This is a genomic window from Halomonas sp. DP5N14-9, from assembly GCF_019802175.1.
Taxonomy (GTDB): domain Bacteria; phylum Pseudomonadota; class Gammaproteobacteria; order Pseudomonadales; family Halomonadaceae; genus Halomonas; species Halomonas litopenaei.
The window spans coordinates 1-230119 of sequence record NZ_JAHVHR010000002.1 but is presented as its reverse complement, the minus strand read 5'-3'; the positions used below and the strand labels follow the sequence as shown (position 1 = coordinate 230119).

Genomic DNA, 230119 nt, shown 5'->3' with positions numbered 1-230119 from the left:
CGGACGTCGTCTCCAGCGCCGTCTTCAGGGTGTACTCGATCAGTCTGTGCTGGAGACGAGCAGCGCCTTCGGCGCCGAGGGCGGGGATCATCCGCGTCTTGGCCTGGCCGGGGATCGGCGCCTTGGCCAGGATGGCCAGCTTCAGGCCAACCTCGTGGTGAACAGGGTGCTGATCGCCGGGCCCCTGGCCGCACGCCTGGCTATGCGACTGGCTGTTTGCCTGGTTATGCGCCTGGCTATTCGCCAGATCCGGGCTGGCTGCCAGCCCGTCGCTATCGTGGTCAGCGCACATGGCGATACTCCTCGGCCAGGCGAACGGGATCGGCCCCACGCCAATAGCGAAAGCGCAGTCGCCACATCAGCAATATCGTCGTCAGCACGCCACCCTGCTCCCAGCGGCGACCGTCGGTGAGCACCTTGAAGCCAAGGCAGGCGGGTGGCGACAGCCGCTTGAGGCGCTTGGACATTTCGATGTCTTCCATCAACGGCTGGTCGGGGAAGCCACCGACGGCGTCGAAGGCGCTGCGACGCATGAACATCGCCTGATCGCCGGTGGCGATGCCGGTCAGGCGTGAGCGCAGGTTCATGCAGGCGGCGATCAATGATAACCAGCGCGAGCGGCCCTGGATGCGCACGTCGAAGCGCCCCCAATGGCGCTTCTCCAGCGCCTTCAGTATCGCCGGCATGGCCGCCGTGGGGAGTCGAGTGTCGGCGTGCAGAAACAGCAAGGACGGCGCACTCGCCGCAGCGGCGCCCTGGTTCATCTGGCGCGCCCTTCCGCGGGGGCCGTCGATGACCCGATTGGCCAGGGGACGGGCAAGCGCCCGGGTATCGTCTTCGCTTCCGCCATCGACGACGATCACCTCGACGCCCTGCTGGCGCCACTCGGATAGCCGCTCAAGACCCGCGACGATGGTCGCTGCCTCATCGAGGACGGGAATGACCACACACAGACGTGGTGCGACGATCGGGGAGCCTGGTTCAGCGAGAGGCACGGCGGGCACCCTGCCAGGCGGCCCCGGCGGGGGCTTCGGTGGCGGCCGCCAGTTCGACGATCGGACCCGCCGCTGCCTCGGCGTCTGCCCTGTCGTGGGTGACCAGCAGCGCCGGAAGACGATGGTCGCGGATGCGCTGGAAGACCAGGTCACGCATCTCCTGGCGGAGCGCGGCGTCGAGCTTGGAGAAGGGCTCATCCAGCAGCATCGCCTGGGGACGCGACAGCAGGGTGCGCATCAGCGCGACGCGAGCGCGCTGGCCGCCGGACAGCGTTGCCGGATCACGCTCACCGAATCCGGCAAGACCGATATCCGCCAGGGCCTCTTCGATGGCCTCGCGACGCTCGCGTCGGCTGGCAGACGACGGCATGCCGAAGGCCAGGTTGCCGGCGACGCTGAGGTGGGGAAACAGCAGCGCATCCTGGAACAGCAGCCCGAGTCGGCGGGCCGAGGCAGGCAGGTCGGTGACTCGCCTGTCACCGAGGCGCACCTCGCCCTGGGCGTCAAAGGCGGGGGCGAGAAAGCCCGCAGCGTAGGCCAGCAGGGTGGACTTGCCGACACCGGAAGGCCCCATGACGCTGACCACCTCGCCGGGGGCGACCTGAGCATTCAGTGATACCAGGGGGGCACCGTCCAGCGAGATCACGACCCGATCGAAGACCAGTGCGCCCGTCGGGTTCGCTGGAGACGTGGGGGGAAGGTGGCATCGTGTGTCTGGTGTCTGTGACATGGTGGGCTCGGATGGCGTTGAGGCGGTTCAGGTCAGCAGGGCGCGTCGGTGGCGATGCAGTACGCGCGGCAAGCCGATGGCGAGGGCGAAACCGAGTGCCGGCAAGAGTAGCTGGGCCAGGGCATAGACCGCCGTCAGGCGACGATCCCCGCCGGAGGCAAGCGATACCGCCTCGGTGGTCAGGGTGGTCAGGCGTCCGGCCCCCAGCAGCAACGTCGGCAGATACTGGCCGACGCTGACGGCGACCCCCACGGCGGCGGCGGTGGCGATGGGGGCCAGCAGCAGCGGCAGGCGAACGCGCACAAAGGCGGCGGCCGGGCCATGGCCGAGACCTGCGGCGACCTGGGCCCAGCGGGGGTCAAGCCGCCGGTAGCTCTCGGCCAGTGACAGAAAGACGTAGGGCAGCACGAACAGACAGTGCCCCAGTACCACCACCATGAAGCCCGGTGCCACCGATAGCTGCGCCTGAAGTTGCACCAGACCGTAGAGAAAGGCGACCGGTGGCACCAGCAGCGGCAGGTAGAGCACCAGGGTGGCGCTCGCTCCCATGCTGCGGTGATTGAGCGCTTCGCTCTCGAGACAGCCGATCACCAGGATGGTCGCGAGAGCGGTGGCGGCCAGCGCCAGCCACAGGGTATCGAGGGCGGCCGGCAGCAGGCCTGGCAGCGCACGACCCCAGTTGGCCAGGGTCAGGGGCGTGGGCCAGGCCGAGGGAAAGGGCCAGAAGGCCGCCAGCGACCACAGCGTCAGCCCCAGCAGACTGGCACCGAGCAGGGTGACGCTGAGCCAGGTCAGACCGCCGCCCAGCAGGCTGCCGAGGCGTTGACCGCTGTTGCGTCGGCCGTCGGTCAGGCGTGGCGTGGCGCACCAGCGTACGGCCTGTTCCAGGCACCACCAGCAGGCCAGTGCCAGCAGCGTGATGCCGAGCTGGCTCAGCGCTGCGGCGGAGGCCATGAAGCGCATCGACAGGTCGGGATCACCAAGCCAGCGGACCACGCTGACCGCCAGGGTCGGTGGGGTGGACGGGCCCAGGATCATGGCCACATCGACATTGGACGAGGCAAAGGCGATGACCGCATAGACCGGTAGCCGAATCAGCGGGTACAGGCTCGGCAGTACCGCCTTGAGAAAGGCGGTCACCGGCGAATAACCCAGCGACAGTGCCAGGTGCCGACGATCGTCGGCCTGGCACTGAGGCAGCGCCGATAGACTCATCAGCAGCAGAAAGGGGACTTCCTTGACCACCAGTCCGGCGATCAGCGCAAGGCCAAAGGGATCACCGGGGAACAGGTAGTCAGGAGGCGTGGCGTGACCGCTCAAGGCCGGGGAGACCAGGCGCATGGCCAGGCCCGAGGGCGCCAGCAGAAAGGCCAGACCGATGGCGGCGGCGGCGTGGGGCACCGCCAGCAGTGGCGACAGCAGGCGCTTGAGCCAGACAAAGGCGGCGCTGTCGGCGAAGGCACCGAGAAACAGCACCACGATGGTCAGGGCCAGGGCGGTGCTGATCAGGCCAGTGGTGAAGCTGAGCACCAGCATCTCGAAAAGCCCGGGGGTGTTCGCCAGGCTCACCCAGGGCGCCAGGCTCAGCTGCTCTCCACCGAGCACCGGCAGCCAGCCGAAGGCCGGCGCCGCAGCGCCTGCCAGGCCGGCCACCACCGGGGCCACCAGCAGCAGTACCGTCAGCGCCGGCGCCAGCCCCACCAGGCGGGAGAAGGTCGAGGTATCAGCGGCTGCCATAGCGCTCGAGCCAGGCCGCCTCTACCGCTTCCATCCAGCTCGGGTGCGGCTCGGGCAGGGTCTGTTGCAGGGCCTGTGGCGCCAGTCGCGCTGGCTGGTCATCCATGGGCGTCAGTGCCTGACGCTCGGCCTCATTCAGGCGCGCGAGATCGAGCACGCTGGGGTCGCCCCAGACATCCAGTTGTTGCTTGCGCGCCTGGGCCTCGGGCGAGAGCAGGAAGTTGGCGGTGACCATGGCGCCGGCCTGGTGGCTGGCGTTGAACGGGATGGTGACAAAGTGAACGTTGCCGATGGTCCCGCCGTCGAGCACATAGCTGCGAATCGAGGGAGGCAGTTGGTAGTTGTTGACCGCAGCGGCAGGCTCGGCGGGGTTGAAGGTAAAGGCCAGCGACAGTTCGCCGTCGCCCATCAGGCTTCTGAGCGCAGGCCCTGAAGCGGGGAAGTCCCGCCCCTGGCGCCACAGATGGGGGTGCAGGGCGTCGAGATAGTCCCACAGCGGTGCCATGGCCGCTTCGGCGTCGGCTTCGCCGGCGGGGCGGGCAAGCACCGCCGGGTCGTCGATCAGTGCGATAAGCGCCTGCTTGAGAAAGGTGGAACCGTGGAAGTCCGGGACCAGTGGATAGGTGAAGCGCCCGGGATGCTGCTCGGTCCAGTCGAGCAGCTCGGCCATGCTGGTCGGTGGCGCCTCGACACGCTCGCTGTCGTAGTAGAACGTCAGCTGGGCCTTGCCCCAGGGTGACTCGAAACCCTCGGTGGGGACGGTGAAGTCGGTGGTCATCTCGGGATTGGCATCCGGCGAGGTCAGCGCGAAGTTGGGCAAGCGCTGGGCAAAGGGCCCGAGCAGCAGATCATTGGCCTTCATCGCGGCGAAGTTCTCGCCGTTGATCCAGATCAGGTCGATGGCTCCCTCGTCGAGGTTGCCGGCGGACTTCTCGGCCAGTACCCGGGAGACCGCAGCGGCGGTGTCGTCGAGCTTGACGTGGACCAGGTCGATGTCGTGGCGCTGTTCGAGTTCATCGGCGACCCAGTCGAGATAGCCATTGACGTTGGGGTCACCGCCCCAGGCGTTGAAGTAGACCGTCTGCCCCCTGGCCTGCTGCTCGATCTCCTGCCATGGCTGGTTCAGCAGCGTGGACGTATCCTGGGCCCAGGCGGGCGAGCCTAGCCCCAGGGCAGCCAGGGCGGTGAGGATGAAGGCGCCACCGGGAAGCCAGGTCAAGCGGAGGTCGGCAAACGGACGTCTACAGGAAAAAGGCGTGGTCATGGTCGCGTCCTTGTGACGATGGATAGGCAGGGTTGGGTTGAGCCGGACAGGGCCGGACAGGGCCGGACAGGGCTGAACAGGGCCGGACAGGGCTGAACAGGGCCGGACAGGGCTGAACAGAGCCGGGAAAGTCAGCCGGCACGGGCGAGTTCCTCGAGTTCGTCGGCGACACGCCTGATGATGGGGGTCGAGAGGTAGTGATCGACGCGGTCGGCCACATGGGCGATCAAGGCATGGTCGCTTAGCTGTGCCGACCAGTCTTCACCACTGTGCTGCCTGTCGACCTGGCGGCGCTGCTGGGCACGCCATTTGGCACACCAGGTCAGCGACCATAGCCACATGGCGCGACGACAGGTGATCAGCGTCGACCAGTCGCTGTGATGACTGTCTTCGGCCATCAGTTCCTGCCAGCGCCGATACAGCGCCACCAGATCCTCGACGAACAGCACCGCGCGGCTGTTGAGGTCCCAAGTGGTGGAGGTGTAAAGGCTCAGGTGGGCCAGGTCGAAGCCGGGTAGCGAATAGCGGCACTTTTCCAGATCCACCAGTACGGCGCGTCCGTGAGGCGTGATCAGAAAGTTGCCGGGGTGAGCATCGAAGCTGATCAGGCGAATCTCGTCGTCGGCGATGCGAAGTCGCTCAGGGAGCTGTGCCAGCGCCTGTTCGATCAGGGCAGTGCTGGTGCGAGACAGCCCGGCCCCGGGGAGAAAGCGGGCCTGGGTGGCGATCTCGTCGAGCATCTCTCGCCAGGGATCCACCGGTGACGCCAGGGGGGCACGGTGATCGGGCAGCGGCAGCCGGTGCAGGCTGGCCAGGGCCGAGGTCAGGGCCGGCAGGTCCGAGGGCAGGCTGGCGGGACGGCCATCGATGGCCTCCACCACCAGCGCGCCTCTGGGCAGCAGGTCGTCGCAGGGCAGCCAGTCATCGAGCCTGGGTGTATGGCCACTGGCCTGGGCGCGATCGAAGCAGGCGACCTGATAGGCCAGGTTGGACGCCGCGTCCAGCCCCATCTGGCTCTGCTTGGGCAACCGCGCCAGCCAGCCGCCCTTGTCACTGCCGCCGGCCAGGCGCACATGCCAGTGGGCCAGGCCGGTATCGGCCAGCGGTTCCAGTCGATGCCCGGACAGAGGCCACCCATGGCGCGCGAGACTATGCTCGAGCGCTATTAGCGGCGGGCCCGGCGATTGGCTCTCCGTTCGCGGTGACGGTGGCGTCGAGGCGCATCGCTCCATGTCGCGTTCCTTGGACGTAGTCAGCTGAGTCGGCAGGGGGCAACGATCCTTACACATTTTTTTCAGAAGATGCCACCGGGCGGACTTGGCCGGATCGAGACCGGGGTGGCGACAATGCGGCGACAAGGCAAAGACAGGCTGGGTAGCAGCGTCGCCTTGCTCGGGTGGTTCTGGTAAACTGCGCCCCTTCCCGTGTCTCCACTACATCATGACAGCGCCAGGCTAACGCCTCCCGGTGCGCTGCTGTCGTGGAGAAACGGTCGGCCCTGGGCCGCTTGTCGCGATATCTCACAACCACTCCCCCCTGGACCGCCTCATGATGCGATCGATCAAGCAAGACTGGTTTTCCAATATTAGGGGCGACGTGCTGTCCGGCATCGTCGTGGCCCTGGCGTTGATTCCGGAGGCCATCGCCTTCTCCATCATCGCAGGTGTCGATCCCAAGATTGGCCTCTACGCCTCCTTCTCCATGGCGGTGATCATCGCCTTCGCCGGGGGCCGGCCGGGGATGATCTCTGCCGCCACCGGCGCCATGGCACTGTTGATGGTGACCCTGGTCAAGGAGCACGGACTTCAATATCTGCTGGCCGCGACCCTGCTCACCGGGGTACTGCAGATCATCGCCGGCTATCTGCGCCTGGCCGACCTGATGCGTTTCGTCTCGCGCTCGGTGGTGACCGGCTTCGTCAACGCCCTGGCGATTCTGATCTTCATGGCCCAGTTGCCTGAGCTGACCAATGTCAGCTGGCACGTCTACGCGATGACCGCGGCGGGTCTCGGCATCATCTATCTGTTCCCCTATGTGCCCAGGATCGGCAAGCTGCTGCCGTCCCCGCTGGTGTGCATCCTGGTGCTGACCGGCGTCTACCTGGCGACCGGCATGGACATCCGCACCGTCGGTGACATGGGCGAGCTGCCCGATACCCTGCCGATGTTCCTGTGGCCTGATGTGCCGCTGAACCTCGAGACCCTCGGCATCATCTTCCCCTATGCGGTCATGCTGACCGTGGTCGGTCTGCTCGAATCGATGATGACCGCCACTATCGTCGACGATCTGACCGATACCTCCAGCGACAAGAACCGCGAGTGCAAGGGCCAGGGCCTGGCCAACATCGGTACCGGTCTGCTCGGCGGCATGGCGGGCTGCGCGATGATTGGTCAGTCGGTGATCAACATCAAGTCCGGCGGGCGTGGACGCCTGTCTACCCTGCTGGCGGGGGTCTTCCTGCTGCTGATGGTGGTGTTCCTGTCGGACTGGGTCTCGCGCATCCCCATGGCGGCGCTGGTGGCGGTGATGATCATGGTGTCCATCGGTACCTTCAGCTGGAGTTCGCTGCGCGACCTCAAGAAGCACCCGATGTCCACCAATGTGGTGATGATCGCCACCGTGGCGGTAGTGGTGTGGACCCACAACCTGGCGATCGGTGTGTTCGTCGGTGTGCTGATCGCCGCGCTCAACTTCGCCAACAAGGTCGGCAACTTCCTGTACATCGCCAGTGACGAGCTGGAACAGCAAGAGGAGCTTGGCAAGGGACGGCGCTACCGCGTGGTCGGCCAGGTGTTCTTCGCCTCGTCTCAGCGTTTCTCCGCCGCCTTCGACTTCAAGGAAAGCGTCGAGAAGGTGGTCATCGACCTGTCACGTGCCCACTTCTGGGACATCACCGCGGTCCAGGCGCTGGACATGGTGGTGATCAAGTTCCGCCGTGAGGGCACCGACGTCGAGCTGATCGGGCTCAACGAGGCCAGCGCCACCATCGTCGATCGCTACGCCATCCACGATAACCCGGCGGCGGTGGAAAAGCTGATGGGTGGTCACTGAGGCAGGCGCCGAAGATGTGACGGGTGTGTGCCAGTTGGTGTAGAACTGGAGGTAACACCCGGATCGGGCTAGACAACAGGTCTGAGGGTCGCGCCCCGCTCGGGCGCGACGACAAGGCCACAATCGATGGAACGCGACGTCTGAGGACGCGCGTTCGCCCCCAACGCCAGGCAGGACAATTTCATGACAGAACAGGTGATGGCCGCCATCGACGGGTCCCAGTTTTCCGAAGGGGTCTGCGACTCTGCCGCCTGGGCCAGTCAGGCCCTCGATGCGCCGCTGACGTTTCTTCACGTGGTGGATAACCACCCCCAGACCGCCGAGGCCGATCTGTCCGGTAACCTGGGACTCGGCGCCAGGGAGCACCTGCTCGAGGAGCTGGCCAGTCTCGATGAGCGGCGGGCCAAGGTCGCCCAGGAGCACGGCCGCCTGATGCTCAAGGCGGCCAAGGATCGCGCCAGCGCCAGTGGTGTTGATGACCTGCATTGCCGACAGCGCAACGGCACCCTGGTGGAGACACTGCTGGAGCTGGAAGACGAGATCCGCCTGCTGGTGATCGGCAAGCGGGGCGAGAGCGCCCAGCAGGCCAGCGAGCACCTGGGCTCGAATCTCGAGCGGGTGGTCCGCGGTCTGCATCGGCCGATTCTGATGGTACCGGAGAGCTTCACGCCGCCGACTCGGGTGATGATCGCCTTCGATGGCAGCAAGACCACCCGCAAGGGCGTCGAGCTGCTGGCCAGGAGCCCGCTATTCAAGGGGATCGCCTGTCACGTGGTGATGGTCGGTGCCGATACCGGTGATAACCGCACCCAGCTGGAGTGGGCGCTGGACAGCCTCAAGGGCGCCGGTCACGAGGCCCAGGGCGAGATTCGCGCCGGAGAGGTCGAGGAGACCCTGCGCACCTACCAGAAGGACCACGCCGTCGAGATGGTGGTGATGGGAGCCTATGGCCACTCGCGGATTCGCCATCTGCTGGTGGGCAGCACCACCACCAGTGTCCTCAGGCGCACCTCGCTGCCGGTGCTGCTGCTGCGCTGACGAGGCTGAGCCGACATCGACATCGACATCGACATCGACCCGCCGCCGAATCCTGTTCGGCGGCGGGTCGTTTCTTTTTTGCGTCTATGCGTCTATGCGTCTATGCGTCGTCGGCGCGGTCCTGCTGTGGCGTCATCGGTTCGCGACCTTTGCCTTTCATCCTGCACAGCAGCCACTCCAGCGAGAGACAGCCGCCGCCGCGCAGGATCAGGGTGGCGAGGCTCGCCGCCCAGAGTCCGTGGGTGACCCAGGCCTCGGGATAGACGAAGGTCTGGATCACCAGGGTCATGATCAACAGCCCGAAGGCCGCCAGTCGCGTGGCAAGCCCCGCCCACAGCAGGAGCGACAACGAGAACTCGGCGAGTGTTGCCAGGTAGGCGGCCAGCACCGGTGAAATCAACGGCAGGGCGTATTCGTGCTCGAACAGGAAGAAGGTGCTGTCGGCGATACCGAATCCCTCCACCTTGGTCAGCGCCGACAGAAAGAACACGGCGCCGAGCACCAAGCGCATCAACGCCAGCACCAGGTCCAGCGAACGACGCTCGAGCCAGGGGCAGAGTCGCCCGTAGTAGGTGTCCAGCAGGTTTGTCATCGGTGTCATGGGGTGCCTCGTAACAAAGTGGGGGCGGGGTCCGGTACCGCGAGCGCGCCATGGCCGACCAGGGTGCCCAGAGCGTGGCCGAGCGCATCCTCTGCCACGCCGCTGTCGGCCAGTTCGCTCAGCGCCTGGGACAGCGCGGTCGGTGTGTCCAGCAAGCCGTACAACGCTGCGCTTGCCGCATCGAGTGGCCTAAGCCTGACCTGGCGACCCGAGCGGATCACCAGCCAGTGGCCGGCGCCTCGCTCGCCCAGGGGGGCGCCACCCTCTCCGCTCTCCAGCGCCTGCCACAGGGCTTCGACGTCATGTTGGCAACGGATGGTCCGGCTGGCCGGACGGGCCTGGACGAGCCGCTGGTCGTCAAGGACGGCGCCGATATCGGACGCCTCCAGCGGCACTGCCTCGGCTGCGTGACTGACCTGAAGCCGGGCGTGCTCGAGTCGCGCGATATCGGCGACGAAGCGATAGGGCGCCAGCGCCGGTGCGCGCGCCAGAGCGTCGGCAAAGCCCCGGCCGTAGCGGCTGAGTCGAGGGTCCTGCGGGGGGCTTGTGGCCGCGTAGCTTGCGGCCTCGGCACTGAAGCAGCCCTCGCCCAGCAGGGTCAGGGTATGGGGAAAGGCTTCCTTCAGGGCCTCGATCAGGCTTGAGCGAATATTGTTGCGGTAGACGTCGAGCCCGGCCTTGTGGCCGAGCTGTGGTGGCGTCGCCTGGGGGCGATGCATGGCATCGATAAAGCTGCGCTGCCAATCGAGCAGGCCGCTCATGGCGCTCTCCCTGTGGCTTGCGCCGAGGCGCTGGCTGCCAGGGTGGTGCTCGCATCGGCGTCGGGGCCATGGGCTGCATGCTGATGCCGCCGTGCCAGGCCGACCTCCTGCATCCAGCGCTCTAGCGTCGGCACCCGGTTGTCCCACTCGATCAGGGTGGGCAGGCCGGGACGCCGGGCGAGCACCTGACGGTAGCGTTGCCACACCGGCTCACTGACGGCGCTGCCATGGTCGTCGATGTACAGCTCGCCGGCGGCATCGAGGCTGTGGCCGGCCAGGTGCCATTCGCCGACGGCGGCCCAGGGCACTTCGTCCAGATAGGCATCCAGGTCGCGTCCCAGATTGGCGGCGCTGATATAGGCGTTGTTGACGTCGAACAAGAGCCCACAGCCGGTCGTGTCCACCAGCCGCTGGAGGAACTCGGTCTCGCTGAAGCGATTGTCGAGGCTGACGTAGAGGCTCGGGTTCTCCACCAGCAGGCGGCGGCCGAGACGGTCCTGGGTGCGTGCGATATTGTCGCCGAGGACGCGCAGCGATTCCTCGGTCAGCGGCACCGGCAGCAGGTCGTTGTAGCTGTGGCCGTCGAGACGGCTCCAGGCCAGGTGCTCGGAGACCAGCGCGGGGTTCAGGTGATCGACCAGGCGTGCAAGACGCTCCAGGTGGGCCGGGTCGATGCCCTCGGCACTACCCAGCGACAGGCCGACGCCGTGGACCGAGAGCGGGTAGCAGCGTGCCAGTTCATCGAGTCGATCCTGAAGGGGCCCGCCGGCGTTCATGTAGTTCTCGGCGTGCAGTTCGAGAAAGTCCGGGGCCTGGGCCGACTGGGCCGACTGGGCCGACTGGGCTGAGTGAACCGAGTGAGCCAGATGGACCAGCGCCTGCATATGCTGAAACTTGAGGCCGATGCCGACCGCATTGGCCGCCATTGGCTGTGGCGCTGGCAAGGACGCCGAGACGGACGTCTTGAGCGACTCGCGTGGAAGGCTGGATGACAGGGAAGAGGGCATGGGCGATTCGCTATGGCTTGAGGCTTGGCGTGTGAACGTCACGGGAAGGCCGTAGCCTCCCCGTGGCGCCAGTGCTCTGGCTCAGGGGCGCTCGACCTCGCTCAGGCTGCCATTGCCGTGGGGCGTTTCGATATCGGTACAGGTGCCTTCCGGGACCAGGGTCCAGGCGTTGCCCTGGTAGTCGACAGTAGAGGTGCCGGCGCAGGTGGTGCCTGGCCCTGCCTTGCAGTCGTTCTCTCCGGCCAGGGCGACGCCGTAACACTTTTCCATGTCGCCATCGGCGGCCTGGACGGTGGCGATGGCGCCGGCTTGCGCCAGGGCGGTGGACAGCACGGCGGCCATCATGACGGAACGTTTCATTTGAAAACCCTCATATAAACGGTTGGGCGACAGCAGGACTGTCGTGACTATGTCGCCGGGGTGAGGGATACCTGACATCGCAAAAGAGGCAAAAGCGCGACAACGGACTATCTGGCGCAGGGAGAAGTTGGCTATATTGGGCGGCTGTCTAACGTTGCAGAGAAGACACTGGTGAAGAGGTGGTCGAATCGGCTGTCTTTTCGAGATTTTTTAGAAATACCGACTTTTTGGAGAGAGCGATGAGCATTCAGCGTCACGACACCAAGACCCGCATGAGCCGCGCCGTCATCCACCACGGTGTTGCCTACCTGTGTGGTCAGGTCGCCGGACCGGACGCCCGCCAGGGGGATATCACCGCCCAGACCACCAGTATGCTGGAGCGTGTCGATGAGCTGCTGGCCGAGGTGGGCAGCGACCGCGAGCATCTGCTGAGCGCCACCATCTACCTGCAGAACGGTGAGGACTTTGCCGCCATGAACGCGGTATGGGACGCCTGGGTGCCGGAAGGCCACGCCCCCGCCCGTACCTGCGTGTGCGCGCCGATGCCGGCCAAGGAACTGAAGGTCGAGATCACCGTCACCGCCGCCGTCAAGGGCCTGTAACAGAGCCCCAGTGATATAGCCGTCCGCTCGAACGACAACGCCGGCCCCGTGGCCGGCGTTGTCGTTTGTGTCGGTTTTGAGGCATTGGTCCTGGCGTCAGGATGAGCCGGATAAAGCGCATGTGCCGCCCTTCAAGGCGTCTTGTCTTCTGCGCAGGCAGGGGTCTTCCCTTCAGCGCAGGCAGGGGTCTTCCCTTCAGCGCAGGCAGGGGTCTTCCATGGGCGGCTCACAGGGCCTCAGACGGCGGGCCAGGGCGTCGACGGCGATATTGAGCAGGGCGGTAATCACCAGCAGGGCGAAGGCCACGTCGAACATCAAGGTCTGGAAGGCGTCATCGATATTGTCGCCGAGGGTGGCGACCCCAAGCATGCCGAGCAGGGCGCTTTCGCGCAGGATCACCTCGGCGCGGTAATAGACCAGCGCCAGCATGCCCGGGTACAGCCGCGGCAACAGCTCGTAGGCCAGCCGTCCCGAGGCCGGGAGTCCCGGCATGCCGGGCTCGATGGCCTGGGCGTGGCGACATACAAGAAAGGCGATCAGGGCGCCGTTATGCAGCGCCAGGGCCAGCCAGGCCGGCAGCAGCGATGGCCCCAACAGCAACAGGAAGACGAAGGCCAGCATCAGCTCCGGGGTCGAGCGCAGAAAGATCAGCACACCCTGGCCGATTCCCTGGCTGACGCGATTGCCGAAGTGGCGCGAGGCCAGGGGCCACAGCACCAGGGCGAGCAGCAGGGCGCCGACGGTGCCGAGCAGCCCCAGCAGCAGGGTATTGGCCACCGCGCCGACGAGGTCGGGCAGTTCGGCCAGCCAGCGGAGCACACCGCCGATGTCGCCCTCAAGCAGGGCGCGGGGCCAGATGTCTACGCTGACGAAACGCCATAACAGGCCTGGGTCGATCTCGGGCCAGGGACCCAGCAACCACACGCTGGCCAGCCCCAGCGGCAGCAGCAGGCGCCGATGGGCCCACCAGGGCAGGGTGGCGATCAGCAGGTAAAAGGCCCACAGCAGGGCGCCGGCCTCGAAGTAGCGACCCTCGCGAAAGGCGCTCTCGAGCTGGTAGCCCAGCGTCGGCAGACCGACAAAACCCAGCAGCACGCTGCTTCTGAGCGCGCACTCGAAGCGGTAGCGGGTGTAGGCGGCCAGTTGGGCGAAGGCCTGGGGCAGCTCGGTATAGGCCAGCCGGGCAAGGCGCCCGGTACCCTCGGGCAGCGCCGCCTGGGGCGCCTGTGGTGTCTGCTCGAGGATCTCGGCGTAGACCTTGGCGAAGATGCCGGCGTAGGGGATCGCCAGGGCCGCCAGGGCGGTCAGCGCGGACAACCCGAACACCTGCAGGAACAGCAGCGCCCAGAACAGCTCATGTACCGCCCGCACCGCGGCACTGGCCGCGCGCACCAGGCGTGAGCGGGCGTAGACCAGCGCCAGGGGCAGCCCCAGCACCACGCCGGCCAAGGTGCCCCAGAAGGCCACCGCAATGGTCAGGCCGATGGCCTGCAGGGGCGTCTCGATGGCGCCGAAGTCAGGCAGCGCCAGGCCCATTGCCATGCGTCCGAGTTCGCCCCAGGGATCGCGGCTCAATACTTCGAGGTCGGCCAGCGGAATCGCCAGGACAGCCAGCACCACCAGCCACAGGCTGTGGCGTGCCAGGCGGGCACCGATACCGTCGCCGGCCAACAGGCCTGGGCGTGTCGCTTGCGCGGCGCTCACGGCCGTGCCTGCTCCTCGCCGGGCTGGTGCGAGGCGAGGCGAGCGCTGGCCTCGGCCGGCGAATCACTGTTGTCGTCGCGGGCAGGGCTGGGAGCAGCGGGAGAGGAGGCCGTGCGTGACGCACTGGGGTAGAGCGCGTCGAGATCATCGAGGCTTAGATCTTGGCTGCGCGCGTCGAGCACCACGCGACCGCCGGCCAGTCCCCAGACGCGATCGAAGTGGCTCAGCGCCAGCTCGCGCTGGTGCAGCGCCATCACCGTGGTAGCGTGCTGGGCATCGATTCGATCGAGCAGCGCCATGGCCTGGTGGGGGTCGACGCTGGCGACCGGCTCGTCACCGAGAAAGACCTGGCGGCGCTGATAGAGCGCACGGGCGATGGCGACCCGCTGGCGCTGGCCACCCGACAGCCGACCTACCGGGCGCCTGATGGCGCCTTCGAGCCCTAGTTCAGCGCACAGACTTGCGACATCTTCCCAGGCCTGGCGCAGCGGCCTGACCAGGTTCCACAGGTTGACCAGCGCCGAGTGGCGCTCCAGCCTGCCCATGTAGACGTTATGGTAGACCGATAGCTGAGGCACCAGGCCGTGGTACTGGGGACACCAGGCGGCGTGGCGGCCAAGACGGCGGCGCAGCTCCGCCAGCAGGGTGGACTTGCCGACGCCGCTTTCCCCGAGCAGGGCGACGCGTTCGCCGGGCGCAAGGCGAAGGTGGACGTCATACAGCACCGTATGGTCGGCGTGGCCCAGGTCGACCCCGCCGAGGATCAGTGTCGGGAAGTCACCGTGGCCGTTGTCCCGGCCGCCGGTGACCTGACGTTGGCCATCGTCCATCAGCGCAGCAGGCCGAGGCTCTCGGCGACCGTCTCGATGGGGGCGTACATGCTGTTGTCGGCGGGAATGAAGCCGGAACGCGGGAAGCTCTCCAGCAGTTCGGGATCTTCCATCTCGAGCAGTGCCTGGCGAACCCTGTCGGTAAAGCCTTCGCCGAAGGCCTCATCGGCGTCGCCGCGCAGGGTCCACTGGTAGTCCGGGTAGCTCGGGGTAGACCAGATCACGCTGACCTTGTCGGTGTCGACATCGCCATTTTCCAGCGCCGCGTCCCACACCTTGAAGTTGACCGCGCCCAGCTCGTAGGTGCCGGCCTCGACCAGGGCGATGGTGCGTGAGTGATCACCGGAGAAGCCGACCCGTGAGAACAGCTCTTCCGGCGCGGCGTCGAAGCGCTCGCGCAGGTAGTGCTCCGGCATCAGGCGACCGGAAGTGGAGGTCTTGGCGCCAAAGGTGAAGGTCTTGCCCTCGATCTCTTCGGGCAGCTGGTCGGCGGCCTCGAGTCCGGTGCTGGAGTGGGCGATGAAATAGCTCTCGAAGGCCGCATCCTCGACGCCCTGGGCCAGCGCCTGGGAACCGGGCACCAGACGACGGGCCTGGACACCGGACAGACCGCCGAACCAGGCCAGCTGAACCTGGTCGTTGCGGAAGGCGGTGACCGCCGCACCGTAGGACTTCACCGGCACGTACTCGACCTCGACCTCGAGCGTCTCGGACAGATAGTCGGCCACCCGCGAGAAGCGCTCCACCAGACGCGATTCGTCCTCGTCGGGGATGGCGGTGAAGCGGAAGGTCTCGGTCTGGTCGGCCAGCGTCGGCAGGCTGAACAGCCCCAGGCTCAAGACGGTCAGAACAGAGGTCAGGGATGGCAGTGATCGCATGAGGCTTCCTGGCAATGGTGTGGATGGCGGCGTGCGGACAGGGACGCAAGACAGGCCGCTATTGTTGTGCCAATACGCTAAGGAGGCAAGCCGTGGAGCGGGCCTGTCGTTGTTGTCACTCGTCGACGCTGTACCTTGTGCTGCGCAGGCTGTCCTTGATCTTCTTGAGGTGGTGCAGGAAGTCCTCGCCGCGACGCAGGGTGACGCCGGTGGCCAGCACGTCGATCAGCGCAAGCTGTACCATGCGTGAGGTCATCGGCATGTAGTGGTCGGTGTCTTCGGGCGCGCTGACCGCAAGGGTTTCGGTGCACTGGCGCGACAAAGGTGAGTCCGGCGCGGTGATACCGAGCACCACGGCACCGTTTTCACGGGCCAGGGCGGCGATGTCGACCAGTTCCCGGGTGCGCCCGGTATAGGACAGTACCACCACCACGTCTCCGGTGTGGCAGGCCGAGGCGACCATGCGTTGCATCAGTACGTCGATGTAGGCGCTGACCGGCAGGTTGAAGCGAAAGAACTTGTGCTGGGCGTCCTGGGCCACCGCGCCGGAGGCACCGAGTCCGAAGAAGTGGATCTGCTTGGCCTGGATCAGGTAGTCGACCATGCGCTCGATGCGCTCGGGAGCGACCTCCCGACTGGCGAGGTCCAGCGCCGCGATGGTGGCGCCGAAGATTTTGCCGCTGTAGGCCTCGGCACCGTCATCGGGTTCCACCGCCTGGCTCACATAGGGGGTGCCGCCGGCCAGGCTCTGGGCCAGCTGGATCTTGAAGTCGGGATAGCCCTTGGCCTCGAAATTTCGGCAGAAGCGATTGACGGTGGGTTCGCTGACCGAGGCAGCTTGAGCCAAACTGGCGATACTCATGCCGGTTGCGGCGGCGGGGTCGGCCAGAATGACGTCGGCGACCTTGCGCTCGGAGCGGTTGAGCTCGTCGAGGCGGGTGCGAATGCGTTCGATAAGGTCGTGGCGAACCATGGTCGAGGTCGGCTCCGTGACGAAAGGCGCGGGCAACTGCGCGGTGGTGCGCGGGCAGCGGCGCATTTATTGGGGTACCCGAGACAATTCTCTCTGGGGATGTGGTGATTTAACTACGTATTGGCGGCTATCCTAGCGCTCCACCGATCTACATCCAACGTATAAGCGCGCCAGCGGGATATTTTGTGTAAGTTTACAAAATATTTTTCAATCTGGCCGTCGAAAGTTGACCATTTTTTTGTAAACTTAGATACCCTGACGGTAAGCAGGACACATCTCGCTCGATAGCCTTCTGCGATATCCAGGGGTCTACCACCAAACGAGGACGGTTATGACACGACACACCCGATCCGGTGACGCCGAGCGTACCGACATCGATCTGGCGTTGTTCGGCGCCCTGGGCGACCTGTCTCGCCGCAAGCTGTTCCCGGCGCTCTACCAGCTGGACCGCGAGGGACTCTTGCATGACGACACCCGGCTGCTGGGCCTGGCGCGTCAGGACATCGACCAGGAGGCCTTCCGCGAGCGCATCCATGGCGCCTTGAAGGAATACGTCAAGTCGAGCGAGCTCGATGACAAGGTGGTCGCCCGTTTCCTCGATCGCCTGTCCTTCCTGTCGGTGGACTTCACCACGGTGGAAGGCTATGGCGCCATCGCCGAGTGGCGTGAGCAGGGCGGTCAGCAGCGCCCGTTGGTGGTCTATCTGGCGGTGGGGGCGAGCCTGTATGGCGATATCTGCCGCCACCTCGAGGCCAGTGGCAGCCTGGACGAGCAAAGCCGCGTGGTGGTGGAGAAGCCGATCGGCTACGACCTGGAGTCGTCGCGGGAGGTCAACGATGCGGTGGGGGCGGTGTTCCCCGAGTCACGGGTCTATCGTATCGACCACTACCTGGGCAAGGAGACGGTGCAGAACCTGATCGCGCTGCGCTTTGCCAATCCGCTGTTCGGAACCCAGTGGAACCAGAACCATATTTCCCACGTGGAGATCACGGTGGCCGAGAAGGTCGGCATCGAGGGCCGCTGGGGCTACTTCGACGAGGCTGGCCAGCTCAGGGACATGGTCCAGAACCACCTGCTGCAGCTGGTCTGCCTGATCGCCATGGACCCGCCGGCCAACCTCGACGCCGACGCCATCCGCGACGAGAAGGTCAAGGTGCTCAAGGCGCTCAAGCCATTCACCGACGACATGATCGGACGTGACGTGGTGCGCGGACAGTACACCGCCGGCACCAGCGACGGCACCAGCGTGCCCGGCTATCTCGAGGAAGAAGGCGCCAATACCCGCAGCCATACCGAGACCTTCGTGGCGATGAAGACCGAGGTGTCCAACTGGCGCTGGGCCGGCGTGCCCTTCTACCTGCGTACCGGCAAGCGCATGCCCGAGAAGCTGTCACAGATCGTGATCCACTTCCGTCAGCAGCCGCACTATATCTTCGACCCGGATCAGCGGGCGCTGGCCGCCAACAAGCTGATCATCCGGCTGCAGCCGGAGGAAGGTATCCGCCTCGAGGTGCTGACCAAGGACAGTGGTCTCGACAAGGGCATGCGCCTGCGCCGTGGCCCGCTGCACCTGGACTTCAACAGCGCCTTCCCCAAGGCACGTATCCCCGACGCCTACGAGCGTCTGCTGCTCGAAGTCATGAAGGGCCAGCAGTACCTGTTCGTTCGGCGTGACGAGGTCGAGCATGCCTGGCACTGGTGCGACGAGCTGATCGCTACCTGGCAGGATCGTGACGAGCCGCCGCGCCGCTATCCGGCAGGCTCCTGGGGACCGGTGGCCTCCATCGCCATGATCACCCAGGACGGACGCAGCTGGTACGAGGACTACTGACATGAGCAGCGAGCAACTTTCTCCGTCCCCCCGAGAGCAACTGGCGCACCAGCTGGCGCAGACCGTGGCCACGGCGCTGCGCGAGGATCTGTCGTCCCAGGATCGCGCCCTGCTGATCGTGTCCGGCGGCTCCACCCCAGTGCCGTTCTTCGAGGCACTGTCCCGGGAAACACTGCCCTGGGATCGGGTCGACGTGACCCTGGCCGACGAGCGCTGGGTCGCTGCCGAGGCCGACGATTCCAACGCCCGGCTGGTCAGGAAGCACCTGCTGATCAACCGGGCCGAGGCGGCCACCTTTATCCCGCTCACCACCGAACACGATACCCCCGAGGAAGGCACCGACGAGGTCGCCCAGCGACTGACGGGCCTGTCCTGGCCGGCATCGGTAGTCATCCTGGGGATGGGCGGCGATGGCCATACCGCCTCACTATTTCCTGACAGTCGCGAACTGGACCTGGCACTGAGCACCGATGCCCATGTGGTGGCGGTGCGCACACCGAGCCAGCCCCAGGCGCGCATTACCCTGAGCGCCGAGCGCCTGCACCATGCCCGCCGCCATTACCTGCACCTGACCGGTGACGACAAGCGCGCCGTGCTGGGAAGCGCCATGGCCGGTGACAACGTACGTGAACTGCCCATTCGTGCCTTTCTTAGCTGCCCGCTGGCCGTCTACTGGGCGCCCTGATTTCCTGGAGCCACGCTCATGACCATTGAAAAACAGCTTCCGTCTACCCGCACCACCGAGCTCGACAGCATCTGCCTGAAGGCCGAGGTGATCCCGGTGATCGTCATCGATCGCATCGAGGACGCCGTGCCCATGGGCCGCGCCCTGGTCGAAGGTGGTCTCAGCGTGCTCGAGGTGACCCTGCGCACCGACTGCGCGATCGAGGCCATCGCCCGGCTGAAGAAGGAGCTGCCCCAGGCCAGCATCGCCGCCGGTACCGTGCTGACACCTGCCCAGTATCGTCAGGTCGAGCAGGCCGGTGCCGACTTCGTGGTGACCCCGGGCGCCACCGAGGCGCTTTACCGTTACGGCGTCGAGAGCCCGGTACCGATGTTGCCGGGGGTGGCCACCATCTCCGAGCTGATGACCGGCTGGCAGTACGGCTATCGTCGCTTCAAGTTCTTCCCGGCCGAAGCCAGCGGTGGCGTCAAGGCGCTCAAGGCCTTCGCCGGCCCCATTGGCGAGGCTCGCTTCTGCCCCACCGGCGGCATCAACCTGGGCAACGCCTCCGAGTACCTGGCGCTGCCTAACGTCATGTGCGTGGGCGGCTCCTGGCTGACCCCGAAGTCGCTGGTCGACGCCGGTGACTGGGACGCCATCCGCGCCCTGGCCAAGGAAGCCGCGGACCGTTTCCATCACTGAAGCCATCACCGAATGCTCGATGACGAAGCGGCGCTGGCCGCTTCGTCATGATTCCTGAGCTCTCTGCACCGGAAGGGCGTCATGCCTATCCATGTGCTCTCTCGACAGCTGGTGCTGTCCTTGATCCGGCCTCTGGCCGGATTTTTTTTATCCGCCGCCATGGGATGATGGTTGCCTGAGCGAGCGGAGAAAACCTATGAAACTGTTGATACTGGGCGCGACGGGGTTGGTGGGTAGCGAGGTGCTGCGCCAGGCATTGGCCCATCCCGACGTCACCGAGGTGCGGGCGCCGGTACGCCGACCGCTGACGCTGGAGCACCCAAGGCTAGCCGCCCGGGTCGTCGATTTCGCCGATCTGGAGTCACTGCGACCGGACAAGACTGGACGAGGTGATGCACAGGCGCTGGCGGGGAATGACGAGTGGTGGAAGGCGGATGGCGTGATCTGCGCACTGGGCACCACCCTCAAGGCCGCCGGCTCGCGAGAGGCCTTTCGACGTGTGGATCTCGAGTTGCCGCTGTGGTTTGCCCGCCACGCCAGAGCCGCCGGTGCCGAGCGTTTTGCCTTGAACTCGGCACTGGGCGCCGATCGCGGCTCGCGCTTCTTCTATTCCCGGGTCAAGGGCGAACTGGAAGCCGCAATGATCAAACTCGACTACCCGAGCCTGACTCTGGTCAGGCCGGGCCTGATCGACGGCGAGCGCGCCGAGGTGCGCCACGCCGAGCGCCTGGGGCTCGCGCTTTCTCGCGGTCTGCGTCCGCTGCTGCCGCGCCAGTGGCGACCGAGTCCGGTGGCCCGCATCGCCGAGGCGCTGGTGCAGGGCGCCATCAGCGCGCCAGCCGGAAGGCATCTGGTGCAGGCCAGAGACCTGGCCTGACGCAAGCCGTCAACGCAATGATGGAACAAGCCGTCAATGAACCTACGATTGCTTTACCGCGTGCTTGGACTACCAGGACTGCGCTTTCTGCTTCTGGTCGTGGGGTACAGCGTCGGTCATGAGATCGCCGATTACCTGGGCAGGGAGTATCGGGGTGGTGTGTCCTGGGGGATGACCCTGGGCTACCACTCGTGGGGGGTTGGGTTGCTGTCGCTGGTCGAAGGAGTCGTGGTGTACCGCTGGTCGCGGCGCTGGGTCAGGCTCGAGTGGTTGGCGGCAACGATCACCGCGGCCATCGTGCTGACCTTCACGGGGATCCTGACTGGACACTCGGGCGCATGGGCGCACCCTTATCGTCTGGCCTGGTTCCAGGGCGGCGCGGTGGCTGCCATCTTTCTGCCGCTGATCGTCCACAGGCTGGTCAATCGCTGGCGCCATGCCAGGGCGGGGAGGCGATAAGCCCTGGCATGGCGGCGGGGGACTTTCGGGTCACCCGAGGTTGTCGTGATGTCAGCTGTCGATCACGTCTTCGCGGCGCGGCAGGGCCGCGTAGGCGCCGGGGCGCGTCACCGCGTGGGCGCCGCAGCGACAGGCCAGGGTCAGGGCGCGTTCGACGAAGGCCTCGTCGTGCTGCCAGTTGGGGCGCTGCCAGTCGTGGTCGGCCAGAGCCGCCAGCAGACCGCCGATAAAGGCATCGCCACCGGCGGTGGTATCGACCGCCTTGACCGGCGGCGGTGTCATGCGCTTGACGCCTTGGGTGGTGTGGGCGGCGACCGCACCGGGACCATCGGTGATCACGATCAGGCGAGCACCGGCGGCCAGGCGTTCGGCCAGCCAGTCGTCACGCGGGTGGTCACCCCGCAGGGCGTCGAGTTCATCGGTGGACAGCTTGATCAGGTCGGCCTGGTCGAGCAGGCGGGTGACCAGGCCGACGTCGATGCTGTGCTCGGGCCAGAGGTTGTGACGCAGGTTGGCATCGACGCTGACCAGACAGCCTGCCCGGGAGGCCATCTCGGTGATCGCCAGGGAGGTGGCGGCGATGGCATCGTCCGTAAGGCTGTTGCTGCACAGGTGGACGATGGCGGGCTCGCTGAACACTCCATGGGGCAGATGCTCGGTGCGATACAACAGGTCGGCGGCGGGAGGACGATAGAAGTCGAAGGTGCGCTCGCCGTCTGCGTCGCGGGAGACGAAGGCCAGGGCGGTGCGGGCCTCGCGGGTGCGTGATACGCCGGAGACGTCGACGCCGTGGTGCTCGAGCTCACGGGCCAGGAAGTCGCCGAAGTGGTCGTCGCCCAGCATGCCGAGAAAGCGACTGGTCAGTCCCAGTCGCGCACAGGCCACGGCCACGTTGGCCGGCGCGCCACCGGCGTAGGGGGTGAAGGTCTCTGGTCCCTCGGCGTCATCACCGAGACGACTGGAGAGCATGTCGACCAGGGCTTCACCAAAGGCGATCACGGGGGTCATGGCGGGATTCCTCGTCGATCAGTGGTTGTCGGCCAGCGACAGGGTGGTGCCGAGCATATGCTGGGCGCCGGGTACCAGCCACACCGGGTCGAGGCGGGTGTTGGCGGACTCGACGCACAGAAAACGGCGGGCGGCGTCCAGCGGAGTGTCCGGGTTGGGTGTCTCGCCGGGATTCCACACCACCACCGAGTCGCTGTTCTGGCGAGCGACTCGCAGGCGGCGCTGGCCGTCGTCGAGCACCACCTCGGCGTTGGAATGATAGATACGATCGACGCCTTCACGGACCCCGAGCTCACCCACCTGCTCGCTCTCGGCGAAGCCCTTGAGCTTGTCCAGGTAGCGGGCCCCGACGAGGCCTTCGACGCGGCAGGCGAAGACCTGATCCACTGCCAGATAGCTGTGCAGGGCGGCGGTCATCTTCACCGGCGTCTCGCCCAGGTGCTCGGTGATCAGCTCCACGTGCAGACGCTGGGCGTTGGCCTGGACCACCGCACGGGGATGCAACTGGCTGTGCAGGCGCTGTGGCAGTGACAGGTGCACCTCGACGCCGTCTTCGTGCTCGTCCACCGCGTCCAGTTGCCAGTCGGCCTTGCGCGCCGGGCCGTGCATCGGGCCGGAGCGGTCGGGGGACTCGTCGGCGGTGTTCTCGTCGGCGAACCACGGCCAGCACAGGGGGATGCCGCCACGAATCGCACCCGGCACGTCCTGGGGCGTTGGGGTCACCCACAGCCAGCCAGCGGGCACCAGCGGATCATCCGCACCGCTATCGACGGTGGCTTTGGCGGGTGAAGCGCCTGCGGCTTGCGTGGGGTCGGGCGCGGGAGAAGCGCCTGCGGCTCGCGTGGGGTCGGACGCGGGAGATGCGCCTGCGGCTCGCGCGGCGTCGGGCGCGGGTAGAAAGTGAAGCACCTGGGCGCCCTGCAACGAGATCGCCAGCTGGCCCCAGCTCTCGTTGGCCACCCAGATGTCGCGGCCGGCCCAGTGGATGTGCCCCTGGCCCTCTACCTCGTCGATACGTGTCTTGAGCGTTGCCGGAATCATTCGACCTCCTCGTTGTGGAGCGCCTCGGCGGCGCCCAGCAGCCCCGTCCACGGGGCCGTGACCACCTGGATGGAGATGGCTTCGTTGTAAGGGCGCATCCTTCCCTTGTTGCAGAAGGCGCTGAGAAACCCACTGTGAGGCAGCCAGTCGATCAGCCGTGGCACGATGCCACCACACAGGTAGACGCCGCCTCTCGCACCCAGGGTCAGCGCAGCGTCGCCCGCCACGTCGCCGAGGATCTTGAGAAAGCGCAGAATGGTATCACGCCCCAGAGGGTCGCCGCGGTTGGCGGCCTCGGTGACCTGAGCCGGCGTGGTGGCGCTGGCCTCCAGACCATCGATCTCGGCCAGTACTCGGTAAAGGTCGAGCAGGCCCTGGCCGCACAGGATGCGTTCCACACTGACCCGGCCATAGCGACGGTGGAGGCGTCGATAGATCTCGAGCTCCTGTTCGTCGGTGGGCGCGAAGCTGGCATGGCCACCCTCGTTGGGCAGTGGCACCCAGGCGCGCCGTGCCGGGAAGAGGCCAGCCATGCCGAGGCCAGTGCCCGGTCCGATGACCAGTCGAGCGGCGTGCCCTTCGGCCTCGCCGGTCTGGATGCTGACCAGATCATGCGAATCGACGTGGGGGACGCCGAGCGCCTGAGCCATGAAGTCGTTGATGACCTTGAAGTCATCCAGGGCAAGGTCACGCTTGACCTCGCCCTTCAGGAAGCTCCAGTGATTGTTGGACATGCTGACCCGTTCGGCGTGCACCGGACAGGCGAACGCCAGGCACGCCTCCCGCGGGGCCTTCTCGCCGCTGGCGCCCACCCGCTCGAGGTAGTCACGGGCAGCTTCCACCACGCCGGGATAGTCGGCACAGGGCAGGGTCAGGATGTCGTGGGGGGCAGTCTTGCCCGGCGACACCAGCGCGAAGCGTGCGTTGGTGCCGCCGATGTCCCCGATCAGCGCTTGGCGTGTCATGGGCGAACTCAGGCGTCCTCGTCGTGGATCTGTCCCTGCTGGCGCTCGAGGTCGTCGGCCTCGAAGCCACCGAAGACGCCGGCGCCTTCCTCGGCGCCCATGGCCAGGTGACGGTAGCCGCCGAACAGCTCGCGACCCAGACCCACATGGTAGTGGTCCAGTTCGGCCACGCGCTTGGGACGATCCCGCCATTCGGCGTCGCTGAGCACGACAGACAGCTCGCCCTTGTCGGCGTCCAGGCGCACCACATCGCCATCACGCAGCCTGGCCAGCGGGCCACCGTCCAGCGCCTCCGGGGTCATGTGGATGGCCGCAGGTACCTTGCCCGAGGCACCGGACATGCGCCCGTCGGTGACCAGGGCAACCTTGTAGCCGCGATCCTGCAGGACGCCCAGGTAGGGGGTCAGCTTGTGCAGTTCGGGCATGCCATTGGCCTTGGGGCCCTGGAAGCGCACCACCACGATGACGTCACGGTCGAGATCGCCGGCGTCGAAGGCGGCCTTGAGGTCGTTCTGTTCCTCGAAGATCTTGATCGGCGCCTCGACGACCCGGTGCTGAGCCTCTACCGCCGACACCTTGATGACGCCACGGCCGAGATTACCCTCGAGCACGTTGAGGCCACCGGTGGCGGCAAAGGCGTTGGATACCGGGCGCAGCACGTCCGGGTCGAGGCTCTCCAGGGGGCCTTCGCGCCACACCAGCTTGCCATCCTCGAGGAAGGGCTCCTGGGTGTAGGCGGTCAGGTCGGTGCCGAATATCGTCGGGATGTCGCCGTGGATCAGGCCCGCACCGAGCAGCTCCCGGATCAGCAGGCTCATGCCGCCGGCGGCCTGGAAGTGGTTGATATCGGCCTGGCCGTTGGGATAGACCCGGGTCAGGCTGGGCACCGCGGAGGACAGCTCCGAGAAGTCATCCCAGTTGATGGTGATACCCGCCGCCGCGGCCATGGCCACCAGGTGCATGGTGTGGTTGGTGGAGCCGCCGGAGGCCAGCAGGCCGACCATGGCGTTGACGATGGCACGCTCGTCGATCTGGCGATAGAACGGACGGTAGTCGCCGCCGGGCTCGGTATTGCGGATCGTCTGTTCGGTGGCGAAGCGAGTCAGCGCTTCGCGCATGTCGGTACCGGGGTTGACGAAGGAAGCGCCCGGCAGGTGCAGCCCCATGAACTCCATCATCAGCTGGTTGGAGTTGGCGGTGCCGTAGAAGGTGCAGGTACCGGGGCTGTGGTAGCTCTCGGACTCGGCTTCCAGCAGCTCGTCACGGCCGACCTTGCCCTCGGCGAACAGCTGACGGACGCGGGCCTTTTCCTTGTTGGGCAGGCCGCTGGGCATGGGCCCGGCCGGGATGAAGGTAGTCGGCAGGTGGCCGAAGCGCGCCGCGCCGATGAACAAGCCCGGCACGATCTTGTCGCACACGCCAAGATAGAGGGCGGCGTCGAACATGTTGTGCGACAGGCCCACGGCGGTGGCCATGGCGATGACGTCGCGGGAGAACAGCGACAGCTCCATGCCCGGCTGGCCCTGGGTGACGCCGTCGCACATGGCCGGCACACCGCCGGCGAACTGGGCGGTAGAGCCCATCTGACGGGCGCTTTCGCGAATCACCTCGGGAAAGGTCTCGAACGGCTGGTGCGCCGACAGCATGTCGTTGTACGACGAGATGATGCCAAGGTTGGCGCTATTCATCAGCTTGAGCTGATTCTTGTCCTCGCTACCGCACGCGGCAAAGCCGTGGGCGAGGTTGCCGCAGGACAGTTCGGAGCGATGGACGCCGCGACGATGCTGGGCCTCCATGCGCTCTTCGTAGAGGGCGCGCCTTTGCCGGGAGCGCTCACGGATGCGCTCGGTGACGCGGGCGACGGTGGGATCGAGCGAAGAAGCTTGCTGGCTAGCCATGGTCAACCTCAGACGTGTTGATGCGGGTCAGGTACGTAACTTTACCAAATAAAAAGCCAATTTCCTCCCCCTTGACCGAGTGCTTTGGTCGAATATGTAGTTTTTTTACAGGGAGTGGCCGGTGGTCGCCGCCTTCGACGATCTCGGCGACGAGCACCTCCAAAGTCTGGCACTCTGTGGCTGAATCGCAAAGCGCAAGGAGTGGGTTGTGACGCCATCATCCCCGCAGCAAGAACAGGGCGGCCACGCCGAAGAAGGTCTTTCGGTCAAGTGCCTGGAGACCGTCGCCGAGGTGCCGGCCGAGCACTGGAACGCCCTGGTGGACCCGGACCACCCCTTTGCCCGTCACGAATTTCTCGATGCGCTGGAGGCCACCGGTGCGGTGGGGGAGGGCACCGGTTGGCAGCCTCGACATCTGACGCTGTGGCGAGGGGCGCGACTGGTAGGCCTGCTGCCGTACTACCTCAAGGAACACTCCTGGGGCGAGTACGTGTTCGACTGGAGCTGGGCGGATGCCTGGGAGCGTGCCGGGGGACGCTACTACCCCAAGGCGGTGAGCGCGATCCCCTTCACCCCGGCGCCAGGCCCGCGCCTGGCACTGGCAGAAGGTGAAGACGAGCAGACCGTCATGGCCATGCTGGCGAGCCAGTGGCAAGACGACCCCGGGCTATCGGGCTGGCATCTGCTGTTTGCCGAGGACTCGGAGGTGGCCGCCTGGCGACAGGCCTGTCCGGGCCTGATCGCCCGAAGCGGCGTGCAGTTTCAATGGCGAGACGAGGGCTTTGGCGACTTCGAGGGATTCCTGGCGGCGATGACATCGAAACGGCGCAAGGAAGTAAGACGCGAGCGTCGCCGTGTCGCCGACCAGGGCATCGAACTGCGGCGCCTCGAGGGCAGCGAGATCGACGAAGCGGCGATCCGCCACTTCTTTCGCTGCTATCGCATCACCTATTTCGAAAGAGGTACGACAGGATATCTAAGCGAGGTATTTTTTCAGCGGCTTCGCCGTCATATGCCGGAAAACCTTGTGCTTGTTCAAGCTTTTGTTGAAGGCCGCCCGGTGGCCGCCGCGCTCTGCCTTCAGGGAACTCGAACCCTCTACGGTCGCTACTGGGGCAGCGAGGTGCTGGCCGACTGTTTGCACTTCGAGGCCTGTTACTACCAGGGTATCGAGCACTGCCTTGCGCGAGGCCTCGACTGCTTTGACCCCGGAACCCAGGGTGAGCACAAGGTGTCCCGGGGCTTCGTCCCCCGCCGGCTGACGTCCTTGCATCATGTCAATGATCCCCGCCTCAACGATGCGGTAGCGCGATTTTGTCAAGAGGAAGCCCGACAGCTCGAACTGTATGTGGCGGCGGCCCACCGTGGACTACCGTTTCGAGGTAGAGCGTAATACGGTGCTATGATTCAACCGATACTCATGTGAGATAACGATTACATTACGCAGGCGCAGATGGATCGAGGGCGGTCGGGTTCGTAGTCGCGCTGGCGCGACAGTCCGATCGTTGCTGGTGTCTGCGGGCGGTTGGGTTCAGGGGACAGGCGATGGACGTCAAGCAACGTTGCAGTTGGTGGATCGGCGACCCCGGTGGTCGTGCCGGCCACCTGCTGGAGGGATTGCAGTCGAGTGGCTGGCAGATGCATCCGCTGGTGTCGCCGCTGTCGGATTGCCGCTTGCAGCCTGATGACCCTTGCCGGGTCGGCATCATGGTACTGGAGGACCTGTCCTGTCAGGACCTGCGCCATCTGGAACCGCTGATCCTGAAAAGCGAAAGGCCCTGGATCGCGGTCGGCACCTCGGATCAGTGTGACGATCCCGAGATGCGTCGCATCATGGCCCACCTGAGCCACTCCCTGGTGTCGCCCCAGGTGGATCTGCTACGCCTGTCGATCCTGATGGAGCACGCTGCGGAACTGTCGATGCTGCAGCAGCGCGACCGTGAAGAACAGCGCATGTCGGCCGCCGCCGAAGACAGCGAGTACGAGTTCGTCGGTACGACGCCGGTGATGTGGAACCTGTTCAAGACCATCCGCAAGGTGGCGGTGGTCGATGCCCCGGTGTTCATCAGCGGTGAGTCCGGTACCGGCAAGGAGCTGACGGCTCAGGCCATCCACGAGCGCTCCACGCGTTCGCGCCAGCCCTTTCACGCCATCAATTGCGGCGCCCTGCCCGAGCATTTGATTCAGTCAGAGCTGTTCGGCCACGAGAAGGGCGCTTTCACCGGTGCCTCGCAACGCAAGATCGGTCGTATCGAGGCGGCCGACGGTGGCACCCTGTTCCTCGACGAGATCGGCGACCTGCCGCTGGAGCTTCAGGTCAACCTGCTGCGCTTTCTGGAGATGCGCTGTATCCAGCGCGTCGGTGGGCTCGAGGATATTCCGGTGGACGTGCGTATCGTCGCCGCGACCCACGTCAATCTCGAACTGGCGGTGAAGGAGGGGCGCTTTCGGGAGGATCTCTATCACCGGCTCAATGTGCTCCAGGTGCAGGTACCTGCCTTGCGCGAGCACTCGGAAGATATCGAGATCCTGGCGCGTTTCTTCTTCGAGCGCTTCTCCTGCGAGAAGGCCTCCTGTCTGAAAGGCTTTTCCCGAGAGGCGCTGTCGGTGATGCAGCGCTACCATTGGCCCGGCAACGTCCGCGAGCTGATCAACCGGGTTCGCCGGGCCATGGTGATGTGCGAAAACCGTCTGATCCAGCCCGAGGACCTCGGCATCGAACGGCGTGGCTTGAACCGCCACCAGATAACGCTTGAAGAGGTTCGCGAGGAAGCCGAGCGTGATGCGCTGCTCTCGGCACTGGGGCGCAACAAGTACCGGGTCAACGCCGCCGCCAAGGAACTTGGCGTCTCCCGGGTGACCATCTATCGGTTGCTCGACAAGCACGGTATTTCACGTACGCCTCCCCAGGAGGCCGCCTTTTCCTGACGGCCTGGTGTCATTGATTCTGTTCGAGCGATAGTGAAGAGGCGTTATCGGCAGGTCTCTCCTCGCAGCGCTCTCCTCCCTCTTTATGACATCTCGGCTATATGACCTCTCGGCTATATGACCTCTCGGCAAACCACTCTTGAATAGCCCCGCTGCAAGCGGGGCTTTTTGCATCCGGGTTCCCGCGCTCTGGTAACCGTGTGCTTCTATCGCTCTGCTATCTGCGCTCTGCTATCACCCTGGCATCTGCGTCCTTCTATCACCCTGGTATCTGCGTCTTTCTATCACCCAGGTATCTGCGTCTTTCTATCACCCAGGTATCTGCGCTCTGACATCAGAAGTCGGTTAGCGACGTTGAGAGATCGCGGCAAGATGTCGACGCTATGCGGACGAAGCTGATGCTTCGTGCTCCCGAAAAATGGGCCTGGCGCAAAAGTGTTGCTTTGTTGAAACATTGGCCAGAAGGACAGTGTTGAAGTGGTGAATGTCTAAAAAACACCTTTTATATCAGTATATTGCTTGTTGATGGGCCAGGTTTAACTGTGCTCAATCATGCGATTTCTGACATTTCTCCCCCATCCGTACAAGGTGCCGGCTTCCCTCGTAACGCGAATGTCGTCCTTGAACACACCCTGCCACATTTTTTTGCTGTTTCTTCTGAAACCCCCGCCTCGCGGGCCCTTCAGCACGATAGTGCCAGGCTGGCAGCGTCGCTTTGCCTGTTTGTCGCTATCGCTCAGTTCTGTGCTGTACCAGTAACGGTACTTTTTGGAAAACCACCGACAAAACAGATAGTTGACGATGTTTTGTGCTGTTTTTTCTCATCGGCTGAAGGTGCGTTGTTTCATCCGCTTAACACTCTTCATTTCGCACAAAAATAAAAATTCCTATAAATCAACAGATTATAAGTTGGCACGGCGATTGCTCTGTTCTTTGTGCAGGAGAAACACTGCAACGGGAACAGGACCCGAGGAGACGCCGACATGAACCAGACGATCGCAAACAGCCGGACCCTAGTCCTTGGCGCGTCCATCGCGATCGGTGTGGCGCTGGCCGCCACCGGATCCATGTCGGCCCGATCGGACACCGCGATGCTCGACGAGCAGCAGGTGTTCGGCGCTCCCGGGGAGCAGCACCTCGTCAATGACGGGGCGCTGGACACAATTCGAGGCCGCTTCGTGCCGGAGCAGGGAATCGACGCCGACGGCGTCATCCTCTGGGACGAACGGCCGGGACGAGGTGCCGGAGGCGGGGGCGACGACAGCAGCCATCGCGCAGCCAACGGGCTGAACAACCGTCAGAGCGCCAACGTCACTACGCAACGGGACTGGTGATCACCATGGGACACCTGAAGCACAAAGAAGGGCAAGGGGGAAGCGGGAACGCCGTGACGTGCCAGTGGCGTCTGGCCCTGGCTGCAGCGGTAGTAGCGGTGGGCCTGGTCGGTGTGGGGACCGACCAGAGCCTCGGCGCCGATCTTCGCCCCGGCGTCCAGCCCGGCGAGATAATCATGCTGCGAGAGGTCGAGACTGCGCCATTCGGCTACGTCAATCGCGAAAGCGGGCCGATTCGTGGCCGTGCCGACCTGATGCACAGCAGCAACATGGCACGCAGCGCCACCGGCAGCGTTCACACCCGCATGGGTGGAGTCTCCGCGATCATGCTCGATGACACCCGGGCGGCCAGTATCTCCGCCGGCGTAGGCCGCGGCATGAGTCAGATGCACCGGGCCCTGGGTACCGGCGCCAATCTCGGCACCGGACCCCTGGGCAGCAGCAATCGGGTAGCGACCTCGGTCGGTGGCGGATCGGCAGCCGGTGGCAGCGTGATCGGGGCGACCTCGGGTATCGCCAATACCGTGAGCGGCGCGCTGGCGCCCCTGACCGGCGGGAGGCGCTGATCATGCGGATCTTCAAGCCTTCATGCGTGCCGGTACGGCTGACTCGCAGCCTGGTGCTCACCGCCGCCTTCGGGCTGGTGATGGTGAGCCCGGACCCGGCCCAGGGCCAGGACCTCAGCGGCCTGCGCAGCAGCAGCGTGATCAGCGGACAGGCGCTTAGCGGTGTCAGTGGTGTCGCGGCGGCCAACCAGGCCGCGGGCAACCAGAATCTGCAGTCCAACAGCGGCGCCCTGGCCATCGGTGACGGCGCCACCATCAACAATCGTCTGGTGCAGCAGGTGCGCATCGACGAACGACTCGCCGGCATGGAGGTGGGCACCGCCATCAGGGAGGGCGCCTTTAGTGGAGCCTCCGGGTGGATGTCCGTCAACCAGGCGGCGGGGATAGGCAACCTTCAGAGCAACAGCTTCGGCATGGCTCTGGGGAGCACGGTCAGCGGCCTGAGCGACGACAGTCTGCAACAGGTGCTGGCACCAAGGCAGGGGCTGAATGGGTCGAGCAGCAATGGCTCCGACAGCGCCATCCGGAATCTCGAGATCGATGAGAGTACCTTCGGGGGCGCCAGAGGAGTGATTCAGGTCAACCAGTCAGCCGGCACGGGGAACGCCACTCGCAACAGCTTCAGCTATCGCTTCAACCAATAGAGCAAGCGTGGAAGACAACGAGTGACGTCAATAAAAGCAGTGAAAAGACAGTACGGTTCATTCAGGAGAACGATCATGAAAACTTTCGAAAAAGCACCGCTCGCTCTGGCCATCTCTGCACTTCTGGTCGCACCGGCGGCACTGGCGGACAACAGCTTTGACACCGATTCCTACATGGATTCCGACGTCAACAACCGCTACGACGTTCATATCAAGAACGATTCCCACACCTACAAGCGGCTGGGTGCGCTCGGTGGAGCCCTGGTTACAGATGACAACTACTCCGGCGCCACCGTGGACAGCAAGCAGTTCAGCGACAACAACTATGCCACGCAAGACCTGACCACCAATGACGCGACCCTGGGCGGCAATGCCCTGCAGGGTGCTGCCGGTAATATCGGTGCCAACGTGGCCGCCGGTGACAACAACCAGCAGGCCAACGACGCCGCGCTGTCATCTTCCGACGCGGCCACCGTGTTCGGCCAGGCGGCCTCCTTCTCCTTCCAGTCCACCTCCAACAACATGACTGGCATCACCGGCAGCCCGAACACTGCCCTGATGGGTGGCAACGCCCTGCGTAACGCCAGCGGCAACATCGGCGTCAACGTCGCGGCCGGTATCGGCAACGCCCAGCACAACAGCCTGGCGGCAGCCGTCAACACCGCCAGCGGCAGCGCCGACGCCACCACCGGCGGCGTCCAGGCCAGCTACAACAACAGCACCACCACCGCAGGACAGGTCGTGACCCTGGAAAGCGGCTCCGAGTTCAGCGCCGGCGTGGTACTGGGCGGTGGCTACATCGGTGGCGGTGTCGGTAGCTACGAGGGCAACTGGGAGCAGACCAACGACGTCTATCCGGAAATCTGGCAGGGCGGCGACAGCCACCCCGGCGGCGAGTCCCTGTGGGGCCATGCTGACTTCGACGACCAGGGCCCGGATGGCAACGACGGTCGTTTCGAGGGTGAAGAAGGCGGTTCTCTCGGCTTCGTCGAGGCTGGTCTGATTGGCCTGGCCGGCACCGCTTCCGGTTCCAGCAGCTCCTTCAATGAAGTGCTGGTCTACCAGGAAAATACTGCCACTCTGAGCGGCAATGCCCTGCGCGGCGCCACCGGCAACATCGGCGTCAACATCGCCTCCGGCACCGGCAACATGCAGCGCAACTCGCTGTCGATTGCTTCCAGCATGGGCGGCGCAGCCACCGGCGGTGGCGCGGGCGAAGCGCAGTAATCCGTTCGATCCAATCGGTACTTCCCCGGCCCATCTGGGTCGGGGATTTTTCCAACAAGACACGACCGCCAAAGCTCACCAAGAAGCTGGCCAATACGACACTCACCATCTGGATACGGGGGACAGGTCATGACACTGCCACGCTGGCCGCTGGCCGCGGCACTGGCCATCGGCCTCGCACTACCACTCGGCAACACCCAGGCTGCCACCATTCGCCTGGGAGGGATCGTGCCGGGGACGGTGATCAACAAGGACGTGCAGTCCATCCGTGAGCGTCGCTACGAGAATCTGGTCGAGCAGCGCACCGACTTTTCCTGTGGTGCCGCTTCGCTGGCCACCCTGCTCAAGTACGCCTACCAACGTCCCGACACCACCGAGCACGACGTGCTGGCGGGGATGCTGGAGGTAGCCGACCTGGAGCTGGTACAGCAGCAGGGCTTCTCCCTGCTGGATCTGAAGAACTATGTCGAGACCCTGGGCCTACGCGGGCGCGGCTATGAAGTCGACGCCGAGACCCTGGATGACGTCTCGATTCCGGTGATCGTCCTACTGGACCTCAACGGCTACAAACACTTCGTGGTCATGAAGAAGGCCAGCGCAGATCGCGTCTATATCGGTGATCCGGCGTTGGGCAACCGGGTGATGTCCCGGGACGAATTCATGGCCGCCTGGAACAATATCATCTTCGCGGTGGTGGGCGACGGCTTCGATCGCTATACCGCCTTGCTCGATCCGCGCCAGCCTTTGACGGCGCATCGAATGAAGGACGTGTTTTCGCCCGTCTCACGCGAGCAGATGATCGACTTCGGTTTCCGTCACGCTGAACTGTTCTGATAACGATAACGCTCTTTCGGCAAGGCTCAGCGGCGAGCAGGAAGGCGCCGTCGATCAGGGGGCAACACCATGATGGGACATGACAGGGGACCAGGGCTGAAATACTGGGCAATGCTGTTGGCATTGTCGTTGGCTCTGGGCGCACCGGCAGCGTTGGCTGCCACCACCGACTTTGACCGCTTCGAGGGTTTCAGCGAGGCGCGTCAGCTATCCGACAGTGAACTGGGACAACAGCGCGGGCGCTTCGCCGATAAGGGGCGCCTGATGTTTTTCGGGGTGCAGATGGTCAGCGAATGGCGCACCGCGGCGGGGGATCATCTATCTGCCGGGGCGCAGATGCTGGGTGATCTGAGTCGAGGCCAACCCACGGTGAGCTTCCAGCCCACCATTACCGTGGTGGAGAGCGCCGCGGGTCTGGCAAGTCTTGGCAACGGTGCAACGATAGTCGATCGGGGCACCGCCAACGCCTCCGGCGTGGTGCAGTCGATCCAGGCGGGGGGGGACTTCAACGTCGCCGCCAATGACCTGGTCATCGATGTCATGGACGCCTCGAGCTTCGGTGGAGTGAGCCCGGACACCAGCGGCAATCTGACCCGCTCCATCGCCGGCAGTACCATCGCGGTATCCGCCGTCGGCAACAACATGAGCGTATCCGTGGACATTCCGGGTATGGGCAGCATCAGTCAGGCCATTGTACCCGGCGGCGGGCTGAATCAGGCGATCCAGCTCTCCAGCAACATGCAGCAGGTGCGCAACCTGACCCGGCTGCAGCTGTATATGGGTAACCAGGCCGGGGTGGGAGACAGGGCGGTACCCGGCATGCTCAGCGGCATCAAGTCCGCGGCGGCACTGCGTTGACAGCTATGAAGGATTTGGCCGTCGTAAACGCACAATTTGACTACACTTTACCAGGAGTGTCGGGGGACCCTGCTGGAAGGGGAGCAGAAGGGCGCAGTAGACGCTCGACAAGAAGTACAAACGATTTCATTCGGGGACAAGGAGATCGACGTGAATATCGTCATCAACAGGACGCTCTGCCCGCCGTTGGCGGGCCTTTTACTGGCCGGTGCTGCGGCGCCTGCTCTTGCACAACAGACCGTCGGAGCCGAACAGCAAGAAGCGCTGGAATCCCAGGAGGCCTCGCGCAGCGTGCAGGATATTTTCCGCGAGGAGCACGCGCTGTTTTCCGATCGCCTGACCATCGAACCCGGGATCACCTACACCTACTCGGATCGGGATAGCCTGGCACTACGCGGCTTTCTGGCACTGGACGCCATCTTTCTCGGCGAGCTGAATCTCGACAATGTCGAGACCCACATTACCACCCTGGATATCAATACCCGTTATGGCCTGACCGATCGGCTGGAAGCCAGCATCAATGTGCCCTTCGTCTATCGCACCACCACCATCCAGTCCATCGGTGGTGAGTTCTCCACAGAACGCAATGTGGAGGATGACGTCGATGAAGCCGGGCTAGGTGATATCTCGGCGAGCCTGTCCTACCGGCTGCTGCCGGAGACCGTGGAGAGGCCCGACGTGGTGGTCAGTCTGGGGGTGCGTGCGCCCACCGGCAAGGACCCCTACGGCATCGAAATCGAGCAATCCGATACCGCCGGTAACCTGTCGGTTCCCAAGGAATTGCCCACCGGCAACGGCGTCTGGGGCGTGACTGCCGGGGTGTCGGTACTCAAGACTCTGGACCCGGCCATCGTCTTCGCCAACCTGGGCTACACCTACAATATCGAGGAAGATTTCGACGATATTTCGGCGGGTGAGGGTGATCAGCGCGCCGATGTGGATCTGGGTGACAGCATCAGCGCAGGCTTCGGTACCGCCTTTGCCTTGAATGAGCGGCTGAGTCTGGCGTTGTCCTACTCCCACGAATATATCCGCAAGACCGAGATTACTCCGGAAGGTGGCAATGAGACCGAGGTTATCGGCAGTGACGCCACTATCGGGGTGTTCAATATCGGTGGCACCTACGCCATGACCGATTCCACCTCGGTGGTCACCAACCTGGGCATCGGCATGACCGATGACGCCTCGGATATCAGCCTGACCTTCCGTATGCCGTTCCAGCTATAGAGCGGTTGGCATTTAACCAGCGCAAGAACGCTCGCCAGTGAGTCGGCCGACCCTCGGGGTCGGCCGATTGCGTTGGTGCCTCTGGTCTTGATGCGCTCTCCTGGCCATCGTGACATGGGCCGACCCGCGACTCGCCCCCGACCGGGCGGCGATGGCATACTAGGCGCCGAATCGAATGTCGACGGTACCTGCATGCTCAAGACCTTGGCGATAGTGCTGCTGGCACTGCTCGCCCTGCTTCAGTATCGACTGTGGCTGGGCCAGGGCGGTGTCATGGAAATGAATGAAGTCAGCGGGCGGGTGGCGGCGCTGGAGGCGGAAAACCAGCCCCTGCGCGATCGCAATGCTCGCCTTAGCGCCGAGGTGGTGGACCTCAAGACCGGTCTCGATGCCATCGAGGAACGCGCTCGCAGCGATGTGGGCATGGTGCGCACCGACGAGCAGTTCTTCTGGGTGCCCGGGGTCGAGACCGACGTCGCCCCGGTGGCCCAACCGACACCGGGATCTGCCCAGGGGGCCAGTGAATGAGCCGACTGTGGCTGATCGTGCCGGCGGCGGGCGTCGGCAAGCGGGTCGGCGGGACCTGCCCCAAGCAGTATCTCGAAGTGGCGGGGCGACCGGTGCTGGCGCATACCCTGGCGCGGCTGCATCAGAGCTTTCCCGAGGCGCGGCTGTGCCTGTGCCTGGCGCCCGATGACGACTGGTTCGACCCGGCGCTGGTCCCCTTTACCGACTGGCAGCGGGTGGCCGGCGGCGCCGAGCGCGTGCACAGCGTGGTCAATGCCCTGGCGGCGGTCGCCGCCCAAGGCGCCCCCGATGACCTGGTGCTGGTGCACGACGTGGCGCGCCCCTGTGTCAGCGCCGATGACCTGTCACGGCTCTACAACGCTGCCCTCGCGAGCCCTGACGGGGCGCTGCTGGCCTCGCCGGTGGCGGATACCATCAAGCGTGACGATGGCCAGGGGGCGGTGGCGAACACCGAGGACCGACGGGGTCTGTGGCAGGCCCAGACGCCCCAGGCATTTCGCTTTGCTCTGCTTCAGGAAGCTCTGGCCCGGGCGCTGGCGCCGGACGGCATCGGTGTCGGCCGGATCACCGACGAGGCGTCGGCGGTGGAGGCCCTGGGCCGCGCGCCCCGACTGGTCGCCGGTCGCCGCGACAATATCAAGATCACCCACCCCGAGGACCTGCGCCTGGCCGAGTTGATCCTGGCCGGCGACGCGGTGCTCCGGGATCTGCACGAGAGTTCATGAACATGCTGCTGCCCCTGCGCATAGGCCACGGCTTCGACGTCCATCGCTTCGGCGAGGGTGACCACCTGATGATCGGGGGCGTGCGACTGCCCTTCGATCGGGGGTTCGTGGCGCACTCCGATGGCGACGTTCTGTTGCATGCCATCAGTGATGCGCTGCTGGGCGCCTGCGCCCTCGGTGATATCGGTCACCTGTTTCCGGATACCGACCCTGAGTGGAAGGGCGCCGACAGTCGCGACCTGCTGCGGCGGGTGGTGGCACGGGTGGCGCAGGCCGGCTACCGGGTGGCCAACCTGGACGCCACCCTGATGGCCCAGGCGCCGAAGATGGCACCGCATCTCGGTGCCATGCGCGACGCCCTGGCCGAGGACCTGGGCATCGACAGGGGCGCCATCAACGTCAAGGCCACCACGACAGAGCGTCTCGGCTTCACCGGGCGTGGCGAGGGCATCGCCGCCGAGGCGGTGGTGCTGATGGCGGCCATTGACAATGATGCCACCAGCGCCGCCGGGGACCCTGGCGCCAGTGTCACGAGGGCCGAATCGACATGAGCGATGCCATCGTCTGGCCCCCGGACTGGCCGCGCTATCTGGACGAGCGTTTCGGCGCCCCGATGGCTGGGCGTTACCGGGAAACCCCCGAGGATTTCCAGGTCGAGGAGGACCTTGGGTTCGCTCCTGAGGGCCAGGGCGAGCACCTGTGGCTGTGGATCGCCAAGCGTGACACCACCACCGCCAGGGTCGCCTCGACCCTGGCCCACCAGTGTCAGGTGAGTCGCCGCGACGTCGGTTATGCCGGCATGAAGGACCGCACGGCGGTAACGCGTCAGTGGTTCTCGGTGCATCTTGCGGGGCGTGAGGCGCCGAAAGATCTCGACGCACGACTGGCGGCGGAGGGCTATGTGGTCGAGGCCGCCAGCCGTCATCCGCGCAAGCTCAAGCGTGGGGTCCATCGCGGCAACCGCTTTCGTCTGAAGCTGACCGGCGAGGTGGCTCGGGACCCTGGGCTCGAACAGCGCTTCGAGGCCTTGGTGAGCGACGGGGTGCCCAACTATTTCGGGCCCCAGCGGTTCGGTCACGAGGGGCGCAACCTGAGCAAGGCCTGTGCGGTGCTCGAGCGCGGCTGGCGCAAGCGTGATGACCGCGAGGGCATGCTGTTGTCCGCCGCTCGCAGCTACCTGTTCAACGCCCAGTTGGCCGAGCGTCTGCGCAGGGGCTGCTGGCGAGAGGTGCTGGCCGGCGATGTGATGATGCTGGAAGGTACCCACAGCCTGTTCGACGTGGAAAGCCCCGATGACGCCTTGAAGGCGCGCCTCGAGCAAGGCGACATCCATCCCGCCGGGGTACTCTGGGGGACCGGTGGCAGTCGCGCCCGGGAGCGAGCCGAGGCGCTGGAGCAAGACGTCCTGGCCGAGGCGCCGGCGCTTTGCGCCGGACTCGAGAAGGCCAGGGTCAAGGCGTCCCGACGGGCGTTGAGAGTCATGCCCACCGAGGCCCGTCTATGGCGTCAGGGCGACGCGGTGTGGCTCGAGTTCCGCTTGCCCGCCGGGGCCTTTGCCACCGCCGTGCTGCGTGAGCTGATGGATCACCCCACCTTGAGCTTTCGCAACGCGCCGTCCGTCGACGAGCCTTTAGTGAAGGAGCCTGTGGCCAGGCAGCCTGGGGAAGAGCTGACCGGGGACGCGCAACCAGTGGCCGAGCAACACCAGGGAGATACACCATGAGGAGACTGCTGCTATCCAACGACGACGGCGTCAACGCGCCTGGCTTGAAGGCCTTGCATGACGCCCTCAGCCCCTATGCCAAGCTCAGGGTGGTCGCCCCCGATCGTGATCGCAGCGGTGCCAGCAACTCCCTTACCCTGTCGCGTCCGCTGTCGCTCAGCCCCATGGACAGCGGCTTCTACAGCGTCGACGGTACCCCCGCCGACTGTGTCTATCTTGGCGTCAACGGCGTCTGGGACGAGACGCCGGATCTGGTGATCTCGGGTATCAACCATGGCGGCAACCTGGGCGACGACGTGCTCTACTCGGGCACCGTGGCGGCGGCCATGGAAGGGCGCAATCTGGGCATGACGGCCATCGCCGTGTCACTGGTCGGGCACCGCTACTTCGAGACCGCTGGCCGGGTGGCGGCGAGCCTGGTAGGGGCACTGGAGCAGCTTTCGCTGCCGCCGCGCAGCCTGCTCAATGTCAATGTGCCGGATGTGCCGTGGGAGGAGCTGCGCGGCTTTCGCGTCACTCGCATGGGCTATCGTGGCCCCGCCGAACGCCCCATCGAGACGCGCGATCCCCGTGGACGGTTGCGCTACTGGATCGCCCCGGTGGGGGAAAATGCCGACGATGCGCCGGACACGGACTTCGCCGCGGTGGCGGAGGGTTACGTCTCCATCACCCCGCTGCAGACCGATCTGACCCGACACGCCGCACGCGATGATGTGCAGGACTGGCTTGATGCGCTCACCTGATCTCAGAGGCGTCGGCATGACGTCCCAGCGAACCCGGGACCGCATGGTCAGCCGCATGCGCGAGCAGGGCATTCGCTCGTCTCGCGTGCTCGAGGTGATGGCGCGGGAACCTCGCCATCTGTTCCTTGACGAGGCCCTGGCGCATCGTGCCTACGAAGATACCGCGCTGCCGATCGGCCATGGCCAGACCCTGTCGCAGCCCTGGATCGTCGGACGCATGAGCGAGCTGATCCTCGAACAGGCGCCCGAGCGAGTGCTGGAGGTGGGCACCGGGTCAGGCTACCAGACGCTGATCCTGGCACGTCTGGTAACGGAACTCTGGTCGGTGGAGAGGATCAATGCTCTGCATCGTATCGCCGCCTCGCGCCTGCGCCTGTTGAAGACCTACAACGCGCGCTTGAGGCTGGCCGACGGCGGGCACGGGTGGCCCGAGGCCGCCCCCTTCGACGCCATCCTGCTGACCGCCTGTGCCAGCGAACTGCCCGAACCTCTGCTGTCCCAGCTGGTGGACGGCGGCGTGCTGATCGCGCCGCTGGAAGGCCACGATGGACGCCAGTGGCTGACCCGTGTACGGCGCGAGGGAGAGCGCTTTGAATTCGAACGGCTGGAGCCGGTACGCTTCGTGCCGTTACTTGAAGGAGTAATTCGTTGAAACATTCGCTAGGCCTCTACCTTCGGGGTGCGGGCATGGGGGCGGCGGATGCCGTCCCGGGAGTCTCCGGGGGCACCATTGCCTTCGTCACCGGCATCTACGAGGAGCTGATCCACACCATCAAGCGCTTCGGTCCCAGTGCCTTCGGGGCGCTGAAACAGGGCGGCGTCAGGGGGCTCGTTGCTCACCTGAACCTGCGCTTCCTGCTTCCGCTGATGGCCGGCATCCTGACCAGCCTGATCACCGTGGCTCACCTGGTGGTGTGGCTGCTGGATAGCCATCCGCTGCTGCTCAACGGCTTCTTCTTTGGTCTGGTGGCGGCGTCGGCGCTGGTGGTCGGCAAGCACCCGGCCGACTGGCGCTGGTGGCACATGCTGCCGCTGGCGCTGGGACTGGTGCTGGCCCAGGCGCTGCCGTCGCTGATGCCGCTGGTCAACGCCCTCGGTAGCCCCTCGCTGGTACTGGTCGTCGGTGGCGCCATCGCCATCAGCGCGATGCTGCTGCCCGGCGTCTCGGGCAGCTTTCTTTTGTTGAGCATGGGCCTCTACGACGTGGTGATGCAGGGGATCCGCGGTTTTGATGTACCGCTGCTGGGGCTGTTTGCCCTGGGGTGCCTGGTTGGCCTTTTCACCTTTTCGCGTCTGCTGTCGTGGCTGCTGCGACGTCATCACACCGCCACCCTGCAGCTGCTGGTCGGCTTCATCGTGGGCTCGCTGCCGATCCTCTGGCCCTGGCGGGAGCTGACGCGCTATCAGCTAGGCAGTGACAATCAAGTCATCCCGCTGGACTATCGTTATCTGGCCCCCTGGGATTATTCTGCGGTGACCGGAGAGGCCGCGCAGCTGGTGGGGGTGACGCTGCTCGCCATCCTCGGCATGCTGGTGGTCCTCATCGTTGCCAGGGTTGGCGCTTCGTCCGCCGCCCGCGAAGACGCCAACGCTAGCCGCTCGACGCGGTCAGCCGACAAGGAGACACCACACGATGCATAAGACTCTCGTCATCTCCAGCCTGGCGCTGGTCCTGGCCGGCTGTGTCAATCAGCAGGGCCCGAGCCAGCCGGTCCAGGTTCAGGACCTGTCGTCGGCCCGTGCCGCCCAGGTGCCTGCGCAGTACACCGTCGAGTCCGGCGATACGCTGTACGGCATCGCCTGGCGCCACGATATGGACTTCCGCGAACTGGCCCGGATCAACAATATCCAGCCTCCCTACCGCATCGACGTCGGCCAGACGCTGAGCCTGTCGGCCAACGGTCAAGCCCCGTCGTCGGGCGCCGGTAGCCAGCAGGTAGCGGGCGCGCAGGCAGGCCAGGGCGGGGCGGTGGCAACGCCCCTCGGCCAGGAAAGTCAGAACGCTCAGCCCTCCTCCGAGGATCTCGAGTGGCTGTTGCCGGACGGTAGCACCGAGACCGTGAGCGCGAGTACCGAGCAGATCAGCGGTACCGCGGCCCAGGGCGCGGCCGCCGTGGCCGGTGTCAGCGCGACCGCTCCGGGACCGGTGTACGACTACGACACCCCCGGCGCCGATGGCAGCCTGAGCAGTCAGGATGAGGCCGAACGCGCCCAGCGCGAAGCCGAGGAATCGGTGGTGGCGGCCGCCGAGGAAGAGGCCAGGGCACAGCAACAGCAGCAGGCCGAGGCTAGCGATTCTGCACAGTCAGAAACCGTGGCCGCCAACGCTTCGCAGGACAGCGGCAGCAGCAGCCAGGCCACGTCTTCCAGTGGCGGCGAAAGCGCTTCAAGCGGCGGGTCCCGGACCTATACGCCGGTCGATGAGGTCCCCTGGCAGTGGCCGGCCGACGGCCAGATTGTCAGCCAGTTCGGCGAGAGTTCGAGCATCACCGCCGGCATTGATATCGGCGGTCAAAAGGGGCAACCTGTCAGAGCGGCGGGGCCGGGCAAGGTGGTCTACGCGGGCAGCGGTGTGAGGGGCTACGGCAAGCTCATCCTGCTCAAGCATAACGATGAATACCTGAGTGCCTACGCCCATAACGACAGTCTCAAGGTCAGCGAGAACGATGTCGTCGAGGCAGGCCAGGTCATCGCCACCATGGGCGATTCCGACGCCGAGGACGTACGCCTGCATTTCGAGGTGCGCAAGGACGGTCAGCCGCAGGATCCGACGAAATATCTTCCTTCCCGTTGAGAAACGGCAGTTTCTCCAGGATGAGCGTCACACAATAATAATCTTTGGCGTTGATCGTAGTGGGTGACGACAACGCCGGGTCGCAACCACGGGGTAGCTATACGATGAGCATGCTTGAACGGGATCTTCAGGATGTGAATCTCGAAACGGTAGACGAGGCTGACGAGGACGCCGTCGAGGACGTGACGGACGAGGCCGAAGAGGTCGAGGAAGCCGAGGACGAGACTCAGGCGTTCGAGAAGGCGCTGGGCCGCGAGGATCGCTATGCGCGCCAGAGCCTCGACGCCACCCAGATCTACTTGAACGAGATCGGCTTCTCGCCATTGCTGACACCGGAGGAAGAGGTCTATTTCGGCCGTCTGGCACGCAAGGGCGACCCCCAGGGGCGGGCTCGGATGATCGAGTCCAACCTGCGCCTGGTGGTGAAGATCGCGCGCCGCTACCTCAATCGCGGCCTGACCCTGCTGGACCTGATCGAAGAGGGCAACCTCGGCCTGATTCGTGCGGTGGAGAAGTTCGATCCGGAGCGCGGCTTTCGCTTCTCGACCTACGCCACCTGGTGGATTCGCCAGACCATCGAGCGGGCGCTGATGAATCAGACCCGCACGATTCGTCTGCCGATCCACGTGGTCAAGGAACTCAACATCTACCTGCGCGCCGCCCGCGAGCTGACCCAGAAGCTCGATCACGAGGCCACCGCCGAAGAGATCGCCGAACATCTGGACAAGCCCGTCGAGACCGTCAAGAAGATGATGGGGCTCAACGAGCGGGTGTCTTCGGTCGACTACCCCATGGGCGGCGAGAGCGACAAGCCGTTGATCGAGACCCTCACCGACGACAACGAGCAGGGGCCCGAGTCGACGCTGGTCGACGGCGACGTCAAGGCCCACGTCAATCACTGGCTGGCCGAGCTTACCGAGAAACAGTGCGAGGTGGTGGTGCGACGCTTTGGCCTTCGTGGCCACGAGGCCGCCACCCTGGAGCAGGTCGGCGAGGAGATCGGCCTGACCCGCGAGCGGGTGCGCCAGATTCAGGTCGAGGCGCTCAAGAAGCTGCGCCGGATGCTCGACAAGCAGGGCCTGTCGCTGGACGCGATCTTCGAGTAGTCCCGTCAGCCTGGCGTGACCAGAGCGCTGTCGGTGGCGGTACCCGGCAAGCAGATGATATCAGCGCATGCTGGGGCGCTTGGATAGAGGCATGGTCCCGACCTTCAAGACTGACCCCGTGAGACGTATCCATAAGCGCCAGGCCAAGCCTGGCGCTTTTTTTAGTGGTTTTGTCTGGTTGCTATCTAAGTATTGGTTTAACTAGCTGTCTCGGAAGAGTTTTATGGACTTATATGCCATGAAATACCCTTTTATATTGAGCATAATATGGTGACAACACTAGCCTCTGCACACTGACCTCGGAGTCCCCATGTCTCGCCCCCTGATCGCCGATATCGACCTGGATGCCCTGCGCCACAATTACCGGCTTGCCGCGGGCCTGGCCCCTGGCAGCCTCAGCGTCGCGGTGCTCAAGGCGGACGCCTACGGCCATGGCGCCGTCGCCTGCGCGAGGGCCTTGTCCGGCGAGGCGCCGATGTTTGCGGTGGCAGCGATCGAGGAGGCGGTCGCCCTGCGCGAGGCCGGCATCGAGGAGCCCATCGTGCTGCTCGAGGGGATCTTCAGCGCCGATGAGCTGGCCCAGGTGGAGGCGCTTGGCCTGGGCATGGCGATTCACAGCGACTGGCAGCTCGAGGCCGCCCTGGCACGGCGTCCGGCCCGGCCCATCCCGGTGTGGCTGAAGGTGGACTCCGGCATGCATCGGCTGGGCTTCCCGCCCGAGCGGGCCGAAGCGGCCTGGCGGGCACTCGAGGCGGCCCCCGAGTGTGTCTGTGATCTTCACCTGATGAGCCACTTCGCCACCGCCGACAGTACCGATGCTGGCTACTTTCAACGTCAGCGCGAGTGCATTGTGGCGCTGGCCGAGCGTCTCGACGCGCCCACCTGCCTGGCCAACTCGCCAAGTATTCTTGCCCAGCCCTCGGCCCACGGTGCCATCAACCGTCCGGGAGTGATGCTCTACGGGGCCGACCCACTGGAGGTCGCCAACAGCGCAAGCCAGCAGCTTGCACCGGTGATGAGCCTGCGCAGCGAGATCATCGCCGTGCGCGAGCTTTCCGCGGGGGAGCCGGTGGGCTACGGGGGGCGCTTCGTCACCTCTCGGCCCTCGCGTATCGGGGTGGTGGCCTGTGGCTACGGCGACGGCTATGACCGCCACGCGGTGGACGGCACTCCGGTGCTGGTCGACGGCAAGCGCACCCATGTGGCCGGCAAGGTGTCGATGGACATGATGACGGTGGACCTGAGCGAACTACCCGAGGCAGGCATCGGCAGCGAGGTGGTGCTGTGGGGCCGCAGCCGTCACGGTGGCGTTCTGTCGGTGGATGAAGTGGCCCGATTCTGCGACACCATCAGCTATACCCTGTTGACCGGGGTGCTGCCACGGGTGCCCAGGCGGTACAATGGCGCCGTTAGCGACTGACGGCCTGGCTCGTCGGTCGTCCTGATCGACCGACGAGGGATCGCATGTCCAAGGACACAACGACCGCGCCACGTTACTGGACCCAGCCACGCTACTGGCCGACCTACCTTGCCATCACCGCCATGCGCGCCAGTGCCTGGTTGCCGTGGCGCTGCAAGCTGGCGCTGGGCCGATTGATCGGACTGGCTGCCTGGCGTTTCGCCGGGCGTCGCCGTCATATCACCGAGACCAATATTCGCCTTTGCTTTCCCGAGCTCGACCCGGCGGCCCAGGCCCGCCTGGTCAAGCAGAGCTTTCTGGCCAACGGCATCGGCATCTTCGAGACCGCCACCGGCTGGTGCCGGGATCCCGAACATCTGCGCCACCGGGTCACCTTCAAGGGCCAGGAGCATATGGCCAAGGTCCAGGCCGAAGGCAAGGGCGCGCTGATCATCGGCATCCACTTCTCCACCCTGGATCTCGGCGGCGCCCTGCACTCGCTGTTCTTTCCCGCCGACGTGGTCTATCGCCCCCACGACAATCCGGTGTTCGAGCGTTTCATGACCCGTGCCCGCAACGGCATCTTCGGTACCGCCATCGATCGTCATGACCTGCGTGGCGTGGTGCGACGGATCAAGGCCGGTCACCACGTCTGGTACAGTCCGGACCAGGACTTCGGTCGTGACGCCAGCGTGTTTGCGCCCTTCTTCGGAGTCGAGGCGGCGTCGATCAAGCTGACGGCCAAGATCGCCAAGATGACCGGCGCGCCGGTGATGCCGCTGATCTTTCATCGCAATCCCGACAATCGCACCTACAGCCTCGAATACCTGCCCGCCCTGGACAACTTCCCCAGCGGTGACGAGGTCGCCGACGCTGCCCGTATCAACGCGGTGATCGAGGCCGCGATTCGCCGCCATCCCGAGCAGTATCTGTGGATGCACCGGCGCTTCAAGACCCGCCCCAGGGGCGAGGCCAAGATCTACTGATGGACCCGCCTGGCGGGGCTTGCCGGCTTGGCCGCGGGCGCCCCGTCGGTCCAGGCGTCAACCGATCTGCTCGAGGCGCGCCGCCAGGCGTTCTCGCATGGGGGTCAGGTCGAGGCGGTGTGCGCCTCTTTCCAAGCGTTCCACGATAAAGGCCTGATCCATCGGGTCGCTGGCGCCGTCCGCCAGCGCCTGGCCGACCCGCTGAGCCATCCGCTGAATGCTGGGGAGCTGGTGTTCCCCGGCGAACAGTGACTGGGTCTTGAGCGACTTGAGCAAACCCAGCAGGGTGCTCTGGTCCTCGGCGCCGTAGGACAGGATCGGCACGAACAGGCGGTGCAGCAGGCTGTCGTAGCGTTCCACCGGCCAGGTCACACGGCGCTTGCCGTCACCGTCGACCATGGTGTTGGCCGGCTGCCACTTGAGGTAGCGGCACAGCAGATCGGTCATCCGGTGCAGGCACAGCCTGGCGGTGCCGGGGTCGTTGATCCCCGGGGACAGCGCCTTGATCGCCACTTCCATCATCTGGGTCAGTCCGTGGACGAAGTGCTCGTCGATGGATTCACCGTCGAGATAGGTGAGGGTGGAGAGCACCTCGTCGCACCACTCCTCGTTGGGCGTGTCCTCGCATTCCAGGATAGCGATGGGCAGACCTTCCACCACGTAGTCGCCGAAGCGAAACTGCAGATGCAGCACGCCACCGATGCGCTCGGCAAGCTCCGCCAGTCGCTCGAGGTTGGCGTTCTGCACATAGCCCGCCATGCGCGCATGGATCTCGTGACACTGGGCGCTCGGCGGTGCAGCCGAGGGCAGGTAGCGCCAATGGTCATCGGTTTCCTTGTCGTGCAGACGCTGCATGCTGGCCAGGGTGGTGTCATGGAGCCCGGAGATCACGGCGTCGATCTGGATCGACTGGGAGGCGTTGTGGATGAAATAGACGAACAGCGCCAGGCAGTGCAGCACCATGGCACAGGCCAGATAGATGGCGAGCGAACGCCAGGCGGCTTCGCCGTCGTCGACCTCCGGCACGATCAATAGAATCAGGATGAACAGGATGGTGCCCAGGTAGTGGCCGAGCACCCACTGATTGGCGCGCTCCGATACCAGCCCGAATACCAGCTTGTGGGAAAAGTTGCCGCCGGCCTGGGACAGCACCGACATCACCATGGAAAAGCTGAACACCATCAGCGAGATCATGCCGCCGAGCATCGCCGCCAGCAGTGACTGGGCGCTGCCCGGGGCGGTGAGACTGAGCTTCTGGATCACCTCCGGCAGCGAGGTGTCGCTGATCGGTGGGGCCAGCGCCAGCAGGCCGAGCAGACCGTAGACCAGGGCTGCCAGGGTCGGCAGGTAGGCGATGCTGGTATAAAAGGCGCGAATCAACCGCACCGGATGGAAGGTCAGCGATGACATGGCAGGGACCCTGTCAGGTAGCGGTGGATGGGAGAGGTCGATGTCGACGACAAGATGCGTCGCATGTGGCTCTTATCGCTTCAAGCGTGCTGTCATGCAAGTACGCCGGTAAACGCTGGCGGCAGCGGAAAGACTGGAACTGCACAAACGACGACGCCACCGGCGTGGGCCGGTGGCGTCGTTGCAGTGCGCAGTGCTTGTCGTATCAGGCGTCGATACGCTTGTACTTCATCCGATGCGGCGTGTCGTCACCGACGCGCTTCTTGTGGTCGGCTTCGTACTCGGTGTAGTTGCCGGCGAAGAACTCGACGTGGGACTCGCCTTCGAAGGCCAGGATATGGGTCGCGATGCGGTCCAGGAACCAGCGATCGTGGGAGATCACCATGGCGCAGCCGGGGAAGGCCAGCAGAGCCTCTTCCAGCGCACGCAGGGTCTCGATATCCAGGTCGTTGGACGGCTCGTCGAGCAGCAGCACGTTGGCGCCCTGCTTCAGGGTCTGGGCCAGCTGCAGGCGGCCGCGCTCACCACCGGAGAGGTCCCTGAGGAACTTCTGCTGGTCATTGCCCTTGAAGTTGAAACGCCCGACGTAGGCCCGTGAGGAGACCTCGTAGCCGTTGATGTTGAGGATGTCCTGTCCATCGGACACCGCTTCCCACACCGTCTGCTTGTCGTCGAGGGCGTCGCGCATCTGCTCGACGTAGGCGATGTCCACCGTCTCGCCGAGCACCACTTCGCCGGCGTCCGGCTTCTCGCTGCCCTGGATCAGCTTGAACAGGGTGGACTTGCCGGCACCGTTGCCGCCGACGATACCGACGATGGCACCCTGGGGGATGGTGAAGCTCAGGTCCTCGTAGAGCAGCTTGTCGTCGAAGCGCTTGGACACCCCGTGGAATTCGATGACCTTGTCGCCCAGACGCGGACCCGGCGGAATGTAGATCTCGTTGGTCTCGTTGCGCTTCTGGAAGTCGCCGGACTGCATCTCCTCGAAGCGGTTGAGGCGCGCCTTGCTCTTGGCCTGACGGCCCTTGGCGTTGGAGCGAACCCACTCGAGCTCGTGCTTGATCGCCTTCTGACGCGAGGCCTCGGCCTTGGCTTCCTGCTCCAGGCGCTTCTCCTTGGCTTCCAGCCACTGGGAGTAGTTGCCTTCGAAGGGGATGCCCTGGCCGCGGTCGAGCTCGAGGATCCAGCCGGCCACGTTGTCGAGGAAGTAGCGGTCGTGGGTGATGGCCACCACGGTACCGGAATAGTCGTGGAGGAAGCGCTCGAGCCAGGCCACGGACTCGGCGTCCAGGTGGTTGGTCGGCTCGTCCAGCAGCAGCATGTCCGGGTTGGACAGCAGCAGGCGGCACAGCGCCACGCGGCGACGTTCGCCACCGGACAGGTGGCCGACATTGGCCTCCCAGGGCGGCAGCCGCAGTGCCTCGGCGGCGACTTCCAGCTTGCGCTCCAGGTTATGGGCGTCGGCGGCCTCGATCAGGTTCTCGAGTTTGGCCTGTTCGGCGGCCAGCGCGTCGAAGTCGGCGTCCGGTTCGGCGTAGGCCGCATAGACGGCGTCCAGCTTGGCCTGGGCTTCCTTGATCTCGCCCAGTGCCTCCTCGACGGTCTCGCGCACGTTCTTGGTGTCGTCGAGCTCGGGCTCCTGGGGCAGATAGCCCACGTTGAGGCCCGGCATCGGCCGTGCCTCGCCTTCGATCTCGGTGTCCACGCCGGCCATGATCCGCAGAAGGGTGGACTTGCCGGCGCCGTTGAGACCGAGCACGCCGATCTTGGCCCCGGGGAAGAAGGACAGGGAGATGTCCTTGAGGATCTGCTTCTTGGGGGGCACGACCTTGCCCACCCGGTTCATGGTGTAGACGTATTGCGCCATGGGAACTCGCTAGTGTTGGGGAAACGATCACCACCGGCGCTGACGGACGCCCTGGGCGTCGACAGCATAGCCAGACGTGGACGATGCCGCGTTTCCACTGGGGTTCGCGGAAAAAAAGCTGGTCACAGATGATAGAGCCGGAGGCGCACAAACGCCAGCCGTGTGGCGAGATCGAGGGGCGCCCCACGCAAGGTGAGGGGATTCGCCAGGCGAGAGCGAATGGCGGGGGCGATGCACCGACCGCCCCGGGAAAGACAGGTGGCGCTGGGTGCTATTCCTCTTCTTCTTCCTCTTCCTCGTCATAGCCCCAGTCGTCATCGATGGCCTGGCGCAGGCGACGTTCCTCGAGCAGGGCTTCCACTCGTCGGCGGGCGCGCAGGGTGTCAGCACGGTTGGAAGGACGACTGCGGGAATAGTCCTCGTCGTTGACCGCCTCCTGATCAGAGAGGTCGAGGTAGGCATCATCGAGAAGGGAATCACGGCTCATGTGAAATCTCCCATGGCCAGAGCGCCGAAGCGCGTCTTGTCACACCATGCTTCCGACGGCGGGAAGCGCCAACAGAATCCGAGGACTCTGTTGGCTATATAAGCGGGAATCGAGAAAAGTGCAAGAGGGAGGCGTGGACTGGCTCAGGCGCTGTCGGCGCCGTCACGCAGGCGATCGATCTCGGCCAGGTTGGCCACACGTTCGCTGACGTCCTTCTGGACGCCGATAAAGTAGACCAGCTCGTCACTTTCGTCCAACACCGGGGTCAGTGACAGCTCGTTGTAGAACAGGGTGCCGTCCTTCCTGTAGTTGCGCAGAACTTCGCGGCAGGGGCGCAACTCCTTCAAGGCCTTGCGCACGACGTCGAGGGCCGGCTGGTCGGTATCGTCGTTCTGCAGAAAGCGGCAGTCGCGGTAGAGGATCTCGTCCGCGCTGTAGCCGGTCAGGCGCTCGAAGCCCTGATTCACGTAGATCAGGATATGCTCGTCGCCTTCCTTCTCGGCCACCACGATCCCGTCTTCCGAGGCGTTGACGATGCGTTCGAGCAGTTCCGGGGCGATCATGTTCGGTCGTGTCATGGGACGTCCTGTTGCGGGCTTGGCGTTACACCCTTGTTGCCTGGTAATCAGGGGCCGGGGATTCAGGGGCCAGGATGTGCACCAAACCGGTAGTCTCTCAAAGACGGTTTGTGCGCAACCTCGGGATGTAATGATGGCTCTAATCGGCAAAATTTGATGCTAAGCATGGCCAGGCGGCGAGATTAAATCAATGCTCGGCTAACCTCTTTTGCTGCCCTTGCGTCACTCTACCTCCGGCAGGCGCAGCGCGCTGAGGGCGGCCAGGGCGGCGGTGGCGGCCAGCACCAGCAACAGCGGGCCGGCGCCGAGCCATTGCGCCAGAGCACCGATCACGGCGCCGACGATCAGCATCAGCACGCCAGTGATGGTGTTGGACAGGGCCACATAGAGGGCACGATTGTCGGCGCCGGCCATGTCGACGATGTAGGTCTTGCGACCGAGGCGAATGCCCGAGTGGACGATGACCAGCAGCGCGTAGACCAGGGCGTAGGGCCAGACACTTGCGCTCATCGACTCGGGCAACCAGGCCAGCGATGCCCCCAGCAGGCAGCACAGGGTGGTACCGATGGCACCGTCGCGCATCACCGTTTTGCTGGAGGCATCCGAACGCTTGCCCCAGATGGGGCTGGCGACCATGCCGGCGACCCCGGATACCACGATCAGAAGTCCCAGTCCGCCAAGTTCGGTGCCGCCGTTGTCCTGGGCCATCAGCGCGACATAGGGCAACGCCAGGGCGCTGGACAGCAACAGGGCGCGGGTCAGATTGAAGTTACGAAAGGCGGCGTCGTCGCGCATCAGGGCGAGGCCGGTCTTGACCGAATCCCAGGCGTTGGCGCCGCCGTCGGTGGCGCCTTCCGCTTCTTCGATGGCGGCGGCGCATAGCGCATTGAGGGTCCATCCCAGCGCCGCCACGCCAAGCAGCACTGCCAGGGCGAGCTCGCCGGGGCGGTCGTCGAACAGCACCAGCACCGCACCGGCGGCCAGGGTCACGGCGCCCGCCACGCTGCCGCTCCAGCCCATCAGGGTCCCGCGACGTTGCTTGGAGATGGTCTTGCCGAGCACGTCCTTGGTGGCGATGGACGACAGCCCCCGGGCCAGCGACAGGGCGATCAGGGCCAGCAGTACCAGGCCGCCGCCAACACCGCCGGAACCGATCAGGGCAAGAACCGACAGCGCCGCGGCGGCCAGCGCCTGAAGCAATCCACCGACCACCCAGACGCCCTTGCGCCGGGGTTTCAGGCGGATAAATCCGGCCACGAACAGTTGGGGCAGCAGGGCGCCGGCCTCCCGAATCGGCACCAGCAGGCCGACCATCCAGGTCGGCGCGCCGATGGCGCCCAGTAGCCAGGGCAGGACCAGACGGGCGCTGGAGAGTTCGTCGGCGAGCTTGTTGCCGAGCGACGCCAGCAGATGCAGGAAGAAGTTGCGCGGCTGCTCATCGCAGGCGCTGTCCGGGATGTCCTTGCACAGGCGACTGTCCTCGTCGCCGGTGAGCCACTCGTAAAGTCGCGTCTGGGTTTCGCCACTGGCCATGGAGGCTGTCCTGACTGTTATGATCGAGGTTTGAGGGAATACGGTGTACACGCTGCCTTGCAGTGCGTCGCCGGTGTTTCCACCTACGTGCTGGAACAGGGAGGCTGAACGTGGCACGCATTCGGATTATCTACTGTACGCAATGTCAGTGGCTCTTGCGTAGTGGCTGGTATGCCCAGGAGCTGCTCTCGACCTTCGGCGAGGATCTCGAGGAGGTGACGCTGGTGCCTTCCCACGGCGGACATTTCGAGATCCGGCTGGATGACGAGACGCTGTGGGAGCGCAAGCGAGATGGCGGCTTTCCCGACGTCAAGACGCTCAAGCAACGGGTCCGCGACGGCATCGCTCCCGAGCGCGATCTGGGCCATCTGGACCGTTGAACAGCGCCGATGGTCATCCTGTGTTGACGGTCTGAACGTGGGCGCGATGGCGTCATCCTGATTGGCCGCGTCGCTGATTGGCGTGGCCATGGCCCGCTGCTCCTTACCCTCATCTTTACCCCAGGGAATGTCATGACAACTGATCGACAGGCCATGGCCTTCGGCCTTGGCGCCGTGGCGTTGTGGTCCACGGTGGCCACCGCCTTCAAGCTGGCGCTTGCCCATATGAGCCCGCTGGAGCTGATGTGGCTGGCGGCACTGGTGTCCTGGGCGCTGATGAGCGTGCTGATGCTGCGGCGCGGACAGCTGCATCAGGCACTTCGTCGCGGCTGGCGCACCGCTGTGTGGGCCGGGCTGATGAACCCGGTGGCGTACTACCTTGTGCTGTTTGCGGCCTATGACCGGTTGCCCGGACAGGAGGCCATGGCGCTCAACTACACCTGGGCGCTGGCCATGGCCCTGCTGGCGGTGCCGATCCTCAAGCAGCGGTTGACGCCGATGGACGTGGTGGCCGGCCTGGTGGCCTACGCCGGGGTCTGGGTCATCGCCACCCGCGGCCAGGTTTTTGACGTGGCCTTCGCCGATCCTCTGGGCGTCGCACTGGCGCTGGTGTCGACGCTGATCTGGGCGTTGTACTGGCTGTTCAATGCCCGCGACCGGCGTCCTCCGCTGGTCGCCCAGTGGCAGAACTTCAGCGTCGGGGTGCCGGTGCTGACGCTGCTGATGGTGCTGGGGCCAGGCTTTCAGTGGCACGGCAGTGCCGCCCTGGGCGCGGGCATCTATGTCGGACTGTTCGAGATGGGCGTCGCTTTTGTGCTATGGCAGGCGGCGATGCAGCGGGTGTCGCGCACCGCCAAGGTCTCCAACCTGATCTTTCTGTCACCGCCGGTGTCGCTGATGCTGCTCTACCTGGTGGTGGGCGAGCCGATACTCCCCTCGACCCTGATCGGACTGGTGCTGATCCTGCTGGGGCTTGGGCTGCAGCAGTGGCAGAAGGCGCCGGCTCACGTCGAGCCATCCTCCTCGTAGGGGCCCGCGGAGCGCCTCAGGAGGCGCTCGCTTGCTCGCTGCGTTCTTTGCTGTCTTTCTGGCTGGAGGGCTGGGTCGACACCGCCTCGGTCCCCGGCGTCTCGGTCTCGTCCAGCAGGGGCGCAAGGCTCGGCCAGACGTTGTCGAGCAGCCTCGGCTGGGCTTCGGCGGTGGGGTGGATGCCGTCGTCCTGCATCAGCTCCGGGTCCAGCGCCACGCCTTCGAGCAGGAAGGGCACCAGCGGCACCTCATGGGTGTCGGCCAGTTCTCGAAAGACCCCGGTGAAGGCCTGACGGTAGGCGTCGCCGTAATTCGGGGGAATATCGATACCCAGCAGCAGCACCTGGGCGCCGGCGGCCTGGCTCTTTTCGATCATGCCTTCGAGGTTTGCCGACATCTGGCTCGGCGGAAGGCCCCTGAGTCCATCATTGCCGCCCAGCTCCAGCAGAACGATGTCCGGGTCGTGCTGTCGGAGGAGTTCAGGGAGACGGGTGGCGCCCCCGCCGGTGGTTTCGCCGCTGATGCTGGCATTGACCACCTCGGCGCGGTGCGCCACTCGCTCGGCCAGCAACGCCACCCAGCCGGCGTCCCGTTCGATGCCGTAAGCGGCGCTCAAGCTGTCGCCCACCACCAGCAAGGTCGGCGGGGCTGTGTCAGACTGGGCCCAGACCGACCCCGGCACAAGGGCGGTCAAGACGCAGGCCATCATCAGCGTCTTCAGCATCCGCCTGGCGGGCGTTGCCCGGCGATCCTGCGCTCGTCTTCCTGACGTCGTGGCATCAGCAGCGCCGAAACGCGAGGCTCCAGAAAAAAACCGCCGTGCCGCCCCAAACGTCCAAGTCCCAGGGAATGCCATCACCATGTCGCTGTCTCCTTCCGAGAATACCGTCCCGACCACCGTGCTGCGCGCGCGAGGCCTGTCCAAGCGGGTCGCCAGCGGAATGCGGGAACTGACCATCCTGCGCGAGCTTGAGCTCGACGTACAGTCCGGCGAGAGCGTCGCCATCCTCGGCCAGAGCGGTGCCGGCAAGTCGACCCTGCTGGCGCTGCTGGCCGGTCTCGATACGCCGAGTGCCGGCGAGCTTGCGATGTTCGGTACATCGCTTGCCGAGCTCGACGAGGACGGTCGCGCGGCGCTGAGAAACACCCGAGTGGGCTTCGTGTTTCAGAACTTCCAGTTGCTGCCGACCCTGACGGCGCTGGAAAACGTGCTGCTGCCGACCGAGCTGTCGACCCTTGCCAACCGTGAGGCCCGTGCCACCGACTGGCTCGGTCGAGTGGGGTTGGGCGAACGCCTGGATCACCTGCCCAAGCAGCTGTCCGGCGGCGAACAGCAACGGGTGGCGCTGGCGCGGGCCTTTGTCACCGGCCCCGAGCTGGTGTTTGCCGATGAACCGACCGGCAATCTCGACCCGGACACCGGGGAGCGCATCATTCAGACCCTGTTCGAGCTCAACCGTTCCGAGGGCACCACCCTGGTGCTGGTTACCCACGACCACGCTCTGGCGAGGCGCTGCGATCGGTGTCTGCGCCTGGCCGACGGCCAGCTCACCGAAGTTACCTCGGAGCTTCCAGCCGAGGCGCCAGACGCCCAGCGGGAGGCCTCGGCATGAGTGAGCGAAGCTCCACGGCGAAGGGCCAATTGGGACGTCAGCTGGTGATGGCGGCGCGCTCTCTGCGGCGCGATCTTCGTGCGGGTGATGTACGCGCCTTGCTGGTGGCGCTGACCCTGGCGGTGGCCGCCTCGACCATGATGGGGTTCTTTCTCGACCGGCTGGAACGTGGCCTGACCCGTCAGGCCAGTCAGATGATGGGCGGCGATGTGGTACTGGAGCAGTCCGATCCCTTCGCTCAGGAGATCCGGGAGCGTCTGGAAGGCGCCGGCATGCGCCTGAGCGACCAGGTCGATCTGGTCTCCATGGCCAGTCGCGATGGCGCCTTTCAGCCGGTCAGCATCAAGGCTGTGGATGACGACTATCCACTCTACGGCGTGTCCCGGGTCGACCAGGGCGCCGGTGTCGAGGAGCTCGCCAGTGGCCCTGCGCCAGGCGAGGTGTGGCTGGCGCCGAGGCTCGAGACGCTGCTGGACATCGAACTCGGCGACAGTCTGACGCTGGGCAGGGGCGAGTTCCAGGTGACCGGCTGGATCGAGCGGGAGGCCGACCAGTCTGCCGGCTTCGGCAGCTTCAACCCGCGGGTGATGATGCACGTCGACGACGTCGAGGCGACCGGGCTGATCCAGCCCGGTTCGCGCATCGAGTTCGAGATCCTTGCCGCCGGCTCGCCCCAGGCGGTGGAGACGCTGTCGCCCTGGCTCGCCCGCCTGCGCGCCGACGGCGTCGAGGTACGTGACGTGCGCGAGGACCGGCCGCGGCTGGGCTCGGCGCTGGAGCGAGCCGAGACCTACCTGAGCCTGGCCGGTCTAGCCGCCGTGCTGCTGGCCGGGGTGGCGGTGGCCATGGCGACGCGGCGCTACGTCGATCGCCATCTGGATACCGCCGCGCTACTGCGCTGCTTCGGCGCTTCCCAGCGGGACCTGGCGCGTATCTTCACCTTCCAGCTGGCCGGTCTGGCGCTGGTGGCCTCGCTGATCGGCGCGCTTCTGGGGCTGGCGGGACAGGCGTTGCTGCTGGGCTTGATGCAGCGTTTTTTACCGCTGGAGCTGCCGCCTCCCGGAGCCTTGCCGTTGTGGCTGGGTGTGCTGACGGCACTGGCCGTGCTGGCCGGCTTTGCAGGGCCGACCCTGCTGCGCTTGAAGCGGGTTAGCGCACTCAAGGTACTGCGCCGGGAGCTGGACCCCTTGCCCGCCTCCGGCTGGTCGCTGCTGCTGGCGGCGGCGCTGGCCTTCGGTGCTCTGCTTTGGCTGTACTCCGGCAGCCTGGGGCTGGCCGCGGGGCTCTTGGCCGGCGGCATGGTGGCACTGGGCGTACTGTGGGGCCTGGCGGGCTTGATCCTCGATGGACTGTTGCGTCTGGCCGCGCGGCTCGACGGTGGTGATCCCGCTGGTCTGCGCGGGTCGTTGCGTCTGGGCGCTCGGCAGTTGGCGCGCCGTCGCAACGCCAGCCTGGGGCAGATGCTGGCGTTCGCGGTGACCTTCTTCGCCATGACCATGATCGCCTTGGTGCGGGGCGATCTGTTGACCACCTGGCAGGCGCAGTTACCCGAGGACACACCCAATCACTTCGCGATCAATATCCAGCCCGGCGAGCGCGACGACTTCGAGCAGCGGCTCGAGGCCATCGCCGAGGCCAGCAGTGATCTCTACCCCATGGTCCGCGGGCGTATCACCGCGATCAACGGCCAGCCGCCGAGGCAGGCCGTGCCCCCCGAGGCGAGAGGAGAAAACGCCCTGCGCCGGGAGCTCAACCTGACCTGGCGGGAGGATCTGCCGAGCGGTAATCGTCTGGTGGCCGGCGAATGGTTTGCCTCGCGCGCCGAGGCCGGCGGCTGGCTCGACGAGGTGGATGCCCAGCCGTCCTCGGCGCCCGCAGGCGATGACGTCGCCGAGACGGCGCCGATCTCCATGGAACGAGAACTGGCAGAACGTCTGGGGCTGGCGCTGGGGGATCGTTTAAGTTTCACCATCGGCGCCGACACCCTGGTCGGTGAGATCACCAGTCTCCGCGACCTCGATTGGGACAGCTTCAAGCCCAACTTTTACGTGATCTTCCCGCCTGGTGTGCTGGAACGCTACGGCCATAGCTACATCACCGCCTTCTATCTGGAGCAGCAGCAGAAGCGCGAACTGGGGAGCCTGGTCCAGGCCTTTCCGGGGGTGACGCTGCTCGACGTGGATGCCCTGCTGGGGCAGGTCCGTGAGGTGTTGGGGCACGTGACCCGGGCGGTGGAAGTGGTGCTGGCCTTCGTGCTGCTGGCCGGGGTCAGTGTGCTCTACGCCGCGTTGATCGCCAGTCAGCCGGTACGTGCCCACGAAAGCGGCTTGTTGCGCGTCTTTGGCGCAGGTTCGCGTCTGCTCGCGCGGGTGCAGTGGGCTGAATTTGCCGTTCTGGGACTGGCCAGCGGCCTGATGGCGGCGCTGCTGGCGGAGGTCGCCACGGCCGCGTTATATCTGCTGTGGCTGGATCTGCCGCCGCGGGTGCATCCCTGGGTCTGGCTGCTGGTCCCGACGCTCGGCGCTGTGGTACTGGGTCTGGTAGGGCATCTGTTGTCCCGGGGCATTCGGCGACAGGCGCCGGCGGCGAGCCTGGGGCTGCTGGGCGAGGCCTGAAAGGCGAATCATCATGAAAGGGCGACGCGTCTCACGAAACGCGAAGCGCCTCATGCAAAGCGATGCGCCTTATGCAAAGCGAAGCGCCTTATGAACAGGGAAGTGCGTCATGAAGGAGCGACGATGACCAGGACCAAGGTGGCAAAGGGAAAGAAGCGGGGCTCAACCAGCAACGCCTCTCGCAAGAACGCCTCCGGCAAGACCATGTCCGCCGAGGAGTGTCAGCGGTTTCGGCTGCTGTCGGCCCAGCTTGAATTGGCCCAGCGAGCGGATCGGGCAGTGGTAGTGCTGGTGGCCGGCCACGCCGCCACCGGCAAGGGCGAGCTGATCAACCTGCTCAACCACTGGCTGGAGAACCGGTTGACCGAGGTGCATGCCCTGGTGCCCGGCGACGAGGAGCGCCGACGACCTTACTGGTGGCGATTCTGGCGGCGTCTTCCAGGGCGTGGCCGGCTCGGGGTGTTCGTCCATGGCTGGGTCGGCGATGCGGTGCTGGCGCGGGCCTCCCGCGCCTTGGGCGAGGGCGCCTACAATGACCGCATCGAACAGATGCGTCAGTTCGAGGCGGAGCTTGCCGCCGACGGAGTTCGCCTGGTCAAGTTGTGGCTGCAGATCGATGCAGACACCCAGCGACAACGACTCGAGGCCTGGGCCGCCGACCCGGCCAGTCGCTGGCAGGTCACCGACGAAAAGTGGCGCCGCCATGCCCAGCATGGCCTGCTCGATGAGCTTGCCCGCGACCTGCGTGCGCGCACCCACTGTCGCCACAGTCCCTGGATCGAGCTCGACGCGAGCCCCGGCAACGACCTGCTGCCCCAGGTGGCCGAAGTCCTCGAGAAGGTCATGGCAAGCCCTGTCCCTGCCCTCGAGCGTCCCGAGACTCCCCCACTGAATGCCATCGCTCCCCCCCGGCTCGATGCCCTCGAGCATGACGACCCGCCCCCACGACTCAAGAAGCGCGACTACAGCGAGCGCCTGGCCGACGCCCAGGCCAGGCTGGCCCAGCTGGCGCGCAGTGCCGCGCGCCAGGGAGTGCCGTTGGTGGTGGTGTTCGAGGGCCATGACGCTGCCGGCAAGGGCGGCGGCATCCATCGCCTGACCTCGGCGATGGATGCACGTCAGTACCGTGTGCATCAGATCGCTGCGCCCACCGAGGAGGAGCGCCTGCACCCGTGGCAGTGGCGCTTCTGGCATCGCCTGCCGCGCGATGGCCGGGTGGCGATCTTCGACCGCTCCTGGTATGGCCGGGTGCTGGTAGAACGGGTCGAAGGCCTCGCCGATGAGCGGGACTGGCGACGCGGCTTTGAAGAGATTCGCCAGTTCGAGGCGCGCCTGCTCGAGCACGGCACCGTGCTGGTCAAGCTGTTCCTGGCCATCGACAAGGACGAGCAGCTCGAGCGTTTCGAAGCCCGGGCCGAGACTCCTCACAAGCGGCACAAGCTCACCGACGAGGATTGGCGCAACCGCGAGCGCTGGGACGACTACCAGCAGGCCATCGACGAGATGTTCGCGGAAACTCATGCCCCTGGCGGCGAGTGGGTGCTGATCGACGCCAACGACAAGCGTCGGGCGCGCCTGGCGGTGATCGAGGAGGTGAGTCGGCGGTTGTCGGCGCGCCTGCCGCTGGATTGAGTGAACGATGTCCTGTTAACACTGCTGAAGGCCTGTCGACGGATTCGTTCAGGCGCTACAGTGAAGGCTGACACAACAGCCGTATCGGCAAAGATCGTTGGTGTTTGCCAGGTTCTATTTTCACACCGGAGGTGAAAGTTCATGAAGTGCCGTCTGTCTTCCCGCCACGCCGTCCCTTTCGTGGCGCTGCTTTCTCTGGGGGCGAGCGTCGCCCAGGCCGACGCCGAACGTCTCGAGGCCGACCTGCGTGCGGCCCTGGAGCGTGAAGGTACCCTCGAGATCGGCGAGGTATCCGATGAGCTGCTTGGCAGCACCACCAGTGCCGAGAACCTGACCCTGACCGGCGACAACGGCGAACGCCTGACCATCGCGCGCTACCTGGTCGAGGGCGACTACGACGCGCCGGAAGAAGTGGTGCTCGAGGACATCGAGCTGGTCGACCGGGGCGCCAGCATGTTGCTCGAGCGGCTGGTGTTCGAGGAGCCCGGCCAGCCTGTGCTCGATCTGCGTGATCTGCCCTGGGATGAAGACAACCCGCTGGCCGGGATTAGCCTGGAAGGACTGGTGATGGATCAGCGCCAGGGCAAGGTGGGGGCTGACCTTCCCTGGGGCGACTATCCCGGACGCATCGAGATCCAGAGCCTGGGCGCCAGCGACGTCAGCGCCGATGCCATCGGCAGCCTGACGCTGACCGGGATGAGCGGCTCCAGCGACAACTTCGAGGAGCTCGGGGCCGGAACCTTCTCGCTGCCGTCACTCAGTCTGACCGGCCTCAAGGGGCTTGCGAGCGACGCGCCCACGGTGGACGCCCTCGAGCTCGAGGACCTCGAGATCGCCACCGATCGCCTGGTGGCAAGCCTTGAGCATCTGGTGGCCGACGGCGACATGAACGACGGCGAGTACAGCGGGCGCATGGACAACCTGACGGTGGATCTGGCCAGGATGATCGAGCTGGCGCCGGTGGACGAGCGCACCCAGCTACGCCTGGTCAGCAACGTGCTGACCGATGGCTCCGGACAGCTCACCCTGGACGCCGACATGGACGGTACCTGGGAGGCCAGCGGTGCCAATGGCCAGGTGGCCAGCCGTTTCGAGATGACCGCAGCCGATGCCTTCCGCCTCGGCTTCGACAGTGACCTGCCGGTAAACCTGCCCAAGGGCCAGGACCCTGCGGCCTACTTTGCCGGCCTCGAGGACTGGACCGAGCTGGACACCCAGGGCGGCGACGTCTCGCTCAGTCTCAGCGATCTGGGCGTGTTCGGGCGTATCGCACCGGTGGTGGCAGCGACCCAGGGGGTGTCCGAAGACGCCCTGCTCGAACAGCTCAGGACCCAGTCCGAAGGCTTCGGCATCATGATGGGACCGCAGATCGGCGCGGTGCTCACGGGGCTGGTGCAGATGATGGCCGGCGAGGCCAGCGAGATGTCGATCGACCTCAGCCTGCCACCCAGCCGACAGCTCCAGAAGCTGGCCCAGGACCCGCTGGGGCTGCCCCAGGCTCTGTCCATGGAAGTCACGATGGACTAGGGCTTGGCCGAAGGGTCGTGGCGCTCGCCGGCGTTTCGGGCTGAGCCTGGAAAAGAGCGCCCGGTGGGCCACGCTTCAGTCTGACTGAAGCCAAGATGAGAAATCATGCAGCAGCCCATGACGGTCTTTCATGTGAAAGCGGTCATGGGCTGCGCTATGATGGCGGCCCGCTTTTCGCGATTGCCCCTTGAATCCCCCGCTGCGAGGTTATGCCGCCGATGTTCAGCCGTGATATGCAGATTGCCGGTTTCGATGATGCCCTGTTCGATGCGATGCAGAAGGAAGTCGCCCGTCAGGAGGCTCACATCGAGCTGATTGCCTCCGAAAACTACGCCAGCCCCCGGGTGATGGAAGCCCAGGGTAGCCAGCTGACCAACAAGTACGCGGAAGGCTATCCCGGCAAGCGTTACTACGGTGGCTGCGAGTACGTCGACGTGGTCGAGCAGCTGGCCATCGATTATGCCAAGGAGCTGTTTGGCGCGAGCTACGCCAACGTCCAGCCGCACTCCGGCTCCCAGGCCAACGGCGCGGTCTTCCAGGCCCTGGTCAAGCCCGGTGACACCGTGCTGGGCATGAGCCTCGACGCCGGCGGTCACCTGACCCACGGCGCCCGCCCGAACTTCTCCGGCAAGCACTACAATGCCGTGCAGTACGGCATCGACGAGTCCGGCCGCATCGACTACGACGAGGTGGCCCGCCTGGCCCGCGAGCACCAGCCGAAGATGATCATCGCCGGTTTCTCCGCCTACTCCCAGGTCATCGACTGGGCACGCTTCCGCGAGATCGCCGACGAGGTGGGTGCCTTCCTGCTGGTGGACATGGCCCACGTGGCCGGCCTGGTTGCCGCCGGTGTCTACCCGAATCCGCTGCCCCACGCCCATGTGGTCACCACCACCACCCATAAGACCCTGCGCGGTCCCCGTGGTGGCCTGATCCTGTCCGCCGAGAACGACGCCGACATCGAGAAGAAGCTGCAGTCTGCGGTCTTCCCCGGTGGCCAGGGCGGCCCGCTCGAGCACGTCATCGCGGCCAAGGCGATCTGCTTCAAGGAGGCCATGGCGCCCGAGTTCAAGACCTACCAGCAGCAGGTGGTCAAGAACGCCCAGACCATGGCCAAGGTATTTATCGAGCGTGGCTACGACGTGGTCTCCGGCGGCACCGAGGATCACCTCTTCCTGCTGTCGCTGATCAAGCAGGGCCTGACCGGCAAGGACGCGGACGCGGCCCTGGGTCGTGCCCACATCACCGTCAACAAGAACGCCGTGCCCGGTGATCCGCAGAGCCCCTTCGTGACCTCTGGCCTGCGTATCGGCACCCCGGCGGTCACCACCCGTGGTTTCGGCGAGAGCGAGTGCGGTGATCTGGCTGGCTGGATCTGCGACATCCTCGACGTCATGGCCAAGGGCGAGTCCACCGAGGCCATCGAGGCCGAGGTCAAGGCCAAGGTGGAAGAAGTCTGCACCCGTCTGCCGGTCTATGGCTGAGGGCCCGGCTGAGTGCCCGGCGGGGTGACCCGCCGCTCAGGCCACCAAAGACACCCCCGAGAGCCCCGCTCTCGGGGGTGTCGTCGTTCTGGGGCTGTGTGCTTGCAGCCGGGCGTCGGTGGTCGATGCACCATTGTGGTGCCTTATCCTGCACCGGGCACGGCCGCGCCCGCCCCGGACCTGACGGGGCCTCGTTGCGCTGACGTCTACCTTCCCGTCATCTGCTTGTTTTCCCGTTGCTCTTGTCAGCGCTGGCGCAGCCCTTGCTTTGTATCTCGGTGAACCCTTTTGATGCGAAGGTCCCACCATGCACGCCAGCACGACCCCCCGAATCGGTGCCTTCGACGGGCCCAGGCTGCTGTTCACCGACCTGGATGGCTCGCTGCTCGACCACCATGACTACGGCTGGAAGCCCGCCGAGCCCTGGCTCGATGCCCTGCGTGAGGCCGGCGTCGCGGTGATCCCGGTGACCAGCAAGACCCGCAGTGAACTGCTCGGCCTGCGCCAGCAGCTCGGCCTCGCCGATCGCCCCTTTATCGCCGAGAACGGCGCGGTGATCGCGCTGCCCCCCAGCTGGTGTCACGCCCGACGTGAGGGACAGCCGGGCCCGGATGGCCTGGTGATCCGCACCCTCGGGGTGGATATCGGACTGATTCGTCGGCGGGTGGCGATCTGGCGTGAGCGGCTGTCCGCGCGCTTTCTGACCATGAGCGAGATGGCGCTGGAAGACGTGGTGGCCTTCACCGGTCTGGATGAACAGGAAGCACGCCTGGCACGCCTGCGCGAGGGCAGCGAGCCGCTGTTGTGGGAAGACGACGAAGCGCTGCTGCAGCGCTTTCGCGAAGGCCTGGCCAGTGACGGCCTGCGCATGACGAGGGGCGGGCGCTTCTGGCACGTGCTCGGCGACACCGACAAGGGCCAGGCGGTGCAATGGCTGTGCGCCCGCTTCGAGGCGCTCAAGGGCCGACGCCCCGAGACCCTGTCGCTGGGCGATGGCCCCAACGACGTTGCCATGCTCGAGGCCACCGATGCGGCGGTGGTGATTCGTTCCCGCCATGGCCTCGACGTGTCCCCGTGCCAGCCGCGCTTGTATCGCAGCGAGGCGCTGGGCCCCAGGGGCTGGGCCGAGGGGGTTGCGCACTTCTGGGGGGAGCAGGACGCGGCGGAGCCTTCCAGCAGCACCGATGCCGGCGGCGCCGACGACAAGGATCATCACAAGCTGGGCGAGGAGGGTGAGGCATGAGCGATTTCCACCAGAACGGCATCATCACCGACTTTCACAACCTGACTCGGCGCAAGGTCGAAGACCTGGAGGCGGATCTGGAGCGCTTCGGCCGCCAGCGCCCGCTCGGGCTGATCCTGCCGTCATTGTACTCGGAGCTGGAAGGCCCGGCGCTGGACGCCATCGTCGAATCCCTCGCCCAGGCGAGCTATCTGTCGGAGATCGTGATCGGCCTCGATCGTGCCGACCGAGACCAGTTTCTGCGGGCACGCGAGTTCTTTTCGCGCCTGCCCCAGCACCATCGCATCCTGTGGAATGACGGCCCGCGCCTGAGCGCGCTGGACGCGCAGCTGGCCGAGGAAGGCCTGGCGCCACAGCAGCCGGGCAAGGGCCGCAATGTGTGGTTCTGTGCGGGCTATGTGCAGGCATCCGGGCGCACCGCCGCGGTGGGGCTGCATGACTGCGATATCCTGACCTACGACCGCGGCCTGCTGGCACGGCTGATGTATCCGGTGGCCCACCCACGCTTCAACTACGCCTTCTGCAAGGGCTACTACCCGCGTATCGCCGAGGGCAAGCTCAACGGCCGGGTCTCCCGGCTGATGGTGACCCCGCTGCTGCGGGCGCTAAAGATCATGCACGGGCCCTTGCCTTACCTGGACTACCTGGACAGCTATCGCTACCCGCTGTCGGGGGAGTTCTCGATGCGTACCGAGGTGCTGGACAACATCCGTATCCCCGCCGACTGGGGGCTGGAGATCGGGGTGCTGTCCGAGGTCCACCGCGACCACTCCACCAATCGGCTGTGTCAGGTGGATATCGCCGACGTCTACGACCACAAGCATCAACCGGTGTCCGCCGATGACGCGGCCACCGGGCTCAACCGCATGAGCCTGGATATTGCCAAGGCGCTCTATCGCAAGCTGGCCACCCAGGGTGTGGGTTTCTCGTCGGAAGGCTTTCGTACCCTCAAGGCCACCTACTATCGCCTGGCCCTCGACCTGATCGAGGCTTACGACCACGACGCCACCATGAACGGGTTGAGCCTGGACCGTCATGCTGAGGAGCAGGCGGTGGAGCTGTTTGCCGCCAATCTGATCGAGGCCGGTAACGCCTTTCTCGACAACCCCAGGGAGAAGCCCTTTATCCCCAGCTGGAACCGCGTGCGTGCGGCCTTGCCGGACCTGCCCGAACAGCTATATAGCGCGGTGGAGGCAGATAACGCGGGGGACGTCTAAGGGCCTGCAGCGTGCTGGCACCAGGCCCTGGTGCCAGCGCCTTGATAAACCCTGTCAGTTGGGCTCCGGCCCCATGATGGTATGGAACAGTTCTTCGCTCGGCAGGCCTTGGCTCATCTCGAGCTTGCCATCGTTGCGATAGACGATGCCCGGGGTCGCCACCATGCCGAAGCTGCGAAACAGTTCGTGGTTGCTCTGCAGGCGCTGCTCCAGGTCTCTGGGCAGTTGGCGCATGGGCTCAATCGGATCGCCGCTCTCATGGGCGCGGAGGGCGGCCTGAGGGTCATCGGCGGCCAGCATCGTGACCGCCTGGCGCGGACTCTCGGGGTCGAGGATACCGACCATCACGTGGCGTAGCTGGACCTGGCCGCTTTCGACGAAGGGCCGGCTCTGCTGCCACAGGCGGGTGCAGTAGGGGCAGTTGGGATCGGTGAACACATAGACGATGCGCTCGGCGTCGGGATAGCCGTCGGCGATCCAGGCGCTGTCCTCAAGGCTCTGCCAGGTGGTCTCGTCCTGGGGGCCGCGCACCAGGCGCTCCAGCGGCGCCTCCGACAGATTGTTGGCGTCGGCGTCGATCAGATTGCCGACGATGGCGTGCTCGCCATCCTCGGTGACGAAGATGGTCATCGGCTGTCCGCGATGGCTGGCGGCGAAGCCGCTGAGCCCACCCGGCGCGTCGAATTCACCGTGCACCTCAAGACCTTCCTCCTCCAGCGCCTCGATGGGGGCGGGGTGGTCCTCGGCCTCGACGCTGGACAGTGGCATCAGGCCGAAGGCCACCGCCGCCAGGGTCATGAAGGAACGCTGATGGCGGGGCAGGTCGGGGAGGCGGGGCAGTCGGGGGCGGCGGGGCATGTCGTTACTCTCCGGCATCTTGTAGGACGAATCCCGCGACAAGCGAGAATCACTCGCACTAGGACAGCAGCAAACGCCATCGGTTCGACCGCTGACGTCGCCGGGCAGTGAAAGCGCCAGGGCCGCGCTGTTGTGTGATACACCGAGCGCGCGGTGGCTTATCTGTCGGTGCGCACCAGCCACAGTGAACGATAGGGGGCCAGGGTGTCGACGGGCCGCCAGGCGCCCCCTTCCAGCAGGTCCTGCCAGCCGGACTGGTCGAGGCCGTCCAGTACCAGTGGCTGAGGCCGATCGGTGACGTTGTGAATGGCCAACAGTCGACGGCCATCGTCCAAGGGGCCGCGCTGGATCGCCAGTAGCTCCGGTGGTGTGGGGATGACCGTCTGGGCCGCATCGGGGTGGAAGCAGGGTTCCCTGCGACGGATCTCGAGACGGCGGGTGAGGGCGAAGAACACCTCGCGGGTCGGCGTGTGACGGCTGTCCAGCAGAGGTTCCAGCTCCTGGCGGTCCCAGCGCTTGCGATTGATCGAACGCAGGCGCCCGCTGCGTTCGACCCCGTCGTGGTCGTTCTGGGTGGCGGTCAGGCAGTGCAGGTAGACGCCGGGGATACCCTTCAGCACCAGCATCAGGTGCTGACTCAACAGGAAGCGCTCGACCTGCCACGGGTCGGGGCCACGCCGGGTGCCGCTCATGGCATCGAACCAGGTGATATTGAGCTCGTAGGGGCTGTCGCTGCCGTCGGCCTGCCGGCGCATGCTGACGAAGCCACCGAAGCGCTGCATCAAGGCGACCAGGGCGTTGATCTCGTGGCCTTCCAGCCAGCCTTCCAGCGGGCGCACGCCAATACCATCGTGGCTGGCGGTGAAGTTCAGATAGCTGCAGCCGGCGGGGAGCTCGGGCAGGCTGTCGAGCCAGCGCGCCAGGGTGCCGGCCTCGCCACTGGTCAAGGTGTGCAGCAACAGAGGTGGCAGCGGGAACTGGTAGACCAGGTGGGCCTCGTCGGGCGGCGTGTCCTGTCGCTCCAGGCCGAAGTAGCTGATGTTCTCGGCGTGGGGCACATTGGTCTCGGTGATGATCAGGGTGCCGGGGGCGACGTGGTCGACCACCGCCCGCAACAGCCGCACCACCGCGTGGGTCTCGGGAAGGTGGATACAGCGGGTGCCGGGGCGTTTCCACAGGAAGGCGACGGCGTCCAGCCGGACGATGCGGGCGCCCTGCTGCAGGTAGAACAGCAGGATGCCGACGAATTCGATCAACACGTCGGGGTTGGCGAAGTTGAGGTCGATCTGGTCCTCGGAGAAGGTCGCCCACAGGTGGCGAACGCCACGGCGGGTGCTGACGGGGACCAGCAGCGGTGAGCTGCGCGGACGCACCACCTCGCTGAGATCGGTATCGGGGTCCATCTCGATGAAGTAGTCGCGCCCGGGCAGGTTGCCGCCGAGATAGTCGGCGAACCACAGCGATTCCCGCGAGACATGGTTGAGCACCAGGTCCACCATCAGATCATGGTGACTGGCCAGGCGCCGGATATCGCGCCAGTCGCCCAGTTTCGGGTCGACCTCGCGATAGTGGATCACCGAGAAGCCGTCGTCGCTGCTCCAGGGGAAGAAGGGCAGCACATGGACACCGCTGAAGACAGTCTTCAGGCGCTTGCTCAGGAACTCATCGAGTACCGCCAGGGGGGGCTTGTCGGCATCCAGCAGCGAGTCGCCATAGACGATCAGCCACTGGTCCTGCTCGCTCCACAGCGTCTGGCGTGCACCATGACGGTGCCTCAACCCGGCCCCCTGCGCTTCGATCAGGCGCAGCAGACGGCGCAGGACCTCTTCGCTGCGTGCACCATAGAGAGGCGCGAGCAGCTCTGCGGCACGCTGGCGAAAGTCGTCGGGTTCCAGGGGGGAGAGGTGGCTTGCCATGGTGTCCTCCGCAGGCGTGGGGGCGCCTTGCCCCGTGAGCGCTCGCCATTTCATTGACGGCTAGAAAGAAAGTATCAAGCACAGGGCGTGCCAACTCAGCTGAAATCGCGGATGACCTGGGCCATTGCGCTGGGCGGGGCAGGCCTCAGCCGTTACACTATGGCGACATATTTTTCCTGCCGGACTGTCCGCTATGCATTGCCCCTTCTGTGGCGCCCAAGAGACCCGAGTGACTGACTCCCGGCTGGTCGCCGAAGGTGATCAGGTGCGCCGACGGCGGCAGTGTGCTGGCTGCGGTGAGCGCTTCACCACCTACGAGACCGCTGAACTTATCATGCCACGGATCATCAAGGCCGATGGCTCGCGGGAGGTGTTCGACGAGATCAAGCTGCGGGCCGGCATGCTGCGGGCGCTGGAAAAACGCCCGGTCAGCGCCGAGTCGATCGAGGCGGCGGTGGAACGTATCCGCCAGAACCTGCGCGCACGGGGCGAGCGCGAGGTCCAGGCGCGGGTGGTCGGTGAAGAGGTGATGAATGCCTTGAAGCGCCTCGATCAGGTGGCCTATATCCGCTTTGCCTCAGTCTATCGAAGGTTTCAGGATATCGACGAATTTCGTGCCGAGATCGACCGCCTGGCCCAGGAGCCGAGTTTCTCGCCCGACACCGGGGAGAGCACATGAATCCGACGGACATCACGGCAGGCCAGGATGAAGCCTGGATGGCCAGGGCATTGAAGCTGGCCGAACGCGGTCGCTACACCACCATGCCCAATCCGAGGGTCGGCTGCGTACTGGTCAAGCACGGCAAGCATCTGGCCGACGGCTACCATCAGCGCGCCGGGGAGCCCCACGCCGAGGTCCATGCACTCGAGGCTGCCGGTGAGCACGCCCGAGGCGCGACCGCTTACGTGACGCTGGAACCCTGCTCCCACCAGGGGCGCACAGGGCCTTGCTGCGATGCCTTGATCAGGGCCGGTGTCGCCAGGGTAGTGGTAGCCATGCAGGATCCCAACCCTCAGGTGGCGGGGCGGGGTATCGCACGCCTGCGTGACGCCGGGGTCGAGGTAAGGCTGGGTTGCCTCGAGGCGGACGCCCAGGTATTGAACGCCGGCTTCGTGTCGCGCATGACCCGGGGGCGTCCACGGGTCAGCCTCAAGCTCGCCATGAGCCTCGACGGCCGTACCGCCATGGCCTCCGGCGAGTCCCAGTGGATCACCGGTGCCGAGGCTCGGCGTGACGTCCAGCGGCTGCGGGCTCAGAGCTGCGCCATCCTCACCGGGGTGGATTCGATCATCTTCGACAACTCGCGGCTGACGGTGCGTGCCGATCAGCTCGGGCTCGATGACGCCGAAGTCATCGCCCGACGCCAGCCGCTTAGGGTCGTGGTGGACTCGCGCCTGCGCATGCCGCTGGCCGCGGCCTGCCTGAGCGAGCCAGGGGAGACGCTGGTGGTCTGCGTCGAGGGCAGCGAATCCCCTCGCAGAGACGCGCTGATGCGCTCCGGCGCGCGGGTGCTGGAGATGCCTGCAGGCGACGACGGCCGCGTCGATCTTGGCGCGCTGCTCAAGTGGCTCGGTGACGAGGGCGGCTGCAACGAGCTTTTGGTGGAGACCGGCGCGACCCTGGCAGGTGCCTTGATGGATGCCTGTCTGGTGGACGAGTTGCGTCTTTACATGGCGCCGACCCTGCTCGGCTCCAACGCGCGCGGGCTGATGGCGTTGTCGGGTATCGAACGCATGGCCGAGCAACGGCCTCTGGAAATTCTCGATATCCGCGCCCTCGGCAAGGACTGGCGTATTCTGGCGCGCCCGGCGCTGGCCGCCTGCGCCGAGCACTGACCCGACGAAAGTCGCCGGGGGATCGCAGTAGCGGGGCTTCATATAAGCGGCGCCCGATGCCTTGTCTGGTCTTTGTCTATCCCAGGCGCCCGACGCCGCGCCGCTATCTCAGGCGCCCGACGCCGCGCCACTATCTCAGGCGCCCGACGCCGCGCCACTATGACTGGCGCCCGACGCCGCGCCACGGTACCCTGACGCGGTTTCTGGCCGCCGTCGCGAGTGGCCATTTTAGATCCAGGGAGCATACATGTCGCAGTCTTCCAGCGGGGGCCTGGCCCCTATTGCCGAACTCGTCGAGGATATCCGCCAGGGCCGCATGGTGATCCTGATGGACGACGAGGATCGGGAAAACGAAGGTGACATCATCATGGCCGCCGAGAAGGTCGAGGCCTGGCACATCAACTTCATGGCGGTTCACGCCCGTGGTCTGATCTGCATGCCGATGACCCGGGAGCGCTGCGAACAGCTCAAGCTGCCGCTGATGGTGCAGGACAATGGCTCCGGTTTCGGTACCAAGTTCACCCTGTCCATCGAGGCCGCCGAAGGGGTCAGCACCGGCATCTCCGCTGCTGACCGCGCACGCACGGTGCAGGCCGCCAGCGCGCGCAATGCCAAGGCAGAAGACATCGTCCAGCCCGGCCATATCTTTCCGCTGATGGCCGAGCCCGGCGGCGTGCTCAGGCGCGCCGGCCACACCGAGGCGGCCTGCGATCTGGCCGCCCTGGCCGGTTGTGATCCCAGCGGTGTGATCTGTGAGATCATGAACGACGATGGCAGCATGGCCCGACGTCCTGAGCTCGAGCGCTTCGCCGAGACCCACGGGATCAAGATGGGCACCATCGCCGACCTGATCCACTACCGGATCCACAACGAGCAGACGGTAGAAGAGGTCGAGCGACTGCCGGTGACCACCGCCTACGGTGAGCTGACCGCCCACGTCTTTCTCGACCGCACCCACAAGGTGCACCACCTGGCGCTGGTGAAGGGCTCGCCGAGTCCGGACAGCGTGACCACGGTGCGGGTGCATCTGGCCAACGAGATGCGTGACCTGATGTGCCTGGTCAAGGGCGAGGACGCCTCCTGGCGCGCCCACCAGGCGCTGGAAGAGGTGGCGCGGGCCGAGCAGGGTGTCTTCGTGCTGCTCGATGACATGCGTCCGCATCAGGACCTCAACGATATGCTGCAGGTGTTCCTGGAGCGCCGCCGCACCGCTCGCGGCAGCGAGTCCGACGGCGCCGGCAACTACCTGACCATCGGCACCGGCTCCCAGATCCTGCGCGAGCTCGGTGTCGGCAGGATGCGTCTGCTGAGCTCACCGTGGAAGTTCTCCGCGCTGTCGGGTTTTGATCTCGAGGTGGTGGACATCGTCTCGCCAGGTGATATCAGCGGTTGATTCACGCCGGGCGAGGCAGTAATGCTGGCGTCCGGTGTTTCGGTTTTTACCAGGGGACAGGCCCTGTGACAGGGTCACCCCGACTACCGGCCCCAGGCCGGTACATTCAGGAAGATTCAAGATGCAACCTATTTCCCAAGTCGAAGGCAGCTTCGTCGACGTCCAGGGCCGCTACGTGATCGTCGTGGGCCGCTTCAATCACCATGTGGTAGATAGCCTGGTCGAGGGCGCGGTGGACAGCCTGGTGCGCCACGGGGTGGACATGGAGATGATCGACATCGTCCACGTCCCGGGTGCCTGGGAACTGCCGCTGGCGGTCAAGCGTGTGCTGGCGGTGGCGCGTCCCGACGCAGTGGTCGCCCTCGGCGCGGTCATTCGCGGCGGTACCCCGCACTTCGAGCACGTGGCCGGCGAGTGCAATTCCGCGCTGTCGCGGCTGCAGCTGGAGTTCGATACCCCGGTGGCCAACGGTGTGCTGACGGTCAACTCCATCGAGCAGGCCATCGAGCGGGCCGGCACCAAGGCCGGCAACAAGGGCGTCGAAGCCGCCATGGCCGCCATGGAGATGGTGTCGCTGCTGCGTCATTTTGGTGACGATGCCGAGGAGGCGTCCGCATGAGCCGCGAACAGCGTGCGCCCAGCAAGGCCCAGCAGTCTCGCCGTGCGGCTCGCGAGCTGGCGGTGCAGGGACTTTATCAGTGGCAGATGACCGACAAGTCCATCACTGCGGTCGAGGCCGAATTTCGCAGCCAGGTGCCCGATGACGACCTGGAGGTGCACGAGAACTGGCTCAAGGTCATGGAAATCGCCGATCTGGCGCTGTTCCATGAGCTGCTGCATAACGTCGCACGCTACCGCAAGGAGCTCGACGCCTCCATCTCGCCGCTGCTGGACCGCCGCCTCGAGGACATCGACCCGATCGAGCTGGCGATCCTGCGCCTTGGGGCCTACGAGCTGTCCAAGCGTCTGGAGGTCCCTTATCGGGCGGTGATCAACGAAGGGGTCGAGCTGGCCAAGTCCTTTGGCGCCACCGATGGCCACAAGTACATCAACAGCATTCTCGACAAGCTGGCCATCAAGCTCAGAAGCGCCGAGGTCAGTGCCCGTCGCCGCTGAAGGTCGCGCCTGATGTACGGAGAATTCGAACTCATCGAGCGCTGGTTGGCGCCCACGACGGGCGAGCCCGGCAAGGCCTCCGGCGTCTCGCTCGGGGTGGGTGACGACGCCTGCTTGATGCGCCCGTCGCCAGGGCACGAACTGGTTGTCAGCGTCGACACCTCGGTGGAAGGCCAGCATTTTCCCGAAGACGCACCGCCGCAGGCGCTGGGGCATCGCGCCCTGGCGGTGAGCCTGAGTGATCTGGCCGCCATGGGCGCGCAGCCGCGCTGGTGTCTGATGGCACTGACGTTGCCCGAGGTGGAAGAGCAGTGGGTGGCAAAGTTCGCCCAGGGCTTCCATGCTGTGTGCGACGAGGCGGACATGACCCTGGTCGGGGGCGACGTCACCCGGGGCCAGCGCGCCGTCAGCGTCACCGTGATGGGCGAGGTACCTGCGGGCGAGGCGCTGCGTCGCGACGGTGCCCGCGCCGGCGACGTGCTGGCGGTCACCGGTGCGCTGGGTGGCGGCGCCGGGGGACTGGCGGCCTGGTACGAGGGTCAGCGAGATCTCGAGTCACCGCTGCTTGCCCGCTACCTGTTGCCCCAGGCGCGCTGGCAGGCAGGTCTGGCGCTGCGGGGACTGGCCAGCGCGGCCATCGACGTCTCCGACGGCTTGCTTGCCGACCTTGGTCACCTGCTGAAAGCCAGCGGTGTCGGGGCGCGTCTTGACGCCGAAGCGCTGCCTCTGGCCGAAGGGCTCGTAGAGGCCCTCGGCACCGAGGCGGCCCGAGAGGCCGCCCTGACCGGCGGCGACGACTACGAGCTGGTCGTGGCGCTGCCGTCGGCGGCGTTCGATCGGGCCCGCCTGGCACTGGCAGAACTGGGGCTCGCCTTCGTTGCCATCGGCCAGGTCACCGCGTCGCCGGGGATACAAGGGGTGAATGCCTCTTCGCTGCCGGGGTGGCAACATTTCCACGGAGGGACATCGTGAACAAAGCACCGGCTAGCGTGTGGCGTCGACCGACCCATTTTCTTGCCTTCGGGCTGGGCAGCGGGGCGGCGCCCTTTGCCCCGGGGACCTTCGGGACCCTGGCGGCCATTCCCTTCTACTGGCTGTTGTCCGAGCTGACCCTGGGCTGGTACCTGGTGATGATCGCCATCACCTTCGTCTGGGGTGTCTGGCTGTGCGACAAGACGTCCCGGGACCTCGGCGTGCACGACCACTCCGGTATCGTCTGGGACGAGTTTGTCGGCTACTGGCTGACCATGGCGGCGGTGCCCTTTTCGTGGGAAGCGGCGCTGTGGGGCTTCGTTGTCTTTCGTGTATTCGACGTGATCAAGCCCTGGCCCATTCGCTGGGCCGATCGTCGCGTCGCCGGCGGCTTCGGCATCATGGTCGATGATGTCATGGCCGGCGTTTACTCCTGGTGCACCATGCACCTGTGGTTCTGGCTACACTGAACAGCGTATCGTCACGCCGACGGGGGCAGGGAGGCTCCTCTCGGCAGAGAGGGCAAGGAATGCGCAAGGAACGATGGATCGTACCGGTGGTGGTGGTGCTGGCGCTGGCCTGGGCGGTGGCCCAGTATCTCGCCAGTCTGCTGTTCGAGCGCGAACTGGAGAGGGCGCTTGCCGATCTCGAGGCGCGCGGTGACCTGCGAATCTCGCGCGACGACGTGGAGCAGGGCTGGCTGCGTTCCTCCGGCGTGTTGCATGTGGCTCCCCTGATCGGTCACGCCTGGCATCTTGCGATTCCCTATGAGGCACGCCACGGCGTACTCGATACCAGCGTCTTTGGCCGGCTCGACGTACACGTCGGCGACGCCGACCGGCGCCTGTTCGGTGATGCCATGCCGGCAAGCCCGCCCCGCTGGGAAGCTCACTACCGCACCCTGGGGGGCACCCTGCAGGGGGAGTTGCGGCTGGCACCATTTCTCATCAGTCAGTCTCCGTCCGGTGAAGCGCCTCGCTCGCTGCAATTCTCCGGTGGACGTATCGCCTTTGACGGAGTCTATGGCGACTGGCGCACCCAGGTGCTGCTGGAGGCGATCGAGTTGCGCGATGGAGACGCGGTGCTGGAAATCGGCCCGCTCCATCACGAAAGCCGTTACGCCTATACCCCCGGGGCCCTGCACTTCACCCAGCAGGACAAGCTGACCCTGGACGCCGTCAGTCTGCGTCACCCTCAGGTCAACCTGGATGGCACCGAACTGGTGCTCGAGGCCCGCACCCTGCTGGATGACAGCGAGCTGAGGCTGCAGAGCACCTTGACCATCGGTGAGGTGCGCTCCGGCGACGACATGCTGGTGGACGGCGAGGTCAGTCTGGAGCTGTCTCGCATCAACGCCGAGGCGCTGCGTTCGGTGGTGGCCCTGGCGCGTCACAAGACCGCGCTAGGCACCGTCTCGCTCGAGGACGCCGAGGCCTACTCGGCGATGGATCGCGCCCTGGCCCAGTTGCTCAAGGACTCTCCGCGTCTGGATCTGAAGGACGTGGATCTCGACAGCCCCATGCTGGGACTGAGTCTCAAGGGCGAGGGCGTGCTGGTGCTGGACCCCCGAGACCTTGCGTCGCTGAGCCTGCTGTCGCTGGATCGCCCCGAGATGCGCGAGCGCTTTCGCCAGCGCCTGGACGGAGACTTCGAATGGCGTGATCCGCCGGCCGTGGTCGCGCTGTGGCTGGGGTTGCCGCTGGATACCTCGATGCTGGGCATCGACGTGGTCAAGGGGCGACTGCGGATCAACGGACGTCCGGTACCACCGCTGCTGGGTGGTTGAGCGGACTCCGCTCACACCGTCAGAAGAGCCACCAGATTCCTGTCCCCTGAGTCCCTCCCGGCCGGGCCCGACAGCGTCCCCGATGGCGTCACTCTGCTGCTATCCTCCTGTCACGCCTTGAACTTGGTCGTGGTCGCCCGCATTGCTGATACCCAGACGGGCAAGACGCCCCCTACTTCAGGATGAGGACACCATGAGCGATGATCGCGATCCCCGGTCCGACGATCTGGACTGGATTCCCATGAGTGGCGACGCCGAAGACGGAACCGCGGACGGCCTGGCCGATGGCGAGCAGGTCCAGGGCCATGCGGTGATTCCTGCCAGCGCCTCGCTGCCGGAACGGCTTTACCTGTTGCCGATTCACAATCGTCCCTTCTTTCCCGCCCAGGTGCAGCCGCTGGTGATCAACCGCGAACGCTGGTCCGAGACCATCGAGCGGGTCGCCAATACGCCCCATGACACCGTCGGTCTCGCCTTCGTCGGAGAGGCCGGTGTCGAGGAGCTGTCCCACGAGGACTTTCCGACCATCGGCACCGCGGTCAAGGCCCACAAGCTGCAGGGCGAGGACAACCAGATCCAGTTCATCGCCCAGGGCGTGCGACGCTTCAAGATCGAGCGCTGGCTGTCGCGCACCCCGCCGTTTCTGGTCGAGGTGTCCTACCCTCGTGAGCCGGTGGACGCGGAGGAAGACGAGACCCGCGCCTACGCCATGGCGCTGATCAACGGCATCAAGGAACTGTTGCCGATCAATCCGCTGTACGGCGAGGAACTCAAGCACTACCTCAATCGCTTCAGTCCCCACGAGCCGGGCCCGTTGACCGACTTCGCCGCCGCCATCACCTCCGCCCAGGGGCAGGAGCTGCAGGACGTGCTCGCCACGCTGCCGGTGGTGCCGCGGATGCAGAAGGTGCTGCCGCTGCTGCGCAAGGAGATCGAGGTGGCGCAGCTGCAGAGCGAGATCAGCGAGCAGGTCAACGCCCAGATGCAGGAGCGTCAGCGCGAATTCTTCCTGCGCGAGCAGCTCAAGGTGATCCAGCGTGAGCTGGGCATCTCCAAGGACGACCGTGAAAACGACGTCGACACCTTCCGCGCGCGCCTCGAGGGCCGCGAGGTGCCCGAGCGGGTGCAGGAACGCATCGACGACGAGCTGGCCAAGCTGTCGGTGCTCGAGACCGGTTCGCCCGAATATGGCACCACCCGCAACTATCTGGACTGGCTGACGGCCATGCCCTGGGGCCAGCGCAGCCAGGACCAGCTGGACCTGGCCCACGCCAGACAGGTACTCGACCGCGACCATGACGGACTCACCGACGTCAAGGAGCGGATCGTCGAGTTCCTCGCCGAGGGCACCTTCAAGGGTGACGTGGGGGGCTCCATCGTGCTGCTGGTGGGACCACCAGGTGTCGGCAAGACCTCCATCGGTCGCTCCATCGCCGAGGCGCTCGGCCGTGAGTTCTATCGCTTCTCGGTGGGTGGCATGCGCGACGAGGCCGAGATCAAGGGCCACCGGCGCACCTACGTCGGCGCCATGCCCGGCAAGCTGGTCCAGGCGCTCAAGGAGGTCGAGGTCGAGAACCCGGTGATCATGCTCGACGAGATCGACAAGATGGGCCAGTCCTTCCAGGGTGATCCGGCCTCGGCCTTGCTCGAGGTGCTGGACCCGGAGCAGAACGTCGACTTCCTCGACCACTACCTGGACGTGCGTCTGGATCTGTCCAAGGTGCTGTTCGTGTGCACCGCCAATACCCTGGATTCCATCCCGCCGGCGTTGCTCGACCGTATGGAGCAGATTCGCCTGTCGGGCTATATCGCCGAAGAGAAGCAGGCCATCGCCAGGAACCACCTCTGGCCCAAGCTGCTCAAGCGCGACAATATCCCCAAAAAGCGTATCAATCTGACCGCCGCAGCCCTGCGCCAGGTGGTCGAGGGCTACGCCAGGGAGGCCGGTGTCAGGCAACTGGAGAAACAGCTGCACCGGATCGTGCGTAAGGCCGCCGTCAAGCTTCTGGAGAACGACCAGGCGACGGTCAAGGTCTCGCTCAAGAACCTCGAGGAGTTCCTCGGTGCCCCGCTGTTCCGCAAGGAAAAGGTGATGAAAGGGCAGGGCGTGGTCACCGGCCTGGCCTGGACCTCCATGGGCGGTGCCACCCTGTCCATCGAGGCCGGCAAGGTGCACGGGCTGGATCGCGGCTTCAAGCTCACCGGCCAATTGGGCGACGTGATGAAGGAGTCGGCTAACATCGCCTACAGCTATGTTCAGGGGCACCTGACCGAGTACGGCGCCGATGCCGGCTTCTTCGATGCCTCCTTTGTTCACCTGCACGTGCCGGAAGGCGCCACCCCCAAGGATGGCCCCTCGGCGGGGGTGACCATGACCACGGCGCTGCTGTCACTGGCGCGTCATCAGTCCATCGAGCGCAACCTGGCGATGACCGGGGAGCTGACGCTGACCGGACAGGTGCTGCCGGTGGGCGGGATCCGCGAGAAGGTCATCGCCGCGCGCCGCAGCGATATCTTCGAGGTGATCCTGCCCGAGGCCAATCGGCGCGACTATGACGAACTGCCGGAGTACCTCAAGGACGGCATGACCGTGCATTTCGCCAATCGGTACAAGGACGTCGCCAAGGTGGTGTTCGGCTAACGACGGCATGACGGTGCATTTCGCCGACCGCTCTCGTCGGCCACTGCAAGGACGTCGCCAAGGTGGTATTCGGCTAGCGGCAATATGACGGCGCATTTCGCCGACAGTGAGCCGGCAAGCCGTCCCGGATCGGGCCCGAGGCCGCATGACGCGGTTCTCGGGCCCGTGGCGTGATGGCCTGTGCAAGGCTAGTCAGTGCCGTCTGTGCGTGACAGAATCGACAGTCTGGACACGCGACACCGCCCGGTTGCCTTCTGCATCACGGGTGGACGAAAAATGACGAGGATTCCATGCCTGAGTATCGCTCCCGTACCACCACCGCCGGTCGCAACATGGCCGGCGCTCGCGCCCTGTGGCGCGCCACCGGCATGAAGGATGGCGACTTCCAGAAGCCGATCATCGCGGTGGCGAACTCCTTCACCCAGTTTGTGCCGGGCCACGTTCACCTGAAGGACATGGGCCAGCTGGTCGCCCGTGAAATCGAAAAGGCCGGCGGTGTGGCCAAGGAATTCAACACCATCGCCGTGGACGACGGTATCGCCATGGGCCACGACGGTATGCTCTATTCGCTGCCGAGTCGCGATCTGATCGCCGACAGCGTGGAGTACATGGTCAACGCCCACTGCGCCGACGCCCTGGTGTGCATCTCCAACTGCGACAAGATCACGCCTGGAATGTTGATGGCCGCCATGCGCCTCAACGTGCCGGTGATCTTCGTCTCCGGCGGCCCCATGGAAGCCGGCAAGACCAAGCTGCTGGATCACGGCCTGGACCTGGTGGACGCCATGGTCATGGCCGCCGACGATTCGGTGGACGAGGAAACCCTGAACGAAGTCGAGCGCAGCGCCTGCCCCACCTGTGGCAGCTGCTCCGGCATGTTCACCGCCAACTCCATGAACTGCCTGACCGAGGCGCTGGGTCTGGCGCTGCCGGGCAACGGCACGGTGCTGGCCACCCACGCCGATCGCCGCCGCCTGTTCGAGACGGCAGGCGAGCGCATCGTCGAGCTGGCCAGGCGCTACTACGAAGGTGACGAAGCGCACCTGCTGCCCCGTGCCATCGGCTCCAAGGCGGCGTTCAAGAACGCCATGACCCTGGACATCGCCATGGGCGGCTCCACCAACACCATCCTGCACCTGCTGGCCGCCGCCCAGGAGGCAGGCGTCGACTTCAACATGATGGACATCGACCGGCTGAGCCGCGAAGTCCCTCAGCTGTGCAAGGTGGCGCCCAATACCCAGAAGTATCACATCGAGGATGTGCACCGGGCCGGCGGCATCATGGCGATCCTCGGCGAGCTGGATCGCGCCGGAGTGCTGGATACCTCGGTGCCCACGGTCTACGGCGACAGCCTCAAGCTGGCCCTCGACGAGTGGGACATCATGCGCAATCCGTCGGCGGAGGTGGTCAACTTCTTCAAGGCCGGCCCCGGTGGTATCCCGACCCAGACGGCGTTTTCCCAGAGCGCCCGCTGGCCGAGCCTGGACGGTGACCGCGCCACCGGTTGTATCCGCGACTACGAACACGCCTTCTCCAAGGAGGGCGGGCTCGCCGTGCTGAAGGGCAACATCGCTGAGAACGGCTGTGTGGTGAAGACCGCCGGCGTCGACGACAGCATCCTGGTGTTCGAAGGGCCGGCCCACGTGGTCGAGTCTCAGGATCAGGCGGTGGAACATATCCTTGGCGACAAGGTGAAGGAAGGCGACGTGGTGGTGATCCGCTACGAAGGCCCCAAGGGCGGCCCGGGCATGCAGGAGATGCTCTACCCGACGTCCTATCTCAAGTCCAAGGGGCTGGGCAAGGGCTGCGCCCTGCTCACCGACGGACGCTTTTCCGGCGGCACCTCAGGGCTGTCGATCGGCCACGTCTCACCGGAGGCCGCCGCCGGCGGCGCCATCGCTCTGGTGGAAAACGGCGACCGTATCCGCATCGACATCCCCGCTCGGACCATCAATGTCCTGCTGGACGACGCCGAGCTTGCCGAGCGCCGCCAGCGCCAGCAGGAGCGCGGCAAGGATGCCTGGAAGCCGAGCATTCAGCGTCTGCGCAAGGTGACTCCTGCGCTGAAGGCCTATGCCTTGTTGGCCACCTCGGCTGACATGGGCGCGGTGCGCGATCTGGAAAAGCTTGACGACTAATATCTGCGCTTTTTAGCACAGAGTAGCTCGATGAAGGCCGGCATACGCCGGCCTTCATCGTTGATGGCGTCCAGCGCTCAGGCGACTCGCTTGAAGAAATGAGCGACCGATCAGCGAAATGAAACAGCTTGCGTGTACGCCGGAACTCGATAATTTCCGGGGATTTGGTCATTCTGACGTGACAGGGGATCGACAGATCAAAGAAGCCCTCGACAAGATGGGCGAGATGCAGGCACGGGGACCGCTATGAAAACACAGACTCTCAATGTGGGCCTGGTGGGTTACGGCATGGCTGCCAAGACCTTCCATGCCCCCTTGATCCAGGCCGCGCCAGGGCTCGAGCTGACCTCGGTGGTCAGCTCCGACGCCGACAAGGTCTTGCGTGACCTTCCGGACGTGACGGTGCACGCCAAGCTCAACGAGCTGCTCGAGGTGCGCCACGTTGACCTGATCGTGATTGCTACACCCAACGAGCAGCACTATGCCATGGCCAAGGCGGCTCTTGCGGCAGGCAAGCACGTGGTGGTGGACAAGCCGATCACTGTGTCGGCCTCGGAGGCGCGTCAGCTCCGCGCCCAGGCGGACCGCTCGGAACTGCTGCTCAGCGTCTTTCACAATCGTCGCTGGGACTGCGACTTCCTGACGGTGCGCAAGCTTCTGGAGCAGGGCCGGCTGGGGCGAGTGACGTCCTTTACCTCGCGTTTCGATCGCTATCGACCGGCGGTGAACAACCGCTGGCGAGAGCAGCACAAGCCCGGTGGCGGCATCTGGTACGACCTCGGCCCGCATCTGCTCGATCAGGCCATAGAGCTGTTCGGCATGCCTCGGGCAATTCTGCTGGAACTGGCCTCCGCCAGAGACGGCGCCGAGGTGGATGACGACTTTCTGGCGCTGCTCGAGTACGACCGCCTCAGGGTGACCCTGCAGGCCAGTTCGCTGGTAGCCGAGCCCAGCCCGCGCTTCGTGGTGCACGGCACCGAGGGCAGCTATTCGATCTACGGGCTCGACCCCCAGGAAGGCTGGCTCAAGCAGGGACTGATGCCGAGTGAAGACTGGGGCGTCGACGATGCGCCGGGACAACTGACCCTCAACCGGGGCAGCGCCGAGGAGCCGGACCTGGTCACCGAAGAGTGGCTGTCGGAACCGGGCAATTATCCCGCCTTTTACACTGCCGTCGCTCAGACCCTGCTGCATGGCGACCCGCCGCCGGTGTCCGGCGAGCAGGCGGTGGACGTGATGACCTTGCTGGAAGCGGGGCTCGACAGCTACCGCCAGGGGCGCTGGGTGCGCCTGAAGGAAGGCAACAGCAACCTCCGCCGGCTGCACGCCCGTCGCTGAGGCGAATCAGCCAGGCACGACAAGAGGGCCTTGGCCAAGGAAGCTTGGCCAAGGCAAATTCGACCAAGGCACGTTGACCAGGGGGCCGTCAGGGCCCCCTGGTCGTATTGGTAGGGTGGGTCTTACCAAAGTGAGGTATCGGCCTGCTCGCCCTTGAGCTTGTCCCGGGCGATGTACAGCGCAGCGATGGCGCGGGCCTCGTGGAAGTCCTCCCGGGCGAGCAGCGCGGTTATGCTGTCCAGCGCATGGGTCTCCACCACCAGCGGCTCCGGCTCATCGCCCTCCAGGCGCTTGGGGTAGAGGTCGCTCGCCAGCATGACCTGCATACGCTGGCGCATATAGTTGGGCGACAGGGAAAGCTCAACCAGCGGTTCGATACGCCGGGCGCCCACACCACACTCTTCCATCAGCTCGCGGTTGGCGGCGGTGACGATGTCCTCGCCGGGGTCCACGACGCCCTTGGGCAGGGTCAGTACATAGTCCTCGAAACCGGCGGCGTACTCTCGGATGAGCAGTACATGGTCGGGGTCGGGCATGGCGACGATCATGACCGCGCCGATGCCCTTGCCGTTGCCAAGCAGCCGTTCGAAGTGACGCTCGGCGCCGTTGGAAAAGCGCAGTTCGAGTTCCTCGACCCGGAACAGACGGCTCTCGGCGACGGTCTTGCGTGAGAGGATGCGGGGTTTTTCCGGGGAACTGTCGTCCATGGGAGCTCCTGGGCGGTGGGATGGGCTGATGAATAGCGTAATGACTAGGGCTTGTCTGAAAAGTGCCTGCGCTCGGTAATACGGCGTTAAAAATCGGATCAACATGCTCATTTACACCCCGTAAACTGCGCTGTCTCACCGATTTTTGCCTTGTCTAACCTTCGCTCGTCGACTTTTCGGACAGAGCCTAGCGTAATGAACATGGGGTTGGCGGCGTCGCGGGACATCCGCCGTCCGCACCGGGCCGAGACCAGGCGCAAGCGCCCGGGCTGCGAGCCCGAATGCCTTTGAGGTACACTAACACGTTACTCAGGTGTCGGCGGACGTTCGCCGGCGCAGTGGAACAAGCATTGAGCTGGTGATGGCTGGAGATGAGGTAATGCTCGATTGGGACACCATCGATACCGTGCTGCTGGACATGGACGGCACCTTGCTGGACTTGCACTTCGACAGTCATTTCTGGCTGGAGCATCTGCCTCGCCGCTACGTAGAACTGCACAAGCTGGATGAGGCCACCCAGGAAGTGGTGCGCGCGCGGATCATCCGGGAGCAGGGCACTCTCAACTGGTACAGCCTGGCCTACTGGAGCCGCGAGCTCGACGTGGATATCGTCGCGCTCAAGCGCGAGGTCCAGCATCTGATCGGCCTGCGCGGCGATGCTCTGGACTTTCTGGGCTGGCTCAAGAGCGCCCATCCGCGAGTGGTGCTGGCGACCAACGCCGATCGCGAGAGTCTGGCGCTGAAGCTGCCGCTGACGGGCCTCGACGACTACCTTGACGCCATCGTGTCGTCTGCCGATATCGGTGAGCCCAAGGAAGAACAGGCGTTCTGGCATGCGCTCAACGAGATCGAGCCCTTCGACCGCGAGCGGACCCTGTTCATCGACGACAACGCGGCGGTGCTCGAAAGCGCCCGCGAGTACGGTATTCGCCATCTGCTGGGGATCCGCCAGCCGGACAGCCGGCGGCCGGAGAAGTCGCTCAAGGACTTTATCGCGCTGGACCGTTTCGCCGATATCATGCCCTCGGCGCCGCAGACTCCGGAGGCCCCCCGTGGATAGCGTCAGACTCGACAAGTGGCTGTGGGCGGCACGATTCTTCAAGACCCGCGCCCTGGCCAAGAAGGCCATCGAGGGTGGCAAGGTCGAGGTCGACGGGGCCAGGGCCAAGACCAGCAAGTCGGTGAGCCCCGGCATGTTGATACGTGCGCCTCAGGGCTGGGATGTGTGGGAGGTCGAGGTGCTCGAGGTCAGCGAGCAGCGTCGTGGGGCGCCGGAGGCGCGGCGGCTGTACCAGGAGACCGAGCAGAGTCGCGAACGTCGCGAGCGCGAGGCCGATCAGCGCCGCCAGGCCAACGAGGTCTTCAAGCATCCGCTCAAGCGCCCCGACAAGCGGGCGCGCCGCGATATCAAGCGCTTCCAGCGCGAGGGCGGCTCCTGACGGCGCGCGTCGCGCTCATCCCAGCGCCCTCGTCGAACACCCTTCTTTTCGTCAGACGCGCGCCCGCCGGGGCGCGCCCAGCAGAGATCGTTTTTCATGGCTGATCAGATACAGCGATTCATTATCGATGACACCAACGTCCGCGGCGAAGTCACCCGCCTGTCCGAGGCCTACGACGAGGTGCTCAAGCGTCACGAGTATCCGGCCGCCGTCAATCGTCAGCTCGGTGAACTGCTGGCGGCGGTGGCTCTGTTGACCGACACCGTGAAGCTTGACGGCACCATGACCCTCGAGGTGCGCGGCAGTGGTGACGTCTCCCTGATGATGGCGGAGTCCAATCCTGGCGGTGAGCTTCGCGCCATCGCCCGCCTCGCCGAAGATGCGGCACTGCCCGGCGATGAGGCCGGCTTTCGCGAGCTGGTGGGAGAAGGCCAGATCGTGATCACCCTCGACCCCAAGGAAGGGCGGCGCTATCAGGGTATCGTCGGCATCGAGCACGATCGCCTGGCCGGCTGCCTGGAAGCCTACTTCACCCAGTCCGAGCAGCTGCCCACGCGGCTGTGGCTGGCGGCGGACGGTGTCAGCGCCGGTGGCCTGCTGCTGCAGCGACTGCCCGACGAGTCGCTCAATCAGGATGACGACGCCTGGGATCGCGCCTATCACTTGGCTGCCACCCTCAGCGAACAGGAATTGCTGGAACTGGATGCGGCAACTTTGCTGGTGCGGCTGTTCCATGAGGAGCCATTGCGTACCTTCGAATCCAAGGCGTTGCGTTTTGGTTGTACTTGTTCTCGTTCGCGCATCGCCGGGGGACTGATGTCGCTGGGGCACGAGGAATTGCGTCAGATCGTCGCGGAGCAAGGTACGATCGAGACCCAGTGTCACTTCTGCAACACCCGCTACGCCTTCACCGCGGCCGATGTCGAAGCCTTGATCGAGGACCCCAGCGACGGCAGCCCAACGGTGCATTGAGCGGTTGCAGCGTCCAGGCCCGAGCCGTTTCGCTGGCATGAATGGCAGGCTCGAGGTTATCGGGACTGCGGTGGCGGTTGCAGGTTTGTAGTGGAATGACAGGAAATGCACCAAAAAGGCCGAAATGTTGTAATTTAACTACAATAACGTCTTGAAAAATGGGCATTTCCTGTCTCGGGGTTTTTTGCCATAATCCCCGCCGATCCCGGACGCGTCGTCAGTCGAAGAAGACGGTCGAACCGCGTAGTCGACTCGCCGGATCCCTTGCGCCGTTCGCCCTGTCGGATGGCGCCAGTCCACGAGAGAGAAGCCGAAGGCCCAGGAATCCTATGACCACCACCACGCAGTCTTCTACCGTTCACGTCAACCTCAGCACTGCCGAGCTCATCGAGCGTGCGGTGGCCCAGGGCGAGGGCCGACTGGCCTCCCACGGCGCCCTCGTGGTCAAGACGGGTGAACGTACCGGGCGCTCCCCCAAGGACCGGTTCATCGTCGACGAACCGTCCACCAGTGCCCAGATCGACTGGGGCAGCGTCAACCGTCCCTTCGACGCCGAGCGTTTCGATGCACTGTGGGAGCGAGTGGAAGGCTACCTGGGCGAGAAGGACAGCTATGTCAGCGAGCTTCACGTGGGCAGCGATCCGACCCACTACCTGCCGGTTCGTGTGACCACCGAGACCGCCTGGCACAACCTCTTTGGCCGCACCATGTTCGTGCGTCCCGAGGCCTACAATGCGTCACGCAAGGACGAGTGGGAAATCCAGAATGCCCCGCACTTCGTGTGTGAGCCGAGCCGTGACGGCACCAACTCCGATGGCTGCGTGATCATCAACTTCGCCAAGCGCCGGGTGCTGATCGCCGGCATGCGTTACGCCGGCGAGATGAAGAAGGCCATGTTCTCGGTGCAGAACTTCCTGCTGCCCGAGGCCGACGTGCTGCCCATGCACTGCAGCGCCAACGTCGGCGAAGACGGCGAGACCACCCTGTTCTTCGGCCTGTCCGGCACTGGCAAGACCACCCTGTCAGCGGACCCGGGTCGCTACCTGATCGGCGACGACGAGCACGGCTGGGGCGTCGGTACCGTGTTCAACTTCGAGGGTGGCTGCTACGCCAAGTGCATCGACCTGTCGGAAAAGAACGAGCCGGTCATCTGGAATGCCATCAAGTTCGGTACCGTGCTCGAGAACGTGGTGCTCAACGATCGTCGTGAGCCGAACTACGCCGACGACAGCCTGACCCAGAATTCCCGCGCCGCCTATCCGCTCGAGCACGTCGACAAGCGTGTGGCCGAGAACCGCGCCGGCGAGCCCAACGCCATCGTCTTTCTGACCTGTGACATGAGTGGCGTGCTGCCGCCGGTGTCGGTGCTGTCCAAGGAGGCCGCCGCCTATCACTTCCTGTCCGGCTACACCGCCAAGGTGGGCTCCACCGAGATGGGCTCTTCCAGCGGTCTGGAAGCGACCTTCTCCACCTGCTTCGGTGCGCCGTTCTTCCCGCGCCCGGCCCGCGAGTACGCGGATCTGCTGATCAAGCGCGTGGCCGAGAAGGACGCCCAGGTCTACCTGGTCAACACCGGCTGGACCGGCGGTGCTTACGGCGAGGGCGGCTCACGCTTCTCCATCCCGACCACCCGCGCCATCATCCACGCGATCCAGACCGGCGTGCTGCGTGACGTGGAAACCCGCCACATCGACGGCCTGAACCTGTCGGTGCCGGTGTCCGTGCCCGGCGTCGACTCCAGCCTGCTGGACCCGCGTCAGACCTGGGAAGACCAGGCAGCCTACGATCGCAAGCGCAGCGAACTGGCAGGCAAGTTTGTAGAGAACTTCAAGAAGTTCGACGGCGTCAGCGACGCCATCGTCAAGGCAGGCCCGAGCCTGGTCTAGGCGGCTCCGGGCCTGGTTTAACCTGCGGGTTGCCAAGGCAGTAAACGACTGAACCTTGCCGCGAGGCAGGGGTCGAGAAGAGGAGAAGGCGATGGCCTTCTCCTCTTTTTTTGCTCTTGTTCCAGCGCCTTGCCGTCGATAGTTGGCGAAGGTCCGGACGGACAGCGACGATTGAGTGTAAGGAAGGGGAGGGGCAGACCGACCCAGCACAATCCTTGACGCAGGAGACTCTACAATGAAACGACGCAACTTCCTCGCACTGCTCGGGCTCGGCGGCCTCGCCAGCATGGTGCCGGCGGTGGCCAATGCCCGCCCTGAGCTGGAGCTTTCGCCAAGTCCCGATATCGAGCCGCTGGAATTGAGCGAGAGCGAGTGGCGTGAGCGCCTGAGCCCGGCCCAGTACGATGTGCTGCGCGAGGCAGGGACCGAGCCGGCAGGCTCCAGTCCGCTCGACGGCGAGAAGCGTGAAGGTGAATTTCGCTGTGCCGGTTGTGATCTGTTGTTGTTCACCAGCGCCATGAAGTACGACTCCGGCACCGGCTGGCCGAGCTTCTACGAGCACGTGGAGGGCCACCTGCTGACCAGTGTGGACTACAAGATCCTGTGGCCGCGTACCGAGTACCACTGCGCTCGCTGTGGTGGTCATCAGGGGCACGTGTTCGAGGATGGGCCCGATCCCACCGGTCTGCGCTGGTGCAACAACGGGGTCGCGCTCAAGTTCGTTCCGGCCTGAACGAAAAGCTGCCCGGGGGATGACGCCGGGCAGCGGGTGGCGGCGGCGCAAAAGGGCGCTTTGTGATACCTTGGCGGGATCACAGACGTCGTATTGCCAAGGATTTCATGGACGCTACAGCCAAGATCATTGCCCGCCTGGCCGAAGAACTGGCGGTCAAGACCCCTCAGATCTCCGCGACCGTCGAGCTGCTGGATGGCGGCGCGACGGTGCCGTTCATTGCGCGCTATCGGAAGGAAGTGACCGGAGGACTCGACGATACCCAGCTGCGCAACCTGGAAGAGCGCCTGGGCTATCTGCGTGAACTGGAAGAGCGCCGCACCACAGTGCTTGCGGCCATCGACGAGCAGGGCAAGCTCAGCGATTCGCTGGCCGCCAGCATCCAGGCTGCCGATACCAAGCAGCGCCTGGAAGACCTCTACCTGCCCTATCGCAAGAAGCGCCGGACCAAGGCACAGATCGCCCGGGAAGCGGGTCTCGAGCCGCTGGCCGACGCGCTGCTGGCCGATCCGACCCTCGACCCCGAGACCGAAGCCGCGGGCTACCTGCGGCCTGCCGAAGGCGAGACGCCGGCGATCGAAGACGCCAAGGCGGCGCTCGATGGTGCCAAGCAGATCCTGATGGAGCGCTTCGCCGAGGACCCCGAGCTGGTCGGGCGCCTGCGCGAGAGACTGTGGAGCGAGGGCGAGCTGTCCAGCCGCGTGATCGCCGGCAAGGAGCAGGAAGGTGCCAAGTTCTCCGACTACTTCGAACACGACGAACGGCTTGCCAAGGTGCCTTCTCACCGCGCCCTGGCGATGTTCCGTGGCCGCAACGAGGGTGTGCTGGCGCTGGCGTTGCGCCTGCCTGGCGAAGACGAGGCGCCGGTGCACCCAGCCCAGGTCGCCATCGCGCGTCACTTCGAGATTCGCGACGAGGGGCGCAAGGCCGACCGCTGGCTGGCCGAGGTGGTGCGCTGGACATGGCGGGTCAAGCTCTACACCCACCTCGAGACCGAGCTGATGGGGCGTCTGCGTGAGCGGGCAGAAGGCGAGGCCATCGACGTCTTCGCCGCCAACCTCAAGGATCTGCTGCTGGCGGCGCCGGCCGGCCCCAAGGCCACGCTGGCCATCGATCCCGGCCTGCGCACCGGCTGCAAGGTGGCGGTGGTCGATGCCACCGGGCAGTTCCTCGAGCAGGCCACCATCTTTCCCCACGCCCCGCGCAATCAGTGGGATGCGTCGCTTGCCGAACTGGCGAAACTGGTCAAGAAACACGGCGTCGAGCTGATCGCCGTGGGCAACGGCACCGCCAGCCGGGAGACCGATCGGCTGGCCGGGGATCTGCTCAAGGCGATGAAGGATCCCCGGTTGTCGAAGGTCATGGTCTCGGAGGCGGGGGCCTCGGTGTACTCTGCCTCAGAATATGCCTCCCGCGAGCTGCCTGATCTCGACGTGACCATTCGTGGCGCGGTGTCGATCGCGCGCCGCCTGCAGGACCCCCTGGCCGAGCTGGTCAAGATCGAACCCAAGTCCATCGGCGTCGGCCAGTACCAGCACGATGTCTCCCAGGTCCAGCTGTCACGCAGCCTCGAAGTGGTCATCGAGGACTGCGTCAACGCGGTGGGGGTCGACCTCAATACCGCCTCCTCGGCGCTGCTGTCGCGGGTGGCGGGGCTCAATCCGGGGCTGGCCGAGAACATCGTCACCCAGCGCAACGCCAAGGGCGCCTTCCGTGATCGCCGTGATCTGCTCGAGGTGTCCCGGCTGGGGCCCAAGACGTTCGAGCAGTGCGCCGGCTTCCTGCGCATCATGAATGGCGCCAATCCGCTGGACGCCAGCGCCGTGCACCCGGAGGCCTATCCGCTGGTCGAGCGTATCGCCGAGCGCAGCGGGCGCGAGCTGTCCGGGCTGATCGGCGACAGCGCCACGCTGAAGGCGCTCAAGCCCAGCGAGTTTGCCGACGAGCGCTTCGGGGTGCCCACCGTCAGCGATATCATCGCCGAGCTCGACAAGCCTGGCCGCGACCCTCGTCCCGAGTTCCGTGCAGCGCAGTTCCGCGAGGGCGTCGAGACGCTCAAGGACCTCGAGCCGGGCATGGTGCTGGAAGGTACCGTGACCAACGTCACCCACTTCGGTGCCTTCGTCGATATCGGTGTGCATCAGGACGGTCTTGTGCACATTTCAGCGCTGTCGGATCGCTTCGTCGAGGATCCACGCACCGTGGTCAAGGCGGGCGACATCGTCAAGGTCAAGGTGATGAACGTGGATCTGCAGCGCTCGCGTATCGGGCTGTCCATGCGCATGGACGATACGCCCGACAGCGCCGACGGAGGTGACGCTCGCCAGGCCCCCAGACGTCGCGAAGGCGGGGGCAAGGGCCCTCGGAGCCAGCAGGGTCGCGGTCAGGCAGGCAAGGGAGGGCGCGACGAGGCCGCTCCCATGGGCGCCCTGGGTGCCGCTCTGCTCAAGGCGAAGCAGGGTCGTTCTTGAAACCTGCCAATGGAACGCCATAATCTGTCGACCTTATCCAGCGATCTCGACTGTCGACCGTATCTGTCGACTGAAACAACGGGCGCCTGAGCGCCCGTTGCCGTCGCCGCCATTCGAAGCAGGCCCCCGGGCCCTTCCACGACACGGGGTGTTCACCTTGTCCACTCAGCTTTCTTCGCTCCTCGAACGCCTGCGCGGCCCGGCGGCCGCACGACGCTTCGGCCGCCTGCGCCGCGGCATTGAAAAGGAGGGGCTTCGGGTCGACGACCGCGGCGTGATCGCGGCGACCTTCCATCCCCGGGCGCTGGGCTCCAAACTGACCCACCCCCATATCACCACGGACTACTCCGAGGCGCTGCTGGAGTACATCACGCCGGTCTACAGCCGTCCCGACGAGGCGCTGGAATTTCTGGCCGATCTCCACCGCTACACCTATCGCCATCTGGACGACGAGTGGATCTGGCCGGCCAGCATGCCTTCCCGGCTCAATGGCAACGACAGCGTGCCCATCGCCGACTACGGGAGCTCCAACGTCGGCACCATGAAGCATGTCTATCGTCGCGGCCTGGACGCTCGCTACGGGCGGATCATGCAGTCGATCGCCGGCATCCACTACAACGTGTCGCTGCCGGACGACCTGTGGACGCTGCTGCAGACCCTGGACGAGCAGGAGCAGGTGTCCATGGGCGAGTACCGCTCCTCGCGCTACTTCGGGCTGATCCGCAACTTCCGACGCCATAGCTGGTTGCTGCTGTATCTGTTCGGTGCATCGCCCGCCATCGACGACAGCTTTCTGGATGACGGCGAGATTCCCGAGGGTCTGGAACGCCTCGGCGAGCGCACCCTGGTATCTCGCTATGCGACCAGCTTGCGGATGTCCGATCTGGGCTACCAGAACAAGGTGCAGGATCAGCTCAAGATCTGCTTCAATTCGTTGTCGAATTACGTCAACACCCTGCGCCATGCCATCGCCACCGGCTGGCCGGACTACGAGGCGTTGGGTGTGCGTGATGGCGATAGCTGGCGTCAGCTCAACGCCAACATCCTGCAGATCGAGAACGAGTACTACAGCGATATCCGTCCCAAGCGGGTCACTCGTCACGACGAGACACCGAGCCAGGCCCTCGAGGCCCGCGGTGTCGAGTACATCGAGGTCCGCTGTCTGGATATCGATCCCTTCGCTACCCTGGGGATCGATGCCGCCCAGACCCGCTTTCTCGACACCTTCCTGGTGTGGTGCCTGCTGTCCGACAGTCCCTGGATCTCCGACGAGGAGTGTGACCACCTGGACGACAATCGTCGCCTGGTGGTGGAACGCGGTCGCGAGCCCGGGCTCGAGCTCAATGACCGAGGCAACCGCCGCGGTCTGGCCGACTGGAGTCGCGCCATCGTCGCCGAGATGCGCGAGGTCGCCGCGCTGCTCGACCAGCTCGAGGATGGCAGTCCCCACCAGCAGGCGGTGGACGCGATCGCGCCGCGCATCGATGATCCGTCGCTGACGCCTTCTGCTCGCGTGCTGGCGCGCCTCGAGGACAACGGTGAGGAGTTTGTCGAGGCCATGGTCGCCATCGCCCGTGAGCAGGCCGCTGCGCTGGCTGACGAGCCGCTCAACCGGTGTCGTGCGTCCATGCTGGAAGACCTGGTCGAGACCTCTCATCAGCAGCAGCGGGAGATCGAGGCATCCGACACCAGCGATTTTGCTCAATTCCTGAGCGACTATTTCAGCCGAGCCCGGGAGACCCGGGCGTTGGCACCCACGGATCAACCGACCCATAGCGGAGAGAGCCTGAAATGAGCGAGTGGAGCCTGCGGCAGTGGAGCCTGGCGGGACTGGGCTTTTGCGTGGCAATGATGGCCGTGGCCCTGGGGCTTGAGCACCTGGTCGGGCTCGAGCCCTGTCCGCTTTGTGTGTTTCAGCGGGTGGCGGTGATCGCGGCAGGGCTGGTGTTTGCCGTGGCCGCGCTGCATGGACCTCGTGGTGCATTCGCCACAGTGGCCTACAGCGGTCTGGCGGCCCTGGCGGTGCTGTCCGGGATCGCCGTTGCCGGGCGTCATCTGTGGCTGCAGTCGCTGCCGGCGGATCAGGTGCCGAGCTGTGGCCCCGGTCTCGATTACATGATCGATGTGCTGCCGCTGCAGAAGGTCATCGCCTCGGTGTTGTCCGGCTCCGGCGAGTGCGCCGAGGTCGGCGCTACCCTGCTCGGGCTGTCGCTGCCAGGCTGGACGTTGATCGGCTTTGTGGTACTGCTGGCGGTGCCGGTGGGCATGCTCACGACGCTGCGGGCCACGACCAGCGGCTATCGCTGGAACGGCTGAAGCTTGGCGGTAGAGGCGTTCTCTGCGCCGTTTTGCTGTCGGTGATGACGGCCAATCAGGTACTTGGCATGCATTCGTTGACAGGGGCGGCGGCACGAGGGAGTCTGTTCATCCGCCTGGATTCGGGGTGAGGCAGTGCTAGGGAGGCCGCCATGTTGGAAGATTGCAAGACCGCTCGCGAACGCTGGGGAGGCGTCCATCGACTGATCGACCGCTGGCTCGAGCAGCGCGAGGGTCTGCTCGTTGTCTTGAATGAGCTCGAACAGTCATGCGATGCGGATCTGGAAACCATCACCAAGGAACGCATCGATACCTTCAGCGAGACGCTGATGGACTACATCAGCGCCGGCCATTTCGAGGTCTATCCGCAATTGAGGGAAGAGGCGCGTGCCTTCGATGACACGTCGGCACTGAATATTGCCGATCGTCTGCTGGAACGCCTCGAGATGTCCACCGAACTGGTGCTGTCCTTCGACGAGGACTACTCTACTCCGGTGCGCTGCCAACGCTTTCTGCCGCGTTTGCCGGCCTGGCTTGAGCGACTGAAGAAGGGGCTGTCGGAGCGCTTTGGCCTGGAAGATCAGCTGATTGCACGGCTTCACGACGAGCACGCACCCGCCGAAGGCGTCTCCTGAAAGGTGGTGCCGGCAGTGAACTAACGGCGGGGAGACCAGCAGCGTGGGCATAGGTCAGGCTCGTTGCGAGGCCGCTGGGCGATAACACCGAGGGCTTTGGCGGCGTCGTTCGCAGCAGGCCGACGATTATGCCCGGGGCCGATACTCGAGGATCCGACACTTCCGGATCTGGCTCTTGAGGGGGCGCGACGTCAGGTCGTCCAGGCGGACGTGTCTGGCGACAGCCCAGGTCGACGGTGCCAGGCCAGGTCAATTGCGTCGGGCCAATTGAGTTTTGTGCACTGCAAGCATAAGATTTTCCGCGTCCTGAACGCCGCCCGAGGCAGCCAAGGTGTCGGCCGACGTCTGCATGATGCCGCCCGGGCCCCTTCACGGCGACAATCCCAAGGAGCCATGATGAAAGACCCCGTACGTATTGCCATCACCGGTGCCGCCGGTCAGATCAGCTACTCTCTCGCCTTCCGTATCGCCGCAGGCGACATGCTGGGCCCGGACCAACCGGTCATCCTGCAGCTGCTCGAGATCACTCCGGCCATGGAAGCGCTGAATGGCGTGGTGATGGAGCTCAACGACTGCGCCTTCCCGCTGGTTCAGGACATCGTCGCCACCGACGATGCCAACGTGGCCTTCAAGGACGCCGACTTCGCCCTGCTGGTGGGTGCCCGTCCGCGCGGTCCGGGCATGGAGCGCAAGGACCTGCTCGAGGCCAACGCCGCCATCTTCTCCGCCCAGGGCAAGGCCATCAACGACAACGCCAGCCGTGACATTCGCGTGCTGGTGGTGGGCAACCCGGCCAACACCAACGCCCTGATCGCCTCCTGCAACGCGCCGGACCTCGACGCCGGCCAGTTCACCGCGATGATGCGTCTGGACCACAACCGGGCCAAGACTCAGCTGGCGCAGAAGGCCGGCAAGCACGTCACCGACGTCGACAGCATGATCGTCTGGGGTAACCACAGCGCGACCCAGTACCCGGATCTGTCCCACTGCAAGGTGGACGGCAAGCCGGCCTTCGACCTGGTCGAGCGCGACTGGTACGAAAACGACTTCATCCCGACCGTGCAGCAGCGTGGCGCCGCCATCATCAAGGCGCGTGGTGCATCCTCCGCTGCCTCCGCCGCATCCGCCGCCATCGATCACATGCGTGATTGGGCGCTGGGCAGCGACGGCATCGTCAGCATGGGCATTCCTGCCGACGGCAGCTACGGCGTCGAGCCGGGCATCATGTATTCCTACCCGGTGGTGTGCAAGGACGGCAAGTACGAGATCGTCCAGGGCCTCGAGGTCGACGAGTTCAGCCGCACCAAGATGAAGGCGACCGAAGACGAGCTGCGCGAAGAGCGCGCTGCGGTCGAGCACCTGCTGGGCTGATATCGGTCTCGCAAGGCCCGACAGGTCCTTGCAGAGCATCGCCGGCACGTCGACCAGTGGTCATCGTGCCAACGAAGAACCCCGCCACATTGTGGCGGGGTTCTTTTGTGGATGGCGTCGGCGTCGTGCGAGGGGGCTTGTCTCAACCGCGCTTGGCTCAACCGCGCAGGGAGATGATCTTCCAGCCCTTGGCCTCGGCGACTTCGCGCAGGGCCGGGTCCGGGTCCACCGCGACCGGATGATCGACCTGCTCGAGCAGCGGCAGGTCGTTGTGGGAGTCGCTGTAGAACCAGGCGCCGTCGAGGGTGTCGTCGCGCTCAGAAAGCCACTGTTCCAGGCGGGTCACCTTGCCCTGCTGAAAGCTCGGCACGCCGCTGACCCGGCCGGTGTAGCGGCCATCGACGAGCTCCGGTTCCACGGCGATCAGGTCATCGATGCCCAGGCGTTCGGCGATGGGGCCAGTGATGAAGCGATTGGTAGCGGTGATGATCAGAAGGGTGTCGCCCCGTGCGCGGTGGCGGGCGATCAGTTCCTCGGCCTGGGGCAGGATGGCGGGCTCGATCTTGCTGGCCATGAACTGCTGATGCCAGGCGGCGAGCTGTTCCATGGAATTGTCCGCCAGTGGCTTCAGGGCCACCTCCAGGAAGGCCATCATGTCGAGACGACCGGCGTCGTAGTCGGCCTTGAAACGGTCATTGGCCTCGCGATAGGCCACCGCGTCCACGGCGCCCTGCTCGAGCAGGAATTCGCCCCAGGCATGGTCGCTGTCGATCGACAGCAGGGTATTGTCCAAATCGAAGATGGCCAGACTCAAGGTGTGTCTCCCGGCGCTTGGGTGAGGCGACCTCCCGGCCCGGCGATCTGTGTCGGAGTGGCCAGCAACAGGCGTACGTCATGCCCATGGGCCCCTGGCCCGGGAAGGCCACAAAGGGGGCGATTATGTCAGAACCTCGGCAGGGGTTCGAGATGTCGTATTGATGCGCTTCGAGCCATTGTGGAAGAATGCAGTCAATACCGATTGGAAAGGTGAAGCCCGTGATCGACGCAGACGGCTTTCGCCCCAACGTTGGCATCATCATCGTCAACGACCAGGGGCAGCTGCTATGGGCGCGTCGGGTAGGGCAGAACGCGTGGCAATTTCCCCAGGGAGGCATCAAGTCAGATGAGACGCCCCAGCAGGCTTTGTTCAGAGAGCTCCACGAAGAAATCGGCCTGACCGCCGAGGATGTGGAGGTACTGGCCTGCACCAGGGGGTGGCTACGCTACCGCCTGCCGCGACGCATGGTTCGCACACATTCGCGCCCAGTGTGCATAGGACAGAAACAGAAGTGGTTCCTGCTGCGGATCCGCTGCCAGGAAAGCCGCATCTGTGTGGATGGCACCCCCAAGCCCGAGTTCGATGGCTGGCGTTGGGTCAGTTACTGGTATCCGCTGGGGCAGGTGGTACCGTTCAAGAGGGAGGTCTACCGCCGAGCACTACGTGAGCTATTGCCTCGCGCCCAGAGCCTGGCGCTGGAGAAGGGATGAATCCAGCGCCCGCGGCAGCACATCAGCCACGTCGGCGAGAGGCCGGTGGCGTTGCTGCCTCCCACTTATCGTTCGGTCGCCCCATGGCCGGACCAGTACAAGAACAGGGGTGAGACCTTTCCATGCTCAAGGTCCTGCAACGAATCATTCAGGAGGTCAACAGCGCGCGCAGCCTGGACGCGGCGCTGGCGACCCTGGTGCGCCGGACACGCAAGGCGATGCAGACCGATGTCTGTTCGTTCTACCTGTTCGACGGCGAACGCGATGCGCTGGTGCTGATGGAGACCATCGGCCTGAGAACCCAGGCGGTGGGCCAGGTGGCGCTGCCGGTAGGGGAGGGGCTGGTCGGCACCGTGGCCCGCCGCGAGGAACCGCTCAACCTGGAGGACGCCCAGGCTCACCCCAGTTTCCGTTACTTCGAGGCCACCGGTGAAGAGCGCTACTCGAGCTTTCTCGGTGTGCCCATCATCCATCAGCGCCGCATGCTCGGTGTACTGGTGGTGCAACAGGCAGAGCGTCGTCGTTACGATGAATCCGACGAGGCCTTCCTGGTCACCATGGGCGCCCAGCTTGCCGGCGTGCTGGCCCATGCGCTGGCCACTGGTGGGTTGACCTGCCCGGCCTTTCCCGGCGTCCAGGCGACCTTCATCGGGGTCGCCGCCTCACCCGGCATGGCCATCGGCGAGGCGGTGGTGCTGTCACCGCCGGCCGATCTCGACAGCGTGCCGGATCTGGTGCCCACCGACGTCGAGTTCGAGATCGCACGGCTCAAGGACGCCATCGCTCGGGTGCGCGAAGAGATTCGTGCCGCCGGCGAGCGGCTGGCCAATCGTATCTCGGCCCAGGAACTGGCGCTGTTCGACGTCTATCAGCAGATGCTCGGCGAGGCGGCGCTGTCCCAGGAAGTCGAAAAGCGTATCCGCGAGGGCCAGTGGGCGCCCGGCGCCCTGGCCGACGTGGTGCGCCGCCATGTGCAGTATCTTGAGCGTGTGGACGACGATTACCTGAGAGAGCGTGCCGCCGACGTGCGCGATCTCGGACGCCGAGTGCTGGCCCATCTGCAGGAAGAGTCGCCGCGGTTGCCCGAACACTACCCCCAGGGGGCCATCCTGATCGGTGACGAGATCAGCGTCGCGCTGCTTGGCGAGGTGCCCCGGGACCGACTTGGCGGACTGATCTCGGTACGAGGGTCGAGCAACTCCCATGTGGCCATCATCGCCCGTGCCATGGGGATTCCGCTGGTGTCGGGGATGATCGACCTGCCATTGCCGCGACTCGACGGCGCCCCGCTGGTGCTGGATGGTCACCGAGGGCGCGTGTTCGTGCGTCCTGGCCCGGAGCTGGTGGCCCATTACCAGAGCCAGATCGACGAGGAGAAGGCCCTGGCGGCGCTGCTCGAACACGAGCAGGACCTGCCCAGCGTGACCCCGGACGGTCACGCCATGACGCTGATGGTCAATACCGGACTGACCGTCGATACGGTCGCATCGCTCAAGACGCGTATCGGCGGGGTAGGGCTGTATCGCACCGAAGTGCCGTTCATGATCACCGAACGTTTCCCCGGCGAGCAGGAGCAGACCCGGCTGTACAGGGAGCAGCTCGAGAGCTTTGCCCCGCTTCCGGTGGTGATGCGGACCCTGGATATCGGTGGCGACAAGGACCTGCCGTACTTCCCCATCGAAGAGGCCAACCCCTTCCTCGGCTGGCGCGGTATTCGCGTCACCCTGGATCACCCCGAAGTGCTGATGGTACAGCTGCGCGCCATGCTCCGGGCCTCCCAGGGGCTCGACAACCTCGAGCTGCTGCTGCCCATGGTGACCAATGTCGATGAAGTCGATGACACCCTGAAGCTGATCGAGCGGGCGATCATCGAGCTGGGCGAAGAGGGGGTGGAAGTGCGCCGGCCGCGCCTCGGGGTGATGCTCGAGGTGCCGGCGACGCTTTACCAGCTCAGGGCACTGGCGGCGCGGGTCGACTTTTTCTCCGTGGGCAGCAACGACCTGACCCAGTACCTGCTGGCGGTGGATCGCAACAACCCGCGGGTCGCTGACCTCTACGATTCCTGTCACCCTGCGGTGCTGTCGGCGCTGCATCGCCTGGCCGCCGAGAGCAGCGAGCTGAATGTGCCGACCTCGGTGTGCGGCGAACTCGCCGGCGACCCGGCTGGTGCGCTGCTGCTGATGGGCATGGGCTTCCGGGTGCTGTCGATGAATGGCCCCAACCTGCCCCGCGTGCGGGCGGCCATTCGTCGGGTATCGCGAGAGGCGGCAGCCGAGCTGGTGGAGCAGACCCTTGCGCTGGAAACGCCAGCCGAGGTGCGCGCCCACCTGGCGAGCCGCATGCAGGCCTGGCAGCTGGCCCATCTGCTGCCGCCCAGGGATTGAGCGAGGCAGCGGCCGTCAAGGATGGCCGCGCGCCTTGGCATCTCGCAGCGTGGCCAGCGACGCTTCAGCCGTCTCGGTCGATGGTCAGCGCCAGCCGGGTCTCGCCCTGAGGCCGCCCGCCCGGGCCAAAGCGCCGTTCCGAGATGTCGAAACGCTCGCCGTTCACGTCGCGGTGCAGCGTCAACTCGCTGGTGGCACGGGTGCCGTAGTCGTCGCCGACGATAAAGGCCGGTGACAGGAAGCGTTCGAGCTCCAGCCCCACGCCGGTGTCCGGCAGGCTAGCGTCCGGCGCCGGGTGGCGGTCGAGGAAGCCCTGGCGGGCGTTTGCCAGGGAGGCGTGTCTGGCCTCGGCGATGTCTTCGGCCAGGGCGTTGCGCACCTGGACCAGCTTGGGCCAGGGGGTATCCAGAGAGGCGTTGGACAGGCCGTGCACTCCGGCCTCGACCGCCTGCAGTGCGCAGCCGTGGCGATGCCGCTCGAGGTGCCAAAGCCGCTTGCCGTCGCCGATCAGCAGATTGAAGCCACCGTAGCGCAATGCCTCGCCCGCACTCTGGCATTCGAGCCAGGCCTCGAGGTCATCGGTTTCGAGGCCACGGCGCACCAGCAGGCCGCGGCTTTCGCTCGGTTGCGGTGGTATCAGTTCCGGGTCGCGAACATTGGTGATGGCGGCGAAGCGGCCGCGACGATGGATGCCGAGCCAGGTCCCGCCGGCCTCGAGGTCGCGACCGGCGACCAGTCCCGGGGCGTCCGGCCAGGCGGCCAGGGGCGCGGTGGGGCGCGCGTGGACCTCGTCGCGGTTGGCGATCAAGGTGATCGGCCGCGCACTGTCCGGGGCGAAGTGAAAGGCAATCAGGCACATGGGCGCAGCGTAGCCGGATTTTCTGCCCAGGGGAATCCGGGGAGAGCCTGCAACTGTGCCACCATGACAGGCTGCGGCCGGCAACGTACACTCTTGGCTTCTTCATTCAACAGGATGGAAGATGGAAGGCGACGATAGCAGGGATCGCTTTTGGCGCAGGCTGGTGATTCCCATCCTGTGGCCGGTGGTAGCCGCCCAGGGGGTGCTGCTGGCGCTGTGTCTGGTGCTGGGCGCCTCGCTGCACTGGCTGATGCCCGCCGCCGCCGGCTGGAGCACCACCCTGTGGATCGTCATGGGTCTGCTGGTGGGCACCACGCTCAACATCCTCGTCTTCCTGGTGCTGCTCAAGCATCGCCTATCCCGCGCTCAGCGTGACTTCGACAGCCTGCTCGAACGGGTCGAGAGCCAGTTGTCGCCACAACTCGATGGGCGGCACGAAGCCCCCTCGCCGGAAGACTCGCTGATGGAGCGAGTCAGGTGGCTGCTCGAGGCCATCGACGCTCGACCGAAGGCAGGCCAAAGACGGCGCGGCAGTCCGCCTGACGTCGAGAGCGGTGATGCGGTTTGGCTCGAAAGCCAGGGGGAAGTCAGAGCAGATATCGGAGTAGATAGCCGAGCAGATAGCCGAGCAGATAGCCGAGCAGAGAACACGCCGGATTCGCTGGGCGAGCCCAGCGACTGGGAGCACGAAAGCCGGCGCCTGGCCGCCGCGCTGTCCCGCGCCAGAGAAGAGTCGCGTCTGAAGTCGAGCTACCTGAGCCACGTCGGCAAGGCATTGGCACCCTTGATCGCCGAGCTCGATCAGCTGATCAACCGGGCCGGCGACGGCGCCGAGCCCGAGGCGTTACGCCGACTGAGCGATATTCGCCTGTTGCTCGACAACCTCGAGGACGGCACCGACACGGCGCCTGTGGCAGAGCCTTCCGAGTCATCGGCCGACGAAGCGACACCCAGGGTGCTGATCGTCGACGACGGTCCGGTCAACCTGATGCTGGCGCGGGAGGTTCTCGAGCGCCGAGGCGTCGAGGTGGTGACCGCGACCCGCGGAGAGGAAGCGCTGGAGCGGCTGGCGGCGGTTGCCGTCGATCTGGTGCTGATGGATATCGTGCTGCCGGATATCGACGGCGTCGAGACCTGCCGTCGTCTGCGCGCGATGGAGGCGGCGGATTCGGGCCGCCCGCGTGCGGTGGTGATCGCCCTGACCGCCAATGCCAGCGACCAGGACCAGGCGCGCTTTCAGCAGGCCGGCATGGACGCCTGGCTGGCCAAGCCCTATCGTCCCCAGGCGCTGCTCGAACTGCTCGATCACTGGTTGCCGCTGCCGACGAGGTCGGTCTGATGCTGGCGTCCCTGGTCTCCTATCTGGCGCTCGGCACCGCGGCGGGCTTCCTGGCCGGTCTCTACGGCGTGGGTGGCGGGCTGATCATCGTGCCCAGCCTGATGACGGTATTCGCGCTGCAACAGGTGTCCGGCGAGGTGGCCATGCACCTGGCGGTGGGGACCTCGCTTGCGACCATCGTGATCACCGGCGCCTCGTCCGCCTGGGGCCACTTTCGCCGGGGCAGCATTCGGCGTGACTGGCTGGTAGCGCTGCTGCCGGGGCTGGTGATGGGCGCCGTGCTTGGGGTGTTCGTTGCCGGCGCCCTGTCGGGCGGCCTGCTCGGCACGCTGTTCGGCGTCTTTCTGCTGCTGGTCGCCGCCAAGCTGGTGCTGGGGCGCTCGCCCAAGGCGGGGCGTCAGGCCCCCGGGCGTGGCAGCATGGTCGTCGCCGGCGGTGTCATCGGAGGTGTCTCTGCCCTCTTCGGTATCGGTGGGGGGACACTGAGCGTTCCCTGGCTGATTCGCTGCGGTGCCAGCATGACCCAGGCGGTCGGTACCTCGGCGGCCTGCGGAATGCCCATCGCCCTGGTCGGCGCGGTGACCTTCATCGCCGTTGGCCTTGGTGATCCGCGACTGCCCGATGGCGCCTTCGGTTTTGTCATGCTGCCGGCGCTTTTGGGGATTGCCCTGACCAGCGTTCCCTGTGCGCGGCTTGGTGTGCGACTGGCGCATCGGTTGCCCGCTCGGGTGCTCAAGCTGTCGTTCGCGCTGTTGCTGACGGTGGTGGGGCTCGGCTTCCTGCTGTAGCGAACCGTCGCCGCCGCTTGCTGTCCTATTGCCGCTGTGGCGTTTTTCTGGCGGTCATCCGCTTGTATAGCGCTACGTTACTCTCTGGTCACCTCGGTCACTTTCAGGAAATCTACCGACTATGCTGTCTTATCCCCAGATCGATCCCGTTGCCATCTCGCTGGGTCCGCTCCAGGTCCACTGGTATGGACTGATGTACGTGGTGGGCTTTGTCGCTGCCTGGTGGTTGGGCTGTCGACGCGCCCACCGCATCGGCCTGACCCGGGACGACGTGGGCGACCTGCTGTTCTACGCCGCCCTCGGCGTGGTGCTCGGTGGACGCCTTGGCTACGCGCTGTTCTACGGGCTGGATCAGTGGCTCGCGGACCCGCTGTGGATCGTCAAGGTGTGGGACGGCGGCATGAGCTTCCATGGCGGCCTGCTCGGGGTGTTGCTGGCGGCCTTGCTGTTCGCCCGGCGCAAGAACCTGGCGTTCTTCACCCTGACCGACTTCGTCGCGCCGCTGGTGCCGATCGGCCTGGGGGCCGGGCGCATCGGTAACTTCATCAATCACGAACTGCCGGGCCGCGTCACTGACCTTCCCTGGGGCATGCCGTTCCCTGGCTACGGCCCCGAGCCGCGCCATCCTTCCTCGCTGTACGAGGCGCTGCTCGAAGGCCTGGTACTGTTCGTGGTGCTGTGGTGGGTGTCGAGCACACCGCGACGTCGCGGCCTGGTCTCTGGTCTGTTCCTGTTGATCTACGGCTTGAGTCGCTTCGCCGTGGAGTTCGTGCGTCAGCCGGACCCGCAGCTTGGCTTCATTGCCCTTGGCTGGGTCACCATGGGCATGCTGCTTAGCCTGCCGATGATCCTGTTCGGCGTGCTGTTGGTGGCCTGGTCTCGCCGCCAGCCGATGGATGTCCGTACCGCGCCTGCGGCCGACTAGGCGCTGACGATCCGCCGATGCATGATGCGGCCGCCTTGGCCCGGCCCGGTTGGTCATGCCCGAGAGGCTGCGTCACGCCGACAGGGCCCCGGTGGCCGCGCCAAGCTGGCCGCGCCAAGCTGGCCGCGTCTGGCATCGAAGCATGCCGAGCAGTACAATTGCCGGTTTTTCTGGTTTCGAGAAACCGTCCCGAATCCGTCACGACCAAGCGAGTGAATCCCGATGCATGTTGATAGCGCTGCCGAAGCCACCGACCTCCCCGCCCTGGAGCAGCCGTATCTGGATTTGATGCGCAAGGTGCTGGACGAAGGGGTCGAGCGTGACGACCGCACCGGCGTGGGCACACGCTCGATCTTTGGTCATCAGATGCGCTTCGATCTGTCCCGCGGCTTTCCGTTGGTGACCACCAAGAAGCTGCATCTGCGGTCGATCATCCATGAGCTTCTGTGGTTTCTGAAGGGCGATACCAATATCGCCTACCTCAAGGAAAACGGCGTGCGTATCTGGGACGAGTGGGCCGACGAGAACGGCGACCTCGGCCCTGTCTATGGCTATCAGTGGCGTAGCTGGCCGGATCCTCGCGGTGGCAGCGTCGATCAGATCGAGACACTGCTCGACCAGCTTGCCACCAACCCGCGCTCACGGCGGCTGATCGTGTCCGCCTGGAACCCGGCGCTGGTGGACGAGATGGCACTGCCTCCCTGTCATTGCCTGTTCCAGTTTTACGTGGCCGACGGCAAGCTGTCCTGCCAGCTCTATCAGCGCAGTGCCGACATCTTCCTTGGCGTTCCCTTCAATATCGCAAGCTACGCGCTGCTCACTCGGATGATCGCCCAGGTGGCGGGTCTTGCCCCCGGTGATTTCGTTCACACCCTGGGGGATGCCCACCTTTATCTGAACCATCTCGAACAGGCCGAGTTGCAGCTGAGTCGAACGCCCACCCGGGCGCCTCGCCTGGAGCTGGAGCCGTCGGTGGATAACCTGTTCGACTTCCGTTTCGAGCACATCAGCATCCACGACTATGAACCCCATCCCCATATCAAGGCCGAGGTAGCGGTATGAGCAGCGCCGACAATGCGAGCGAAGGCCAGGATCTGGCGAGGCTCGACACCTTCGTGCCGGTGGCGATGATCGCCGCCATGTCGCGTAACCGGGTCATCGGGGTCGACAACCAGCTGCCCTGGTACCTGCCGGAGGACCTCAAGTTCTTCAAGCGCATGACCCAGGCCAAGCCCCTGGTGATGGGACGCAAGACCTTCGAGTCCATCGGCCGTCCGCTGCCTAACCGGCTGAATATCGTGGTCACCCGTGACACCTCCTTTCATCACGATGGCGTCAGGGTCTGTCACGACCTGGCCAGCGCGATCGAACTGGCCGACCGTCAGGCCACCATCGAGGCCGCCGAAGAGATCATGGTCATGGGCGGGGCTCAGATCTACGCCCAGGCCATGCCGATCGCATCGCGGCTCTATCTCACCGAGGTGGATGTCGATATCGAAGGTGACGCCCACTTCCCGGCGCTTGAAGGCGACTGGCAGGAAGTCGCCAGCGAAGCCGGCTCGCCGAGCGAAGGCCAGCCCGCCTACCGCTTCGTTCGCTACGAGCGTTCAGCCGAGAGCTGAAGCGCCTAATGCCTGGTTGCGGATTTGCGGTAGTCGCCACGGGACGAAATTGGCGTCTTGCAGGTGACACAATGAGCGTCGCCGAGCGGCGACAATTGCGACATCGCAAGCCCTGGCACAGACTGTGGCGACAACCCTGACAACAGCGGGGCGTGACCGGAGTCACCCCTGCAACGCGGCATTTTGCTGAGCCTGGAGGAGTCGACGTGATCGAGACACACGCAGAACACCCGTTGGAGGCGCTCGAGCAACGCACGGCGACGCTATTGGACGGACTGCGTGAAGGGCGTCGGCGCGAGCGTCAGCTGTCCAGCGAGCACCAGCGTATGGCCGACGAGCGCCAGCGCTTGATGGAGGAGTGCGAACGGCTGGCGTCCGAACGAGAGCGGTTGAGCGCTGAGCTGAACGCTGAATTGACCGCCGCCCGAGAACGTCAGCGTGAGCTCGAGTCGCAACTTGGCAGCGCCGTCGAACGCAGCGGTCAGCTCGAGACGGAGCTTGAGGCACTGCGCGCCGAGCGCCAGGCGCTGTTTGAAGAAAACAGCGAACTGACCGAGGAAAATCGCGAACTCGACGAACAGAATCGTGAACTCGAGGCCCACAACGCCAGGCTGCGTGAGCGCGTCGAACATCCCGAAGCCGAGCCTCAGTCCCCCGCCTTTGTTCGTCCCAAGCGACGCGCCCAGGGCCTGGCTGCATTGATGCAGCATCGCCCGCGTCATGCCAGTGGTGATCAGTCAGCCGACGAGACAGACGATCGGACGACTGAACAAGCAGCCGACCAGGCGTCTGACCAGACAGCGGCTCATACAGCCGTTGAGCAAACCGAGCAAGCCGACAAGACATCTGCCGAGCACAGCGGTGAGCAAGCCCCTGTCCAGTCTCCTGAGCAAGCCTCTGACCTGGATGCTGGGCGAGTGGACGGGCCTGCCGGCGAGGTCGCATCGGCTGTAACGGCCAGCGAGGCGTCCCCGGAACCGTCCACTGACGCGACGGTGTCATCCGACGCCTCTCGGTCGCAGTCAAGCCAACAAAGCCAAGGGGCGCCTTCCAGGGACGCTGACCTCCAGGGTGATACATCCGAAGCGACGGCCTCCGACGAGGCTGGCCGCCAGGGGGATCTGGCCATCGACAAGGCGCCGTCTCCCCAGGCGCTGTTGGGTGAGTGGTACCAGCGCTATGACAAGACCTTCTTCAAGGGCCACACCCGTCCCTTGAAGGTGGGCATCCACGAGGACCTGGCGGCCAGCGAGCCCTGGCCCGAGAAGCTGGTGCGGCGGGCCCTGGCCTGCTACGTCAACCTGCCGCGGTATCTCAAGTCGGTCAGGGAAGGCGCCGAGCGTATCGATCTGCAGGGCGCGCTGGTCGGAGCGGTCGATGCCCAGGCCGCCGAACACGCCAAGCGCAAGCTGGACCGCCTGCAGGCGGAGCAGCAAGGGCGCGGCAAGGTGTCGCAGCGGCGCAGCGGCCAGGGCCGGCGGCGCGCTGGCGCAGGCAAGGGCAATCAACCCCAGGGGGCATCAAAGGCCGACCCGCAGCCCCATCGGGAAGTCGAGAGTGAACAGAGCAGCCGCACGGCGATGTCACAGGGGCGCCCCCCGCATCTCCACCAGCCGCAGAACGAGTCCAGGCACCAGTCTCATGGCCACGACAGCGAGGAGTCGCGGCTACAGCGCAAACTCGACGCCCTGATGGCCCGCCACAATGGTAGTCACTGACCGCGCTCCTTGGGTGTGGTCGTTGTCTGGGCGCTTTATGCCTGGTCCTGATGTGCGGTCCTCAATTGTGCGGTCCTTATGGACGGCCGCCGCCGTTGACGACTGTCGACAGTGTTCAACCCAGCTGACTTGAAAGCGTCACATCAGCGGGGCATGATGTAGTCGCTATGCCCGGCGCAGCACTTTGTGCAGAATCGGTTCGAGGTTAGCGAACAATGTTCGTTAAGTCGTTTTTCCGGTTCCAGCGCTGGCGGCGCCTTCGCAGGGATCGGTGTCGAATCGAGGGGCGGCGGGAACGAAAACAGTGTTTTTTTCTTGTTGCGCTCCTGAGAATCCCGGTATATGGTTGCCCTTGCGAGCATTGGACTATAACAAGGCTTCGCCGCTGTCAGGCTCGCTGCCTCGGTTCCCTGCCAGGAACCACAAGGCCAGAAAAACGAGCCGGCAACGACCGGCAAGCCAAGGCTGCCAAGCGCAGCAACGATCGAAACAGCAAGCTAGTCAAAAGGAACTCAGCAATGAAAAAGACACTGTTAGCGACTGCCATCGCCGGTGCTGCCGCCTTTACCGCCGTCAGTGCCCAGGCCGCCACCGTCTACAACCAAGACGGCACCAAACTCGACATCTACGGCAACGTCCAGCTGGTCTACGCCGGAGTCAAGGATGACGATGGCGAAACTCGTGACGAGATCGCCGACAACGGTTCTACCTTCGGCTTCGCCGCCGAGCACGTCATCTACAACGGTCTGATCGGCTACGCCAAGATCGAAATCGACGACTTCAAGGCCGACGAAATGAAGGTCGCCGGTCGTGATGCAGGCGACACCGCCTACATCGGCCTGAAGGGCAACTTCGGTGACGCTCGCGTTGGTTCCTACGATTCCCTGCTGGACGACTGGATCCAGGATCCGATCTCCAACAACGAATACTTCGACGTTTCCGACTCCAACACCTTCAAGGGTGCTCCGGGTGACGAAGCTGGCGACGCTGACGTTATCGTCGGTGATCCCGAAGGCGACAAGATCACCTATACCTCTCCGGTCTGGGGCGGCTTCCAGTTCGCTCTGGGTACCCAGTACAAGGGTGACGGCGAGTCCGAGAACCTGACCGATTCCGGTGAGGCCTCTATCTTCGGTGGTCTGAAGTACACCTACGGCGGCTTCTCCATCGCCGGTGTCTACGACGATCTGGGTATCTACGACATCGAAGATCAGTCATTCACCTACATCGCTACCGATGTTGATGGTGATAGCGTCACTAACAGTGTAGAAACGGTGGACATCGATAGCGACCTGGGCGACCAGTACGGTGTCACCATGCAGTACCAGTGGGACAGCCTGCGCGTTGCCGTCAAGTACGAGCGCTTCGAGTCCGACAACGACCTGCTGAAAGACGCTGACTACTACGCCATCGGTGCCCGTTACGGCTACCTGGACGGTATGGGTGACGTTTACGGCTCCTACCAGTACATCGACTTCGGTGGCAGCGGCTTCAGCGACTTCGACAGCGCCAACGATGACGAGAACGACGACGACAACCACAACGAGTTTGTTGCCGGCGTGACCTACAACATCTCCGACGCCATGTACACCTACGTGGAAGGCGCCGTGCGTGACCGTGACAACGACCAGGGTGACGGCTACGCCGTGGGTCTGACCTACCTGTTCTAATCCGACAGGTTTGACCCCCTAGCGTTGGAACGCTATAAACGAAAGCCGATCCTCCGGGATCGGCTTTTTTTCTGCTCTCAATCGGCAAGCATGTGAGGATCCATGAAAGACGTCACCCTACCCGCGGCGCTGCTGGCGCTTGGTGTTGCCCTTGCAGGTACCACCGTACAGGCTTCTGACAGTGCCATGACCGAGCGCTTCCGTGAGGAGAACCGCCAGCTCGATCTGACCGGCTTCTTCAAGCCGGAGAGTGACGCCCGCAGCCAGAGCTTCATGTTCGGGTCCCCCCATGCCCATGACTTCGAGGTAGAGGAAGAAGGGGTCTATCGTTTCGAGAGCCGTGTCAGCGCAGGCTATGAAGACAGCTACCAGATCGATGCGGTGCTGATGGACGATGCCGGCAACGTGATCGCTCGGGGCGAGGGCTACGGCCAGGATGGTGGTCTCCAGTTGGAGAGTCGCCTGACACCCGGCAAGTACGAGTTGCAGGTCAAGGGCACCCGCTTTGGTCGACGCGGTCGCGCCGGCGACGGCTACAGCATCGCCGTGGTGGGTCTCGATGATCGTGGTAATCGTATCGAGGTGGATGATGGCACCGGCTTGCAGTTCGTGGGCTCGGATCGTGACGGGAGCCAGAGCGCCTTTGTCACCAGTCGTGACGCCGTGGTTACCCTGGGTAGTCAATCCGGTGCCTCCGGGGCCGCCGCGACTCAGTCTGCCGCAGCCCAGTCCTCCAGCGCAGCAGCGACTTCTGCGTCTGCCTCCTCCGCAGCGGCAGCAGGCGAAGTGGCCTCAAGCGCAGGTGCCTCGGCGGCCACCACGGCGTCCACGGCCGGGGTGGCGGGTTCCTCCTCGGCGGCCGGTGCCACAGCAGGTGCAGCCGCCGGCGCTGGCGCGGCAGCCAGCGTCAGCGGTAGTGCAGCGCGCAGCGATAACCCGGATGAGCGTCAGGTGCAGAGCGTCAAGACCGACGTCAAGATTCGCGCTCGTGGTGAGGTACTGAGCTTCAACGTGGCCGAGCCGAGCAGCGTGCGTATCACCACCTCGACCTTCCCGCCGGGCGACGAAGACACCTATCGCCTGACCATGGAGGTGGCCGATGCCTCCGGGCGTATCGTCGCCGAGGGTGAAGGTCAGGGCTTCAACGGCAACGTCGATCTGACCACCCAGCTGGATCCGGGTATGTACCACATTCGGGTCACCGGTCAGAAGTTCGGCAACGCGCAGGACGGCCCCAACAACTACGAGCTCAAGGTCGTGCTCGACAACTGATATCGCGAGCGACGTATCGTCGCGAGTGGTGACAACAGGACGGGCCCTTCGGGGCCCGTTTTTTGTGCAAGACGTTGGTCTCTGGCCGGTGGGGTCGCCCGACAAGCCGAACGATGCCACCACGGTGGACACAAAAAAATACCCCCGCCTTTAGGCGGGGGCATGGGGACGTGCTGTGACGGGATTGGTCAGCGGGTGGCACTTCTCGCCTGGTGGCAAGATGGGTCAGTCACCGACCCTTGCGATGGCCTCACGGACACCGGCAGCATACTCCGGGTGGCACTTCTCGAAGTGGCCGAGCTGACGCTCCTTGATAAAGTCCGGGACACCCTGCATATGCCGGGCGATATTGCCGAACAGTCGCTCCCGCTGCTCCGGGCTCATCAATTCGAACAGGGCGCGCGGCTGCGAATAATCGTCGTTGCCTTCGCGATGGTCGTAGCGCCAGGCGTCGCCTTCCAGCGGCAGCGGCGGTTCCACTACGCTCGGGTCCTCGGTCGGTCCATCGAAGGAGTTGGGCTCGTAGTAGGCGTCGCCGTTTTGCTCTCCGTTGGCGAAGAAGCGCATCGGGCCGTCCTTGTGGTAGTGGTGGACCGGACACTTCGGCTGGTTGACCGGCAGCGCCTCGTAGTGGGTGCCGAGGCGGTAGCGGTGGGCGTCGGCGTAAGAGAACACCCGTGCCTGCAGCATCTTGTCCGGCGAGAAGCCGATGCCCGGCACCTTGTTGGACGGTGAGAAGGCAGCCTGCTCGATCTCGGCAAAGTAGTTGTCGGCGTTGCGGTTGAGCTCGAAGTAGCCGACCTCGATCAGCGGGTAGTCGCCATGGGGCCACACCTTGGTCAGGTCGAAGGGATTGAACGGCGCCTGCCTGGCCTGTTCCTCGGTCATCACCTGGATAAAGAAGTTCCAGCGCGGGTAGTCGCCGTTTTCCAGGGCGTTGTAGAGGTCTTCCTGGGTGGTCTCGCGGCTCTTGCCCACCACCTGTTCGGCCTCGGCATCGGTAAAGTGCTTGTGACCCTGGGCGGTGCGGAAGTGGAACTTGCACCACACGCGCTGGTTGTCGGCGTTGATCAATGAGTAGGTGTGGGAACCGTAGCCATTGATGTGACGAACGTCGGTGGGCAGGCCACGGTCCGACATCAGCATGGTCACCTGATGCAGTGACTCTGGCGACAGCGACCAGAAGTCCCAGGCCGCGGTGGCCGAGCGCATGTTGGTGCGCGGGTGGCGCTTCTGGGTATGGATGAAGTCCGGGAACTTGGACGGATCACGGATAAAGAACACCGGCGTATTGTTGCCGACCACATCCCAGTTACCTTCCTCGGTGTAGAACTTCAGGGCGAAGCCGCGCACGTCACGCTCGGCGTCCGCCGCACCCTGTTCGCCGGCCACGGTGGAGAAGCGGGCCAGCATCGGCGTCTGGCTACCCGGGGTGAAGACCTTGGCCCTGGAGTAGCGGGTGATGTCCTGGGTGATGGTCAGGGTGCCGTGGGCGCCCCAGCCCTTGGCGTGGACGGTGCGCTCGGGGATGCGCTCGCGGTTCTGGTGAGCGAGTTTCTCGAGAAGCTGGTAGTCCTCGAGCAGCAGAGGTCCACGGGGGCCCGCACTCAGGCTGTTCTGGTTGTCACCGATGGGGGCACCGGCGCTGGTGGTCATTGTCTTGCGGGTCATGTGGCGTCTCCTGCTCTTGGTCTGGTCCGATATAAGGTATAGACCGCTGTCGACGAAGAACAATCGAACCTTTCTATTTCGTTTATAGGAAATGGATGTTTAGCGTTACTATTTATGCTATTCACGATGCATGTAACGTATTTCGCACCACCGCCACCGGCGGTTCGACCCTGAAGGAAAGCCTTCGTGCCCAAGCTGTGCAGATTTGTCGCTTCGCTCTCGCTGCAACTGAGAATGATGACTGGCCTGGCGATGACCTGGGTTGTCGTGGTGACGATCCTGCTGGCGTGGGGCTGGTACACCGGCAAGGACCTGGTGCGTGAGGTGAACTTTTCTCACCTGCGTTACGAGACGCATCTGATCGCCGATGAGGTGACCGAAGAGATCGAGACACGCCTGGCGATGCTTGAGCGGGTGGCGTCCAGGCACCCGAGTGGCGCGTTGCTCGACCCCGGCGGTGGGGTGTTGAAGGACAACAGCGTACTGCTCGAACTGTTCGACGGCCTGGTGGTGTTCGACGGCGACGGCAAGGTGGTCACCGATTGGCCGGTGACACCGGGGCGCGAAGGGCTCGATATCAGCGATCGTGAGTACTTCAGTTTTTTGCGCGAGGTCGGGCGGCCCTACGTCAGTGACCCCATCTATGGGCGTATTACCGGGCTTCCGCTGGTGCTGATGCTGGTGCCGCTGAAGGGCGACGACGGTCGTTTCATGGGGGCTCTGGGAGGCGTAGTCGAAGTTCATTCGGGCGGTATCTTCCGACGCTTGAGCCGGGTCCGGCTGGGTGGCGAAGGCTACGCAGCCGTGTTCAGCGCCTCAGGGCAGGTGCTCTACCACCCTGACCGTCGGCGCGTGATGGGGACGCTGGGAGACCTGTCCCACAACCCGGCCCTGGACCTGGCCCTCGATGGCTGGGAGGGCGAGCGTTATGGACCTACGGTAAATGGCGAAATGACCTTTCAGGCCTACCGGCAGGTGTGGCCGGCGGACTGGATCGTCGGCGTGTTCTTGCCGGAAGGCCAGGTATTGGCGCCCTTGTGGGGCTTGCTGAAACGCCTCAGCTGGGTCGGGGTGGGTATCGCGCTATTGCTGCTGCCGCTTCTTGGCTGGATGGTTTGGCTGCTGCTGCGGCCGCTTTACCAGTTGCAGTCGCAGATCGCCCAGGTAGGCAAGGGGCTGCGTGGGCGCGTCTCGCTGGGTACCGAGATGAAGGAATTGACCCAGGTCGCCGAGGCATTCAATGCCGTGGAGGTCGAGCGAAACCAGGCGCTGAATGATCTGCGCGGACGTCAGGCGTTCCTCGACAGCGTGCTGGCGTCCTCGCCGGTGGGCATGTTCGTGACCGACACCCAGGGGCGCATCACCTACATGAATGACGCCCTGGCCCAGTTGACCGGTCGTACCATGAAAGGGCAGGACCGCTACGGCTGGGTCCAGGCGATCCACGCCGAGGATCGTGATGCGGCGATCGAGCTGTGGCGCTACAGCATGGCCTCAGGGAAGGACTTTCTGCGTCAATACCGCTACTGGCGGGCCGATGGCGAGCTTCTGTGGCTGGAGGTTCACGCCAGCCAGGTCGCCATCGATACCGAGGTGATCGGCTTCGTCGGTACCGTGAAGGACATCACCGCCCGTCGTCAGCAGGAGGCGATACGTCAGTGGGAGGCCGAACACGATCCCCTTACCGGCCTCTTGAACCGTCGAGGCTTCGAGCGTCGCCTCGAGGAGGCCATGGCGGACTGGCGCAAGTTGGCCAAGCCCTCCGTTCTGATGCTGTTCGACCTGGATCGCTTCAAGCCGATCAACGATGAGGGTGGCCATCCGCTCGGTGACGAGATGCTGCGTCGCATCGCTCGGGAAGTCGGCCGCTGTGTTCGCAGCAGCGATCACGTGGCACGCCAGGGCGGCGATGAATTCGCGGTGCTGCTGCCAAGTTGCACACTGGCCCAGGCGCAACGCATCGGCGAGGCCATCCTGGCGGTGATCAACGACACCTGTGTGGTCCACGAGGGGCGTGAATACCATGTCACCACGAGCCTCGGCATCACCGAGTTTCGTGAAGGCGATGCCGATATTCACGCCCCCATCGAACGTGCCGATGCGGCCAGCTACGCGGCCAAGCGCCAGGGGCGCAATCGCCTGGTGGTGGACGAGAGCGAGGCGTAAGGCCGGCCGCACCGACGACCCAACCAACGACCCCACCGCCAACCACCCGACGACTCTTTGGCTGTCGCATCAGCGCCTGGGCGACGTCGGTCGACGTCCGATGACGCCCAGGCACTTTTTCATCCAGGCCGAAGGGGGCAGGGCATCTTCAGGGATGCTATTGATTGCCGCGTAGCTGGCGCTCCAGCTGCCCCAGTCGTGGGTCGTCCGGGCGTAGTCGGCGCAGCTCGGCCAGGGCCGACAGCGCCTGGGGGATGCGCCCGCTGGTGGCGTTGACGTAGACCAGGGCGTAGAGCAGGTCGGGATCTCCGGGTGCCTGCCGGCGTCCCTGTTCGAGTGCCGCCAGGGCCTCGTCCTTGCGTCCCAGGCGGTCCAGCATCAGTCCGCGGTTGTAGTGGGTGCGGGCGTGGTCCGGGCGCCATTCGGCCGCCTTCTCGAGCCAGGACAGGGCCTCTTCCATCCCACCCTCTTCTTGCATCCCTCCATCCTCTGCCAGCGACAGTGCCAGCAGGTAGGCCAGGTGGCCTCGATCCGGTGCGGGCATGCCATCGAGGGCGATGCCGTCCTTCAGCAGTGCTCGGGCGTCCTGTTGGCGGCCTTCGGCGCTGAGCTGGGTGACCAGGTTGGCGCGGGCCGGCAGGAAGTAGGGGTCCATCGCCAGCGCCGCACGATACTGTTGCTCGGCTTCGTCCTCGCGTCCGGTACGCGCCAGCAGTACCGCCAGGTTGAGGCGGTTGCCGGGCAGGTCGGCGTTCTGCTCCAGGCGCCGCTCGTAGTCGCGACGTGCCTCGAGAAAGGCTGCACGACGCTCTTGTGGCATGACCATCAACGAGGTGCCGGCCAGCGCCTTGACCGCCTCGTCGCGTACCGCCAGGCGTTCGTCATCGATCAATGGAAGCAGCAGCTCGACCCTGGCGCCTTCGGGGGCCTGGGCGAATACTGGCGCTGCGGCGGCACGGACCAGTGGGGACTCGTCTTGCAGCGCCTGCTCAAGCGTCGGCAGGGCGTCGCCGGCAAAGGGGGTGAGCGCGTCCACCGCGGTGGCGCGCACTATGTCCGGAGTATCGTCATCCTCAATCAGCGCCTTCAGATAGTCCGGCGCTTCAGGGCGGCCCAGGCGGGCCGACTGAAGCGCCACACCGTAGTGGGAACGACTGGCGCTGCGGCTGTCGTCACCGAACCACTCACGAATCTGCGCCGCGGCGTCGGCGGGCGACAGGTCCTGGTGGCAGCCGGTGCAGGCGTCGGGGCTACCGGTGGCCTCGGCGAGATCCGGGCGGGGCACCCGGAAGCTGTGGTCGCGACGCGGGTCCACCACCATGTAGGTGGTCTCGGGCATATGGCAGCTCACGCACTGGGCGCCTTCGCTGCCGGGGGTATGGTGATGGTGCTCGGGACTGTCGTAGTTGTTGCGCTGCATGGTCGGGAAGCGCGGCGGAGGCGCCGGGTTGTGGCACTGCAGGCACAGGCCGTTGCCCTCGATCTTTACCTCGCTGGTATGCGGGTCATGACAGTCCATGCAGCTGACACCCTGCTGGTACATGCGGCTCTGGGTGAACGAGCCATAGACGTAGACCTCGCCCTGGATCTGGCCGTCGGCGTGGTACATGCCCTCGCCCAACAGGCTCGGCAGGGCGGCATCGGTCAGCGGAGCACCATGCACCGGGCCCGCGCCCAGCATCTGGCGGCGACTGTGGCAGCGAGCGCACTGCTCGACCAGCTCGGGGGCGTCCATGTCGGCGAGATCCAGGGCAAGGCCCATATCGCCGGCTGAGGCGGGAGAGGACGCGGGAGCGACTTCGTCGGCCTGCCACCGGGCCGCCCAGTCCAGGTGATCCTGGGCGGGGCCGTGGCAACTCTGGCAGCCGACACTCTGCTCGTGCCAGGTGGTGGCGAAGCTGTCGCTTTCAAGATCGTAGTGCTTCTCGAGGTTGGTCGAGTGGCAGTCGGCGCACATGGCGTTCCAGTTCTGGTAGCGCCCGCGCCAGTGCAGGGGGTCATCCGGGGTAAACGCCTGGCCCGGGTAGAGCGAGAACCAGCGCTGCCCACCTTCGTCGGCGGGGCGCGAGTCCCAGGCGATGGTCAAACTCTGCAGTCGTCCCCCTGGCTGCTCTACCAGATACTGCTGCAGCGGGCGTACGCCGAAGGTGTGGCGGATCTCGAAGGTCTCGGCGGGGTCCTGTGGGCCTTCCAGAGTCGCCAGGAAGGTATCGCCTCGGCGGTGAAAGCGTGCCTTGACCTCGCCATCCTCGAAGCTGGCGTCGTCGAAGTCGCCCAGTACATTGTCGGGGGTGGCGTCGCGCAGCGCCCAGGCGTGGTCGGAATCCTGCCATGCCTGGGTCTCGGCCTCGTGACAGGAGGCGCAGCTTCCTTCGGGGGCGTAGCCCTTGGCTTCGGTGGCCGTCGTCGGGGGCGTTCCCTGAGGCGCCTGGGCAATGCTCTCCGGTGCGGCCAGCAACCCCGCCATCAGGGCCATGGCAAGCGCTGGTGCCGATACCATCGAAAGCGCTGGTGTCAGCGTCGACGAAAGCGCAGGTGCGGGCCCTGTGGACTCGACGCTCGGAAGGAGCGTCGCAAGTCGAGCACGCAGGCATCGAAGAAAGGATAAACGGCCAGGTTCACGCATTACGTCGGGTCACTTGTGCAGTCGGGTTCAACGCCGTCAGGCGGTCGTGGGCAAGCTGTCGGTTTGCAGAGCGCGATGATGCAAGCTCTCGTGCACTTGGCAGGGCCTGTGCCAGGCGTTGCCAGAGGGATTCTTTACTGTCCATGCCATCGCCTTCGCCGCCGCCATCCCCATCGCTGCCGCCGTCGCCACCAGTATCGCGAAAACCTGCCGCTGGCTTGGCGATCTCGCGATCGGGACCGAGGCGGGCGCGACACAGGGCGTCGAGTCGGTTGGCAAAGCGGGCGCGCGCCTCGCTATTGCTGTCCAGATGGGGTTCCAGGGCCTCCCAGTGTCGGCGCACCGCGACCAGGTCGCGGGCATCGAGGGATCGCTTCAGGCGATGAAGCCCGGCCACGCCGCTGGCCTCGCGACGCTGGCGCTGTTGTTGCTGGTGATATTGCCAATCCGCACGCACCTTGGCACCGATGGCAAGGCGCCGCCACAGCCAGGCGGTGAGCGACACCAGCAGCACCAGTCCCAGCAGCCAGGGCAAGACGCCGAGAACGAGGCGCGACCAGTCCTCTGCGCTGCGAGCGGCGCGGGGTGCCGAGACGCTGACCTCGAGTGGCGCAAGCTCTGCCTGCTCCAGGCTGTCGCTCTCGGGATCGTACCAGCGCAGCGAGACTCCGGGCAGAGAACTCTTGCCACCGGTTTCTGCCACATAGGTCACGCGGTCGGTACGGGTGCCGCCATCGCTGGACTCTTCAAGGCGTGGTGTCTCGGGATAGACCCCGAGCGGGGCCATCGCTGTCTCGTCGCCTGCCTCCTTGGCCGGTGCAGACAGCAGGTCGGGCAGCAGCAGAGCGCTGCCGCCGCTCAGTCGCGCGGTGACCGTGCGGGTGACGCTGTCGCCGGCCTCGAGCTCGATGGGGCCGCTGTCACCGTCGGCACCGTCTTGCTCCGGTGACTGTCGGTCGTCGCCCGCGTTTTCGGTGTCGTCAGCATCACCATCGTCTCCTTTCTGGCCCTGCGCCTGCTCACCGTTCTTGCCATTCTCTCCGTTCTTGCCGTTCTTGCCGTTCTCTCCGTGCTTGCCCGCTCGCACGATCTCGAGCGTCTGGGTCAGCTCGATGTCGCGGGCCGACAGATAGGGCTCGAGTCCCTCGGCGGCCTCGGGCAGCTGGGCCGTCAGGGTCACCGGTGGCAGGGTGAGGCGTTGCTGGGTCGGGGAGTTGTCCTCGGGAGAGGCGTAGGTGACCTCGAGGCTGCCGCTGCCCAGTTCGAAGCGTCCGGCGGACAGTGGCGTCAGGCGATAGCGGCGCGATACACCGGACCAGGTCTTTCCATCGACGCGCTGGCTGATCGGGGTGGTGGCGCGATCGCCCAGGGTCACCCTGAGCCCCGGCTGGTCCAGGCTCGGAAAGGTGACAGGCTCAGGCATCCAGGTGGGTACCAGCACCTGGACACGCAGCTCGGCGCTGTCGCCGGGCGCCAGCTCCTGCGGCTCGAGCTCGACCGTGAGCCGGACCGGGGACGAGCTGGTATTCGCCGCTGTCGCTGCGGCCGAGCAAAGTGTCGACATCAGCGCCAGCGACGACAGCAGCAACGACAGCAGCATGAGCCCCGCCAGACTCGGCGCACTCTTGCCAGGGCGCGAGGCGCGGCTGACTCGACGTGGGTTCATGGCGCCGTCTCCCTGTCGTTGTCGCTATCACGATCACTATCGGTCCCACTCACGGAGCTAGCGGGAGCCTGCGCCTCGATGGCGAAGCGCTGGCGTAGGAAGTCGCTGGTATCGGTGTCCAGGGTCTCGATCCACTGCTCGGCGGTGATCTGCTGGCCAGGTTTCTCCACCGGCTGTTCGGTGTCCTCACCCCGGGCCTCTTCATTGTCGAATACCACGTCGTCGGCGCCGATGCCGAGCTCCTCGCCGGTATCGGACTGCTCACGGGTGTCCTCGACGTAGGCGAGTATCTCCCTGGCCAGTTCCAGATTGCGTTGACCTTCGGGATAGTCGGGGTCGCGCTCGAGCACCGTCTCGAAGGCTTCGATGGCGGGGCGGTACTGACGATTCTTGATCAGCGCCAGACCCTGGGTGAAGGCAGCATCGGCGCTGTCGAGCCGTTCGAGCACCTCGACCGCCGCCTGGTACTGGCCATCGCGGTAGAGCGCATAGCCGAGCCAGGCCGGATCCTCGAAGTGGCGGGCCGCACGGCCGTAGTCGTTGTGTTCGGCCCACCATCGGCCCTGCTGGTCCGGCGTCAGAAAGGCGTCTGCGAGGCCTTGGGTCAGCCTTCCCGCCAGGCTGGTGTCGAGGGTCTCGGTGGCCCTGGACGCCTCCTGGGCCAGGGCCGGCGTGACGGGCCCGGCCCACAGCACCGGCAGCAGCGCCAGGCCGGACAGGCCGAGCTGCCAGCCGCGGCGAAAGCCCAGTAGAGCGAGCAGTGCCGCCGGCCAGGCCAGCCATACGCCGCGATCCTCCCAGGCCAGGCGGTCGTCATCGCGTAGCGCCTGCTGGTAGGTGGCGGCCAGACGGCGGGTGATCTCGTCCACGTCGGCGTCGTCAACGCTCAGCCCCACGCGGGTCGCGCCTGCCACCGACGCCGTGCTTGTCCCGGAGCTGCGGGGAGCGTTCACGTCCAGCACCAGCAGGGTGTCATCCTCGCCGAGACCGGCCGTGACGGAACCCTGCGCGGTGACGCCGTCGCTCACCAGCAGTACCGCGCCGGGAAGCCCTGCGTTGTCGCGTCGAGCCCCGTCGAGCACGCTGGCGGCAAGCGCCAGCGCTTGCCCGGCGGCGTCGCCGTCTTCCGGCATGACGTCGCTGGAAAGCCCCTCGAGGTAGGGCGTGACCAGCGCCGGGTCGTCGGTCAGCGGCACCACCTGGTGGGCACTGCCGGCGTAGGCGATCAAGGCGGTACGGGCGCCGTCGCGACGTTCGAGCAGGGTCTGGATCTTGTGCTTGGCGCGCTCCAGGCGGCTTGGTGGCACGTCGCTCTGGTCCATGCTGGCGCTGACCTCCAGCACCACCACCAGCGGGGCGCTCTGGGCGATCAGCGGGTTGGGCATGCGCGTCCAGGCGGGACCGGCAACGCCCAGGATCAGCAGGATGGCGAGCAGCGCCAGGGTGTCCAGCGGCCGCAGTCGGCGGCGGTCGTGCCCATCGGCACGCAGGGCAGATGCCAGGTGGGGGGCAAAATGGTCACCGCCGATGTCCGCCGAGGGGGTCCGGCGGCGCCACCACCACAGCACCACCACCAGCGGCAGCAGCAGGCACCACAGTGGACGCAGCAGGTGCAGCGCGGAGAGACCGTCGAGCCATTCGCTCATGGCGTGCCCTCCTGCGTGTTGTCGCCGCGGCTGGTATCAGGGTGTTCGGCGACGTCTGTCCGGGTATCTGCCTTCCCGCCAGCGGGAGCGCCAGCCGTCCGTGAGCGGACCAACTGCCGGCGATCGAGCGCCAGGGTCAGCAGCACCAGCGCTGCCGCCAACGCTAGCGGCCAGTGACTCAGCGAGCGGTGCTCGCGATAGCTGTGGGTGGCGACCTCACGCGGTGCCAGTTCATCGATCCGCGCGTAGATGGCGGCAAGCGCCTGCTGGTCGGTGGCGGTGAAGAAGGCGCCGTCGGTGGTCTCGGCGATGGCCTCGAGGGTTTCGCTATCGACGCGGTTTTCGCCGCTGCCCTGGGGGTCACCCATGGCGATGGTGATCACCCGCACGTCGCGCTCGGCGGCGATGGAGGCGGCGTTGATGGGGCTCATGCGGCTGCCGGTGTCGGCGCCGTCGGACAGCAGGATCAACAGCCGCTGTTCCACGTCGCTTGCCTCGAACTGGCGGATGGCCAGACCCATGGCGTCACCCAGCGCGGTATGCGGGCCGGCCATGCCGACCTCGGTCTGGTCGAGCAGCGTGGTCAGCGTCTTGAGGTCCTCGGTCAGCGGCGCCTGGACGTAGGCCCGCGAGCCAAACACGATCAGCGCCAGACGCTCGCCCTCGCGATCGGCGACGAAGTCGGCGATGACCTCCTTGACCGCCGCCAGGCGCTGGCGGGGCTCACCCTCGGCATCGATCAGGTCGGACTCATCCATGCTGCCGGAGATGTCTACCGCCAGGATCAGGTCGCGGGCGGCGCTCTGCCAGACGATGGGTTCGCTGAGTTTCTCCGGACGGGCCAGGGCGAGCACGATCAGTCCCCACACCAGCGCCTGTGTCAGCCGAGCCAGCGGCGAGCGCTGGCGGCCGCGCGGAACCGAGACACCGGCGGCCTCCACCAGTCGCTGAAAGAACGGCAGGCGCAGCGCTGCCAGCCGTTGGCGGTGGGCTGGCAGCAGCCAGTAGGCCAGTAAAGGCAGCGGCAGCAGGGCCAGCGCCCAGGGCGTCGCCAGTTCGATCATGACGCCGACTCCTGGGGAATATCGCGACGGTGGTGGCGGATCCAGCGTCGGCTCAGTGCCACGAGTTCCGCCGATGGGGGATTGGTGCCGTCTGTCGTGGTGGCCCGGTAGGGCGCCGTGGACAGCTCCTGGCCCAGCGGGCCGTCGAAATGCGGGGGGCGTCTGTCGCCCAGGCTTGCATCGAGAAAGCACCACCAGCGCTGACCGGTCAGCCCGGCGACACGCTCCCGCGGGTAGGCAGAGAGGGCGGTCCGCCTGAGGATCTCCGCCAGGGCGATCGCTCCTTCGTCATCCAGGCGCTGGTCGAGCTCGATCAGGGCGGCGCGGCGATAGGCATCGGCACGCCAGCGCAGATACCGACGGATGCCCCATAGCGCCAATAGCGCCACTATCACGACGGCCAGCAGCGACCAGCCCCAGGTCTGGGGTATCCAGGGGATCGCAGGGGGAACCGGTGCCTCGGACAGCTGATCGATCAGGTCGGGCAACATCACGATATCGTCGTTGCTCGCAGCGCTACTCATCGCGGCCCCCTGTCGCCCGGTCATTGCCAGCGTCTGAACCAGCAGCACCCTCGGACGGCAGCCCAAGCAAGGTACGCAGCTGGGGCAGGGTGGGTGAGCCAGCGGACAGCGACGCCAGGCCCACGCCAAGCTGTCGTGACCAGCGCTCAAGCTGCTGGCGGCGCTCCCTGGCCACGCTTTCCAACGCCCGGCGCTGATCGGCGTCGGAGGTATCAAAGCGGGCGTGGCGCTGACCGTCGGTGGCCACGCAGGCGAGGTCGTCAGGCAAGCGCTCGGACAAGGGGTCGCTGACCGCCACCAGCATCAGGTCATTGTGGCGGCGGATGGCGCCGAGCAGCGCTTCGGTGCGCGGGCCCGGAACGTCGAAATCGCTGAGCAGGATGATCAGGTGGTCACGGCTGGCCAGGCGTGCCACCGACGTCAGTACCTGATCCAGCGAGGTCGGCGCGGGTGCCTTGTGCTGTGGATGCAAGGCCTGGTTGGCCTGGGCCAGGGCGCTCAGGTAGCGCATCAGCTGGGCCCGGGAGCGACGCGGTCGGAACTCTTCGACGGCCTCGTCGCTGACCACGATGCCGCCCACCCGGTCGCCCTGCTCCAGCACAGCGAAGCCCAGCAGCGCGGCGGCTTCGGCGGCGGTGACCGACTTCATGGCGTGGCGGCTGCCGAAGAACATCGACATGCGCTGGTCGACCACCAACAGGGCGGGGCGATCGCGCTCTTCGGTGAACACCCGTACATGGGGAGTGCCGGTGCGCGCGGTGACCCGCCAGTCGATGTTGCGCACGTCGTCCGATGGCTGATAGTCGCGTAGTTCAAGGAAGTCCAGGCCGCGCCCCCGGAGGTGCGAGCCATGGCGGCCATTGAGCACGCTGCGAGCCGGCTGGCGCGGCAGCAGTCGCAGGCGGCGGCCCTGGGGTTCCAGGGCCGTCAGCTGGGCCAGGTCCAGGTGCACGCGCGGATCCAGCGTGGTTCGCTCCGTGGAGCCGGGCACCGTCCGGGAAGCCGGGTGTCTGGCGAATGGCAGGCGCATCGATACCTCTTGTCCAGGGATCCGTCCCTTGCCGGGGCGAGGCTCACGCCGTGGCGAAGTCTGGCGGCTAGAAGGCGTGTACGGACCGGGTTTGCACGAGACCAGGCCTCAGGGGAGCGCCACGCAGCCAAGCAGGGTGGCGACCGCGTCGTCGGCGCTGAAGCCCTGGCCCTGGGCCTCGAAGCTCAGCCCGATGCGGTGGCGCAGCACCTCCGGAGCCACCTGCTGGACGTCCACCGGATCCACGTAGTCGCGGCCTTCGAGCCAGGCGTGGGCGCGGGCGCAACGGTCGAGCGCCAGCGAGGCGCGCGGGCTGGCGCCGAGTTCGATGTAGCGGGCCAGGTCGTCGCTGAAGTCCGCCGGGTGACGGGTGGCGTCCACCAGCGTGGCCATGTACTGCTCCATCGGCTCGGCCACGTGCAGGGCGGCGATCTCGCGGCGGGCGGCGAAGATCGCCTCCTGGGCCAGGGCCACGGGGACCTGAGCAGGAGCGTCGCCGGCGGCCGGGCTTGCCTCGCGATTCTTGGCCTGCTCCTCCTGACGCACCAGGCGAATCACCTGGACCTCTTCCTCGCGGCTGGGGTAGTCGACCCGCACATGCATCATGAAGCGGTCCATCTGCGCCTCGGGCAGCGGGTAGGTGCCTTCCTGCTCGATCGGGTTCTGGGTAGCCAGCACCATGAACAGCTCCGGCATCTTGTGGGTCGTGCCGCCCACCGTGACCTGGCGCTCCTCCATGGCCTCGAGCAGGGCCGACTGCACCTTGGCCGGGGCGCGGTTGATCTCGTCGGCCAGCACCAGATTGGCGAACAGCGGGCCCGGGTGAAAGCGGAATACCGCGCCTTCCTCGCCCTGATGATAGACCTCGCTGCCGGTCACGTCGGAAGGCAGCAGGTCGGGCGTGAACTGGATACGACTGAAGTCGGCCTCCAGGTGGCGTGCCATGGCCTTGACCGCGCGGGTCTTGGCCAGTCCCGGCAGGCCTTCGATCAGCAGGTTGCCGCCGGCCAGCAGGCCGATCACCAACCGCCGAATGACGTCGCGCTGGCCGATGATCGACTCGCCGATGGCGGCCTCGAGTCCCTTGATGTCGTCGTTGAGGCTCATGGTTTCTCCGGGTAAAGGCGTTGCCAGTCGCGGGCCATGTCGATCAACTGCCAGTCGCGCGCTTCAGCCTGTTCCAGGCCATCGGCCAGGCGTCCGATATGGCTGTCGCTGTCGTAGGCGACCTCGCGCTCGCCATCGGTGTGGTGAACCAGCACGCCAAGGCGCGGGCCTTCGCCCTCGGTGGTCCAGATCAGCATCGGCACGTCGCCGTCTGAGTTGCCCACGGCGAGAATCGGGCGCTGGCCCAGATGGCGGTTGATCGATATCACCTTGCCGGGGCCGTCATCGAGCCAGATGTCGCCGCCGCGCTTGTAGAGCTGCGGATCGTCCTCGAGATCGACCAGTTCCATCTCGCCGGTACTGCCGATGATGTTCTGGGGCGGCACGCCATAGACGTCGCTGGCGAAGACGCGCATGAACTCGAGCCCGCCACCGGAGACGATATAGGTCGAGAAGCCATGGTCGCGCAGATAGCCGAGCAGTTCGAGCATCGGCTGGTAGACCATGTCGGTGTAGAAGCGGCCGGTCGCGGGGTGGGTGGCGTTGGCCAGCCAGTCGCTCACGTCCTGCTGGAAGTCACTCAGCGACAGGTCCTGGTGGGACAGCGACAGCAGCGCCTGGATGCCTTCCTCGCCGGCCTCCAGCAGGGTGTCGATGTCACCTTCGGCGGCGGCCTTCTTGAGCGGCGTGTCGAGCGCCTCGGGGTCGGCCTCGCTGGCGCGGTCCAGGGCGTAGAGCAACTGGGTGTAGGCGGGCTGTTCACTCCACAGAGTGCCATCGTTGTCGAACACCGCGATGCGTCGCTCCTGTGGCACGAAGTCTTCGCTGTCCGGATCGCTGGTGGTCTCGACAAAGTCGACGATGGTGCTCTTGCTGTGACCGGCATTCCAGGAAGGCAGCGGGTCGGCCAGTGCCATCGCAGGAAGCAGAGACAACAGTACCGCGGGCAGCAGCGTTGCCAGTGACTGTCGTTGAAGGATGCTCGGATTAGGGGGATTCATGCACTCGGTTCCTTGAGAGAATGGAAGGGGCTCTTCGACCCGTCTTTTTTCACCGACGAGCCGCCCCCGGGGGAGCGGCTCGTGGCGTTCAAGCCGGCGTCAGTGAACGCTGGCGGGTTGTTCCAGGGCTTCCATTACCTGATCCAGACTGAAACTTGCTGCCTTCATGCGTGGCGGAAACTCCTTGAAGGTCTCCAGGAAGTTTGCCACATAGGACTGGGCGGGCAGGGCCAGGAAGGAGTGATCCAGCAACCAGTCATAGTAGGTGTTGGAGGTCAGCTGAGCACGCTCGTAGGGATCGCGGCGAAGGTTGAACATCAAGGGGACACGCAGCGGGGTGAAGGGGTTCGCCCACACTTCGAAGGTACCCTCGATGCGCTGCTCCATGAACACCAGCTTCCAGTCATCGTAGCGCAGCGCGGTCAGGTCACCGTCATCGGAGAAGTAGAACACCTCATGACGGGGGCCTTCCTCACTTTCCCCGGTGAGCAGAGGCAGGAAGTTGTAGCCGTCCAGATGTACGTTGTACTCGCGACCGATGGCCTGAACGCCACCCTCCAGCAGGTCCTGCTTGATGGAATCGTTGCCGACGGCGGCCATGAAGGTCGGCATCCAGTCCATGTGGTGCATGACCTCGTTGGAGATGGAGCCTTCCTCGATCTGACCTGGCCAGCGGACCATGGCGGGTACCCGCCAGCCGCCTTCCCAGTTGGTGTTCTTTTCACCGCGGAATGGCGTCATGCCAGCGTCGGGCCAGGTGTTCATATGCGGCCCGTTGTCGGTGGAGTAGAACACGATGGTGTTGTCGGCGATGCCCAGCTCGTCAAGCTTGTCGAGGAACTGGCCCACGTGCATGTCGTGCTCGACCATACCGTCGGCGTATTCGTTCTGACCGGAGATACCGCGCAGCTCATCCTTGACGTGGGTACGGAAGTGCATGCGGGTGGCGTTCCACCAGACAAACCAGGGGGTGCCCTCGGCGGTCTTGCGCTCGATGAAATCCAGCGCCGCGGCGGAGGATTCCTCGTCGATGGTCTCCATTCGCTGGCTTGTCAGCGGTCCGGTGTCCTCGATCTGCCCGTCGGCGCTGGACTTGATCACCCCACGGGGTCCGAAGGCCTCGCGGAAGGTGCGGCCGTCCGGCATTTCCATATCGGCGGGGTAGTCCGGGTGCTCGGGTTCTTCCTCGGCGTTGAGGTGATAGAGGTTGCCGAAGAATTCATCGAATCCGTGATTGGTCGGCAGGTGTTCGTCCCGATCGCCCAGGTGGTTCTTGCCGAACTGGCCGGTGGCGTAGCCTTCGGCCTTGAGCAGGGCGGCGATGGTCGGGTCCTTCTCGCTGATGCCCTGAGCGGCGCCCGGCAGGCCGACCTTGGATAGCCCTGTGCGAAACACGCTCTGGCCGGTGATGAAGGACGAGCGGCCGGCGGTGCAGGACTGTTCACCATAGTAGTCGGTGAACATCATGCCTTCGTCGGCGATGCGGTCGATATTGGGGGTCTGGTAGCCCACCAGACCGTGGGTGAAGGCCGAAATGTTGGACTGCCCGATATCGTCGCCCCACAGCACCAGGATGTTGGGTTTGGACGAGTTTCCATTGTCCTGCTGCTGGGAGTCATTCTCCTGGGCAAGCACCGACGTGGACATCGTCATGATAAGGCTGGCCGCTAGATAACCGCTCCAGCGTTGCGCTCTGTTGCGATAAGGACTGAATGCGAACACCGTCTGTCTCCCTGACCCGGTCACGTACCACGATGACCAGTGATTTGACGCGATGAGAGGCTCCGAGGGAGCCCGATCGCTCGAGTATAGGAGGAGTTGTTGACGATTCAGTGCAACAGAAGAGGTAAGGAGGGGGAGGATAATCAGGGTAAGGAGAGAAAGCGTTTCATCGCGGCGAGAAAGACCGATGTTGGCGGACGTTTCGCGACAAATACAAGGAGTTGCTGGATTGTCGTATTTTTGTAAAAAAGTGTTTTGATGACGCGGTCGACGTCGGTACAGAAATTGGAAGGGCGTCGAACGAAAGGTCAGATAGAAAGGCTAGACAGAAAAGCCAGACAGAAAGGCCAGAAAGAAAAGACAGACAAGATACAAGAAAGACAATCGATGGCGCGCCCGGGAGGATTCGAACCTCCGACCACCTGATTCGTAGTCAGGTACTCTATCCAGCTGAGCTACGGGCGCGCAGATGCCGCAGGGGATGCGGCGTCGAGAGGCTGCGCATGGTAGAGCAAAGAATGTGATTTCGCAAGGTGTCTTCGGGAGGCAGTACCAGGCCCGGCCTGCGGGACTGGCCGCCGAATCAAGTGGCGGAGCTGCTTGATCAGGAACCAATCAACCGATCCGCCAACTTGCCGATATCGTCGACACTGTAGTCCGGTACCGGGACGCCATCCGCCGGCAGCATGGCGTTGTAGGGCCGGAGCACCAGTGCACCCTGCCAGCCGGCGGCCTGGGCGCCGATGGTATCCCACAGGTGGCAGGCAATCAGGCACAGTCTAGATGGCGGTGTCTGCATGGCCTCGGCGACCTGGGCGTAGGTGTCCGGCGCGGGCTTGAACTTTTTGACCTGGTCGACGCTGAATGAGCGTTCGAAATACTCGGCCAGTCCTGCCTTTTCCAGCGGCGTGGGGCCAGCGCCCGGAGCCGAGTTGGTCAGGGTGACCAGGCGAAAGCCGGCCTGACGAAGCCGCTCGAGTGCCGGGGCCACGTCGGGGTGCGCCGGCATGGAGCCGATGCGCTCACCCAGTTCGTCGAGATCGTTCTGCTCGAGGGTGACCCCGTGAATCTCGGCGGTCATGCGCAGGGCGCCTGCGCCGAGCTGACCGAAGGGCGTATAGAGTCCCGACAGGGTCATCGACTGGGAGTAGAGGATCAGTTGGGCGAACCATTCGCGCAGCATCGCCGGGTCGCCGAACAGCCGATCGAACAGCGGCTCAAGGTGGGTCAGGTCGAGCAACGTCTCGTTGACGTCGAAGACCAGCACGTCGGGGCGTTCTGGGGCAGTCATGGCGTCTCCTTGATCGAGTCCGTCGCGATCGACGGGGCCTTCGGTGGCCTCGGCCAGTCACCACGACCAGTCACCTCGACAGGACGCCACAGAGGCGTCCTGTCGATAGGGTGGTCGTTACTCGGCCTTCTTCCAGTCGAACTTGGCGAAGGGTTCGTCCACCGGGGTGTTGGCCAGGTGATTGGTGTAGTTGCTCATGACCTTCTGGGACAGGGCCAGGATCACTTCGAGCACCTGGCGCTTAGTGTAGCCGGCGTCGAGGAAGGCCTGCACGGCGTCGTCATCGACGTTGCCACGTTCGCGTACGACCGACAGGGTGAAGGTACGCAGCGCTTCGAGGCGCTCGTTGGGCAGCGGGTCTTCGTTGCGCAGGGCGTCGGAGACGGCGTCATCCACTTCCATCTGCTTGGCGATGGCGGTGTGGGCCGGCACGCAGTAGTGGCAGTTGTGCTCGACGTTGATGGTCTGCCACACCACGGTGGTTTCCTCGGCATCGAAGGAGGAATCCAGGAATAGCTGGTGCAGGCGCTGGTAGCCTTCCAGCAGGCCCGGTGCCTCGGCCATGACCGCGTGCAGGTTGGGGATCATGCCAAAGGCGTTGACCGAGTTGTCGAGCAGTGCCTGGCTCTCTTCGGGGGCGCTTTGCTTGTCGTGGAGGCTAAAGTCGGTCATCGGGTTCTCCTGTGTGATGGCGCCTGTGGCAAGGCCGCAGACCGTTGCAGACCGGGGCGTTGCACGCGCCATTGATTCCGAATTTTTTGAGCGATTGCTCAAAATTGGCCGCCAGCAGGCCCTGCTGAAAGCCGTTCGGGCATACTCTAGCTATACCTGAGCGATCACTCAAGTTAAAATTTGAGCAGTTGCTCAATTTTCTGAAGGCCGTACCGGCCACGACACCGGACCCATCCATGCCGCGCGCGACACTACATAACCGTCAGGATTCGCTGGAACGTGCCCTGCACCTGTTCTGGCAGAAGGGGTTCCACGCCACCTCGCTCAAGGACCTGGAACGCACCCTCGATATGCGGCCGGGCAGCATCTATGCCGCCTTCGGCAGCAAGGATGCGTTGTTTCAGGAGGCGCTGGAACGCTATGCCCGGCTCGGACTGGTCGAGCTCGAGCGTACCCTGGCCGAGTACGACTCGCCCTTGTCGGGGCTGGCCGCCTACCTGCGCAAGCTGGGCTGTCTGCGGGACCAGGAGCTTCCCAGCCGGGCCTGCATGCTGGTGAAGAGCCTGCTGGAGCTGGGCGAGCGAGAGCAGGCGGCGCTGGGCAAGGCCGAGGCCCTGCTCGAGGCCATGGAAGCCTGCTTCGTCGAGCAGTTTCGCGCCGCCAAGGACGCCGGCGAGCTTGAACCGAGCGCCGACCCGGTGCGCCTGGGACGGCGGCTACAGGCCGAGGTGATGGGCCTTCGCGCCTACGCCCAGCGCGAGGTCGATAGCCAGGCGGTGCACGCCCTGGCGGACGATATGGCCCGGTCGATCGAAGCGCTGCGGCTTCCCTGAACGCGGCGCGCCTGTTCTGATGCACGTCCGCCAATGGTGGGCCGCCTGCCGAGTCCGACGCAGGTAACGCCAGACTCGGCAGCGGGCAGGGCGTCAGGAGGCGGAAGGTGATGTCGCCTCGGCTGTCGCGGTATCGCTATCGGTATCGCTATCGCTATCGCCTGAGCGTGGCCGGCGACGTTCCACCAGGCGACGCACGCCCACATAGAACAGCGGGGTCAGCAAGAGCCCGAACAGGGTCACCCCGATCATCCCGTAGAACACCGCCACGCCCATCGCCTGACGCATCTCGCTGCCCGCACCGGAGGCCAGCATCAGCGGGATGACGCCTGCGGTGAAGGCCACCGAGGTCATCAGGATCGGCCGCAGGCGCAGGCGGCAGGCGGTCAGCACGGCGTCCAGTCGCGACTGTCCCTGGCTCTGCTGCTCGCGGGCGAACTCCACCAGCAGGATGGCGTTCTTGCAGGCCAGCGCCACCAGCACGATCAAGCCGATGCGGGTGAAGATGTTGTTGTCACCGCCGGTCAGCCACACACCGGCCATGGCCGACAGCAGCGTCATCGGCACGATCAGGATGATCGAGAACGGTAGCGACCAGCTCTCGTACTGGGCCGCCAGCACCAGGAACACCAGCAGCACCACCAGCGGGAAGACGTAGATCATGGTGTTGCCCGCCAGCACCTGCTGGTAGGTGACCTCGGTCCACTCGTAGGCCACGCCGGCCGGCAGGGTGGTGGCCAGCACCTCCTCGATCGCCTGCTTGGCCTGGTCACTGGACATGCCCGGCGCCGGCGAGCCGTTGATGTCGGCGCTGACGAAGGTGTTGTAGTGCATGACCCGGTCCGGCCCGGTGGTCGGGCTGATCTCGACGAAGCTGCCCAGCGGGATCATCCGGCCGTCGTTGCTGCGCACCTTGAGCTGGCGGATGGCCTCGGCGTCCAGGCGGTATTCGGCGTCGGCCTGGGCGCGTACCTGATAGGTCCGGCCGAAGCGGTTGATGTCGTTGACGTAGAGCGACCCCAGGTAGATCTGCAGGGTGTCGAACACCGCGTCCAGCGAGACATTCATCACCAGCGCCTGCTCGCGGTCCACCTCCACGTCGTACTGCGGCACCTGGATGCGATAGCTCGAGTAGACACCGGCCAGCCGCGGGTCCTGGTTGGCGGCGCCGACCACCGCCTGGGTCGCCTCGAACAGCCCGTCGAAGCCGACGTTGCCGCGGTCCTGCAGCTGCAGCTTGAAGCCCCCGGTGGTGCCGAGGCCAAGGATCGGCGGAGGCGGGAACACCGCCACGTAGGCCTCGTCGATCTGGGCGAACTGGGCATTGAGGCGGGCGGCGATGGCGCCGGCCGAAAGCTCCGGCGACTGGCGCTCGTCGAAGGGCGCAAGCGGGGTGAAGACGATGCCCGAGTTGGAGGCATTGACGAAGCCATTCACCGAAAGACCGGGGAAGGCAACGGTGTTGGCCACGCCCGGCGTTGCCAGGGCGATCTCCTGCATCTCGGCGAGCACCTCGCTGGTGCGCTCGAGGCTCGCGGCGTCGGGCAACTGGGCCATGGCCACCAGGTATTGCTTGTCCTGGGACGGAATGAAGCCGCCGGGGACCTCCTGAAACAGCTTGCCGGTGAGTCCCAGCAACGCCAGGTAGCCGAGACCGACGATCAGCCCGAAGCGCAGCAGGCGACGAATCAGCCCGGTGTAGCCCCGCGACATGGCAGCGAAGGCGCGGTTGAAGGGGGCGAACAGCCAGCGGCCGAACAGGGCGTCGATCAGCCGGGTCAGCCAGTCGGGCTTCGCCCCGTGGGGCTTGAGCAACAGCGCCGACAGCGCCGGTGACAGGGTCAGCGAGTTGAACGCCGAGATCAGCGTCGAGATGGTGATGGTCAGCGCGAACTGCTGGTAGAACTGGCCGGTCAGGCCGCTGATGAAGGCGGTCGGCACGAATACCGCGGTCAGCACCAGGGCGATGGCGATGATCGGCCCGGTGACCTCGCTCATGGCGATGCGGGTGGCTTCATAAGGCGAGTGGCCGAGTTCGATATTGCGCTCGACGTTCTCCACCACCACGATGGCGTCGTCCACCACGATGCCGATGGCCAGCACCAGGCCGAACAGCGACAGCGTATTGATCGACACACCGATCAGCTGCATCACCGCGAAGGTGCCGATCAGCGAGACCGGCACCGCGATCAGCGGAATCAGCGAGGCCCGCCAGGTCTGCAGGAACAGCACCACCACGACCACCACCAGCAGCACCGCCTCCAGCAGCGTATGCACCACCGCCTCGATGGAGCCGCGCACGAACACGGTGGGGTCATAGACGATGTCGTAGTCGACGCCGTCGGGGAAGGTCTCGGCGGCCTCGGCCATATAGCCGCGCACGCCGTCGGACAGGGCGATGGCGTTGGAGCCCGGACGCTGGAACACCGGCAAGGCCACCGCGTCCTTGCCGTCGAGCTGGGCGCGCAGGGCGTACTGGTCGGCGCCGAGCTCCACCCGGGCGACGTCGCCCAGGCGGGTGATGCGGCCGTCGTCGTCCACCCGGATCACGATCTCGCGAAATTCTTCCGGCGAGGACAACCGGCCCTTGACGTTGAGCAGGCGCTGGAACTGGCTCTCGCGCGGGGCCGGCTGGGCGCCCAGGCTGCCGGCGGCGACCTGCTGGTTCTGCTCACGCAGCGCCGCCACCACGTCGCTGGCGCCGAGGCCCCGGGAGGCGATGGCGTCCGGGTCGAGCCACACCCGCATGGCGTACTCGCCGGCCCCGAACAGGCCGACGTCACCCACACCCTCGAGGCGCGCGATGTCGTCCTGCAGGTTCAGCCGCGCGAAGTTCGACAGCCATAGCTGGTCGTAGCGCCCATCCGGTGAGGTCAGGTGGACCACCATGGTCAGGTTGGGCGACGACTTCTCGGTGGTCACCCCCAGCGCCTGGACCTCCTGGGGCAGGCGAGGCGTGGCGCGGGCCACCCGGTTCTGGACGTTGACCTGGGCCTGGTCCAGGTCGGTGCCGAGGGCGAAGGTCACGGTCAGCGTCAGGTTGCCATCGGCGGTGGACTGGGAGTCCATGTACAGCATGCCCTCGACCCCGGTGATCTCCTGCTCCAGCGGTGTCGCCACGGTCTTGGCGATGACCTCCGGATTGGCGCCGGGGTAGTTGGCCTTGACCACCACGGTGGGTGGCACCACCTCGGGGTATTCAGAGACCGGCAGCTTGAACAGCGCCAGGCTTCCGGCCACCACGATCAGGATCGACAGCACCGCAGCGAACACCGGGCGTCGGATAAAGAAGTTCGACAGGTTCATGTGCGCGCAGGCTCCTGGTCGAGGTGCTTGGCGTCGAGGCGTTCGGCCAGGCGACGGGTACGCTCTCGCAGTTGCTCCAGCGGGGCGCGGTCGGGGCCGTCGACCAGCGCAGGAGAGATCGCCATGCCGGGGCCGAACTTCGAAGGACCGGCGGCGACCACGGACTCACCGCCCTCGAGCCCTTCGCTGATCTCGCGCCAGGCTCCGAAGCGGGCGCCGGTGGTGACCTTGCGGTAGGCGAGTTTGCCCTGTTCGTCGGCGACCAGTACAAAGTTGGCGTCGAGGTCGGTGCCAATGGCGCGGTCGGGCACCAGCACCCCATCGCGATGGCGGGCGGCAGCGATCCGCACCCGGGCGAAGGCGCCGGGGCGCAGCGAGGGATGCCCGGCGTCGAAGCGAGCGCGCACCCTCAGGGTGCCGGTGGCCTCATCGACCCGGTTGTCGATAAAGTCGAGCTCGCCCTGGTAGGCGAAGTCGTCCTGGCCGGCGAGCTGCAGTTCTACCGGCCAGCCCTGATCGGCGGTAATCTCGGCAAAGTCGCGGTTCCAGCTGCGCTCGTCGATATCGAAGTAGGCGTCGACCTGGTCGGTGCTGACGATGGTGGTCAACACGCTCTGGCCGGCGCTGACCACGTTGCCCACCGTCAGGTCGGCGCGGGAGACGCGACCGCTGATCGGTGCGCTGACCTCGGCGTGTGCCAGATCGAGACGAGCACTGTCGAGCTGTGCCTGCAGCGAGGCGACCTCGGCATTCTGGGCCTGGGCACTGGCGCGCCGGGCCTCGGCTTCCTCTCGGGCCATCAGGTTGCGCCCGACCAGCTGATTGGCACGGTTGGCCTCACCGTTGGCGCGGGCCAGTTCGGCCCGGCCCCTGGCAAGTCCCGCCTCCAGCTCACGCACCCGCGCCTCGAAGGGCGCCAGGTCCAGGCGAACCAGCGGTTGGCCCTGTTCGACCAGGGAGCCTTCCTCGAACAGGATCTCGGCGACCTGACCGGTGACCCGGGGGCGCAGGGTGACACGCTCGGGAGCCTCGAGGCGGGTGGTGTAGCGATACCAGTTCGAGACCGGCTGACGCACCGCCTGGACCACCTCGACCCGAGGCGCGGGCGCAGAGCCCGCGCCATCGGCAGCGTCCCCCTGTCCTCCCCGACCTTCGCCGGGTTGGCAGGCTGCCAGCAACAGCGCCAGGGCGGCGAGCCCCAGGCCACGGGCCAGGCGACGTATTGCACGAGGTGTCTTACGCGGTGCTGTACGACTCGCCTTGCGATGTCCAGTGCGGCCAGCGCTATCGGCACCCCCTCGAGCAGGCTGGTCGTCAGACTGCGGTGGCGATACGGCAAGCGCAGGGGAGGGGGCAGGCGACACCACCTGGGGGTCGCACGGGGGGCGTTGGTCGGACATCTGGCGACTCCTGAGCAAAAGGTTCGCCAGTGTAATCCTCGATCGAGACTTGTATTAGACCGGTTGGTCGCACATTATTGATGCCAAATATGCACGCATCTGTGCGCTTGTACCTTCTGTGGAGACCTTCATGGACCAACCGAGTCGTCTGCTGCTGCTGGTCGATGTGGCCGAGCTTGGCAGCTTTTCCGAGGCCGCCAAGCGCCGCGAATTGGATCGCTCGGTGGTGTCCAAGCATATCGCGCGCCTCGAGCAGGAGCTGGGGGTGCGCCTGCTCAATCGCTCGACGCGCTCGCTGTCGCTGACCCAGGCGGGGCAGGCCATGGTGCAGCAGGGGCGTGAGCTGCGTGACTGGATGTACCACACCCAGGCGCTGGCGGAGAACCTGCAGCAGCTGCCGAGCGGACGGCTCAAGGTGAGCGCCCCGGGCATCCTCGGCCGCTGCCTGGGCTTCGAGGCCATGAGACGCTTTCGCCAGCACTATCCCGATGTGCAGGTGGACCTGCAGCTCGAAGAGCGTCGGGTCGACGTGATCGGTGAAGGCTACGACCTGGTGCTGCGGGTCGGCGACCTGAAGGACTCCAATCTGGTGGCCTCGCCACTGGCGCCCAATCATCTGTTGATCGGCGCCAGTCCCGCCTTTATCGAGCGTCATGGCGAGCCACGAGACCTCGCCACCCTGGCCCGGCTGCCGGCGTTGACCTTCAGCTCACAGCAGTTCCAGCTCGACTATCTGCCTTACCTCGATGACCAGGGGCGGGAGCAGAAGCTGCCGCTCAATAGCCAGGTGCGCACCAGCGAGGCCGAGGTGATCAAGCGCGGGGTGATGGAAGGCATGGGCATCGGGGTACTGCCGGCCTTCGCCATGTACAACGAAGTCAGCGACGGACGCATCGTGCCGCTGATGACCGACCTGGCACTGCCGGAGTTCGGCGTCATCACGCTGCTCTATCCCCACCGCGAGATGCCGCTGCGTACCCGGCGCTTTATCGAGATTCTGCGCGAGATGGTCGGCTCGCCACCCCAGTGGGAGGCACGCATCCCCGGCTTTGCCGAAATGTACGGCAAGGGCGCTGGTGGGATGGGCCTGGCGTCCTGAGTGTGGCAAGGGTGACGAGCCGGCTGTTAGTCACACGTCGCTGCACGGTGAGCCTAGCCAGCATCGAAGGCCGGCAACACTTCCTCGGCCAGGCGATGCAGGGTCTCTTCCACCGGCGCCTGGTTGCGGCGCAGGTTCAGGCCGATGTGATTGACGCCGGCGGCCTGCATGGCCTCGAGCTCGGCGATCAATCCCTGGCTGCCGACCCTCAGCCCGAAGCGGTGGCGGCGAGGCGGCTCGTCCGCGCGCTCGGCCAGGTCCAGGTGCAGGAAGCTGATGTAGGGCTTGTCGCCGGCCACCTCGCGCCACAGGCCGACCCGACGGCGGTGGTCCTCCGGCGTGCCGGGGTAGGCCAGCCAGGCATCCATGTGCTGACCGACCCAGTCCGGGCGCTGCTGGGCCAGGCCGGCCACCAGCAGGGGCGGTGGCGTCGCCATCGGCAGCAGCGCCTGGCCGGCGTCCAGCCGCGCATCCTGATCGCCCCTCAGCACCGCGACGGCGTCGCGGAAGGCCTCACCGCGCTGCTCGAAGGGTATTCCGAACAGCGGATATTCCACCGGACGGTCACCGCTGGCGACACCCAGCAGCAGCCGGTCACCGCTGAGCTGTTGTACGCTGGCGGCGGCCTTTCTGACCAGCCAGGGCATGCGCAGCGGCAGCACCGCAGCGGCGGTGCCCAACAGTGCACGCTGCGTGGACGCCGCCAGATAGCCCAGGTAGGTGAACATCTCGAACACCTGACCGGCGTCGCCAAAGTGCGGGTCGTAGAGCGGTACATCGCGCAGCCACAGCGCACGAAAGCCGAGGCGATCGGCCAGCTGGACACGTTGAAGGTGTTCGCCCAGATCGGGGACGCCGAAGGCACGACCATCGCGCAGGCGGGCGGCTTCACCGGCGGGGCTCCAGTCATTGTCCAGCGCCAGCTCCAGGCCCAGGGTCAAGGGGCCACTGGTCAGTCGTTGCAAGCTCATCTTGGCTCCTGCCTCGAGGGGAGGCGTATCAGTTCGATAGAACGCTAGGCGCTGTCCGAAAAGTCGACGAGCGAAGGTTAGACAAGGCAAAAATCGGTGAGAAAGCGCAGTTTACGGGGTGTAAATGAGCATTTTGATCCGATTTTTAACGCCGTATTACCGAGCGCAGGCACTTTTCAGACAAGCCCTAATCGTTGTAATGGAGTGTGGCGCCGTCAGGGGCGGGGAAAAAGAGGCTCGCGGCGGAATCACTTTTTCGTTTGCGGCAACAATCGACACGAAACATCCGATGATGCTGGTGCAGGCACGGGGCAGGGCGACACCATTGAACCGATACCGGGAGTCCTGCTTCACTAGGACAATGGTATCGGCGATAAAGGTATCGGCGATAAAGGTATCGGCGATAAAGGTATCGCCGACTGGGGCCGGCTCAGGGAAGGGCAGCGGGCGATGCCACGGCGCAACGGGAGGAAACAATGAAAGACGAGACAACGCAGCAGGTCATCCTGGCCGGAGAGCCGATCGACGAGCACCAGGGCCACTATTCCGACGAGCGCTTCTGGGCCAAGGTCGGGCGCTACGCCAAGGCCGCCGGCGAGGTCACCCTGTCCCGGGCGCTGACGCTCTATTACGCCGCCCGGGACAAGGACACCCCCGTGTGGGCCAAGACCACCATCTACGGTGCGCTCGGCTACTTCATCTCACCGTTGGACGCCCTGCCGGATCTGACCCCGCTGGTCGGCTACACCGACGACATGGGCATGCTGGCGGTGGCGCTGATGACCGTGGCGGCCTACGTCAAGGATGAGCACAAGGACAGGGCCAGCGCTACCTTGAAACGCTGGTTTTCCTGATCAGCCCTCGACCTCCACGACCACCTTGCCGACGGCCTTGCCCGAGGTGAGGTGGGCGTAGGCCTTGCCGACGTCGGCCAGGGCGAAGCGATTGTCGTCCACCAGCGGCGTCAGTGCCCCCGAATCGATGATCTCGGCGAGCGTCGACAGGATGGTGCCGTGCACTTCCCGACCGACGTTGTGGATCATCGGAATCAGCATGAAGATCACGTGCAGCGAGGCGCCCTTGAAGTGCGCCGGCGTCATGTCCAGTTCGGCCAGCGACATGGTCGTCGCCACCTGGCCGTTGAGCTTGACCGCATTGAAGGAGTTGATCAGGTTGGGGCCGCCGACGCTGTCGAAGATGACGTCGAAGCCGGCACCATCGGTGTGCTGGTTGACGTAGTCATCGACGCTCTGGGTCTTGAAGTCGATGGCGGTGGCACCGAAGCCTTCGATCAGTTCGCGCTGATGCTCTCCCGAACCGGTGGCGTAGACCTCACACCCCAGATGGCGGGCAAGCTGCACCGCCACATGGCCGACGCCACCGGCACCGCCATGCACCAGTACTTTATCGCCGGTTCCTGCGCCTGCGCGGGTCAGGCCCTCGTAGGCGGTGATGGCGACCAGCGGCAGGGCCGCGGCGTCACGCATCGACAGGGAACGCGGTTTGTGCGCGATCAGTCGGGCGTCGGCGAGCATGTACTCGGCCAGACTGCCCTGCAGGTCGGTGAGCCCGCCGGCGCAGCCGTAGACCTCATCGCCCGGGGCGAAGCCGGTCACGCCTTCGCCGACTTCCTCGATGGTGCCGGCAAAGTCCATGCCGAGCACGGCCGGCAGATCCGGCGCGATCGGCAGCTCCTCCTGGCCCAGCTGACGGATCATGGTGTCGATGGTGTTGACGCTGGTGGCGGCGATACGCACCACCACCTGACCGGCGCTGACCTGGGGGCGAGGCAGGGTGGCGGATTCGAACGGCGCGTCCTCGCCGTAGCGGTTGAGGACCATGGCGGACATCGATGAGGTGGACATTGTCGGTCTCCTGTAGGGGGTGTGAATCGATGCCTACAGGATTGCCGATGCCGCCTTGGAAAAAAACGCCATGACCCGGGAATCAGTTTCTGGAAATCGCTGACAGTGCGCGCCGGCTACTGCGTAGTACGGCGTAGTACGGCGTAGTACGGCGTAGTGCTGTCAGTGCCTGTCCCAGATCGGTGGTGTGCCGATCTTCTCCAGCAGGAAGTCGATGAACACCCGGACCTTGGCGGTCAGCACGTTGGCTTTGGGGTAAACCAGCCAGATGGCGGAATGATCGTCGACCTCGTGGTCGGGCAGAACCCTGACCAGCGCTCCCTGTTCCAGGTCCTTGTGGATGCTCCACAGCGCATGCATGGTGATGCCGGTGCCCGCCACCGCGGCCACCCTCATGCTGGCGCCATCGTCGCAATAGACGCGGGGCTTGGCCCCGGCCGGGGGAAAGGTGTGAGGGGTGCGCATCCCGTTCTTTGATAACGCCCGCGGCGTGCCACCCTGAAAGGCCACCAGCCGATGGCTTTGCAGGTCCTGCGGCGTCCTGGGCACGCCGTGGCGCTTCAGGTAGTCGGGGGAGGCACACAGCACGCGCTTGTCGTCGGCCAGCTTGCGCGCCTTGAGGTTGCTGTCCTCGATCGGATAGTTGCGCAAGGCCAGGTCAAACCCACCCTCGATCAGGTTGGTCTGGGTATCCGACAGGCGCAACTCCAGGCTGACGCTGGGGTAGCGTTCGAGAAATTCCGGCAGGATCGGTGCGACATAGAGCTGGGCGAAGGTGCTGGAGGCGGCGAATCGCAGGCGCCCGGTCGCTTCTTCGCTGTCCTTGCCGAGGGCGGCGAGCCCGGCGTCCTCCTGGGCCAGCATCTCCTTGGCGAAGGGGAGAAAGGCCGCGCCCTCCTGGGACAGTGATACCTTGCGGGTAGAGCGATGCAGCAGGTCGGCACCGACCTGATGTTCCAGCTTGGATAGTCGAGCGCTGGCAACCGCCGGTGCGATGCCGAGTTGGCGTCCCGCCGCGCTGATATTCAGCGTCTCGGCCGCCAGTACAAACAGGCGTAGTCCATCTGTGTCCATTCACTAGGCTCCCGGTGACGTTGATGGCCTCGGCACCAGCTTAAGGCAAGCGCCACGCCGCAGATAGCGCGGTTCGCTGCAGGGCCGAGGCAAGGGCTTGAAAGGACCGCGTCGCGGTGGTGCTCCGGCGATGCCTTACCCTGCCTCGGCGATGCCTTACCCTGCCTCGGCGATGCCTTGACCATGCGCAGCGCCCCCCGGCCGGGCCGGGCGGCAGCACCGAGCGGCCCCCGGGGCAGAGACGCGGTATCGAGGCCGCACGAATTTTTCCAGGAGGCCGGGAGGCCGGGGGCACGGCGAACGCGAGGCGTCAGCAGGTCAGCGCGATGCGAAGTCGAAGCTGCCATCCGTGCGCACGTAGAACAGGCATTCGGCGTCCGAGGTGCAGGTCAAGAGCGGAGCCGAGTCGTCATTCGCGCTGAAATAGCTGCCAGAGGGAAGCGGTGACGAGCCCTGAATATCGGCCCCGCTCAGTTCGGCGTTGCCCTGGATGACAACTGCGCGCAAGGCATCACCCTCCCCGCTGATGGTCCCCGAGCCTCCTGCCGGGATCTTCAGCAGGGAGCCGTTGGCTTCTCCGGGCGCGGTGCTTCCCCAGAGAAAGGCTACTTCGGCGCCATTTTCCTGCGACTGGCCGGGTACCTCGAGCCAGTTGATGGCATCGGCATCTAGCCAGACCATATTGCCGGCTTCCAGGTTGACGGGCTTCTCGCCATTGTCGAAGGCCTGGTCCGAGGGCTGGACCAGGTAGGGGCCCTTCAGAATTTCCAGAAAGATGGTGGCGCCTTCTTCGGCGATGGCGGAGGTAATGTGGTCCTCGCCAGCCGGCTGGGTCCAGAACGACCCCGGACCCATCCACATGGTGGCGGCATCCGGGTCATCATTGTGCACGGCACCCTCGATGACGACCGCACGGTAGGTGATGTTGTGAATATGTGGGGGCGAGGCAAAGCCTTCCTTGAACTCGATGATGGCGCCACTGGGCACATCTTTGGTGATGTCGCCCCACAGCACGCTGGCCTGGGGACTGGCGTCGCCTCTGGCAGGGTTAAGTGGCTGTGGCGTCACCTCCGAGCGCAGCACCACCTCGGTGGCGGCGGTGGCCGGGCCGGCGATCGAGAGCGTTGCCATCGCGACGCCGGTGGCAAGCAAGGGAAGAGCAGACAGGCGCATGGGGTCACTCCTGAGAAGACGCTGGACGGACGGCAGGGGCCGGATCTTCGGAATGCGAGGGTCGGCAACCGAACCCTCGTTCAAGGCTCCGCAGGGAGGAGCATGGTTACCGGCCCAGCAGTGAGGCGATGAACGGTATCGGCTGGGGTTGGGGGGATAAACCGCCTATATTCGAAAAATAAATCCGGAGAATCCGAATAATGCTCGTTCACAACATGCGCCTCTTCCTGACCATCGTGGAAAAGGGCAGCCTGGTGGCGGCGGCCAGAGAGACGGGGCTTTCCAGTACCACCGTGTCCGAGCGCCTGGCGTCGCTGGAGCAGTACTTCGGCGTGGTGCTGATCAATCGCACGACCCGCTCCATCAGCCTCACCGAAGAAGGCCGTACCCTGGTCGAGGGCGCCAAGCAGGTGCTGGCAGAGCTTGAGGAGCTGGAATCCCGCATTCGTCATGGCGCCCAGACCCTGTCCGGGCCGATTCGCATCAGCGTGCCCATCGACCTGGGCCGCGGGGTGGTGTCCCAGGTGATGGCGAACTTTGCCCGCGAAAACCCGGATGTATCGCTCGAACTGTCGCTGTCGGACGGTTTCACCGATATCGTCGGTCAGGGCTTTGATCTGGCGCTTCGGTTCGGGCAAGTGCTGGACAGCAGCCTGCGCATTCGCCAGCTGGGATCGTTTCGCCGGATCGTCTGTGCCGCCCCTACCTACCTGGAGCGCCATGGCGTTCCTGGCATCCCCACGGAACTCGCACAGCACAACTGCCTGGTGATGCGTTTTGGTGCGGCGCTGGACAACGTCTGGAGCTTTGGGCCTGAGGACGCACCGCAGCAGGTGACGGTAAAGGGCAATCGGATCGCCAACGACGGCTCACTGGTGCGCCAGTGGGCGGTGGAAGGTCATGGCATCTGCCTCAAGTCCGAGCTGGACGTCCAGGAAGACCTTGAACAGGGGCGGCTGGTGCCACTGCTCGAGGACGTGGCGGCGCCGCCCAAGCCCTTGCAGCTGATGTTTCCTCCCGCTCGCGACCAACCCCGGCGGGTGAAGGCGTTCGCCGAAGCGCTCTGCCAGGAGCTGTCCGTGAGAGAGCAGGCCGCCACGGCCCACAGGGCTGGCAGAGAGAACCGGTAAAGAGAGCTGGTAGAGAGCTAGCAGAGGGAACTGGTAGAGAGCTGGTAGAGAGAGCTAGCAGAGGGAACTCTGGTCGAGAGAGCTGGCACTGGCGGGCGTCTTGTCGGGGGAGAGAATGTGAGGGAAGTGCCTGAAAGGGCAAAAATTGGTCCCCATTATACGGATTTTGCGAATTCTGAAACCGGAAAGCGGCCATTCTGAAGCCATCTCGACTGGGCTAAGTTGGTCCGAGTGTCATCGAGCTGAATGGTAGCCACGGGAGGCCGGCGTGCAAGGCGCAGAATGGCTCGACCATCCGCAGTGCCAGGCCGGCGACGGATTCACGAATCTGTCCGAGGGGATTGTCATGCAGTACAGAAATTTCACTACCTTTAACGTGTCGGTACGCCGAGGTGCCGCCTGGGTGACCTTCCTGGATGCCCCTCTGGACCCGAGTGGTGCCATCTTTCTCGACGAGATGAGCAAGCTGCTGGATCATCTCGAGCGCGATGCCAGAATCGATGCCATCGTCTTTCAGTCTCGGTTCCCTGAAGTGTTCTCGCGCCTGGCGGGATACCAGATATTGAAGGGTGCCTCATCCCCCCAGGTCGGCGATGACGACAGCAGAAAGCGTGAGTTCAAGTGTCTTCTTGCGCGAATCGAAGACCTCCCGCAGACCACCATCGCCAAGGTGGAAGGCATGGCCCGGTATGGAGGCCACGAGCTCGTCATGGCGTGTGACGTACGCATTGCCGCAAGAGGCCTTGCGAGATTCGTGCCGATGGAGGTGGGCTTGACGGGGCTGCTGGCCCGTGGCGAGTCTTACGGGCACGAGAATCGTGTGGGTCCGGTCGGTGGACTGAGTTCCTTGCTGGGTAGCCGAGACTACGGAGCCGATCAGGCGGAATATCTTGGCACCATTCACCGTGCCCTGGATCCGGAAGATGTCGCCGCCTATGTCGATGATCTGGTGAGACGGCTGACGGGCCAGACCGCCGTGACAGACGAGCGACGAGACATCGACCCTGCGTCGACACCCCTGCACGATAGCCCAAGGGAAGATGCACAGACGGATTACCCAGGCTTCGCCCTGGCCTAGGGCTTGTCTGAAAAGTGCCTGCGCTCGGTAATACGGCGTTAAAAATCGGATCAAAATGCTCATTTACACCCCGTAAACTGCGCTTTCTCACCGATTTTTGCCTTGTCTAACCTTCGCTCATCGACTTTTCGGACAGCGCCTAGTCGAGAGGAATGACGCGCGACCTGACGCACAGTGCAGCGCGCGACATGACAGACGGTATGACGAGCCCGGTGTGAACCTCCCGGGTCGGCAGGATCATGGCTTCCCGCGTGCGAACGTGCCGACATCGACAGCACGATCCTTGATGTAACGTTCTGTTGTTTAATTGCTTTCTTTTGGATGTTTTTCCGTTTTGCCGGTCATTGGTGAGATAGGCTGGGGGCGCCGATAGCTCGGCGACTTTTCACCAAAAAAAGACGGGAAGGATCCATGTCACGACACCTCTTGCTTGCCTCTCTGCTGATCGCGGTATCCACCAGCGCCATGGCCAGCGACCTCAAGCCTGGACAATGGGAAATTATCCAAAGCATGTCAGGTGACCAGATGCCTGAGCAGATGACTCAGGAGACGACCGAGACGCAGTGCATGACCGCGGAAGAATCCAGTGACATGATCGCCACGTTGCGCGAGGACTGGACATCGTCTGGTTGCGAAGACATCAAGATCAGACGCGATGGCGATACCATCGATGCCCAGGCAACCTGTCCCGCCGGCGTTCGCACGACCACCTTCGATGCCAGTATCACGATGCACAGTGACGAGCACTTCAATAGCATGATCGAGATGGACAACGGCCAGCAGGTCACCATCGAGCAGGAAGGTCACTGGGTCGGCGAGAACTGCGAAAGCTAAGCCAAGCCAAGTAGCCAAGCCAAGTAAGCCAAGCACGGCCCTCGAATCCCTTGGCCTGCACCATGGCTGATCAAGCAGAAGGCCCGCCTATGGCGGGCCTTCTGCTTTTCTCCATCAAGGCGATAGCGAGTGAGGGCGTTGCCACCTGGCCAGGTGCCCTCACACATTCTCGGGCGGGATCGGTAGTTACTGCGCCTTCTCGATATCACCTGGCTTCCAGCTACCATCCAGCGCCGGTTCGGCGGGGGCATAGAGGCGCAGGATGGCGAAGAAGCCGCGCCCCGGGGCGGTGGCGAGCCAGTTGTCCTGCTGGCCCTCCGGGGCCTCGGGACCGAGATAAAGCTGGGTGCTGCCGTCATCCTCCTGGGCGGGTTCATCGAGCTTGCCGAGCGAGGGAAACGGTTGGCCATTGTCGAGGCCAGAGGCATTCTCCGCCTCGTACAGCGTCACCGACCAGAACAGTTCCGCCGGGATATCGGGGGGCAGTGTCAGGGTGTAGTGCTGGTCGCCGACCAGTGGCTCGCCGTCCGCATCCTCGAAGGCGATCATGTAGAAGGCGCCCTTGCCGGGGGTCATCGACACCATGCCGGGGCTGATCGAGAAGTAGTCGGTGAAGAACCAGGCGCGAGCGTCCAGTTCACGGTATCCCGCCTCGCTCGACATCCAGTCGAGCCCGACCGGCACGTCGGGCCAGCGGGCCGAGACGTTGTTGACCGGATTCAGCCATTGGCGGTCCTCGTAGACGCGGAAGTCCTCGCCGTTCAGACCGTGCTGGAAGCCGATGACGCGGCTGGTCTTGTAGCCGGTCTGGGCGGCGGCTTCCAGTGTCTTTCGGGTCGACTCATCCGGGGCGAAGTCCCGATCCGAGGCGATACCGATACCCTCGAGCATGCCCAGCCAGTCGGGGCCGGCAAGGGCTTCTCCTTCGGTATCGACCAGATACTTGAGCTGGTCGAATGCCGTGGCATCGGAGCGCGGCAGCATGTTGTAGGAGCCGCCCGCGGCGTCCGGGAATTCCATCGGCCTGGCGCTATCCTTCTCGCCGAGGGGATAGATCAGCGACTGTTTCAACAGGTCCGTCGCCGGCGCGATGTTGTCGAGGGACTGATAGAACGAGCGCAGGAAGAAGAAGACGTTATTGGTGCCCGAGCGATAGACGTAGTGATCCTCGGGAACGTCGCCCTCCCAGCCCGGCGGCACGATCAGGAAGTTGCCGCCCTCGCCACCGTCTGGCCCCGGCAGGCCCAGATCACCGAAGTATTCGCCGCCGTCGACGGGAATCGGGCGTTGCCAGGCATCCAGCAGGATACCCTGCAGCTTCGGTGGCGCCTCGAAGACCAGCGGGCCGCTCTCGCCCAGGTCTGCGAATACCATGCCGTAGATCAGGTCCGAGTTGGGCGTCGTGATCAGCGTCCTGGCGTCCAGGCGCTCGGTCCAGATGGGCATGACGTTGTAGCCGGTGCCGAAGGCCTCCGCCGCGCCGTCGCGCATTCCCATGGTGTTCAACAGTGGCAGCGCCCATAAATAGGTCTGTGTCGCTCGCTGGAAGGTCAGCTCCTCCATCAACTGCTGGGCGGTCTGCGCGGCGGGACGGTTCTGTTCAAAGGGCAGGTTGGCAAGTTCTGTCGCGCGCTCGGACTGGGCCAATGCGACCGGTGTCAGGGCCAGTGGCAGGGTCAGGGCAAGACCGGCGCACAGAAGGGGTCTGGACAGGCATTTCATGATCGGCTCCCGCGGCGTGAAAAGGGGCGACCCGCCGGCAAGGGCGGCGGGTCGAACAGGGGATTACTCGACGAGTTCAAAGTCCGGGAGTGAGAAGGACTTGTCGAAGAAGGCCTGGCCTGGTGCGTAGAGGCGGAAGTACACGAACCAGCCATCATCCTCGACCGTCTTCATGTGATTGCTTTCCAGGCCGTCCGGGGCATCTGGACCGATGTAGAGATCGATGGAGCCGTCTTCGTTGTACTGGAGCTGTTCCATGCGGCTGTCGAGGCTGACATCGGAGATCTCCGTTCCTCCGTTGTCATAGGGGCGGCGAGTGTCTTCGCTGTAGAGCGTCAGCGACCAGAACTGCTCCACCGGAACCTCCGCCGGGACATGCAGCACGTAGTTGCGATCGGCGCGCAGCATGTCGCCGTTGGCGTCACGCTTGGTGGTCATGTAGACCTGTCCCGCGCCGGGCGTCGGGTTGACCATTCCCTCGCTGGAGCCGACCGCCTCGTAGAACCAGGTCGCACGTTCGTCGATCTGCTGCAGCGTATCGGTGGCCTGGGCGACGACGAAGTCGAAGCTCTTGTACCAGGAGGTGCCCTCCCACCAGACATCCGCATAGCGCGGATTCACCTGCAGGTTGCGGGTCATCAGCTCACCCAGGGCCGCGCCCTGCAGCAGGATCTCTCGCTGGCGCTCGTCCGGTGCAAAGGCCTCGCCCTTGATGATGCCGAGCGGCGCGAGCATCGCCATCCACGCCTTGTCGATCTCGCGCACCGGCTCTTCGTCGATGATCGAGGCGAGCTTTTCCCAGTAGGCGAGGCCCCGTGGGGCGGTGGCGCTCCACTCGACGTCCTTGCACTTGACGAAGGTGCTGGGCGAGGTGTCACCCACAGGCCCCATCTGGTATTGGGACACATAGGTGTCGTAGTAGGCCGGGTCGGGATCGAGGATACGGATGCCCACCAGCACGTTGTTCGTCTCGCTCTGGAAGACGTGGGCATCTTCCTCGCTGTACTCGTCGGGATCGTCACCGGGGCCGACCACGATGTAGGTCGCGCCTTCGCCCTTGTCGGGGCCGGTCAGGCCGAGGTCGAAGACCGGGCGCATCCACATGTCGAGCACGCCGCCGGCGGTCTGGCCGGGTGGGTAGTCGATCTGCACCGGTCCATCGGAAAGATCGGTGAAGTTGAAGATGTAGGGGGTGGTCAGGTTGGCGGTGACGATGCCGCGTTTTTCCCTGAGCGTCTCGAGGACGGCAAAGGCACCGGGGTCATCGGTACCGAAGGCTTCGCCCTGGTTGTCCCGCCAGGTCGTCGTGCTGACCAGCGGCGTCGACCAGATATAGGCCTGGGCGGCCCGCTGTACGTCCATGGTGTCGAACAGTCGCTGCGACGCCTGTTCATCGAAGTAGCTGTCCTGCAGTTCGATCTCGCCGGCGGGCGTCTCGATCACCTCGTCGCCCTTGAGGGTTGCCTGATCGAGTGGAACGGCCGACTGCGCAAGCCCCGAAGCGCAGAGCAGCGCCCCGGCGACGGTGGCCGTGGTCATGTGACGAAGCATCTTCCCGAACTCCCTTTCTGTTATCGATGGTGGTCTGAGCCGGGCGGAGTTCGCCTCCATCCCGCTAATCCGCGCCGTCGTGCTGTCGATCCGATCGTGCCTGGTGTCGTCCGAACCTCGAGTGGATGGGGGATATCACGCATCGACAGGACGCAACAAAGCCCTCCCGGCGCAGCGCCTGATTCGCCACAGCTCGAGAATCGTCTTCAAAATATTTCTGATTTAGAAAACTGGCACAGAGCCCGATATCCCGCCACTAAGCCGCCTTCGGGCCGCTGCTGTTTCTGCATAGTACTTTCGAATGGGGCTGTGGAGCGCTTCCTGGGGGAGGGGGCAGGGGAAAGGTCAGGGGGGGGGCAGTCAGCCAGAAGCGGACGTTTAGCCAGAGAAGATAACGCCTGCATTACGGGCCGGTTTGGAGCGAAGCGGAAACCGGTCCCGTTGATGCACTGGTTAAATCATTTTCGGCGCCGGTTCTTTCGCCTTGCGCCCTTCTGATTGTTTCTTTTATTTTTTCGTTCTTTTTCTTTTTGTCGCTTTTCGCGGTTATCAGTGCTTTTTCTTTCTACCGGATATTGGTAGTGCCTCTCGCTTTTTTCTATTACATTAGTTTCTTTAAATAGCCCAAGTTTTTCACGCACGTCTCGCGCTTCCGCGTAGTCATCTTCAGACCAAGTATCTGTATCAATGTATATCATATCTTCACTACCACCATTTGAGCCGGGGGGATCGGTGGCGACTCCAACCACGATTCTCCGTTCAGTCTTAAGCAGCTTTGCGGACTGACAGTATGCGATGAGAAGCCCAGCTCGAAATTCTCGATATTCCCGGTAGGACTCGAAATGTCCGGAAATAGGTAGTACTAGCCAGACATACATAGTCTCAGGATTGGTTGGGGATAGCAGGAGACGGACGCCCCTCTCGTCTGGATTTAAAGACCTGATTTTCTGGTGTATTGAATCTGCTAAGATTCGACGTCCAACTCTCGACTCGGAAGCAAATTCCCTAATGCCAAGGGTAACCGAGTCGAAGTCTTCAGCGTTGCTGAAGTGCCACGTATTGTTTTTCGCATGTTGACCAAAATACTCGATGAATCTGTCAATAAAGTAAGAAGATGCGTCAAGCTCCTTGCCTTTCTTATATTGAGGTAAATCCTTTATTTCGTCATAGATGCCCTCATCTACAATAATGAGGTCCTCGTCGTTAACATAGAAACCTGGGTCACGATCCTTGTTCGATTGCGATAAATAAAACCCTAGAAGATCCTCTTCACCTGCCGAAATAGCTAAACGGCCCGACGAAACCAATGCTTCCTTATCAGATAGATAGCTGGTAAAGTCGTAAACCGTATCTAGCTCTCGCATCAAAGTATCTAGTGCTAAATCGTCCAGCACATGAACGAAGCCTTTCTCAGGATTTACCGACCCAACTTGGAAAGGAGTTTTCTCCATTTCCTTCCCGATTAATGCCGGGTTGAGCATCAAAGACCCTGATCCCGAAGCATGTTTTCTGAACCTTTCTACTGCGTTTCTTGCGACCAGTATTCGATGAATTCTTATTTGGTCGTTGGAAGGGAAAGAAATCGGAAAGGGTTGAGTACATTTTCGATCTAAAAATATTCGACCAGGGTGCTCGCAAAGAAATTTTTCGGCACCAAACACTTGAGGCGCGGATTTTAATACTGCCTTTCTTACCCAGCGCCCCCAGTCTACTTCCAAATCACCGGTATCTTTAAAGGCAATATCTTTGTCAGAGAAAATGATTACGTGTTCTTTGAAAACAACAAGAAGGTCACAAAGTTCTTTACCATCGCCACTCTCGGCTTTCTTCCCTTCGTCTGTGTACAGGTTCGGAAAACACCAGGGACTTAGAAAGGTATTTTTACCTAGCCAAGCGAGATAACGCTCTGAGGCTGTCACTCCCTGTGCTTCTTCTTGCTCTTCACTCATTGCTTTCCTTCGATTTAACAGGTGTTCGACAGCCGGCTCGTTTCATTGACTTGAACGCGTCGGCACGTTCATTCGGGTTATACCGCGCGCCATATCCACACCTAACCGTCTGAAAATCAGGAAAATTAAGTATAGCTTGGTAGTATAATATCAATTATCGTTCCAGCCTCATAACACCGATGACCGAGCACGCTGCCTTTGCCGGCATGTCCGCTTTGTGTCGTAAGCAGGCTCCGGACCAGTCAGGCCCTTCTAAGCCACCTCGTTGCGAACTTGGCATAGATTTATCCTTTCCGCCACTGACGCTACTCCAACGCGTAGCATCCTCAGCATAAATTCGCGTGATTCCGCATGAGTCCTCGTAACCCTCTATAACTGTCAGAGCCTAGTAGTGGTGCGTGTTGGCGGCCAGCGCATGAGTGCATTAAAACCGACGGGTTTAGCGCGCAGGCGGGGCGGGGTGTCGAGAGCGCGCCAGGGTCGCGCGTTTGATAGGGCTCAAAACGGATCAACCCCGCCGTATGGCGGGGTTGATGGGTAGGGCGCTTCCCAGAGTTGCCTCCAGCTCCTCAGGCGTCTCGCTGTCGCCCTGCAGTTCTGGATGGCCTCTCTCGGTATTTTACCGCTCAGCTCTGGAATCTCTGTTCAGTAGTTGTCGCTGGTGTGAGTTAGCGGTAGCAACTTGAGGAAGAGAGCACCGATAGCGGCCAATTGTCTCTGCTCAATCTCATGTTTGACCTGTTGGGTTTCCTGCTGGTCGAGGTGGCTGAAAGCTCCTCTAAGGGCTGCTTGCTGTTGTCGGTCTGATGGCCGGTGTCGATCTTGTGGCAACACCGAATTGGGCTAAAAACAAGGCGTGGGTCATCTTTGAGCAGCAGGATTGATGAGGTGCAAAAGTATGGTTGAGCCCGGGCAGGAAGGGCTTGCAGCAACATCTAGCAGCAACAATCGGGGAGAAAAGCGCCGGAATTTCAGGGGAGGGGGCATGGATCGCAGAGCTGACATGGCGCCCTCTGCAGGATTCGAACCTGCGACCTGCCGCTTAGGAGGCGGCTGCTCTATCCTGCTGAGCTAAGAGGGCGTTGGGGCGGCATTATAAGCGGCTGACTCGCCAAGATAAACCCGCAGTTGGCAGGGAAGGTGGCTGGGACGGTGGCTGGGACGGTGGCAGGGAAGCTGATCCGGGCGGGTGTCAGCGCTGGCCTGGCTCGGTAGAATGCGCGCCACGGCTCTTTGTTATCCACACCTGTCTGGCGTTTTCGATGTCTCAACACCCCACGAGTGACGCTGCCGTCACTCCCGCTGCTGGTTCTGTCGCTGCTTCTGATGCTGCCGCTTCTGTTGCTGGTCATGCGTCCGGCGGCGCGCCGCTGTCTGTCCATGGCGATCGCCACTTCGATGGACTGGCGGACAAGTTCTCGGCGTCGCTCTACGGGCACCTGCGCGGCGAGCTGCGCCTGTCGTTGCTGGACCGTCTGCTGCCGGAGATGCTCGACCTCGAAGGCCAGCCGGTGCTGGACGTGGGCGCGGGGCTCGGTCAGCAGGCCCAGTGGTTTCTCGAGCGCGGGCATGCGGTGACGCTGGCCGAGCCCGCCGGCGAAATGCTCGACCGGGCCCGAGAGGCGATCGACGCCCAGGGCGTCGAGGCGTCCCGGGTCCGCTATCTGACGTCGCCGCTGCAGGACCTGGCGGGCGAGGCCCCTGGGCCCTGGCCGCTGGTGGTGTGCCACGCGGTGCTCGAATGGCTGGGCGACCCCAGGGCGGCCATCGATCGTCTGGCCGCGCTGATGGCGCCGGGGGCGCAACTGTCGCTGATGGTGTTCAACCGCGACGCCCTGCGGCTATCCAACGTGGTCAAGGGCAACCTGGACAAGGCGCTGGAGGATCGGCTCGAGGGCAAGGGACAGCGCCAGCGACTGACACCGATCTCGCCGCTGACCCATGACCAGGTGATGGCCTGGACCGAAGAAGCCGGGCTTCGTTGCGAGGGCGTGGCGGGGATCAGGGTGTTCCACGATTACCTGCGCCACCCGCCCCAGAACGACAAGGAACTCGACAAGCTGGTGGCGCTGGAGCACGCCTACTGCCGCCTGGACCCCCACTGGCGGCTGGGCCGCTATCTGCTCTATACCTTCCGCCGTCCGGCCGACCCCGAGGGGCGTCCATCGCCGCGCGACGGCGGCGCTGACACCCGTGAGGAGACCCCGACATGAGTGCCGAAACCCCGGTTTGCCAACTGCTCGAGCGTCAGGACGCCGACTATCGCGGCTGGTGGTGGGTGGCGCCGCCTCGGGATAGCTGGCTCGAGCAGGGCGAAGGGACCCTGATCAGCGCCGATGTGTCGGTGCGTGCTGCCTGGCAGGCCCAGGGGCGCCCGGCGCTGTCGCCGTTCTCGCCCGAGGCGTCGCCGCCGCCCGGTGTGGTGCTGTTCTGGCCCAAGTCCCATGCCCTGGGGGAGTGGTGGCTATTGTGGCTGTGTCGGGTATTGCCCGAGGGCACGCCGATGCAACTGGTGGGCGAGCACCAGGGCGGCATCAAGCGGGTACTCAAGGTGCTGGCGGCTCTGGGCATGGGCTGTCGCAAGCTCGACAGCGCCCGGCGCTGCTCGCTGTTCGCGACCCGCTCGGCGCCCCAGCCCCTCGATCCAGAAGCGGTGTGGACGCGCTTCGAGGCCGCCGGCCTGACGCTGGCAAGCCACCCGGGCGTCTTCGGACACGGAAAGTTCGACGAGGGCACGGGGCTGCTGATCGAGCAGCTAGAGACCGCCTTGCCCCGGGGCCAGGTGCTCGACATGGGCTGCGGTGACGGCATTCTGGCGGCCTGGATGGCGCAGCAGGGGCGTGATGTCACCGCGGTGGATGTCAGCTCCTTTGCGGTGGAAGCGACCCGGCGCTCGCTGGCGGCCAATGGGCTAAACGGCGAGGCGCTGGAAAGCGACGTCTACTCGGCGCTGGCGGGTCGTCGCTTCGACGCCATCGTCTCGAATCCGCCGTTTCATCAGGAGCGCTCCATCGACTACGGTCCGGCGGCCCGTCTGATCCAGGAGGCGCCGCAGCACCTGACGCCGGGCGGGCAATTGATCCTGGTGGCCAACGCCTTCCTGCCCTACGCAGATCCCCTGGAGAAGGCCTTCGGCGGCTTCGAGATTCTGGCCGACAATGGCCGCTTTCGGGTCTACCGTGCCCGCCTCGCCAGGGGCTAGGTGCCAGCCGGGCTAGGCGTCTGTCGGGCTAGGTGTTCTGACCCGGCGTGCGGTAGTGGATCTCGGTGATCAGCCAGGTGGTCTCCCCGCCGGGGGCGGCCACCGTCACTTCGTCGTCCAGCGACTTGCCCAGCAGCGCCTTGGCCAGCGGCGCGTCGACGCTGATCCAGCGCTTGCTGGTGTCGGTCTCGTCGTGGCCGACGATGCGCACTGACATCTCTTCGCCGTCTTCGTCCTCCAGGGTGACGAAGGCGCCGAAGAACACCCGATCGGTGTCCGCCGGCAGGCGGTCCACCACCTGCAACTCATCCAGGCGTTTGGTCAGGTAGCGAATGCGACCGATGACCCGGTTGAGTTCCTTCTTGTTGTAGGTGTAGTCGGCGTTCTCGCTGCGGTCGCCAAGGGCCGCCGCCTCGCCGACCTTGGCCGATAGCTGCGGTCGCTTGACCCGGCTCAGGTGGTCGAGAATGCCCCTCAGGCGCTCGGCACCTTCCAGGGTGATCAGGTTGCTCTTGGGTTCCTGACGGGGATCCTTCGCCGGGTCACGCCAGCGAGTCATGTTGCGGCCTTTCATGGCGATCCTCGGTGCGTCGTTGAATCAGACAAGGTCCACGAGGGTGCCGCGACTTGGGTCAGGTCGCAAGCGCTTTGGGTGGTGGGGGAATGGTCAGGGGAGCGATGCAGTGAGCGGTCGACGAAGAATGCGACTGGCGAATAAATCAAACGTTCGTTACATTTCGGGGAGGGCGCCAGAACGCGTGTGGCTTTCCGTATCGGGTTACAACGCCTGGGTCAGTGCTCGGCAGCGCTTGGCCTGATCGCTCAGCCCGATCGCTCGGCCTGATCGCGCACTGCGGCCGCCCACCATGACCACCCAGCATCAGGGTGCATCACAATAACAGTATCCGGAGCCGCCAAATGTCACGAACCCTGTTTTCCGCCTCGCCTGATGTTCCATCTGCCGCGTTGCGTCGACGCCCGCGTCGGCTGCTGGCCACGACGGCACTGACGCTTGTCACCCTGTCCGCCTGCCTCGCCAGCGGCGTGGCGCTGGCCTGGCAGGGTGAGCTCGACCAGCTCAAGAACCGCTGGGAAAGCGTCACCACCTCGAGCGCCTTGTCGGCCCAGGAGGCCCCGTTGACGGCGCTGGCCGCCGAGGCCCACGAGCTGAGCTCGGCCAATCCCAACGTCAGCGAGCTGCTGGTGTGGGAGGGCATCATCGAGGCGTCCCTGGCCAAGGCCAAGGGCGGGCTCGGCGCGCTGGACAACGCCAAGGCCGCGCGGCGGGCGCTGGAGCGGGCCATCGCACTGGACGCCAATGGCCTCGATGGCTCGGCCTACGTGACCCTGGGGGCGCTGTATGACCGTGCTCCGGGCTGGCCGGTGGCCTTCGGTGATGACGACAAGGCCGAGGAAATGTTCAAGCGCGCGCTGACGATTCGCCCCGGCGGTATCGACGTCAACTACTACTATGCCGCCTACCTGGCCGACGAAGGACGCGATGCCGAGGCCCGCCAGCACGCCGAGAAGGCCATCGCCGGTGCGGTTCGCGCCGGACGCGAAGCCTCGGACCAGGCGCTCAAGGCCGAGGCGCGGGCCCTGCTCAACGAGCTATGATCAGGCGCTCAACGAGCTCTGACCCGCGCCGATTTCCCTGTCGTTTCCCGCCTTGACAGGAGGCCCCACCTGGACTCGCCTTGTGGGGCCCCTGACCGATCCGGATAATGGGCCGATCTGTCTGCGGAGGTCCCCATGCCGGAAACGAGCAACATCGATTCCCCCTTTACCGCCCAGGACGTCGAACTGGTGTCACGCGATTGCCTGCACCAGGGCTTCTTTCGTCTGGACAAGCTGACCTTCCGCCATCGCAAGTTCGAAGGTGGCTGGAGCGAGGCGGTGGTGCGCGAGGTGCATAGCCGGCACGACGCCGTGGGCGTCATGCTCTATGACCCCGAGCGCGACAGCGTGGTACTGGTGGAGCAGATCCGTGCCGGTGCAATGGAAGACGCCCACACCCCGTGGAAGCTCGAGTGCGTGGCCGGACTGGTCGACAAGGACGAGTCTGCCGAGGAAGTGGCCCGTCGCGAGGCCCTCGAGGAGGCCGGTCGCGAGGTCGGGGACCTCATCTTGCTGCATAGCTACTATCCTAGTCCGGGTGCCTGCGACGAACGTGTGACGCTTTTCTGCGGTCTCGTCGATACCAGCGGACTGGGTGGGGTGCATGGCCTGGACGAAGAGCACGAGGATATCCGCGTCCATGTGTTGCCATTTCATCGTGCCTGGGAACTTCTCAATCAAGGGAGACTCGATAACGCCATGTGCCTGATCGGCTTTTACTGGCTGGCCGCCGAACGGGCGTCGTTGAGAGCAAGGAGGTAGCGTGACCCAACGCAGCGCCTACGTCACCGATCTGCGCACCCTGCAGAGCGAGTGCACGGCCAACTACATCCGCCTGACGCGCCTGCTGGGCGAGCTGGAAGAGGGTGAAAGTCGCGAGGTCGAACTGCTCAACGGCGAGCGTCGACTCGGTGCCCTGCGCCTGCATGTCGAAGAGCTGGCGCCCTATACCAGCATCATTCGCGTCAGCCAGGAGGGGATCCTCGACGGCGTCATCGACAGCCCGCGCATGCGCGTGCACCTGTATCACGATGTGCGCATGGCCGAGGTCACCGACTTTCAGCGTCGGCGCCACTTCGACGGCCGCTACCGCTATCCCAACGCGCATATGCACCAGCCCGACGAGAAGCTGCAGATCAATCGCTTCCTCGGCGAGTGGCTCGATCACGGGCTGGCCCACGGCCACTCGCTGGATCTGCCGCAGTTGCCCTGAGCCGGTTCGCCGTTGCCGCCCGTCGAGAGATCTCCATGCGCCTGATCCAGATTAGCGATTGCCACCTGTACGCCGACCCGATGGCGCGCTCGCGCCGAGGCCTGCCCGCTCATCAGCTGGAGGCGGTGGTCAAGGCGGTGGACGCCGACCGCCCGGACCTGGTGCTGGTCACCGGTGACATCAGCCAGGATGAGTCCGAGGCCGCCTACCGGCTCGCCACCGAGCGATTGAGCGAGCTCGACTGCCCCTGGTTCTGGATTCCCGGCAACCACGACGACGTGGCGTTGATGGGCGCCGAGCGGGACATCCTGCCCGAGGTCGAGGCCGGCCACTGGCGGCTTCTGCAGCTCGACACCCAGCTTGTCGGCGAGGCCACCGGGCAGCTCGGAGAAGAGGCTCTGGCCGCGCTCGGCGCGCGTCTGGCCGAGGACGATCGCCCGACCCTGATCGCCATGCACCATCCGCCGCTGGCGGTGGGCAGCGCCTGGATCGACGCCCTGGGCCTGGTAGATGCCGACGGCTTCTGGGAGGTGCTGGACGGCTATCCCCAGGTGAAGATGGTGCTGTGCGGTCATGTGCATCAGGCCTTCCATGGCGGGATGTCCCTGGCCCATGGAAGGGTCGACGTCTACGCCTGTCCCTCCACCTCTGACCAGTTCCTGCCCGGCAGCGAGGACTTCGCCGTGGACGAGGCGTCGCGCCCCGGCTACCGGGTGGTGGAGTTGAAACGAGAGGGAGAGTGGCAGACCTGGGTAGAGCGCGTCGATATCTAGGAGTCTTACGCTTGGTTCTAAAAAGATAGTTATTAATTCTTTTACGTTATTACTCGCCCCGCAGTATCCTCGCTGACATCTCCACTTTTCCCGTCATGCGAGGTGTCCGGCCATGACCAGCCTTTCCGCACCAGCCCGTGAGCGCGCCGCCCAGGCGTCGCTCACGCCGAAGCGACTGACCCACCTCAAGCAGCTCGAGGCGGAGTCCATCCATATCATCCGTGAAGTGGCCGCCGAGTTCTCGAACCCGGTGATGCTCTACTCCATCGGCAAGGACTCCTCGGTGATGCTTCACCTGGCGCGCAAGGCCTTCCATCCTGGCCCGCCGCCGTTCCCGCTGATGCACGTGGACACCACCTGGAAGTTCCGCGAGATGATCGCCTTCCGCGACCGCATGGCCAAGGAAGCGGGCATGGAGCTGATCGTCCACACCAACGAGGAAGGGCGTGCCGCCGGCATCAACCCCTTCGACCACGGCTCCAGCGGCTATACCGACGTGATGAAGACTCAGGCCCTCAAGCAGGCGCTGGACCAGTACGGCTTCGACGCCGCCTTCGGTGGCGCCCGCCGCGACGAGGAGGCCAGCCGTGCCAAGGAGCGGGTGTTCTCCTTCCGCGACCGCCACCACCGCTGGGACCCCAAGAACCAGCGTCCGGAACTGTGGAATCTGTACAACGCCCGCATCAACAAGGGCGAGTCGATCCGTGCCTTCCCGCTGTCCAACTGGACCGAGCTGGATATCTGGCAGTACATCTACCTCGAGAACATCGACATCGTGCCGCTGTACTTCTCCGCCCCGCGCCCGGTGGTGGAACGTGACGGCATGCAGATCATGGTCGATGACGAGCGCCTGCCCCTGGCCGAGGGCGAAGAGCCCGAGCAGAAGTGGGTGCGCTTCCGCACCCTGGGCTGCTATCCGCTGACCGGTGCAGTGGAGTCGAAGGCCCAGACCCTGCCGGAGATCATCCAGGAGATGCTGCTGACCCGTACCAGCGAGCGCTCCGGCCGTGCCATCGATCATGACCAGGCCGGTTCCATGGAGAAGAAGAAGCGCGAAGGCTACTTCTGACGCCGGTACCGACCGCACGCAGCCACGCGCCTTGCTCCGGCCGACAGTGATCGGGAGCGAGGACGCAGATGACAGATCAAGGGCCCGGCGTCCAGCACGACGTCGGGTCACCATCAGGGGTACAGCATGTCTCACCAGTCCAGTCTGATTGCTGACAACATCGAGCAGTATCTGCACGAGCACGAAAACAAGGACCTGTTGCGGTTCATCACCTGCGGCAGCGTCGATGACGGCAAGTCGACCCTGATCGGTCGCCTGCTGCACGATTCCAAGATGATCTTCGACGACCAGCTGGCGGCCATCACCCAGGCCTCCAAGACCAAGGGCACCACCGGCGAAGAGGTGGATCTGGCGCTGCTGGTCGACGGTCTGCAGTCGGAGCGCGAGCAGGGCATCACCATCGATGTGGCCTATCGCTTCTTCTCCACCGACAAGCGCAAGTTCATCATCGCCGACACCCCGGGGCACGAGCAGTACACCCGCAACATGGCCACCGGTGCCTCTACCGCCGGCCTCGCGGTGATCCTGATCGACGCCCGTTACGGCGTGCAGACCCAGACCCGTCGCCACAGCTTCATCGCCGACCTGCTGGGCATCCAGCATCTGGTCATCGCGGTCAACAAGATGGACCTGGTCGACTACTCCCAGGCGCGTTTCGACGAGATCGTCGCCGACTACCGCGCCTTCGCCGAGCAGCTCGACGCCAGCGACATCCACTTTGTGCCGCTGTCGGCGCTCAAGGGTGACAACGTGGTCGATCGCGGCGAGCGCCTCGACTGGTACCAGGGCCCGGCGCTGCTGGAGCTTCTGGAGACCGTGGAGGTCAGCCGGGATCAGAACCTGAGCGATCTGCGCTTCCCGGTGCAGTACGTCAATCGCCCCAATCTCGACTTCCGCGGCTACGCCGGCACCCTGGAGGCGGGCATCCTGCGCCCCGGCCAGGCGGTAAAGGCGCTGCCGTCCAACAAGCTCAGCCGGGTCGAGCGTATCGTCACCTTCGAAGGCGATCTTGACGACGCCTACCCGGGCCAGGCCATCACCGTGACCCTGGAAGACGAGATCGATATCTCGCGTGGCGACTGGCTGGTGGCGGCGGACGCCGACATCACCCTGTCCAATGCCTTCGACGCCGACATCGTGTGGATGCACGACGACGCCCTCGAGCCTGGGCGTCAGTACGATATCCGCATGGCCGGGCGTGCCGTGGCAGGCCACGTCGACGCCATCCACTATCAGGTCGACGTCAACAGCCTGGAGCGTCATGGTGCCGAGCGACTCGAGCTCAACGCCATCGCCCGCTGCCGGGTCGCGCTGACCGCAGAGGTGCCCATCGATGACTACGCGCGGGTGCCTGGCACCGGCAGCTTTATCGTCATCGACCGGCTGACCAACGTCACCGTGGGCGCCGGCATGATTCGCGGTGCGGCCAGTGTCGAAGGCGGCGCTGCCGAGCAGGTCGACTGGGCCGGCTTCGAGCTGGAACTCAACGCCCTGGTGCGCAAGTACTTTCCCCACTGGGAAGCCAAGGATGTGCGCGAGCTGCTCAAGCGCTGACGTCCGGAACCGGCTTCACCATCGTTGGTTCGCTGCAACAGCGGCCCCTGCGCTACGGCGCAGGGGCCGCTGTCAGATGAGCACTGAAAGAGCACAGTAATAGCGTCGTCTCAGTGGCTTGGTTGAACCAGAATGCTAGTGCTTTTCGATGGGTTTAACTCCAACTGCGCAGACAGATGGTGGCGGGCTGGTGCCTGGGCTAGACCAAAGGCAGGATGCGTCGCGTGTGACGTCATGACGACGTCTTCCATTCCCCCACGGAAGCAGGGAGGGCACGAACATGGTGGCCTGCCATCTCTATGACAATATCGAAATCGCCTGCCTGTACCATTTTCCGGTCAAGCTGTCGCTGCGAGACGGTGACGAGAAGCACGGCGAGGCACTGGATACCGCCTTCAACGAGGATCGCGAGGAGTGTCTGTCGCTGAAGACAGAGCGCGGCGAGCGCATGGTAGTGCTCGACGACATTACCCGTATGGAAGTGCTGGTCGACAATCCCCATTTCATGGTGCTGGACTTCGTGTGACGCGGGTCCGGCCCTGACACTGCCCCTGACACAGCCCCTGACACCGCCCCTGACACAGCCCCTGACGACGCCCCGCTGACTGGATCAGCGGGGCGTCGCGTCTTGTGGGGGCAGGGAGGCAGGAGGTACGGGATCAGGCTGGGCGCGTCGCGATCATTACGGCCCGACGCGGGGCCGGGTGTCCCTCGCGGGTCAGGTGGGGGCGCTCAGGGTCGAGGAAGTCACCCAGCGACTGAAAGGTCATCCAGTCGGTGGAGCGCTGCTCCTCCAGGCTGGTGGGGGCTTCATCCACCACCCGAACGTCGCGAAAGCCGACCTTCTCGAGCCAGCCCACCAGGGCGCGCGACGATGGCAGGAAGTAGACATTGGGCATCGCCGCGTAGCGATCGCCCGGCACCAGCACCCGGGTCTCGTCGCCTTCCACCACCAGCGTCTCGAGCACCAGTTCGCCGCCCCGACGCAGGGCGTCGCGTAGCTGGATCAGGTGGTCGAGGGGGGAAGGGCGGTGGTAGAGCACGCCCATGGAGAACACGCTGTCGAAGAAGCCCAGGCCCTGGGGCACATCGTCGATGCCCACCGGCAGGAAGTGGGTGCGCCCGCCGTCGGCATCGCCGACGAAGTGCTTGACCGCCTGAAACTGCCAGTAGAAGCGCGGTGAGGGATCGATCACCAGCACGAAGTCGGCACCGGCGCCGGCCATGCGCCAGGCGTGATAGCCGTTGCCGCCACCCACGTCGAGCACCCGTCGACCGCGCAGCGGCGACAGGTGCGGCGCCAGCCGCTGCCACTTCCAGTCCGAGCGCCACTCGGTATCGATCGCGATGCCTGCCAGCCGGTACGGGCCCTTGCGCCACGGCATCAGCGCGCGCAGCAGGTTCTCGCTCTGGCGACGACGGCTGTCATCAAGCTCCAGCTCGACCGTGACCTCGTCGCGATCGAGCTGGACCTGGCGCTTGTCGGGCAGCGCCGGCAGCTTGGCCACCGCCTTCTCCCAGGCCGGCAGGTCGCCGTGACGCTGGCGGTCGAGGCCGCGGGCGAACTGCTCGGGCAGGCGGGCAAGCCAGTCGCCCATGCCGGCGTGGCGGAAGGATTGCTCGAGAAAGGCGCGGTACACATCGCGCTGATGCTCGGGAATCATTTGAAGGCCACCATGGAGGCGAAGTTCAGATACTGAAACCAGGTCAGCGAGCGCGCAAAGCCTACCCGCGCAAGGCGCTGGTGGTGCTGCTCCAGGGTGTCGGGTACCAGCACGTTCTCCAGTGCGTTGCGCTTCTGGCTGATCTCCAGGTCGCTGTAGCCATTGGCACGCTTGAAGTCGTGATAGCGCTCCACCAGCCAGGCATTGTCCTGTTCGTCACCGGCCTTGATCTTCTCCGACAGGATCAACACACCGCCGGGCTCCAGCGCCTGGTAGAGCTTCTCGAGTACGCCGTCCCGGTCTTCCGGGGCCAGAAACTGCAGCGTGAAATTCAACACGATCATGCCGCTGGGACGGTAGTCGAGGTGGCGGATGTCGCCTTCGATCACCTCGATGGCGTGGTTGGGGCACTCGTGCTCGAGGGTCTGGCGGGCGCGCTCGACCATCGCCGGGGACAGGTCGACCCCGGTCAGGCTGAAGGCGTCCTTGGGCAGTTGGCCGGCCAGCGCCAGGCCCACGGCGCCAAGCGAGCAGCCAAGGTCATAGACGTGGGCGCCGTGGCGCAGGTGGCGCTCGGCGATCACCCCCAGCATGCCGAGGATCTGGCCGTAGCCGGGGACCGATCGGCGAATCATGTCGGGGAAGCAGGCGACGACCCGCTCGTCGAACGAAAAGCGCGCCACCTTGTCCAGGGGTGTGGAAAAGATGGCGTCACGGTAAGATGCGTCACTCATGGATTGCCAGTGTTGTCGGGCTCGGGGGGAGTGATTGTACGCGCCCCGCGGTCAGGCTGCACGATGAGGCTTGCCGTCGCCGTTCGGCCCAGCTTTGCCCACCAGACAGGGCCCAAGGAGAGGAATCATGCCATCGATCGATCAAACGCCGGCCTGGCAGGCGTTGAAGCAGAAGGCACAGGAAGTCGGCAAGCGGCACCTGTGCGACATGTTTCGCGAGGATGCCGGGCGATTTGCCACCTTCAGCCACGAGGCTGCGGGGCTGAAACTCGACCTGTCCAAGCAGCGCTGGGACCAGCAGACCCTCGAGGATCTGCTGGCGCTGGCCGACGAGGCCGGCGTGCCCGACGCCATCCGTCGCCTGCTGGCCGGTGAGCGGGTCAACGTCAGTGAGGACCGTCCTGCGCTGCATACCGCGCTGCGTCTGCCGCAGGATGCGTCTCTGGTGGTCGAAGGCGAGGATCTGGTGCCGGCGGTGCACGCCACCCTGGACAAGATGGCGACCATGGTCGAGCGCTTCCATTCCGGCCAGTGGCGCGGGGCCACCGGCAAGCCGATCCGTGACGTGGTCAACCTGGGGGTCGGGGGCTCCGACCTGGGGCCGCTGATGGTGACCCACGCCCTGGCCGACTATCGCCCGGCGGATACTCATCCGGTCGAGGTCCACTTCGCCTCGACCATGGACGGCTCCCAGCTGGTCGACTACCTGATGCGCTTCGACCCCGAGACCACGTTGTTCGTGCTGTCGTCGAAGTCCTTCACCACCATCGATACCCTGTCAAACGCCAACACCGCGCGGGACTGGCTGCTGTCCCGGCTGGTCGAGGCGCGCCAGGAGGGCGTGGATCGCGAGTTGGTGCTGCGCCAGCACTTCATCGGTGTCTCGGCAAGCCCGGACAAGATGGCCGAGTGGGGCATCGCCTGCGACCACCAGCTCGAGTTCTGGGAGTGGGTCGGCGGGCGCTACTCGCTGTGGGGTGGCATCGGCCTGCCCATCGCCCTGGTCATCGGCATGGACGGCTTCCGTGACTTCCTGGCCGGCGCCCACGCCATGGACGTGCACTTCCAGAAGGCGCCGCTCGAGGACAATCTGCCGGTGCTGCTGGCGCTGGCCGGTATCTGGAACAACAACTTCCTGGATATCCGTGCCCACTCGATTCTGCCCTACGACGGACGCCTGGAATACTTCGCTGCCTACCTCGAACAGCTCGAGATGGAGTCCAACGGCAAGTCGGTGACCAACGACGGCGATATCGTCGACTACTCCACCTGTCCGGTGCTGTGGGGCCAGCTCGGGCCCAACGCCCAGCACGCCTTCTACCAGTTGCTGCACCAGGGCACCCAGGCGGTGGAGTGCGACTTTATCGCGCCGCTGGCCCGCTACGATGACGTCGAGGATCCGGCCACCCGCGAGCACCTGATGGGCCAGCACCGGCTGACGCTGGCCAACTGCTTCGCCCAGTCCCGCGTATTGATGCTCGGCGACGACGCCATCGCCGATGACGGTCCCAGGCCCGAGCACAAGCGCTATCGTGGCAACCAGCCCTCGACCACCCTGCTGCTGGAGCGGTTGACCCCGCAGACTCTGGGCGCGTTGATCGCTCTCTACGAGCACAAGGTGTTCGTCCAGGCCACCATCTGGGGCATCAATCCCTTCGACCAGTGGGGCGTTGAACTGGGCAAGAAGATCGCCAACGAGACCCGTGACATCATCGAGGGGCGCCAGGACCTGGAGGCGATGGATGACTCCACCCGCGGGCTGATCGAGGCCACCTGGCAAGCCGCGCGGGACTGATGGCCGTTGGCATGAGTGATGGCGATAGCGATAGCGACAGCGCCCCAGCGGGCGCAGGGGAGGGTTGAAAACTGGCCATTTATACAGGTTTTCCGTTATGCTGAGCCCATCAACAGCGTCGAGTGCTGCCGCAGCGAGCGGCGTGCTCTACCTGCATGGATTCAATAGTGCCGGCGCCTCGCCCAAGGCGCGGCTGATCAAGGCCGCCTGTGCGGAGCTGGGGCTTCCCTGCGAGACCCCGGACCTGTCCTCGCAGGCGGCCGACGCCCTGCGGCTCGCCGAATCGCTGTTGCCCCGGCTGGGGCCCAGCCCGATGCTGATGGGCAGCTCCATGGGCGGCTTTCTGGCCACGGTGCTGGCAGAGCGCCATGAGCTGCCGGCGGTACTGGTCAATCCGGCGGTGCGACCGGCCAGGCTGGTCGACACCATGCTCGGCGAGAGCTTCGTCAACGCCTACACCGGTGAGCGCTTCGTGGTCGAGCAGGGCCACCGCGACCAGATCGCCGAGATGACGCCGGAGGTGGTGACCCCCGGGCGCTATCTGCTGCTGCTGGTGACCGAGGACGAGACGCTGGACAGCGCCGACGCCTTCGCCGCCTACCGCGGGGCCAAGGCGATCCTGCATCCCGGCGGCGAGCACGGCTTCAATGCCCTGGCCGACTACCTGCCGGCGGTGTTCGCCCACGGCGGTCACGCCCTGGCGCCCGGGCGAGTGGCGCCGGTACCGGCCGAGTGAGCCGTTCAGTCGACGGCGCAAAGACGATCCCAGTTATCCTGATGATGGACCACGCATGACCCAATACAGTGCCAGTTCGATCGAGGTGCTTTCCGGGCTGGAGCCCGTTCGCAAGCGCCCCGGCATGTACACCGACACCTCCCGCCCGAATCACCTGGTCCAGGAGGTCATCGACAACAGCGTCGACGAGGCGCTCGCCGAACACGCCAACGAGATCCGCGTGGTACTGCGGGACGACGGCGGCATCGAGGTGACGGACAACGGTCGCGGCATGCCCATCGACGTTCACCCGGAGCACGGGGTGTCGGGGATCGAGCTGATCATGACTCGGCTGCACGCCGGCGGTAAGTTCTCCTCGTCGAGCTACCGCTTCTCTGGCGGCCTGCACGGGGTCGGGGTGTCGGTGGTCAACGCCCTGTCGCGACGCCTCGAGGTCGAGGTCCTGCGCGACGGCGAGCGCCACGCCATGGCCTTCGAGCACGGCGACAAGGTCGAGGACCTGCATGTCATCGGCACCGCGGCCAAGCGTGCCAAGGGCACCCTGGTGCGCTTCTGGCCGGATACCAGCTACTTCGATAGCCCCAACCTGGCGGTAGGGCGGCTCAAGCACCTGCTGCGGGCCAAGGCGGTACTCTGCCCCGGGCTCAAGGTGGAACTGGTGGAAGCCGACGGCACCGCCACCACCTGGCAGTTCGCGGACGGTCTGCGCGACTATCTGGCCCAGACCACCGACGGCTACGAGGTGCTGCCGAGCTCGCCCTTCGTCGGTCACTTCGCCGACGATGAGCAGGGGGTGGACTGGGCGATTCAGTGGTTGCCCGAAGGCGGCGACTCGCTGATGGAAAGCTACGTCAACCTGATCCCCACCGCCCAGGGCGGCACCCACGTCAACGGCCTGCGCTCGGGGCTGCTCGAGGCACTCAAGGAATTCTGCGAGTACCGCAGCCTGCTGCCGCGCGGGGTCAAGCTGACCGCCGAGGACCTGTGGGAGCGGGTCGCCTACGTGCTGTCGGTAAAGATGCTCGATCCGCAGTTCGCCGGCCAGACCAAGGAGCGGCTGTCGTCACGCACCGTGGCGGGCTTCGTCTCCGGCGTCGTCAAGGACGCCTTCTCGCTGTGGCTCAACCACCACGTCGACCAGGCCGAGGCGCTGGCCGAGCTGGTGATCAGCGCCGCCCAGCGGCGCCAGAAGAGCTCGAAGAAGGTGGCGCGCAAGAAGGTCACCTCCGGCCCGGCGCTGCCCGGCAAGCTGGCCGACTGCAGTGGCCAGGACCCGGCCTTGAGCGAGCTGTTTCTGGTCGAGGGTGACAGCGCCGGGGGCAGCGCCAAGCAGGCGCGCAACCGCGAGACCCAGGCGATCCTGCCGCTGCGCGGCAAGATCCTCAACACCTGGGAGGTCGATTCCCACGATATCTACGGCTCCCAGGAGGTCCACGACATCGCCGTGGCCATCGGCGCCGATCCGGCCAGTGCCGACCTGTCCAAGCTGCGCTATCACAAGATCTGCATCCTCGCCGATGCCGACTCCGACGGGCTGCACATCGCCACCCTTCTGTGCGCGCTGTTCGTGCGCCACTTTCCGTCGCTGGTCGACGCCGGCCACGTCTTCGTCGCCATGCCGCCGCTTTACCGCATCGACCTTGGCAAGGAGGTCTACTACGCCTTGGACGAGAGCGAGAAGGCGGCCATCCTGCGCAAGCTGGAAGGCAAGCGCGGCACCCCCAACGTGCAGCGCTTCAAGGGCCTTGGCGAGATGAGCCCGCTGCAGCTGCGCGAGACCACCATGGCGGTGGAGACCCGGCGACTGGTGCAGCTGACCCGGGAGGAGGGCGACGGCACCATGGAGATGATGGACATGCTGCTGGCCAAGAAGCGCGCCTCGGACCGCAAGAGCTGGCTCGAGGACTACGGCAACCTGGCGGATATCGAAGTGTGACGGGCCGCCATCGCGGTGACTTGCACGCAGTGACGCTCCCGGATTTCACGTCGTCGGTTCAGGCGACCAGGATTGAGAACGAGGGATCATGACTCTGGACATTGAGGTGGCGGAGGGCGACGTCGAGCGACTGTCCCTGCGCGAATACACCGAGAAGGCCTACCTCGACTATTCGATGTACGTCATTCTCGACCGGGCCCTGCCCCATATCGGCGACGGCATGAAGCCGGTGCAGCGGCGCATCATCTACGCCATGCGCGAGTTGGCGTTGAACGCCAACGCCAAGTACAAGAAGTCGGCGCGTACCGTCGGCGACGTGCTCGGCAAGTTCCACCCCCATGGTGACAGCGCCTGCTACGAGGCCATGGTGTTGATGGCCCAGTCGTTCAGCTATCGCTATCCGCTGGTGGACGGCCAGGGCAACTGGGGTAGCCCGGACGATCCCAAGTCCTTCGCCGCCATGCGCTACACCGAAGCGCGGCTGTCGAAGTTCGCCGAGGTACTGCTCAGCGAACTCGGCCAGGGCACCGTGGACTGGGCGCCCAACTTCGATGGCACCATGAACGAGCCGGTGGTGCTGCCGGCACGTCTGCCCCACGTGCTGCTCAATGGTGGCACCGGCATCGCCGTGGGCATGGCCACCGATATTCCGCCGCACAATGTGCGCGAGGTGGTCGAGGCCACCTGCGAGGTGCTGCGTAATCCCGGCGTCACCACCGCCGACCTGATGGCGCACCTGCCTGGCCCGGACTTCCCCACCCGGGCGGAGATCATTACCCCGCGCGCGGACCTTCGAAAGCTCTACGAGAGCGGTCGCGGCAGCGTCAAGATGCGCGCCCGCTACGAGCAGGAAGAGGGCCAGGTGGTGATCACCGCGCTGCCCTACCAGGTCAGCGGGGCCAAGGTGCTGGAGCAGATCGCGGCGCAGATGCAGGCCAAGAAGCTGCCGATGGTGGCCGACCTGCGCGACGAGTCGACCCACGAGGAGCCGACCCGCCTGGTGATCGAACCGCGCTCCAACCGGGTCGATATCGAGTCGCTGATGGCGCACCTGTTCGCTACCACCGACCTCGAGAAGAACGTACGGGTCAATCTCAACGTGATCGGCCTCGACGGCCGCCCACGGGTGATGCCGCTGCCGGAGCTGCTCGGCGAGTGGCTCGACTTCCGCCGCACCACGGTGCGCCGTCGCCTCGAACACCGGCTGGGCAAGGTCAACGACCGCCTGCACCTGCTCGAAGGCCTGTTGATCGCCTACCTCAATATCGATGAGGTGATCCGCATCATCCGCGAGGAGGATGAGCCCAAGAGCGCGCTGATGGCAGCCTTCGGTCTGACCGACCGTCAGGCCGAGGCGATCCTGGAGCTGCGCCTGCGCCACCTGGCCAAGCTCGAGGAGATGAAGATCCGCACCGAGCAGGACGAGCTCGAGGCGGAGCGCAAGCGTCTTGAAGAGCTGCTCGGCAACGAGGCAGCGATGACCGACCTGATCGAGCAGGAGCTGCGCAAGGCCGCCGAGGAGCACGGCGACGAGCGCCGCTCGCCGATCGTCGAGCGCGAGGAAGCCAGGGCGCTGTCCGAGGTCGAACTGGTGGGTGCCGATCCGGTGACGGTGGTGCTGTCCGAAAAAGGCTGGATTCGTGCCGCCAAGGGCCACGACATCGACCCCTCCGGGCTGTCCTACAAGGCCGGCGACGCCTTCCACCTGGCCGCGCGAGGCAAGACCAACCAGCCGCTGGTGCTGCTCGATGACACCGGCCGGGCCTACACCCTGCCGGCCCACCAGCTACCCAGTGCCCGCGGCCAGGGCGAGCCGGTCACCGGCAAGGTCAACGTGGTGGCCGGCGCGCACATGGCCGGCGTCATGCTGGCACCGGGGGACGCCCGCTTCCTGCTGGCCTCCGACGGCGGCTACGGCTTCGTCGCCCGGCTCGAGGACCTGACCGGCAAGAACCGTTCCGGCAAGGCGGTGCTGAGCCTGCCCAAGGGCTGCAATGTGCTGCCTCCGGTGGAGCTGCCGGCGGCCGACGAATTGACCGTGGCCACGGTCTCCAACGAAGGCCGACTGCTGCTGTTCCCGCTGGACCAGTTGCCGGAGATGTCCAAGGGCAAGGGCAACAAGATGCTGGATATTCCCGGTGCCCGGGCGGCCCGGCGCGAAGAGTTTGTGCGCGGCCTGGTGGTGCTGGCGCCAGGGGATACCCTGGTGGTGCACGCCGGCAAGCGCAAGCTGTCGCTCAAGAACGGTGAGCTCGACTACTATCGGGGAGATCGCGGACGGCGAGGCAGCAAGCTGCCACGCGGGCTGCAGAAGGTCGACCGGCTCGAGCGCCTCGAGGCGTAACCCTTACGACGGTACGGCGCCCGCCGGTTGCTGCGGGTGCCCAAGGAAGACACACCATGACACGACGAATCCTGATGCGCGCTACCGGCCAGGCCCGCCCCGGCCAGCTTGCCGGCCTGGGGCGGATCCTGGCCCGCAGCGGCGCGCGCCTTCTGGACATCAACCAGAGCGTGACCTTCGGTATCGTCTCGCTGGAGGCGCTGGTAGCGCTTGACCACGAGGCCGACCTGGAAGGCGCCCTGTCGGGCGCCGGCGATGAGCTGGGTCTGGATGTCCAGGCGATCCAGATCAGCGCCGAGGAGTACCATCGCTGGAGCGAGACCGCGAGTCAGCCGCGCCTGATCATGACCCTGCTGGCGCCGCGACTGCCCGCCGGTATCCTGGCCGAGGTGGGCGCGCTGACCGCCGAGCACGGGCTGACGGTGGAGTTGATCCATCGCCTGTCCGGGCGCGAGCCGCTGGACGGCGAGGCGCCGGCCCAGGGTAGCTGCGTCGAGTGCTGGCTTCGCGGCGAGGACGTCGACCTTGAGTCGCTGCGCGAGAAGGCGCTGGCGCTGGGTGCGACCCACGGGGTCGATATCGCCCTGCAGGAAGACTCCATCTGGCGCACCCACCGTCGCCTGGTGTGCTTCGACATGGACTCGACCTTGATCAAGGCCGAGGTCATCGACGAGCTGGCGCGCCGCCACGGGGTCTACGACGAGGTGGCCGAGGTGACGGAGCGGGCCATGCGCGGTGAGCTCGACTTCCAGCAGAGCTTCCGCGAGCGCATGGCCAAGCTGAAGGGCCTGGACGAGTCGGTGCTGGCCGAGATCGCCGAAGAGCTGCCGCTGATGGACGGGGTGGAACAGTTGATGGCCCAGCTCAAGCGCTTGGGCTACCGCACCGCCATCCTGTCCGGCGGCTTCACCTACTTCGCCCGACATCTGCAACAGCGGCTGGGCTTCGACGAGATCCATGCCAACGAGCTGGTGATCGAGGACGGCAAGGTCACCGGCGAGGTGCGCGAGCCGATCGTCGATGCCGATCGCAAGGCCGCGCTGTTGCACCAGATCGCTCAACGCGAGGGGATCGCCATGGAACAGACCATCGCCGTGGGCGATGGCGCCAACGATCTCAAGATGCTGGCCGCCGCCGGACTCGGTATCGCCTTTCGGGCCAAGCCGCTGGTGCGTGCCCAGGCCCGTCAGAGCATCTCGACCCTGGGGCTTGACGCCGTGCTCTATCTGATCGGCTATCGCCAGGCGGATCTGTCCTGCCAGGCGCCGGGCCACGACTAGCCCGGACGTCATCGCCGCTCGGACGCGATGTTCACTTCTACTGCAAGGGAGCCCAGGGCTCCCTTTTTTGTGTCTCCCATTCCCACTCGGTCCAGCGAGCCTGGACGCTGTCGCGAACCTGGTAGCGACATGGCGCTGCAGGCACCCGCGAAGTAAAGTTCCCTCGTTCGGGACGAGCCACTGACCGCAAATCCGAGGGAAAGGTCGTTGCAAGCGGCCGAGATCAAACAGTGGTGGTGGAGCGATATAACCTGATCGGGGTCGTTATTATGTACGTCGAAAGGCGTAGTTGACACGAGTCAGCAGAGAGGTGTGTACGGCGGTTTCGGTAGCCTCACGGGGCCAAAAAGAGAGTAGCCTGAATTGGCAAACTTTTGGTCCCCACGAGGAAACCCTTCCCATGGAAAACGACACAGGAAAGCTGAGACTCGGCGCCTTGCTTGCGCTGGTCGTCGGCTCGATGATCGGGGGCGGTATCTTTTCGCTTCCGCAGAACATGGCGGCGAGCGCCGCACCAGGGGCGGTGCTGATCGGCTGGGGAATTACCGCGGTCGGCATGCTGGCACTGGTGTTCGTCTTCCAGACGTTGGCCAATCGCAAGCCGGAACTCGACGCCGGCATCTATGCCTACGCCAAGGCCGGTTTCGGCGACTATCTTGGCTTCTCTTCCGCCTGGGGTTACTGGATCAGCGCCTGGCTCGGCAATGTCAGCTACTTCGTTCTGTTGTTCAGCACCCTGGGCTTCTTCTTCCCCATCTTCGGCGAGGGTAATACGCCGGCAGCCATCGGCTGTGCATCGATCCTGTTGTGGGCGGTTCACTTCCTGGTGGCCAGGGGCATCCAGCAGGCGGCGTTCATCAATCTGGTGACCACCATCGCCAAGATCGTCCCGCTGATCATGTTCATCGTGCTGGCCGCCATCGGCTTTCACCTGGACGTCTTCACCATGGACTTCTGGGGCACCGGCAACGCCGATCTGGGCAGCGTGATGGACCAGGTTCGCAACATGATGCTGGTCACCGTCTGGGTATTTATCGGTATCGAGGGTGCCAGCATCTATTCCGCCAAGGCTCGCGATCGTCGCGATGTCGGGCGCGCCACCGTGATCGGCTTTGTCGGTGTGCTTCTGCTTCTGGTGATGGTCAATGTGCTGTCCATGGGCATCATGAGCCAGCCGGAACTCGCCGAGCTCAAGAACCCGTCCATGGCGCTGGTGCTGAGCCAGGTGGTCGGCCCCTGGGGCGGTCATCTGATCAGCCTGGGCCTGGTGATCTCGCTGCTCGGCGCCTTGCTGTCCTGGACACTGCTGTGCGCCGAGATTCTTCACGCGGCCTCCAGCGACGGCACCATGCCTGAACTGTTGAGCAAGGAAAACGCCAACAAGGTGCCGGTCAACGCCCTGTGGCTTTCCAACGGCCTGATCCAGCTCTTTCTGCTGCTGACACTGGTCAACGAGTCCACCTACCTGAGCCTTCTTTACCTCGCAAGCTCGATGATCCTGGTGCCTTATCTGTGGTCGGCGGCCTACGCCCTGTTGCTCGCGGTAAAGGGAGAAACCTACGAGAAGGAGCCCGAGGTACGCCGCAAGGATCTGTTTATCGGCGGCCTGGCTACTCTCTACGCGATCTGGCTGCTGTTTGCTGGCGGTATCGACTATCTGTTGCTGTCGGCGCTGCTTTACGCCCCTGGTGCCGTGTTCTTCTACAAGGCCAAGAGCGAGCGTGATGAAAAGGTCTTTACCCCCATCGAGAAGATTATCTTCGCGGTCACTATCGCCTCGGCGCTGGCGGCCACGCTGGGACTCTATCAGGGGTGGTTGAGTCTGTAGCTAGACCTCGATGTTCAACATGTTACAGCGGTCAGGTTCATTGATGATGCGGTAGTGACAGTCCCGCAAAAGGGAAGGAGAAACAGAATGAAAAGTGGATCTTCACGATTGGGTGTCTATTCCGAGGTAGGCAAGCTTCGCAAGGTCATGGTGTGCTCGCCAGGGCTTGCTCATCAGCGGCTGACCCCCAGCAACTGTGATGACCTTCTGTTCGATGATGTGCTGTGGACTAACCAGGCCAAGCGTGATCATTTCGACTTCGTGACCAAGATGCGCGAGCGTGACATCGAAGTGCTCGAGATGCACAACCTGCTCACCGAGACCCTCGAGAATCGCGACGCCATGCGCTGGATTCTCGAGCGCAAGGTGACCTCCAACCTGGTCGGCTTTGGCCTTGCCGATGAGGTCCGCGCCTGGCTCAGTGAACTGGAGCCACGGCGTCTGGCCGAGTTCCTGATCGGCGGGGTGTCCTGGGCCGACATCACCGAGAGCCACGGAGGCGAGACCCTCAAGACCTTCCGCGACTATCTGGGCCAGTCCAGCTTCGTTCTTCCGCCGCTTCCCAACACCCTGTTTACCCGCGACACCACCTGCTGGATCTATGGCGGGGTGACGCTCAATCCGATGTTCTGGCCGGCCCGCCGCCAGGAAACGCTGCTGACCTCGGCGATCTATCGCTTCAACCCGCGCTTCGCCGGTGCCGACTTCAAGGTGTGGTACGGCAATCCCGTCCAGGACCACGGTTCGGCCACCCTGGAGGGCGGCGACGTGATGCCGGTGGGCAACGGCGTGGTGTTGATCGGCATGGGCGAGCGCACCTCGCACCAGGCCATCGGTCAGGTGGCGAGCGCCCTGTTCCGGGCCGGCGAGGCCGAACGGGTAATCGTGGCGGGACTGCCCCGGTCGCGCGCCGCCATGCACCTGGACACCGTCTTCAGCTTCTGCGATCGCGACCTGGTGACGGTCTTCCCTGACGTGGTCAAGGACATCGTCCCCTTCAGTCTGCGCCCCGACGAGAGCAAGCCCAGTGGCATCGACGTGCGCCGCGAGAAGGGGAGCTTCATCGAGGTGGTAGCCGAGGCGCTGGGACTGCCGAAACTGCGAGTGGTGGAGACCGGTGGAGACAGCTTCGAGGCCGAGCGCGAACAGTGGGACGACGGCAACAATGTGGTAGCCCTGGAGCCAGGCGTGGTGGTTGGCTATGACCGCAACACCTACACCAACACCCTGCTGCGCAAGGCCGGGGTCGAGGTGATCACCATCAGCGCCAGTGAACTGGGCCGTGGACGGGGCGGCGGTCACTGCATGACCTGTCCGATTCAGCGAGATCCCGTCGACTTCTGACGACGTCGTTACGCGTTACTTCGCTTTTTCTTACCGTGAATCGGCGGCTGCCCAGGTGGCCGTCAAGGAGACCCTCATGTCCTTCAATATCCACAACCGTCACCTGCTGTCGCTGATGCATCACTCCGAGCGCGAGCTGCGCTACCTGCTGGACCTGTCGCGGGACCTCAAGCGGGCCAAGTACAGCGGCTGCGAGGCCCAGCGACTCAAGGGCAAGAACATCGCCCTGATCTTCGAGAAGACCTCCACCCGCACCCGCTGCGCCTTCGAGGTGGCCGCCTATGACCAGGGCGCCAACGTCACCTACATCGATCCCACCTCGTCCCAGATCGGGCACAAGGAGTCCATGCGCGATACCGCCCGGGTACTGGGGCGCATGTACGACGCCATCGAGTACCGCGGCTTCAGCCAGGAGGTGGTCGAGGAGCTGGCGGCGTTCTCCGGGGTGCCGGTCTACAACGGTCTGACCGACGAGTACCACCCGACCCAGATGATCGCCGACGTCCTGACCATGCGCGAGCACGCCGAGAAGCCGTTGCACCAGATCTCCTTCGCCTACCTGGGCGATGCCCGCAACAATATGGGCAACTCGCTTCTGCTGATCGGCGCCAAGCTGGGCATGGACGTGCGGATCGCCGCGCCACGTTCGCTGTGGCCGGACGAGGAGCATCTGGCCAACTGCCGGCGCTTCGCCGAGGACAGCGGCGCGCGCATCTGCCTGACCGAGGACCCCCGCGAGGCGGTCAGGGGCGTCGACTTCATCCACACCGACGTCTGGGTGTCCATGGGCGAGCCGGTGGAGGCCTGGGCCGAGCGCATCGACCAGTTGCTGCCCTACCAGGTCAACAAGGCGCTGATGGAGGCCGCCGGCAACCCCAGGGTCAAGTTCATGCACTGCCTGCCGGCCTTCCACAACTGTGACACCAAGGTGGGGCGCCAGGTCGCCGAGCAGTACCCGATGCTGAAGGACGGCATCGAGGTCACCGAGGAGGTGTTCGAGTCACCGGCCTGCATCGCCTTCGAACAGGCAGAGAACCGCATGCATACGATCAAGGCGGTGATGGTCTCGACCCTCGGCGATGTGTAAGCCACGCACCAACGGATCGGCAAGATAGCCAGGCGGCCCGTGGGCCGCCTGCAACCCCGAACGGGAAGGACACTGTTATGCGTATCACGATTGCCCTTGGTGGCAACGCCCTGTTGCGGCGTGGCGAGGTCATGAACGGCGAGGCTCAGCGCGCCAACATTCGTATCGCCTGCGAGCAGATCGCGCGCATCGCATCAGGCAACGAGCTGGTGATTGCCCATGGCAACGGGCCCCAGGTGGGCCTGCTTGCCCTGCAAGGAGCAGCCTACGACGAGGACAACGCCTTTCCTCTGGATGTGCTGGGTGCCGAGACCGAAGGCATGATCGGTTACATGATCGAGCAGGAACTCGGCAACCTGTTGCCGCCGGAGGTGCCCTTTGCGTCGCTGTTGACCCAGGTCGAGGTGGACGCCGATGACCCGGCCTTCCAGCAGCCGAGCAAGCCCATCGGCCCCATCTATCAGCGCGACGAGGCCTGCCGGCTGGCGGAGCTCAAGGGCTGGACCATGGCGCGAGACGGCGATCACTACCGCCGGGTGGTGCCGAGCCCTAGACCCAAGCGGATCTTCGAGATTCGCCCGCTGCGCTGGCTTCTGGAGAAGGGCACCGTGGTGATCTGTGCTGGCGGTGGTGGCATCCCCACGGTCTACGGAGAGGATGGCAAGCTCGAGGGCATCGAGGCGGTCATCGACAAGGACCTGTGCTCATCGCTGTTGTCACAGCAACTCGCCAGCGATCTTCTGATCATCGCCACCGACGTGGACGGGGTCTATCTGGACTGGGGGACCCCACATAGCCGGCGGGTGGTGATGGCCGATCCCGATAGCCTGGAAGCCCAGGGTTTTGCCGCAGGATCCATGGGGCCCAAGGTGCAGGCGGCCTGTGAGTTTGCTCGTTCAAGCGGCAAGACGGCAGTTATCGGGGCGCTGGCCGATATCGAGGCTATCGTCGCAGGCCACGCCGGCACTCGGGTGAGTATCAGGGCCACCGGCATAAGCTTTGCTCAGGAGACGACGACTCCTTGAAGGAGGAGCGGGACATGCCTGGTTGCCTGCCCTCGTCTGGAGGCGGCTGGCTACCGCCGATGGGGGAGCGCTCTCCAGGTTGACGATCGTTAGGATGGAGCCCTCGGAATGGCGTTAGGGGCGCCAACGCCACGGAAGGCGTTCTGGCCGGGTGGTTATCCACCCGGCCGTTTTTATGCGTTCCGACTAGATCCGCCGGTGGTCATTGCCGCTTATTTTGCCAGCTCGTCGGCCATGCAGTTGGCGTAGAAGGTGACCGCCGCCGGCCAGTCAGAGAACACCGCCTTGACCCCGATATCGCGGGCCATCACGTCAAGCGCCACCATCTTGTCGCCATCGTTGTCGACGACATCGTCGATGGTCTGGTGGTACCAGGCACCGTCACGGGTCAGCGGCGCCGAGCGCTCGAAGGACCAGGCGATCAGCTCCAGTCCTGCCTCCTTCGCCTTCTCGGCGTAGACCGACGGCACGATGGGACGGTCTTCGCTGTCCCCCTCGGCCAGCAGCATCCACATCGGTGGGGCCAGAATCTTCACTCCCATATCGGCCAGCTCCTGCATCGACGGCTCCCAGCTTGCGGGGTCGGTCACGTCGAAACCTTCCACGTCATAGCGATCGTCCAGGTATACCGCCTGGTCGGCGAACTCGGTGTTGTCGACCCAGTAACGCACGTCATCGAGCAGAAACGACTGGGGAAAGACGTCTTCCGGGGGCACGCCGGCCTCGACGTACTCGTCGATCAGCTTCTGGGCATAGTCCTGCTGGCTCATGCCGTCGAAGGGCATCTCGACGCTCGGTGTCTTCAGCTCCGGGGTCATCTTGACGCCTAGGTCCTGAAACAGCGCGATGCTTTCGGCGTGACTCATCAGGGTGCCGCGATCGGCATAGAGCTCGGTGCGCCAGCGCGGGTTGCCGGCCAGGTAGGCCTCCAGGGTGTCGGCGCTGGTGTCGACGCCGTCCATGCGGCCTTCCAGGGTCTTGAACTCGGCCAGGGTGATGTCGCTGGTGCAGCACTGGACGTCGGCGGCGTTGGTCAACTTGCCATCGGCATCGAAGGTCGGTGGCACGCTGCACTGCTCGGCAAGCTCGGTCTCGAGGATATTGGTGGTGCCGTGCAGGTCGCACTGGGAGTGGCGGCAGACCAGTTCCTTGTCTTCGGTAAAGGCCACGTCGCACTCGAGCACGCCAGCGCCCATGCGCGCGGCGGCCAGGTAGGATTCCCGGGTGTGCTCGGGGAACATCAGGGGGGCGCCGCGGTGGCCGATGGAAAAGTCGTTCCGGGTGGGCTGCTCAAGGTTGGCCGCGCACTGCTCAAGGGTCGCCTTGAGCTCGGCGGACTGGGCATTGTCCTCGTCCATGTCGTCGATCAGGAAGTAGGGGCGGGGGCCCAGACTGACCGGCAGGGAGGAAGAAGCGCTGGCGTTGGAGGCGTTGTCCTCGGCCATGGCGGGCGCGGCAGTGGCCCCGCAGAGCGCGATGGCAGTGATCGCGCATGACAGTAACGCGGCGAGGGGAGCGGGGCGGCGGTGGTGATGGGCATCCATGGAGCGTCTCCTTTGTGTCAGCCATGCTGAACCATCAGCACGAGTCTGGTGGTGTTGTCAGAGATTACGGTGGTTCCGGGGCGCCGGAATCGCTCTATTACCCTAGTCCGGCTCGAGGACATTCACATGACAGCGAGCGCTCGTGGCGCTCGCGCTGGCGCGCCGCAGTTGACAACGTCGCTGAAGACTGATTTTCTAGAGCGCATGAACATGACATCTCGCCACCTCGACCTACGACTACTACTACGCGTTTGAATGCGCGTGGCGACGCCCTTTGTGCTTGCGTCGCCGGCAGGATCGCCACCAGTCAGGTTGAGTCGAGGTTGCAAGATGTCCGTCAGTACCCAGTGCCCCACCATGAACCCGTCCCGTCACGCCACCTGTGGTGTCCGCTCTCGTCGTTGTGACGATGTACGGATGGATGGTGCGCGAATTGTCGTGGTCGCTATCGTCTCGGTCCTGGAACGACTTATGACGCCCCGCTCGCCTCTGGCGAGCGGGGCGTCGCCGTTTTCACCTGGCCTTTGCTCACAAGGCGCTGGCCGGGCCGCCCAACAGGCCTTCCAATAACTCTTCGCTCGACACACCCTATTCCGGAGAAAACGCCATGATGCTCAAGGACCCTTCGACCAAGTACCGCCCCTTCGTGGCCGTGGACCTGCCTGATCGGCAGTGGCCCAGCCAGCGCATCGAGACCCCGCCCCAGTGGTGCAGCGTCGATCTGCGCGACGGTAACCAGGCGCTGATCGATCCGATGGACCAGGAGCGCAAGCAGCGCTTCTTCGATCTGCTGGTCAAGATTGGCTTCAAGCAGATCGAGGTGGGCTTCCCCTCCGCCTCCCAGACCGACTTCGACTTCGTGCGCAGCCTGATCGAGGAAGACAAGGTCCCGGACGACGTCACCATCCAGGTACTGACCCAGGCCCGTCCGCATCTGATCGAGCGCACCTTTGAATCGCTCAAGGGCGCCAAGAACGCCATCGTTCACGTCTACAACGCCACCGATCCGGTGTTCCGTCGCGTGGTATTCAATGTCGACAAGCCCCAGTGCATCCAGATTGCGGTCGATGCCACCACCCAGATCCGTGACCTGATGAAGGCGGCCCCCGAGACCAACTGGACCTTCCAGTATTCTCCGGAGCTGTTCACCACCACAGAGATGGACTTTGCGGTGGAGATCGTCAATGCCGTGCGCGAGACCTTCGGGGCCAGCGCCGACAACAAGATGATCGTCAACCTGCCGGCCACGGTGGAGTGCGCCACCCCCAACAACTACGCCGACCAGATCGAGTGGTTCTGCCGCAACGTCGAGCACCGCGATCACCTGATCGTCAGCGTCCACCCCCACAATGACCGTGGTACCGGTGTGGCCGCCGCCGAACTGACGGTGATGGCCGGTGCCGACCGGGTCGAGGGCACCCTGTTCGGCAATGGCGAGCGCACCGGCAACGTCGACATCGTCACCCTGGCGATGAACCTCTACACCCAGGGCGTCCATCCGGGCCTCGATTTCTCCAACATCACTCCGATCATGCGTGAGGTCGAGCACTGCAACCAGCTGCCGGTCCACCCGCGTCATCCCTACGTGGGCGATCTGGTGTTCACCGCCTTCTCCGGCTCTCACCAGGACGCGATCAAGAAGGGCATGGCGCTGCGCAAGGAAGACCCGGACAGCGTCTGGGCGGTGCCTTACCTGCCCATCGACCCGCTCGACGTGGGCCGCAGCTACGAGGCGGTGATCCGCGTCAACAGCCAGTCCGGCAAGGGCGGCGTCAGCTACCTGCTGGAGCAGGAGCACGGCATCGAACTGCCGCGCCGGCTGTCCATGGAGTTCAGCCTGGTGGTGCAGGAGGTGGCCGATCGGGTCGGCAAGGAGATCACCTCGGCGATGATCTACCAGACCTTCGTCGACGAGTACCTGGCCAAGACCGAGCCCTACAGCCTGGTCAGCCACCGTCTGTCGTCCGAGCCGGACAGCCCGACGGTGACGCTGGAAGCCTGCATCGCCAAGGACGGTGAGCGCCACACCATCAGCGGCGAAGGCAACGGCCCGCTGGCGGCCTTCGTCAAGGCGCTGCGCAGCGAAGGCCACGATATCGAGATCATCGACTACCACGAGCACTCCCGTGGTCAGGGCGCCGACGCCGAGGCGATCGCCTACGTCGAGGTCCGAGTCAAGGGCGAGGCGGTGTTCGGCGTCGGTACCGACGAGAGCATCACCAGCGCCTCGATCAAGGGTGTGATGAGCGCGATCAACCGCTGCCTGTCCACCGAAGAGGTAGCGCCCAACGTCACCGCCGACAGCGTTGCCTGATCCGCGCCGCTGGCAAATGGCGTAAACGCACCGCCCCCGGGGGAAACCCCGGGGGCGGTTTTTTTGCAGCATGCTTGGTGTCGGCTACAACGGCGTCTTGCTGGCTTCGCCGGGGACCTCGCGGACCAGGGTCGGCATCAGGAAGCCGGGCAGGCGGGTGCGCAACTCGTCGACCAGGGCGTTGGCGCGGGCGTCGGCCACGTCGAAGTGGGCTGCCCCGGACACCGGGTCGAAGGCGTGCAGGTAGTAGGGCAGTACGCCGGCCTCGAACAGCCGCTCCGAGAGCGCCTCCAACGCATCTACCGAGTCGTTCACTCCCTTGAGGATCACGCTCTGGTTGAGCAGGGTCACGCCGGCCTGCTTGAGCCGCGCGCAGGCGCCGGCGACGGCCTCGTCGATCTCGTTGGCGTGGTTGATATGCAGCACCATGACCTTCTGCAGGCGGGTGCCGGTGAGCCACTCGAGCAGGGGGCCGTCGACGCGATCGGGGATCACCACCGGCAGCCGGGTATGCAGGCGTAGTCGCTTGAGATGGGAGATGGCGTCGAGCCGCTCGACCAGCCAGGCCAGCTGGCGATCGCTGGCGGCCAGCGGATCGCCACCGGACAGGATCGCCTCGCGCAGAGTATCGTCCTCGCGCAGGTAGTCTAGGGTGTCGTCCCACTGGCTGCGTGAGGGCGCGTTTTCCTGGTAGGGGAAGTGGCGACGGAAGCAGTAGCGGCAATTGATCGCGCAGGCGGGGCTGGTGATCAGCAGTACCCGTCCGGCGTACTTGTGGATCAGGCCGCGACGGGCGGTGTGCTGGGCCTCCTGGAGCGGATCGGTGACGTAGCCCTCGGGGTTTGTCTGCTCGGCATCCAGGGGCAGCACCTGGCGCAGCAAGGGGTCGCCCGGGTCTGCGTGGCGCATGCGCGCGGCAAAGGCCTCGGGCACACGCACCTCGAACAGGGAGTGGCCGGCCTCGGCGCCGGGGATCAGGGAGGCGTCGAGCCCCAGGCGTCGGCACAGCTCGCGCGGGTCACGAATGGCGCCGGCCAGCTGGCGCTGCCAGCCGCCGGGGGCGGGAAGTCCCGGCTCATCCGGGGCAGAGCAATGCAAAAGCGTCGAGCTTCGGGTTATCATGCGGGCCATCCATCGATGCGTGCGAGGGGCTTGTCCTCGCAAAATGTCAGTTGAGTGCCGCTCTGAGCCGATGGCCGGGCCGGGCACCGAAAGGAACGAGATCTCATGGCGAACTATTCTACCAACGAATTCAAGGGCGGTCTGAAGGTGATGCTCGACGGTGACCCCTGTGCCATCGTCGAGAACGAATTCGTCAAGCCCGGCAAGGGCCAGGCCTTCAACCGCGTGAAGCTGCGCAACCTGATGACCGGCCGCGTGTGGGAGCGTACCTTCAAGTCCGGCGAGTCGCTGGAAGGCGCCGACGTCATGGATCTGGACATGGAGTACCTCTACACCGACGGTGACATGTGGTACTTCATGAAGACCGACGGTTCCTTCGAGCAGTACGCCGTCGAGAAGAAGGCCCTGGGCGACAGCGACAAGTGGCTCAAGGAGCAGGTGGTGTACACCGTGACCCTGTGGAACGACAACGCCATCTCGGTCTCCCCGCCCAACTTCATCGAGCTGGAAGTGGTCGAGACCGACCCGGGCCTCAAGGGCGACACCGCCCAGGGCGGCTCCAAGCCGGCGACCCTGTCCTCCGGCGCGGTGGTGCGCGTTCCCCTGTTCATCAACCAGGGCGAAGTGCTCAAGATCGACACCCGTAGCGGTGATTACGTCTCCCGCGCCTGAGGCGAGGGCGATATCCCCGGATCGGCAGATCGAGATACAGACAAAGGCCACGCGATCGCGTGGCCTTTGTCGTTTGGGCAAGTGGTAAGGAACGAACGATGACAGACTGGCAACCCACGGCCTCGCTGGACACCCTGCGCCGCCGCGCCGTGCTGATGCAGCGGGTGCGCGGCTTCTTTGTCGAGCGCGGCGTGCTCGAGGTGGAGACCCCCTGTCTCGGTCACGGCGGCAGCACCGACGTGCACCTGGCGTCGCTGTCCTGTCGAGCGGTCACCCCGGCGGGCAGCGAGACCCTGTGGTTGCAGACGTCGCCGGAATTTCACATGAAGCGCCTGCTGGCGGCCGGCAGTGGGCCGATCTTCCAGATCGCCCGCAGCTTTCGTGACGGCGAGGTGGGACGCCGCCACAATATCGAGTTCAGCATGCTGGAGTGGTATCGCCCGGGGTGGAGCCTCGATGCTTTGATCGAGGAAACCCAGGCGCTGATCCGCGAGGTGCTGCCGTTTAATCCCGGCCCGACGCGAAAGCGTCGCTATCGCGAGCTGTTTGGCGAGGTGCTGGATATCGATCCTTTTGAGGTGGACATCGCATCGCTTCGCCGTCTTGCCGGTGAACGCGGCGGCCTCGACATGGCCGAGGCGCCGCGGGATGAGTGTCTCGACCTGCTGATGAGCCTCGTCATCGAGCCCGAGCTAGGCCGCGACGGCATCGACGTGGTACTGGATTACCCGGCCAGCCAGGCGGCGTTGGCCAGGCGTCACCAGGACCCCCGCGACGGCGCCTGGGTGGCCTCGCGCTTCGAGGTGTATCTCGATGGGCTAGAGCTTGCCAACGGCTATGACGAGCTGACCGATGTGGACGAACAGCGCGCACGCTTCGCCGACGACAATCGCGCCAGGCGTGAGGCCGGCCTTGCCGAGGTCGACGTCGACGAGCGCCTGCTGGCGGCTCTGGACGCCGGTATGCCCGAGGGCAGCGGGGTCGCCCTGGGACTCGACCGGCTGATCCAGCTGGCGCTGGGCAAGTCGCGTCTTGAAGAGGTGATCGCCTTTCCCACACCGCGCTGTTGAGGGGGCTGGGCACCTCGTGGGGTAGTCATTCCAAGTGCCCAGATCTTTTGATCGTCAGCTAGAAGGGGGCGCGGGACAGGGAAGTAGAAGGTCTGTGGCGGTTCAGCCCTGGAGCTTCGCGACGGTGGCCATCGGCATGAACATGCGTAACGGATTCGATGGCAGAGACTGAAAACCAAAGCCTGCGTATAGACGCAGCCTTCTTTCCACCGCCTGCGAGTCTCCGCAGTCCAGAATATCGAGCAGCACAGCGGCCGTGCCTATTCTCAGTGATGCTGCAAAGGCTCGATTCAATGCATCGACCAGCAGGCGTCTACCGATTCCCTGCCCCTGGAACTGTTGATCGACGCCGATCATGCCGATGAAAGCGGCAGAGATACTGCCATCCGCATTCGCCATGCGCTTGTAGCGGTTGGGCAGGTCGCTACAGTCCACGCTATGGGCGTTGAGCGAATAGAAACCCAGGATCTTCGAGGGATCCCGAGCAGGGTCTGTCATCACGAAGACGCGAATCGTGCCACCATCCATCAGCCTGCTGGCGGTGCGCTGCAGAAAGTTGTCGACTTGATCCACCCCAGTCGAAAAAGCCGCTCGATGGTGTCGAGACTTGTCGAGCGCTTCGATGACGACGGTGGCCGACATCAGCGCTTCGCCACCGTCTGCCGATGTTGGGTGAAGGCGTCACGTAGCTTCTCGGTCGGAGCCGGAGGGTTCTCGATGGCCTCAAGGAAGACCTCATGATCTTCAGGCATGAGCCGTGTCACTTCATGCGCCCGGATGGTCTCCATTGCCCGCTCATACGCTGCGGACAACGCGAACGTGGACATGTCCTGGCCACTCAGCGCGGCCGCCTGCTCGATGGCTTGCTTGATACGCGGTGTTGTACGGAAGCCAAAACGTTCAGTGTTGCGCTGACGTGCTTCTGTACTGGCGTCGGAAGATTGGCTGGCCAAGGTGTTGACCTCCAGTGCATGTGATCTTCAAATCACACTGTACGCCCTGCCGGCGTACATCTCCAGAATTTGCTTTCTTTCCCCTCGGTGTCTTGCTGTGTTCGTTCAGTCGTTCCGTCGATGAAGCGGAAGGCTCTGTGGGGGCTTGGGACAGACGCGAAAGGGGCGGCCACCGCCGCCCCTTTTGAATAGTGTTGTCATGCCTAAGGCGTTGTCTTGCCACCGGCGTTGCCGACACGCCTTGGCGCTTCAGTCCGCGCTGGCGGCCTCTTCGCCGTCTGCCGTCGCCGCTGTTGCGCTGGTTCCCGGCTCGCCGCCCAGGCGTTGGCCCATGCTCACCGCGACGGGGCTGCCGGCCTTGCCGCTCAAGGCATCGAAGTCGACCTTTTCGGCGAAGGCCATGACCACGGTGGAGCCGAGCTTGAAGCGGCCCATCTCGGCGCCCTTGGCGAGGTGAATCGGGCGATCGAAGCGGACACGCTCGACCCGGCCGGACTGCGGTGTCACCTGGCCGGCCCACACCGTTTCAATGGCGGCGACGATCATCGCGCCCACCAGCACCAGCACCATGGGGCCGTGTTCGGTCTCGAAGTGGCACACCAGCCGCTCGTTGCGGGCGAACAGGCCCGGGACGTGGCGGGTGGTGGCGTCGTTGACCGAGAACAGGCGCCCGGGCACGTAGACCATCTCGGTCAGGGTGCCGGCAAGCGGCATATGCACCCGGTGGTAGTCCTTGGGCGACAGGTAGACGGTGGCGAAGCTGCCGCTCTGGTAGCGGGTGGCCGCCCTGGGGTCGCCGCCGAGCAGCTCGGTCATGCTGAAGCGATGGCCCTTGGCCTGGACCAGCCGGCCATGGTCGATGGCGCCCCATTGGGACAGGGTGCCGTCGGCGGGGCACAACAGGCCGTCTTCCAGCGGACGGGCGCCGGCCGCCAGCGCCCGAGTGAAGAAGGCGTTGAAGCTCGGGTAGACCCTGGGGTCCGATTCCACCGCCTGGCTCATATCGACCTTGAAGCGCTTGATGAAGGCGCGGATCAACAGGTTCTTGAGCCAGCCGATACGGCAGTCGGCAAGCAGGCCGACCAGGCGCGACAGCAGGTGGTGGGGGATGGGGTACTGGATCAGGGAAAACAGCTTGGCGAGGGTCACGAAGGGACGATCTCCGGGTGGTCAATGACGCGCACGCGGCCTCACGGCCGCGCCGCTGGTGCAATCAAGTGCCCTAGGCTCAGTCCGAAAAGTCGACGAGCGAAGGTTAGACAAGGCAAAAATCGGTGAGAAAGCGCAGTTTACGTGGTGTAAATGAGCATTTTGATCCGATTTTTAACGCCGCATTACCGAGCGCAGACACTTTTCAGACAAGCCCTAGATGGGCAGAGGAACAAGGGGGTCAGTGTTCGATGGGGGTATCGTCGCGATTGCCCCACTCCTTCCACGAGCCCGGGTAGGCACGCATGCGTTCGAACCCCAGTGCCTTGCCTACCAGCCAGGTGAAGCCGCTGCGATGGTGGGTCTGGCAGTGAGTGACCACTTCCATATCCGGGGTGATACCCATGGCGCCCAGTTCGGTGATCAGCTCGGCGTAGTCGCGCAGGCGAAGTGAGCGTTCACGGTCCATGGCGTCGGTCCACTCCATGTTGACCGCTCCGGGCAGGTGGCCGAGGTGCCGGTTCTGGCCCTTGTTGCCATCGAACTCGTCGACGGAGCGGGCATCCCAGATGGCGAAGTTGTCGCTGCCCAGGCGCTCTTCAAGCTCGAGTCGGTCGATCGCGACCTCGGGATTGAGGACCTCGGCCTGGTAGTCCGAGGGCTTCGGCGCATGGTCTTCGGTGGACTGGGGCAGACCCTCGTCACGCCAGGCGTGAATGCCGCCATTCAGGTAGGAATAGCGCTTGTGGCCAATCAGCTCCAGCGTCCACAGCAAGCGCCCGGCCCAGCCGCCGCCCTCGTCGTCGTAGGCGACCACGTGGGTGTCCCGGGTCAGGCCCAGCGACGAGAACAGTTGTGACAGGGCCTCTTCATCGGGGACGTCGTTGGGGACGTCGCCGGAACCTTTCAGCAGACGACGATGGTCGAGAAAGATCGCGCCGGGCACATGGCCCTCGGCGTAGCTTTCCGCCTTCAGCGGCACGTCGATCACCAGGATGTCCTCGTGATCCAGCACGCCGGCGAGTTCCTCGGGCTCGGCGATCAAGGGCAACAGATTGTCTTCTGAGCTCATGGTTCTCTCCTGGCGGATCCACACGGATGAAAGGGGCGGGCGCTGTGTCTGGCGCCTGGCACTTCGCGAGGGGACGCTACTGGCGTTTCCCTATTGGCTATCCAGACTATCGACGATACGACGATAACTGGCAAAGCGTTCGGGGTGAATCGCCCCCTCGTCGATGGCGTCGCGAATGGCGCAGCCCGGCTCCTGCCGGTGGCGGCAGTCGCGGAAGCGACACAGGCCGAGGTAAGGGGCGAATTCGATAAAGCCCTCGGTGACCTCGCGCTCTGTCAGGTGAGTGAGGCCAAACTCGCGGATGCCGGGGGAGTCGATCAGCTCGCCCGAGGCCAGGCTCTCGTCCGGTGCGGGCAGGTGGTAGAGCTGGGCGGTGGTGGTGGTGTGGCGACCCTTGCGCGAGTCCTCCGACAGCGCGCCGATGCGCAACTGTTCGTCGGGCAGCAGGCGGTCGATCAGTGAGGACTTGCCGACCCCGGACTGGCCGACGAATACCGAGGTGCGGTCGGCGAGCTGGGCGTAGAGGGCGTCGAGTCCGCCGTCGACCTCGGTGGAGGTGGCCACCACCTGGTAGCCGATGCCGCGGTAGCGATCGAGCAGCCCGCGCAGCTCGCCGCCCTCGTCGGGCAGCAGGTCGGTCTTGTTGAGTACCAGCACCGGGGTGATGCCGGTGGCCTCGGCCGCCACCAGGTAGCGATCGATCAGGCCGGCGTGGGGCTCGGGTTCCACCGCGAAGACGATCAGGATCTGGTCGATATTGGCCGCCACGGGCTTGAGTAGCCCGCGCATATCCGGGCGTTCGAGCACATTGTCGCGCTCGCCTCGGGCCACCACCACGCCGCTGCCGTCCTCGCCGGCCCGCCAGATGACGCGGTCTCCGGTGACCAGGCCCTCGAGGTTGGCGCGCAGATGGCAGCGGGTGGGCGTCTCGCCGGCACGGCTGGCGACGTCCAGAGTCCGTCCGAAGTGAGCGATCACTCGGCCGTCGCGCTCGGCGCCGTATTCGCCGGCGGCAAGCTTTTCGTCGTCCTGGCCGGCCTTTCTGGCGGCGCGCTCGGCGCGTTCGGCTTGGATCTTCTCGATGCGCCAGCGCTGCTGGCGGCTCAACTTGCGTTTGCTCATGAGCACCCGATGGTCGGTACAATGGTCGGCATTGTACCTACACGCACGGCCCCTGTCCCGACAAGGGCCACCGCCTGATCAAGGAAGCGACGATGTCCGATGCTAGCGCCAGCCCCGACGATACCCTCAACCCGCGTTCTGACGATGCCAAGACCGGCCCGCGAAACGACGCCCTGATCTGGATCGACCTGGAGATGACCGGGCTCGACCCGGAGCGTGAACGCATCATCGAGGTGGCCACCCTGGTCACCGACGGCGAGCTCAATGTCATCGCCGAGGGGCCGGTGATCGCGGTTCACCAGAGCGACGCATTGTTGTCCGGCATGGATGAGTGGAATACCCGTACCCACGGCAATTCCGGGCTGGTCGAGCGGGTGCGCAAGAGCCAGATCGATACCCGCGAGGCCGAGCGCAGGACGCTCGAGTTTCTCTCAGCCCATGTGGCCCCGGGCACCTCGCCGATGTGCGGCAACTCGATCCACCAGGACCGGCGCTTTCTGGAGCGCGAGATGCCCGAGCTGTGGGCGTTTTTCCACTACCGCAATCTCGACGTCTCGACCTTGAAGGAGCTGGCCAAGCGCTGGAATCCCCAGGCGCTGGAGGGCTTTTCCAAGCGCAACGTGCACCTGGCCATGGACGACATCAAGGAATCCATCGCCGAACTCGCGCACTATCGCAAGACGTTCCTCAAGGCTGGGGAATAGTCAGCAGTTGACGCCGGGGTCGAGGCGAGGGGCGCGTTCAGCTCGAGGCGCTCAGCTCGAGGCGCTCAAGCAGAGGTGATCAGCTCGGCGCGCCGCTGGCGCTGGCGGGCGAGCGCCCAGCGTACGTGCTCACGCACCAGCTCGGAGGGATAGGCCAGGCGGGTGAGCAGGGCGCGTTCGATGGCGGCGCTCCAGGGGGCGTTACCGAGCCCCACCGCCAGGTTGCGCAGCCAGCGTTCGTAGCCGATACGACGAATCGGGCTGCCGGCGGTGCGCTCGAGAAACTCCTCCTCGCTCCAGCCGAACAGGGTCAGCAGCTCCACCCGGTCGAGATCGTGGCGCGGCGCGAAGTCAGGTTCGCTGCTTGCCCGTGTGAAGCGGGTGAAGGGGCACACCAACTGGCAATCGTCACAGCCGAACACCCGATTGCCCATAGCCTCGCGATAGCGCTCGGGAATGGCGCCGAACAGCTCGATGGTCAGGTAGGAAATGCAGGCGCGGGCGTCGACCACCTTGTCCTCGACGATGGCGCCGGTAGGGCAGGCGGTGCGGCAGGCGCTGCAGCTGCCACAGTGTTCCTGCTCGAATGGCTCGTCCACCGGCAGCGGCAGGTCGGTGTAAAGCTCACCGAGAAAGAACATCGAGCCGGCTCTGGGATTGAGCAGCATGGCGTTCTTGCCGAACCAGCCGATACCGGCCTTGCGCGCCAGGCCGCGCTCCATCACCGGGGCCGAGTCGACGAAGGCGCGGTAGCCGAAGTCCCCGACTTCCGCCTCGATGGTCTTTGCCAGGCGCTGTAGCCGCTTGCGCATCAGCTTGTGGTAGTCACGCCCGGTGGCATAGCGTGACACATAGGCGCGGCTGGGCTGTCCCAGCACCTTGGTGGTCTCCACCTCCGGCGGCAGATAATCCAGGCGCACACTGATGACCCTGATGGTGCCGGGTTCGAGCTCGGCCGGACGGGTACGTTTGGTGCCGTGCTTGGCCATGAAGCCCATCTCGCCGTGGAAACCTGCCTCCAGCCAGCGCTCGAGGTGAGCCTCGTCGTCGCTCAAGTCGACGTCGGTGATGCCGACCTGCTGGAAGCCGAGCTCCCGCCCCCAGGTGCGGATGCGCGCCGCCAGGTCGTTGAAGTCGACGTCGGTGGACGGGGACGATGCAGACATAAATGAGGACATACCCGGCAAATGGCAAGACAGCCCGGCTCTGCGCTTGGCGCGAGAGGAGAAGGGCTTAGACTTCATAGGGAAGGAAGTGACCGCCATGGTAGACCATCACGATCGAAGGGAGAACCGCATGGACATCTTGGACGGCGGCGTGATTGAGCCAGGACAGACTCCGTTGTACACCGCCGAGCAGGTACGCGAGCTGGACCGACGGGCGATCGCCGGCGAGAGCGACGGCTTCGCCCTGATGCACCGGGCCTCCGGCGTCGCCTGGCGCTGGCTGAAGGCGCGCTGGCCGGCGACCAAGTCGCTGACGGTGTTCTGCGGTGGCGGCAACAACGGCGGCGACGGCCATGTGCTGGCAGCGCTGGCCGCGACCGAAGGGCGCCAGGTGCAGCGCATTTCCCTGACCCCGCGTGAACGCCTGAAGGGTGACGCCTTGCGCGCGGCCGAGATGGCCGACGACGCCGGGGTCGGCTTTATCGAATGGCGAGAAGGATTGCGCGTGGAAGGGGACGTGGTGGTCGATGCCATGCTCGGTACCGGCTTTGCCGGCGACCTGCGTCCGACCTACGCCGCGGCCATCGCCGCCATCAATGAAAGCCGGTGCCCGGTGCTGGCGGTGGATATTCCCTCGGGCATCACCGCCGACGGCGGTGCCGAGCCCAGCATGGCGGTCAGGGCGGTGATGACGGTGACCTTCATCGCCGACAAGCTGGGACTGCACACCGGGCGTGGCGCCGCCCTGGCCGGCGAGGTGGTGGTGGAATCACTGGGGGTGGACGCCCTGGCCCACGACGATATCGCGCCCACCGCCTGGCGCCTGCAGTCGAGCCTGGTGAACCTGGCGTTGCCTCCGCGTGAGCGCGACATGCACAAGGGCGCCGCCGGATTCGCCGGCATCTTCGGTGGCGCACCCGGGTTCGGCGGGGCGGCGCTGCTGGCGGCAGAGGCCTGCGCCAGGGTGGGCGCTGGCCGAGTGCTGCTGGCCACCGCGCCGGAACACGTCGGTGCCAGTCTGGTGCGCTGCCCCGAGGTCATGGCGCGTGGGGTGACCCATGCCAGCGAACTCGATGAGCTGCTGGATCGCCTGAGTGTGCTCGCCGTGGGGCCAGGGCTTGGCCAGGGGAGCTGGGGCCAATCGGTGCTGCAGACCGCGCTGAAGCGCTCGATTCCGCTGGTGCTGGACGCCGATGCCCTCAATCTGCTGGTCAGCCGCTTTGCCGATCAGCGGCGTGACGACTGGATCCTGACCCCCCACCCGGGAGAAGCGGCACGCCTGCTCGAGACCAGCGTGGCCGAGGTCGAGGCGGACCGCCCCGGTGCCGCGCGCGCCCTGCAGCAACGCTGGGGCGGGGTGATCGTGCTCAAGGGAGCCGGTACCCTGATCGCCGGTCCAGACGGCCTGGCGCTGTGTCCTTTCGGCAACCCGGGCATGGCCAGCGGCGGCATGGGCGATACCCTGACCGGTGTGCTGGCTGGCTTGATGGCCCAGGGCCAGGCCCCGGGCTGGTCACTGGAACGCACCGCGCGGCTGGGCGTGCTGGTGCATGCCCTGGCCGGTGACATGGCGGCGAGAGAGGGCGGTGAGCGTGGTCTGTTGGCCAGCGATCTGGCATCCTGTGCACGAAAATTGGTCAATCCGACGATGGGCGAGGAAGATGCAGCTGCGACTCGATGATGAAGACCGCCAGGTCGCACTGGGGGAGTGCCTGGGACGGGCCTTGCAAGGACGAGGACGCGTCCACCTGTCGGGAGAGCTGGGGGCCGGCAAGACCACCCTGGCTCGCGGTGTGTTGCGCGCCTACGGCCATCAAGGTGCGGTGAAGAGTCCTACCTATACCCTGGTGGAGCCCTACGAGCTTTCGCTGGACGGGGAGCCGGTCACGCTGCACCACTTTGACCTCTACCGCCTGGGCGATCCCGAGGAGCTTGAGTTCATCGGTGGGCGCGATCTGCTCGCCGAGGGGCATCTGTGCCTGGTGGAGTGGGCCGAGCGCGGCGAGGGCTGGCTGACGCCGCCGGATCTCGAGGTGGCGCTAAGCCACGCCGAGACAGAAGGGCGCGAGGCGCGCATCAGCGCCGCCACGACCCTGGGCGAAGCGCTGCTGACACGCCTGGAAGACGAAGTCTCCCGCGATCAACGACTGGCGGGAGGCAAGGCATGAGGCGTCGCCTTCCGGCCCGTATGGGTGCTGGTCTATTGACGTTGGTGGCCACACTGGGCCTTACGCTTTCGAGCCTTGCCCAGGCCGCCAGCGTGGACAACATGCGCCTGTGGGCCGCGCCGGATCACTCACGGCTGGTGTTCGACCTGTCGGCGCCGGCCACCGCCAACGTCTTCGAGCTCGACAACCCGCGTCGGCTGGTCATCGATCTCAGTGGCACCAGTCTGGCCGCCGATCCTGCCAGCATGGACCTGTCCAACAGCGCCATCAGCTCGGTGCGAACCGGCGTGCGCGATGGCGGCGACCTGCGCGTGGTGCTCGAACTCAGCCGTGCCATCGAGCCGCGTCACTTCTCGTTGGCGCCCAACAACCAGTACGGCGATCGTCTGGTGGTGGATCTGGAGTACCCCGGCGAGAGCGCGGTGGAAGACCCCATCGATCCCATCGAGTCGATGATCCGTGAGCAGGAGATCGCCGCCGAGCGGGCCAAGACCGTGGCGGTGGCCGAGGGCCGTGACCCGGTGGAGGCAGCTCCGGTGATCGACACCGCTCAGCCCCATCCCAAGCGCGACATCATCATCGCCGTGGATGCTGGGCACGGTGGCGAGGACCCCGGCGCGCTGGGCCCGAGCGGTACCCGCGAGAAGGACGTGGTGCTGCAGATGGCCGATCGCCTGGCGCGCATGATCAACGATTCCCCCGGCTTCAAGGCGGTGTTGATCCGCGACGGCGACTACTACGTCGGGCTGCGTCAGCGCACCCTGATCGCCCGCGAGCAGAAGGCCGACTTCTTCGTCTCCATTCACGCCGACGCCTTCAACAGTCCGCGTCCCCACGGCAGCTCGGTGTTCGCGCTGTCCCAGAGCGGAGCCACCTCGGAGACCGCCAAGTGGCTGGCGGCCAGCGAGAACCGCTCGGATCTGATCGGCGGGGTCGACGGCAACCTGTCGCTGGACGACAAGGACCAGGTGCTCAGGGGCGTGCTGCTGGACCTGACCATGACCGCGACCCTCAATGACTCCCTGACCATCGGCGATGAGGTGCTCAGTCGCATCGGACGCATCAACGACCTGCACAAGCCCAGGGTCGAGCAGGCCGGCTTCGTGGTGCTGAAGTCTCCGGACATTCCTTCGCTGCTGGTGGAGACGGGCTTTATCTCCAACCCCGAGGAAGAGCGACGACTCAAGGACGGCGGCTACCAGCAGCGGATGATGAGCGCCGTGTTCGGCGGCATCCGCTCGCACTTCGAGCGCAACCCGCCACCGGCAAGCCTGCTGGCCTGGCAGCGCGATCAGGGGCGGTCCACCGCTACCAACGAGTATCGCATCCAGCCAGGCGACACCCTGTCCGCCATCGCCTCGCGTCACGGCGTGGCGCTCAGCGCGCTCAAGCAGGTCAACGAGCTGTCCGGGGACGTCATTCGCGTCGGCCAGGTGTTGAGGATTCCCAGTTCATGAGTGATATCCCGTGTGAGAGCGAGCCTGGCGTCCAGGTGTCACAGCGCCGCTCGATCAAGATTCTCGACCCCCGGCTGGCCAACCAGATCGCCGCCGGCGAGGTGGTGGAGCGCCCGGCCTCGGTGGTCAAGGAGCTGATCGAGAACGCCATCGACGCCGGCAGCACCCGCATCGAGGTGGACATCGAGTCCGGCGGTGCCCGGTTGATCCGGATCCGTGACGATGGCTCCGGTATTGGCGAGGAGGACCTGCCGCTGGCGCTGTCACGACACGCCACCAGCAAGATCCTGTCGCTGGAGGAGCTCGAGGGCGTCGCCAGCCTCGGCTTTCGCGGCGAGGCGCTGGCCTCGATCAGCTCGGTGTCGCGACTGGAACTGACCTCCAACGTCGAGCAGGACCCTCAGGGCGGCTGGCGGGTGGTGGCCGAAGGGCGGCGCATGGAGCCCCGCGTCACGCCGGCACCCCATCCGCGTGGTACCTCGGTGGCGGTGCGTGATCTGTTTTTCAACACTCCGGCCCGGCGCAAGTTCCTGCGTACCGAAAAGACCGAGTTCAACCATGTCGAGGAGGCCTTTCGGCGCCAGGCGCTGTCGCGCTTCGACATCGGCTGGACCCTTCGCCACAACCAGAAGACCATCCACCAGTTGCCGGTGGCACGGGATGACCACGCGGTGGAGCGACGTCTCGCTTCGCTGCTGGGCAAGAACTTCCTGGACAATGCCCTGACCCTGGATATCGCCACCGGCAGTCTGCGCCTGTGGGGCTGGGTGGGACTACCGACCCACTCCCGCGCCCAGGCTGACCAGCAGTACTTCTTCGTCAATGGCAGGGTGGTGCGCGACCGGCTGGTGGCCCACGCCATCCGCCAGGCCTACCGCGATGTGCTGTTCAATGGTCGCCACCCGGTATTCGTGCTCTATCTGGACGTGGACCCCACCGTGGTGGACGTCAATGTCCACCCGACCAAGCACGAGGTGCGCTTTCGCGACGGGCGCATGGTCCACGACTTTCTGTTCTCGAGCCTGCACCGGGCGCTGGGCGAGGCCCGCGCAGGGCATCAGGATGGTCAGTCATCGCAGCAGCAGGCAAGCGTCCAAAGCGACGGCCTCGACGTCGACCCCGAGACCGGCGAGATCCGCGAACCGGCTCCCCAGGGCGGAAACCTTGGGCAACACCCGTCTCAGCAACAGCCCTCCTGGCAGCAGCAGCCCATGGCGCTGCACCCGCGCCGCGACGAGGGCGAGGGCGGTGTCACCCCGGACCGGGTGCGCGCCTTCATGGACGGCTACCGCAAGCTGCACCCGGACCACGAAGACAGCCTGCTGACGCCGCAGCCAGGAGGCCCTGGCGCCGGCGGTCTGGCCGCCGGCACGGCCCAGGCCGAGCGCCATAGCCCCACGCCGAGAACCTGGCCCGGCGCCGCTGGCGCGGCTAGTGAGTCCCCTGCCGGGGTCGGCGGCGCATCGCTCACCTCGTCGACGCCTGAGGTGATGCCGGAAGACGACGCCACCCAGGCGCCGCCACTGGGCTACGCCATCGCCCAGTTGCACGGCATCTACATTCTGGCCCAGAGCGCCCAGGGGCTGGTGCTGGTGGACATGCACGCGGCCCACGAGCGCATCGTCTACGAGCGCATGAAGACCCAGGTCCACGGTGGCGCGCTGGACGCCCAGCCGCTGCTGGTACCGGTGTCGCTGGCGGTCAGTGCCGCCGAGGTCGAGACCGCCGAGCGCGAGCGCGAAGCCTTCACCCGGCTTGGTGTCGAACTCGATGCCGCCGGTCCAGAGACCCTGCTGGTGCGCCAGGTGCCGGCGCTGCTGGCCGATGCCGACGTGGAACCGCTGGTGCGTGAGATGCTCTCGGACCTGGAGCGCTACGGCCGCTCCGATCGCATCGAGGCCCACATCAACGAGTTGCTGTCGACCATGGCCTGCCACGGCAGCGTACGCGCCAATCGCCAGTTGACCATTGCCGAGATGAACGCGCTGCTGCGTGACATGGAGCGCACCGAGCGCAGCGGCCAGTGCAACCACGGCCGCCCCACCTGGACCCAGATGAGCCTCAAGGATCTGGACCGGCTGTTTCTGCGAGGGCAATGATGGCGCCGACAGACGCTCCGGCCGCGGCCAGGCCGCCCGCGCAGGACGACCGACCGCTGGCGCTGCTGCTGATGGGCCCCACGGCGGCGGGCAAGACCGATCTTGCCATCGAGATCCGCGAGCGCCTGGGTGGCGAGATCATCAGCGTCGATTCGGCGATGATCTATCGCGGCATGGACATCGGCTCGGCCAAGCCCTCGGCCGAGGAACTCGCCCGGGCGCCCCATCGACTGATCGATATCCGTGATCCGGCCCAGGCCTACTCGGCGGCGGAGTTTCGCGACGATGCCCTGGCCGAGATGCACGATATCGCCGCCAGTGGCCGGCTGCCGCTGCTGGTCGGTGGCACCATGATGTACTACAAGCGCCTGGTCGAGGGGGTCGCCAACCTGCCCTCGGCGGACAGCGCCGTGCGTGAACGCCTGTCCCGGCAGGCCGAGCAGGACGGCCTCGAGGCGCTGCATCGCCGCCTGGCCGAGGTCGATCCCGAGTCGGCCGCGCGCATTCACCCCAATGATCCTCAGCGCCTGATGCGGGCGCTGGAAGTGTTCGAGCTGTCCGGGCGGCCGATGAGCGAGCTGTGGAATGAGCAGCGTCGTGAAACCTTTCCCTTTCGTCTGCTGTCCATAGGGCTCGCTCCCGCCGAGCGCTCCGTGCTGCACGAGAGAATCGCCAGGCGCTTCAACGCCATGCTGGACGGCGGATTTCTCGATGAAGTGGCGGCGCTCAAGGCGCGTGGCGATTTGACGCTGTCGCTGCCATCGATGAAGAGCGTGGGCTATCGTCAGGCATGGCAGTACCTGGATGGCGAGTTTGATCGTGAGACGTTCATTCATCGTGGCGTGGTGGCGACGCGTCAGCTGGCCAAGCGGCAGCTGACCTGGATGCGTAGCTGGCCTGCGCTGACCTGGGTGGACCCGTTGGCGGCCGACCCCGCCGAGCGCCTCGTGAAACTCGTGCGCGAAGCGGGGACTTAGCGTAAGATAACGAGTTCGTGCGACCACTTGCAGGGTCCCGCCGAACAACCGAATACCTGTCGCCCGCCGTCTTGAAGACCTCGGCGGGCGGCACCATAACCTAAAACCCTAAGACACTTCAGGGAGAGCAACATGTCCAAAGGGCAGTCCCTTCAAGACCCGTACCTGAACATTCTGCGCAAGGAGCGCATTCCGGTATCGATTTTCCTGGTCAACGGCATCAAGCTGCAGGGCCAGATCGAATCCTTTGACCAATTTGTCATCCTGCTGCGCAACACCGTCAGCCAGATGGTCTATAAGCACGCCATCTCCACGGTGGTGCCGTCACGCAATGTGCGTCTGCCGGCCCAGGATCCCGCTGCGCAGCCGGAGAGCTGATATTTCGTGAGGTATTGATTGTTTTTTGAACGTCCCGACGCCGGTGAAACGGCGGTACTCGTCCATATCGACTTTCAGGACGAGAAGGAGCGCGAAGATCCCGGTGAGTTCCACGAGCTGGTGAGGTCGGCGGGTGCCGAACCCGCAACCCTCGTGACCGGCTCGCGGCAACGACCCGACCCCAGGAGTTTCGTGGGGTCGGGCAAGCTCGAGGAAATCGGCGAGGCCCTGGCGGTACACAAGGCCGAGCTGGTGATCTTCAACCACGCGCTCAGTCCTTCCCAGGAACGCAACGTCGAGCAGACGCTGAAGTGTCGTGTGCTCGATCGTACGGGCCTGATTCTGGATATCTTCGCCCAGCGGGCGCGGACTCACGAGGGCAAGCTGCAGGTGGAGCTGGCCCAGCTCGAGTACATGTCCACGCGGCTGGTGCGAGGCTGGACCCACCTGGAACGCCAGAAGGGCGGTATCGGCCTGCGCGGTCCGGGTGAAACCCAGCTCGAGACCGACCGCCGCCTGCTGCGTGCGCGCATCAAGTCGATCCACAAGCGCCTGGACAAGGTGCGTAGTCAGCGCAGTCAGAATCGCCGCGCCCGCTCGCGTGCCGAGATTCCCAGCGTCTCGCTGGTGGGCTACACCAACGCCGGCAAGTCAACGCTTTTCAACAGCTTGACGGCGTCTGAGGTCTATGCGGCGGACCAGCTCTTCGCTACTCTCGACCCTACGCTGCGGCGTCTTGAGGTCGAGGACGTGGGGCCGGTGGTGCTGGCGGACACGGTGGGCTTTATCCGCCACCTGCCGCACAAGCTGGTGGAGGCGTTCCGTGCCACCCTGCAGGAGGCCGCCGAGGCCAGCCTGCTGGTGCATGTGATCGACTCAGCGGATCCTGATCGTGAGCTCAACGTCACCCAGGTGGAGGCGGTGCTCGACGAGATCGGCGCGCTGGACGTGCCGACGCTCAAGGTGATGAACAAGATCGACCTGTTCGACAGTTCGCCACGCATCGAGCGCGACGAGCACGGGGTACCGCAGACGGTGTGGCTGTCGGCGCAGAAGGGGCTGGGACTGGACCTGCTGACCCAGGCCCTGACCGAGCGGCTGGCGGAAGACATCATCGACTTCTCGCTGACCCTGACGCCGGAGCAGGGCAAGCTGCGCGCGGCGTTGCATGAGCTGAATGCCGTGCGCGACGAGTCCTTCGACGAGGACGGCCAGACGCAGCTGGATGTGCGTCTGCCGCGTCGTGACTTCAATCAGCTGATGGCACGCCTTGGCGAGCGTGCCGCCGATTACCTTCCCGTCGCGCTGCAGGAACGCGACGTCTGGGAAGCCTGAACCGACCCGCCTGACGGGTCGGCAAGAGCGTCGCCCGGATGGTGACGCCACAAGGAAAGCACTGAAGAAATGTCGCGAGCGACGACAGTTCGGTCGCCGCCGGAGCGCAAAGGTCGGAGTTGACACAGGGTTAAATGAGAACCTTGAGCACCGCCGGCGGCCGAGATGCCGAGCGCAGCAATGTATGCAGTGTTTTCCAAGGATCGCAATCGATGCGCCTCGTCTAGGCGGGGGCACAGAGTGGAGACGACGTATGGCCTGGAATGAGCCTGGTGGCGGCAACGGCAACCAGCACGACCCCTGGAGTGGCGGGGGGCGCCGTGGCGGTAATGGGGGCGGTGGCAACCGCGGTGGCGACAATCAGGGTCCCCCCGACCTCGATGAGGCCCTGAAGAAGTTTCAGGACAAGCTCAATGGCATGCTCGGCGGCCGCGGCGGCAAGCGCGGCGGTGGCAAGGATGGCGGCAAGGGCGGCGGCAATCGCCCGCGCAATACCTTCGCCTTGCCGGGACTGTTGATCATCATCGGTCTCGCCGTATGGGCGGCCAGCGGCTTCTATCTGGTCGACCAGTCGGAGCGTGGCGTCGTACTGCGCTTCGGCAAGTTCCAGGAAGTCGTCACCCCGGGTCTGCAGTGGAATCCGCCGCTGATCGACGACGTGCGCATGGTCAACGTTACCCGCGTGCGCTCGGTCAGCCAGACCCAGTCGATGCTGACCCAGGACGAGAACATCGTCTCGGTCGAGATCTCGGCCCAGTACCAGGTGGCAGCGCCGCGTGACTACGTGCTTAACGTGCGTGATCCCGAGCTGTCGCTGGAAAACGCCCTCGACTCGGCGCTGCGTCACGTGGTCGGTGGCACCGACATGATCGACATCCTGACCTCGGGTCGTGAGATCCTCGGCAGTGCCGTGACCAGCCGTCTGCAGACCTACCTGGACAACTACGGTACCGGTATCCGTCTGGTGACCCTGAACGTCGAGTCCACCTCGCCGCCCGATGCGGTGCAGGACGCCTTCGATGACGTCATCCGTGCCCGCGAGGATCGTCAGCGCACGATCAACCAGGCCATGGCCTACGCCAACGCCATTATTCCGGCGGCTCAGGGTCAGGCGCAGCGTATCGTCGAGCAGGGCCAGGGTTACCGCGAATCAGTGGTCGCCGAGGCGCGTGGTCAGGCCAACCGCTTCACCGCACTGCTGACCCAGTATCGCAATGCCCCCGAGGTGATGCGCGAGCGTCTCTACCTCGACGCCATCTCCGAGGTGCTCGGCCAGACCAACAAGGTACTGGTGGACGTCGATCAGGATGGCCCCTTGATGGTGCTGCCGATGGACCGTATCGGCCGTGGTCTGGGCACGTCCACCGCTGCCGACGCCGAGAATCAGCTCGATCCGCAGGTGCTGGAGCGCATCCGTGCCGAGTCCGCCAACGCGGCCTCCAATTCAAGCTCGAACCGCAACGGTCGTGACACCGGTATTCAGCGGGAGGGTCGCTAAATGATCAATAATCGATCCCTGCTCATCGTCGGCGGCCTGGCCGCCGCCGCCTGGCTGGCCAGCAACAGCCTCTACGTGGTCGACGAGACCGAGCGTGCGGTCAAGCTGCGCTTCGGTGAGATCATCGAGGAAAATATCCAGCCGGGCCTGCACGTCAAGGTGCCGATCACCCAGACCATTCGCAAGTTCGACACCCGGGTGCTGACCCTGGACACCGACGCCAGCCGCTACCTGACCCAGGAGCAGAAGGCGGTGATCGTGGACTCCTACGTCAAGTGGCAGGTGGTCAACCCCACTCGCTACTACGAGGCCACGGCCGGCGACGAACTGATGGCGGTGCGCCTGATCCAGCCGCGGGTCGACGAGAGCCTGCGTAACGAGTTCGGCCAGTTGAACCTGCAGCAGATCATCTCCGAGAAGCGTGACGAGCTGATGTCCGGCCCCACCGAGGAGCTCGACAAGCTGATGCGCGAAGAGATCGGGGTGGCCATCCTCGACGTGCGGGTCAAGCGTATCGACCTGCCCGAGGACGTGTCCTCGGCGGTGTACGATCGCATGCGCTCCGAGCGTGAGCGTGAGGCCCGCGAGTGGCGTGCCCAGGGCCAGGAGGAGTCCGAGCGGATTCGCGCCAACGCCGATCGCCGCCGTCAGGTACTGCTGGCCCAGGCCAACGAGCGTGCCGAGACCCTGCGTGGTGAGGGTGACGCCGAGGCCGCCGGTATCTACTCCGACGCCTACGAGGGCGATACCGAGTTCTATCGCTTCTGGCGTAGCCTCAACGCCTATCGCGACTCCTTCGGTGCCGGCGAGGGCAACATGATGGTGCTGGATCCCTCCAGCGACTTCTTCCGTTACCTCAAGAGCGCCGATCCCCAGGGAGCTGGCAGCCAGCCCCAGGGCTAGCGGTGGCCCCTAGCCGCCGACCGCAAGGGCGAATGCCGCCCTTGCGGGGTTCAACTGGCGGCCAAACGTGATAGAATCGGTAAACCGGGCGTGGCCCGGTTTTTTTGTGGCCGTCATTCCCGACATCGTTCCGTCCGACGCATTCGCCAGCACGCCAGAAGTTCCGAGACCGCTCCGAGATGAGTTCCCGGATTTCACCAGTGCGCGAGGTTTTGCGTGCGCGCGGACCAGGCCCACCGTCTAAGCAAGATATCGACCAAGCAGGATATCGACATGACCATCGCTGACCGCTGGCTCCTGCCCGACGGCATGGACGAGGTGCTGCCACCTCAGGCCAGTCGTATGGAGGAGCTGCGCCGGGCGCTGCTCGACCTCTTCCATCTCTGGGGTTACGACCAGGTGATGCCGCCCCCGGTGGAGTTTCTCGACTCCCTGCTGACCGGCACCGGCACCGATCTCGACCTTCAGACCTTCAAGCTCACCGACCAGCTCACCGGGCGCATGATGGGGGTGACCGCCGACGTCACGCCGCAGGTGGCGCGCATCGATGCCCACTCGCTCAAGCGCGAAGGGCCGGTGCGTCTGTGCTACTGCACCAATGTGCTGCGAGCCAAGGCCGACAAGCATCAGGGCGGGCGCAGCCCGGTCCAGGTCGGTGTCGAGCTGTTCGGCAGCGCCAGCCTGGCGGCGGATCTCGAGATCCTGCGCCTGGCGCTGGAGAGCCTCTCGGCCTCCGGCGCCGGCGAGGTGCACCTGGCGCTTGGCCACGTCGGCATCTACCGCAACCTGGTCGAGGTCGCCGAGCTCGACGCCGAGGCCGAATACGCCATCTCCGCGGCGCTGGCGCTGAAGTCGCCGGGGCAGCTCGAGGCAGAGGTGTCCAGGGCGGTAAGCGATCCCGCTCTGGCGGCCATGTTCCGCACCCTGGGCGAGCTGCACGGCGGCCCCGAGGTGCTCGACCAGGCCCGCGAAGCCTTTGCCGAGGCGCCCCAGGCGGTCAACGACGCCCTCGACAAGCTGTGCGAGCTGTATCAGGGCGTGCATCGCGAACACCCCGAAGTGGCCTGCTACTTTGACCTGGCCGAGCTGCGCGGCTATCAGTACCACACCGGCATGATGTTCGCCGCCTACGTGCCGGGGTACGGTCAAGCCCTGGCCAAGGGCGGGCGCTACGACGACACCGGCCGTGCCTTCGGTCGCGCCAGGCCTGCTACCGGCTTCTCGATGGATCTGAAGCTGTTGGCGACGCTGGCCTCCAGCGAGGCCGCCAGCGACAGCGTCTGGGCGCCGGCGGAAGGTGACGCCGAGGGCCTCGACGAGGCGGTTCAGGCCTTGAGGCGTCAGGGGCGCCGGGTGATCCAGGGGCTGCCCGGACAGCGCGCGGCAGGACACGGCTGCAGCGAGCAGCTGGTGGCCCGAGACCAGCGCTGGGTGCTCGAACCGCTGGCGACATGATCCGATCGGCAGTGCCTGGCACTGTCTGGCAAGCAATACCGGGGCGCCGGGGCGTGGCGCTTTAATCGACTGTGGCGCCAAGGCGCAACCAAGAAGAGACGAGAACTGCAATGGGCAAGAACGTAGTCGTACTGGGTACCCAATGGGGCGATGAAGGCAAGGGCAAGGTCGTCGACCTGCTGACCGAGTCCGCCTCCGCCGTGGTGCGTTTTCAGGGCGGTCACAATGCCGGCCACACCCTGGTCATCGACGGTGAAAAGACCGTCCTGCACCTGATTCCGTCCGGCGTGCTGCGCGAGGACAAGACCTGCGTCATCGGCAACGGCGTGGTGCTGTCGCCGGAGGCGCTGATCAAGGAAATCCGCGAGCTCGAGAGCAAGGGCGTACCGGTGCGCCAGCGCCTGCGTCTGTCGCCGGCCTGTCCGCTGATCCTCGACTACCACGTGCGCCTGGATCAGGCTCGCGAGAAGGCTCGTGGCATCGCCAAGATCGGCACCACCGGTCGCGGCATCGGTCCGGCCTACGAAGACAAGGTCGCCCGCCGTGGCTTGCGTCTGGGCGATATGCTCCATCGTGAGCGCTTCGCCTCCAAGCTGGGCGAGGTGCTGGACTACCACAACTTCGTGCTGACCAAGTACCACGGCGAAGAGCCGGTGGACTTCCAGGCGACCCTGGAAAGCGCCATGGAGATGGCCGAAGAGCTGCGTCCGATGGTCACCGACACCGTGAGCCTGGTCCACGACCTGCGCAAGGGTGGCGAGAACATCCTGTTCGAAGGCGCCCAGGGTTCGCTGCTGGACATCGACCACGGCACCTATCCCTACGTCACCAGCTCCAACACCACCGCCGGCGGTACCGCTACCGGTTCAGGCGTCGGCCCGCTGTATCTGGACTACGTGCTGGGTATTACCAAGGCCTACACCACCCGTGTCGGCTCTGGTCCGTTCCCCACCGAGCTGTTCGACGAGCACGGCCGTCACCTGGCAGAGAAGGGCCACGAGTTCGGTGCCACCACCGGTCGCGCCCGTCGTTGCGGCTGGTTCGATGCCGTGGCGCTGCGTCACGCGGTGCAGATCAACTCGGTATCCGGCATCTGCCTGACCAAGCTCGACGTACTGGACGGGCTCGAGAACATCCGTGTCTGCGTGGGCTATCGCAGCAAGGACGGCGAAGTGCTCGACAACCCGGTGGACTCCGAAGGCTACGAGGCCATCGAGCCGGTCTACCAGGACCTGCCGGGCTGGAGCGAGTCGACTCTGGGCGTCAAGCGCGTCGAAGACCTGCCCAACGCCGCCCGCGCCTACATCAGCTTCCTCGAGGAGCAGGTCGGCACCTCCATCGACATCATCTCCACCGGCCCGGACCGCAACGAGACCATCGTCCTGCGCAATCCCTTCGGTGACTGATCGTCAGGTCGCCTGACCCAAGCGACGGGCGCAACAGAAAAGGCCGGCAGTGATGCCGGCCTTTTGCCCTCTATCGATAACCCTCACCGATTCCCTTTGCTGGTGAATTCATGGCGGCACTCCATCGAGAGCCTCGTGTGATTTTCTGTATACGCGCCCCAAAGCAAGCAGAATGACGCCAAGCAAAGCGACGCCGATCATTATCGAGAAGCCGGAGAGATAGTCGCTGAAATAATCGAAAGCGCTTGTGTCCATAACGTTAGAAAGCTCTTCCGATCGCTTGAACGATATCAATAGAAAAGTAATCAAGACATTGACTGCCTGCCCTGATAGTAGCGTGATGCCTGACAATGTCATCCAGTTTGACCCAGGGTATACCACCAGGCCAAGTAACAGGAATCCTGCCAGAGGTATGCAATATTCCCCCATTACTTCAAACTTTACATTCCCGGTTTCTGGGACATCGAAGAATGCCAGCAGGCCCACTGTATATACGAAAAAGGCGCAGATCTTTAGAAAGAGAATACCAAATAATTTTCTCATGATGATACCGTCATGAGACAAGAGAATTGAAATAGATATTGGCTTTTTGACGATATAGGAAAAAGGTAGACATTATAAAAAACAACAATAATAAATTTGTTATTGATTTGTCGAAGTTAATGAAAAACAAAAACAGAAGAGTTAAGCCGTGCCAAAATATAAAGATATTTCTCCCTCTTTTTAGACGAGCGAATATCATCATTGCTGTATATAGTAGCATGGTAGCATTGACGGTTAGTAATAATGACTGCATTTGCCTAGGCAGCCCAATCATGTGCATTTTTATGGTAAAGTCGATGCTTTCATAGCCTCTCATAATTAACCCAAACTGTACTATGGAAAATATCATCAAGGCGAAGCAGATGATTGATATGGAAATAGGGCGTTTAGGCATTACACACTCCTTTGTGTAGTTTACTTCCTGCAATAAGTTACGGCTGGTTTATCAAAGCTCCTTTTTTCCTGAGTGAATTTCACATATGTAAGGTGGACAGCATACGTCTATATAAAGTGTCGAAGCGTCCCCAAAAACTGGATGTGTGGTAGTACTGGGGTAGGGAAACGAACATATAAAACGAAGAAATAGCATTCTTGCTACTTGTAGCTACCATCCGGCTGGTGCTCCAGGCCATAGTAGCTCGGGAAAAACGTGCGATTCTCTTCCTGCCAAGCTCGGGATAGGGTAATGGCCTGCTGCACTTGTTCCGACGTCATCTGGGCCTCCAGTCGGCGTTTGTCGGGTACGCCAGCGGTGCCCTGAAGATCGTAGTACTTATATGCCTGAACCAGATCTACCTCGGTGCCGATACCCTGCTCGTAACACATGGCAAGACCACTATGGCTCATGCGTCCTTCAAATGGCATGTTCTCTGCTCGCTTTAGCCATTCAAAAGCGACTTTGTCGTCCTTAGGTACTCCTAATCCCTTATAGTAAATTTGTGCTAACTGAGTGGCAGACTCGGCATCGCCTTGTTCCGCCGCTTTGGTAAACCAGTATCGTGCCTTCTCGATATCCAGCTCGACGATGCCTCGTGGTTGAGGACCTTGGCTATTTCCCCTGTAAGCATAAGCAAGGTTTTTTTGCGAACGTATATAGCCTTTTTCTGCCGATGCTTCGAGATAGACCAATGCCAGGGGGTGATTGACGCGGACGCCATGTCCGTAGAAGTAAACTTTGAATAAGATATGGCCCGCATCCACCACGCCAAGCTGCCATGCTTCCTGAAGCAGTGTTAACCCGTATGCTTTGTCCACGGGTTCTTCAATCCCAGTGACCATATCTAAATATATCAGCCCAAGGATAAGCTTGGCCTCTCCGTCGTTTTTTTTGCTATCTTCTGTTAGTTGCGTCATGTCGATATTTTCAAGCCTATCCGACAGTGCGTACCGACTGGGCGCATTGGCAATAAAATATGGAGAATTTTCCATTTCTATAAAGGCGGTGCTTTGTTCGTCATTTTTATGGATGTTCGATAAGTTGTCGCAGCCATGTAGTGTTGTTGTTAAAAATGATATCAGGATGAATGATAGGATTTTTTGGATAGGAGACATTTTTATACTCTAATTTTGAATCCGGCCTTGAGCTCAATATCTCCGCGTTGGCAAATGCAGTCGAGGGTGTAGCGGAAGGGGTGGGACATTCGCTCATTGCCCACCAGTCGATGGGGAATCAGTGGATGCTTGCCGACGCTGAGTTTCAGCAGTCGTTCGTCCTGCGTGAGTTCCGTATCGAACAGTGATCCCAGCCAGCGGCCCGAGCCATTCTCCATTGCTTTGCGCTCCCTGTGCGTGTCCATGCCCACGCTTCCGCCAGAACGTGTCCGGGAACGCTCTTCAGGTGTGTCGAACTTCGGGTCGGACTTGTACGGGGCGAGCGACGGCGAACCATTATCTAATGGTTACGGCTACATTAGGCATCATCGGTTGTCTGGGGGAATCGGTGATATGGATGGATGAATGGAAGCGGTGGATTTGTAAGAAGATCAGTACAAAATAACCGGGAGTGACGAAGTGGCTCGCGCGGTATCTCTGGCGGGGACGTGGCGGCTCAAGGCGGGGCGCTGCGTTGGCGTAGATGAGGAGAGAAGCTGATGAGAGAGGCTCCCCCGTGGCCAGGATATCGTCCACGGGGGAGAGAATGATCGACCCTTCAAGGCCAGTAGTGGCTGCCCACATCGGGCACGCTGCCTGGCCATCAATCGAGCAAGCCTGGCTGGGTCGGGGCGCTACAACTCGTTGAAGTAACAGTGATGCCGGGTCTCGCAACGGGACACTCGGTACTCCAGCGCCTGCTCCTGAATATCTCTTGCTACCCGCCGGATCTCGAGGATCGGACTGCCTTCGTCGATCTCCAGGTGGTGGGCTTCGTCCTTGCCCGCCGCCACCGCGAACAGGCGTTCCTCGGCGTGGCTGACGTTGCAGCCGAAACGCTGCTGATACAGCTGATAGAGGGTGTTTGGCAGGGTCTCCGGCAGGCTTTCCAGCGTCGGAAAGCGTGTCGCCGCGACCACCACGTCCTCGAGCAGGGCGGGGCGTTCGTCGAGCTCCCTGACACGGCGAATATGGATGACGTCGTCTGCGTCCTCCAATCCCAGCACCTCCATTTCCTCTTCGTTGGCCGGACGCCTTTCGCGCACCAGGATGCGTGACGTCGGTAGCGAGCGGGTGCCATCGAGCCGGGTCAGGTGGAAGAAGCGAAACAGCGAGCTGTCCTGATCGTGGGTGGCGACCACGGTGCCCTTGCCCTGGTAGCGGATCACCACGTTGTCGCTGGCCAGGGAGTCCAGCGCCTTTCTCAGGGTGCCGACACTGACCTGATACTCCTTGGCCAACGCCGACTCGCTGGGGATAAAGGTGCCGGGTGCCCACTCTCCCGAGACGATGCGCTGAAGCAGCACCTCCTTGATCTGCTGGTAGAGCGGTCGGTAGCTGAGGCTTGGCTGATCCATGCGGGTTCCTTCTTTGCGTTGGGCGAGGCCCGTTTCTTCGCCGCCAGTATAGCTCGAGGGAAATCTAGTTGATACTTGACTAACCTATATCCTATGTCCTATATATGAGTTGTGAGGGCAGCAAACGAGACCTGCCCAGGGCCAACCGGCGATATCACAACGTCAACAACATTCGTTCAGGAGAGGGGCAGCATGAGCATCGATTTCGTAGTGCACGATGCCGACGACAGTGTCGGGGTCGTGGTGGTCGAAGGCGTCGAGGCGGGGCAGACCCTGACAGGCTGGGTCATGCATCAGGACCAGACGGTCACCTTCGAGGTGAGCGACGCCATTCCCATCGGTCACAAGCTGGCCATTCGTGACCTCGATGAGGGCGACACCGTGATGAAGTACGGCGTCGATATCGGGCGCGTCGTCCAGCCGATCAAGCAGGGCGAGCACCTGCACGTACACAACGTCAAGACAAAGAGGTGGTAAGCATGGAAATCAAGGGTCGCAAGTTCCAGGGGTATCGGCGTGAAAACGGCCGTGTAGGGGTCCGTAATCACGTGATCGTGCTGCCGGTGGACGACATTTCCAATGCTGCCGCCGAAGCGGTTGCCAACAACATCAAGGGCGCACTGGCGCTGCCGCATCCCTACGGCCGCCTGCAGTTCGGCGCCGATCTGGACCTGCACTTCCGTACGCTGATCGGCACCGGCTGCAATCCCAACGTGGCGGCGGTGGTGGTGATCGGTATCGAGCCAGGCTGGACCAACAAGGTGGTGGACGGCATCAAGGCCACCGGCAAGCCGGTCGAAGGCTTCTGGATCGAGCAGAACGGTGATCACAACACCATCTGTGCCGCCTCCAAGAAGGCCAAGGAATTCGTCCAGTACGCCAGCGAGATCCAGCGCGAGGAGTGCGACGTCAGCGAACTGTGGGTGTCCACCAAGTGCGGCGAGTCGGACACCACCTCCGGCTGCGGAGCCAACCCCACCGTGGGCGACGCCTTCGACAAGCTGTACGACGCCGGCTGCACCCTGGTATTCGGCGAGACCTCAGAGCTGACCGGCGGGGAACACCTGGTGGCCGAGCGCTGCGCCACCCCCGAGGTGCGCGAACAGTTCCAGGCGATGTTCGATCGCTACAGCGACATGATCGACCGCCACAAGACCAGCGACCTGTCCGAGTCCCAGCCGACCAAGGGCAACATCGAAGGTGGCCTGACCACCATCGAGGAGAAGGCGCTGGGCAACATCCAGAAGATCGGCCGTCGCTGCAAGGTGGATGGCGTACTGGACAAGGCCGAAACGCCGGACAAGCCGGGCCTGTGGTTCATGGACTCGTCTTCCGCCGCCGCCGAGATGGTGACCCTGTGCGCCGCCGCCGGCTACGTGGTGCACTTCTTCCCGACGGGGCAGGGCAACGTCATCGGCAACCCGATCCTGCCGGTGGTGAAGATCTGCGCCAACCCGCGCACCGTGCGCACCATGAGCGAGCACATCGACGTCGATGTGTCCTCGATCCTCAAGCGCGAGATCAACATGGAAGAGGCCGGTGATCAGCTGCTTGAAATGATGCTGCGCACCGCCAATGGCCGCAATACCGCCGCCGAGGCGCTGGGGCATCGGGAGTTTGTGCTGACCCGTCTGTACGAAAGCGCCTAAGCCAGCGCCCGAGGCGGCGATCTGGCAAAAAAACCGGCTCCTCCCGCCGTTCGTCGGGAGGGGCAGGCCGTTGTAGCAAAGAAGGTTGTGCAAGAACGGCGAGCAATGAAAGCGAGTTGCTCGTAGCGAAGATCCTGACCACCCCATAACGACAACATCAGGAGTAACGTCATGCGCCTTTCCCACACCTTGACCCTGACCGCGATGCTGGCGGCGTCAACCCTCGTGGCCCCACTGGCTCTCGCCGACGCCGAGGACTTTCCCGCCAAGGACGTGCAGTACGTGATCCCCTTCGGTCCGGGCGGCGAGTCCGATATCAGTGCCCGACTGCAGCAGAAGTACTTCGAGGAGATCACCGGCCAGCAGCTGATCATCCAGTACATGCCCGGTGGCGGCGGCGCGGTGGGCTGGTCCCAGCTCAACGACATGACCGCCGATGGCCATACCATCATGGGCTCCAATCTGCCCCATATCGTGCTCAAGCCGATGGGCAAGGACGCCGGTTTTGCTACCGAGGACGTCAACAACTTCTACTTCTTCCACTACTCGCCGGACGCCATCCTGGTCCGCGAGGACAGCCCCTACCAGACCCTGGAAGATCTGGTCGAGGCGGCGCGCCAGGCGCCCGGTGTGGTGACCTTCTCCGGTAGCGGTACCTACAGTGCCAATGACGTGGCCAATACGCGCTTCCAGCAGTTGGCCGACGTCACCACCACCTACATCCCTTTCAAGGGCACCGGCGCGGCGGTCACCGCTCTGCTGGGTGGCCAGGTCCAGGCCGAGTGGGGCTATACCACCGTGGCTGCCAACCATCAGGACAAGGTGCGCATGCTGGCGGTGGCCGCCGAGGAGCGCCATCCGCTGTTCCCCGACGTGCCGACCTTCCAGGAACTCGGCTATGACATGGTGGGCGGCGCCTATCGTGGCATGGCGGTGCCCAGCGAGACGCCGGCAGACGTTCAGGCGCGGTTGTCCGAGATCTTCGATCAGATCAATCAGAATCCCCAGTTCCGCCAGGAGATGGAGGATCTGGGTTTCGTGTTGATGGACGTCGGCAATGACGATGTTGCCGATTTCCTGGCCGAACAGAGCCAGCAGTATGAGACCAGCGCGCGAGAACTCGGCCTGATCGACTGAGGTTAACGCCATGGATCTTATCGTTCACGCGCTCGGCGCTCTGTCGCCGCTCAATCTTGCGCTGGCCCTGCTCGGGGTAACGGCGGGCATCGTCATCGGTGCCCTGCCGGGGCTGTCCGCCACCATGGCGGTGGCGGTGCTGGTCCCGGTGACCTTCGGCATGGCGCCGGAGTCGGCCCTGATCATGCTCGGCGCCATCTATACCGGGGCCATCTACGGCGGCTCCTACTCGGCGATACTGGTCAATACGCCAGGTACGCCCTCGGCCATCGCCACCACCTTCGACGGCTATCCCATGGCCCGCCGCGGTGACGGTGATCTGGCCGTCACCCTGTCGACCATCGCCTCGGTGGTCGGTGGGCTGGTCGGGGTGCTGGCGCTGCTGCTGCTGGCGCCGCTGCTGGCCCAGGTCGCGCTCAGCTTCGGGCCGGTGGAGTACTTCTGGCTGGCGATCTTCGGGCTGACGCTGATCTCGGCGCTGTCCGAGGATTCGACCCTCAAAGGGTTCATGGGGGCGGGCTTCGGCCTGTTGCTGTCCACCGTGGGCGTCGCGGTGATCGGCGGCGATATCCGCTACACCTACGGCTCGCCGGTGCTGCTTGGTGGCATCGAGACGGTCTCGGCGCTTATCGGCCTGTACTGCATTCCGGTGCTGATCGATCTGGTGGCAACACCCGCCGCCCACCTCAAGGTGGATGGCGTGTCGCGCGGGGTGCGCTTTCGCGAGGGCATGGCGATCGCCATCAAGGGCAAGCTGAACCTGCTGCGCTCGGCGACCATCGGCACCGGTGTCGCCATCCTGCCGGGGGCGGGCGGCTCGATTGCAAGCCTGGTGTCCTATTCGGAGGCACGCCGGGTGGCCGACGAGCCGGCGAGCTTCGGCAAGGGCAATCCTCAGGGGGTGCTGGCGACCGAGGCCGCCAACAATGCCACCGTGGGCGGCGGCTTCATTCCGACCCTGGTGCTGGGCATCCCCGGCACGCCGCCGGATGCGGTGATCCTCGGGGCCTTGCTGGTGCAGGGCTTTCGTACCGGGCCGGAGCTCTTCACCACCAACGCCGGCATCACCTACACCTTCGTCGCCGGGCTGTTTCTGGCCACCTGCCTGCTGTTGCCGCTGGGTCTGTTGATCGGGCGCTACGCCTTCAAGTCGATCATCTCCATTCCCAAGGCGCTGCTGGTACCGACCATCGCCTTCATGACGGTGATCGGCACCTACGCCATCCGCAACAGCGCCAGCGACGTGGTGATCATGCTTTGCCTGGGGGTGCTGGGCTGGGTGCTCAATCGTTACGGCTTTCGGCCCTCGCCCATCGTGCTGGGGCTGATCCTCGGACCCATTGCCGAGCAGGGCTTCGTCCAGGGCTTCCTGATGGGGCGGGCCAGCGGGTCGCTGTTCGCTACCTTCTTCGGTGGGCCGATCAGCCTGACGATCATCGCGTTGTCGCTGTTGAGCGTCTTCTACCCGATGGTCAAGGCACGGCGTGAGGCAAGACGTCAGGACAAGACGATCAATGGGGAGGCGTCGCCATGAGCGCTGTTCACAACAGGAGCACTGGTCACGACACGAGCACTGTCCACAACACCAGCGCTGCCGGCAAGAAGAAGCACGCTATCCAGGCCTCCTGCTCCCGAGCGAGCGAGTATCTGCTGCCGACGCTATTCGTCGCCGGCGCCGCTCTATGCCTGTGGGAGACCCGTGAGATGAGTCAGCTCGGGGCGGTATTTCCTGCGGTGATCTCGCTGGTGGTGATCGTCGCGGGACTGCTGCGCCTGGGGCAGCTTGGGCTGCGCGGGGTGGTGGCCAACCATGAGCGGGGTTCTGATCCGAGTTCTGATCCAAGTTCTGATTCAAGCTCTGATGCGAGCTCGGACTCGGGCTCAGGCTCGACCCCCCGGCGCCTGGCGCTGGTCGGGATCATGCTGGCCTGGGCCCTGGCGCTGCCCTGGCTCGGCTTCCTGTTGACCGGCCTTGCAAGCTTCGTCGGGCTGATGGTGGTCGCGCAGTACCGGCGCTGGCATCCACGTCGCCTGGCCGGACACCTGCTGACCGGCGCCGTGCTGGTGGCCTTCTTCTATGCCCTGTTCGCGCTGGTGCTCAATGTTCCGCTGCCGGCGGGGCGCTGGTTCACGCTGTGAGGCCGATTCGACGCCATTATCGAGGGAGTACAACGATGGCCAGGATAGTTATCTCGGAATTTATGGACGAGCAGGCGGTGGCCTGGCTCGGTGAGCACCACGAAGTGCTGTGTGACACCCGTCTGGTCGAGGATCGAGGACGCCTTCTGGACGCGGTAGCGGACGCCGATGCGCTGATCGTGCGCAATCGGACCCAGGTCGATAGCGAACTTCTGACAAGGGCGCCGCGCCTCAAGGTGGTGGGGCGTCTTGGTGTCGGACTCGACAATATCGACCTCGGGGCCTGCGCCGAGCGCGACGTCGAGGTCAAGCCGGCCCAGGGGGGCAACGCCGGCTCGGTGGCCGAGTACGTGATCGCGGGGGCGCTGATGCTGCGTCGAGGTGCCTACGCCTCGACCCCGGCCATGTTGGCAGGGGAGTGGCCCCGCCAGGCGCTGATGGGGCGTGAGGTCAGCGGCGCGAGGTTGGGTCTGGTGGGCTTTGGTGCCATCGCCCAGGTCACCGCCGGGCTCGCCCGGGCCCTCGGTATGGAGGTGCTGGCGTTTGATCCCCACCTGCCGGCCAAGTCTGCGGCCTGGGGCCAGACCCAGCGCTGCGAGACGCTGGAAGCGCTGCTGGCCGAGGCCGATGTGGTCAGTCTGCATGTGCCGCTCAATGACCAGACCCGACACCTGCTGGATGCCGATCGCCTGGCCGTCATGAAGCCCGGCGCAGTGGTCATCAACGCCGCCCGCGGTGGGGTGGTGGACGAGCCGGCACTGGCCGAGGCGCTCACCAGTGGACGCCTGGCGGGGGCCATGCTCGATGTGTTCGAGCAGGAGCCACTTGGCGCAGGCTCGGTGCTCGAAGGGGTGCCCCATCTGGTACTGACCCCGCATATCGCCGGGGTGACCGAGGAGTCCAACGCGCGTATCAGCCAGATGACCGCCGAGAACGTGGTTGCGGTACTGACGCCGGAGGGGGTGGCATGAGCCAGACGACAACACTTGCCCGCGAACAGGCGCGGGAACTCGCCATGGAGGCGATGCGTGCCAGGGGCTTCCCCGAGCGCGAGGCCGCCATCACGGTGGAGGCGCTGCTCGACGCCGAGCGCGACGGTCTGCCGTCCCATGGGCTCTCGCGCCTACCGTTCTATCTGGACCAGGCCGCCAGCGGCAAGGTCAACGCCGGCGCCATACCCAGGGCCGAAGCCGATGGCGCGGTGGTGCGGGTCGACGCCGACCATGGACTGGCCTTTCCGGCCATCGCCAGCGGGCTGGACGCCGGCTTCGAGGTGGCGCGGCAGCAGGGGCTATGCGCGATTTCCATCGGACGCTCTCACCACTTTGGGGTGGCCGGTGCACCGGTGGAGCGAGCGGCTAGGGAGGGCTTCATGGCGCTGGCATTCAGCAATGCGCCGTCGGCCATGGCGCCCTGGGGTGGTCACAAGCCGCTCTACGGCACCAACCCCATCGCCTTCGCCTGTCCGCGACCCGAGGGCGAACCCATGCTGCTGGACCTGTCATTGTCCAAGGTGGCCAGGGGCAAGGTGATGCTGGCGCGCAAGGCCGGCAAGCCGATCCCCGAGGGCTGGGCGGTGGGGCCGGATGGGGCGCCTACCACCGATCCAGAGACCGCCATCCAGGGCAGCATGGTGCCGGCAGGAGACGCCAAGGGGGCGGCGCTGGCGATGATGGTGGAGCTGTTGTGCGCGGGGCTTTCCGGTAGTCGCTTCGGTTTCGAGGCGGGGTCTTTCTTCGAGGCGCAGGGAGAGCCACCCGGGGTCGGTCATTTGATGCTGCTGTTCGACGTCGATCGCTTCGCGCCCGATGTGCTCGCGCGCTGTGAAGTGCTGTTCGCCGCGATGCTCGAGCAGCCGGGCGTGCGCCTGCCCGGCGACCGGCGCCACCAGCTGCGACGCCAGAGCCATGATCGGTTGGCACTGCCGACGGCGGTGGTGGATGACCTGACGGCCATTGCGACTTCCTAGCAGTGCGGCTTCCTGGATAGCGTTCGCGGATACAGTTCGCGGATAGCGCCTAGAACGACTTTCCCGAATAGCTTTGCTGAATGGCTTTATCAGCCAGCTCAGCCGGCCTACTGGCCGATTCCGGTAAGTGGCGGCGCCGTCGATCCCCGTAGCTGGACGCTGGCATCCAGGTGCAGGTCGCTGGGCCGTTCGCGATGGCGAATCCACGTCATCAGGGCGTCGGCGGCATGCACTCCGATGTCACTGGCGGGCACCGAGACGGTGGTCAGCGATGGCGACATGTAGGCCGCCTGGGGCAGGTCGTCGAAGCCTGTGATCGACAGTTCCCGAGGCAGGTCGAGCCCGCGTCGCTGGGCCTCGAGCAGGGCGCCGAAGGCCAGGGTGTCATTGCCGCAGAGCAGCGCCGTGGGCGGGGAGGGCATTTCCAGCAGTCTGGCGCAGGCGTCGGCGCCCTCGGCGACACCATACTCCACCACCTCGACGTCTGGCGCCGGGCAACCGGCAGCGGCAATCGCATCGCTGAACCCCTCGAAGCGGGCCCGGGCACGGTCATTGTGTTCATAGGGTGCGGTGACGATGGCGAGGTGGCGGTGGCCCAGGTCGATCAGGTGGCTCGCCAGCTGTCTGGCGGCGCCGCGATTGTCGAAGCCGATACAGGGGGCTTCGGCCTTGTCATGGGTCTGCCAGCTGGTGAGGAAGGGCAGTTGACGCTGGTGAAGCAGACGGTAGGCGTCGGCAAGGTGTTCATGGCCGATCAACACGACGCCGTCCACGCCATGCTGGACCAGCGTCCGCAACGCCTGCAGTTCGTCCTCGAGGTCGTAGCGGTAGGTGGCCAGCAGCAGACGACAGTCATGCTCCTTGAGGCGCCGCTCCAGGCTGTTGGCCATGGTGCCGAAGATCGGGTTGTCGAGGGTCGGTACCAGCAGACCGATGGCGCCGATGCGGCGTGAGGCCAGTGCACGGGCCGAACCATCCGGCACGTAGCCGAGGCGGCCGACGGCAGCCTCCACTTTCTTTCGCAGGCGGTCGCTGACGTGGGGTGCGCCGTTGAGCACCCGCGAGACAGACGCCGTCGAGACCCCGGCCTCCCGGGCCACATCTTCCAGCAACGCTCTGGTGGGACGATCGTTCATCTGGCCTCTCCTGGGTGGCGCCACCGGTGTGATCCGATCGGCGCCACGGTTGCGGCTAAAGTCGAAGGTCCTTTACAGGATTCTGGCTGGACAAGTCCTATAGAGGAATCTACCTTGAATAGTGCGCCATGTAAGCGCTTACAATTATAGCAGCAGACAGCGTTGATCGTAGTTCACTGCTGCATTTTTGCCTCGTTAGCCTGACCACGGCTTCGAGCGGAGCCGGTCCAGGCTCAGCAAGATCGACAACGACGCGTACCACCAAATACAACGAGAGTCGGGAGTCGCCACCCATGTCCAGGTCGTCTTCGTCCTCAGCCAAGTTGATGTTATGGCTGTCGATATGTCTGTTCGCCGCCTTTTTCGTCAACGTCGCCATCCAGCGCTATGTACCGGGAATGTGGGCGCTGGAAGCCGCCTACGAGGCGGTGCTGTTGACGCTCGCTACCGCCTTCTTCGTCTCTGCCTGCCTCAAGTTCGAGGGCAAGGCGCCGTCTGGCGCCGAGCCGGGCACGCCAACCACACAACAAGGACAATGACCATGCGAGATTTCATCACCAATGACAGCGGTGCTCCCAGTCAGCCGGAAAGACGGCTGTTCATGGGCACCGTGGCGAAGTTCGGTTTTACCGCCGCGGTGGTCGGTGCGGTCGGCGGTGCGTTGTTCTCGGAAAGCGCCATGGCGGCCACCGCCAAGGAAGAGTCCGAGCGAGAGAACGCGGCCGAGAGCACCATCGTGCTCGCCACTGGCTATACCCTGGGCGCCTCGCGGGCCTATCCGATCATGCAGCTCAACTTCAAGGAGAACCTGCAGAACTTCTCCGGCGGTCGGCTCTACGTGAAGCTGGCGCCCGGTGGTCAGCTCGCCACCGGCGGGGCGCTGATCTCGATGGTCCAGAACGGTTCCATCGCCATCGCCCAGCATTCGCTGTCCAACCTGTCGTCCTTCGCCCCGGAAGCCGACCTGGTGAACATTCCCTACTGGTGTGGCGAGAACCAGCGTCTGATCAATCTGGTGACCTCGGACGCCTGGCGCGACACCGTTCACCACAAGGTCGAGGAGCGCGGCTTCAAGGTGCTGTCCTATATCTGCATCGACCCGAGGACCGTCGCCGTGCGCGAGGGGCTGCTCGATGGCCCGGTGCGGGTCCCCGATGACATCTCCGGCATCAAGTTCCGGGTGCCGTCCTCGCAGATCCTGCAGCAGGTCTATCGACTGGCCGGTGCCAACCCGACGCCGGTGGCCTGGGGCGAGACCTCGTCGGCGATCAAGCAGGGCGTGGCCGATGCCCTCGACCCCAGTGTCCAGGCCCTGCTGGTGTTCGGCTTCACCGACGTGCTGTCGAGCATCTCCACCATCCAGTCGGTGCCGGATGCCCAGGTCTACACCTGCAACAAGGCCTGGTTCGACAGCCTGGATGGCGCGCTTCAGGACGCTGTCATGCAGGCGTCTGATGTCACCTTCCGCGAAAACCTCGCCAAGGTCCCGGCGGCGCGAGCCTACGCCCATGACCAGATGCGCCTGGCCGGCGTCGAGGTCTACTCCCTGAGCGACGAGGAAAAGGCCCAGTGGGTCGAGCGTTGCGGCCATCAGCTGCCCGCCTGGGACGAGACCAAGCGTGAACTGGCGGGGTCGCTGGAGGCATTCGACAAACTGCTGGCCGCCACGGAGGTGCAAAATGGCTATTTCGTCGACAGCAACGCCTAAGGACACGCGCTGGCGCGCCCTGCGCCTGCGCTGTGACGACGTCGATCGCCGCACCGAGCGCTGGCTGCTGCTGACCTTCTACGCGCTGATCATCCTGACGGTGGCGGTGGAAGTCATCCGCCGCTTTGCCCTCAACTACTCCTCTGTCTGGGGCGAGGAGCTGGCGCGCTATGCCTTTATCTACCTGGCCTGGCTCGCCGCTGCCGCGGCGGTCAGGGACCGCGCCCATATCCGCATCGATGTGCTGATCAACCTGGGCGGGCCTCGCATGAAGCGCCTGGGCTGGTGGATCTCGGATATCGCCACCCTGGTGCTGGCGGTGTGGGCACTGTACCTGTCAATCGCACCGGTGCTGACATCGATCAACTTCGGTTCGGTCACCGCGGGACTGCGGGTTTCCCAGGCGTTCTTTCTGGCCGCCATCCCGGTGGGCTTTCTGCTGATCGCCTGGCGAGTGGTGCAGAGCATGCTGGCGGATATCCGGCGCATGCAGCGTGGTGATCCGGTCTTCGATGGCCAGAAGCTCTTCGACTGAGGGGGACCGTCATGGAATTCATGGAACTTCAACAGGCCGCGGCCTCCCTGGACTGGACCTTCTATGCGCCGCTGGCGGCGCTGATCGTGATGATCCTGGTCGGGGTGCCGGTGTGGGTCGCCATCGGTCTCGGCACCCTGGGCATGCTGACCTTTACCGAGACCTTGCCGCTGTCGGTGTTCGGCGAGTCGCTGTTCGAGGGCATCAACGCCTTTGCGCTGATCGCGGTGCCGCTGTTTATCCTGACCGGCGATGCCCTGGTGCGCTCGGGGCTTTCCGGCAAGTTGCTGGATGTGGCCGAGGCCAGCGTCGGCGGGCTCAAGACCGGCCTTGGCAGCTCGACGACGCTGGGCTGCGGCTTCTTTGCCTGCATCTCCGGCTCGGACGCGGCGGGTGCCGCGGCGGTGGGGCGCATGACCATTCCCCGGCTGGTGGAGCGCGGCTATCCGTTGCCGGCGGCCTGTGCGCTGGTGGCCTCCGGTGCCTGCACCGGCATCCTGATCCCGCCATCGATCGCCTATATCGTGATGGGCCTGGTGCTCGGCATGTCCGCCTCGACGCTGTTTCTGGCGGCGGCGATCCCCGGGGTGATGGTGATGATCTCGGTCATGGCCACCAATATGGTGCTCAATCGCATCTACGGCTTCGAAGGCGATCGCGAGCGTTTCTCCTGGCGACGCTGGATCGACACCGTATGGGACGCCCGCTGGGCGCTGTTCGTACCGGTGGTGATCCTGGGCGGCATCTACACCGGCATCTTCACTCCTACCGAGGCGGCATCGGTGGCCGTGGTGGTGGTGGTCATCATCGGCCTGCGCCAGGGCCGCCTGACGCTGGGTGACATTCCGCGCATGCTGGAGAGCTCGGCGCGGGTGTGCGGCGTCATCGTGCCGATCATCGCGGTGTCCCTGCCGCTGGCGCAGAGCCTGGCCAGCCTCGATATCCCCCAGACCCTGGTCAGCGGAATCAGCGGTGTCACCGACGCCCCCTGGCTGATGATCCTGATGATGATCGGCATTCTGGTGCTGGCTGGCTGCGTGATGGAAACCACCCCCAACATCGTCATCCTGGCACCGCTGCTGCTGCCGCTGGCGCTGGAGGCGGGGATGAACGAGTTCCACTTCGCGATCCTGATGGTCACCACCCTGGGCCTGGGCTTCATCACGCCACCGCTGGGACTCAACCTGTTCGTGGTGTCCGGCTTGACCCGCTGTTCGGTGCTGTCGATCGCTCGCTACGCGCTGCCGTTCGTGCTGGGGATGCTGATCGTGGTGTTGATGATCGCTTATTTGCCTTGGTTGTCGACCTGGGCGATAGGGTAGGGCTCGTCTGAAAAGTGCCTGCGCTCGGTAATACGGCGTTAAAGATTGGCTGGTGCGCCAGCCCGGTAAAAATGCTCGTTTACACCCCTTGGTTGTCGATTTGGGCGATAGGGTAAGGAGAGGTTGGGGGAGAGCTGTCTTCCCCCTTTTTTCAACGGATTTGTAAGCGCTTACAAAAGTGAAGGCGTAAAGGTACGAAGCGAGGGCGAGGGCGACGCTTGGCGACTGGCTGGTCCACGCCTCGCCAGAGCAACGCTCACCAAAACAACGACGCCGTCGGCGCATCACGGCCGAGTCGACGGCACACCCTAGGCACTGCGCATGCTCAAGACTCAAGCATGTGTGGCGACCGATACCGGCCGATGACCTCAAGGAGACTCAACATGGCGATTCACTACTACAAGCAAGCCGACAAGAATGCCTCCAGCAACGAGACCCAGACCCATGAAGTCGTCTCGCGTATGCTCGCCGAGATCGAGGCCGGGGGAGAGGCCAAGGCGCGGGAGTACTGTCGCGAACTCGACGGCTGGGAAGGCGACGTCATCGTCAGCCGTGACCAGATCGAGGCGGCCAGGGAGAAGGTCCCCGAGCAGCTCAAGCAGGATATCCACTTCGCCTATGAGCGCGTCAGCCGGTTTGCCGCTGCCCAGCGCGACAGCATCCAGGGCTTCGAGACCGAGCTGTCTCCGTGCCTGTTCGCCGGGCAGAAGCTGATCCCGATGGAGACCGCCGGTTGCTACGTGCCCGGTGGCCGCTACGCGCATATTGCCTCGGCGATCATGAGTGTGGCCACCGCCAAGGTGGCCGGGGTCAAGAACGTGGTGGCCTGTTCGGTGCCGCGGGACGAGAACGGCATCCACCCGGCCATCCTCTATGCGATGGATCTCGCCGGTGTCGACGTCATCCTGCAGATGGGCGGGGTTCAGGGCATCGCCTCCATGGCCTTTGGACTGTTCACCGGCAAGCCCGCCGATATTCTGGTCGGCCCCGGCAACCGCTTCGTCGCCGAGTCCAAGCGTCAGTTGTTCGGACGCTGCGGCATCGACATGTTCGCCGGGCCCACCGAGATCGGCATCATCGCCGATCACAGCGCCGATCCCGATATCGTGGTCGAGGACCTGGTCGGCCAGGCCGAGCACGGCCCGGATTCGCCGGCCTGGCTGTTCACCACCTCGCGCGAACTGGCTGAAGCGGTGGATCAGCGCATCCAGGCGCGCATCGATGACCTGCCGGAAACCCAGCGCAAGGCCGCCGACGCCGCCTGGCGCGACTACGGCGAGATCATCGTCTGCGATACCCGGGAGGAAACCGTCGAGGTCAGCGATCGTTATGCCTCCGAACATCTGGAACTGCAGGTGGAGGATCTGGACTGGTGGATGGAGCGCCTCAACAGCTACGGCTCGCTGTTCGTCGGCGAGGAGGCTTCGGTGGCGTTCGGCGACAAGTGTTCGGGCACCAATCATATCCTCCCGACCAAGGGGGCGGCGCGTTACACCGGCGGGCTGTGCGCCCAGAAGTTCCTCAAGATCGTGACCTACCAGCGCCAGAGCCGCGAGGCCACCCGTACCGTAGCCGCCACCGCCGCCAGGCTGTCGCGCTGCGAGGGCATGGAAGGCCATGCCCGAACCGGCGATATCCGTCTGGCCAAGTACTATCCGGATGAGCGCTTTGTGCTGGCGGTGGAAGAGGACGTATGACCATGCGCCCCGATTTTGACCTCGACGGACGGGTGGCGCTGGTCACCGGGGGCAGCAGCGGGCTGGGTCTTGCCATCGGCGAGGCACTGGCGGCGAGCGGCGCCCGGGTGGTGCTGGCCGCCAGGCGTCAGGACGCGCTGGATGCGGGAGTGGAGCGGATTCGGAGCATGGGCGGCCAGGCGGCCGCCCTCAGCGCCGACCTGGCCGACGCCAGGGGCCTCGAAGAGGTGGCACGTCGCGCCACCGAGGCCTTTGGCGATCCTCAGATTGTGGTCAACGCCGCCGGGGTGAACCTGCGCCAGCCGGCAGAAGAGGTCGATCTGGCCTCGTGGGAGCTGACCCTGCAGCTCCACCTGGGCACACCGTTCTTTCTGTCACGGGCGCTGGTGCCGGGGATGCGCACGGCGGGCTACGGTCGCATCATCAACCTGGCCTCGCTGCAGTCCAGTCGTGCCTTTCCCGACAGCGCCCCCTACGGGGCCGGCAAGGGTGGCATCGCCCAGCTGACCCGCGCCATGGCCGAGGCCTGGTCGCGCCACGGTATCAACGCCAATGCGCTGGCGCCGGGATTCTTTCCTACCGAGCTGACCTCACCGGTGTTCGATGATGCGGCCAGGTCCGAGGCGCTGGCGCGCCAGACCGCCATCGGCCGTAACGGGCGGCTTGAGGATATCGCGGGACCGGCGGTATTCCTGGCGTCCCCGGCCTCGGCCTACGTCACCGGCCAGATCCTTCACGTCGATGGCGGCTTTACCGCCAAGTGATTCAGGAGACTCACCATGCAAGCCTTGTTCTACGTCGGTCGCGAGCAGATGGAGATGCGTGGCACCGAGCCCGAGCCGCTCAAGCCGGGGGAGTCGCGGGTGCAGGTGGAGGCCACCGGCATCTGCGGTTCCGACCTGCATGCCTACCATGGCCATGATCCCCGGCGGGTGCCGCCGATGATCCTGGGCCACGAGGTCGCGGGACGGGTGGTCGAGGGTGCCTGGAAGGGCAAGCGGGTCACCATGAACCCGCTGATCGTCTGCGGCCACTGCGAGTACTGCCAGGCCGGGCGCCAGAATCTATGCGAGAACCGCAGCATGATCGGCATGAATCGCCCCGGCAGCTTCGCCGAGACGGTCAACATCGCCGATCACAGCCTGATCGAGCTGCCACAGACGCTCAGCGCCGAGGTCGCCGCCATGACCGAGCCGGTGGCGACCGCAGTGCATGGTATTCACCGCCTGGAGCGGGTGCTCGATCGCCCGCTGGCGGAGTCCCGGGTGCTGGTGATCGGTGCCGGCGCCATCGGCCTGATGACCGCCTTGATCCTGCGCCAGCGCGGGGTGCGCTCGCTGCGTATCGCCGATCTCAACCCGCTGCGCCGGGAGGCGGCGCTCAGGGTCGGGCTCGAGGCCTTCGACCCGCGCGAAGCGCCGCCCCGGGCCGACTCGGTGGAAGCGGTGTTCGACTGTGTGGGGGCCGGCCCCACGCGCAAGATGGCGGTGGCCTCGGCTCGTCCTGGTGGCGCGATCATGCACCTTGGTCTGCAGGACAACGATGGGGTCACCGATACCCGCGCCATCACCTTGAAGGAGCTGAGTTTTCTTGGTGCCTACACCTACAGCTTCGGTGATCTTCGCGCTGCCGTCGCACTGCTCGACGCCGGTGCGCTGGGGGAGCTGTCCTGGGTCGAGAAGCGGCCTCTGGTCGAGGGGCCGGCCGCCTTCGAGGAGCTGGCAAGCGGGCGCAGCGCCGCCGCCAAGGTCATTCTGTATCCGTAAGGGCCGCGTTGGCACGGAGCAGCGCTCTGAACAGGCGATGTCGAGTGGACGCGCTGTGCGTCGCCTGTAGCTTCACCAGCGCTTTTGCCAGCCCTGTCGTCAGCCCTGTCGCCAGCGCTATTCGTCATCCTTTCAGCTATCTTTTCGTCCATCCTGTCGGCAAGGTGGCGCAGATGGTCGACGTTTTTTCTGAGCGAATAGATAGCTGAGTGAGCGCTTGTTCAATCGTGAATGGGCGGTCGACCTCAGGCTGCATTTTCCGTTGTTGTTCGCTGGAGGTTGCCTTCAGGGTGTGATCACGCCGCCAGGCCGGGCACGCCGGGCCTGGGAGGCTCGGAAGGGCATAAGGTTACACCCCGCTTCGTGCCGGTTCTCTTAATGGATTCAGGTGGTTGCTCTCACATTGCAGTGCACAAATTACTGGCGATCCCCTCTTGTGCAGACTAGCCACAAGAGGTAACACTGGTAGGAATGACAACAAGAAACCATAACAAGCAATCGTAATAACGTTGGCCACATGGGAGATCCATCGTGAAGATAGGAGCACCAAGGGAACGGCATAAGGGCGAGGCGCGTGTCGCGCTGACGCCCGAGAGCGCCGGACACATTCAGAAGCTGGGTCACGAGTGCCTGATCGAGACGGGCGCAGGTGAGCTTGCCGGCTTTACCGACGCCGCCTATGAAGAGGCCGGTGTCACTATCGTCGACAGCATGGAGGCGGTGTTCGAGCAGGCCGACGTGGTCGTCAAGGTGCGCGAGCCACAGAAGGAAGAGTCCGACCTGCTGCGCCAGGGCCAGACCCTGATCAGCTTCTTCTGGCCGGCCCAGAACGAGGAGATGCTCGAGACCTGCAAGGACAAGGGTGCCAGCGTCGTCGCCATGGACATGGTGCCGCGGATTTCCCGCGCCCAGAAGATGGATGCGCTGTCCTCCACCGCCAACATCGCCGGCTATCGCGCGGTGATCGAGGCAGGCAACCAGTTCGGGCGCTTCTTCACCGGTCAGGTCACCGCCGCGGGCAAGGTGCCGCCGGCCAAGGTGCTGATCATCGGTGCCGGCGTCGCCGGTCTTGCCGCCATCGGCACCGCCACCAGCCTTGGTGCCGTGGTGCGTGCCTTCGACGTGCGCCCCGAGGTTTCCGAGCAGATCGAGTCCATGGGCGCCGAGTTCCTGTTCCTCGATTTCGAGGACTCCCAGGACGGCTCCGAAAGCGGTGGCTATGCGGCGCCCTCCAGCCCCGAGTTCCGCGAAAAGCAGCTCGAGCTGTTCCGTCAGCAGGCCCCCGAGGTGGATATCGTCATCACCACCGCCCTGATCCCCGGACGCCCGGCTCCCAAGCTGTGGCTCGAGGACATGGTCAAGGCGATGAAGCCTGGCTCTGTGGTGGTCGACCTGGCCGCCGAGAAGGGCGGCAACTGCGACCTGACCAAGCCTGATGAGCGCGTGGTCACCGACAACGGCGTCATCGTGGTCGGCTATACCGACTTCCCGTCGCGCATGGCCACCCAGTCGTCGCTGCTGTACTCGACCAATATCCGTCACATGCTGACCGATCTGACGCCGGAGAAGGACGGCAAGATCGTTCACGACATGGAAGACGACGTGATCCGTGGCGCTACCGTCACCCACCAGGGTGAGGTCACCTTTCCGCCGCCTCCGCCCAAGGTCAAGGCCATCGCCGCGGCCAAGCCGAAGCCCAAGGAGAAGGAGCCGACACCGGAGGAGCGCAAGGCTGCCGAACACGCTGCCTTCATGAAGCAGACCAAGAGCCAGGTCACCATGCTGGCGGTCGGCGGCATCGTCATGGGGCTGCTCGGTCTGGTGGCGCCGGCGTCCTTCATGCAGCACCTTATCGTCTTCGCGCTGGCCTGCTTCGTCGGTTTTCAGGTCATCTGGAACGTCAGTCACTCTCTGCACACGCCGCTGATGGCGGTGACCAATGCGATTTCCGGGATCATCATCCTCGGTGCCGTGCTCCAGGTGGGCTCGGGTAGCTGGTTGGTCGCCTTGCTGGCGGGCATCTCGGTGCTGATCGCTTCCATCAACGTCGTGGGTGGCTTCCTGGTGACACGCCGGATGCTGGCCATGTTCCAGAAGTCCTGAACCGCGGAGAGACGAAATGCTAGGACAACAATTCGTAACCGCCGCGGCGATCGCGGCGAGTGTGCTGTTCATCCTCTCGCTGGGGGGACTGAGCAATCAGGAAAAGGCCAAGCGCGCGGTGTGGTACGGCATCGTCGGTATGGGCCTGGCGGTGTTCTCCGTCATGCTCGGCCCGAACATCGGCAACTACTGGCTGATGATTCCCTTGATGATCGTCGGTGCTGTGGTCGGCACCATGGTGGCGAAGCGGGTCGAGATGACCCAGATGCCGCAGCTGGTGGCGGCGCTGCACTCCTTCGTCGGTCTGGCGGCGGTGTTCGTCGGCTGGAACGCCGAGATGGAACGTGCCCGGGTGCTGGCGCTGAAGGCGGCCGGTGAGTCCCTCGACGGCCTGTCTGCGTTCGCCGCTACGCTGGCCTACAAGACACCTGCCGAGCTGACCTTCCTGCAGGTCGAGGTGGTGCTGGGCGTGTTCATCGGTGCGGTGACCTTCACCGGCTCGGTGATCGCCTTCGGCAAGCTGGCCGGCAAGATCGACGGCAAGCCGAAGAAGTACCCCGGCGGTCATGCCCTGAACGCCGGTGCGGCGATTCTCTCGCTGGTGCTGGCCATCGCCTACCTCAACGGTGCCGGCTTCTGGACCCTGTTGCTGATCGCGCTGCTCGCCTTCTTCATCGGCTGGCACCTGATCCTCGGCATCGGCGGCGCCGACATGCCGGTGGTGGTGTCGATGCTCAACAGCTACTCGGGCTGGGCCGCGGCCGCTATCGGCTTCACCCTGTCCAATGACCTGCTGATCGTCACCGGTGCGCTGGTGGGTTCCTCCGGTGCCATCCTGTCGTACATCATGTGCAAGGCGATGAACCGCAACTTTGTCAGCGTCATCCTCGGTGGCTTCGGCGGTACCCAGGGGCCGGCCCAGGAGATCGAGGGCGAGCAGGTGTCGATCGACGCCGGTGGCGTCAGCAGCGCCCTCAACGACGCCGACAGCGTGATTATCGTGCCGGGTTATGGCATGGCGGTGGCCCAGGCCCAGAACGCGGTCAGCGAACTGGTGCGCAAGCTGCGCTCCGCCGGCAAGGAGGTGCGCTTCGGCATCCACCCGGTGGCAGGTCGTCTGCCGGGTCACATGAACGTGCTGCTGGCCGAGGCCAAGGTACCCTACGATATCGTGCTGGAGATGGACGAGATCAATGATGACTTCGCTTCCACCGACGTGGTCATCATCATCGGCTCCAACGACATCGTGAACCCGGCCGCCCAGGAAGACCCCAACAGCCCCATCGCCGGCATGCCGGTGCTCAAGGTGTGGGAGTCCAAGCAGGTGTTCGTGTGCAAGCGTGGTCAGGGAACCGGCTACTCGGGCATCGAGAACCCTCTGTTCTTCAAGGAGAACACCCGGATGTTCTACGGCGATGCCCGGGCCAGTATCGATTCGCTGATTCCGCTGATCGACTGAACTGCGGGTAGTACAGGGCTCCTCTTTCGAGGGGCCCGACGACGCCCCTCCTTACAGGGGCCCGACGACGCCCCTTTCGAGGGGCGTTGCTCGTTGTGGCACCAGGTCAGTCAAAGTGGCGACGAGATCCCTCGTCGAGACGTCAGATTCGGTACAATCCACCAAGACTCATCGACTGCGGAGCAAGCATGACCGACATGGACACCAGGGTGGCGGTGCTGGGGGGCGGGAGCTTCGGCACCGCGCTGGCCAGCATCGCCGCCGATAACGGCTTCCACGTGCGCCAATGGCTCAGGGACGGCGCGCTGGTGGAAAGCATCAATCGTGATCATCGCAATCCGCGCTATCTGCCCGACTACGCCATCAACCCCAGGGTCGAGGCGTCCACCGAACTTGAGTGGGTGCTCGAGGAGGCCATCCTGGTGCTGGTGGCGATTCCCTCCAAGGCCTTCGCCGAGGTGGTGCGCCAGGCACGTCCCTGGCTCAAGCCCGAGCAGATTCTGGTCAGCACCACCAAGGGTATCCAGGAGGATGGCTTCAAGCTGATGAGCCAGATCCTCGAGGACGAGACGGGGTTTGCCCACGTGGGCGTGCTGTCCGGGCCCAACCTGGCCTCCGAGGTGGCCCAGAAGCAGCTCACCGCCACGGTGATCGCCAGCCACGACGCCGAGACGCGATCCCGCGTGCAGGCGGCGCTGGGCTGTGACTATTTCCGCGTCTACGCCAGCAATGACCGCTACGGGGTCGAGCTTGGCGGTGCGCTCAAGAACATCTACGCCATCGCCGCCGGCATGGCAGCGGCGCTGGGCATGGGCGAGAATACCCGCAGCATGCTGATGACCCGTGCGCTGGCCGAGATGAGCCGCTTCGCCGTATCCCAGGGCGCCAATCCGATGACCTTCCTGGGGCTGGCCGGCGTCGGCGACCTGATCGTGACCTGCTCGTCGGAACTGTCGCGCAACTATCGCGTCGGCTTCGCGATGGGCAAGGGTCAGAGCCTGGACGAGGCGGTGGCGTCTCTCGGCCAGGTGGCCGAAGGGGTCAATACCGTCAAGCTGGTGCGCGACAAGGCCGATGCCGAAGGCGTCTACATGCCGTTGGCGGAAGGGCTCTATCAGGTGTTGTTTCGCGGCGTGCCGGCCCGTGACATGGCCAAGCTGCTGATGCGCGGCGAGCAGAGCAGCGATGTCGAGTTCGTGCTCCCCCGCGAGGACGTCAAGCAGGACCGGCGACAGACGGAGGCCAAGAATGGCGGATAGACTCTGGATCATGCGTCACGGCGAGGCCACTCCGGGCTTTCCCGACGAGGCGCGCAGGCTGACCACCCGCGGCGAGGACGAAGCTCGCGCCATGGGCCGCTGGCTGGCGAGTCGTGACGACATCGACTTGGGCCGGCTCAAGGTGCTGGCCAGTCCCTACGTGCGTGCCCAGCAGACCGCCGCCCTGGTGCTGGAAGCACTGCCGGACGAGGTGAGTCTCGATACCCTGGACATCATCACCCCCGACGATTCCCCCGAGGCCGTGGTGGACTGGCTGACGCTGGAAAGTGACGAGGGCCCGCTGCTGCTGGTCAGCCATATGCCGCTGGTCGCGGCCCTGACCGGGCTGCTGGCGGAGGGCAGGGCAGGGGCGGGGGTGGGCTTTGTCACCGCGGCTATCGCCGAATTGGAGGCCGATGTCAGAGCCGCTGGTTGTGCGCGGCTGGTGGGCATGACCACGCCATCGTCACTTCGCTGACCCTGACCGCAGTGGTTGGCGTGGTGTAAGCGACGTGTCTGCCATATTTCGCACTCGATAGAACGGGCCCGTCACTGGCGGGCTTTCACCTGAAGGGACGCCCATGAGTTTTTTCGTCAACAACCGCATCTTCGTCAATCCGGGCTTTGAGGACGAGTTCGAAGAGCGCTTTCGCCGTCGCGCCGGAGAGATCGACAAGCAGCCGGGCTTTGTCGCCATGCGTGTGCTGAGGCCGCTGGGCAACCAGGCGCCCTACGTGGTGGAGACCCAGTGGGAGAGCCAGGCGGCGTTTCGTGCCTGGGTCGGCAGCGATGACTTCAAGCGTGCCCACGCCAACCCGCTGCCGGCAGAGGCCACCCGCGAGGGCGGCGGTATCGAGCAGTTCGAGGTGGTCGAGGGGACTGAAGCCAAGGGCTGAACTAGATCAGCCCGTTGAGCCGCAGGGCGAAGACACCCACCGTCACGCTGATGCTGGCCACCAGGGTGGTGAGGGCGATGATATTGGCCGTCAGGATCTCATCGCCGCCCATGGCCTTGGCCATGACAAAGGCCGCCGCCGCGGTGGGGCTTGCGAAGAACAGAAACAGCACGCCCAACTCGGCGCCACGAAAGCCAAGCCCCAGCGCCGCCAGGGTGGCCACCAGCGGGATCACCACCATCTTGGCGAGGCTTGCGCTGACGGCGGTGCGATAGCTGGTCTTGAGCGCCCGGGTGGAGATGGTGGCGCCGATGCAGATCAGCGCCAGCGGCAGGGTCAAGGAGGCAAAGTAGTCACCGGTGGTCTCGATCCACTCGGGCAGGCTGACCTGCAGCGCCGCCAGGGGCGTGGCGACCACCACCGCCAGGATCAGCGGATTGGTCAGAATATGGCGGAATATGCTGTTCCAGTCGATGGCCTTGCGCCGGCCGTCCTCGTCCAGTTGGTACGCCGCCAGCACCACCACCGACAGCACGTTGTAGCAGAGGATTACCACCCCCAGCAGCAGACTCCCCAGCGATAGCCCCACCTCGCCGTACATGCCGTGGGCGAGTGCCAGGCCAACCACTCCGCAGTTGCCGCGAAAGGCGCCCTGTACATAGACCCCGCGCTGGTGACGCTTGACCCTAAGCGCAGCGTAGCCCCAGGCGAGAACGAAGCTTGCAATGGTGGCCAGTGCGAAGAAGGCCAGCATCCAGGGGTTCAGGGTGCGTTCCAGATCGGCGCGGATCAGGCTGAGAAAGAGCATGGCCGGCAGGGTGGCGCGAAACACCAGTCGCGACGCCGTATTGACGAAGGCCTGATCGATCCAGCCGAGTCGCTTGAGCGCAATGCCGATAAACACCATGGCAAACACCGGCAGGCTGATGTTGAGCGTCGACAGGAAGACATCGATCAATGACATGGGCGCGCTGTGAAGCCTCTTGATGGTGGCGCCGGGTCGTCCACAAGGGATCAGAGAGGTGCGCCTTGAACTTTGGTCTCAATTTACCATAGCGTCCCTTGTCAGTCCTGAAACAAGTCGCTAACTTGCACTTTGTATGATGTATGACATGACGGGGAATCGAAACCCTCATGTCCGTTCACGACGAAGACAGGAGGACGTTTCGGTGAAATTTTCCCATGCACAGGTCAAGCAGGCGATCAGCGATGGTCTGCTGTCCTTTCCGGTCACGGACTTCGACGCCGAAGGACGTTTCGACGCCGAGAGTTATCGCGCGCGTCTCGAGTGGTTCATCAGTCACGAGATTTCGGCGGTGTTCGTCGCCGGTGGCACCGGCGAGTTCTTCAGCCTGTCGCTGGAAGAATTCCGTGCGATCGTCCGTCTGGCCGTGGAAGTCGTCGATGGCAAGCTGCCGGTGATCGCCAGCGCCGGTCTGAGCGTGGCCACCGGTTCCGAGTTCGCCCGCATCGCCGAGGAAGAGGGCGCCGACGGTATCTTGCTGATGCCGCCTTACCTGACAGAGTGTCCCCAGGACGGCCTGGTGGAATACGCCAGCCGGATCTGTCAGTCCACCAGCGTCAGCGTGATCTACTACAACCGTGGCAACGGCGTGCTCAACGCTCAGTCCGCCAAGCGGCTGGCCGACGCCAACCCCAACCTGGTGGGGCTCAAGGACGGCAAGGGCGACATGCAGGCGCTCAACCGCGTGATCAAGACCGTCGGCGATCGACTGGCTTACGTCGGTGGCGTGCCCACCGCCGAGATCATCGCCGAGGCTTACCTGGCGGTGGGCGTAAACACCTACTCCAGCGCGGTGTTCAACTTCGTGCCGGACATGGCGGTGACCTTCTACAAGGCCCTGCGTGCCGGTGACAGCGATACCGTGCGCAAGATCTCCCGCGAGTTCTTCCTGCCCTTCGTCGCCCTGCGTGACCACAAGGCAGGCTACGCCGTCAGCCTGATCAAGGCCGGCACCGACCTGATCGGCCGTCCGTCCGGCGCGGTGCGTGCCCCGCTGGAAATGCCAAGCGATGATGAGCGCAAGCAGCTCGAGCAGCTGATCGAGCGCGCCCGTTCCTTCTGACCGAGGGCGGTCGCTAGCGCTACGGTGTAGACCGCTCCTCGATCTGGCCCTTCGTCACGATCCTCCCGTATCGAAGGGCACCACTCGTCCAGCCACCAACAACCATTTCAATGAGGTGACTTCATGAGCATGCCAAGACTCTCTCTGCCCCTGACCCTGACCGCTACCGCCCTGGCGACCTCGCTGGCCCTGGGTAGCGCTGCGGCGCTGGCCGCCGACGGGCCCCTGCGCGGTAACATCCGTGTGGTCATCGGCTCCAGTTCCACCGGTGGCGACACCTACCAGAACTCGGCCATCGTGGTGGACCAGCTGTCCGAGGCGCTGGACCTGAACATGAAGGTCGACGCGGTGGGCGTCAGCGCTGCCTATCGCGCCCTGGATCGTGATCCTCGCGGCAACACTCTGATGATCTTCCATGACCAGGCCTACCTGGGGAATCAGTACGGGGTCGAGGGCTACAAGGACCCGTTCGAGAATTACATCATCGGTCCGACCATTGCGATCAATCCGGGCAATGCCTACCTGGTGCCCAAGGACTCGCCCTACCAGACCCTGGACGACATCATCGAAGCGGTCGGCAGTGGTGAGACCGTGCGCGTGGCGATCCAGCCTGGTGGCGTCTCCGAGATTGGCTACACCGCACTCAAGAACGCCATCCGCATCGAGCACCCCGGAATGGAAGACAACCTGGTGGCGGTCAATACCGGCTCCCAGGCCGACAAGAATCAGCTGCTGTTCGATGACCAGGCGGACTTGATCAACGGCTCGGTGCAGGCCAACGAGCAGTACACCCGTCTGCCTGAGGATGACCAGAAGGCCATGCGCTTCGTCTGGCTGACCGCACGCCATGACACCCTGCAGCAGGCCAACGAGGAAGGTCTGGGTCAGACCGACCGCGAGACACTGCTGCAGTTCGTCGAGCCCAACGTCGAGGTGACCATGGGAGAAGGCGAGAACTTCGCCTTCGATAAGGAATTCTTTTTCCTCTACAACAAGGACATGAATCCAGAGATCGTCGAGCAGATCGACGCCACCCTGGAAGAGATCTACGCCGAAGGCGAGATCCAGAAGACCCAGAAGACGTCGTTCTTTATTCCTGACTTCATGCCCTCCGACGAAGCCCAGGCCCACCTGCGCGAGAAGGCCGACCGCTACGCCGACATCATCGACAGCATCAAGTAAGGGACCGCTGCCGGCGGCTTGCCCGCCGGCATCCCTGTTCTTGTCCGTCCACACAACTCGCAAGGCTCTCCCGTCAGGCCTGCCCCGGAGCCGCTATGGAATCCTCACCGTTGAGTGTGTCGATCGACTTCGACAGCTCTCACCTGTTCTTCCCCACGATCATTCACTGGGTACTGGCGTTGCTGTTCGCCCTGATCGTGGTGTTTCGCCTTGTTCCTTTCTTTGCTGCGGTCAAACGCGGCGAGAAAACGTTGCCGATCATCGGCGAGTCCATGGACGGATTTCGTTTCTTCGGCACCCTGGTGCTGATCACCGCCTATTTCGTGCTCATGTCGGTGGTGGGGAACCTGTTCCCCTATACCGGCTACGGCTTTCTGTTCGTGTCCATCGTCTTTCTGTTCTTGATGTCGATGATGTACATGCACACCCGCACCCGCCGCAAGGTGATCACCGCCGCGATCAATGCCGTGGTGGCACCCTCACTGGCCTGGCTGATCTTCGCCAAGCTTTTTTACATCACCTTGCCGTAGGGGAGAGTTGACCCATGGAACTTCTGTCCTACCTCGATATCACCTTCTTCCTGCTGGCCGCGATCGGTGCCCTGATCGGCATCATCTTCGGCGCTATTCCCGGCATGACCGCCACCATGGCGGTGGCCGTGTGTCTGCCGCTGACCTACGCCCTCGGCCTCGAGCATGGCCTGGCACTGCTGCTTGGCCTCTACGTCGGTGGCATCTCCGGCGGTATGGTTCCGGCGGTGCTGCTCAATATTCCCGGCACGCCCTCGTCGATCACCACCACCTTCGACGGCTACCCCATGGCGCAGAAGGGCCAGGGCGAGAAGGCCCTGCGCGTATGCGTCGTGGCGTCGCTGGTGGGTGGACTTGTCAGTGCCCTGGTGCTGTTCTTCTTCGCTCCCTTGCTGGCCGAGTTTTCGATCAAGTTCTCCTATGTGGAGAAGTTTCTGATCATCTTGCTGGCGCTGACGGTCATCGCCTCCATGTCCAGCAACATGTTGATCGGTATCTTCAGCGGTGTACTGGGCATCTGGCTGAGTCTGATCGGCACCTACAGCCTGTCCGACGGCGGTAACGGCAAGACGCGGCTGATGTTCGACTTCATGCAGCCCTATCTGGTGGACGGCTTTGCACTGCTGCCGGTGTTGATCGGGATCTTCGGCGTCTCGACCATCCTGCTGGAGGCAGAGAAGGGTGTGAAGAGCGGTCTGTCCGGCGCCAAGATCGAGATGGGCAAGGGCGGTGGTTTCACCTTCGGCCTGTTCAAGGGCCGCCTGACCAACCTGATGCGCTCGTCTTTCATCGGCACCTTCGTCGGGATGCTGCCGGGGGTCGGCGGCAGCGCCGCCTCGGTGCTTGCCTACACCCAGGAAAAGAACCTGTCGCGGGATTCCAGCCAGATGGGCAAGGGTGCGCCCCAGGGGCTGATTGCTTCCGAGTCGGCCAACAACGCCTTGACCGGTGGCGCCCTGATCCCGCTGTTGTCGCTGGGGATCCCCGGGGACTCCACCACGGCGGTGTTGATCGGTGCCTTCACCCTTCAGGGCATCCAGGTGGGGCCGTTGTTCATCCCGGAAAACCAGGACACCTGGACGGTGATGATGATCGCTCTGGTGTTCGCCAACATCGTGATGTTCTTCCTGATGTTCTACGCCATCAAGTACATCGCCCGGGTGGTGCTGGTGCCCAAGTACGTGCTCTATCCGATCATCGTGATGATGTGCGTGGTCGGCGCCTATGCCATCAACTACGGCATCATGTTCGACGTCTGGACACTGCTGATCTTCGGCATCTTCGGTTACCTGATCGAGAAGATCGGGCTCGAGGTCGCGCCTTTGATCATCGGCTTCATTCTGGGCAGCTCCGCCGAGGTGTACTTCGTCAAGAGCCTGGAATCCTTCGGCACCTTCTCGATCTTCTTTACCAAGAGCCCCATCGCGCTGGTGCTGTGGGGGCTGATCGCCGCGTCCATCGCCTTCTCCATCGTGCTGGGCATCAAGACCCGTGCGCGTCAGAAGATGGAATTGAGTCAGGTGTCTGGCACCACTTCTGGATCGGGAGAACGTCATGACGGCTGAACCCAGGACCAACGAGAGCCGCGTGATCCGCGTCCATCCAGGCGACAATGTCGCCATCGTGGTGGGCCAGGGCGGATTGCCCCGGGGTACCCAACTGGATGATGGCGTGGCGCTGGTGAGCGACATTCCCCAGGGCCACAAGGTGGCCCTGGCGGATATCGCCGAAGGTGAGCGCATCCTGCGCTACAACGAGGTGATCGGCACGGCGCTGTCGGCCATCCCGCGCGGTGGCCACGTCAACGAGAACAACGTCAGGCTGCCGATACCACCGAAGCTCGACGAGCTGCCTCTGGCGACCCGCAAGGCGCCGGTGGTCGAGCCACTCGAGGGCTACACCTTCGAGGGCTTTCGCAACCTTGACGGCAGCGTCGGCACCAGGAATGTGCTCGGCATCACCACCAGCGTGCAGTGCGTGGCCGGTACCGTCGATCACGTGGTGGCGAAGATCAAGCGAGAGCTATTGCCGCGCTTCCCCAACGTCGATGACGTGGTCGGGCTCAACCACAGCTACGGCTGCGGGGTGGCGATCGGCGCGCCGGCGGCGATCGTGCCCATCCGCACGCTCAGGAACCTGGCGCTGAACCCCAACTTCGGTGGCGAGGTCATGGTCATCGGCCTTGGCTGCGAGAAGCTGCAGCCCTCGACTCTTATCGAGGACCGCCCGGTCAAGATTTTTGAGCGCAGCGAGGATGCCGCCACAGGTTCCGCCAACGACGACGCCAACGTGTTGAGTCTGCAGCACGAGTCCTTCGAAGGTTTCGGCGAGATGGTCGACGGCATCATGGCCATGGCCGAGCGCCACCTTGAGCGGCTGAATCGTCGCCGCCGGGAGACCTGTCCGGTGTCGGAGCTGACGGTGGGCATGCAGTGCGGCGGCAGCGACGCCTTTTCTGGGGTAACCGCCAATCCGGCGGTGGGATTTGCCACCGACCTGATCGTGCGTGCCGGCGGCAGCGTGATGTTTTCCGAAGTCACCGAGGTGCGCGACGCCATCCATCTGCTGACGCCTCGAGCGGTAGACGAGGAGGTCGCTCGGGCGCTGATCGAGCAGATGGCCTGGTACGACGACTATCTGGCCCAGGGCCAGGCCGATCGCAGCGCCAATCCGTCGCCGGGCAACAAGAAGGGCGGGCTCAGCAATATTGTCGAGAAGGCGCTCGGCTCGGTGATCAAGTCCGGCAATTCACCTATCGTCGACGTCATAGGCCCCGGCGAGCGCCTGCGCAAGCGCGGGCTGACCTTTGCCGCCACGCCGGCCAGCGACTTTATCTGCGGCACCCTGCAGGCGGCGGCGGGCATGAACCTGCAGGTCTTCACCACCGGGCGCGGTACCCCCTACAACCTGGCGATGACGCCGGTGATCAAGGTTTCCACCAACTCGACCCTGGGACGTCGCTGGCACGATCTGATCGACCTGGACGCGGGGCGCATCGCCACCGGCGAGGCCAGCATCGAGGACATCGGCTGGGAGCTGTTCGAGCTGATTCTCGAGGTGGCAAGCGGCCGTCACCAGGTCGCCGCCGACCGCCTGGGTCTCTACAACGACCTGGTGCTGTTCAACCCGGCGCCGGTCACCTGAGCGCTTCATCATCTTTAACCGAACATCCAAGAGGCAAGACTCCATGTTTCCCAAGATCACCAAGATGAACATCGTGCCGGTGGCCGGCGAAGACGGTTTTCTGCTCAACCTGAGCGGTGGCCATGCCCCCTGGTTCATCCGCTGTGTGCTGGTGCTGGAAGACGAGTCCGGCAATCGCGGCGTCGGCGAGATTCCCTCCAGTGACGGCATCCTCAAGGGGCTTGAGCAGTGTCGTTCGCTGGTCGAGGGCGCACGGGTCAACGAGGTCAAGCAGGTGCTGAGCCAGGCTCGCCAGGCGCTGTCGCAAAACGGCCCGGAGGAGCGCGGTCGGCAGACCTTTGATCTGCGCGTGGCGGTACACGTGGTTACCGCCATCGAGTCGGCACTTTATGACCTGTTCGGCCAGGCGCTGGGCATGCCAGTGGCCGACCTGCTCGGCCAGTACGGACGTCAGCGTGACGAGGTAGAGGCACTGGGCTACCTGTTCTTGCTCGGCGATCCGGACAAGACTGACCTTCCCTATCCCAAGGTCAGCGACCCGATAGACGCCTGGGACGAGGTGCGTTATCGGAAAGCGATGACTCCGGAGGCGGTGGCCAACCTGGCCAAGGCCGCCTACGCGCGCTACGGCTTCAAGGACTTCAAGCTCAAGGGGGGCGTGCTGCGCGGCGAAGAGGAGGCCGATTGCATCCGCGCCCTGCACGAGGCCTTCCCCGAGGCACGTCTGACGCTGGATCCCAACGGCGCCTGGTCGCTGGATGAGGCGGTGCGAGTGCTCGAGCCGATCAAGGACCTGTTGAGCTATGCCGAGGATCCCTGCGGCCAGGAAGGCGGCTACTCCGGTCGCGAGACCATGGCCGAATTTAAGCGTCGTACCGGACTTGCCACCGCCACCAACATGATCGCCACCGACTATCGTCAGCTGAAACTTGCGGTCCAGCTTAACTCCGTGGACATCCCCTTGGCGGACTGCCACTTCTGGACCATGCAGGGGGCCGTGGCGGTGGGCGAGCTGTGCAACGAATGGGGCATGACCTGGGGCTCGCACAGCAACAACCACTTCGACATCTCTCTGGCGATGATGACCCACGTCGCCGCTGCCTGCCCTGGCGAAATCACCGCCATCGATACCCACTGGATCTGGCAGGACGGTCAGCGCATCACCAAGAAACCGTTCAAGATCGAAGGTGGCAAGCTGAAGGTGCCGACCACGCCAGGCCTTGGCGTCGAGCTCGACGACGACAAGCTGATGGAGGCCCATCGGAAGTACCAGGGCCTCGATGTCACCAGCCGCAACGACGCCATGGCCATGCAGTACCTGATCGACGGCTGGGAGTTCGATCCCAAGCGTCCTGCCCTGGTGCGTTAGCCTCGACTCGATGGCTCAGGTGCGAAAGCCCCGGTGAGGACGAAAGCCGACGGCCTTTACCGACGCTCACCCCGTCGAACGTCACACGACAGGAGAAGATTCATGAAATTGGAAGGAAAGCAGCTGATCGGCAGCCAGGCCGTCGAGGCCAAGGGCGAGCCCATCCATGCCGTCAATCCGGCCACCGGGGAGACCCTCGAGCCTGGCTACAAGGCAGGTTCCAAGGCCGAGGTCGAGCGCGCCTGCGAACTGGCCTGGGCGGCCTTCGATAGCTACCGCGAGACCGGCCTCGAGGCCCGCGCGACCTTTCTCGAGACCATCGCCGAGGAGATCGAGGCGCTCGGTGACACCCTGATCGAGCGCGCCATGCAGGAGTCCGGCCTGCCCCAGGCACGTCTTGAGGGTGAGCGTGGCCGTACCTGCGGCCAGCTGCGCCTGTTCGCTTCGGTGGTACGCGCCGGCGAATGGCTCGACGTGCGGCACGATCCGGCCCTGCCGGACCGTGAACCGATGCCGCGGGTCGACCTGCGCCAGCGCCATATCGCGCTGGGTCCGGTGGCGGTGTTCGGCGCCTCCAACTTCCCGCTGGCGTTCTCGGTGGCCGGTGGCGACACCGCCTCCGCCCTGGCCGCCGGCTGTCCGGTGGTGGTCAAGGCCCACTCGGCCCACCCCGGCACCTCCGAGCTGGTCGGCCGCGCGCTGCAGAAGGCGGTGGCCCGCTGTGAACTGCCGGAAGGCGTGTTCTCGCTGCTGTTCGGTTCCGG

Annotated in this window: 201 protein-coding genes and 2 tRNA genes (1 of these 203 cut by a window edge); 134 read left to right on the top strand and 69 right to left on the bottom strand. The window is 64.8% G+C overall.

All coding sequences use genetic code 11. The features are described from left to right. From KUW00_RS02615 to KUW00_RS02590, 6 genes are all read right to left on the bottom strand, one after another. A protein-coding gene (locus KUW00_RS02615; RefSeq protein WP_222568175.1) for a TIGR04282 family arsenosugar biosynthesis glycosyltransferase crosses the window boundary here: on the bottom strand, nt 1–292 show its start. Its footprint begins 470 nt before the window's first position; 292 of the gene's 762 nt are visible here — the first part of the coding sequence; it begins with the start codon at nt 290–292; the stop codon falls past the left edge of the window. Further along, nucleotides 282–995: a TIGR04283 family arsenosugar biosynthesis glycosyltransferase gene (locus KUW00_RS02610; protein WP_315901100.1), complete on the bottom strand. Its 714-nt coding sequence runs from the start codon at nt 993–995 to the stop codon at nt 282–284. The genes KUW00_RS02615 and KUW00_RS02610 overlap by 11 nt, the downstream gene beginning before the upstream one ends. Then, nucleotides 982–1725: an ATP-binding cassette domain-containing protein gene (locus KUW00_RS02605; RefSeq protein ID WP_108131365.1), complete on the bottom strand. Its 744-nt coding sequence runs from the start codon at nt 1723–1725 to the stop codon at nt 982–984. Before KUW00_RS02605 ends, KUW00_RS02610 begins: the two co-directional genes overlap by 14 nt. Before the next feature lie 27 nt (nt 1726–1752). Beyond that, nucleotides 1753–3462, bottom strand: a complete 1710-nt coding sequence (locus tag KUW00_RS02600; protein WP_222515590.1) for an ABC transporter permease — start codon at nt 3460–3462, stop codon at nt 1753–1755. Further along, a complete protein-coding gene (locus KUW00_RS02595) occupies nt 3449–4726 on the bottom strand; it encodes an ABC transporter substrate-binding protein (RefSeq protein WP_222568174.1) in 1278 nt (425 codons plus the stop codon). Before KUW00_RS02595 ends, KUW00_RS02600 begins: the two co-directional genes overlap by 14 nt. Nucleotides 4727–4857: 131 nt before the next feature. Continuing rightward, complete coding sequence (locus tag KUW00_RS02590) at nt 4858–5958, bottom strand: aminoglycoside phosphotransferase family protein (protein ID WP_222568173.1); 1101 nt, start codon at nt 5956–5958, stop codon at nt 4858–4860. Nucleotides 5959–6274: 316 nt separating this feature from the next. Here KUW00_RS02590 and KUW00_RS02585 point away from each other — a divergent pair, with 316 nt between their 5' ends. Next, the gene (locus tag KUW00_RS02585) at nt 6275–7777 is read left to right on the top strand and encodes a SulP family inorganic anion transporter (RefSeq protein WP_213227567.1); all 1503 of its coding nucleotides are present in this window, start codon (nt 6275–6277) and stop codon (nt 7775–7777) included. A gap of 183 nt (nt 7778–7960) precedes the next feature. Next, entirely contained in the window at nt 7961–8815 is an 855-nt protein-coding gene (locus tag KUW00_RS02580) for a universal stress protein (protein ID WP_222568172.1), read from the top strand. Between the two features lie 100 nt (nt 8816–8915). On the opposite strand, the gene KUW00_RS02575 is transcribed toward KUW00_RS02580, so the two are convergent. From KUW00_RS02575 to KUW00_RS02560, 4 genes are all read right to left on the bottom strand, one after another. Then, complete coding sequence (locus KUW00_RS02575) at nt 8916–9416, bottom strand: DoxX family protein (protein WP_222568171.1); 501 nt, start codon at nt 9414–9416, stop codon at nt 8916–8918. Next, nucleotides 9413–10177, bottom strand: coding sequence for a DNA-binding domain-containing protein (locus KUW00_RS02570; RefSeq protein WP_222568170.1), 765 nt, complete (start codon nt 10175–10177; stop codon nt 9413–9415). The genes KUW00_RS02575 and KUW00_RS02570 overlap by 4 nt, the downstream gene beginning before the upstream one ends. Continuing rightward, the gene (locus KUW00_RS02565) at nt 10174–11184 is read right to left on the bottom strand and encodes a DUF692 domain-containing protein (protein WP_261391947.1); all 1011 of its coding nucleotides are present in this window, start codon (nt 11182–11184) and stop codon (nt 10174–10176) included. The genes KUW00_RS02570 and KUW00_RS02565 overlap by 4 nt, the downstream gene beginning before the upstream one ends. 81 nt (nt 11185–11265) lie before the next feature. Next, on the bottom strand, nt 11266–11544 hold the full coding sequence (locus KUW00_RS02560) for a DUF2282 domain-containing protein (protein WP_045991014.1): 279 nt from the start codon (nt 11542–11544) through the stop codon (nt 11266–11268). A gap of 239 nt (nt 11545–11783) precedes the next feature. On the opposite strand from KUW00_RS02560, the gene KUW00_RS02555 reads away from it, so the two are divergent. Beyond that, the gene (locus KUW00_RS02555; RefSeq protein WP_045991015.1) at nt 11784–12146 is read left to right on the top strand and encodes a RidA family protein; all 363 of its coding nucleotides are present in this window, start codon (nt 11784–11786) and stop codon (nt 12144–12146) included. 195 nt (nt 12147–12341) lie between these two features. Here the strand turns inward: KUW00_RS02555 and KUW00_RS02550 are convergent, their stop codons facing one another. From KUW00_RS02550 to KUW00_RS02535, 4 genes are all read right to left on the bottom strand, one after another. Next, the gene (locus KUW00_RS02550) at nt 12342–13850 is read right to left on the bottom strand and encodes an ABC transporter permease (protein WP_222568169.1); all 1509 of its coding nucleotides are present in this window, start codon (nt 13848–13850) and stop codon (nt 12342–12344) included. Beyond that, nucleotides 13847–14680 (bottom strand): ATP-binding cassette domain-containing protein, encoded by an 834-nt coding sequence (locus tag KUW00_RS02545; protein WP_222568168.1) that lies wholly within the window; start codon nt 14678–14680, stop codon nt 13847–13849. The genes KUW00_RS02550 and KUW00_RS02545 overlap by 4 nt, the downstream gene beginning before the upstream one ends. After that, nucleotides 14680–15558, bottom strand: a complete 879-nt coding sequence (locus KUW00_RS02540; protein ID WP_181248571.1) for a putative selenate ABC transporter substrate-binding protein — start codon at nt 15556–15558, stop codon at nt 14680–14682. Before KUW00_RS02540 ends, KUW00_RS02545 begins: the two co-directional genes overlap by 1 nt. 115 nt (nt 15559–15673) lie before the next feature. Next, nucleotides 15674–16531 (bottom strand): MurR/RpiR family transcriptional regulator, encoded by an 858-nt coding sequence (locus KUW00_RS02535; RefSeq protein WP_045991062.1) that lies wholly within the window; start codon nt 16529–16531, stop codon nt 15674–15676. 331 nt (nt 16532–16862) lie between these two features. Here KUW00_RS02535 and zwf point away from each other — a divergent pair, with 331 nt between their 5' ends. The 5 genes from zwf to KUW00_RS02510 all read left to right on the top strand — a co-directional run bounded on the left by zwf (nt 16863) and on the right by KUW00_RS02510 (nt 21064). Continuing rightward, entirely contained in the window at nt 16863–18362 is a 1500-nt protein-coding gene (gene zwf, locus KUW00_RS02530; protein WP_222568167.1) for a glucose-6-phosphate dehydrogenase, read from the top strand. A gap of 1 nt (nt 18363) precedes the next feature. Continuing rightward, on the top strand, nt 18364–19047 hold the full coding sequence (gene pgl, locus KUW00_RS02525; protein WP_222568166.1) for a 6-phosphogluconolactonase: 684 nt from the start codon (nt 18364–18366) through the stop codon (nt 19045–19047). Nucleotides 19048–19065: 18 nt separating this feature from the next. Beyond that, nucleotides 19066–19728, top strand: a complete 663-nt coding sequence (locus KUW00_RS02520) for a bifunctional 4-hydroxy-2-oxoglutarate aldolase/2-dehydro-3-deoxy-phosphogluconate aldolase (RefSeq protein ID WP_045991018.1) — start codon at nt 19066–19068, stop codon at nt 19726–19728. A gap of 196 nt (nt 19729–19924) precedes the next feature. Continuing rightward, entirely contained in the window at nt 19925–20605 is a 681-nt protein-coding gene (locus KUW00_RS02515; protein ID WP_222568165.1) for an NAD(P)H-binding protein, read from the top strand. A gap of 36 nt (nt 20606–20641) precedes the next feature. Continuing rightward, the gene (locus KUW00_RS02510; RefSeq protein ID WP_222568164.1) at nt 20642–21064 is read left to right on the top strand and encodes a hypothetical protein; all 423 of its coding nucleotides are present in this window, start codon (nt 20642–20644) and stop codon (nt 21062–21064) included. A 51-nt stretch (nt 21065–21115) separates the two neighbouring features. Here KUW00_RS02510 and KUW00_RS02505 read toward each other — a convergent pair whose 3' ends face one another. Genes KUW00_RS02505 through edd form a run of 4 tightly spaced genes read right to left on the bottom strand, consistent with a single transcriptional unit; the run spans nt 21116 to nt 25976 of the window. Beyond that, nucleotides 21116–22072, bottom strand: coding sequence for a carbohydrate kinase family protein (locus KUW00_RS02505; RefSeq protein WP_222568163.1), 957 nt, complete (start codon nt 22070–22072; stop codon nt 21116–21118). A gap of 18 nt (nt 22073–22090) precedes the next feature. Further along, on the bottom strand, nt 22091–23113 hold the full coding sequence (locus KUW00_RS02500; protein WP_222568162.1) for a D-hexose-6-phosphate mutarotase: 1023 nt from the start codon (nt 23111–23113) through the stop codon (nt 22091–22093). Beyond that, complete coding sequence (gene glk / locus KUW00_RS02495) at nt 23110–24078, bottom strand: glucokinase (RefSeq protein WP_213227585.1); 969 nt, start codon at nt 24076–24078, stop codon at nt 23110–23112. The genes KUW00_RS02500 and glk overlap by 4 nt, the downstream gene beginning before the upstream one ends. Nucleotides 24079–24086: 8 nt before the next feature. Further along, entirely contained in the window at nt 24087–25976 is a 1890-nt protein-coding gene (edd, locus tag KUW00_RS02490) for a phosphogluconate dehydratase (protein WP_045991024.1), read from the bottom strand. A gap of 208 nt (nt 25977–26184) precedes the next feature. On the opposite strand from edd, the gene KUW00_RS02485 reads away from it, so the two are divergent. From KUW00_RS02485 to lpxL, 20 genes are all read left to right on the top strand, one after another. After that, complete coding sequence (locus KUW00_RS02485; RefSeq protein ID WP_409996275.1) at nt 26185–27369, top strand: GNAT family N-acetyltransferase; 1185 nt, start codon at nt 26185–26187, stop codon at nt 27367–27369. A gap of 152 nt (nt 27370–27521) precedes the next feature. Further along, nucleotides 27522–28904, top strand: coding sequence for a sigma-54 interaction domain-containing protein (locus tag KUW00_RS02480; protein ID WP_231498460.1), 1383 nt, complete (start codon nt 27522–27524; stop codon nt 28902–28904). A gap of 983 nt (nt 28905–29887) precedes the next feature. Further along, nucleotides 29888–30238: a hypothetical protein gene (locus tag KUW00_RS02475; RefSeq protein ID WP_045991026.1), complete on the top strand. Its 351-nt coding sequence runs from the start codon at nt 29888–29890 to the stop codon at nt 30236–30238. 53 nt (nt 30239–30291) lie between these two features. After that, complete coding sequence (locus KUW00_RS02470) at nt 30292–30804, top strand: hypothetical protein (protein ID WP_222568161.1); 513 nt, start codon at nt 30292–30294, stop codon at nt 30802–30804. Nucleotides 30805–30806: 2 nt separating this feature from the next. Continuing rightward, on the top strand, nt 30807–31448 hold the full coding sequence (locus KUW00_RS02465; RefSeq protein WP_222568160.1) for a hypothetical protein: 642 nt from the start codon (nt 30807–30809) through the stop codon (nt 31446–31448). 75 nt (nt 31449–31523) lie between these two features. Beyond that, nucleotides 31524–32675 carry a hypothetical protein gene (locus tag KUW00_RS02460; RefSeq protein WP_124802686.1) on the top strand — a complete coding sequence of 384 codons (1152 nt, stop codon included), beginning with the start codon at nt 31524–31526 and terminating at the stop codon, nt 32673–32675. A 129-nt stretch (nt 32676–32804) separates the two neighbouring features. Continuing rightward, nucleotides 32805–33509, top strand: coding sequence for a C39 family peptidase (locus KUW00_RS02455; protein ID WP_108131380.1), 705 nt, complete (start codon nt 32805–32807; stop codon nt 33507–33509). A 69-nt stretch (nt 33510–33578) separates the two neighbouring features. Continuing rightward, complete coding sequence (locus KUW00_RS02450; RefSeq protein WP_124802684.1) at nt 33579–34367, top strand: hypothetical protein; 789 nt, start codon at nt 33579–33581, stop codon at nt 34365–34367. Nucleotides 34368–34517: 150 nt separating this feature from the next. Next, a complete protein-coding gene (locus tag KUW00_RS02445) occupies nt 34518–35594 on the top strand; it encodes a transporter (RefSeq protein ID WP_231498461.1) in 1077 nt (358 codons plus the stop codon). Nucleotides 35595–35786: 192 nt separating this feature from the next. Then, nucleotides 35787–36122, top strand: a complete 336-nt coding sequence (gene ftsB / locus KUW00_RS02440) for a cell division protein FtsB (RefSeq protein WP_045991030.1) — start codon at nt 35787–35789, stop codon at nt 36120–36122. After that, entirely contained in the window at nt 36119–36847 is a 729-nt protein-coding gene (gene ispD, locus KUW00_RS02435; RefSeq protein ID WP_045991031.1) for a 2-C-methyl-D-erythritol 4-phosphate cytidylyltransferase, read from the top strand. The genes ftsB and ispD overlap by 4 nt, the downstream gene beginning before the upstream one ends. Nucleotides 36848–36861: 14 nt before the next feature. Next, entirely contained in the window at nt 36862–37398 is a 537-nt protein-coding gene (gene ispF / locus KUW00_RS02430) for a 2-C-methyl-D-erythritol 2,4-cyclodiphosphate synthase (protein WP_045991067.1), read from the top strand. Next, nucleotides 37395–38570: a tRNA pseudouridine(13) synthase TruD gene (gene truD / locus KUW00_RS02425; RefSeq protein WP_071211075.1), complete on the top strand. Its 1176-nt coding sequence runs from the start codon at nt 37395–37397 to the stop codon at nt 38568–38570. The genes ispF and truD overlap by 4 nt, the downstream gene beginning before the upstream one ends. After that, nucleotides 38567–39313, top strand: a complete 747-nt coding sequence (surE, locus tag KUW00_RS02420; RefSeq protein WP_045991032.1) for a 5'/3'-nucleotidase SurE — start codon at nt 38567–38569, stop codon at nt 39311–39313. Before truD ends, surE begins: the two co-directional genes overlap by 4 nt. Further along, entirely contained in the window at nt 39300–39965 is a 666-nt protein-coding gene (locus tag KUW00_RS02415) for a protein-L-isoaspartate(D-aspartate) O-methyltransferase (protein WP_045991033.1), read from the top strand. The genes surE and KUW00_RS02415 overlap by 14 nt, the downstream gene beginning before the upstream one ends. A 35-nt stretch (nt 39966–40000) precedes the next feature. Next, on the top strand, nt 40001–40954 hold the full coding sequence (locus tag KUW00_RS02410; protein WP_108131381.1) for a DUF368 domain-containing protein: 954 nt from the start codon (nt 40001–40003) through the stop codon (nt 40952–40954). Further along, nucleotides 40947–42107: a peptidoglycan DD-metalloendopeptidase family protein gene (locus KUW00_RS02405; protein ID WP_222515583.1), complete on the top strand. Its 1161-nt coding sequence runs from the start codon at nt 40947–40949 to the stop codon at nt 42105–42107. Before KUW00_RS02410 ends, KUW00_RS02405 begins: the two co-directional genes overlap by 8 nt. 110 nt (nt 42108–42217) lie before the next feature. Next, on the top strand, nt 42218–43213 hold the full coding sequence (gene rpoS, locus KUW00_RS02400; RefSeq protein ID WP_222568408.1) for an RNA polymerase sigma factor RpoS: 996 nt from the start codon (nt 42218–42220) through the stop codon (nt 43211–43213). A 310-nt stretch (nt 43214–43523) separates the two neighbouring features. Continuing rightward, entirely contained in the window at nt 43524–44633 is a 1110-nt protein-coding gene (gene alr / locus KUW00_RS02395; RefSeq protein ID WP_108131383.1) for an alanine racemase, read from the top strand. Nucleotides 44634–44677: 44 nt separating this feature from the next. After that, nucleotides 44678–45598 carry an LpxL/LpxP family Kdo(2)-lipid IV(A) lauroyl/palmitoleoyl acyltransferase gene (lpxL, locus tag KUW00_RS02390; protein WP_108131384.1) on the top strand — a complete coding sequence of 307 codons (921 nt, stop codon included), beginning with the start codon at nt 44678–44680 and terminating at the stop codon, nt 45596–45598. Between the two features lie 57 nt (nt 45599–45655). On the opposite strand, the gene KUW00_RS02385 is transcribed toward lpxL, so the two are convergent. From KUW00_RS02385 to KUW00_RS02365, 5 genes are all read right to left on the bottom strand, one after another. Then, nucleotides 45656–47008: a DUF2254 domain-containing protein gene (locus KUW00_RS02385; protein WP_045991038.1), complete on the bottom strand. Its 1353-nt coding sequence runs from the start codon at nt 47006–47008 to the stop codon at nt 45656–45658. Between the two features lie 205 nt (nt 47009–47213). After that, complete coding sequence (ettA, locus tag KUW00_RS02380; RefSeq protein WP_045991039.1) at nt 47214–48875, bottom strand: energy-dependent translational throttle protein EttA; 1662 nt, start codon at nt 48873–48875, stop codon at nt 47214–47216. Nucleotides 48876–49146: 271 nt separating this feature from the next. Then, a complete protein-coding gene (locus KUW00_RS02375; RefSeq protein ID WP_108131385.1) occupies nt 49147–49362 on the bottom strand; it encodes a PA3496 family putative envelope integrity protein in 216 nt (71 codons plus the stop codon). 143 nt (nt 49363–49505) lie between these two features. Continuing rightward, nucleotides 49506–49940 carry a PAS sensor domain-containing protein gene (locus KUW00_RS02370; protein WP_045991041.1) on the bottom strand — a complete coding sequence of 145 codons (435 nt, stop codon included), beginning with the start codon at nt 49938–49940 and terminating at the stop codon, nt 49506–49508. 222 nt (nt 49941–50162) lie between these two features. Further along, entirely contained in the window at nt 50163–51473 is a 1311-nt protein-coding gene (locus KUW00_RS02365; protein WP_222568159.1) for an MFS transporter, read from the bottom strand. A 110-nt stretch (nt 51474–51583) separates the two neighbouring features. Here KUW00_RS02365 and KUW00_RS02360 point away from each other — a divergent pair, with 110 nt between their 5' ends. Then, a complete protein-coding gene (locus KUW00_RS02360; protein ID WP_045991043.1) occupies nt 51584–51853 on the top strand; it encodes a SelT/SelW/SelH family protein in 270 nt (89 codons plus the stop codon). A gap of 132 nt (nt 51854–51985) precedes the next feature. Continuing rightward, a complete protein-coding gene (locus tag KUW00_RS02355; RefSeq protein ID WP_045991044.1) occupies nt 51986–52882 on the top strand; it encodes a DMT family transporter in 897 nt (298 codons plus the stop codon). A gap of 16 nt (nt 52883–52898) precedes the next feature. On the opposite strand, the gene KUW00_RS02350 is transcribed toward KUW00_RS02355, so the two are convergent. Further along, the gene (locus KUW00_RS02350) at nt 52899–53606 is read right to left on the bottom strand and encodes an arylesterase (RefSeq protein ID WP_222568158.1); all 708 of its coding nucleotides are present in this window, start codon (nt 53604–53606) and stop codon (nt 52899–52901) included. Nucleotides 53607–53742: 136 nt separating this feature from the next. On the opposite strand from KUW00_RS02350, the gene KUW00_RS02345 reads away from it, so the two are divergent. The 7 genes from KUW00_RS02345 (at nt 53743) to KUW00_RS02315 (ending at nt 64213) form a co-directional block, all read left to right on the top strand. After that, nucleotides 53743–54495, top strand: coding sequence for an ABC transporter ATP-binding protein (locus KUW00_RS02345; RefSeq protein WP_222568157.1), 753 nt, complete (start codon nt 53743–53745; stop codon nt 54493–54495). Continuing rightward, the gene (locus tag KUW00_RS02340; RefSeq protein ID WP_253555486.1) at nt 54492–57110 is read left to right on the top strand and encodes an ABC transporter permease; all 2619 of its coding nucleotides are present in this window, start codon (nt 54492–54494) and stop codon (nt 57108–57110) included. The genes KUW00_RS02345 and KUW00_RS02340 overlap by 4 nt, the downstream gene beginning before the upstream one ends. A gap of 123 nt (nt 57111–57233) precedes the next feature. Continuing rightward, a complete protein-coding gene (locus tag KUW00_RS02335) occupies nt 57234–58742 on the top strand; it encodes a hypothetical protein (protein ID WP_052704200.1) in 1509 nt (502 codons plus the stop codon). A gap of 141 nt (nt 58743–58883) precedes the next feature. Then, a complete protein-coding gene (locus KUW00_RS02330) occupies nt 58884–60269 on the top strand; it encodes a hypothetical protein (protein WP_045991046.1) in 1386 nt (461 codons plus the stop codon). A 218-nt stretch (nt 60270–60487) separates the two neighbouring features. Then, nucleotides 60488–61753, top strand: a complete 1266-nt coding sequence (gene glyA / locus KUW00_RS02325) for a serine hydroxymethyltransferase (RefSeq protein ID WP_222568156.1) — start codon at nt 60488–60490, stop codon at nt 61751–61753. A 307-nt stretch (nt 61754–62060) separates the two neighbouring features. After that, nucleotides 62061–62996 carry an HAD-IIB family hydrolase gene (locus KUW00_RS02320; RefSeq protein WP_222568155.1) on the top strand — a complete coding sequence of 312 codons (936 nt, stop codon included), beginning with the start codon at nt 62061–62063 and terminating at the stop codon, nt 62994–62996. Then, on the top strand, nt 62993–64213 hold the full coding sequence (locus KUW00_RS02315; RefSeq protein ID WP_045991048.1) for a glycosyl transferase: 1221 nt from the start codon (nt 62993–62995) through the stop codon (nt 64211–64213). Before KUW00_RS02320 ends, KUW00_RS02315 begins: the two co-directional genes overlap by 4 nt. A 54-nt stretch (nt 64214–64267) precedes the next feature. Here the strand turns inward: KUW00_RS02315 and dsbG are convergent, their stop codons facing one another. Then, nucleotides 64268–65071: a thiol:disulfide interchange protein DsbG gene (dsbG, locus tag KUW00_RS02310; RefSeq protein WP_261391946.1), complete on the bottom strand. Its 804-nt coding sequence runs from the start codon at nt 65069–65071 to the stop codon at nt 64268–64270. A gap of 158 nt (nt 65072–65229) precedes the next feature. Next, nucleotides 65230–66987 carry a sugar phosphorylase gene (locus KUW00_RS02305; protein WP_222568154.1) on the bottom strand — a complete coding sequence of 586 codons (1758 nt, stop codon included), beginning with the start codon at nt 66985–66987 and terminating at the stop codon, nt 65230–65232. Nucleotides 66988–67180: 193 nt separating this feature from the next. Between KUW00_RS02305 and nrdR the strand changes: the two genes are divergently transcribed. The 11 genes from nrdR to KUW00_RS02250 all read left to right on the top strand — a co-directional run bounded on the left by nrdR (nt 67181) and on the right by KUW00_RS02250 (nt 80207). Then, nucleotides 67181–67666 (top strand): transcriptional regulator NrdR, encoded by a 486-nt coding sequence (gene nrdR, locus KUW00_RS02300; RefSeq protein ID WP_045993087.1) that lies wholly within the window; start codon nt 67181–67183, stop codon nt 67664–67666. Next, nucleotides 67663–68823, top strand: a complete 1161-nt coding sequence (ribD, locus tag KUW00_RS02295; protein ID WP_222568153.1) for a bifunctional diaminohydroxyphosphoribosylaminopyrimidine deaminase/5-amino-6-(5-phosphoribosylamino)uracil reductase RibD — start codon at nt 67663–67665, stop codon at nt 68821–68823. The genes nrdR and ribD overlap by 4 nt, the downstream gene beginning before the upstream one ends. Before the next feature lie 247 nt (nt 68824–69070). Then, complete coding sequence (gene ribBA, locus KUW00_RS02290) at nt 69071–70216, top strand: bifunctional 3,4-dihydroxy-2-butanone-4-phosphate synthase/GTP cyclohydrolase II (RefSeq protein ID WP_108131394.1); 1146 nt, start codon at nt 69071–69073, stop codon at nt 70214–70216. A gap of 121 nt (nt 70217–70337) precedes the next feature. Further along, nucleotides 70338–70835 (top strand): 6,7-dimethyl-8-ribityllumazine synthase, encoded by a 498-nt coding sequence (gene ribE, locus KUW00_RS02285; protein ID WP_108448153.1) that lies wholly within the window; start codon nt 70338–70340, stop codon nt 70833–70835. Continuing rightward, nucleotides 70832–71332 (top strand): transcription antitermination factor NusB, encoded by a 501-nt coding sequence (gene nusB, locus KUW00_RS02280; RefSeq protein WP_045993083.1) that lies wholly within the window; start codon nt 70832–70834, stop codon nt 71330–71332. Before ribE ends, nusB begins: the two co-directional genes overlap by 4 nt. Before the next feature lie 12 nt (nt 71333–71344). Beyond that, nucleotides 71345–72304, top strand: a complete 960-nt coding sequence (gene thiL / locus KUW00_RS02275) for a thiamine-phosphate kinase (RefSeq protein WP_222568152.1) — start codon at nt 71345–71347, stop codon at nt 72302–72304. Next, the gene (locus KUW00_RS02270; RefSeq protein ID WP_045993081.1) at nt 72301–72774 is read left to right on the top strand and encodes a phosphatidylglycerophosphatase A; all 474 of its coding nucleotides are present in this window, start codon (nt 72301–72303) and stop codon (nt 72772–72774) included. The genes thiL and KUW00_RS02270 overlap by 4 nt, the downstream gene beginning before the upstream one ends. A 59-nt stretch (nt 72775–72833) precedes the next feature. Further along, the gene (locus tag KUW00_RS02265) at nt 72834–74090 is read left to right on the top strand and encodes a DUF945 family protein (RefSeq protein ID WP_222568151.1); all 1257 of its coding nucleotides are present in this window, start codon (nt 72834–72836) and stop codon (nt 74088–74090) included. 193 nt (nt 74091–74283) lie between these two features. After that, a complete protein-coding gene (lon, locus tag KUW00_RS02260; RefSeq protein ID WP_108448155.1) occupies nt 74284–76731 on the top strand; it encodes an endopeptidase La in 2448 nt (815 codons plus the stop codon). Between the two features lie 290 nt (nt 76732–77021). Next, nucleotides 77022–78869 carry a dihydroxy-acid dehydratase gene (gene ilvD, locus KUW00_RS02255; protein WP_108131397.1) on the top strand — a complete coding sequence of 616 codons (1848 nt, stop codon included), beginning with the start codon at nt 77022–77024 and terminating at the stop codon, nt 78867–78869. 246 nt (nt 78870–79115) lie between these two features. Then, on the top strand, nt 79116–80207 hold the full coding sequence (locus KUW00_RS02250; protein WP_045993077.1) for an oxidoreductase: 1092 nt from the start codon (nt 79116–79118) through the stop codon (nt 80205–80207). 122 nt (nt 80208–80329) lie between these two features. On the opposite strand, the gene nudE is transcribed toward KUW00_RS02250, so the two are convergent. Continuing rightward, nucleotides 80330–80914, bottom strand: a complete 585-nt coding sequence (nudE, locus tag KUW00_RS02245; RefSeq protein ID WP_045993076.1) for an ADP compounds hydrolase NudE — start codon at nt 80912–80914, stop codon at nt 80330–80332. 379 nt (nt 80915–81293) lie between these two features. Between nudE and yrfG the strand changes: the two genes are divergently transcribed. The 10 genes from yrfG (at nt 81294) to KUW00_RS02195 (ending at nt 92737) form a co-directional block, all read left to right on the top strand. After that, nucleotides 81294–81974, top strand: a complete 681-nt coding sequence (gene yrfG / locus KUW00_RS02240) for a GMP/IMP nucleotidase (protein WP_108131398.1) — start codon at nt 81294–81296, stop codon at nt 81972–81974. Further along, nucleotides 81967–82353 carry an RNA-binding S4 domain-containing protein gene (locus tag KUW00_RS02235; RefSeq protein WP_108131399.1) on the top strand — a complete coding sequence of 129 codons (387 nt, stop codon included), beginning with the start codon at nt 81967–81969 and terminating at the stop codon, nt 82351–82353. The genes yrfG and KUW00_RS02235 overlap by 8 nt, the downstream gene beginning before the upstream one ends. A gap of 96 nt (nt 82354–82449) precedes the next feature. Next, complete coding sequence (gene hslO, locus KUW00_RS02230) at nt 82450–83325, top strand: Hsp33 family molecular chaperone HslO (RefSeq protein WP_108131400.1); 876 nt, start codon at nt 82450–82452, stop codon at nt 83323–83325. Nucleotides 83326–83654: 329 nt separating this feature from the next. Next, nucleotides 83655–85211 (top strand): phosphoenolpyruvate carboxykinase, encoded by a 1557-nt coding sequence (locus tag KUW00_RS02225; protein ID WP_045994135.1) that lies wholly within the window; start codon nt 83655–83657, stop codon nt 85209–85211. Nucleotides 85212–85446: 235 nt separating this feature from the next. Further along, nucleotides 85447–85944 carry a peptide-methionine (R)-S-oxide reductase MsrB gene (msrB, locus tag KUW00_RS02220; RefSeq protein WP_045994136.1) on the top strand — a complete coding sequence of 166 codons (498 nt, stop codon included), beginning with the start codon at nt 85447–85449 and terminating at the stop codon, nt 85942–85944. 107 nt (nt 85945–86051) lie between these two features. Continuing rightward, a complete protein-coding gene (locus tag KUW00_RS02215) occupies nt 86052–88415 on the top strand; it encodes a Tex family protein (protein WP_222568150.1) in 2364 nt (787 codons plus the stop codon). Nucleotides 88416–88563: 148 nt separating this feature from the next. Then, on the top strand, nt 88564–90210 hold the full coding sequence (gene gshA / locus KUW00_RS02210; RefSeq protein ID WP_409996273.1) for a glutamate--cysteine ligase: 1647 nt from the start codon (nt 88564–88566) through the stop codon (nt 90208–90210). Next, on the top strand, nt 90207–90731 hold the full coding sequence (locus KUW00_RS02205) for a disulfide bond formation protein B (RefSeq protein WP_108131401.1): 525 nt from the start codon (nt 90207–90209) through the stop codon (nt 90729–90731). Before gshA ends, KUW00_RS02205 begins: the two co-directional genes overlap by 4 nt. 152 nt (nt 90732–90883) lie before the next feature. Continuing rightward, the gene (gene rsd, locus KUW00_RS02200; RefSeq protein WP_222568148.1) at nt 90884–91366 is read left to right on the top strand and encodes a sigma D regulator; all 483 of its coding nucleotides are present in this window, start codon (nt 90884–90886) and stop codon (nt 91364–91366) included. A 396-nt stretch (nt 91367–91762) separates the two neighbouring features. Next, entirely contained in the window at nt 91763–92737 is a 975-nt protein-coding gene (locus KUW00_RS02195; RefSeq protein WP_045994141.1) for a malate dehydrogenase, read from the top strand. A gap of 157 nt (nt 92738–92894) precedes the next feature. On the opposite strand, the gene KUW00_RS02190 is transcribed toward KUW00_RS02195, so the two are convergent. Then, complete coding sequence (locus tag KUW00_RS02190; protein ID WP_045994142.1) at nt 92895–93551, bottom strand: HAD family hydrolase; 657 nt, start codon at nt 93549–93551, stop codon at nt 92895–92897. A 221-nt stretch (nt 93552–93772) separates the two neighbouring features. On the opposite strand from KUW00_RS02190, the gene KUW00_RS02185 reads away from it, so the two are divergent. Then, nucleotides 93773–94264, top strand: a complete 492-nt coding sequence (locus KUW00_RS02185; protein ID WP_045994143.1) for an RNA pyrophosphohydrolase — start codon at nt 93773–93775, stop codon at nt 94262–94264. 122 nt (nt 94265–94386) lie between these two features. Then, nucleotides 94387–96648 carry a phosphoenolpyruvate--protein phosphotransferase gene (gene ptsP / locus KUW00_RS02180; RefSeq protein ID WP_108131402.1) on the top strand — a complete coding sequence of 754 codons (2262 nt, stop codon included), beginning with the start codon at nt 94387–94389 and terminating at the stop codon, nt 96646–96648. A 64-nt stretch (nt 96649–96712) separates the two neighbouring features. On the opposite strand, the gene KUW00_RS02175 is transcribed toward ptsP, so the two are convergent. After that, nucleotides 96713–97507 (bottom strand): NRDE family protein, encoded by a 795-nt coding sequence (locus KUW00_RS02175; RefSeq protein ID WP_108131403.1) that lies wholly within the window; start codon nt 97505–97507, stop codon nt 96713–96715. Between the two features lie 121 nt (nt 97508–97628). Between KUW00_RS02175 and KUW00_RS02170 the strand changes: the two genes are divergently transcribed. The 8 genes from KUW00_RS02170 (at nt 97629) to KUW00_RS02135 (ending at nt 106841) form a co-directional block, all read left to right on the top strand. Continuing rightward, the gene (locus KUW00_RS02170; RefSeq protein WP_108131404.1) at nt 97629–98846 is read left to right on the top strand and encodes a response regulator; all 1218 of its coding nucleotides are present in this window, start codon (nt 97629–97631) and stop codon (nt 98844–98846) included. Continuing rightward, nucleotides 98846–99634, top strand: coding sequence for a sulfite exporter TauE/SafE family protein (locus KUW00_RS02165; protein WP_108131405.1), 789 nt, complete (start codon nt 98846–98848; stop codon nt 99632–99634). Before KUW00_RS02170 ends, KUW00_RS02165 begins: the two co-directional genes overlap by 1 nt. Nucleotides 99635–99755: 121 nt before the next feature. Beyond that, complete coding sequence (gene lgt, locus KUW00_RS02160; RefSeq protein WP_108131406.1) at nt 99756–100559, top strand: prolipoprotein diacylglyceryl transferase; 804 nt, start codon at nt 99756–99758, stop codon at nt 100557–100559. Between the two features lie 222 nt (nt 100560–100781). After that, a complete protein-coding gene (locus tag KUW00_RS02155; protein WP_222568147.1) occupies nt 100782–101621 on the top strand; it encodes a thymidylate synthase in 840 nt (279 codons plus the stop codon). After that, the gene (locus KUW00_RS02150; RefSeq protein WP_222515572.1) at nt 101618–102181 is read left to right on the top strand and encodes a dihydrofolate reductase; all 564 of its coding nucleotides are present in this window, start codon (nt 101618–101620) and stop codon (nt 102179–102181) included. Before KUW00_RS02155 ends, KUW00_RS02150 begins: the two co-directional genes overlap by 4 nt. A gap of 206 nt (nt 102182–102387) precedes the next feature. After that, a complete protein-coding gene (locus tag KUW00_RS02145) occupies nt 102388–103899 on the top strand; it encodes a ProQ/FINO family protein (protein WP_315901098.1) in 1512 nt (503 codons plus the stop codon). 518 nt (nt 103900–104417) lie between these two features. Next, a complete protein-coding gene (locus KUW00_RS02140; protein ID WP_108131409.1) occupies nt 104418–105569 on the top strand; it encodes a porin in 1152 nt (383 codons plus the stop codon). Nucleotides 105570–105671: 102 nt separating this feature from the next. Continuing rightward, a complete protein-coding gene (locus KUW00_RS02135) occupies nt 105672–106841 on the top strand; it encodes a hypothetical protein (protein WP_108131410.1) in 1170 nt (389 codons plus the stop codon). 225 nt (nt 106842–107066) lie between these two features. On the opposite strand, the gene KUW00_RS02130 is transcribed toward KUW00_RS02135, so the two are convergent. After that, on the bottom strand, nt 107067–108512 hold the full coding sequence (locus KUW00_RS02130; protein ID WP_108131411.1) for a catalase: 1446 nt from the start codon (nt 108510–108512) through the stop codon (nt 107067–107069). 186 nt (nt 108513–108698) lie between these two features. Here KUW00_RS02130 and KUW00_RS02125 point away from each other — a divergent pair, with 186 nt between their 5' ends. Beyond that, the gene (locus KUW00_RS02125; RefSeq protein WP_315901097.1) at nt 108699–110678 is read left to right on the top strand and encodes a diguanylate cyclase domain-containing protein; all 1980 of its coding nucleotides are present in this window, start codon (nt 108699–108701) and stop codon (nt 110676–110678) included. 157 nt (nt 110679–110835) lie between these two features. Here KUW00_RS02125 and KUW00_RS02120 read toward each other — a convergent pair whose 3' ends face one another. The 12 genes from KUW00_RS02120 to KUW00_RS02065 all read right to left on the bottom strand — a co-directional run bounded on the left by KUW00_RS02120 (nt 110836) and on the right by KUW00_RS02065 (nt 125027). Continuing rightward, nucleotides 110836–113178, bottom strand: a complete 2343-nt coding sequence (locus KUW00_RS02120; RefSeq protein WP_197037051.1) for a tetratricopeptide repeat protein — start codon at nt 113176–113178, stop codon at nt 110836–110838. 118 nt (nt 113179–113296) lie between these two features. Continuing rightward, a complete protein-coding gene (locus tag KUW00_RS02115) occupies nt 113297–114970 on the bottom strand; it encodes a hypothetical protein (protein WP_222568146.1) in 1674 nt (557 codons plus the stop codon). After that, nucleotides 114967–116616 carry a VWA domain-containing protein gene (locus KUW00_RS02110; RefSeq protein WP_222568145.1) on the bottom strand — a complete coding sequence of 550 codons (1650 nt, stop codon included), beginning with the start codon at nt 116614–116616 and terminating at the stop codon, nt 114967–114969. The genes KUW00_RS02115 and KUW00_RS02110 overlap by 4 nt, the downstream gene beginning before the upstream one ends. Continuing rightward, nucleotides 116613–117680, bottom strand: a complete 1068-nt coding sequence (locus KUW00_RS02105) for a VWA domain-containing protein (protein WP_222568144.1) — start codon at nt 117678–117680, stop codon at nt 116613–116615. Before KUW00_RS02105 ends, KUW00_RS02110 begins: the two co-directional genes overlap by 4 nt. Beyond that, the gene (locus KUW00_RS02100; RefSeq protein ID WP_222568143.1) at nt 117677–118204 is read right to left on the bottom strand and encodes a DUF4381 domain-containing protein; all 528 of its coding nucleotides are present in this window, start codon (nt 118202–118204) and stop codon (nt 117677–117679) included. The genes KUW00_RS02105 and KUW00_RS02100 overlap by 4 nt, the downstream gene beginning before the upstream one ends. Continuing rightward, entirely contained in the window at nt 118197–119234 is a 1038-nt protein-coding gene (locus tag KUW00_RS02095; protein ID WP_222568142.1) for a DUF58 domain-containing protein, read from the bottom strand. The genes KUW00_RS02100 and KUW00_RS02095 overlap by 8 nt, the downstream gene beginning before the upstream one ends. Nucleotides 119235–119342: 108 nt before the next feature. After that, nucleotides 119343–120341 (bottom strand): AAA family ATPase, encoded by a 999-nt coding sequence (locus KUW00_RS02090; protein ID WP_213227631.1) that lies wholly within the window; start codon nt 120339–120341, stop codon nt 119343–119345. Next, a complete protein-coding gene (locus KUW00_RS02085; protein ID WP_108131419.1) occupies nt 120338–121342 on the bottom strand; it encodes an HAD family hydrolase in 1005 nt (334 codons plus the stop codon). The genes KUW00_RS02090 and KUW00_RS02085 overlap by 4 nt, the downstream gene beginning before the upstream one ends. A gap of 99 nt (nt 121343–121441) precedes the next feature. Further along, a complete protein-coding gene (locus KUW00_RS02080) occupies nt 121442–122995 on the bottom strand; it encodes an arylsulfatase (protein WP_108131420.1) in 1554 nt (517 codons plus the stop codon). A 457-nt stretch (nt 122996–123452) separates the two neighbouring features. Then, nucleotides 123453–123529: transfer RNA gene (locus KUW00_RS02075), tRNA-Arg, on the bottom strand. Between the two features lie 139 nt (nt 123530–123668). Continuing rightward, a complete protein-coding gene (locus KUW00_RS02070; RefSeq protein ID WP_045994170.1) occupies nt 123669–124355 on the bottom strand; it encodes a haloacid dehalogenase type II in 687 nt (228 codons plus the stop codon). 117 nt (nt 124356–124472) lie between these two features. Then, nucleotides 124473–125027 carry a carboxymuconolactone decarboxylase family protein gene (locus KUW00_RS02065; RefSeq protein WP_108131421.1) on the bottom strand — a complete coding sequence of 185 codons (555 nt, stop codon included), beginning with the start codon at nt 125025–125027 and terminating at the stop codon, nt 124473–124475. A 236-nt stretch (nt 125028–125263) separates the two neighbouring features. On the opposite strand from KUW00_RS02065, the gene KUW00_RS02060 reads away from it, so the two are divergent. Then, on the top strand, nt 125264–125860 hold the full coding sequence (locus tag KUW00_RS02060) for a TetR/AcrR family transcriptional regulator (protein WP_213227637.1): 597 nt from the start codon (nt 125264–125266) through the stop codon (nt 125858–125860). Nucleotides 125861–125953: 93 nt separating this feature from the next. Here KUW00_RS02060 and KUW00_RS02055 read toward each other — a convergent pair whose 3' ends face one another. Then, nucleotides 125954–129166: an efflux RND transporter permease subunit gene (locus KUW00_RS02055; RefSeq protein WP_222568141.1), complete on the bottom strand. Its 3213-nt coding sequence runs from the start codon at nt 129164–129166 to the stop codon at nt 125954–125956. Then, nucleotides 129163–130566: an efflux RND transporter periplasmic adaptor subunit gene (locus KUW00_RS02050; RefSeq protein WP_222568140.1), complete on the bottom strand. Its 1404-nt coding sequence runs from the start codon at nt 130564–130566 to the stop codon at nt 129163–129165. The genes KUW00_RS02055 and KUW00_RS02050 overlap by 4 nt, the downstream gene beginning before the upstream one ends. A 130-nt stretch (nt 130567–130696) precedes the next feature. Between KUW00_RS02050 and KUW00_RS02045 the strand changes: the two genes are divergently transcribed. Next, the gene (locus KUW00_RS02045) at nt 130697–131665 is read left to right on the top strand and encodes a LysR family transcriptional regulator (RefSeq protein WP_124802640.1); all 969 of its coding nucleotides are present in this window, start codon (nt 130697–130699) and stop codon (nt 131663–131665) included. A 53-nt stretch (nt 131666–131718) separates the two neighbouring features. Here the strand turns inward: KUW00_RS02045 and KUW00_RS02040 are convergent, their stop codons facing one another. Next, nucleotides 131719–132636, bottom strand: a complete 918-nt coding sequence (locus KUW00_RS02040) for a TIGR03571 family LLM class oxidoreductase (RefSeq protein ID WP_222568139.1) — start codon at nt 132634–132636, stop codon at nt 131719–131721. Between the two features lie 476 nt (nt 132637–133112). On the opposite strand from KUW00_RS02040, the gene KUW00_RS02035 reads away from it, so the two are divergent. After that, entirely contained in the window at nt 133113–133490 is a 378-nt protein-coding gene (locus tag KUW00_RS02035) for a YkvA family protein (protein WP_222568138.1), read from the top strand. On the opposite strand, the gene KUW00_RS02030 is transcribed toward KUW00_RS02035, so the two are convergent. The 3 genes from KUW00_RS02030 to KUW00_RS02020 all read right to left on the bottom strand — a co-directional run bounded on the left by KUW00_RS02030 (nt 133491) and on the right by KUW00_RS02020 (nt 136748). Further along, nucleotides 133491–134501, bottom strand: a complete 1011-nt coding sequence (locus KUW00_RS02030; protein WP_261391945.1) for a zinc-dependent alcohol dehydrogenase family protein — start codon at nt 134499–134501, stop codon at nt 133491–133493. A gap of 162 nt (nt 134502–134663) precedes the next feature. Then, nucleotides 134664–135575 (bottom strand): LysR family transcriptional regulator, encoded by a 912-nt coding sequence (locus KUW00_RS02025; RefSeq protein WP_222568137.1) that lies wholly within the window; start codon nt 135573–135575, stop codon nt 134664–134666. 318 nt (nt 135576–135893) lie between these two features. Further along, the gene (locus tag KUW00_RS02020; RefSeq protein ID WP_222568136.1) at nt 135894–136748 is read right to left on the bottom strand and encodes a DUF4437 domain-containing protein; all 855 of its coding nucleotides are present in this window, start codon (nt 136746–136748) and stop codon (nt 135894–135896) included. A gap of 200 nt (nt 136749–136948) precedes the next feature. Between KUW00_RS02020 and KUW00_RS02015 the strand changes: the two genes are divergently transcribed. From KUW00_RS02015 to KUW00_RS02005, 3 genes are all read left to right on the top strand, one after another. Further along, complete coding sequence (locus KUW00_RS02015) at nt 136949–137878, top strand: LysR family transcriptional regulator (RefSeq protein ID WP_222568135.1); 930 nt, start codon at nt 136949–136951, stop codon at nt 137876–137878. A gap of 346 nt (nt 137879–138224) precedes the next feature. Beyond that, nucleotides 138225–138956, top strand: coding sequence for an enoyl-CoA hydratase/isomerase family protein (locus KUW00_RS02010; RefSeq protein WP_222568134.1), 732 nt, complete (start codon nt 138225–138227; stop codon nt 138954–138956). Between the two features lie 411 nt (nt 138957–139367). Continuing rightward, the gene (locus KUW00_RS02005; protein ID WP_222568133.1) at nt 139368–139790 is read left to right on the top strand and encodes a DUF3617 domain-containing protein; all 423 of its coding nucleotides are present in this window, start codon (nt 139368–139370) and stop codon (nt 139788–139790) included. A 186-nt stretch (nt 139791–139976) separates the two neighbouring features. Here KUW00_RS02005 and KUW00_RS02000 read toward each other — a convergent pair whose 3' ends face one another. From KUW00_RS02000 to KUW00_RS01985, 4 genes are all read right to left on the bottom strand, one after another. Next, nucleotides 139977–141512, bottom strand: a complete 1536-nt coding sequence (locus tag KUW00_RS02000) for a DUF1254 domain-containing protein (protein ID WP_222568132.1) — start codon at nt 141510–141512, stop codon at nt 139977–139979. A 63-nt stretch (nt 141513–141575) separates the two neighbouring features. Continuing rightward, a complete protein-coding gene (locus tag KUW00_RS01995) occupies nt 141576–143063 on the bottom strand; it encodes a DUF1254 domain-containing protein (protein WP_222568131.1) in 1488 nt (495 codons plus the stop codon). A gap of 458 nt (nt 143064–143521) precedes the next feature. Next, on the bottom strand, nt 143522–145012 hold the full coding sequence (locus KUW00_RS01990; RefSeq protein WP_222568130.1) for a hypothetical protein: 1491 nt from the start codon (nt 145010–145012) through the stop codon (nt 143522–143524). A 1004-nt stretch (nt 145013–146016) separates the two neighbouring features. Then, nucleotides 146017–146093 (bottom strand) — tRNA-Arg (locus KUW00_RS01985). 181 nt (nt 146094–146274) lie between these two features. On the opposite strand from KUW00_RS01985, the gene KUW00_RS01980 reads away from it, so the two are divergent. Together KUW00_RS01980 and KUW00_RS01975 are read left to right on the top strand one after the other, a co-directional pair. Next, complete coding sequence (locus KUW00_RS01980; RefSeq protein ID WP_222568129.1) at nt 146275–147225, top strand: methyltransferase domain-containing protein; 951 nt, start codon at nt 146275–146277, stop codon at nt 147223–147225. Beyond that, nucleotides 147222–148214 carry a methyltransferase gene (locus tag KUW00_RS01975; protein WP_222568128.1) on the top strand — a complete coding sequence of 331 codons (993 nt, stop codon included), beginning with the start codon at nt 147222–147224 and terminating at the stop codon, nt 148212–148214. The genes KUW00_RS01980 and KUW00_RS01975 overlap by 4 nt, the downstream gene beginning before the upstream one ends. Before the next feature lie 28 nt (nt 148215–148242). Here the strand turns inward: KUW00_RS01975 and greB are convergent, their stop codons facing one another. After that, nucleotides 148243–148788: a transcription elongation factor GreB gene (gene greB, locus KUW00_RS01970; RefSeq protein ID WP_083970608.1), complete on the bottom strand. Its 546-nt coding sequence runs from the start codon at nt 148786–148788 to the stop codon at nt 148243–148245. A gap of 344 nt (nt 148789–149132) precedes the next feature. On the opposite strand from greB, the gene KUW00_RS01965 reads away from it, so the two are divergent. From KUW00_RS01965 to KUW00_RS01935, 7 genes are all read left to right on the top strand, one after another. Further along, complete coding sequence (locus tag KUW00_RS01965) at nt 149133–149831, top strand: hypothetical protein (RefSeq protein ID WP_261391944.1); 699 nt, start codon at nt 149133–149135, stop codon at nt 149829–149831. A gap of 135 nt (nt 149832–149966) precedes the next feature. After that, nucleotides 149967–150593 carry an NUDIX domain-containing protein gene (locus KUW00_RS01960; protein WP_222568127.1) on the top strand — a complete coding sequence of 209 codons (627 nt, stop codon included), beginning with the start codon at nt 149967–149969 and terminating at the stop codon, nt 150591–150593. 1 nt (nt 150594) lies between these two features. Next, the gene (locus KUW00_RS01955) at nt 150595–151044 is read left to right on the top strand and encodes a DUF1249 domain-containing protein (protein WP_045994525.1); all 450 of its coding nucleotides are present in this window, start codon (nt 150595–150597) and stop codon (nt 151042–151044) included. A 35-nt stretch (nt 151045–151079) separates the two neighbouring features. Next, a complete protein-coding gene (locus KUW00_RS01950) occupies nt 151080–151817 on the top strand; it encodes a metallophosphoesterase (protein ID WP_222568126.1) in 738 nt (245 codons plus the stop codon). 112 nt (nt 151818–151929) lie between these two features. After that, entirely contained in the window at nt 151930–152886 is a 957-nt protein-coding gene (gene cysD, locus KUW00_RS01945) for a sulfate adenylyltransferase subunit CysD (protein ID WP_045994523.1), read from the top strand. Nucleotides 152887–153012: 126 nt separating this feature from the next. Continuing rightward, nucleotides 153013–154440 (top strand): sulfate adenylyltransferase subunit CysN, encoded by a 1428-nt coding sequence (gene cysN, locus KUW00_RS01940; protein WP_045994522.1) that lies wholly within the window; start codon nt 153013–153015, stop codon nt 154438–154440. Nucleotides 154441–154720: 280 nt separating this feature from the next. Beyond that, nucleotides 154721–154966: a Rho-binding antiterminator gene (locus KUW00_RS01935; protein WP_108131637.1), complete on the top strand. Its 246-nt coding sequence runs from the start codon at nt 154721–154723 to the stop codon at nt 154964–154966. Nucleotides 154967–155099: 133 nt separating this feature from the next. Here KUW00_RS01935 and cmoB read toward each other — a convergent pair whose 3' ends face one another. Both cmoB and cmoA read right to left on the bottom strand, forming a co-directional pair. After that, the gene (gene cmoB / locus KUW00_RS01930) at nt 155100–156104 is read right to left on the bottom strand and encodes a tRNA 5-methoxyuridine(34)/uridine 5-oxyacetic acid(34) synthase CmoB (protein WP_222568125.1); all 1005 of its coding nucleotides are present in this window, start codon (nt 156102–156104) and stop codon (nt 155100–155102) included. After that, nucleotides 156101–156838: a carboxy-S-adenosyl-L-methionine synthase CmoA gene (cmoA, locus tag KUW00_RS01925; protein ID WP_222568124.1), complete on the bottom strand. Its 738-nt coding sequence runs from the start codon at nt 156836–156838 to the stop codon at nt 156101–156103. Before cmoA ends, cmoB begins: the two co-directional genes overlap by 4 nt. Before the next feature lie 127 nt (nt 156839–156965). Here cmoA and pgi point away from each other — a divergent pair, with 127 nt between their 5' ends. The 9 genes from pgi to arcC all read left to right on the top strand — a co-directional run bounded on the left by pgi (nt 156966) and on the right by arcC (nt 170213). After that, nucleotides 156966–158633 (top strand): glucose-6-phosphate isomerase, encoded by a 1668-nt coding sequence (gene pgi, locus KUW00_RS01920; RefSeq protein WP_222568123.1) that lies wholly within the window; start codon nt 156966–156968, stop codon nt 158631–158633. 97 nt (nt 158634–158730) lie between these two features. Continuing rightward, on the top strand, nt 158731–159369 hold the full coding sequence (locus KUW00_RS01915) for a YqiA/YcfP family alpha/beta fold hydrolase (RefSeq protein ID WP_108131440.1): 639 nt from the start codon (nt 158731–158733) through the stop codon (nt 159367–159369). Nucleotides 159370–159424: 55 nt separating this feature from the next. Further along, entirely contained in the window at nt 159425–161305 is a 1881-nt protein-coding gene (gene parE / locus KUW00_RS01910) for a DNA topoisomerase IV subunit B (RefSeq protein WP_045994516.1), read from the top strand. An 88-nt stretch (nt 161306–161393) separates the two neighbouring features. Continuing rightward, nucleotides 161394–163649, top strand: coding sequence for a DNA topoisomerase IV subunit A (gene parC / locus KUW00_RS01905; RefSeq protein ID WP_222515551.1), 2256 nt, complete (start codon nt 161394–161396; stop codon nt 163647–163649). A gap of 56 nt (nt 163650–163705) precedes the next feature. Further along, nucleotides 163706–164929: a phosphoserine phosphatase SerB gene (serB, locus tag KUW00_RS01900; RefSeq protein ID WP_222568122.1), complete on the top strand. Its 1224-nt coding sequence runs from the start codon at nt 163706–163708 to the stop codon at nt 164927–164929. A 400-nt stretch (nt 164930–165329) separates the two neighbouring features. After that, nucleotides 165330–166757 (top strand): arginine-ornithine antiporter, encoded by a 1428-nt coding sequence (arcD, locus tag KUW00_RS01895; protein ID WP_222568121.1) that lies wholly within the window; start codon nt 165330–165332, stop codon nt 166755–166757. Nucleotides 166758–166844: 87 nt separating this feature from the next. Then, on the top strand, nt 166845–168101 hold the full coding sequence (arcA, locus tag KUW00_RS01890; protein WP_222568120.1) for an arginine deiminase: 1257 nt from the start codon (nt 166845–166847) through the stop codon (nt 168099–168101). Nucleotides 168102–168177: 76 nt separating this feature from the next. Continuing rightward, a complete protein-coding gene (locus KUW00_RS01885; RefSeq protein ID WP_045994511.1) occupies nt 168178–169188 on the top strand; it encodes an ornithine carbamoyltransferase in 1011 nt (336 codons plus the stop codon). Between the two features lie 77 nt (nt 169189–169265). Further along, nucleotides 169266–170213 (top strand): carbamate kinase, encoded by a 948-nt coding sequence (gene arcC / locus KUW00_RS01880; protein WP_222568119.1) that lies wholly within the window; start codon nt 169266–169268, stop codon nt 170211–170213. Nucleotides 170214–170425: 212 nt separating this feature from the next. Here the strand turns inward: arcC and KUW00_RS01875 are convergent, their stop codons facing one another. Continuing rightward, nucleotides 170426–171757, bottom strand: coding sequence for a glycerophosphodiester phosphodiesterase family protein (locus KUW00_RS01875; RefSeq protein ID WP_261391942.1), 1332 nt, complete (start codon nt 171755–171757; stop codon nt 170426–170428). A gap of 607 nt (nt 171758–172364) precedes the next feature. Between KUW00_RS01875 and leuA the strand changes: the two genes are divergently transcribed. After that, complete coding sequence (gene leuA, locus KUW00_RS01870; RefSeq protein WP_108131447.1) at nt 172365–174071, top strand: 2-isopropylmalate synthase; 1707 nt, start codon at nt 172365–172367, stop codon at nt 174069–174071. Between the two features lie 84 nt (nt 174072–174155). Here leuA and epmB read toward each other — a convergent pair whose 3' ends face one another. Further along, entirely contained in the window at nt 174156–175193 is a 1038-nt protein-coding gene (epmB, locus tag KUW00_RS01865) for an EF-P beta-lysylation protein EpmB (RefSeq protein WP_222568118.1), read from the bottom strand. 105 nt (nt 175194–175298) lie between these two features. Between epmB and efp the strand changes: the two genes are divergently transcribed. After that, a complete protein-coding gene (gene efp / locus KUW00_RS01860) occupies nt 175299–175865 on the top strand; it encodes an elongation factor P (RefSeq protein ID WP_045994506.1) in 567 nt (188 codons plus the stop codon). A gap of 98 nt (nt 175866–175963) precedes the next feature. After that, the gene (gene epmA, locus KUW00_RS01855) at nt 175964–176935 is read left to right on the top strand and encodes an EF-P lysine aminoacylase EpmA (RefSeq protein WP_222568117.1); all 972 of its coding nucleotides are present in this window, start codon (nt 175964–175966) and stop codon (nt 176933–176935) included. A gap of 102 nt (nt 176936–177037) precedes the next feature. Here epmA and KUW00_RS01850 read toward each other — a convergent pair whose 3' ends face one another. From KUW00_RS01850 to rsgA, 5 genes are all read right to left on the bottom strand, one after another. Continuing rightward, the gene (locus KUW00_RS01850) at nt 177038–177577 is read right to left on the bottom strand and encodes a GNAT family N-acetyltransferase (protein WP_222568116.1); all 540 of its coding nucleotides are present in this window, start codon (nt 177575–177577) and stop codon (nt 177038–177040) included. Next, complete coding sequence (locus KUW00_RS01845) at nt 177577–177888, bottom strand: DUF1778 domain-containing protein (protein ID WP_222568115.1); 312 nt, start codon at nt 177886–177888, stop codon at nt 177577–177579. Before KUW00_RS01845 ends, KUW00_RS01850 begins: the two co-directional genes overlap by 1 nt. A gap of 249 nt (nt 177889–178137) precedes the next feature. Continuing rightward, nucleotides 178138–179037 carry an archaetidylserine decarboxylase gene (gene asd, locus KUW00_RS01840; RefSeq protein ID WP_222568114.1) on the bottom strand — a complete coding sequence of 300 codons (900 nt, stop codon included), beginning with the start codon at nt 179035–179037 and terminating at the stop codon, nt 178138–178140. A gap of 241 nt (nt 179038–179278) precedes the next feature. Beyond that, nucleotides 179279–180109, bottom strand: a complete 831-nt coding sequence (locus KUW00_RS01835; RefSeq protein ID WP_045993089.1) for a sulfurtransferase — start codon at nt 180107–180109, stop codon at nt 179279–179281. 90 nt (nt 180110–180199) lie between these two features. After that, the gene (gene rsgA, locus KUW00_RS01830; RefSeq protein ID WP_045993090.1) at nt 180200–181231 is read right to left on the bottom strand and encodes a small ribosomal subunit biogenesis GTPase RsgA; all 1032 of its coding nucleotides are present in this window, start codon (nt 181229–181231) and stop codon (nt 180200–180202) included. Between the two features lie 92 nt (nt 181232–181323). Between rsgA and orn the strand changes: the two genes are divergently transcribed. Further along, complete coding sequence (gene orn, locus KUW00_RS01825) at nt 181324–181935, top strand: oligoribonuclease (RefSeq protein WP_222568113.1); 612 nt, start codon at nt 181324–181326, stop codon at nt 181933–181935. A 65-nt stretch (nt 181936–182000) separates the two neighbouring features. Here orn and queG read toward each other — a convergent pair whose 3' ends face one another. Then, the gene (gene queG, locus KUW00_RS01820) at nt 182001–183101 is read right to left on the bottom strand and encodes a tRNA epoxyqueuosine(34) reductase QueG (RefSeq protein ID WP_045993091.1); all 1101 of its coding nucleotides are present in this window, start codon (nt 183099–183101) and stop codon (nt 182001–182003) included. A gap of 130 nt (nt 183102–183231) precedes the next feature. Between queG and KUW00_RS01815 the strand changes: the two genes are divergently transcribed. The 11 genes from KUW00_RS01815 (at nt 183232) to KUW00_RS01765 (ending at nt 196777) form a co-directional block, all read left to right on the top strand. Further along, a complete protein-coding gene (locus KUW00_RS01815) occupies nt 183232–184782 on the top strand; it encodes an NAD(P)H-hydrate dehydratase (RefSeq protein WP_222568112.1) in 1551 nt (516 codons plus the stop codon). Next, nucleotides 184763–185269 carry a tRNA (adenosine(37)-N6)-threonylcarbamoyltransferase complex ATPase subunit type 1 TsaE gene (tsaE, locus tag KUW00_RS01810; RefSeq protein ID WP_222515538.1) on the top strand — a complete coding sequence of 169 codons (507 nt, stop codon included), beginning with the start codon at nt 184763–184765 and terminating at the stop codon, nt 185267–185269. The genes KUW00_RS01815 and tsaE overlap by 20 nt, the downstream gene beginning before the upstream one ends. A 20-nt stretch (nt 185270–185289) precedes the next feature. After that, nucleotides 185290–186726, top strand: a complete 1437-nt coding sequence (locus KUW00_RS01805; protein WP_108131638.1) for an N-acetylmuramoyl-L-alanine amidase — start codon at nt 185290–185292, stop codon at nt 186724–186726. Next, entirely contained in the window at nt 186723–188825 is a 2103-nt protein-coding gene (mutL, locus tag KUW00_RS01800) for a DNA mismatch repair endonuclease MutL (protein ID WP_222568111.1), read from the top strand. The genes KUW00_RS01805 and mutL overlap by 4 nt, the downstream gene beginning before the upstream one ends. After that, nucleotides 188825–189802: a tRNA (adenosine(37)-N6)-dimethylallyltransferase MiaA gene (miaA, locus tag KUW00_RS01795; protein ID WP_222568110.1), complete on the top strand. Its 978-nt coding sequence runs from the start codon at nt 188825–188827 to the stop codon at nt 189800–189802. The genes mutL and miaA overlap by 1 nt, the downstream gene beginning before the upstream one ends. Before the next feature lie 132 nt (nt 189803–189934). Then, nucleotides 189935–190180 carry an RNA chaperone Hfq gene (gene hfq / locus KUW00_RS01790; RefSeq protein WP_045993095.1) on the top strand — a complete coding sequence of 82 codons (246 nt, stop codon included), beginning with the start codon at nt 189935–189937 and terminating at the stop codon, nt 190178–190180. Between the two features lie 18 nt (nt 190181–190198). Beyond that, nucleotides 190199–191515, top strand: a complete 1317-nt coding sequence (gene hflX, locus KUW00_RS01785) for a ribosome rescue GTPase HflX (RefSeq protein ID WP_045993096.1) — start codon at nt 190199–190201, stop codon at nt 191513–191515. Nucleotides 191516–191768: 253 nt separating this feature from the next. Next, nucleotides 191769–193013, top strand: coding sequence for an FtsH protease activity modulator HflK (hflK, locus tag KUW00_RS01780; RefSeq protein WP_045993097.1), 1245 nt, complete (start codon nt 191769–191771; stop codon nt 193011–193013). Then, nucleotides 193014–193916 (top strand): protease modulator HflC, encoded by a 903-nt coding sequence (hflC, locus tag KUW00_RS01775; protein ID WP_045993098.1) that lies wholly within the window; start codon nt 193014–193016, stop codon nt 193914–193916. Nucleotides 193917–194189: 273 nt separating this feature from the next. Next, on the top strand, nt 194190–195371 hold the full coding sequence (locus KUW00_RS01770; RefSeq protein ID WP_045993099.1) for an ATP phosphoribosyltransferase regulatory subunit: 1182 nt from the start codon (nt 194190–194192) through the stop codon (nt 195369–195371). 110 nt (nt 195372–195481) lie between these two features. Then, nucleotides 195482–196777: an adenylosuccinate synthase gene (locus KUW00_RS01765; RefSeq protein ID WP_045993100.1), complete on the top strand. Its 1296-nt coding sequence runs from the start codon at nt 195482–195484 to the stop codon at nt 196775–196777. A gap of 108 nt (nt 196778–196885) precedes the next feature. Here the strand turns inward: KUW00_RS01765 and KUW00_RS01760 are convergent, their stop codons facing one another. The 4 genes from KUW00_RS01760 to KUW00_RS01745 form a co-directional block, all read right to left on the bottom strand. Beyond that, a complete protein-coding gene (locus KUW00_RS01760; RefSeq protein WP_222568109.1) occupies nt 196886–197320 on the bottom strand; it encodes a hypothetical protein in 435 nt (144 codons plus the stop codon). A 594-nt stretch (nt 197321–197914) separates the two neighbouring features. After that, on the bottom strand, nt 197915–198871 hold the full coding sequence (locus KUW00_RS01755; RefSeq protein WP_222568108.1) for a tetratricopeptide repeat protein: 957 nt from the start codon (nt 198869–198871) through the stop codon (nt 197915–197917). Nucleotides 198872–198873: 2 nt separating this feature from the next. Continuing rightward, entirely contained in the window at nt 198874–199116 is a 243-nt protein-coding gene (locus tag KUW00_RS01750) for a phage late control D family protein (protein WP_222568107.1), read from the bottom strand. Between the two features lie 429 nt (nt 199117–199545). Further along, nucleotides 199546–200268 (bottom strand): GntR family transcriptional regulator, encoded by a 723-nt coding sequence (locus KUW00_RS01745; RefSeq protein WP_108131464.1) that lies wholly within the window; start codon nt 200266–200268, stop codon nt 199546–199548. Between the two features lie 192 nt (nt 200269–200460). Here KUW00_RS01745 and KUW00_RS01740 point away from each other — a divergent pair, with 192 nt between their 5' ends. The 7 genes from KUW00_RS01740 (at nt 200461) to KUW00_RS01710 (ending at nt 207162) form a co-directional block, all read left to right on the top strand. After that, nucleotides 200461–200745, top strand: coding sequence for a UxaA family hydrolase (locus tag KUW00_RS01740; protein ID WP_045993107.1), 285 nt, complete (start codon nt 200461–200463; stop codon nt 200743–200745). 2 nt (nt 200746–200747) lie between these two features. After that, complete coding sequence (locus tag KUW00_RS01735; protein ID WP_045993108.1) at nt 200748–201917, top strand: UxaA family hydrolase; 1170 nt, start codon at nt 200748–200750, stop codon at nt 201915–201917. 171 nt (nt 201918–202088) lie between these two features. Further along, on the top strand, nt 202089–203054 hold the full coding sequence (locus KUW00_RS01730) for a tripartite tricarboxylate transporter substrate binding protein (protein WP_045993109.1): 966 nt from the start codon (nt 202089–202091) through the stop codon (nt 203052–203054). A gap of 10 nt (nt 203055–203064) precedes the next feature. Beyond that, a complete protein-coding gene (locus KUW00_RS01725; RefSeq protein WP_045993110.1) occupies nt 203065–204588 on the top strand; it encodes a tripartite tricarboxylate transporter permease in 1524 nt (507 codons plus the stop codon). Next, nucleotides 204585–205193 (top strand): tripartite tricarboxylate transporter TctB family protein, encoded by a 609-nt coding sequence (locus KUW00_RS01720; protein ID WP_222568106.1) that lies wholly within the window; start codon nt 204585–204587, stop codon nt 205191–205193. The genes KUW00_RS01725 and KUW00_RS01720 overlap by 4 nt, the downstream gene beginning before the upstream one ends. Nucleotides 205194–205228: 35 nt before the next feature. Further along, nucleotides 205229–206164, top strand: coding sequence for a hydroxyacid dehydrogenase (locus KUW00_RS01715; protein ID WP_222515531.1), 936 nt, complete (start codon nt 205229–205231; stop codon nt 206162–206164). Further along, nucleotides 206161–207162 carry an Ldh family oxidoreductase gene (locus KUW00_RS01710; RefSeq protein WP_052704375.1) on the top strand — a complete coding sequence of 334 codons (1002 nt, stop codon included), beginning with the start codon at nt 206161–206163 and terminating at the stop codon, nt 207160–207162. Before KUW00_RS01715 ends, KUW00_RS01710 begins: the two co-directional genes overlap by 4 nt. Nucleotides 207163–207269: 107 nt before the next feature. Here KUW00_RS01710 and KUW00_RS01705 read toward each other — a convergent pair whose 3' ends face one another. Next, the gene (locus KUW00_RS01705; RefSeq protein ID WP_108131469.1) at nt 207270–208298 is read right to left on the bottom strand and encodes a LacI family DNA-binding transcriptional regulator; all 1029 of its coding nucleotides are present in this window, start codon (nt 208296–208298) and stop codon (nt 207270–207272) included. A gap of 293 nt (nt 208299–208591) precedes the next feature. On the opposite strand from KUW00_RS01705, the gene KUW00_RS01700 reads away from it, so the two are divergent. The 12 genes from KUW00_RS01700 to KUW00_RS01645 all read left to right on the top strand — a co-directional run bounded on the left by KUW00_RS01700 (nt 208592) and on the right by KUW00_RS01645 (nt 221043). Next, nucleotides 208592–208837, top strand: coding sequence for a hypothetical protein (locus KUW00_RS01700; protein ID WP_045993114.1), 246 nt, complete (start codon nt 208592–208594; stop codon nt 208835–208837). Nucleotides 208838–208839: 2 nt separating this feature from the next. After that, the gene (locus KUW00_RS01695; protein WP_045993115.1) at nt 208840–210006 is read left to right on the top strand and encodes a TRAP transporter substrate-binding protein; all 1167 of its coding nucleotides are present in this window, start codon (nt 208840–208842) and stop codon (nt 210004–210006) included. Then, a complete protein-coding gene (locus KUW00_RS01690; protein ID WP_083970439.1) occupies nt 209978–210541 on the top strand; it encodes a TRAP transporter small permease in 564 nt (187 codons plus the stop codon). Before KUW00_RS01695 ends, KUW00_RS01690 begins: the two co-directional genes overlap by 29 nt. Before the next feature lie 20 nt (nt 210542–210561). Continuing rightward, nucleotides 210562–211863: a TRAP transporter large permease gene (locus KUW00_RS01685; RefSeq protein ID WP_231498473.1), complete on the top strand. Its 1302-nt coding sequence runs from the start codon at nt 210562–210564 to the stop codon at nt 211861–211863. 383 nt (nt 211864–212246) lie between these two features. Next, entirely contained in the window at nt 212247–213560 is a 1314-nt protein-coding gene (gene hisD / locus KUW00_RS01680) for a histidinol dehydrogenase (protein WP_222568105.1), read from the top strand. A 2-nt stretch (nt 213561–213562) separates the two neighbouring features. Next, entirely contained in the window at nt 213563–214324 is a 762-nt protein-coding gene (locus tag KUW00_RS01675; protein WP_261391941.1) for an SDR family NAD(P)-dependent oxidoreductase, read from the top strand. 15 nt (nt 214325–214339) lie between these two features. After that, nucleotides 214340–215326, top strand: a complete 987-nt coding sequence (locus KUW00_RS01670; protein ID WP_222568103.1) for an alcohol dehydrogenase catalytic domain-containing protein — start codon at nt 214340–214342, stop codon at nt 215324–215326. Between the two features lie 531 nt (nt 215327–215857). Continuing rightward, the gene (locus KUW00_RS01665; RefSeq protein ID WP_108131474.1) at nt 215858–217429 is read left to right on the top strand and encodes a Re/Si-specific NAD(P)(+) transhydrogenase subunit alpha; all 1572 of its coding nucleotides are present in this window, start codon (nt 215858–215860) and stop codon (nt 217427–217429) included. 16 nt (nt 217430–217445) lie between these two features. Beyond that, nucleotides 217446–218888, top strand: coding sequence for an NAD(P)(+) transhydrogenase (Re/Si-specific) subunit beta (locus KUW00_RS01660; RefSeq protein WP_045991814.1), 1443 nt, complete (start codon nt 217446–217448; stop codon nt 218886–218888). A 188-nt stretch (nt 218889–219076) separates the two neighbouring features. Next, a complete protein-coding gene (locus KUW00_RS01655) occupies nt 219077–220147 on the top strand; it encodes an NAD(P)H-dependent glycerol-3-phosphate dehydrogenase (RefSeq protein ID WP_045991813.1) in 1071 nt (356 codons plus the stop codon). Next, the gene (sixA, locus tag KUW00_RS01650; protein WP_222568102.1) at nt 220137–220625 is read left to right on the top strand and encodes a phosphohistidine phosphatase SixA; all 489 of its coding nucleotides are present in this window, start codon (nt 220137–220139) and stop codon (nt 220623–220625) included. The genes KUW00_RS01655 and sixA overlap by 11 nt, the downstream gene beginning before the upstream one ends. A 103-nt stretch (nt 220626–220728) precedes the next feature. Beyond that, a complete protein-coding gene (locus tag KUW00_RS01645; RefSeq protein ID WP_045991811.1) occupies nt 220729–221043 on the top strand; it encodes an antibiotic biosynthesis monooxygenase family protein in 315 nt (104 codons plus the stop codon). A 1-nt stretch (nt 221044) separates the two neighbouring features. On the opposite strand, the gene KUW00_RS01640 is transcribed toward KUW00_RS01645, so the two are convergent. Beyond that, nucleotides 221045–222007, bottom strand: a complete 963-nt coding sequence (locus KUW00_RS01640) for an AEC family transporter (RefSeq protein ID WP_222515523.1) — start codon at nt 222005–222007, stop codon at nt 221045–221047. 205 nt (nt 222008–222212) lie between these two features. Here KUW00_RS01640 and kdgD point away from each other — a divergent pair, with 205 nt between their 5' ends. The 7 genes from kdgD to KUW00_RS01605 form a co-directional block, all read left to right on the top strand. After that, complete coding sequence (gene kdgD / locus KUW00_RS01635) at nt 222213–223130, top strand: 5-dehydro-4-deoxyglucarate dehydratase (protein WP_045991809.1); 918 nt, start codon at nt 222213–222215, stop codon at nt 223128–223130. Between the two features lie 123 nt (nt 223131–223253). After that, complete coding sequence (locus KUW00_RS01630) at nt 223254–224312, top strand: ABC transporter substrate-binding protein (RefSeq protein ID WP_045991808.1); 1059 nt, start codon at nt 223254–223256, stop codon at nt 224310–224312. 95 nt (nt 224313–224407) lie between these two features. After that, nucleotides 224408–224842: a tripartite tricarboxylate transporter TctB family protein gene (locus tag KUW00_RS01625; protein ID WP_222568101.1), complete on the top strand. Its 435-nt coding sequence runs from the start codon at nt 224408–224410 to the stop codon at nt 224840–224842. Between the two features lie 14 nt (nt 224843–224856). Next, complete coding sequence (locus KUW00_RS01620) at nt 224857–226407, top strand: tripartite tricarboxylate transporter permease (protein WP_222568100.1); 1551 nt, start codon at nt 224857–224859, stop codon at nt 226405–226407. Next, nucleotides 226397–227986 (top strand): galactarate dehydratase, encoded by a 1590-nt coding sequence (gene garD / locus KUW00_RS01615; RefSeq protein ID WP_222568099.1) that lies wholly within the window; start codon nt 226397–226399, stop codon nt 227984–227986. The genes KUW00_RS01620 and garD overlap by 11 nt, the downstream gene beginning before the upstream one ends. A gap of 43 nt (nt 227987–228029) precedes the next feature. Further along, nucleotides 228030–229355 (top strand): glucarate dehydratase family protein, encoded by a 1326-nt coding sequence (locus KUW00_RS01610; protein WP_222568098.1) that lies wholly within the window; start codon nt 228030–228032, stop codon nt 229353–229355. 102 nt (nt 229356–229457) lie between these two features. Then, the coding region (locus tag KUW00_RS01605; protein ID WP_222568097.1) for an aldehyde dehydrogenase family protein at nt 229458–230119 on the top strand (662 nt) is incomplete at its 3' end.

Excerpts from the sequence above, each read along its gene's own strand:
- KUW00_RS02605 (WP_108131365.1), bottom strand. The coding sequence starts at position 1,725 with ATGTCACAGACACCAGACACACGATGCCACCTTCCCCCCACGTCTCCA.
- KUW00_RS02600 (WP_222515590.1), bottom strand. The coding sequence starts at position 3,462 with ATGGCAGCCGCTGATACCTCGACCTTCTCCCGCCTGGTGGGGCTGGCG.
- KUW00_RS02595 (WP_222568174.1), bottom strand. The coding sequence starts at position 4,726 with ATGACCACGCCTTTTTCCTGTAGACGTCCGTTTGCCGACCTCCGCTTG.
- KUW00_RS02590 (WP_222568173.1), bottom strand. The coding sequence starts at position 5,958 with ATGGAGCGATGCGCCTCGACGCCACCGTCACCGCGAACGGAGAGCCAA.
- KUW00_RS02585 (WP_213227567.1), top strand. The coding sequence starts at position 6,275 with ATGATGCGATCGATCAAGCAAGACTGGTTTTCCAATATTAGGGGCGAC.
- KUW00_RS02580 (WP_222568172.1), top strand. The coding sequence starts at position 7,961 with ATGACAGAACAGGTGATGGCCGCCATCGACGGGTCCCAGTTTTCCGAA.
- KUW00_RS02575 (WP_222568171.1), bottom strand. The coding sequence starts at position 9,416 with ATGACACCGATGACAAACCTGCTGGACACCTACTACGGGCGACTCTGC.
- KUW00_RS02570 (WP_222568170.1), bottom strand. The coding sequence starts at position 10,177 with ATGAGCGGCCTGCTCGATTGGCAGCGCAGCTTTATCGATGCCATGCAT.
- KUW00_RS02565 (WP_261391947.1), bottom strand. The coding sequence starts at position 11,184 with ATGCCCTCTTCCCTGTCATCCAGCCTTCCACGCGAGTCGCTCAAGACG.
- KUW00_RS02560 (WP_045991014.1), bottom strand. The coding sequence starts at position 11,544 with ATGAAACGTTCCGTCATGATGGCCGCCGTGCTGTCCACCGCCCTGGCG.
- KUW00_RS02555 (WP_045991015.1), top strand. The coding sequence starts at position 11,784 with ATGAGCATTCAGCGTCACGACACCAAGACCCGCATGAGCCGCGCCGTC.
- KUW00_RS02545 (WP_222568168.1), bottom strand. The coding sequence starts at position 14,680 with ATGGACGATGGCCAACGTCAGGTCACCGGCGGCCGGGACAACGGCCAC.
- KUW00_RS02540 (WP_181248571.1), bottom strand. The coding sequence starts at position 15,558 with ATGCGATCACTGCCATCCCTGACCTCTGTTCTGACCGTCTTGAGCCTG.
- KUW00_RS02535 (WP_045991062.1), bottom strand. The coding sequence starts at position 16,531 with ATGGTTCGCCACGACCTTATCGAACGCATTCGCACCCGCCTCGACGAG.
- zwf (WP_222568167.1), top strand. The coding sequence starts at position 16,863 with ATGACACGACACACCCGATCCGGTGACGCCGAGCGTACCGACATCGAT.
- pgl (WP_222568166.1), top strand. The coding sequence starts at position 18,364 with ATGAGCAGCGAGCAACTTTCTCCGTCCCCCCGAGAGCAACTGGCGCAC.
- KUW00_RS02520 (WP_045991018.1), top strand. The coding sequence starts at position 19,066 with ATGACCATTGAAAAACAGCTTCCGTCTACCCGCACCACCGAGCTCGAC.
- KUW00_RS02515 (WP_222568165.1), top strand. The coding sequence starts at position 19,925 with ATGAAACTGTTGATACTGGGCGCGACGGGGTTGGTGGGTAGCGAGGTG.
- KUW00_RS02510 (WP_222568164.1), top strand. The coding sequence starts at position 20,642 with ATGAACCTACGATTGCTTTACCGCGTGCTTGGACTACCAGGACTGCGC.
- KUW00_RS02505 (WP_222568163.1), bottom strand. The coding sequence starts at position 22,072 with ATGACCCCCGTGATCGCCTTTGGTGAAGCCCTGGTCGACATGCTCTCC.
- KUW00_RS02500 (WP_222568162.1), bottom strand. The coding sequence starts at position 23,113 with ATGATTCCGGCAACGCTCAAGACACGTATCGACGAGGTAGAGGGCCAG.
- glk (WP_213227585.1), bottom strand. The coding sequence starts at position 24,078 with ATGACACGCCAAGCGCTGATCGGGGACATCGGCGGCACCAACGCACGC.
- edd (WP_045991024.1), bottom strand. The coding sequence starts at position 25,976 with ATGGCTAGCCAGCAAGCTTCTTCGCTCGATCCCACCGTCGCCCGCGTC.
- KUW00_RS02480 (WP_231498460.1), top strand. The coding sequence starts at position 27,522 with ATGGACGTCAAGCAACGTTGCAGTTGGTGGATCGGCGACCCCGGTGGT.
- KUW00_RS02475 (WP_045991026.1), top strand. The coding sequence starts at position 29,888 with ATGAACCAGACGATCGCAAACAGCCGGACCCTAGTCCTTGGCGCGTCC.
- KUW00_RS02465 (WP_222568160.1), top strand. The coding sequence starts at position 30,807 with ATGCGGATCTTCAAGCCTTCATGCGTGCCGGTACGGCTGACTCGCAGC.
- KUW00_RS02460 (WP_124802686.1), top strand. The coding sequence starts at position 31,524 with ATGAAAACTTTCGAAAAAGCACCGCTCGCTCTGGCCATCTCTGCACTT.
- KUW00_RS02455 (WP_108131380.1), top strand. The coding sequence starts at position 32,805 with ATGACACTGCCACGCTGGCCGCTGGCCGCGGCACTGGCCATCGGCCTC.
- KUW00_RS02450 (WP_124802684.1), top strand. The coding sequence starts at position 33,579 with ATGATGGGACATGACAGGGGACCAGGGCTGAAATACTGGGCAATGCTG.
- ftsB (WP_045991030.1), top strand. The coding sequence starts at position 35,787 with ATGCTCAAGACCTTGGCGATAGTGCTGCTGGCACTGCTCGCCCTGCTT.
- ispD (WP_045991031.1), top strand. The coding sequence starts at position 36,119 with ATGAGCCGACTGTGGCTGATCGTGCCGGCGGCGGGCGTCGGCAAGCGG.
- truD (WP_071211075.1), top strand. The coding sequence starts at position 37,395 with ATGAGCGATGCCATCGTCTGGCCCCCGGACTGGCCGCGCTATCTGGAC.
- surE (WP_045991032.1), top strand. The coding sequence starts at position 38,567 with ATGAGGAGACTGCTGCTATCCAACGACGACGGCGTCAACGCGCCTGGC.
- KUW00_RS02415 (WP_045991033.1), top strand. The coding sequence starts at position 39,300 with ATGCGCTCACCTGATCTCAGAGGCGTCGGCATGACGTCCCAGCGAACC.
- KUW00_RS02410 (WP_108131381.1), top strand. The coding sequence starts at position 40,001 with ATGGGGGCGGCGGATGCCGTCCCGGGAGTCTCCGGGGGCACCATTGCC.
- KUW00_RS02405 (WP_222515583.1), top strand. The coding sequence starts at position 40,947 with ATGCATAAGACTCTCGTCATCTCCAGCCTGGCGCTGGTCCTGGCCGGC.
- rpoS (WP_222568408.1), top strand. The coding sequence starts at position 42,218 with ATGCTTGAACGGGATCTTCAGGATGTGAATCTCGAAACGGTAGACGAG.
- alr (WP_108131383.1), top strand. The coding sequence starts at position 43,524 with ATGTCTCGCCCCCTGATCGCCGATATCGACCTGGATGCCCTGCGCCAC.
- lpxL (WP_108131384.1), top strand. The coding sequence starts at position 44,678 with ATGTCCAAGGACACAACGACCGCGCCACGTTACTGGACCCAGCCACGC.
- KUW00_RS02385 (WP_045991038.1), bottom strand. The coding sequence starts at position 47,008 with ATGTCATCGCTGACCTTCCATCCGGTGCGGTTGATTCGCGCCTTTTAT.
- ettA (WP_045991039.1), bottom strand. The coding sequence starts at position 48,875 with ATGGCGCAATACGTCTACACCATGAACCGGGTGGGCAAGGTCGTGCCC.
- KUW00_RS02375 (WP_108131385.1), bottom strand. The coding sequence starts at position 49,362 with ATGAGCCGTGATTCCCTTCTCGATGATGCCTACCTCGACCTCTCTGAT.
- KUW00_RS02370 (WP_045991041.1), bottom strand. The coding sequence starts at position 49,940 with ATGACACGACCGAACATGATCGCCCCGGAACTGCTCGAACGCATCGTC.
- KUW00_RS02365 (WP_222568159.1), bottom strand. The coding sequence starts at position 51,473 with ATGGCCAGTGGCGAAACCCAGACGCGACTTTACGAGTGGCTCACCGGC.
- KUW00_RS02355 (WP_045991044.1), top strand. The coding sequence starts at position 51,986 with ATGACAACTGATCGACAGGCCATGGCCTTCGGCCTTGGCGCCGTGGCG.
- KUW00_RS02350 (WP_222568158.1), bottom strand. The coding sequence starts at position 53,606 with ATGCTGAAGACGCTGATGATGGCCTGCGTCTTGACCGCCCTTGTGCCG.
- KUW00_RS02345 (WP_222568157.1), top strand. The coding sequence starts at position 53,743 with ATGTCGCTGTCTCCTTCCGAGAATACCGTCCCGACCACCGTGCTGCGC.
- KUW00_RS02340 (WP_253555486.1), top strand. The coding sequence starts at position 54,492 with ATGAGTGAGCGAAGCTCCACGGCGAAGGGCCAATTGGGACGTCAGCTG.
- KUW00_RS02335 (WP_052704200.1), top strand. The coding sequence starts at position 57,234 with ATGACCAGGACCAAGGTGGCAAAGGGAAAGAAGCGGGGCTCAACCAGC.
- KUW00_RS02330 (WP_045991046.1), top strand. The coding sequence starts at position 58,884 with ATGAAGTGCCGTCTGTCTTCCCGCCACGCCGTCCCTTTCGTGGCGCTG.
- glyA (WP_222568156.1), top strand. The coding sequence starts at position 60,488 with ATGTTCAGCCGTGATATGCAGATTGCCGGTTTCGATGATGCCCTGTTC.
- KUW00_RS02320 (WP_222568155.1), top strand. The coding sequence starts at position 62,061 with ATGCACGCCAGCACGACCCCCCGAATCGGTGCCTTCGACGGGCCCAGG.
- KUW00_RS02315 (WP_045991048.1), top strand. The coding sequence starts at position 62,993 with ATGAGCGATTTCCACCAGAACGGCATCATCACCGACTTTCACAACCTG.
- dsbG (WP_261391946.1), bottom strand. The coding sequence starts at position 65,071 with ATGCCCCGCCGCCCCCGACTGCCCCGCCTCCCCGACCTGCCCCGCCAT.
- KUW00_RS02305 (WP_222568154.1), bottom strand. The coding sequence starts at position 66,987 with ATGGCAAGCCACCTCTCCCCCCTGGAACCCGACGACTTTCGCCAGCGT.
- nrdR (WP_045993087.1), top strand. The coding sequence starts at position 67,181 with ATGCATTGCCCCTTCTGTGGCGCCCAAGAGACCCGAGTGACTGACTCC.
- ribD (WP_222568153.1), top strand. The coding sequence starts at position 67,663 with ATGAATCCGACGGACATCACGGCAGGCCAGGATGAAGCCTGGATGGCC.
- ribBA (WP_108131394.1), top strand. The coding sequence starts at position 69,071 with ATGTCGCAGTCTTCCAGCGGGGGCCTGGCCCCTATTGCCGAACTCGTC.
- ribE (WP_108448153.1), top strand. The coding sequence starts at position 70,338 with ATGCAACCTATTTCCCAAGTCGAAGGCAGCTTCGTCGACGTCCAGGGC.
- nusB (WP_045993083.1), top strand. The coding sequence starts at position 70,832 with ATGAGCCGCGAACAGCGTGCGCCCAGCAAGGCCCAGCAGTCTCGCCGT.
- thiL (WP_222568152.1), top strand. The coding sequence starts at position 71,345 with ATGTACGGAGAATTCGAACTCATCGAGCGCTGGTTGGCGCCCACGACG.
- KUW00_RS02265 (WP_222568151.1), top strand. The coding sequence starts at position 72,834 with ATGCGCAAGGAACGATGGATCGTACCGGTGGTGGTGGTGCTGGCGCTG.
- lon (WP_108448155.1), top strand. The coding sequence starts at position 74,284 with ATGAGCGATGATCGCGATCCCCGGTCCGACGATCTGGACTGGATTCCC.
- ilvD (WP_108131397.1), top strand. The coding sequence starts at position 77,022 with ATGCCTGAGTATCGCTCCCGTACCACCACCGCCGGTCGCAACATGGCC.
- KUW00_RS02250 (WP_045993077.1), top strand. The coding sequence starts at position 79,116 with ATGAAAACACAGACTCTCAATGTGGGCCTGGTGGGTTACGGCATGGCT.
- nudE (WP_045993076.1), bottom strand. The coding sequence starts at position 80,914 with ATGGACGACAGTTCCCCGGAAAAACCCCGCATCCTCTCACGCAAGACC.
- yrfG (WP_108131398.1), top strand. The coding sequence starts at position 81,294 with ATGCTCGATTGGGACACCATCGATACCGTGCTGCTGGACATGGACGGC.
- hslO (WP_108131400.1), top strand. The coding sequence starts at position 82,450 with ATGGCTGATCAGATACAGCGATTCATTATCGATGACACCAACGTCCGC.
- KUW00_RS02225 (WP_045994135.1), top strand. The coding sequence starts at position 83,655 with ATGACCACCACCACGCAGTCTTCTACCGTTCACGTCAACCTCAGCACT.
- msrB (WP_045994136.1), top strand. The coding sequence starts at position 85,447 with ATGAAACGACGCAACTTCCTCGCACTGCTCGGGCTCGGCGGCCTCGCC.
- KUW00_RS02215 (WP_222568150.1), top strand. The coding sequence starts at position 86,052 with ATGGACGCTACAGCCAAGATCATTGCCCGCCTGGCCGAAGAACTGGCG.
- KUW00_RS02205 (WP_108131401.1), top strand. The coding sequence starts at position 90,207 with ATGAGCGAGTGGAGCCTGCGGCAGTGGAGCCTGGCGGGACTGGGCTTT.
- rsd (WP_222568148.1), top strand. The coding sequence starts at position 90,884 with ATGTTGGAAGATTGCAAGACCGCTCGCGAACGCTGGGGAGGCGTCCAT.
- KUW00_RS02195 (WP_045994141.1), top strand. The coding sequence starts at position 91,763 with ATGAAAGACCCCGTACGTATTGCCATCACCGGTGCCGCCGGTCAGATC.
- ptsP (WP_108131402.1), top strand. The coding sequence starts at position 94,387 with ATGCTCAAGGTCCTGCAACGAATCATTCAGGAGGTCAACAGCGCGCGC.
- KUW00_RS02175 (WP_108131403.1), bottom strand. The coding sequence starts at position 97,507 with ATGTGCCTGATTGCCTTTCACTTCGCCCCGGACAGTGCGCGGCCGATC.
- KUW00_RS02170 (WP_108131404.1), top strand. The coding sequence starts at position 97,629 with ATGGAAGGCGACGATAGCAGGGATCGCTTTTGGCGCAGGCTGGTGATT.
- KUW00_RS02165 (WP_108131405.1), top strand. The coding sequence starts at position 98,846 with ATGCTGGCGTCCCTGGTCTCCTATCTGGCGCTCGGCACCGCGGCGGGC.
- lgt (WP_108131406.1), top strand. The coding sequence starts at position 99,756 with ATGCTGTCTTATCCCCAGATCGATCCCGTTGCCATCTCGCTGGGTCCG.
- KUW00_RS02155 (WP_222568147.1), top strand. The coding sequence starts at position 100,782 with ATGCATGTTGATAGCGCTGCCGAAGCCACCGACCTCCCCGCCCTGGAG.
- KUW00_RS02150 (WP_222515572.1), top strand. The coding sequence starts at position 101,618 with ATGAGCAGCGCCGACAATGCGAGCGAAGGCCAGGATCTGGCGAGGCTC.
- KUW00_RS02140 (WP_108131409.1), top strand. The coding sequence starts at position 104,418 with ATGAAAAAGACACTGTTAGCGACTGCCATCGCCGGTGCTGCCGCCTTT.
- KUW00_RS02135 (WP_108131410.1), top strand. The coding sequence starts at position 105,672 with ATGAAAGACGTCACCCTACCCGCGGCGCTGCTGGCGCTTGGTGTTGCC.
- KUW00_RS02130 (WP_108131411.1), bottom strand. The coding sequence starts at position 108,512 with ATGACCCGCAAGACAATGACCACCAGCGCCGGTGCCCCCATCGGTGAC.
- KUW00_RS02120 (WP_197037051.1), bottom strand. The coding sequence starts at position 113,178 with ATGGTATCGGCACCAGCGCTTGCCATGGCCCTGATGGCGGGGTTGCTG.
- KUW00_RS02115 (WP_222568146.1), bottom strand. The coding sequence starts at position 114,970 with ATGAACCCACGTCGAGTCAGCCGCGCCTCGCGCCCTGGCAAGAGTGCG.
- KUW00_RS02110 (WP_222568145.1), bottom strand. The coding sequence starts at position 116,616 with ATGAGCGAATGGCTCGACGGTCTCTCCGCGCTGCACCTGCTGCGTCCA.
- KUW00_RS02105 (WP_222568144.1), bottom strand. The coding sequence starts at position 117,680 with ATGATCGAACTGGCGACGCCCTGGGCGCTGGCCCTGCTGCCGCTGCCT.
- KUW00_RS02100 (WP_222568143.1), bottom strand. The coding sequence starts at position 118,204 with ATGAGTAGCGCTGCGAGCAACGACGATATCGTGATGTTGCCCGACCTG.
- KUW00_RS02095 (WP_222568142.1), bottom strand. The coding sequence starts at position 119,234 with ATGCGCCTGCCATTCGCCAGACACCCGGCTTCCCGGACGGTGCCCGGC.
- KUW00_RS02090 (WP_213227631.1), bottom strand. The coding sequence starts at position 120,341 with ATGAGCCTCAACGACGACATCAAGGGACTCGAGGCCGCCATCGGCGAG.
- KUW00_RS02085 (WP_108131419.1), bottom strand. The coding sequence starts at position 121,342 with ATGAATCCCCCTAATCCGAGCATCCTTCAACGACAGTCACTGGCAACG.
- KUW00_RS02080 (WP_108131420.1), bottom strand. The coding sequence starts at position 122,995 with ATGACGATGTCCACGTCGGTGCTTGCCCAGGAGAATGACTCCCAGCAG.
- KUW00_RS02070 (WP_045994170.1), bottom strand. The coding sequence starts at position 124,355 with ATGACTGCCCCAGAACGCCCCGACGTGCTGGTCTTCGACGTCAACGAG.
- KUW00_RS02065 (WP_108131421.1), bottom strand. The coding sequence starts at position 125,027 with ATGACCGACTTTAGCCTCCACGACAAGCAAAGCGCCCCCGAAGAGAGC.
- KUW00_RS02060 (WP_213227637.1), top strand. The coding sequence starts at position 125,264 with ATGCCGCGCGCGACACTACATAACCGTCAGGATTCGCTGGAACGTGCC.
- KUW00_RS02055 (WP_222568141.1), bottom strand. The coding sequence starts at position 129,166 with ATGAACCTGTCGAACTTCTTTATCCGACGCCCGGTGTTCGCTGCGGTG.
- KUW00_RS02050 (WP_222568140.1), bottom strand. The coding sequence starts at position 130,566 with ATGTCCGACCAACGCCCCCCGTGCGACCCCCAGGTGGTGTCGCCTGCC.
- KUW00_RS02045 (WP_124802640.1), top strand. The coding sequence starts at position 130,697 with ATGGACCAACCGAGTCGTCTGCTGCTGCTGGTCGATGTGGCCGAGCTT.
- KUW00_RS02040 (WP_222568139.1), bottom strand. The coding sequence starts at position 132,636 with ATGAGCTTGCAACGACTGACCAGTGGCCCCTTGACCCTGGGCCTGGAG.
- KUW00_RS02035 (WP_222568138.1), top strand. The coding sequence starts at position 133,113 with ATGAAAGACGAGACAACGCAGCAGGTCATCCTGGCCGGAGAGCCGATC.
- KUW00_RS02030 (WP_261391945.1), bottom strand. The coding sequence starts at position 134,501 with ATGTCCACCTCATCGATGTCCGCCATGGTCCTCAACCGCTACGGCGAG.
- KUW00_RS02025 (WP_222568137.1), bottom strand. The coding sequence starts at position 135,575 with ATGGACACAGATGGACTACGCCTGTTTGTACTGGCGGCCGAGACGCTG.
- KUW00_RS02020 (WP_222568136.1), bottom strand. The coding sequence starts at position 136,748 with ATGCGCCTGTCTGCTCTTCCCTTGCTTGCCACCGGCGTCGCGATGGCA.
- KUW00_RS02015 (WP_222568135.1), top strand. The coding sequence starts at position 136,949 with ATGCTCGTTCACAACATGCGCCTCTTCCTGACCATCGTGGAAAAGGGC.
- KUW00_RS02010 (WP_222568134.1), top strand. The coding sequence starts at position 138,225 with ATGCAGTACAGAAATTTCACTACCTTTAACGTGTCGGTACGCCGAGGT.
- KUW00_RS02005 (WP_222568133.1), top strand. The coding sequence starts at position 139,368 with ATGTCACGACACCTCTTGCTTGCCTCTCTGCTGATCGCGGTATCCACC.
- KUW00_RS02000 (WP_222568132.1), bottom strand. The coding sequence starts at position 141,512 with ATGAAATGCCTGTCCAGACCCCTTCTGTGCGCCGGTCTTGCCCTGACC.
- KUW00_RS01995 (WP_222568131.1), bottom strand. The coding sequence starts at position 143,063 with ATGCTTCGTCACATGACCACGGCCACCGTCGCCGGGGCGCTGCTCTGC.
- KUW00_RS01990 (WP_222568130.1), bottom strand. The coding sequence starts at position 145,012 with ATGAGTGAAGAGCAAGAAGAAGCACAGGGAGTGACAGCCTCAGAGCGT.
- KUW00_RS01980 (WP_222568129.1), top strand. The coding sequence starts at position 146,275 with ATGTCTCAACACCCCACGAGTGACGCTGCCGTCACTCCCGCTGCTGGT.
- KUW00_RS01975 (WP_222568128.1), top strand. The coding sequence starts at position 147,222 with ATGAGTGCCGAAACCCCGGTTTGCCAACTGCTCGAGCGTCAGGACGCC.
- greB (WP_083970608.1), bottom strand. The coding sequence starts at position 148,788 with ATGAAAGGCCGCAACATGACTCGCTGGCGTGACCCGGCGAAGGATCCC.
- KUW00_RS01965 (WP_261391944.1), top strand. The coding sequence starts at position 149,133 with ATGTCACGAACCCTGTTTTCCGCCTCGCCTGATGTTCCATCTGCCGCG.
- KUW00_RS01960 (WP_222568127.1), top strand. The coding sequence starts at position 149,967 with ATGCCGGAAACGAGCAACATCGATTCCCCCTTTACCGCCCAGGACGTC.
- KUW00_RS01950 (WP_222568126.1), top strand. The coding sequence starts at position 151,080 with ATGCGCCTGATCCAGATTAGCGATTGCCACCTGTACGCCGACCCGATG.
- cysD (WP_045994523.1), top strand. The coding sequence starts at position 151,930 with ATGACCAGCCTTTCCGCACCAGCCCGTGAGCGCGCCGCCCAGGCGTCG.
- cysN (WP_045994522.1), top strand. The coding sequence starts at position 153,013 with ATGTCTCACCAGTCCAGTCTGATTGCTGACAACATCGAGCAGTATCTG.
- KUW00_RS01935 (WP_108131637.1), top strand. The coding sequence starts at position 154,721 with ATGGTGGCCTGCCATCTCTATGACAATATCGAAATCGCCTGCCTGTAC.
- cmoB (WP_222568125.1), bottom strand. The coding sequence starts at position 156,104 with ATGATTCCCGAGCATCAGCGCGATGTGTACCGCGCCTTTCTCGAGCAA.
- cmoA (WP_222568124.1), bottom strand. The coding sequence starts at position 156,838 with ATGAGTGACGCATCTTACCGTGACGCCATCTTTTCCACACCCCTGGAC.
- pgi (WP_222568123.1), top strand. The coding sequence starts at position 156,966 with ATGCCATCGATCGATCAAACGCCGGCCTGGCAGGCGTTGAAGCAGAAG.
- KUW00_RS01915 (WP_108131440.1), top strand. The coding sequence starts at position 158,731 with ATGCTGAGCCCATCAACAGCGTCGAGTGCTGCCGCAGCGAGCGGCGTG.
- parE (WP_045994516.1), top strand. The coding sequence starts at position 159,425 with ATGACCCAATACAGTGCCAGTTCGATCGAGGTGCTTTCCGGGCTGGAG.
- parC (WP_222515551.1), top strand. The coding sequence starts at position 161,394 with ATGACTCTGGACATTGAGGTGGCGGAGGGCGACGTCGAGCGACTGTCC.
- serB (WP_222568122.1), top strand. The coding sequence starts at position 163,706 with ATGACACGACGAATCCTGATGCGCGCTACCGGCCAGGCCCGCCCCGGC.
- arcD (WP_222568121.1), top strand. The coding sequence starts at position 165,330 with ATGGAAAACGACACAGGAAAGCTGAGACTCGGCGCCTTGCTTGCGCTG.
- arcA (WP_222568120.1), top strand. The coding sequence starts at position 166,845 with ATGAAAAGTGGATCTTCACGATTGGGTGTCTATTCCGAGGTAGGCAAG.
- KUW00_RS01885 (WP_045994511.1), top strand. The coding sequence starts at position 168,178 with ATGTCCTTCAATATCCACAACCGTCACCTGCTGTCGCTGATGCATCAC.
- arcC (WP_222568119.1), top strand. The coding sequence starts at position 169,266 with ATGCGTATCACGATTGCCCTTGGTGGCAACGCCCTGTTGCGGCGTGGC.
- KUW00_RS01875 (WP_261391942.1), bottom strand. The coding sequence starts at position 171,757 with ATGGATGCCCATCACCACCGCCGCCCCGCTCCCCTCGCCGCGTTACTG.
- leuA (WP_108131447.1), top strand. The coding sequence starts at position 172,365 with ATGATGCTCAAGGACCCTTCGACCAAGTACCGCCCCTTCGTGGCCGTG.
- epmB (WP_222568118.1), bottom strand. The coding sequence starts at position 175,193 with ATGATAACCCGAAGCTCGACGCTTTTGCATTGCTCTGCCCCGGATGAG.
- efp (WP_045994506.1), top strand. The coding sequence starts at position 175,299 with ATGGCGAACTATTCTACCAACGAATTCAAGGGCGGTCTGAAGGTGATG.
- epmA (WP_222568117.1), top strand. The coding sequence starts at position 175,964 with ATGACAGACTGGCAACCCACGGCCTCGCTGGACACCCTGCGCCGCCGC.
- KUW00_RS01850 (WP_222568116.1), bottom strand. The coding sequence starts at position 177,577 with ATGTCGGCCACCGTCGTCATCGAAGCGCTCGACAAGTCTCGACACCAT.
- KUW00_RS01835 (WP_045993089.1), bottom strand. The coding sequence starts at position 180,109 with ATGAGCTCAGAAGACAATCTGTTGCCCTTGATCGCCGAGCCCGAGGAA.
- rsgA (WP_045993090.1), bottom strand. The coding sequence starts at position 181,231 with ATGAGCAAACGCAAGTTGAGCCGCCAGCAGCGCTGGCGCATCGAGAAG.
- orn (WP_222568113.1), top strand. The coding sequence starts at position 181,324 with ATGTCCGATGCTAGCGCCAGCCCCGACGATACCCTCAACCCGCGTTCT.
- queG (WP_045993091.1), bottom strand. The coding sequence starts at position 183,101 with ATGTCTGCATCGTCCCCGTCCACCGACGTCGACTTCAACGACCTGGCG.
- KUW00_RS01815 (WP_222568112.1), top strand. The coding sequence starts at position 183,232 with ATGGACATCTTGGACGGCGGCGTGATTGAGCCAGGACAGACTCCGTTG.
- tsaE (WP_222515538.1), top strand. The coding sequence starts at position 184,763 with ATGCAGCTGCGACTCGATGATGAAGACCGCCAGGTCGCACTGGGGGAG.
- KUW00_RS01805 (WP_108131638.1), top strand. The coding sequence starts at position 185,290 with ATGGGTGCTGGTCTATTGACGTTGGTGGCCACACTGGGCCTTACGCTT.
- mutL (WP_222568111.1), top strand. The coding sequence starts at position 186,723 with ATGAGTGATATCCCGTGTGAGAGCGAGCCTGGCGTCCAGGTGTCACAG.
- miaA (WP_222568110.1), top strand. The coding sequence starts at position 188,825 with ATGGCGCCGACAGACGCTCCGGCCGCGGCCAGGCCGCCCGCGCAGGAC.
- hfq (WP_045993095.1), top strand. The coding sequence starts at position 189,935 with ATGTCCAAAGGGCAGTCCCTTCAAGACCCGTACCTGAACATTCTGCGC.
- hflK (WP_045993097.1), top strand. The coding sequence starts at position 191,769 with ATGGCCTGGAATGAGCCTGGTGGCGGCAACGGCAACCAGCACGACCCC.
- hflC (WP_045993098.1), top strand. The coding sequence starts at position 193,014 with ATGATCAATAATCGATCCCTGCTCATCGTCGGCGGCCTGGCCGCCGCC.
- KUW00_RS01770 (WP_045993099.1), top strand. The coding sequence starts at position 194,190 with ATGACCATCGCTGACCGCTGGCTCCTGCCCGACGGCATGGACGAGGTG.
- KUW00_RS01765 (WP_045993100.1), top strand. The coding sequence starts at position 195,482 with ATGGGCAAGAACGTAGTCGTACTGGGTACCCAATGGGGCGATGAAGGC.
- KUW00_RS01760 (WP_222568109.1), bottom strand. The coding sequence starts at position 197,320 with ATGAGAAAATTATTTGGTATTCTCTTTCTAAAGATCTGCGCCTTTTTC.
- KUW00_RS01755 (WP_222568108.1), bottom strand. The coding sequence starts at position 198,871 with ATGTCTCCTATCCAAAAAATCCTATCATTCATCCTGATATCATTTTTA.
- KUW00_RS01750 (WP_222568107.1), bottom strand. The coding sequence starts at position 199,116 with ATGGACACGCACAGGGAGCGCAAAGCAATGGAGAATGGCTCGGGCCGC.
- KUW00_RS01745 (WP_108131464.1), bottom strand. The coding sequence starts at position 200,268 with ATGGATCAGCCAAGCCTCAGCTACCGACCGCTCTACCAGCAGATCAAG.
- KUW00_RS01740 (WP_045993107.1), top strand. The coding sequence starts at position 200,461 with ATGAGCATCGATTTCGTAGTGCACGATGCCGACGACAGTGTCGGGGTC.
- KUW00_RS01735 (WP_045993108.1), top strand. The coding sequence starts at position 200,748 with ATGGAAATCAAGGGTCGCAAGTTCCAGGGGTATCGGCGTGAAAACGGC.
- KUW00_RS01730 (WP_045993109.1), top strand. The coding sequence starts at position 202,089 with ATGCGCCTTTCCCACACCTTGACCCTGACCGCGATGCTGGCGGCGTCA.
- KUW00_RS01725 (WP_045993110.1), top strand. The coding sequence starts at position 203,065 with ATGGATCTTATCGTTCACGCGCTCGGCGCTCTGTCGCCGCTCAATCTT.
- KUW00_RS01720 (WP_222568106.1), top strand. The coding sequence starts at position 204,585 with ATGAGCGCTGTTCACAACAGGAGCACTGGTCACGACACGAGCACTGTC.
- KUW00_RS01715 (WP_222515531.1), top strand. The coding sequence starts at position 205,229 with ATGGCCAGGATAGTTATCTCGGAATTTATGGACGAGCAGGCGGTGGCC.
- KUW00_RS01710 (WP_052704375.1), top strand. The coding sequence starts at position 206,161 with ATGAGCCAGACGACAACACTTGCCCGCGAACAGGCGCGGGAACTCGCC.
- KUW00_RS01705 (WP_108131469.1), bottom strand. The coding sequence starts at position 208,298 with ATGAACGATCGTCCCACCAGAGCGTTGCTGGAAGATGTGGCCCGGGAG.
- KUW00_RS01700 (WP_045993114.1), top strand. The coding sequence starts at position 208,592 with ATGTCCAGGTCGTCTTCGTCCTCAGCCAAGTTGATGTTATGGCTGTCG.
- KUW00_RS01695 (WP_045993115.1), top strand. The coding sequence starts at position 208,840 with ATGCGAGATTTCATCACCAATGACAGCGGTGCTCCCAGTCAGCCGGAA.
- KUW00_RS01690 (WP_083970439.1), top strand. The coding sequence starts at position 209,978 with ATGGCTATTTCGTCGACAGCAACGCCTAAGGACACGCGCTGGCGCGCC.
- KUW00_RS01685 (WP_231498473.1), top strand. The coding sequence starts at position 210,562 with ATGGAACTTCAACAGGCCGCGGCCTCCCTGGACTGGACCTTCTATGCG.
- hisD (WP_222568105.1), top strand. The coding sequence starts at position 212,247 with ATGGCGATTCACTACTACAAGCAAGCCGACAAGAATGCCTCCAGCAAC.
- KUW00_RS01675 (WP_261391941.1), top strand. The coding sequence starts at position 213,563 with ATGCGCCCCGATTTTGACCTCGACGGACGGGTGGCGCTGGTCACCGGG.
- KUW00_RS01670 (WP_222568103.1), top strand. The coding sequence starts at position 214,340 with ATGCAAGCCTTGTTCTACGTCGGTCGCGAGCAGATGGAGATGCGTGGC.
- KUW00_RS01660 (WP_045991814.1), top strand. The coding sequence starts at position 217,446 with ATGCTAGGACAACAATTCGTAACCGCCGCGGCGATCGCGGCGAGTGTG.
- KUW00_RS01655 (WP_045991813.1), top strand. The coding sequence starts at position 219,077 with ATGACCGACATGGACACCAGGGTGGCGGTGCTGGGGGGCGGGAGCTTC.
- sixA (WP_222568102.1), top strand. The coding sequence starts at position 220,137 with ATGGCGGATAGACTCTGGATCATGCGTCACGGCGAGGCCACTCCGGGC.
- KUW00_RS01645 (WP_045991811.1), top strand. The coding sequence starts at position 220,729 with ATGAGTTTTTTCGTCAACAACCGCATCTTCGTCAATCCGGGCTTTGAG.
- KUW00_RS01640 (WP_222515523.1), bottom strand. The coding sequence starts at position 222,007 with ATGTCATTGATCGATGTCTTCCTGTCGACGCTCAACATCAGCCTGCCG.
- KUW00_RS01630 (WP_045991808.1), top strand. The coding sequence starts at position 223,254 with ATGAGCATGCCAAGACTCTCTCTGCCCCTGACCCTGACCGCTACCGCC.
- KUW00_RS01625 (WP_222568101.1), top strand. The coding sequence starts at position 224,408 with ATGGAATCCTCACCGTTGAGTGTGTCGATCGACTTCGACAGCTCTCAC.
- KUW00_RS01620 (WP_222568100.1), top strand. The coding sequence starts at position 224,857 with ATGGAACTTCTGTCCTACCTCGATATCACCTTCTTCCTGCTGGCCGCG.
- garD (WP_222568099.1), top strand. The coding sequence starts at position 226,397 with ATGACGGCTGAACCCAGGACCAACGAGAGCCGCGTGATCCGCGTCCAT.
- KUW00_RS01610 (WP_222568098.1), top strand. The coding sequence starts at position 228,030 with ATGTTTCCCAAGATCACCAAGATGAACATCGTGCCGGTGGCCGGCGAA.